Raw genomic sequence first — 230,686 nt, forward strand, 5'->3', positions numbered from 1 at the left:
TTTCCAATATATGAGATGTCAGTTAGTTTAAGCTCCTTTCTAAATCGGTCACTAATACCCCAATAACTTAAAGTCGTCGAACTGTTGGGTTTTTATATCAATAACAAATTAAAGCGCGAATTAAATATTCGGGTTATCTTTTGCAAGTTCTCTTTGCGAATTTAAATAATGTTCAACACATCCCACTCATGCAGTCTTTGTGGTTTATTAAATACTCATAAATAAGAATAACTTTATGCAACGTCTAAACTTCATATGGCACCTCTCTCGTTTTAAAAAGCGGGTTATCAGTGTTTCTATTGATGCTTTACTCATTATATTTGCTCTGCACATTGCGTTGTGGACAAGGCTAGGTGATTTCCAATTTTTGAATGATGGCGATAATTTATTACTGACAGGCTTAACAGTAATAATGACGGTGCTTATATTTACTAAAATTGGGCTTTATCGCGCAGTACTTAGATATCTCACCTTTCAAGCGCTGTTTGTGGTAACGGCAGGCGCAATATTATCGTCAATATCTCTGGCTCTGTTTGCCTATTATCTGCAAGAACCTGTCCCTCGGACGGTGCCTATTATTTACGGTGCTTATTTAGCCTTGTTGTGCGGCGGCTCTCGTTTGGTGGTTCGCAATCTTGTCGCGACTACGTCACCTTTGAAAGACTCACGTGAAGAAGTACTGATTTACGGTGCGGGTTCTGGCGGCCGACAATTGGCTGTTGCACTAAGAGCATCTGAAAACTATCGAGTACGTGCGTTTATTGATGAAGACAAAACGCTCACCAATACGATGATTTTAGGTATGCCTGTTATTGTATTAGGCAAAGCTGAACGTTTGATTGAAAAACACGACGTTTCTAAAATCTTGCTAGCGATTCCTAGCGCCTCTCGCGCTCGCCGTAAGCAAGTGTTGGACTTGTTAGCGCCACTGCCTGTTGAGATTCAAACCGTTCCTGAAATGGCCGATATTGTGTCAGGTAAAGCAAAAATTGATGAGCTTACCGATGTACCTATCGAAGATTTGTTAGGTCGCGATGCGGTGGCGCCTCAGCAAGTCTTAATGGAAGCCAACATCAAAGGCAAAGTGGTGATGGTGACCGGTGCTGGCGGCTCTATCGGCTCTGAGCTTTGTCGTCAAATCTTAAAGCAACAACCTAAAACTCTGGTCTTATTTGAAGTCTCTGAGTTTGGCTTATATCAAATTGATCGCGAGCTTTCCCTAGTGAAAGAAACCAAAGGTTATGATGTTGAGATAGTGCCACTATTAGGCTCTGTTCAACGTGCGCATCGCTTGTTAACCTCAATGCAGTCTTTTGGTGTTCAAACGGTTTATCACGCTGCAGCTTATAAACATGTCCCTCTTGTTGAATACAATGTAGTCGAAGGCGTGCGCAACAATGTTTACGGGACTTACTATACCGCTAAAGCAGCGATTGAAGCGGGTGTCGAATCTTTTGTACTTATCTCGACAGACAAAGCGGTACGTCCTACTAATGTTATGGGCACAACCAAGCGTATGGCAGAGTTAGGCCTGCAGGCTTTAGCGCAACAAGAGAATCAAAAAGAGCACGGCACGCGTTTTTGTATGGTTCGTTTTGGTAATGTGCTTGGTTCTTCTGGTTCTGTGATTCCTCTGTTTAAAAGGCAGATTAAAGCCGGTGGTCCACTCACTGTGACTCACCGCGATATTACTCGTTTCTTTATGACCATCCCTGAAGCGGCGCAATTGGTTATTCAGGCGGGGGCTATGGGTAAAGGCGGTGATGTGTTTGTTCTTGATATGGGGGAATCGGTCAAAATCACAGACCTTGCAGCAAACTTGATCAACCTTTCAGGACTTTCTGTTAAAAATGAAGAGAACCCTCATGGTGATATTGAGATCCAATTCTCGGGCCTGCGCCCTGGTGAGAAGCTCTATGAAGAGTTGTTGATTGGCGATAACGTGGCCCCAACAGCCCATGAGCGAATCATGACCGCACAAGAAGTGTTCTTACCGATTGACGAATATGACACACTGTTGGAATCTTTGGATTTTGCTTGTCATAACTTAGAGCATGATACGATTCGTCAACTTCTGCTTGATGCGCCAACTGGCTTTAAGCCGACAGACGGGATTGGTGATTTGGTTTGGAATGCTGCTCAGGCACAAGATATGCTTTTTCTAGAACCTAGAACCTAGAACCTAGAACCTAGAACCTAGAACCTAGAGGTGATATTGGGTTATGTGAATTATGACTTTTAGTTAGCAAATATTTCACACAATCTTTTCGGAAGCGTCATGATTATTGTCCATAATTACTATTAGCTTTAGTAGCGATATGAGGCAGTAATCATGATAATAGATATTTCATCTAGTCAAGAAATTGAAGAAAGTTTGGATCAAATATTGTGGGATGATTTTAGCTTTCAATATGTTACCAACAAAACCACAGTGATAGAGCAACCAGTGGTGCATGATCTAAAGTCACAGGACGATGATGAAGATCATGACACTGAAATTAATCTTCTAAACTGAAGAGCCGTGAGGTTATTGTTGTTCCAGCTTTCCTATGTAGATGTAGGGATATAAACTTTCATATCCCTACTTTACTCCCTCCTAAAATGACATTTTTTTTCACATCCGATCCGCCTACCTGCGACGTTTCTTGATCTTCCGCTACAGTTTTGACTGTAAACTGTAGTAAAATTACGCTAATTTGTTTTTATACCGATTTATTTTGAATTGAACGAGGTCAGTCCTATGTCAGCTAAGAAGCCAATGGCTCTAGTGATCCTTGACGGTTACGGTTACCGTGAAGACAACCAAGACAATGCTATCGCGAACGCTAATACACCTGTATTAGACGGTCTTATTGCTAACCAACCTAACACGCTAATCTCGGCTTCTGGCTTAGATGTAGGCCTACCTGATGGCCAAATGGGTAACTCTGAAGTGGGTCACACCAACATCGGCGCGGGTCGCGTGGTATACCAAGATCTAACGCGTATTACTAAATCAATCGCAGACGGTGAGTTCGGTCAAACTGAAGCGCTAGTGAATGCTGTTGATAAAGCGGTTAAAGCAGACAAAGCGGTTCACATCATGGGCCTTATGTCTCCAGGTGGCGTTCACTCTCATGAAGATCATATCTACGCAGCTGTTGAAATGGCAGCAGAGCGTGGCGCAGAGAAAATCTACCTACACGCATTCCTAGACGGTCGTGATACACCGCCACGTAGCGCAGAAAACACACTGGCACGTTTTCAAGAGCTATTTGCGAAACTGGGTAAAGGCCGTGTGGCTTCGCTTATTGGTCGTTACTACGCAATGGACCGTGATAACAACTGGGATCGCGTTCAAGAATCTTACGACCTGCTTACTCAAGCTAAAGGTGAGTTCACATTCGACACTGCGGTTGCTGGCCTAGAAGCGGCTTATGCTCGTGACGAAAACGATGAGTTCGTTAAAGCGACTGAAATCAAAGCGGAAGGTGAAGAATCTGCAGCTATCGTTGATGGCGATGCGGTTATCTTCATGAACTACCGTGCTGACCGTGCTCGTGAGATCACTCGTGCGTTCGTGCCTAACTTCGACGGTTTTGAGCGTAATGTATTCCCAGCGATCGATTTCGTGATGCTGACTCAATACGCAGCAGACATCCCACTTCTATGTGCATTCCCACCGGCTTCTCTAGAGAACACATACGGTGAGTGGCTATCGAAAGAAGGCAAAACGCAGCTACGTATCTCTGAAACAGAGAAATACGCGCACGTGACGTTCTTCTTCAACGGCGGTAAAGAAGACGAGTTTGAAGGCGAAGAGCGTCAGCTTGTTGCTTCTCCAAAAGTAGCAACTTACGATCTACAGCCAGAAATGAGCGCTCCAGAGCTCACTGAAAAGCTAGTTGCAGCAATCAAAGGCGGCAAATACGACGCTATCGTGTGTAACTTCCCTAACTGTGACATGGTTGGCCACACTGGCGTTTACGATGCAGCAGTTAAAGCCGTAGAGTCGTTAGACGAATGTCTTGGCAAAGTGGTTGAAGCAATCAAAGAAGCCGATGGCCAACTGCTTATCACTGCTGACCACGGTAACGCAGAAATGATGGTAAACCCAGAAACGGGCGGCATCCACACGGCGCACACGAACCTACCAGTTCCACTTATCTACGTGGGCAGCAAAGACGTTGAGTTCAAAGAAGGCGGTAAGCTGTCTGACTTAGCACCAACGATGCTTTCTCTGTCTGGTATCGCAATCCCGGCTGAGATGTCAGGTGATGTGATCGTTAAGTAATGGTTTGGCTCAGCGGTTCACGTTGAGCTTTAATGATTTTGAAAGCCCACACTTCAAAGTGCGGGCTTTTTTATAGATTCGAGATACGAGTAAACGGGATACGAAGAGCTTAAGGGCAGATGCGAGAAAACGAGATGCGAAGAACTTTAAAGGCAGATGAGATATACGGGTAATAGAGATTCGCAGAGCTAAACGTTATTTGTAGAGTATGCAGTGTTGAATGAGCAGTTGTTCTAAGTTTTGTTTTTGCAATGCGATCACATCTACAATTACTCTCGTTTCTTTCGGATGAGCTGACGGTAACGTTCGGTAGATAATACGAAAACTATCGAGGTGAAATTCGCGAAAGTTTTTCACTCCAAGCTCTAGTAAAGAAGGGGCAATGTTTGCAGCATGAGGGTTATCAGAACTAAGGCTTCAAATCGGTCGAGAAGAGCTTCTATGCGTTCAATGACAGCCACTTCACTAGAATAATCACTTAAGTAATTAATTAAAGCATCAAGTAATTGCTCAAAGGTGTCTGTGTACTCGATGGTTGTCATATTATTGAACCGATTGTTTACGCTTTGCCAATTTATCTCGAACCTGAGAGCTGGAGTTTACTCGGCCATATTTTTCATCATCAATAGAAAACGACAATAGTTTCATTAGCGCTATAGCTTCATCTCTACGCTTTCGATCTTCATAGGATTCAATCGTATAAGCGGGCTTACCATTTTGAGTAATGGTCATAGGCTCAGATAAATCGAGGTTAGCTGCGTGCTTTTTTAAGTAACTTATCGTTTCAGTGGACATTATCATCATCATCTCTTAATCTGGAAGTTTAAATGTAGACTATATTTAGTCTGATGACAACGAAGCTTCCTGATAGCGAAACGTTATATTGTTGGTCTAGCGAGATAGAGTCGCTAGACGAATGTCTGGGTAAAGACGTTGAGTTCAAAGAAGGCGGTAAGCTGTCTGATTTAGCACCAACGATGCTTTCTCTAACTGGCACAGCTATCCCGGCTGAAATGTCAGGTGACGTGCTCGTTAAATAGTTAAATAGTTAAATGGCTAAATAACTAAGTCATGACTGTTTCAGATAAATAGTTTTTTAACTTTTATCGAATACTAGGACGGCTGCACGCGAGTGTGGCCGTTTTTTTGATCATTCCCCCATTGTTTATCAAATGAACAAAACCTTGCACATCTATTTTGTTAGTGCTAATTTGCTAAAAATTGAACGATCGTTCAAGTTTTATTTAAGTTGTGGCTTGGTACGGTTTAACACGATCTAGCATGATTGGTTTGATGAGATAAACACGATAAATCTCGGGGTGTTTTTCTATTCAAGTGGTTCTATTTCTCTATCTAATGGAAGTTAAAAATATGAATAAAAAGACGCTTATCATGGCATTTGTTGTCGGCTTGATGGCGAGTATCGCTTTTATCTTGATTCAGCCTTTGTTTGGTATGTCGACCCTGACATCTCGACACGCCGCTGCGTACGTGACGTTAGGTGGCTACGATCCAACGAGTGCACTGGTGTTGTCGTGGGTTGTGCATGTTGGCGTTTCATTGTGCTATGCCTTTCTTTCGAATCTTATTTTTATCTTCAATTCATCGCTTTCCGTCAACCTTATCCAAATCGCCGTATTGGGTTGGATAACCACGCTGATTGCAACGCCAGCCAATGAATGGGTAGTGAAACTGGTGACGACAAAACAATTTCCGTCTATCAGTTCGTTATCTGCACTGAACACCGATGTCGGACCAAAATTATGGCTGCATATTTTGTTTTTTGTTCTTATCGTTGGTGGGTTATGGGTGGCGAAAAAACAACGTTCCGCTATCGCTGTCGCGAAGGTTTAAAGGACTGTTGCTAAGATTTAAAGGGCTGTCGCGAATATTTAAAGCGCGCTTAAATAGCTATCTTGGTTTATTCGGCTACCTGTTTGTTTGGCATTACTCTTTGTTCAGCATTTTTAACTCAAAGTCCAACAACCATTCTTTGCGGTTCATGCCGCCGGTGTAGCCCGTTAATGTACCGTTCGCCCCAATCACTCGATGGCAGGGGACAACAATGCTAAACGGGTTTTTACCGTTCGCACCACCGACCGCTCTTACGGCTTTCGGGTTATCCATTCTTTTTGCTTGTTCACCGTAGCTGATGGTTTCGCCATAAGGGATACTGGTCAAGGCGACCCAGGCTTTGCGTTGGAAATCGGTACCTTTGGGTTCTAAAAGTAAGTCAAAGCTGGTGCGTTGGCCTGCAAAGTATTCGTCCAGTTGGCGAGCGGTTTCAATGCATAACGGGTCGGGGTTTTCTGTCAGCTCTGGTTCGGTATTGAGATGGTCAATTTCAATGATTGCATCGCCATTGCTTATGATGACCATTTTGCCGATTGGCGCGTTGTAGAGCATTTTGTATGTGGTGTCTTCCATGTCATATTCCTTCTTCTAGTCTCTAGTCTCTAGTCTCTAGTCTCTAGTCTCTAGTCTCTAGTCTCTAGTCTCTAGTCTCTAGTCTCTAGTCTCTAGTCTCTAGTCTCTAGTCTTCTAGTCTTCTAGTTTTTTATCTGCTGTTACTTTAAAGCCTTTCGTATTTCGGTTACTCGCATTCCGCATTGGCTTGAGCTCTAACACGAAGCGCAAAGCAATACCCGGATATACCACCCAAAACATTGCCGAGTGCTAAACCAATAAACAGCCCTTCTACGCCGTCGATTTGGCTGCCTATCCACGCAAAGGGTAATGTAAAAACAAACAGGCGCATGAAGCTCCATTGGAAGGCTTTAAGTGGTTGATGCATCGCGTTCATGCCGCTGATCAACATCATCACAATCCCTTGGAACCCATAGCTAAAGGGCACGACTAGCAGGTAATGCCATAATATGCCTCGCACCGACTCTTCTTGAGAGAACAGGGCGGCCAAAGGAATGCTCAGTGGCACCATCATTAAGAAGACCAACCCTTGGAATAATAGGGCAAAGCGCATGCTTAGAAACAGGGCCTTAAAACTGCGCTGAGGGTTGTTTGCGCCAAAGTTCTGCGCCATGAACGGCGTAAGAGCCGAAGTAAGAGACATCAACACAATAATAAGAATGGACTCGATACGTTGTGCTGCGCCATACGCTGCCACCGCTTCAGTCCCTTGCTTGGCCAACATCATCATGATGATAGCGCCAGCAAGTGGGTTCAGAGCGTTAGACAGAGCCGCTGGGGTGCCTATTTTTAAGATCTGTCGCCAGTCACTGATGATGTTTGTCAGCTTAGGCGGCGCAAGCAGTTTTTCTCGCACCATCAACACGTAGAGTGAGCCACACAAAGCACCAAACCAACTGAAACCACTGGCAATCGCAGCGCCTTGAATCCCCAGTTCAGGAAAAGGCCCATACCCGAAGATGAGTAGCGGATCTAAAACGCCATTGATAAGGCCAGCCAGTAGCATGATCTTGGCGGGCGTTTTTGTATCACCGGTCGCTCGAATCGCGCTGTTGCCTGCCATGGGGATGACCAACAATGGGATCGCGAGATACCACACCGACATGTATTCCGATATCAGCGGCAGTAACTCTTGCTTTGCCCCTAACAGGGTAAACATAGGTTCTAAGGCGATAATACCTAATGTAGACGCGCAGCCGACCAGAAGCAGAGCCAGCAATAAACCATGACAGGTAAAGCGTGCTGCATTTTGTGCGCTGCCTTGGCCAAGCAATCGACCGATACACGTCGATAAGCCAATGCCAATCCCCATGGTGATGCAGTTGATGGCAAAGGTGACTGGAAAGGTAAAACTCACCGCGGCTAAGGCTTGCGTGCCCAGCAATGAGATGAAGAAAGTATCGACGAGGTTAAACATCAAGATCGCCACCATACCGAATATGGTCGGTATGGTCATGGTACGCAATGTACTCTCAATAGGGGCGGTTAATAGCCCGTGCTTATCTTGCATGTAAAACGCCGATTGAAACCAAAACCGTAGGATAAACAGATGCGAGATACGAGTAAACGAAAAGCAGGGAAAGATGAGGGGTGAGAATCTGCACTTTAGCTCACAATTTTTTCGTTCCCCCCTTGGGATTCATCACATTGTCCCCAACATATTGTTTGACCCACGCTAATCGTGGCAACTATCAAAATTTAAATGGAAATTATCAGGAGATAAGACCGATGAATATCCGTCCTCTACATGACCGAGTTATCGTTGAGCGCCAAGAAGTTGAATCTAAATCTGCTGGTGGCATCGTTCTAACTGGTTCTGCCGCAGAAAAATCGACTCGCGGTATCATTCTAGCTGTTGGCAAAGGCCGCATTCTAGAAAACGGTTCAGTGCAACCGTTGGACGTAAAAGTTGGCGATACCGTTATCTTTGCTGAAGGTTACGGCACGAAAACTGAAAAAATCGACGGCAAAGAAGTTCTGATCATGTCTGAAAACGACATCATGGCGATCGTCGAGTAATCTATTTTTCATTTAACTCTCAGTAAAAGTTATCAGAGCCAGTATTGGATGATTCATATCGTCATTCCAGAAATGAGGAACGAATTATCTGGAATCTAAACAGAGTGCGATTTGAGTAGATTCTGAATCACGTTCGTCCCTCACTGTTCAGAATGACGCGATAACGCTGAGACGCCCCGAAACAAAGAATTTGAAAGGAAATTAAGATGGCTGCTAAAGACGTTAAATTTGGTAATGACGCACGTATTAAAATGCTAGAAGGTGTAAACGTTCTGGCTGACGCAGTAAAAGTAACACTCGGTCCTAAAGGCCGTAACGTTGTTCTAGACAAATCATTTGGCGCACCGACTATCACTAAAGATGGTGTTTCAGTTGCACGTGAAATCGAACTTGAAGACAAGTTCCAAAACATGGGCGCACAAATGGTTAAAGAAGTAGCTTCGCAAGCGAATGACGCGGCGGGTGACGGAACAACGACAGCAACAGTATTGGCTCAGTCTATTATCGCTGAAGGCCTAAAAGCGGTTGCTGCTGGCATGAACCCAATGGATCTTAAGCGCGGCATCGACAAAGCGGTTATCGCGGCTGTTGAAGAGTTGAAGAACCTTTCTGTTCCTTGTTCAGACACGAAAGCTATCGCGCAAGTAGGTACTATCTCTGCGAACTCTGATTCGACAGTAGGTAACATCATTGCTGAAGCGATGGAAAAAGTAGGTCGTGATGGCGTAATCACGGTTGAAGAAGGTCAGGCTCTGCAAGACGAGCTAGACGTTGTTGAAGGTATGCAGTTCGACCGCGGTTACCTGTCTCCTTACTTCATCAACAACCAAGAAGCAGGTTCTGTTGATCTAGAAAGCCCATTCATTCTTCTTATCGACAAGAAAGTTTCGAACATCCGTGAACTTCTTCCGACTTTAGAAGCAGTTGCTAAGGCATCTCGTCCACTTCTTATCATCGCTGAAGATGTAGAAGGCGAAGCGCTAGCGACTCTTGTTGTGAACAACATGCGTGGCATCGTGAAAGTAGCGGCTGTTAAAGCACCTGGTTTCGGTGACCGTCGCAAATCTATGCTTCAAGATATCGCAATCCTAACTGGTGGCACGGTTATCTCTGAAGAGATCGGTCTAGACCTTGAAAAAGTAACGCTAGAAGACCTAGGTCAAGCTAAGCGCATTACGATTACTAAAGAAAACTCAACCATAATTGATGGTGCGGGTGATGAAGTGATGATCAAAGGTCGCGTTTCTCAAATTCGTCAACAAATCGAAGATGCAACGTCTGACTACGACAAAGAAAAACTTCAAGAGCGTGTAGCTAAGCTAGCTGGCGGTGTTGCAGTAATCAAAGTTGGTGCAGCGACTGAAGTTGAGATGAAAGAGAAGAAAGACCGCGTAGAAGATGCACTTCACGCAACTCGCGCTGCTGTTGAAGAAGGTGTGGTTGCTGGTGGTGGTGTTGCACTTATCCGCGCTGCATCTAAAGTTGCTGGCCTTGAAGGCGACAACGAAGAGCAAAACGTAGGTATCCGCGTTGCACTACGTGCAATGGAAGCGCCTATTCGTCAAATCACTAAGAACGCAGGTGATGAAGAGTCTGTTGTTGCTAACAACGTTCGTGCTGGCGAAGGTAACTACGGTTACAACGCTGCTACGGGTGAATACGGCGACATGATTGCAATGGGTATCCTAGATCCAACTAAGGTAACTCGTTCTGCACTTCAGTTCGCAGCATCAGTTGCTGGTCTTATGATCACAACAGAAGCGATGATCACTGACAAGCCTCAAGATTCTGGCCCTGCAATGCCTGATATGGGTGGCATGGGCGGTATGGGTGGCATGGGCGGCATGATGTAATCATCCTCTTTCTCTATAGCAGAGAAAGCCATACATAAGCTTTGAAAACGGAGACCTCGGTCTCCGTTTTTTTTGCTCTTCGCATCTCGCCACTCGAATCCCGCATCTGCTCTTAATCATTGCTCACCCAGCCTCGTGTGTGAACTGTTGTGCGTCAATTTTTTGCAGCATCATGTCACGCTTAAATGGCTTTGGAAGATAATCGTCCATGCCACATTCAAAGCAACGTTTAATATCATCATCGAGCACTGAAGCCGTTAGAGCAAGAATATGCGTTGCCTGAAGCTGCAGGCTTTCTTCATAGCGCCTGATTTGCGCCGTTGCCTCAAAGCCATCGACATTCGGCATCATGCAATCCATCAAAACAAGGCCGATTTCTTGATGATGCTCTCGATATAAATCAATCGCTTGTTGTCCATCATTAGCAACCCAATACTCAATCCCTAGCTTATCTAAATTGATACATACCACCTTCTGGTTCACGCGGTTATCTTCAACCACTAATACTTTTTGACGTCGAATCCCTGCAACAGGCTCTGACTTAGGGGGCTGGACCCTTTTAAGTAATGAGTTCATCATGCTATTTAAGCGGGAACCGAGCATAGGAAGAGTTACGTAGCCTGAGACAAAATCGCACTCCTTCACCGGCTCACTAAGGTTATTTTTCACCATGATGATTTTCACCTCTGGTGCTTGGTGGTGTAGTGCTTTAGCTTGATTAATATCTTCTGTAAAAGCGATATCTGGGATGCTACCTAACGACAAATTTGCTTCAATTGATTTTAGTTTTGGTGAGTAACCAAAGCGGAACAAATCATCGAGTAAAAGCTTCGATGGTGCATTTGAATAATAGACAACGGTCTGTTTACGCTTTTTAGTTTCAGTATGCTCTGATTGCATCACCGTTAATTGGAAACGGAAGCAACTGCCTACGCCTTTCTCTGACTCAACATCTATCGAGCCTCCCATTATCTCGACCATACGTGACGAAATACTAAGTCCTAACCCCGTGCCTACAATATTAGAGGTGGTATTGGTGTCTTCTTGGCAAAACTCTTTGAAAATGTGTTCGTGTTGACCTTCAGCAATACCAATACCAGTATCTCGAACGGAAAACTCAATCACACACTCTTGTTCTAACGATGAAAGCCGTTGAGCTGCGAATACGATAGAGCCTTGTTCTGTAAATTTGATCGCATTTGAAGCAAAGTTCATCAACACTTGGCGAACCTTATTCTCATCGACATGAATGTACTCTGGAAGCTCGTCATCAATCTCAACTTCCAGCTTAATCTGTTTTTGATAAGCTTTAGAGGAGATCAAAGTTGCGCTATCAAATAGCAGTTCTCTTAGGTCTGTCGTATGTGGATTAATTTCCAGTTTACCTGATTCTATTTTGGACAGGTCGAGAACATCGTTGATCAACATAAGTAAGGCTTGAGAAGAGGTGTTGATCGTTCCAAGGCAGTCTTTCTGTTCTGGCGATAGCTTGGTCTCTGCCAGAATTTCTGACATACCAATAACACCATTAAGCGGTGTTCGTATCTCATGAGACATATTGGCAAGAAAGGCACTTTTTGCACGGTTAGCCTGTCGCTCTTTCTCTTGCGACACAATTAACTGAGTTTCGAGGTGACTGGCACGCCACACAACATAGAAGAGCACCAGTAAAGTTACCCCTCCTAATGCGGCTGTCGATATATAGCGGTACCATTTTACCTGGTTGAGGTTCTCTGCGATTCGCTTGGGTGTTTCGGTGAAAAGTAAGTTGAGTTCATCTTCAACATGATAAATGCTGCTCGTGAGTTCTCCTTTCAAACCGCTGTCAGAACTATACCCTACACTCTTTAATCCCCGCTGCAATCGCCAAAAATGGCGTTTAAAATTATTAAACGAAGCCAGTGCAGTAATCGTTCGGGTATTCTCTTCGACTTCATATTGGATTTTGAACAGTGAATCGACAATCTGATCTAATGTTTTCTGCTCAAAACCAGTAAAGTACTGATACATGAGCTCTTGAGTATTTATAGACAGTTCTTCAAGCTGCTTATTATTTGCTTCATATATGAAGCGCTCAAGTGTCAACGTTGCATTTTTAAGTTTCTCAATGAGTCCAATTTGGCTCCCTTGACCATGTATGCTCACTAACTCAAGGGCCAATAAAGAAAAGGCTGTGTGGTACTCGTCGAGATACTCGATAACTTTGGCGTAATTAAAGGAAATATTCAGATCGCTTCGTACGATTTTCCCATCGATCTCAGCCAGTTTTTCGATTAGCTGACTTTGCTTGCTATCGAGAAGTTCTTGAGTTTCTGGTTGCCTTGCAGAAATAAACTGTTGTTCCTGACGCCTAACTGAGAGCATAACGCCGTAGGCTTGTGAAAGACTAAGCTGAAGATCAATCATGTCCTGCTCTTTGTTCTTCAGGACATGACTAGCATAGAGATAAAGGCCTAGAAACAGCACGATAGCTAAAGAGCCACGCGAAATAATCGCTTTAATGGTCTGTTTATTCGCAGGTGCCTTAATCATGCTATTCCCGTTGTTTCATATGTTTATGTCCCTGTAATTAAAACTTAGTTTATTTTGAGGATTTAACGAACATTAGTTTTTGAATCACTGAGGTCTGTTGAGCTTTCGTCATTAAATTTTTTAGGATGACATCGCTTTAGATGCAGCAGTGAGTGTGTGGACCACAAGCTTGTGAAACATGTTAATTTTCTCGCTTAGATTTTTGTTTGGAATAATAAGCGTTAGAGCGGAGGTTTCGGTCTCCGTTTTTTCTCTTCGCATCTCGTTTACTCGCATCCCGTATCTGCTCTTAATCGTTGCGCTTTATGACTTAGCGGCTTATATTCAACAGTACAGTTATGACATCAATTTAACATGGCTAACTGTTTAATTAAGGATAATAAATGCTTGATTGATAATATATAAATCAAGTTAATAATAGTCAGTGGAGACTTCCCCAATGAAAAAATTACTTTCAGTACTCGCTTTGTCTGCCGCGGTAATGGCACCGGCTGCATTCGCTTCTTCGCCTGTTATGTTTTCAACCATTAACGGCTTCAATGCACCGGATTCAGATGCGGTTGGCGGCGTTCGTTTAGCGCTTCTTCATGGTCAAGTTAATGACCTTAAAGGTGTCGACCTTGCCGTTATTGGTATGTCAGAGACACAAACCACAACTGGTGTGAACCTAGGTATCTTTGGTGCATCAAAAGTGAACCAAGAGATGACTGGTGCTTCACTTGGTTTCTTCAACTGGAATACAGGTAAAACGACGGGTCTAAACCTTGGTGCTGTGAACATCACTAATGATGTGAAAGGCGCGAACGTGAGCTTCGTAAACTACTCTGAAGGCGACACTATGGTTGATGTTGGCGCAGCTAACCTTTCAGAAGTGTCTACGGTTCAGGTTGGTATTTTCAATAAAACAACGAAGATCGAAGGCGTACAGATTGGTCTGATCAACTGTGCTGACAATGGCTTCTTCCCTTGTTTCCCAATCGTAAACTTCGCTAAGTAAGTTTATTGTTGAATGCTTGGTTTGCTATTTATTGGTAAACCAAGCTTTTTGGCAAATCGGGCTTATTAGTAACGCCTAAACGTCTCTGTTTAGGCGTCATTATTTCAATACCTCGTCGAATCCAAATTTTCCTCGCCATAAAAATCATTAATAAGCATTTTGTTTTATATTAATGGTTGCGGTGTTTTTATTTATAAGTACAATGTGCGATAAATTTATAACGATGATTTATATGCTTTGACTAATACCCATACCATCGATTTTAAAAAGGCTTTCTTCGGCCTTACCGCCAGTTTTTTAGTAGTTTTGAGCTTGTTGCTCGTTGATTCAGCGGAAGAATCAGATAAACAGTATGGAATTGAAAACCAAGGCGTGACACGCTCTTTAACGGAGCTCACACAGGTCATCAATGCGCTTGAGTACAACATTACGGCGCTCTATCCACTGCATGGGGATACCTATGTATTCTCGCATGAGAAAAAGATCGAAGATGAGACGTGCTATTTCACCAGTGAAGAGCAGCATGCCCCTCGCTTTGACTTTATGTTCTCTGGCCCACGCGAGATGTGCAACCCTAAGTCGGATCTTCATACCGAAGCCAGTAAGCGTCTGTTCATCGCGCCGACCATGGCTTACTTTGCCAATACCATAGAGACCATCTCTGCGATTTACTTCATCTCGAAAGAGAAGTTTATTATCTCTTCCCCCTCCGATATTGCCCAATATATGAAAGGCGATACGTTCGACTCTATCGTAAATAGCAGGCCATATTGGATTAATACAGTTCGCTTTGGCTTAGCTCAAGGTCAAGACCTGCTGGTGTATACGGGCCAATACGATGATTACTTAACAGGTAAGAAAGTGGTGACCTTAACCAAGGGGATCTACGTTAATGGCGAATTCAAAGGGATATTGGGTGTCGATGGTTATGTCTCTAACCTCGTATCGAACCCTACCCATGGCTATAAAGTCACGAGTACTCGAGGCGCAAACAAATACGGGTTTATGGACTTTACCTATTCCAAGCCTCTGTATGTTGATGGCATTAATACCCAGCTATACCTGAGTATTGAAGAAGATAAGATCGAGCACTTTCTACATGTTTTGGAGATGGAAAGAGTCCAGCTTGTCATCTTATTAGCGTTGTATTTCATCTTGTCTTTATGGCTGTGGCGTGTATATGTCAAACAAGAGCACAAGCGGTTGAATGATTTAGCGATGCTTGACCCTATGACGGGGTTAATGAATCGCCGTGGCTTTGAAGCTAAATTGTTAGCACAAGAAGAAGCACCGATTATAGGCTTCGGTGTGTTCGATATTGACGACTTTAAAAAGGTGAATGATCAATATGGGAATAAAGTCGGAGACGAGGTGATTTGCCATGTTGCTCAGTTGATGCTGAACAGCGTTAGACAACAAGATATCGTGGCGCGATTTGGTGGCGAAGAGTTTGTTGTCGCGATTACGGGCGAATCATCTGAGCTGCTTACGTCGATTTTTGAACGGATACAAAACGACATCAATTTACAAAGCTATCGTTGTGCGAATGGTGACAAGATTGATATATCGGTTTCAGGGGGAGCGACGCTTTACTCGCTGTATAAGTTCGATAGTGTCGGACACTTGTGGGAAAACCAGAGTATTCGCGCTTCCGACGAGCAGCTTTATAAGGCCAAAGCTTCGGGCAAGAATCAGGTGTTGATTCACGTGCATTAAACATTGTGCTTTGTTCTGGAATGCGTTTCTAAACGAGCAAATGTCTCGTCCTAAAATACGTTGACGATTTTAGTAAGCCAGTAACGCAAGTTGCTGGCTTTTTTCATGCATCTTATTTGGCGTATTCATACCTAGGCTGAGATGTGGCCTCATTTCGTTGTACGTATATATTGACTCTTCAACAAGTGTTTTCAACTCGCGAAGATCTTTGCACTGAGTAAGCAAGAACTCTTGCTTGAGGATACCATTGACCCGCTCAGCTAACGCGTTTTGGTAGCAGTCATAACCATCAGTCATTGATGGAGTTATACCATGCTTTTTAAGTTTCTCTTGATAGAGGTTTGAGCAATACTGAAGCCCTCTATCTGAGTGATGGATTGTCGCATGACAATAACATCGAGTTTTTACCGTCATATCTAAAGCCTTCACAACATCGCTCGCTTTCATTTCATTGCTAACTTCATACCCCATGATTTTACGGCTGAAGGCATCGGTAACCAATGACAAGTAGTGAACGCCCTCGTTTGACTGAACATAAGTGATGTCGCTCACCAGAACTTCTTCTGGTTTTGACGGAACGACTTCTTTTAGCAAGTTCGGATGTTTTTTCATCCAGTGTCTGCTGTTCGTTGTTTTGGTGTAACTTCGTTTCGGCTTAACGAGTAAGCGCTCTTCTCTGAGGTAATTAAACAAAGCATCACGGCCAAGTTTTATTCCCTTAGCTATCAACTTCGGCTTCAGTAAGAAATAGAGCTTACGAGCTCCCAGCCGAGGCATGAATCGTCTTATCTCAAGCACCATCCCTTTCACAGGAGCAAGCACAGCCTGACGAGTGGTCTCACGCTTTTCTCTCTGATAGACACACTGACGAGATATATTGAGCAATGAACAAGCTTTACTTAAGCTTACTTTCTTCTCTTTTTGAAGGCTTCTTGCTCCTTCGCTATATACTTTTTTCTTAGCGACATCCCGTGCTCAGCATCAAGAATATCAACAACCCTATTGAGAAGAAGGCATCTGAGACGTTCATCTTCGAGTTCTTGTTCAAGTCGTTTTATTTTTTGGGCAGGCGTTTCATTCGCTCTCGGTGATTTAGGCATCGTGTTCTTCCTTGGGTTGGTAGTCCAATCCATTTTGCCATGCTTTCTTAACCAAGTAAGAACAGTCGAACGACCTTGTATGCCGTAAATTGATTGGGCTTGTTTATAGGTCATGTCGCCCTTTTCGATGGCGTCTACAACCTGTAATTTAAAGCCTAGTGTGTAATCACGCTGAGTGCGCTTAACGTGGTGTTTATTTGGAATGGTCATCATTAGTCCTCAATGTGTAAACACATTTCAGGACGGGACAAAATAAATTAACGAAAAGCCTAGTTGTTTTCCAACTAGGCTTTTTGATTTGATGAAGGGGGAGAGTTGTTACTTTTTCATTCGTCCTTTATTCATCCATTTCTGGTGAACACCACGGCGTAGGCTTTGGAAGCTGTTTTCCACCTTGTCGACTCCAAGCAGAATCACTAGAGCCATTAGCGTGATAATCACCGACTGTGAAAGGTGTCCTAACGCAATCATCATCCCTAATGCAGCTAGTACCCAAATAATCGCGGCTGACGTGACACCATGAATCTTACCATCCAGTGTCATCATCACACCGGCACCAAGAAAACCCACCCCAGTAATGATCTGGCCAAGCACACGAGCCTGGTCGAGCGTGTTAGGAGATAGGCTAATCGCCATGGTGAGGAAGAAATAGGTACCGCTGATGATAAGGATCGATGTCCTTATTCCTACGGGTTTACCACGAGTTTGTCTTTCGATTCCGATCAATGAACCACACAGCATACATGCCGCAAGGCCTGCCCAGCTAAAGGGGGCAAGGTTGAGAGTTTGTTCTATAAATTGTGTCATATCACCCCTCCTAAGAATTTAGAATAGAGCCGAGTATGCTAATAATAGACCGGACGATCGAACAAAAAATTTTTGTCTTAACGGTTGGTGCTAATGATGAAGCGCTAGCAGCCTGTCGTGGTTAGTGTGAAGGCCGGTGTTGTCGTCTCGGTCGCTTCTTGGTACTCAAGATAGCAGTTATCAGACTCATTTTTTCGGCTAGAAGGTGCATACAAAATGATGCCATCATGCGCATCTGTGTTGGTAAAGAACCAGTCAGCTCGACCCGTATCCCAAACAGCATCTAGAAAAGTTGATTCAATGAGCTGTGACCAAGTTTGATCATTCATCGCTGCAGGGTAGCCGTAGACGACTGAGATATCGTCGCCCTCAACACTAATGGATGCGCTAGCTGCTTTATCTAAGCCTAATGCTGATGTCTTACCATAAAGCATAGCACTTGCACCTTCCATTCCGCCCTTGAGGCCATTTAATGTTGAGATACGCGCATCGGTTTGAAGATTAAGAAACTTAGAAGCCGCGGTGACTGACACAATGCCCAGAATCACGATCACCACGACTAGTTCAATGATGGTGAAGCCTTTCTGTTGAGCTTGTGATTGTGAGCGAGCGCTTAAGGCGTTGGGATTCATTGATATGACTTCTTTATTCAATGTGTAGATCGAGTGGCGTTTTGCTGCTGCGGCCGCCTATCTCGCGCGTTAACTTTGGTACTAGGTAACCAGAAACTTCAGAGATCAAGCCTTTGAAGTGACGCTTGGCTTCTTCATCAGAAATATAGAAATGAGCGGCGCCCTGAACTTTATCAAGTACATGCATATAGTAAGGTAAAACACCGGCGTCGAATAGCTTTTCGCTTAATTCTTTCAATGAGTTAGCGCTGTTATTTACACCTTTTAGCATCACGCCTTGATTGAGAAGAGTAGCCCCACTTAGCTTCAACTTATGGAAGGCTTGCTTGAGCTCCAAGTTGATTTCATTAGCGTGATTAATATGGCTGACCATCACCACGTTTAGACGAGTATTAGCCAATGTTTGGCACAGTTCGTCAGTCACGCGGGCAGGGATCACGACAGGTAATCGGCTATGGATACGAACCGTTTTCACATGCGGAACCTGTTCGATGGCATTGATCAGCCAATCTAGTTCGCTGTCCTTTGCCATCAGAGGATCGCCACCGGATAAGATAACCTCGTTGATCTCTGGATGTTGAGCGACATAGTCTAAGCTGACTTGCCAAACTGACTTTGAGCCTTTGTTGTCTTGATAAGGGAAGTGACGGCGGAAGCAGTAGCGGCAGTTTATGGCGCAGCCACCTTTTACGATCATTAGTGCGCGACTTTTATATTTATGCAGCAACCCTGGGATCGCGTTGTCTTGTTCTTCCAGTGGATCAGCCGAATAACCTTGGTGTACTTCGAACTCTTCGTTTAAAGGTAACACCTGACGCAGTAATGGATCGTGTGGGTTGCCTTTTTCCATTCGCTCTACAAAACTTAGGGGCACCCGAAGGGCAAATAACTCACGAGCAGCAAACCCTGCTTGCCACGGTGTTGGGTCTATTTCCAATGCTTCAAGCAGTTTTGTCGGGTCAGAGATCGCATTCGATAGTTGTTTGAGCCAGTTTTGCTCAACAGATTCGACTTTTCGGGTTATGATATGCGGCATTGAAATTAACTCAAAGATGTGGAAGAGAAAATCATGGCGTCAGTAAGCACCAATGAATTCAAAGGCGGTTTAAAATTCATGTTAGATAACGAGCCTTGCGCAATTATCGACAATGAATACGTTAAGCCAGGTAAAGGCCAAGCGTTTAACCGTGTAAAACTTCGTAAACTGCTGTCAGGCAAAGTGTTAGAGAAAACATTCAAGTCAGGCGAAAGCTTCGAGCTTGCAGATGTTGTTGACGTTGAATTAGGCTACCTATACAACGATGGCGAATTCTACCACTTCATGAACAACGAAACATTTGAGCAAATCGCAGCAGACGTAAAAGCAGTCGCTGACTCAGCAAAATGGTTAGTTGAAAATGACGTTTGTACTCTAACGTTGTGGAATGATAACCCTATCACTGTTACTCCGCCAAACTTTGTTGAGATCGAAGTAACTGAAACCGATCCTGGCCTAAAAGGCGATACACAGGGTACTGGTGGTAAGCCTGCAACTCTAGCAACAGGCGCGGTAGTTCGTGTACCTCTATTCATCGCAATCGGTGAAGTTGTTAAAGTTGATACTCGTACTGGCGAATACGTTGGTCGTGTAAAGTAATTTGATTGTGTCCATCTTGTGTAAGGTGGCTCAGTGAAATAGAAAAGGTCGCTTATGAGCGGCCTTTTTTGTATCTGGCGATCTGGAAAAACAGATTAGAGTAAGCGGGATGCGAGATACGAAGAGCTTGAAGAGCAGATGCTAGTAATCGAGATGTGGGATACGAAGAGCTTGAAGGGCAGATACGAGTAAACGAGATGCGAGAACGAAAAGCAGGAAGAGCAAGAGCTAGTGAGCTAGATGTGTGATATTCGACAAGCAACAAAAAAGCAGAGCTAGATAACCTAGCTCTGCTTTCGCTTTTCTGCTTTTAAGCTCTTCGATACTCGTTTACTCGAATCTCGCATCTGCTCTTAAGCTCTTCGATACTCGATTACCCGAATCTCGCATCTGCTCTTAAATCATGAAGATGAAGATAACAGACAGTGCGCTGATTAGGCCAGCAACAAAGTAGCAGCCCACTTTACCTGCAACGCCGACGTGGAACTTAAGGTCGTGCATGCCGTGGTGAAGACGGTGCATTGCGTGCCACATTGGCAGTGCTAGCGTACCGATGATGAATTGCGCACCGATAATGCTGGTGGCAAATTCAGAAACACGTTCGTAGCTCATTGCATCCGCATCGATAATGCCCATTGGCACTAAGATACCCAGCACTAGAATCGTGATCGGAGTGATCATCGCGAACCAAGTACCGCCAGCGCCGAATAGGCCCCACCAGATTGGTTCATCAGAGCGTTTCGGATTGTGGTTAACAGGTTTCACTTTGTAATTTGTGTTCATAACGAAGCTCCTTACACCACCATCAGAACGATTAAAGAAATAAATGCCACCGCTGCCCACTGGGTCAGTACGATGATTCTTTTATCTACCAATTTACCTTTAAGGCGGATTGGCATTACTTGAGGCATCATGCTGAAGAAGGTCTGAGCGTGCAGTAAGCTGCCTAGCAGTGCCACGATGTTGATACCAACAACGATAGGGTTAGCCATAAAGCTCAACCAACCAGCCCAAGCTTCAGGACCTTTCACTAGTGCACCCAAACCGAAGGTTAGGAACAGAGTGAATAGAATCAAAGGCAGTACAGTCGCTTCACGTAGCATGTAGAAGCGGTAGAACGGATGGTTGCTCCACCACGTTCTCTTCATCTCACGAACATAAGGCTTACGATTGCTCATATTATGCCTCCTCTGCTGTTTTTACTTGCGATCCATCAGGCTTGAACATCGAGATAACGAAGTCCATTGAAGACTCAACTTTGCCTTGGTTAACTGCCGCTGCTGGGTCTACTTTCTTCGGACATACGTCAGAACAGTAACCTACAAACGTACAGCCCCAAGCGCCGTTGTCGCCATTGATAAGCTTCATACGTTCAGCTTTACCATTGTCACGGCTATCTAGGTTGTAGCGGTGAGCAAGAGCAAGTGCTGCAGGGCCGATGAACTCTGGGTTTAGACCAAACTGAGGACACGCTGCGTAACACAAACCACAGTTGATGCAGCCAGCGAACTGTTTGTATTTCGCCATTTGCTCTGGAGTTTGGATGTTAGTGCCGTCTTCTGGCTTACGGTCGTTACCAATGATGTAAGGTTTGATTGCTTCAAGGCGCTCGATGAACGGCGTCATGTCGACAATCAAATCTTTCTCTATTGGGAAGTTAGCCAATGGTTCAATCTTGAAGCCGTTTGGATAATCACGTAAGAAGCTTTTACATGCCAGTTTTGGCACGCCATCAACCATGATGCCGCAAGAACCACAAATCGCCATACGACAAGACCAACGGTAAGACAGGTCTTTATCTAGGTTATCTTTGATGTAACCGATCGCATCAAGTACTGACATGGTTTCATCAAACGGAACTTCAAAGGTTTGAAAGTGAGGTTCTGCATCGTGCTCAGGGTCATAACGCAGGATTTCAATTTTTTGGATTCGATTCGCTGACATTATGCTTGCTCCTCTTCGCTCTTCTTAGCATTCTCTTCTGCCGCTTTTTCAGCAGCAGCGGCTTTCTCGGCTGCTTCACCGTATAGACGAGCTTTAGGTTGAGATTTAGTAATCTTAACGCCGCTGTAGTCGATGGTTGGTGCTGCATCTTCGTTGTAGAAAGAGAGAGAGTGTTTCAGGAAGTTCACGTCATCACGTTCTGTGCAGTTGTCGTCTAGACGTTGGTGTGCACCGCGAGACTCTTTACGAAGAATGGCTGAGTGAACCATTGCTTCTGCAACTTCAAGGCCGTAACCCACTTCGATAGCGTAAAGTAGGTCAGTGTTGAACACTTTGCCTTTGTCTTTAATGCTGATCTTCTTGTAGCGAGCTTTTAGTTCAGTGATCTTGTTGATAGTTTCTTGCATCAAGTCTTCTTGACGATAGATACCACAACCTGCTTCCATGGTGTGACCCATTTCAGTACGAATATCAGCCCAGTTCTCATCGCCTTCTTGAGCCAAGATGCCTGCGATGCGATCTTCAACTGCTTTAATTTGCTTAGCGATAGCGTCTTCATTCCAACCTTTGAATTCAGCTGCACGTTTCACGGCTTGTTCACCGGCTACGCGGCCAAATACTACGAACTCAGCCAGAGAGTTAGAACCTAGGCGGTTTGCACCGTGTAGGCCAACTGAAGCACATTCACCAACGGCGAATAGGCCTTTAATACGAGTTTCACACGTACCGTTAGTTTCGATACCACCCATGGTGTAGTGAACGGTCGGGCGAATTGGGATTGGTTCTTTTGCTGGATCAACGTTTACGTACGCTTTTGCAAGCTCACAGATAAACGGTAGACGCTCTTGCAGGTACTCTTCACCCAGGTGGCGAAGGTCAAGGTGTACCACATCACCAAGAGGGTGCTTGATGGTGTTGCCTTTCTGCTGCTCGTGCCAGAATGCTTGAGAAACTTTGTCACGAGGACCCAGTTCCATGTATTTGTTTTTCGGCTCGCCCACTGGAGTTTCAGGGCCCATGCCGTAATCTTGCAGGTAACGGTAGCCGTTCTTGTTGACGATGATACCGCCTTCACCACGACAACCTTCGGTCATCAAGATGCCAGTGCCCGGTAGGCCTGTTGGGTGGTATTGAACGAACTCCATATCACGCAGTGGCACACCGTGGCGATAAGCCATTGCCATACCGTCGCCAGTTACGATGCCGCCGTTAGTATTACAGTGGTAAACACGACCTGCGCCACCCGTTGCTAGAACAACAGATTTCGCTTTGATGGTAACAAGCTCACCTTCAGACATATGAATCGCGATAAGGCCTTGTACTTCGCCATCTTCAACGATCAAATCCACCACAAAGTACTCATCAAATCGTTTGATTGTGTCGTACTTCATCGAAGTCTGGAACAGAGTATGAAGCATGTGGAAGCCGGTTTTATCCGCTGCGAACCACGTTCTTTCTACTTTCATACCGCCGAATCGGCGTACGTTTACTTCACCGTTTTCTTTACGACTCCATGGGCAGCCCCATTGTTCCATTTGGATCATTTCGCGAGTCGAGTTTTCAACAAAGTATTCAACAACATCCTGTTCACATAGCCAGTCACCACCGCCAACAGTATCGTTGAAATGGTTATCTAAGCTATCTTCGTCTTTAATTACTGCTGCTGAACCGCCTTCTGCCGCTACCGTGTGCGAACGCATTGGGTAAACTTTAGAAATCAGTGCTACTTCCAATTCAGGATTAGCTTCAGCCGCAGCGATAGCTGTACGAAGACCAGCGCCGCCTGCGCCGATGACTGCGATATCTGTGGTAATTGTCTTCACAGTTATTCTCCAGTGTGATGCGGAGTATTCCGCTTGTAATTATAAAAAGCTTATTGGTAGTACTTACTAATTGGCAGTACTTACTTATTAAGAGCAGTAAACGGCATCAACCGATCATCACCCCTAAGCCTTAAGTGGTAGGTTCAGTGTAAGAGAGGAGGGCGTTTCAAAAATTGATGTATTTAGGTTTTTGCTCCGGTAATGCATATGGAGGCATAGAATTTATAGGTTATGTGACTGCAATCACGGCAATCAATTGTTGATAACGATTCTCCCACAAGGTATGTGTTAACGGCTTGTTGAGTATGATTTTTGTTATCAATATTGGCTGAGGTTGAATATAGGTAAATGTATTGTAGAACGTGATTTTCTGGCTTCATTAAAACCGTATGTCGACCTTATTAATACAAAGATAGAAGCTTACAAAAGAGGCGAAAAGTGGTAATTTTCGTCGCCTAGAATTCAGTGATATGGAACTTGATAATGCACTCCACATGGCAACCGGCCGCAACCATAAAGCAGTTAAAGCAACGTGCTGATATCCTTAATCAAATTCGTCAGTTTTTTGCTGAGCGAAATGTGATGGAAGTGGATACGCCGGCGATGAGTCACGCCACGGTGACGGATGTGCATCTGCATACCTTCAAAACTGAATTTGTAGGGCCGGGTTATGCACACGGCCAACCGCTGTTTTTTATGACGAGTCCTGAATTTCATATGAAGCGCTTGTTGGCGGCAGGAAGCGGTTGTATTTACCAAATTTGTAAGTCTTTTCGTAACGAAGAAAATGGCCGTTATCACAACCCTGAGTTCACTATGTTGGAGTGGTATCGAGTTGGTTTTGATCACCATGATCTGATGGATGAAATGGATCTGCTGCTACAACAGGTTCTTAAATCAGGTATCGCGGAGCGAATGACTTACCAGCAAGCGTTTGTTGATGTACTGGGTGTGTGTCCTCTGGAAGATTCTATGGATACGTTAAAGCAGGCTGCCGCGAAACTTGGCTTAAGTGATATTGCTGACCCTGAACAAGATCGCGATACCTTATTGCAACTGCTGTTTAGTATTGGCGTTGAGGCGAAAATAGGCCAACAAGTGCCTGCGTTTGTGTATGATTTCCCTGCATCGCAAGCTGCGTTAGCTAAGATCAATCCAAACGATTCACGAGTCGCCGATCGCTTTGAGGTGTATTTCAAAGGTATCGAGCTGGCTAACGGTTTCCATGAGTTAGATAAACCACAAGAACAACTGCAGCGTTTTGAAGATGACAATGCCAAGCGTATTGAGATGGGCTTATCACCTCAGCCTATTGATCACCACTTGATTGAGGCGTTAAAAGCGGGCTTGCCAGACTGTGCCGGTGTTGCTTTAGGTATTGATAGGTTAATCATGCTTGCGTTGGGTTACGACCACATCGATGACGTGACTGCTTTCCCTTTTCCGCGTTCTTAGCTTTTTGCTTTTGTTTTTACTGAGAGTTAATAGTCCTTAGCTATTAACTATTAATTCTCAGCTTCCAATCCGCTTCACTAGCTGACCAGAATACTAGTGCCACTATTTGACCAGAATACCAGTGCCACTAGCTGACCAGAATCCCAGTACCCACTACAGCAACAATGGCACCGATCCAAGCGTAGGCATTTGGTCTCTGCTTGGTGTACAACCAGAGTATTGGTAACAACATGATTGGAGTGGTCGAAGATAACAGAGCGACCATACCGACATTGCCTTCCTGCAACGCATACAAGATCAGCGTCATACCCACTGCCATTGCTAAAAAACCATTAACCGCGGTAATTGCGAATATCTGCTTATTCATTGGGTTAAGTGGGCGTGAAAGTTTAGCGCCCGTTAAACGAAACAGGGAGTGAGCTACGAAGGCGGTGATCATTCGAATAGCAGAGGCTGCTATTGGATCGATACTGGTTTGCATCACGGGTTTGGCAATAATACCGCCCAATGCTTGGCAAATCGCCGCTGTAATTCCTAGCGCAACGCCAATCCACACGGTGCCCTTAATGGTTTCAAGTTGGTTGTTCGCTTGGCCACGACGACCAAAGAAGATTGCGGTTAATACACCACTAAACACCAATGCCGAGCCAATCAGCTCTACCGAAGTCATGCTTTCGCTAAATAGGAAGTAACCGAGAATGGCTGAGAACACGGCATGGCAAGAGAACAGTAAGCCCGCTTGGCGCGGTCCCATACGGTTCAAACACGCAAATAAGGCAGTATCACCAATGAAGATACCAATCAGGCCTGACAGCATCATAGGTGTGACTAAGTCAGCTTCGACACTTGCCCAGCCGCCAGTAAACCAAGCCATGCTTGATAAGATGATCGCGGTACAACCCATTCTCCAACGACTATAGGCGAAAGAACCTAAGTGTTGAGCAGGCTTTACTGACATTAGGCTCGCAATCGCCCAAAGAAAAGCGGCAGCTAGAGCTAACCATTCGAATCCCATCTGAATAACATCCTTGTGTCTGGGATAAATTAGCTCATCAATATGCATCAAACCGAACTGAGAACAAAGTGATTCTTAATAAAAGCACCGCCTTGCTCCTCAGTTACTGGTTTGTTCCAGTTATTTGTTTCGCTTGTCTGACTAACAAGGCTTTATACCTTAAAGCGCTCCACGTCTCGGCGCATTGACTCAGCAGCATTGCTCATCTCATTAGAACTATTGCGGCTGCTTTCCGCTTGTTGGGCAAGATCGTCGGAGGCGTCTTTGATTCCTTGTGTGTTGCGACTGATGTCTTCGCTCACCGCGCGTTGCTCTTCTGCTGCACTGGCTATTTGCAGCGCCATGTCGTTGATTTCAGTGATCGCTTGCGTGATTTTAGTCAGGCTGCCATGGGCTTGCTCGGCGAAGCCTACACTGTTCTCTGCCAGTTGAGTGCTGGTAGTCATGCTTTCAACGGCATGTTCGGTGTTCTTCTGCAGCGTATCTATCATCACGCGGATCTCTTCGGTCGAGCCATGCGTTCTCTGACTTAACACGCGTACTTCATCGGCGACAACCGCAAATCCACGACCTTGTTCACCCGCACGAGCGGCTTCAATCGCCGCATTCAATGCCAACAGGTTGGTCTGTTCGGCAATTCCTTGAATGGTGGATAGGATCTGGTTGATGCTTTGCGCATTGCTCTCTAATTCACGAATAACATTGGCCGCGTCTTCAACTTGTGTCGCTAGGCCAGTAATCGCATCGCGGTTTTGTTGGATAACTTCTTGGCCTTCGTTACAAGCGGTGGCCGATGCTTGAGAAGCGGAAGCAGTGAGTTCGGCGTGGCTAGCCACTTCGGCTGCGGTGGCGGACATTTCATGAATCGCGGTCGCAATTTGGTTGATATCGTTTTGTTGATTTTCAACTCGAATAGAAGATTGAGTGGCCAGTTGATTGGCTTTTTCTGCATGATTGTTGAGATCGTGGCTGTGTTCTATCACGCCCTTCAACATGCTTTGCATCTGGCTTAAGAACTGGTTCACGAGCTCGGCAAGCTTACCAATCTCATCCATACGTGTGATATCAATACGTTGAGTGAGATCGCCTCTGCCTTGAGCCAGTTGAGTGAGCGCTTCAGACAATGTTTGTAACGGCGAAAGCAGGCGGTTGATGACGACGGTACTCGCAATTGAAATGACGATGTACAAAATCAAAGAGGTCAATGTGATGAATTGAATGGCATCGGAGACTGCAGAAAACGCCATTTCTTTATCGATAACAATACCCAATGACCAATCAGTATTCGGCACATTGGCCATGTAGACCATTTTATCACCCTGGCCAGGCCAAGTGAGAGTGGTGATCATTTGGTTTTGGAGCAGTTGTGACACCTTGTTGGTTGTGAGTTCCGGATTCAAACTGGTCAGTGGTTTTTGACTCAGCTCTTCATCACTGTAGGCCACAATGTTGTTATTACCGTCGACTAAAAACGCAAAGCCATCGTTATCCAGTTTTACATTGAGCACGGTATCAATAATGCTGGTTACGGTTAGATCAGCCGCGAGAACACCTTGTCTATCGCCACTGAATGCTTTGGCAAAGCTGATGACGATGCTGCCGTCAAAGTCTTGATAAGGTTCGGTAATGATGAGATCGGATGTTGCGTTGGCATCTTTATACCAAGGGCGAGTGCGTGGGTCGTAACCTGCTGGCCAATCTTCACCTTTGTCGCCATAAGCGATAGTGCCATCGCTGAATCCTGCATAAACAGACAAGAATTGTCCGGCTTGTTTGCTAATTAATAACTCGCGGTCAGAGTTACTGTTGCTTGAAATGGTCGATTCATTGGCAAGCATCATATCGCTGCGGATTGAGAGCCAATCGGCAATGTAATTGGTGGTGCCAACACTGACATTTTTCATTTCTTGGTTGATCGCGACTTCAGTCTCTTGAGTCAGCTGATTAACCGATATCCAAGCTTGAGCGCCACTTACGACGGCAATAATGACCGCAATGGCGACCTGAATTTTAAACTTAATAGTATGTCTCAAGGTCCATTCCTCTCTGATTAGACAAAACCTAACTACGGTGACGTACTTAATAATGAATTGATATGTCTTTGATAGGTGTATAGTGCCGCTCACTACCGGGGAATGAATGTGTTTAAAATCATAAATTCTAAATATATTTACTCTGATTTTTGTAAAACAGTGAAGTAAAGTCACAGTTATTTATTGATTTAAAAATCAATCACTTGTTGTGGTCGTTGTGCGTGAGATAGCGCTAATAGGCGCTAAATTTACATTTAGCGCCTTAGTTGGAATAAAAGTGATTGTTGAACGTCTATTAAGTGATGATGAACAACGCGAGGTAAACCATCAGCAAGCCGACAATCCCTAAGATGATGCCCATCTTCGCCATGTCTTTGCTTTCGATAAGTCCGGTTGAGTAAGCCAGTGAATTGGGTGGTGTCGATACTGGAAGAATCATACCGAGTGATGCGGAGAAGGCGACCACAACCAACAATCCTTGCAAGCCGCCAATCGCGACCAAGCTTTCCATGGATGCACCAATCGCAGCCGCTATCGGCATCAACAAGTTAGCAGTCGCGGTGTTCGACATGAAGTTCGCCATTAACCAACATACGATTGATAACGTTAGCACTACCGCCGTTGGTGAGAGCGACTCATAATCAATCGCGTGTGCGAGTGCCACGGCTAAGCCTGTTTTATCCAGTCCTATACCAATCGCAATGCCCCCTGCCACTAACCAAAGCACATCCCAGTTAATCAGCTTGAGCTCTTCTTTGCCCATGATGCCGGTGAGAGTGAACACCGCCAATGGAATGATCGAGACCACATAAGTGTTCATGCCGTGCAGTTTTGTGGTCATCCACAATAAGATTGTCGCAGCGAAGGTGATGTAAACCACAATCGCTCGCCAGCTTTTTCTAAATTGGCCATCAAGCTTGAGCACCATGTTTCTTTCTTTAGAAGGGAAGAATTTTTGTAGAAGAAACCAAGCGATGGTGAGTTGGATGATCACAAAGGGTAAGCCCATCATCATCCAGCTAAGGAAGTCGATACTGTTCTCGCCAGTTAGGTATTGCAGTGCGATGGCATTGGGTGGTGTACCGATTGGTGTCGCGATCCCACCGGTATTGGCGGCGATTGGAATACATAACACCAGCGCTTTAATCCCCATGTCGCCTTTTGGCGCAGAGGCTACGATAGGACCTAGCAATGCAAGCATCATTACGGTGGTAGCCGTGTTCGACATAAACATCGAGAACACCGCGGTGATCAGCATTAAACCGAGTATGATGAAGCGCGGCTCTGTGCCAAATGGTTTAAGCAATACTCGAGCTAGGTTGTTGTCGAGTTCGTACTTAGATGCGGAGATGGCGAGAGCAAAACCACCCATAAAAAGGATGATAATTGGTGACGAAAATGCACCGAAGATGTCGGTATATTTGATTAATTCACCGAGATCGTGTCCCGCTGGTGGATTTCTAAATAAGTGCAGGCCTTTGTCGGAAATCATCACCAGTTCAAGCGCAATAATCAAAATGGAAGTAGCGAATACCGGAACCGGTTCCAGCACCCAAAGCAGTGCTGCTAAGAGGAATATAGCCAGCAAACGGTGTTGAATCAGCGTGAGATCATCGATTGGGATGGAATCTATCGGCATGAATAGCACGCCTAAGGGAATCGCAAAACAAATCAACAGCTTGACCAGAACGCCAACATTGAGTTTAGGCATGTACAAAGACCCTATGAATAAAATATCTTCAAATAGAGTAAGTTATCTGGATTCTTGGTACTTGGAGACGGGTTGTAAAATCGGAAAGTTGTTTAAGGTTTCGACAGTTGTTTTGTTTTTGGTCAATCTTTTTATGAGGCAATTCGACGTCTTGCTCGGTGGGAGCAAGGCTATCGGTAGTTAAACTTGCTGGTATCTTGAAGAGAGGTGTCTGGAACTAGATAAGAAAAAGGCGCGTTCTTCTCTAAATATAGAAAAATAACGCGCCTTTAAAACTAAATGAGTTAACTCAGAGAGTTAAGCTTGGTCTGAGTTCTCTGTTGAATCAACAGCTTCAGTCTCAACTTCTTTACCCGCAATGTGCGCGAAAGGGGTACCTAGAACGGTTTTCTCACCATTCTGCATCGTTTCGTCAAACTTGATTGCATCTTTAGCAAACAGGTTGATAACCGTTGAACCAAGCTTAAAGCGACCCATCTCTTCGCCTTTCTTCAAGATGATAGATTTATCGCCTTGTGCAGGGTAATCCCACTTGTAAACCGAGTTACCGCGAGGTGGCGTGATGGTGCCAGCCCATACTTGCTCGATGCTGCCAACGATAGTTGCGCCAACCAGCACTTGTGCCATTGGGCCAAACTCAGTATCAAAGATACAAACTACTCGCTCGTTACGTGCGAATAGGTTTGGAACGTTCTCTGCCGTTAGTGGGTTTACTGAGAAAAGATCACCTGGAACGTAGATCATCTGACGCAGCGTGCCATCGCATGGCATGTGCACACGGTGGTAATCACTTGGAGACAAGTAAAGCGTTGCGAACTCGCCGTCTTTAAACTCATCGGCTAGAGCAGCATCGCCACCAAGCAACTCACGTGCTGAGTAGTTGTGGTTCTTAGCTTGAATCAGTTGACCATCAGTAATTGGGCCAAATTGGCTTACGCGAGCATCAGCGGGGTGAACAATCACGGATTCGCCTTCAGCGACAGGGCGCATGCCTTCTTTTAATTCACGTACGAAGAATTCATTGAATGTCTTAAAGTGTTTTGGATCGCTATGCAGAGCTTCATCCATGTTCACTTTGTATTGCTTGATGAACCAGTTGATGATCGCTGTCGTTAAACCGCCCGCTTTAGCAGACGCCAGTTTACCAACTAAACGAGTCAGGCCATGTTGTGGGATCCAGTACTGCAATCCAACTTTAATCTTATCCATTGTATTAATTTTCCGATGCTAATTGTTTTTCAATTAAATCTGTCGATGACGGTTTAGGGCGCGAGATGTTACTTAAATTCGCGCCAATTGTCAGTAAATGCACACATTTGTTCACAAAAACGCGATTAGAGATCCGCTTTCTTGCTTCGTGAGTACTGACGGTTATCTTTGTTGTCAGCCATTGTTTCAATAATGCGGTGGTAGCTAGCAAAACGTAAGCGGCTAATTTTACCGTCTTCTACGGCTTCACGCAGAAGACATCCTGGGTCGTCATTGTGTTTACAATCACGGAACTTACAGCCACCTAGGTATGGCTTGAATTCAATGAAAGCATCAGTGACTTCATCGGGTTCTAAGTGCCATAGGCCGAATTCACGTACCCCTGGGGAATCGATAAGATCACCACCAGAAGGGAAGTGATACAAACGCGCCGCAGTCGTAGTGTGTTGACCCAGTCCTGAGTTTTCAGAAACAGCGCCTTCTTCAATGTCCAATGTAGGCATCAGTGCATTCACTACGCTGGATTTACCTACGCCAGATTGACCAACGAAAATGTTGATACGATCTTTCAGTTCAGCTTCCAACTCTTTGATGCCGTAACCCGACTCTTTACTCACGAACATGACTTTATAGCCGATTTTCTCGTATATCTTCAGTGTTTCGCGGTATTCGCTAATTTGTTGCTCTGTCAGCAAGTCGACTTTATTGAGCACAACTAAAGGGGCAATATTCACCGTTTCAGAGGCGATCAAGTAGCGGTCGATGATATTAAGTGATAGCTCTGGTAGTACAGCTGAAACGATAACCATTTGGTCTACGTTTGCGGCAACCGGTTTTAGGCCGTCATAGTAGTCAGGACGAGTTAGCATTGATGTTCTAGGCTCAACGGCTTCGACAACACCAGAGATGCCAGCCATTGACTCAAGCCCTGCGCGCCAAGTTACTTTGTCTCCTGAAACTAACGTTTCGATACTACGACGTAAATTACAACGGTGAACTTCGTTGGTTTCAAGGTCTTCGATATCAGCATGTTGACCAAAGCGCGTAATCACGAGTCCGCTTTTTGTTCCGCCAAGCATGTTCTCATCCCACTGGATAGAATCTTCTTTCTTGAGTCGCTTGTTCTGGTTGCTACGTACGCGACGTACCTGACCTTTGGTTAACTTCTTTTTTTTAGCCACAATTTTTCACTTAACACATCTAACTTGATGATTGAGGACTCAAACGGGGTGTTATTGGTGCCATTGATTTCGATGGCCCTAAAGCTAGTTTGAGTATAGTTATTTGGGTATAGTACCTCTTTTATACATAAACAAATAGGCGACGCCTTATGTCCTTTAGCGATCAGAACCTTATTTGGGTTGATCTAGAGATGACAGGACTTGATCCTGAAACTCATAAAATTATTGAAATTGCTTCTATCGTTACCGATAGTGAGCTCAACATTCTGGCTGAAGGGCCTGTTTTGGCCATTCACCAACCTCAGAGTGAATTGGATAAGATGGATGAGTGGTGTACGACGACTCATACCGGCAGTGGTTTAGTAAAGAGAATTCAAGAAAGCACTGTTTCAGAACAAGACGCAATCAAACAAACGATTGAGTTTCTTGAGAAGTGGGTACCGAAAGGTAAATCGCCTATTTGTGGTAACAGCATTGGCCAAGATCGTCGTTTCCTATACAAGCATATGCCAGAGTTGGAAGAGTATTTCCACTACCGCTATGTCGACGTAAGCACTCTAAAAGAGCTTGCGCGTCGTTGGAAACCTGAAGTACTCGATGGTTTTTCTAAATCAGGAAGCCACCTAGCACTAGACGATATTCGAGAGTCGATCGCAGAGCTGCAGTACTACCGAAAAACAATCATTAGCATCTAATCTGATTGAATGATCACGTTTATCTAACTTTTCAGGTACATACAGGGCATTTTTTTTGCAAATCTGTGTGCTTTTTCAGCAGTTGAGTAAAAACTTGCTGATTTTTGCATTAAGGACTTGCATCACAAAAAAATGCTCTTATAATTCGCAGCCCTGAACGACGAAAGACGTTTCAGATTGCGATACTAGCTCAGTTGGTAGAGCGCAACCTTGCCAAGGTTGAGGTCATCGGTTCGAACCCGATGTATCGCTCCAAATTCTCTCTTGTGCTTTGCACTGAAGAAGATGGTCAAGTTTCATTGTACTTAACAATGCATCCGGACGCGGGATGGAGCAGTTTGGTAGCTCGTCGGGCTCATAACCCGAAGGTCGTCGGTTCAAATCCGGCTCCCGCAACCACATTACAGTTACACGTTGATCACTTCTTTGCAGTAAGAACTTAGCTTCTTAGCAGAAAGATGAACGGTTAGCTTATGCGATACTAGCTCAGTTGGTAGAGCGCAACCTTGCCAAGGTTGAGGTCATCGGTTCGAACCCGATGTATCGCTCCACTTTTATTCGAACAAGAAGTACTATTCTTAGAGCCTTGCTCAGAATGAAAATGGTTTAGTCTCATTGTCTTAAACAATGCATCCGGACGCGGGATGGAGCAGTTTGGTAGCTCGTCGGGCTCATAACCCGAAGGTCGTCGGTTCAAATCCGGCTCCCGCAACCACATTACAGTTGAACGTTGATTTGATGCTTCCTAGCAGACAAGATGAACGGTTAGCTTATGCGATACTAGCTCAGTTGGTAGAGCGCAACCTTGCCAAGGTTGAGGTCATCGGTTCGAACCCGATGTATCGCTCCAAATTCTATTCTTAGAGCCTTGCTCAGAATGAAAATGGTTTAGTCTCATTGTCTTAAACAATGCATCCGGACGCGGGATGGAGCAGTTTGGTAGCTCGTCGGGCTCATAACCCGAAGGTCGTCGGTTCAAATCCGGCTCCCGCAACCACATTACAGTTGAACGTTGATTTGATGCTTCCTAGCAGAAAAGATGAACGGTTAGCTTATGCGATACTAGCTCAGTTGGTAGAGCGCAACCTTGCCAAGGTTGAGGTCATCGGTTCGAACCCGATGTATCGCTCCAAATTCTATTCTTAGAGCTTTGCTCAGAATGAAAATGGTTTAGCCTCATTGTCTTAAACAATGCATCCGGACGCGGGATGGAGCAGTTTGGTAGCTCGTCGGGCTCATAACCCGAAGGTCGTCGGTTCAAATCCGGCTCCCGCAACCACATTACAGTTGAACGTTGATTTGATGCTTCCTAGCAGAAAAGATGAACGGTTAGCTTATGCGATACTAGCTCAGTTGGTAGAGCGCAACCTTGCCAAGGTTGAGGTCATCGGTTCGAACCCGATGTATCGCTCCAAATTCTATTCTTAGAGCTTTGCTCAGAATGAAAATGGTTTAGCCTCATTGTCTTAAACAATGCATCCGGACGCGGGATGGAGCAGTTTGGTAGCTCGTCGGGCTCATAACCCGAAGGTCGTCGGTTCAAATCCGGCTCCCGCAACCACATTACAGTTGAACGTTGATTTGATGCTTCCTAGCAGAAAAGATGAACGGTTAGCTTATGCGATACTAGCTCAGTTGGTAGAGCGCAACCTTGCCAAGGTTGAGGTCATCGGTTCGAACCCGATGTATCGCTCCAAATTCTATTCTTAGAGCTTTGCTCAGAATGAAAATGGTTTAGTCTCATTGTCTTAAACGGTAATGATGCGAAAAGAGAAACATCCGGACGCGGGATGGAGCAGTTTGGTAGCTCGTCGGGCTCATAACCCGAAGGTCGTCGGTTCAAATCCGGCTCCCGCAACCACATTACAGTTGAACGTTGATTTGATGCTTCCTAGCAGACAAGATGAACGGTTAGCTTATGCGATACTAGCTCAGTTGGTAGAGCGCAACCTTGCCAAGGTTGAGGTCATCGGTTCGAACCCGATGTATCGCTCCAAATTCTATTCTTAGAGCCTTGCTCAGAATGAAAATGGTTTAGTCTCATTGTCTTAAACAATGCATCCGGACGCGGGATGGAGCAGTTTGGTAGCTCGTCGGGCTCATAACCCGAAGGTCGTCGGTTCAAATCCGGCTCCCGCAACCACATTACAGTTGAACGTTGATTACTTTCTTGCAGTAAGAACTTAGCTTCTTAGCACAGAATATTAACGGTTAGCTCATGCGATACTAGCTCAGTTGGTAGAGCGCAACCTTGCCAAGGTTGAGGTCATCGGTTCGAACCCGATGTATCGCTCCAGTTTACTCTCAATGGTAAACAAAACTCTTTAAACCACAGTGTTTAAAGACGACCTTACCGGTCACGCTCTTTCTTTAATGCTGCGAAGCATAATCCCCCAAAAAAGCAAATAATCCTCCATCATGGTGGATATTTTTTTGTCTTAAATTTTTCTTAGCAACTGGAATGCTAGTAAACATCAGGTCTCTGAAGCAGATACTTGAGGTTTTTCACATCTATAAACAGACTTATCCACAAATAGCACCGTGTGGATAACTTAGTTGATAAAGTTATTTCAGACTTAATTCTTTATATATCTCAAAAAGATCTTTCTTTATTTCAATGCGTTAGTAAAACGCAGGCTTCTGTAACTTGTTGTTTTGTATTGATTTGTCGCTTGGCTTGAGATTGAGTTAAAGATCGTTAACTTGTTGTTTTTTTGATCTTAATCATTTATGGGCTTTGTGTTTAACTTTACGCGGGTGTTGAAAGTTTACGAAATATTTTAATTTTTTCCACATTGCCAAAATTGAGAACAAGGTCAAACATTGTTCTAATATTATGTGCAACGGGTTGTCTTAAATATTGGACTATTTAGGTAGGTTAACGAGCTAATCGTTGGTGCTAAAGGGCTAGGCGTCTCTTGGTAGGCCTTTCTCAACAATACGTATCAGTCGGTGCTTTTTAGTGGCGATTTTGCTGCTACCTTCTTGCACGCTATTTGCGTTGGGTAACTGCTGTAGTTGTTTTTGCAAAGCCCACTCAATGTGGACATCTAACATCTCATTTTGGCCTCGATGTGATTCGAGTGCTTCAATAATACGTTGTTGAAACGGCGCATTGCCCATCGCGACGAAAATATTACGTAACCACTGGGTGTGGCCTATACGTCTTATTGCCGAACCTTCCATTTTCTTTAGGAAGGTGGCTTCGTCCCAACTCGAAAGTGAAACGAGATCGGCCTCTTTGAAATCTTCTCTTCGGTGAAAGTCTGTTTGCTCTGTGATATCGGCATGACGGTTCCACGGGCAAACCAGTTGGCAATCATCACAGCCGTAGATTCGGTTGCCAATGGCTTCTCTGTATTCTTCTGGTATAACGCCATCGTATTCAATGGTGAGATAAGAAATACACTTACGTGCATCGACAACACCGTCGGCGATAATGGCACCTGTTGGGCAAGATGTGATACATGCGGTACATTTCCCACATTCATCGACACTCGGTGTATCGACTGGCAGAGGAATGTTAACCAACAGCTCGCCTAGGAAGAACCAAGACCCTGCGTCTTTATCCAGAATTAAAGAGTGTTTACCAGTCCAGCCTAATCCAGCTTTTTGAGCTAATGGTCTTTCTAAAATAGGCGCTGAGTCGACGAAAGGGCGTGAGTCTAATCCCTCAACTTCCTTCTCAATTCTTTGCCCCAGCTTTTTCAACTGGTTACGGAACAATTTGTGATAATCGCGGCCTAAAGAATAACGGCTGATATAGCCTTGAGTGGTATCGTTGAGGTTAGATGCAAACTGAGCTTCTGGTGGTAGGTAATTCATTCTAACGCTGATCACTCGAATGGTCCCTGGGTGAAGTTCATCTGGACGCGCACGCATCATTCCATGCCGAGCCATCCAATCCATTTCACCGTGGTTGCCAGCATCTAGCCATGCTTGCAGGGGCGCTTCGTGTTCAGTTAAGTCAACATCACAAATGCCCACTTTTTGAAAGCCGAGTTCTTTTCCCCAGATTTTAATTTTTTCAGCAAGATGGTCTAGATTCATGGCTTGATTCTTAATTCTTATTTTCTCTGTTTTACAATTAGAGATAGGGCTAATTAAAATTAGGTTCGGCAAAAATGGGGGCGGATCTTAACGGATCTTTGCGATATTAACCAGAACAGACGCCCTTTGATTGGTATTTTTTCATAGAACTTACACTTGAGTGCTTGTCTCCCAAAAGCATCACGGTTTACTATTCTTGTTCTTTTGATTTTTATATAGTCAACGATCGATTTTTAGAGAACGTATTCATGAGCACTAAACAATTTACTTTGAAAGATGAGAAAGCCACGATTCAACTAGGTACGGAGCTTTCGAATCTTTGCTCACAACAAACAACCATCTATTTGCATGGTGATCTTGGCGCAGGAAAAACGACATTCAGTCGTGGCTTTGTAAAAGCACTTGGCCATCAAGGAAATGTAAAGAGCCCAACGTATACTCTAGTTGAACCTTATCAACTTGCAGATTGGCAGGTATATCACTTTGACCTTTATCGTCTGGCTGATCCTGAAGAGTTAGAGTTCATGGGTATCCGTGATTACTTTACTCCAGACGCTATTTGTTTGGTTGAATGGCCTGAAAAAGGTTATGGGATGCTACCTGAAGCAGATTTGGACATTGATATTCGTTACCAAGACGATCACCGTATTGTTTCTTTAACCGCTAATAGTGAATACGGACAGCGCTTACTTAGTCAGTTGGAGTTATGTTGATTTCTAAACGCCTTTTTTCATCAGTAGCCGTAATGGCTGCTGTTTTTTCTTTACTGTTTTCTTCACTTGTTTCTGCAAACTCATTGAAAGGGTTGAGGGTTTGGCCTTCACCTGAAGAAACTCGTGTGGTTATCGACTTAAAATCAGAAGCAGACTTTAGCTATTTTACTTTGAGTAGCCCGAGTCGCTTAGTTGTCGATTTAAAACATACCAATCTTGCGACCAAGTTACCTGTTGTGGTGAAGGATAGCCCCGTTCTGTCGAAAGTTCGTAAGAGCTCTCCACCGGACAAAAATACCTATCGCTTGGTTTTCGAATTAAAGAAATCATCAAAAGCCGATTTGTTCAAACTAAGCCCGACACCGGGTGGTCAGTATGGACACCGTTTGGTGATTGACTTCCCTCATGGGGCAGCAAGCAAAGGGACAACAACGTCGACACCGAGTAAGCCAGCGGTTAGCAAAAACATTAATCAGGTTAAACGTCAGAAAGACATTTTGATCGTGATTGATCCTGGCCATGGCGGTGAAGACCCAGGCTCGATTGGTCCGACTCGTAAATATGAAAAAGACGCGACCCTGAGCATTTCTAAAAAGCTCTCAGCACAGTTAAATGCGGTTCCGGGAATAAAGACGCGCCTAACACGTAATGCCGATTACTTCGTAAACCTCAACCGACGTGTTGCGATTGCTCGTGAGAATGAAGCTCATCTCATGATCTCTATTCACGCCGATGCCTTTACGACCCCTCAACCACGAGGTGGTTCGGTGTTTGTGTTGAATACTCGACGCGCCAATACAGAGATCTCGCGCTGGATCGAGAACAAAGAGAAACAGTCTGAATTACTCGGTGGCAGCGGTGCAGCTTTCACTGGCAACATTGATGACAAAAACGTAAACCAAACTTTGCTTGATTTGCAGTTCAGCCACTCTCAAAAAGAGGGCTATAAACTGGCAACGACTATTCTGTCTGAGATGGGCAAGGTCGCTAAGCTTCATAACAGCAAGCCAATCAATACCAGCTTGGCGGTATTACGTTCACCACAGATACCATCGGTATTGGTCGAGACGGGCTTTATTTCAAACCCGACCGAAGAGAAGCTTCTTTTCCAACGCTCGCATCAAGATAAATTAGCACGAGCAGTGACTAAGGCTGTGGTTAAGTATTTGAAGGCTAATCCTCCAGAAGGGATTATCTTGTCGAATGCAACGTCGTCAACGGGTAGTGTGAGCCAACATAAAGTGTCTCGTGGTGAGTCTTTATCGGTGATTGCGAGCAAATATGGCACCTCGACACAGACCTTGATGAAACTTAATAATCTGAAATCGAGCAGCCTAGCGATCGGTCAAGTTCTTAAGATCCCAAGCCGTGCTTCAGGTTCGTCATCAAGCAGTGCAGTGAAAACTAAGACCATAACCCACACGGTTAAGTCTGGAGAGTACCTAGGCAAGATAGCCAGCCGTTACAAAGTACGGGTTGCAGATATCAAACGTGAGAACCGCTTGAAGTCTGAAACCGTTAGAGTAGGCCAGAAGCTACGTATTACGGTTGAAGTTAAAGACGTACCTCTGCGCAAACATAAAGTCGCAAGAGGTGACTACTTGGGTAAGATTGCTTCTAAATACGGCGTGAGCGTCAACAGTATTCGCCAAGCGAATAAGCTACGATCTGACAGCCTAGCGGTGGGTCAGGTGTTGATTATTCCGCACAAATAAGCTTTTTAACGCAGACATGTTTCCATCAGCGGCAGTAAGGTAGCTATAAATATGACGATCAAAATACTGCCAGCTCGGTTAGCTAACCAAATCGCAGCGGGTGAAGTGGTAGAAAGACCAGCTTCTGTTGTGAAAGAGTTGGTTGAGAACAGTTTGGATTCAGGTGCCACACGTATCGATATTGATATCGAGAAAGGTGGCGCCAAGATGATCCGCGTTCGTGACAACGGTAAAGGCATCGTTAAAGATGAACTTGCCTTGGCGCTGAGTCGTCATGCTACTTCAAAGATCCACACCCTTGATGACCTAGAGGCGATTGTCAGCCTTGGTTTTCGTGGTGAAGCGTTGGCGAGTATCAGCTCTGTTGCACGCTTAACCATGACTTCACGCCCTGCGACTCAAGATCAAGCTTGGGCAGCACACAGTGAAGGTCGTGATATGCAGGTGAAACTGCAGCCTGCAGCGCATCCCATTGGTACCTCGGTTGAGGTGTTGGATCTGTTCTTCAACACACCAGCACGCCGCAAGTTCTTACGCACTGAGAAAACCGAATTCACGCATATCGATGAGCTGCTTAAACGCATCGCATTGAGTCGCTTTGATGTGACGATTAACCTTCGTCATAACGGTAAAATGATTCGTCAGTACCGCGCTGCCAAAACACAAGTTCAAGCAGAGAAGCGTATCGCTGCGGTATGTGGTAATCCTTTTGTTCGTCATATGCTTAAGATTGAGCTAGAACATCAAGGCCTAAAACTTCATGGCTGGATCACCACGCCTGAAGGAGCAAGGCAACAAAGCGATCTACAATACTGCTACGTGAACGGTCGTATGATGCGCGATAAGCTGATCAATCATGCGATTCGTCAAAGCTATGAGACCAGCCTACGCCCAGACCAATTTGCGACGTATGTGTTGTTCATTGAGTTAGACCCGCATCAAGTCGATGTGAATGTTCACCCTGCAAAGCATGAAGTACGTTTTCATCAAGCTCGCCTTGTACACGACTTTATCTACCAAGCGTTGAGTGATGGTTTAGCACAAAGCAAACAAATTGATGCAGCGCCGATCAATCAATCCGCATTTCATCAGTCAGAAGCCCCAAATTATCAGCAAGATAGGTCGATGTCTGAAACGGGGGATGTTGCGACTTTCTCTGAGCCAGAAAGTGCTGCGCCGACAAATTCGGATCAAGCACAGATCTCTGAGAGGCTGCGACATGCCATTGAGCAGACGCCAGCCTACCCGAGAAAAGCCGAATCTGAGCAGGTTCATGATAAGCCTCAGCACAGCGTTAACGATGCTAGGCAACATTATAGCTCACCAGAAAACCGAGGTTCATCGTCTAACAGAAGCTCGTCATCTAGCCACGGTTCGTTATCTAGCAGAGATTCGTCCTCTAAAATAGATTCGTCGGCTCGAGAAACCAGTTTTACTGGTTCTCCTCGTCAAGAGTGGATTGAGTCTCGACCTGCTCCGAGAAAAGAAAAAGAACCCAACCAACATCATGCAGAACCCGCGCCTTCAAAGCGCGAAGTTAAAGCCTATAAAGAGCTGTTGAAAACGCCAGACTTTGATGATCAAGTTGTAGCTCCATCATCTCCTCAAGAGCATGTGGCACCAGTAGAAACCAGAGACGACATAGAAAATAAAGAAACTCAGCCTGCTCAACAGAATTCTGTTCACTTAAAGCCAAGAGCACCTGTGACGGACTTAGGCAAAGCAGTCTCAGTAGTGGAACGCCAATATTTGGTGATGGGAAATAAAAACGGCAGCGTATTGGTGTCTCTAGCCAAAGCAGAATTGCTACGTGTGATTGGCCAACTTGATACTCGAGAAGGGGCGTTAAAAAGCCAGCCGTTGTTGGTGCCTTTATCAATCAAATTAGGCGTTGATTTAGTGGGTGTCGCTAAGGCGTTAAGCCCAATGCTGTCCGTGCTTGGTATCGAGCTTAAAGCTAGGAATAACGAAGCAATAATGGTGATGGGAGTGCCTTCTCCTTTGAGGCAGCAAAACTTACAAATTTTGATCCCAGATCTGTTATCGTACGCGGCTTCAATAAACGCTCAGGCCTCGGAAATTCAAGGTCACAGCTTTTCTAACGATACGTTGCCATTACTGGTTAACTGGATCGGGATTCAGACAGCACAAGTAAAAAACGACTACACTTTATCTGAAGCGGTTCAACTAGTTGGGGAACTTGAGCAACTTTGGCATGGTCTACTTCCATTAGATGATCCCGAATTTGTTAATCCTATCGACTTTTCAGCGACCATCGCGGCTTTTATGGCTTAGTCGTTTATCGATTTAAAGACTTAAGTTTATTGACGGTTTAACTTTTTGCGACGACATTGATCTTCGCAACAATACGTATTTTTGCGACAAAAAAGCCCTTTGCTATAAAGCGCTATAACAGAGAAACCAATACAAAATATCATGACTGAAAAATTACCTTTAGCGTTGTTTTTAATGGGCCCAACGGCATCAGGAAAAACAGATTTAGCTATCCGCTTACGTCAGAAGTATCCGGTAGAGATCATCAGTGTCGATTCGGCATTGGTCTACAAAGACATGGATATCGGCACCGCTAAACCGGATGCGGAAGAGCTTGCGCTCGCGCCTCATCGCTTGATTGATATTCTAGACCCAAGCGAAGCGTATTCTGCGGCAGATTTTCGTCGTGATGCGATCAATGAAATGAATGCCATTGTAGCGGAAGGCAAAATCCCGCTGCTTGTTGGTGGCACAATGCTCTACTACAAGGCATTGTTGGAAGGTTTATCGCCGCTACCAGCAGCGGATCAAGAGATTCGTAAGCAGATTGAAGCGGAGTCTATCGAACAGGGTTGGCAGGCATTACACGATCAATTAAGAGAGATAGATCCCGTATCCGCTGAAAGAATACACCCAAATGATCCACAAAGGCTTTCAAGGGCATTGGAAGTTTACCGAATTTCGGGTAAAACATTAACAGAGCTAACTCAAACGAAAGGCGATAGCCTGCCATTTAGTGTAAAACAATTTGCAATAGCTCCCAAGGAAAGGAAAGAACTCCATCGCCGCATTGAGCTGCGTTTCGAAAAGATGATAGAAGCGGGTTTTGAAGATGAAATGAAGGCGTTGTACGCCAGAGAAGATCTTCATCCTGAACTGCCATCGATCCGATGCGTTGGTTATAGGCAGATGTGGGATTATTTAGATGGGAATTGTGATTTAGACGAAGCGGTTTTCCGTGGTGTCTGTGCAACCCGTCAATTGGCCAAGCGACAAATCACCTGGTTACGCAGTTGGGATGATTTAACTTGGTTAGATAGCGAAAACATTGAACACGCGTTAGAAACTCTTTCAGATGCAATAGCATCTGATTAGTATTGCTGTGTATAATGTGATCGCTTTTGCGTGAATATACTCTGGAAAGGATCAGTTATTGAGGCTTTTAAAAATCACAGCCTTTCAATAACAACGGAGTTTTTTTATTCGTTTAGCTCAGATGCAAAGGCCGCACCTTTTTGTGCACCACTAGCTAAATAATTACAACAAAATATAAATAAGGAAAATAAAATGGCTAAGGGGCAATCGCTACAAGACCCATTCCTAAATGCACTCCGTCGTGAGCGCATTCCAGTCTCTATCTATCTTGTTAACGGCATTAAGCTGCAAGGTCAGATCGAGTCTTTCGATCAATTCGTGATCTTATTGAAGAACACAGTAAACCAAATGGTTTACAAGCATGCGATTTCTACTGTGGTTCCTGCTCGTGCAGTTAGTCACCACAGCGGCGAGCAACGTGCGCCATCTGATCGTCCAGAGAAGACTGAAGATTAATCGTTCAAATAATACAGCTTGCGCTGTAATAAGGAGTTGGTTGCTTGTTTGACCGTTATGAATCCGGCGAGCGAGCCGTACTTGTTCATATCAACTTCACGCAAGAGGGAGAATGGGAAGACCTGAGCGAATGTGAAATGCTGGTCTCCTCAGCGGGGGTAGAAACGCTACAAGTGATTACTGGTAGCCGACAATCCCCACTCCCTAAATACTACGTTGGAGAAGGTAAAGCCCTAGAAATCGCACAAGCTGTTCAGCTGACCGGTGCTGAAATTGTGATTTTTAACCACTCCCTCTCTCCTGCCCAAGAGCGCAACCTCGAGCAATTGTGTAAATGTCGTGTGATTGATCGCACGGGTTTGATCTTAGATATTTTTGCACAACGTGCGCGAACTCATGAAGGTAAGCTACAAGTTGAGCTCGCTCAGCTTCGTCATATCTCTACCCGATTGATTCGTGGTTGGACTCACCTTGAAAGGCAGAAAGGTGGTATTGGTCTTCGTGGTCCAGGTGAAACTCAACTGGAAACCGATCGACGTTTGTTGCGTGACCGTATAAAAGCGATATTACGTCGTTTAGCGAAAGTGGCTAAGCAGCGTGAACAAGGGCGACGTGCTCGTAATCGAGCTGAAATCCCAACAATTTCTTTGGTTGGTTATACCAACGCAGGGAAATCAACACTTTTCAATCGAATCACTAGTGCAGGTGTTTATGCAGCAGACCAACTGTTTGCAACCCTAGACCCAACACTACGTAAGATTGAATTGGCAGATGTCGGGCCTGCAATTCTCGCAGACACCGTAGGTTTTATCCGTCATCTACCGCACGATTTGGTCGCTGCGTTCAAGGCTACGTTACAAGAGACGCAGGAAGCTGACATTTTGTTACATGTTGTTGATGCCAGTGATGACCGCTTTCGTGAGAACATTCAGGCTGTTCATGAAGTATTAGAAGAAATCGATGCTCATGAAGTGCCAACCCTTGTAGTCATGAACAAAATTGACTGCATGGAAGACCAAAAACCTCGAATTGAAAGAGACGAAGAGGGCGCTCCTCGCGCTGTTTGGGTTTCTGCAATGGAAGGAGAAGGTATTGAACTACTGTTTGAAGCTTTAACTGAGCGTTTAGCGAGTCAGATGGTTCAATTCCGGTTGTGTATTCCACATCAACATCAGGGCCGTATTCGCAGCTTATTCTTTGAGATGAAATGTATTCAACAGGAAGAGTATGATGAAAATGGTAACTTGTTGATAGATATCCGAATGCAACAAATAGATTGGTCTAAACTTGAAAAAAGAGAAGGGGCGCTCTTAGGTGACTTTATCGTTACCAAAGAGACTGCTACAGTATAACGTCATATCAAATGATGGAGCTTTCTAATGGCGTGGAATGAGCCTGGAAATAACAACAACGGCGATAATAACGGCCGCGATAATGACCCTTGGGGTAAGAACAATAATCGCGGCGGCCGAGATCAAGGACCGCCAGACTTAGACGAAGTGTTTAGTAAACTAAGTCAAAAGTTAGGTGGCAAGTTTGGTAAAAAAGGTGGCAACGGTAACGGGCCATCTATTGGTGGTGGCGGTGCGATTGGCTTTGGTGTCATTGCTGTCATTGCGATTGCTATCTGGTTCTTCGCTGGTTTCTACACCGTTGGCGAAGCAGAAAGAGCAGTAGTACTTCGACTGGGTCAATTCGACCGTATCGAAGAGCCTGGTCTTAACTGGCACCCACGCTTCATCGATGAAATCAAAGATGAGCAACTAGTAAACGTTCAAGCGATTCGTTCTCTACGTGCTGCTGGCACGATGCTAACGAAAGATGAAAACGTTGTGACCGTTGAAATGGGTGTTCAATACCGTGTTTCTGACCCATACAAGTACTTGTATCGTGTAACGAATGCAGACGACAGTTTACGCCAAGCAACCGATTCTGCGCTTCGTGCGGTAATTGGTGACTCACTAATGGATAGTATCCTGACAAGTGGTCGTCAACAGATTCGTCAAAGCACTCAAGAAACGTTGAACCGTATTATTGATAGCTACGACATGGGTATTCTGATTGTTGACGTGAACTTCCAGTCAGCACGTCCACCTGAGCAAGTGAAAGATGCATTTGATGATGCTATCGCGGCTCGTGAGGATGAAGAGCGTTTCGAGCGTGAAGCTGAAGCTTACCGAAATGACATTCTTCCAAAAGCAACAGGTCGTGCTGAGCGTTTGAAGAAAGAAGCGGTGGGTTACTCAGAGCGCACAGTTAATGGTGCTCTAGGTCAGGTCGCTCAGTTCGAGAAACTGCTACCTGAATACCAAGCAGCTCCTGAAGTAACACGTAACCGTATGTACCTAGATACAATGGAAAAAGTGTACTCAAGCACATCGAAAGTCCTGATTGATTCAGAATCAAGTGGTAACTTGCTATACCTACCAATTGATAAGCTAGGCGCACAAGGTGGTTCTCAGTCGGGCACTCGCCCTGCAAAAGCATCATCAACTTACGATCAAATTGAGTTAGAAACTCAAGCGGATCCAAAGTCTAGCACTCAAACTCGTTCAGACAGTTCACGCCAAGGGAGATACTAATAATGCGTAAATTAATGATCCCTGTATTAGTTGTGACGATTGCCCTTCTATTGATGTCACTATTTGTGATTCAAGAAGGCGAACGTGGCATGGTAATTCGTTTTGGTCGAGTTCTCGATGACAACGGCGTATCGCGAATCTATGAACCAGGCTTGCACTTTAAACTGCCTATGTTTGATCGCGTAAAAGTACTTGATGCTCGTATTCAAACGATGGATGGTCGTTCTGACCGTTTCGTAACATCAGAGAAAAAAGACGTTCTAATTGATACCTACGCAAAATGGCGTATTGCTGATTTTGGACGTTTTTATCTGAGTACTGGCGGCGGCAATATCATGACGGCAGAAGCACTTCTTGAGCGTAAAGTGACAGATGTTCTTCGTTCTGAAATTGGTTCTCGTGAAATTAAGCAGATCGTGTCAGGTCCTCGTAATAAGGACATCCTGCCAGACTCTGCTGATAGCGAAGTTGTCACAACGGTAGCGGCTGCAGAAGCGCTAGAAGTTGATGGCGAACGCGATAAGATCATGGAAAACGTTTTGTCTGGAACGGCAGAAAGTGCGATGGCTGATTTAGGTGTTGAAGTTGTTGATTTCCGAATGAAGAAGATTAACCTTCCTGACGAAATCAGTGAATCTATCTACCGCCGTATGCGTGCAGAACGTGAGTCGGTTGCTCGTAGACACCGTTCACAAGGTCGTGAGAAAGCGGAAGTTATCCGTGCTCAAGCTGAGCTAGAAGTGGCAACAGTTCTTGCTGAAGCTGACCGTACAGCTCGAATCACTCGTGGTGATGCTGATGCAGAAGCAGCGAAGATCTACTCTGATGCGTTCAGCAAAGATCCTGAGTTCTATGGCTTCATGCGTTCATTGCAAGCTTATGAGACATCATTTAGCGATAAGAGCGACATTCTAGTATTGGATCCGAAGACTGACTTCTTCCAATACATGAATCAAGCGAGCGGCGCTCCAGCAAAATAAGCTGATGCGTTAGCGAATGCTTAGCTCAACAAGCAAAATGCGTTAAAACTTAAAAGGCTCCCATTATGGGAGCCTTTTTGTTTTCTATGACTTTTTCAGGAGGAGACATGTTTGCGGATTCACTATTGGGGGCGCGAGGGAAGGCGCTTAACAGCGTTCTACTTATAGAAACTAACGGTAGGTCATGAAGGCGATAACGGCACCGGCAACCACAAGACAGCCGCCAATACGGCGCAGTTGAGCGTCTGGCTGTTGGCTTAGCTGAGCAACCATGTTTCTCCAGCCATTGGGTGCAATCAAGGGGCCGAGCCCTTCAACAATAAGAACGAGCCCAATAGCGAGCCAAATTGATTGAGACATGGTTCTGCCTTTTGTCTGTAAAAAAGTAATGATATCAGTATCTTTACACGTTCGCCTCCAGTTATGGCTGGTTTGTTTTTGTACAGCGTTAACGTTTATGAACAAAAAGTGACTGCAAGAAGTGTGATTCAGTGCTAGAATCCATTTTTAATTAGCAACAGAAATTGGAAAGATGGGAAATAACGTAGTCGTTCTAGGCACCCAATGGGGTGATGAAGGTAAAGGTAAAATCGTTGACCTTTTAACTGAAGATGCAAAATACGTGGTTCGCTACCAAGGCGGTCACAATGCAGGTCACACACTTGTAATTGACGGTGAGAAAACCGTTCTTCACTTAATTCCATCAGGTATCCTACGCAATAACGTTAAATGTGTTATTGGCAACGGTGTAGTATTATCGCCTGACGCACTTCTTAAAGAAATGAAACCTCTTGAAGATCGCGGTATCCCAGTACGTGAGCGTCTTTTCATCTCTGAAGCTTGTCCTCTAATTCTTCCGTACCACATTGCAATCGACAACGCGCGTGAAATCGCTCGTGGCGCTAAAGCTATCGGTACAACGGGTCGTGGTATCGGTCCTGCTTACGAAGATAAAGTTGCTCGTCGCGGTTTACGCGTTGGTGACCTTTTCGATAAAGAAGCATTTGCTGAGAAGCTAAAAGAAGTTATGGAATTCCACAACTTCCAACTAGAGCACTTCTACAAAGCTGAAACAGTAAGCTACGAAGAAGTTCTTGAGCAAGCGATGAGCTACGCAGACATGTTAACTGCGATGGTTATCGACGTAACTGACGAACTAGACGCAGCACGTAAGCGCGGCGACAAGATCATGTTCGAAGGTGCTCAAGGTACGCTACTAGATATCGACCACGGTACTTACCCATACGTAACGTCTTCTAACACGACTGCTGGTGGTGTTGCTGCAGGTTCTGGTTTCGGTCCTCGTCACATCGGTTACATCCTTGGTATTACTAAGGCTTACTGTACTCGTGTTGGTTCAGGTCCATTCCCAACTGAGCTATACGATGGCCTTGAGAAGCAAGACCCAGTTGGTAAGCATCTAGGCGATGTTGGTCACGAGTTTGGCGCAACAACTGGTCGTCTACGTCGTACAGGTTGGTTCGATGCTGTCGCTATGCGTCGTGCAATTCAAATCAACTCTCTATCTGGTATCTGTCTAACTAAACTAGACGTTCTAGATGGCCTAGAAGAACTAAAAATCTGTACTGGTTACAAGATGAAAGATGGTTCTATCCTAGAAGTTTCTCCAATGGCTGCTGAGTCATTCGAAGAAGCGACGCCAATCTACGAAACAATGCCTGGTTGGTCTGAAAACACATTTGGTGCTAAATCTATCGACGCGCTTCCACAAGCTGCTCTAGATTACATCAAGCGTATCGAAGACCTAACTGGTGTTCCCATTGATATCGTATCAACTGGCCCAGATCGTAACGAAACTATCATCAAGGTTCACCCATACGGCGCATAGTGCCTGCTGAGTGATTACCACAGCACGTAAAGTGCTCTGATAATGAAATAGTTTTCTAAAAGCCGACTTTGTTAAGTCGGCTTTTTAATATCTGCAATTTAGCATCTAAGTTTTGGGTGATGATCTTTTGAACTTCATCAGGCAAAATATTGCCCATTAGCGGCAAGTTTTGTCTAAAGCCATCAAGGTTGTTGCCGATACAGATATCATGGAAAGTGAAGTTCACCCTATTTTTTGCGTCTACTTCGGTAGCCAATAAGAAATAGATAACTTTAGCGACAGATAATTGAGTGCAGGTATGAAGCTACGAATTGTGGCAGCTTCATTAATAATGGCGCTGAGCTCACCCTTGAGTCATGCAAATTTGGCTGATGTGGGAGAGCCCGTTCCAATATATACAGAAGCTGAACTGATTAAATTAATCGAAAATAATCGACATCTAGAGCGTGTGAAAGCGGATAAGTGCCAGCTAGTAGAAGATATCGTTGCTCGCGCAACGCGTATTAGCTTGCCTTCTTATGAGTTTTTATACGGTGATATGCTGGCGTGGGGTGTATGTGTTCCACAAGATGTAGAGCTTGGGCTTTACTATATGGAAAACGCAGCGCATCAAGGTTTACCCGCAGCACTAGAGCAATTGGGTCGTTATTATTCTCGTGGAACCTTAGTTCAACAAGACAAAGAGCGTGCAATTCCGTACCTACGTGAAGCGGCCTCTATGGGTAACCTAAGTGCAAGCATTCACTTAGCGGAACTCTTACTGCGTGATTACGGTAGCCCGTTAGATTATGAAGATGCTTACCGCTGGTTATATAACTCGGTGACAGCGGATGATAGGCAACACAAACGTATTACTGTGCTTCGAAGCGGTTTGGAGCGGAGAATGCCAGACAATATTATTGCTCGAGCAAAACGTCGAGATGTGTTCTGGTAATGACGAATATTGATTAAGGTTGATGACTAACGACTGCACTCGTTAATCATCTGTCTTGATCGAGAAAGATATCGATATAAAAAGGCCTCTTAGGTAAACACCTATGAGGCCTTTTTTGATCTGAACTGCTTTTTTGTTTAACCGCTTTTTCGATTTAACAGCAGTCTTGATTTACCCGCTTTTTAGAGTTAATAAAAAGCGCAGTAATTTAGTCTTAGTCGTTATTGAACAACTTCACCAGATTCAATCACCGTTTTACGGACGACTTTGGTGAAATCGAGTGCTTCTTGACGAATCTTGTCTTCATCGACGGTTAGCATATCGCGATCTTGCATTATGATCTTACCATCAACGATGGTGTGGCGAACGTTACCAGAATTAGCTGAGTACACTAAAGCTGAGTATGGGTTGTATACCGGAATCATGTTCGGCGCTTTGGTGTCGATCACTATGATGTCGGCAAGTTTGCCTGCTTCAAGAGATCCGATCTTATCTTCCATGTGTAGCGCTTTTGCTGCGCCCATTGTCGCCATGTCGATCACTTTGATCGGCGGCATTGCTGCACGATCTTTATTAACTAGCTTGTGAACTTTAGCCACTTGGTTGAACTCATCAATGGTGCTTAATGTGTTACCAGACATTGGTCCATCGGTACCTAAACCAATACGAACGTTCTCGTCGTACATCTTAAGGGCAGGGGATACGCCTTTCGCTGATTTGATATTGGCACTCATGTTATGCGCTACGCCCATGTCTGACTTTTTCACCAGTTCGATATCATGATCATCCACTAAGATCATGTGCGCACCAACTAGGTTTTTGTTCAATGCGCCAATGCTGTCCATGTATTGAACCGGTGATAGTCCATCTGAACGCTCTGCGATTTTCTCTTCTTCACGGTGTGATTCTGCAAGGTGAATCATCACTGGCACATCTAACTCTAAAGAGAGTTTAGAAATTTTCTGCAGGATCTCAGTCGTATTTGTGTAAGGCGCATGTGGAGCAAACGCTGGTGTGATACGCGGGTGATCTTTGTATTCTTCAATGAAGTTCAGCGCGTATTGGATGCCTTCTTCTGCGTTGGCAGCGTCAGCGACTGGGAACTTAATCACGGTTTCACCAAGAATGGCACGCATACCGATCTTATCGACGGTTTTCGCTACTTCATCTTCAAAGTAGTACATGTCGGCGTAAGTGGTCACACCGCCTTTTACCATTTCGACGTTACCTAGGTTGGCGCCAATACGTACCATGTCGCGTGACACCAACTTCTTCTCTAAAGGGAAGATATAGCGGTGAAGGCGATCTGGCACATCATCGGCTAATGAACGAAACACGGTCATCGATACGTGGGTGTGAGTATTGATGAGACCCGGCATCACGATATCACCATCAACGTCTAAAACTTGCTTCGCTTGGTACTGCTTTTCTAGGGAAGCATCACCAACAGCGATGATTTTATTGTCTTTTACGACAACAGTACCGCTCTCATACACCGTTTTATCTTGATTCATGGTTAGCACCATGGCGTCGGTAATCATCAGATCGGCTTTTTCCATTGCTGAACTTGCAAAGGGAAATAGAGCTAGGCTTGCCATTGCAGAAGCCACTAAGGTGTGTTTTAGTTTCATATCAATACTCAGAACAGGAGTTGGTAAAGTGCGTGGATAATAGTGTATTTCATTCATGGCGCAAACGTTTGTTTTATCGTTTGCCTAAAATTCTTATGATCCAGAATGAGTATGATGTGATGTTTTATTAGATGAAGATAGTCATCAATCTGAGGTTATTTGAGGGTTTTCCAAAGCATATCTGTAGGTTACCCCTAGCATCAGATATACTAGGGGTATATACCTTCCTTGCTTAAGCAGGCCCGCCTATGTCAAAAAACACACCAACGTCAGAAAACACGACAGCGACAACCACTGTTGATCCTTTTGCCGACCGAGAGTCGAAAAATTACGAAAACCCAGTACCAAGCCGAGAGTTCATTATTTCGTTTCTAACAGACGCGAATATTCCAATGAACCGCAACGATCTATTCGAAGCTTTGGGTCTGGCTGGAGAGGAACAATATGAAGGGCTGCGTCGTCGTTTACGTGCAATGGAGCGTGATGGACAGCTTATCTTTACTCGCCGTCAGTGCTACGCATTGCCTGAGAAGATGGAACTGATTAAAGGTTATGTGATTGGTCATAAAGACGGTCATGGTTGGGTTCGTCCAGATGGAAGCGTTGGTAAAGATAACGATATTTTGTTGCCGCACCATCAGATGAAAACCATCATGCACGGTGATTACGTATTGGCTCAGCCTACTGACAACAGTAAGCGTGGTCGTCGTGAAGGTCGTTTGGTTCGTGTTCTTGAAGAGCGCACAACCCCACTTGTTGGTCGTTTCTTTTTAGAATATGGCCATTCTTACGTGGTTGCTGATGATTCGCGTATTAGTCACGACATCCAGATCCCTACTGAGCATAAAGGCGGTGCTCGAATGGGTAATGTGGTTGTGATTGAAATTACGGATCGCGGTGGTCGTTCTCGTAACATGATGGGTAAAGTGACCGAAGTTCTTGGTGAAAACATGGCTCCGGGTATGGAAACGCAGATCGCGATCCGTACTCATCAGATCCCACAAGAGTGGCCTGAAGCGGTAGATAAGCAAATCGAAAACCTTGGTGAACATGTTCCTGAAGAAGCAAAAGAAGGACGTGTTGATCTACGCAAACTCCCATTGGTTACCATTGATGGCGAAGATGCACGTGATTTCGATGATGCGGTTTATTGTGAAGCGAAGAAAGGCGGCGGCTGGCGTCTATGGGTAGCGATTGCTGACGTAAGTTACTACGTTCGCCCAGATACAGCGCTAGACAAAGAAGCGATTAACCGTGGTAACTCGGTATACTTCCCGTCACAAGTAGTACCAATGCTGCCAGAAGTACTTTCAAATGGTTTGTGTTCATTGAACCCTCAAGTCGACCGTTTATGTATGGTGTGTGAGATGACTATCTCAGACAAAGGTAAACTGTCAGGCTACAAGCACTACGAAGCGGTAATGAATTCTCATGCTCGTCTTACTTATAACAAAGTAGGCGCGATCTTAGATGGCAATGAAGAATTACGTGAACGTTACGAACCAGAAGTACCACATCTTGAAGAGCTTCATAAGATGTACAAAGTGCTTAAGAAAACGCGTGACGAACGTGGTGCGATTGAATTTGAAACGGTAGAAACTAAGTTTATCTTCAATGCGGATCGTAAGATTGACCGTATTGAGCCAGTAATTCGTAACGATGCACACAAGATCATCGAAGAATGTATGATTCTTGCGAATATCGCATCGGCATCTTACGTAGAAAAAGCCAAAGAGCCTGCGCTGTACCGTGTTCACGATACTCCGGGTGAAGAGCGCTTAATGGGCTTTAAGAGCTTCTTAAGTGAATTAGGTTTAACGCTGGAAGGTGGCCTGTCACCATCTCCGGTAGATTACGCACAACTGATGCAACAGATTAACGAACGTGAAGATCGTGAGTTAATCCAAACAATGCTGCTGCGCTCAATGAAGCAAGCGGTATACAACGCGGATAACGCGGGTCACTTTGGTTTAGCTCTTAAACGCTATGCTCACTTTACCTCGCCAATTCGTCGTTACCCAGATTTGCTATTGCACCGTGCAATTAAGTACCTTATTGCAAAAGAAGAAGGTCGTAACAGCGAACGTTGGACGCCAACCGGTGGTTACCACTACACGTTCGATGATATGGACTTCTACGGTGAACAGTGTTCAATGACTGAGCGTCGTGCTGATGACGCTACACGTGAAGTGAACGACTGGCTGAAATGTGAATACATGCAGGACCATGTCGGCGAAGTGATGGATGGCGTGATTGCCAACGTAACTGGCTTCGGTTTCTTTGTGCGTCTAACTGAACTGCACATCGATGGTCTGGTACATATTTCTGCGCTAGCGAATGACTACTACCAATTTGATGCTGTTGGTCAGCGTCTGGTTGGTGAAAGCTCAGGTAATATCTACCGCTTGGGTGATTCGGTTAAAGTGAAGGTTTCGGCGGTTAACTTAGAAACTCGTCAAATCGACTTTGATTTAGAAGACACCGATCGTCAGCCGCGTGGTAAAGGTAAAACAGCCAAGAAGCGTGCAGCTGAAGCAATGAAAAAGGCGAAAAGCAAGAAGCGTTCAGCGGTTAAGAGCAATAAGCCAGGCGTACCTGCAACGCCTTTAGTTGAACCAACTAAACGACCTGATGGAAGTAGCGAAAGCTCAGCTAAGAAGAAAAAGCCCGCGAATAAAACCGGTGCTGCTAAAGCTCGTGCTAAGAAAAAGCGCGCAGCAAGCCGTAAGCCAAAGGCTGATAAGTCTTAAGTTATCGTTTTACAATGACAGCAAGGCTTAACGTCTAACGAATTTAAATGCGAGAGTATCAGGCGGAAGATGCATGCTCTCGGAATAAACAACACAGAGGTGGGTGCATCGGGTTTGATGCCTTCATCTCTGAGCAATAAGAGTAACCAGAGACAATGAGTAACGAATTTATTTACGGTATTCACGCGGTGAAAGCCGTACTAGAAAAAGACCCAGCGCGCTTTATTGAAGCGTACGTGCTTAAAGGTCGTCAAGACGATCGCCTGCTTCCATTACTGAATCAACTGCAGCAATTTGGCGTGTCGATTCAACAAATGGGCCGTAAGCCGCTTGATGAAAAAGCACAGGGTGCAAATCACCAAGGTCTTATTGCTAAGGTGAAGCCTGCTAAGCAGCTTAATGAAACTCACCTAGACGATATCCTTGCGCAACACGAACAGCCTCTGTTGTTGGTTCTAGACGGCGTAACAGACCCTCACAACCTAGGTGCTTGCTTACGTAATGCAGATGCCGCAGGTGTGGCCGCTGTTATCGTTCCTAAAGACCGCTCTTCGCCGCTAACGGCAACAGTAAGTAAGGTTGCTTGTGGCGCAGCAGAAACGGTTCCACTAGTACGAGTGACTAACCTGGCTCGCACAATGCGTGCACTGCAAGAGCAGGGTGTATGGTTTGTCGGTACGGCAGGTGAAGCAACGCATGATATCTATCAAGCGAAGTTGACTGGTCCGCTTGCTATTGTGATGGGCGCTGAAGGTGATGGCATGCGTCGTTTAACGCGTGAAACGTGTGATGACCTGATTAAGATTCCAATGTCAGGCAGCGTATCGAGCCTGAACGTTTCAGTGGCTTCTGGTATTTGTTTATTTGAAGCGGTACGTCAGCGTCTAGCTCAGTAAGGTTCGACTTAACAAAGCCTAAACGACTTAAGTCTATGAATTTATTAACGCTCACCACTTGTTGGTGGGCGTTTCTTTTTGGGGTGTAGAGTGGCAAATTGACAGAATCACAGATGGCTAGATGGCGAAAGAAAAACTGTTTCATTATTAGCCAAATACCGCTTGCCAATACCGGGTTCTTTCTATAATATTTGCCGTCCTTAAAACTCGGTCATTTTTCTTTAGTTCCTTGCTTCCCTTGGACGACCGAGCCTTTCGTGGAAGCTAATAATCCGTAAGGAGCAACCAAATGCGTCATTATGAAATCGTATTCATGGTTCACCCTGATCAAAGCGAGCAAGTTGCTGGCATGATCGAGCGTTACACTGGTTCAATCACTGAAGCTGGTGGTACTATCCACCGTCTAGAAGACTGGGGCCGCCGTCAAATGGCTTACCCAATCAACAAACTTCACAAAGCTCACTACGTTCTTATGAACGTTGAAGCTGGCCAAGAAGTGATGGACGAGCTAGAAACTGCTTTCCGTTTTAACGATGCAGTTCTACGTAACATGATCATGCGCACTAAAGGCGCTGTGACTGAGCAATCTATCATGCTTAAGCAAAAAGAAGAGCGTGCAGAGCGTGCTCCTCGTCGTGATGACCGTGAAGAACGTGCACCACGTCGTGAAGAAGAAGCTAAGCCAGAAGCTGCTGCTGAGTAATTCTTTTTTGGCCTTTTAGGTCATTAAATTTTATTCAACTCGTTTAGGTATTTCCACTACAAGCATTTGCTTACGCTTATTTCTAAGCCTGTGTGAATACCGCATTATTAAATTTAGATCAGGAGATAGCCCATGGCTCGTTTCTTCCGTCGTCGTAAATTCTGCCGTTTTACTGCAGAAGGCGTACAAGAGATTGACTACAAAGACGTAGCAACTCTAAAAAACTACATCACTGAAGCTGGTAAAATTGTACCTAGCCGTATCACTGGTACAAGTGCTAAATACCAACGTCAGCTAGCTCGCGCTATCAAGCGTTCTCGTTACCTAGCTCTACTACCGTACACTGACAAGCATCAGTAATCGGTAATAGTTAATAATAGTTTAAGAGGACTAAGATAATGCAAGTTATTCTACTTGATAAAATCGGTAACCTAGGTGGCCTTGGCGACCAAGTAAACGTTAAATCTGGTTACGCTCGTAACTTCCTTATCCCACAGGGTAAAGTAGTTATGGCAACTAAAGAAAACGTTGCTATGTTCGAAACTCGTCGTGCTGAACTAGAAGCTAAAGTTGCTGAGCAACTAGCTGCTTGTGAAGCTCGTGCAGAGACAGTTAACACTCTAGAAGGCGTTACAATCGCTTCTAAAGCTGGTGACGAAGGCAAACTATTCGGTTCTATCGGTACTCGTGACATCGCTGACGCTATTACAGCGGCAGGTGTTGCAGTAGCTAAGAGCGAAGTACGCCTACCTGAAGGCGCTCTACGTAACATCGGTGAATTCGAAGTAAGCATCCAACTTCACTCTGAAGTTTTTGCTACTGCGAAAATCACGATCGTTGCTGAGTAATTTCAGTACCAAGACGAATTCTTTCTTTTGAAAGTTTTAAACACCAGCTTCGGCTGGTGTTTTTTTATGCCTAGAATATAAGGAACACAGGGAACATAGGAAGAGTTACAGTGGGTAAAAGCCTACAGTGATCCATAAGCTATTTATCCTGAACAGGCCGTTCTCAAGGCTAGAAGTGGCGTTAAGATTAGAATTGCTCTTGAGACTAGAACTGCTCTTGAGATTAGAACTGAAAGAGCAGGTTAATTGAGAGAACTGAGTCTTCTTTGCTTAATCCATCAGGTACCTTATCGTGGTACTGGCGAGAGTGAGCGATCTTCAGTGCGATATTGTCAGTAATATCATTGATGGCTTCTAATTCGGTATCAAACTTTAAGTTGCTGTGACCAGACACTAACGTCACATCGGCTTTGAGCTGTAAATTCTTCAGCACTTGCCATGATGTGTTCACATTGCCACGGAAAATGGCTTCCTCAACAATCTCTGGAAAGATGATGTCATCATCGTCTAATTCATCGAGATTCGGTTCTTGGTAACGAAAACCAGGGCCCACTTCCACTTCCAAAACAAATTCTTCGGTATTAGAGAACTGATAACCCAAACCACTAGAAACGGTATAGTCCTTAAAATAAGCGCTATAACGTGAGTCGACACCTTTAAAGCTGCCGTAGAGGTAGGTTTTTGGGCTTAACTTGTAGTCACTCTGAGCTGAGTAAGTCGATTGCCTTTTGTCTTCTTCACCATCTTTGTAGAGGTTGTAGTATTTCCATTCGCCACTGGTTCTATGACGGCCAGCCGTATACTCACCATTTAGGCGTGCATTTAGCGATCGAGAATCAGAATTACCAGTATGCGACTGATATCCAAATTCGACCTCAGTCTTTAGCGGGTTAGGCAGTTCTGTATCTGTCGGTGCGATATCCATATCTTTTTCAGGTGTTGGTGCAACGACGATCGGCTCAGCAGCAGGTTCTGGTACTACTATCGAGTCGAGGATTGCATCAACAGAGGCTTTAGCATCATCCGCTAAGGCCAACGGAGTGCTCAGGAGGCCGATGCTTAGAAGACTAGAGCTCAGAATACCAGTGCTCAGAGCCAATGATTTGGACACGCATACCTCTAGTTATACAGTGAATGAATGGAAGGATCGTAATGCTACCCTTGGTTAATTCAGTCAGCAATAGGTAAATTCTTACTGAAGAATAAAACAATCCCAGAGGATTGCATTACAAATGCATGTTCTTGGGTATAATGAACGATCATTATTAGTTATTGAGTGTAGTCATAGTGGATACCAGAAGTCAGAAATCAGCCAACGATCAGGTGGACGCCATCAAAGTCCCACCACATTCATTAGAAGCTGAGCAATCTGTTATCGGCGGTTTGTTGCTGGACAACGAACGCTGGGATACGGTTTCAGAAAAAGTCGTGAGCAAGGACTTTTACAGTCGTCCTCACCGTCTGATCTTCGAAGCAGTAAAAGATATCCTTGAAGAAAGTTCTCCTCTGGATCTTATTACACTCTCTGAACATTTAGAGTTGCGTGAGCAGCTCGAAGAAGTTGGCGGTTTTGCATACCTTGCTGACCTTGCTAAAAATACCCCAAGTGCGGCGAACATTAACGCTTACGCAGATATCGTGGCGCAACGTGCTTTAGTTCGTAGCCTGATTGGTGTGGCGAATGAGATTGCCGATTCTGGTTACGATCCGCAAGGCCGTACATCGGAAGAACTTGTTGATCTGGCTGAGAGTAAGGTCTTTGCGATTGCAGAAGGCCGAGCAAGTGAAAACGAAGGCCCACAAAACGTTGATAGCATTCTAGAGAAAACTCTGGAACGTATCGAGATCCTATATAAAACGCCACAAGATGGTGTGACAGGCGTCGATACTGGCTTCAACGACCTCAACAAGAAAACTGCAGGCTTGCAGGGTTCTGATTTAATTATTGTTGCTGCGCGTCCATCGATGGGTAAAACCACCTTTGCGATGAACTTATGTGAAAACGCGGCGATGAAACAAGATAAGCCGGTTCTGATCTTCTCTCTTGAGATGCCAGCCGAACAGCTGATGATGCGTATGCTTGCGTCACTTTCTCGTGTCGACCAAACCAAGATTCGTACTGGTCAATTGGATGATGAAGATTGGGCGCGTATTTCATCGAGTATGGGTATTCTGATGGATAAGAAGAATATGTATATCGATGATAGCTCGGGCTTAACACCAACAGAGGTGCGTTCGCGTGCTCGACGTATCGCTCGTGAGCATGATGGTATCTCTATGATCATGATAGATTACCTTCAATTAATGCGCGTCCCTTCATTGTCTGAAAACCGTACCTTAGAGATTGCTGAAATTTCGCGCTCCCTAAAAGCCCTTGCGAAAGAGTTGAACGTGCCGGTTGTTGCACTTTCTCAGCTTAACCGTTCCCTAGAGCAACGTGCTGATAAGCGCCCAGTAAACTCGGATTTGCGTGAATCAGGTTCTATCGAGCAAGATGCCGATTTGATCATGTTTATCTATCGTGATGAGGTTTATAACCCAGACAGTTCACTGAAAGGTATCGCTGAGATCATCCTTGGTAAGCAACGTAACGGTCCTATCGGTTCGGTTCGTTTGACATTCCAAGGTCAACACTCCCGATTTGATAACTATGCAGGTCCTGCATTTGATGATGAGTAAGTTAATGACTTATATGAAAGCAGCGACAGCGAGCATTGACCTCGGTGCATTGGAACACAACCTTCAACTGATTAAGTCTAAAGCACCTAACTGTAAAGTTATGTCGGTTGTGAAGGCGAATGGCTACGGTCATGGTCTATTGCACATCGCTAAGCATTCTAAGAACTCTGACGCCTTCGGTGTCGCTCGTATTGAAGAAGCCTTACAACTGCGTGCTGGTGGCATTGTTAAACCTATTTTGTTGCTGGAAGGTTTTTACTCTTCGGGTGATTTACCAATATTAGTGACCAATAACATCCAAACTGTCGTGCACTGTGAAGAGCAATTAAGTGCGCTAGAGAATGCGGAATTAGAAACACCAGTCGTGGTATGGCTAAAAGTAGACAGCGGTATGCATCGTTTAGGTGCTCGTCCTGAGCAATACCAAAACTTTGTTGAGCGTTTGCATCAATGTGCGAATGTAGCGAAACCTCTTCGTTACATGAGCCACTTTGGTTGCGCTGATGAACTGGATAGAACAACCACCGTTGAACAGACTGAGCTTTTCTTATCTCTCACTGACGGTTGTGAAGGTGAGCGTTCACTTGCTGCCTCTGCTGGTCTATTGGCTTGGCCAGATAGCCACCTTGATTGGGTTCGTCCGGGAATCATCTCTTACGGCGTTTCACCTTTTGCTGATAAATCAGCTCAAGAGCTAGGTTTTAAGCCGGTGATGACCTTAACGTCACACCTGATTGCTGTTCGTGATGTTAAAGCCGGTGAAAGTGTTGGTTATGGAGGTAACTGGACCAGTGAACGAGATACCAAGGTTGGTGTTATCGCAATAGGTTATGGTGATGGCTATCCACGCATGGCACCTAACGGAACGCCAGTGTTTGTAAACGGTAGAAAAGCACCGATTGCAGGACGTGTCTCTATGGACATGCTAACTGTCGACCTTGGCCCTGATGCTGCAGATCAAGTGGGCGATGAAGCGACGCTATGGGGTAAAGACTTACCTTCGGAAGAAGTGGCAGAACATATTGGCACTATTGCTTACGAACTCGTGACGAAACTGACGTCTCGTGTAGCAATGGAATACGTGAAATAAATATGTTCAAGAGAGCCTCTCGACACTGGTTAACGTCAGCAATGGCATTACTCGGTGTTAGCTTTTCTTCTTCAGCCTTAAGTGAAGAAAAAGATACTGCCTTTGTCCCTTTCTATTTCAGCACCGAAACCATGGGTAATACCTTTGGGGTTGCTGGTGTCGCAAAGGGTGTTTGGCAACCTCAAGCCGCGCTGTTTGGGATGGCACTCTATTCGGATAAAGACAGCTATGTTGGCTTTTTGTCCGCTTTCAACTTTGCACTTTCTGAGAATGTTCTATTCAGTACTCAGATGTACCAAGCACGCTTCAACGACAATCCTTACTACATTAGCTCTCAGGGCGATAACGATTCATCCATTGATGATAAAACCATTGCCGATGGCTTAGAGCAAAACTATCAGTTTGAATTCAAGTATTTGCTACCTTGGGGCAATGTTGCAGATCATGGTTTGTTAGGGGCTTTTCAGCCAATCAAAGATGTGAGTTTTGCTTCGCCAGTTGAGTCGGGTGTCAGCTCGATCATCTTCACGCCTTTTTATACCGCTCGTGAGCTAGAAGGTTTAAACAACACGGAAGAGGCGACAGGCTTTAGTCTGGCATTGGATTGGGATAACCGTGATAGCACACGTAACCCAACTAAAGGTTCTCATACTAACCTTGAATTCACTACCGGCGCTGAAAGTTGGTCCAATGATGACTTATGGTTGAAGTGGACGTTCCAAAACAGTCAGTACTTCGCATTAGGTCCTTTAGGCGACTTGTTCGACCAACAAGTCGTGGCACTCGATTTCTATACTGCTGATACACCAACTTGGGATAACTGTTCTGGGCAGGATTGCGCACGTCCACCTGAGACAGAACAAGCTCGACTTGGTGGACTGTATCGATTGAGAGGCTATACCGGTGGACGTTACCACGGAAGATCTGCAGTTCATTATTCAGCAGAATATCGAGTTATCCCTGATTGGCAACCGCTAGGTGATATTCCTTTAATTAACTACTACGATTTGCCATGGTGGCAATGGGTGGCGTTTGCTGAAGTAGGGCGTGTAGCGGACGAGTACGATATTAAAACACTGCACACGGACATGAAATGGAGCCTAGGTGGCGCGGTTCGCTTCCAAGTGGAAGGCATTGTTGTTCGTGCGGAATTAGCACGAGGCGGCGATGAAGGGACCTTTAGGGTTATGATAAACCAGCCCTTCTAAAGCTTTCGGCCTACGGTAGGTCAAATACTACTTTCATAAGAGTGGTCGTGGAAACACACCACTCTTTTTTATTAATAAGATATTTTTTTATTAAGAAGGCATTGATTTTATTAAAAAGATCTAGCTTTCAAACAGTCTACTCACCTTGAATCGTAGCAATCACAGTGCGGCTTCCACCACAGTCTCGGTGCTCACCTAAGTAAATGCCCTGCCATGTTCCCAAAGCTAAACGACCATTAGTGATGGGTATTGTCACACTGGTGCCAAGTGTTGATGCTTTAATGTGAGCCGGCATATCATCATCGCCTTCATAAGTGTGTCTGTAGTAGGGCGCTCGCTCGGGTACAAACTTATTAAAGTGCGATTCCATGTCGGAACGAACAGTAGGATCAGCGTTCTCATTTAACGTGAGACTGGCAGAGGTATGCTGGATAAAGAGATGTAATAAACCAACAGATAGAGAGTTGATATCGTGTATCTGTTGTTCAATTTCATCAGTAATGAGGTGGAATCCACGCTTTCGTGCATTTAGGTGTATAGTCTTCTGAATCCACATACGCCATCCTTTATAATGTATTTGGAAAAAAAGTGGTTTAACGCTATCTTTTGAACTTGAATTTATCAGGTATCGCTCACATTTAATTATGTTAGAGCTAGAGTCTGTACCGATTCTTCTATCAGGAAATCTAATCCTGATTTATCTCAAGGTACAGCTCTTCATATGCGGCATAATACGTCGTGAAAAAAAATTACAAAGAATCTTTCAGTGGTGACGCGGTTTGGTCATCACAGAAAAATATAAACTTTCGCCTAATCGGGGGTTCTACTCATCACTTAAGTGACGTTTAGAATAAAACCTACAGTAACATCGGGATAGATACCATGTTGAAAAATATCAACCCAACGCAAACACAAGCGTGGAAAGCTCTAACTGCACATTTTGAGTCTGCTCAAGATATGGATATGAAAGAGCTGTTTGCTCAAGATGCAAAGCGTTTCGAGAGCTTTTCTACTCGTTTCGGTTCTGACATCTTAGTGGATTACTCTAAGAACCTAGTTGACGCTGAAACTATGCAGCACCTATTTGCTCTTGCAAACGAGACTGAAGTTAAGTCAGCAATTGAAGCGATGTTCGGTGGTGATGCAATCAACAAGACTGAAGGTCGTTCAGTTCTTCACACGGCTCTACGTAACCGTAGCGACAACCCAGTAATGGTTGATGGCAAAGACGTAATGCCTGCTGTTAACGCTGTACTAGCAAAAATGGAACTGTTCACGCACCGCATCGTTTCTGGTGAGTGGAAAGGTTACACAGGTAAAGAGATCACTGATGTAGTCAACATCGGTATCGGCGGTTCGGACCTTGGTCCATACATGGTGACTGAAGCACTAACGCCATACAAAACTCGCCTAAACATGCACTTTGTTTCTAACGTAGATGGCACTCACATTGTTGAGACACTTAAGCCTCTTAACCCAGAAACAACGCTGTTCCTAGTGGCATCTAAAACATTCACAACTCAAGAAACAATGACGAATGCACACTCTGCACGTGATTGGTTCTTGGCTGAAGCGGGTGATTCTGCACACGTTGCTAAACACTTCGCAGCACTATCAACCAACGCAGCTTCAGTGGCTGAGTTTGGTATTGATACTGACAACATGTTTGAATTCTGGGATTGGGTTGGTGGTCGTTACTCACTATGGTCTGCGATCGGCCTTTCTATCTCACTGTCTGTTGGCTTCGATAACTTCGTCGAGCTATTAGATGGCGCTCACGAGATGGATAACCACTTTGCTTCAACTGAGTTTGAAAGCAACATCCCAGTTATCCTTGCGCTTATCGGCATTTGGTACAATAACTTCCACGGCGCTGAGTCAGAAGCTATCCTACCTTACGATCAATACATGCACCGTTTTGCTGCTTATTTCCAGCAAGGTAACATGGAGTCGAACGGTAAGTTTGTAGACCGTGAAGGCAATCCGGTAGAGTACCAAACAGGCCCTATCATCTGGGGTGAACCTGGTACAAACGGCCAGCACGCTTTCTACCAACTGATTCACCAAGGCACTAAGCTGATCCCATCAGACTTTATCGCGCCTGCAATCAGTCACAACCCAGCGTCTGATCACCACCAGAAGCTGATGTCTAACTTCTTTGCTCAAACTGAAGCATTAGCATTCGGTAAGACAAAAGAGACAGTAGAGGCTGAATTCCTAGCGGCTGGTAAAACAGCAGAAGAAGCAGCAGAACTTGCTCCTTTCAAAGTATTTGAAGGCAACCGTCCAACGAACTCAATTCTTGTTAAGCAAATGACTCCTCGCTCTTTAGGTAACCTAATCGCGATGTATGAGCACAAGATTTTTGTTCAAGGCGTTATCTGGAACATCTTCAGCTTCGACCAATGGGGTGTAGAACTTGGTAAGCAACTAGCAAACCAAATTCTTCCTGAGCTTGCTGACGATGCTCAAGTAACATCTCACGACAGCTCAACGAACGGTCTAATCAACGCATTTAAAGCGCTGAAAGCTTAAGGCTGTTTGAGTAACACCAAGTAATAATTGTAAAGCGCCAACCTTTCGGTTGGCGTTTTTTATGTCTGTTGATCTCGCGGGCAATAAAAAAGGCTGACACATGCACGTCAGCCTTTTGTATTTTTATTTACTGCGGTTGTCTCTATTCGAAACAGATCTCGATGAAGGCATTACCCCATTGAGATGAGAAAGGCATGATGATGATTGCGCCGTCACACTTGTGACGAATCGTGTGGCCTTTACCTGAAACAACGATCGGCGTTGCCATATCGAAATCAAATCCGCTTTCAGCAAGAATACGTTTTGCGCCGCCAGTCACCATGTTGGTGATTTCACCCACCATATCGGTCACTTCTTCGTTCAAGCCATTCGGTCGCTCACCCAACATGTTTTCCATGATTTCTAGGGCAAGACCTTCATCAAAGGTGATCGACATTGAACCACGAGATTGTGTACCAACCATACCAATCAGGCCGGATACATCACCACGAGCTATTTCATCTTTCTTAACTCTCGGTTTTTGTGGCTTCAATTCAAGAGAAGCCATCGTTTTTAGCACATTCATTAAAGAAGCTAAAAACGGGTTTACAAATTCAGCGCGCATAATGTTCTTCTATAATCTTATTCTTTCATATCAGAGGAGCAGGCTTGGCATATGCCATGAGATTCAATAACGTGATTCGTCAATTGAAAGCCGTGCTTCTCCGCGTTGTTAGCGAGTTGAGTGATAAGAGCATCGTCTTGTAGCTCTATTACTGTCCCACATTTATCGCAGATTAAGAGCTGCGAAAAGTGTTGGTTTGCATTACATGAACAGCAACATATGAAGCTGTTGGTTGACTCAACTCGATGAATGAAACCTTGTTCCAACAAAAAATCTAAAGCGCGATAAACTGTAGGAGGTTTGGCTTGCGGTTCACTCTGCTTTAATTGCTCTAACAATTCATAAGCACTGGAGGCTTTTTTATTAGAGAGGATGAGCTCAAACACACGCTTTCGTTGGGGAGTTAGTCTAACTCCTCGTGATGCGCATATCCCTTCAACTTGCTCTATCAATGTGTGGTCCAAATTTTTCACCATTCAATCGGACATCCCTCATCAAACACTATTTCTAGGTTACTTTATTTTGGGAGCCAATGATTTCTATTAAAGTCAGGTACAGAGCGTATTGTGACCCACGACTTTGAATAAGACAAGGTAACTCAAAATGACAGTGTGACTCAAGGCATAACTGATTAATGAGGCTGAATTAGAGATCTGGTGAATAGGTTTATAAAAAAGTGTGAGGTAAAGTTCATATAGCACAAACAAGGCATAGCATTTACAATAGCCGACCTTGCTTTTGCTGGGTATTCCAGCATATTTTTTTGACTCGCTACTAGGGTACTTTGCCATGACACATTCATGTAGGTTGTCCGTCGCTCCAATGCTCGATTGGATTGATTAAGCAGCCTTAGCAAGGGCTGTGCTAGTTCGAGGGGTACCATAGGGGTACCGCACTCAATAAATACTTCTACGCGTTACATTCTTTGGCCTGACCAAACCACCTCACCGATGATCTCGAAGTCGGCACCTTTAATCTCTTCTTTTCCAAGTTCCCATGCTTCATAAGCACTATTGTCACTGACTACCTTGATTCCGTTTGGTAAGAACTGAAGTCTCTTCACCATCAATCGATTGTCATATCTGAATACGTAAATCCCATCAGTAGAAAAACCATCAACGCGGTTAACCATTACGATGCTCTGATTTTTGAGAGTAGGGATCATGCTGTCACCACGAACAGGCATTAAGAAAATGTTGTTTGGGTTAAAACCAAGTTCTTGTCTAATGAATCGTTCACTGAAAACCATCGCGCTAGATTCTTCTTCTTTTTCAACAAGCGCACCATGCCCAGCACTTACCTCAATATCGAAGAACTTCAATTCCAAATAGCCTTTTGGAGTCAATGAGCCACTTTTTGCGATCTCGTTCGCTTTTAGAAAAATATCTTCAGGAATTTTTCCTCGCATTCTCCACGTTTGAATGGTTGATGCTGAAACCCCCAAAGCCTTTGATAAATCAGTATTTTTTGAAGTTTTGGTTAGTTTCTTAAGTTCAGATATTTGTTCGTCCACGATGCTCATTGAATGCTCCAGTGTGCTCAAAGGTGTTGCAATGTATAAATTATGATCCAATAATGTCTCATGACGACATTGAGACATTCTTGAGTTAATTATAGTTGCTCCTAGTTAACTCACCATAATTGCATAGGTGATTTATGAACACAAACTTCGCATTACTCGCTAGATTTGAAAGCCCTACTGTAGAACTTAAACAAGTTAGCCAAGAGTTTTTTGGTATCACTCCCAAGACGGCAGAACAAAGGGCGAAAGCTTGTGACTTCCCTGTTCCTACTTTCAAGTTACGTGATTCTGAGCGCAGCCCATCGTTGATAAAGATAGAAGATCTAGCTGCTTACATTGATGAACGTCATTCAGAGGCCAAGTGTGATTGGCTATCAGTAAACGGGTAAGGAGATTGAGCATGGATAGTGTAACGACTCCGATTCACAGCGTTAGCGTAGACCTTTCTCATTCGAGTGAAGCCAAAGAGCTTTTAATGATAGTTAAAGGCCGTTTGTCTTGGTTAAGCCCGTCCTCACCTGAGTTTGAATTTTTATCTCCGATTTATAAGCAGTTGGTCGAAGCCGCAACTTTATTGGAAAGCTTGGAGGAATAGACATGCCAACAGATAAGGGGCTTGAAATTCTTGCAAACCTAAAAGCCAAGCACTTTCCAAATGGCTATAGCTCAAAGCAACGAGGCGGTAAAGATTACCGCTTCAGCTTCAAAGGACAGGCGGAATATAAGCGCGCGCTAAAGCTTCAAATCATTAGGCTTCGAGAGGTGGTTTCATGAGCCGCAATAGTAAATATGAAGCAGCAAGGAAAGAGGAAGGACTCAAGAAAGTTACGTTATGGGTGCCGCAAGACAGAGAAAGCGAGTTTCACATGTTAGCAAAAGCATGTTGTGAATTTCGTCATTTAACTTTTAACACTCTGCGCGATACCCAATCAGGTAAGTACATTTCTTTAGAGCGTTTATAACCCGTCACTGGTGACACTATGAGTACCTACAAGCGATTTTATCAACCTAACGTAAATCAATCTTTTGGTCAGTTCGTTTCAAACGTTACTGCGCATCTGCCGATGATGTTGCGCCAAGACATCGACCTCAAGATTGGCATTCGTAAAAAACGAGATAACCCTACTGATCGCAACCTATCCGCGTTCGTTAAAGATCGCGTGTCTTACGTTGATAAAGTCGCTCATCACTTTTCAAGAAAGTTTCCTTTTGGTTTTGCCTGTCATGAGCCTAAGCCTTTAGAGCTCACCCATGACATTCTTATGAGTGACGACTTAATCAAAGACTTTGCTGTCAAGCTGACAGTAGCTTTTGCCGATATCATTAACGATATTGCCATTGTCGAAACTGAAAAGCGTATTGATGGTATTTCTGATAGCTCTCTGGACTACTACGAGGCGTTGCATTACGGCTTTGAACAAATCCGTGACGTGATGTTAAAAGCGTTCATTGAGCCGCCTAGGGCTGATACTAGTGATATAGGCAAGAAGCTCACCATTCTAGATGCAGAAACCATTTTAGAGTGCGCAATCCGTCGTTGTATCGATCCGAAATATTTAACGCGCAAACTTAAACGTCTGCGTAAGCAATACATTGAGCACGCTCAAGTGACTCTAGGTAATGTCGGTAAGAAACAAGGTCAAACGCATTACGTCTCGCGTCTAACTCTCTCTAACTTCAAGCAGAAGATGCGTGAGTCAGAAGACTTCATGCAAAACATGGTTGTGATTAGTCATGAGACCATGCAGGAGTTCAATCTTGCCGAAGTCGCCTCACGTACAACCGCTAACCTAGAGAACCGACGCGTTGAACTGGTTGTTCGTAGCCGAGGTGATGAAGAGCGTGCGATTGATATGGGTTTTGAGGGCGTATTTATCACATGGACACTCCCGTCTAAATATCATCGTAATTCGCACAAATGGAACGGTTGTACCGTCAAAGAAGCGCACCAAAACCTAATGGAGCAGTGGAAACTTGCCCGCGCTCACTTTGCCAAGATTGATTTACCTTGGTTTGGCCTACGGGTGGCCGAACCTCACAAAGACGGCACTCCACACCTCCATGCGTTTGTGTATTGCGCCAAAGAGCACAAAGCCGACCTAATGCGCATTTGCGCCACGATTGCCCGTAGTGAAGACGCTGACGAACTTCATACCAAGAAACAACGTAAAGCGCGTTTCCATGCTAAACCTTGCGACCCCAACAAAGGGAGCGCAACGGGTTATATCATCAAATACATATCAAAGAACATTAACGGGGCGCACATGCCAGAGGGCGAAGCGAGCGAGATAGCCGTATCCGTTCGAGCGTGGGCGAGTGCATGGGGCTTAAAGCAGTTTTCACAATCGGGCGCACCTGCTGTTGGTCTATGGCGACAATTAAGACGCGCCAGTAAATTGGACGTGGCCATTGATGAGGATTTAGCGAATCTACATGACCATGCAGATAAATCACGTTGGAAAGAATTTACTCAACACATTGGGGATTTGCGTCTTGCTCATGAAGAGCAATTTAATCAGTACGGTGAAACAACCAAGCGGGTGATTGGCCTCAAGTGGTTGGGTCATGTGATCGATACGTGCAGCGAGCGTTTTTCTATTGTGGCGAAGTGCGATGTGGATGCGTGGAAAGATGAGCGAAGCGAATTAACCCAAAGAAGCGGAGCTTCGTCTTGGAGCACTGAAAATAAGTGTAACCCGCCTCCAAAGGATGAGGTTACACCGCTAGAGAAAGCATTGATGGACGTGACCGGATGGAGCGTTAAAGGGGTTCAATGCTTACTCAAACCTTTATCCATGGGGGCAAAAATACCTATTGATAAATTCACGACTCTAAGCATTCGAAATAGACAGCTTAGAGTGACTTAAACCAATGGCCAACGATGTGAATCAGGGGCTAAACACTAAACAACGTCGTGAGACAGAGGATTGAAATGAAAATACTATCGCTTGATGAGTGTCAGCGAGATTTAGCTGCGTTGGACGCGGCTGACAGACTCACCGCCAACATGAAAGTAGAAATTGACCGCTTCAAAGAAATGGATACCAGCAAGCTCATGAAAAAAGCCATGGGAATGCTGATGAGTGGCAATTTGTCGCTCGAAGCTTTAGGGCTTCCCGTGAATCTATTTGAGCAATTAGAGCAACTCGAAAAACTCAATGGAGTGGCGCGCAATAAGTACCGCGCTGTCGTTGTGGCCAACCAAGAGCAACTTGGTGATGTGGAAAGCGTCGAGGTGAAACATGGCTAAATATGAAAACCCTGTTCGTGGGTATATCGCCTGTCCTGTTTGCCAGTCTACCGCCACCACTCACCAAGTGGGTGAGGGTCAATTGATCGCGTCTGGTGAGCCACCAAAAAACAGCCGTAACATTGGACTCATGTATTACCGTTGCCCTGAGTGCGGTAACAGTTCGAATAGCAAAAAGGTTACGGAGTTCATCAAAGCTAATTCCGTTGCTGAGTTAACCGAACTTAAACCGAATCCAACCGAAAAAGGTTCGGTTATTGAGTCGGATTTGATAACCGAGCCTAACCCTATCGATGCAAGTGAGTTAACCGAATTGGTGCAAATGGATGAAGTCAGTAAAGACGCGGCTCCCAACCGAGAGATAACCGAAACGGTCGCAGATGAAAAAACAGAAAATGCCCCAAGTAAATTCCCCTTTAAACGAGTAATCACGGGGTTAGCCTCGGTTATCTTCATCATTTGGGCAGTGTCTCAGCTGCTACCGAAACCGAAAGCCCCAACCGAACAATCGCAAGGGGGCGAACATGGAGCAAGCTAACGAAACCTTACCAGGTGAACAAGTTGAACTGGATGATTGGGGGGATTTTGGCTCTGTTATTCATCAGCTTGAAGAACAAGAGAAAACCGAGAGCGATTTAGTTGGCTTAACCGAGCTAACCGAAACAGTAACCGAAGATAAAACAGAAGCTATGGCGGGCTTACTGAATATCTTGTTTGCCTTAACCGAGCAAGCGACTTCCATCATTTCAGGAGTTGAATTTGAGTTTGACGGTAAAGGTAAGCAAGCTGTGATGGATGCGGCTGAACCTGTCTTTGCAAAACACGGTAGTACGCTTATGAGCGTGTTTGGGGATTACATCGAAGAGGCGACCTTATTACTTGCGGTTCTTGGTTTGATTTATGCCTCTAAAAAGCAATTGGTCATGCTGCAACAATCAAAGGAGGTGGACGGTGAAAAAACCGAAGCCCCTAGCCCTACCGAACCCCGTTAACTCAAACCCGTCACATGATGCCGAGCACACCATTTATGTGGCGGGAACAGGAGGAGGTAAAACCTCAGCCGTTAAGCATTTGGGGCTAGTTCCTAAAACGGCTCAAGCGGTCTTTTTTGACCCCTACACCAACTACGCAGGGAGTAAATTTCAAGGCCAAATGTGCCACGGCACTTCATCACGCTTAACCTTTGTCAAAACGCTCATTATGGCGCGTCGTCGCGGTGGCTCGTTTAAGCTGGCCTACATTCCAGCAAATGGGGCAACGGGCGACGAATTAGAGTTCTTTGCGTCGGTGGTGTGGTCGGTGGGTAACGGTCGGGCTAGCCAGCTCTATACCGTTATCGAAGAATTGGCTTCATGTGTTGAAACCTCGGGCAAGCTTCGAGGTCGTGCGGGTGAGCTTTTGCGCGGAGGTCGTCAATACGGTCTGGTGGTGCATACGGTGTTTCAACGAGGGCAAGAGGTACCAAAAACCGTGACTGAACAATCAAGCGTTTGGTGGGTGGGCGCGGTTAACTCAATGAGTGATGCTCAATGGATAGCGGATAAACGCGGGTTGGATGTGAATATCGTGGCGGGGCTAAAGTCTGCCAAGGTCAATAAAGAACGCATTGGTAAACCGATAGCCGAATACTTATTGATTGGTGATGGTATCGGCAACATCGAGCACAAAGCGTTTAACTGTCAGTCAGGCTCTAAGCTCAATTTAAACTACCGTTAATCGACCTTTTTAACCTATAGGTTACCCGTTCAACCTATAGGTTACTTTCCCTTCCTTTTTTTACCTCACTCCTATTTGATAAACGCTCAATTTGATTATTCACAATCCAACGTCGAGAGACAGGGGAACTCATGAAAGCTCAACATAAAAACATGTTGATTGCTGTAGCGCTGACCTTACTGGTGATTGCCATCATCAATAACGTATCAACGCTAGAAGCAGTCAAAGAACTCATTAACGGCAAGCGTGGCTGGTTTTAAGGAGATATAAACATGTCAGTAAAACCAATCAAACTTAATTCCATGGTCGGTGCTGCTTGGGGGCAAAAAGGTACGTTACCTATCCCTGTTGGTCCTACTTATCAAGAGTTGGTATTAGAGACCAATGCCGAAGCAGCCGATATTGAGCGTTTGTCTATCACGCTTAATGCAGAAGAAATCTATGTCTTAACGGGCAGTGAGATTTTGATGCTTGAGCGTTACAAACAACGTGCTCATACAACAGGCCACTACGTGATCCCATTTAGTGATATTTCCGCACGTACTAAAAATGGTGTTCGTTACACGGGGCTGGTGACGGAAGCGGGTGACAACATTCACTTAGATATCCAGTTCAAAGCGAAAGCCAGTGGCGACCCGCTATCGATTCAAGTTCATGCGTGGGTGACTAATGCACAACCTGCACGAATCATCGTGCCAATGGTTAAGCGTGAAACTATGCCAGCGAACGCGGCAGGGGTGAACGAATTTACAAGCCTAGTCTCAAGTCCATTGATTAGTTTACGTCGTGCGCACTTTATGCACACGGGTATCACTAAACTCGAAGTTGAGCGCGACTTTGTCAAAGAGTACGAAGCCAACAAGTTTATCAATGAAGCGAACGCCAAGCGTAACGAACGTACACCTCAAGCGGGTTACTTTCACTTCGACCCTATTGTGCGTGGCTTCTCTATCGATGAGCTATTTCCAACACAGCACAGCTCTAACTTGAAGTTCTCAGTAACAACGAGTGACGTAGCAGGCTCAATTCCTATTTTGGTTGAATCGGTGAAAGTGGTTCGCCCTGAAATGCTCGCGGGTCGAAGCTAAGGAGCCGATATGAGCTTTTTTGATGACCTCTTAGAGTTTGGGGGCGGTGCGCTTGATAGCGTGGGTGAAAATGCCGATTGGCTGTTTGGTGATGATGACAATTCATCTAACCCAAACACTACCCAGCAACCTAACGCACCCGTTGTTGATAATAACGGCAACGCTGTTACAACCCCTCAAGGCTCACTTGTAGCGAAAGATAACACCCTGCTTTATATCGGTGGTGGTATTGCTGCGCTGTTAGTGTTGGTTCTGCTTGTTGTCATGCTGAAAGGTAAATAGTTATGCCATTACTTTTCATTGGTTTAGGTGGACTTGGGCTTGGGTCTGCACTTGGGTTTGGTGTGAGTCAGGGCATCAATAAGGCTCTGACTGCTACCGCGTTGATTGCCCTGTTATACCTTGCCTACAAATCGGGAGTGTTTCGCTAATGCTAGGTTCATTAACGTCTTTAACGGGTGGCGGTGGCTTGACGGGCGGGTCTTCGGGGCCAGCAAAATCAGGTAACACATCTAACACCACAAATAACAGTGGCTTTACTGCTGGCGCAATGAATTTTGGCAGCAACAATGGCATACCGTGGTGGGGAATTGCGCTTGTTGCTCTGATTGCGCTGTATGTTCTCACTCGAAAGTAACTTAATTCCTGAAACTTGGGGCAATGCCAAGCCGAGGCTATGTAAAGCCCTTGGTGATTACCTCAAACAAGCAGAAATTGAAGTTCAAGAGGGACGAGAGTCCCTTTATCGAGTGGAAGATACCTACATGTTACTGCGCGGTGAGCAATCACAATCAGGCTCTAACGAGTTAGTGGTTGTTGCGTTAGCAGGTGATATGGCAGCGGGTACGCTCAGTGCAATTAATCACGGTAAAGCGAACGGCTTTGACTCCATTCGCGCCCACTTTAGCAAACGCGGAGCCCATCGCTATATTCAGCGTAAATTACGATTGCCTGTTCGAGAGGTTGAAACTCACAAGAATGAGCATGTATTACAGATAAGGTTTGATGATATGGGCGGGAAAAGTAGCTCAAGAAGTGACGCTAAAACCGTCACCACAACCACAAACAAAAGCAATAGCCAAGGTATCGGTGGCGATAACAATGGCTTTGCGCTGTCAGGGATAGAAAACTCTGACATCAATTTAAGCATGACTGACCATGGCGCAATGGCAGTTGCAGGTCGAACGGCAGAAGAAGCGTTTAAATTCGGAACTGACGCATTAGATTTTTCAGCAGACACCGTTGATGCTTCTTTGGGTTTTGGTGAGAAAGCGTTAGACGGAGCGTTCAGTTTTGGTGAGAGCGCATTGGATGCAAATGCAAATCTTAGCGAGCACGCGATAGATTCAATTAAATCCATGGCAGGCCAACAAACGGAAACGACCAAAGCAGCACTTGCAATAGCAGGGGCAGCAAAAGCGCGAGAGCAAACGGGTGAGAACGAAAGCAATAACGAGTTACTGAAAAATGTGTCTCTTATGGTCGGGATTCTCGTCTCGGTATTAACGATGGCTTATATGTTCGCGGGGCGTAAACAATGAAGCAACTGCATACCTTAAATACTGGCGAAGCCATTAAATTTAACGCAGGTCAGGCTGGTAAGTACCTCATAATGCGTGAGGCCAGTAATACCGTCATGTTGCGCGGTGATGCTCTGCGACCTGTAGAAATTGAACGTGGTGACACGGTTGATATCACTCGTTTTGATGAGCTTGAACTTTTTAATCACAAAGTGGATGCCGTGACGATTGAATATCAAATCGCAGATGTTCCAATCATCACCAAAGCGCAAAAAATTGATATCAGTAATTCGGTAGCGATTAGCGAGATTTTAACGCCAATTACCGTTGATAAAGTTCTATCCCCGATAAAGGTGGGCGAAGTCCAAACCGAGGTAAAAACACGCATTCAAAATGACGTCCTCAAGGTGGAAAAGCTTGCTGATTTGTACACCTTGCAAAAGGTCGGCAGTGGGTTATTGGACTTAACAAGCGATGAGCAAATTATTGATGGGAAAGCTGGGCGTAAAGGGCTCTTTATTCAGGCTTCTACCGACAATGCCAGCCCCGTGTTGGTGCAAGGCTTAATTGATCTTACAGCTGGCGGTCATACATTAATTCAAACGGATGCCATCGTGACACTGCAAGGTGCCATAGGCGATAGCGTCAAAGTAGGGGAGTTTATCTAATGTTCCAACTTTCAAACCCGCCCCAAGCCTCTTCAAGTTCGGGCTCAGTTGGGGAAGTCGGGGCTAATGTTTTGGCCTGTATTCCTCTAGGTGCTCAAGATGGAGGGAGTGCGTCCGGTTTCGTGACCATCTTAAATAACCTTTATAACGACCCTGAGCGTAGTCATAACGCGGCTCTATATCATCGAAATGAAAGCATTAATGGTGAGTGGGGTCGAAGAATGCAATTAAAGTCAGCAGTCGATTTGATAACGAAAGCGGAGCCTTATGATTCTGTATCGTTAATGATGTCGGTCACGCTCAAAGGGAAGATAAATCTTGATGCGTCAACGGCTGCGAAGGTGAGCGCGTTAGATACTCCTATTTCTTGCGTAATCGGAATTAAGACTCAAGCCGCCCCATCATATAGAGGCGCGTATTGCAGTGTGACAGCTGCGTACTCTTCGAGTGATTCGTCATTGGTCTTTGGTGGTTCGTCTGATGTTGTTCTTAATGTTCAAGCGGGCGATGTAGCCAGTATTGCTGAATCAGAACTTCAAATTTCTTTCGATGTGGAAGATATAACTAATGATGTGATGGTTTACTTGGAAGAGGCACCTGCAACGTTAGAAAACTTGTTTGGGCTTATTCATGTCAAAAAGGCGTGGATTGCTGAGGAAGCTGTTTATCCGGTGCCTGATTAACAAGGGTTTGGTGGTAATGAATATTAAGTATTTGCTAGTACTGCTTTTCCTGATCCTGTTTGGGGGATACCTAATGAAAAAAGACAAGATAATCAAAATAGTGAGTGGCTTTGCTTTATCAGCTAGAAGTGAGATGCGCATGGTGGGTGTGCGCGGTGATTTAAAGCGAGTCGTTCGCCGCGCTATTGAGCTAACCCCGTTTGATTTTGGCATCACGTCAGGTAAGCGCACCGCAGAGGAACAGAACGCTCTATTCAAACAAGGCGCAAGCCAGTTAGACGGATACAGCAAAAAAAGCCGTCACCAATCAGGCTGCGCGGTTGATTTTGTGGTGTACGACGAAAACGGCAAAGTGACGTGGGGCTTTAGTTATTACGAACAAGTGAGTTGGGCATTCAAACAGGCAGCGGATGAGTTAGGTATTCCGATTGTATGGGGCGGTGATTGGGTCAGCTTTAAAGATGGTCCTCATATCGAACTCGATAGAGCCCATTACTCATAGTTACACCATCAAGTATTTAAGGAAGAGCAAATTACTATGAAAAGCTTATTAGAAAAAATCGGAATCGACCTTGACCAACCATCCACTAAAAAGGGGTTAGCGTTAGTTGGCGCGGGAGCTGCTTTGGTAGCTGGTCACCCTGAACTTATCACCGCGAGCATATCGGCAGACGGTGTTCAATTCGGTGGCATTATTGGCGTAAGTGCACCAATAGTATTTGGCCTATGGGAAACCCTACGTAATGAGTTCAAGTAATGGCAGAGTATCAAACAATAATTGTTGCCGTTGTTAGTGCTTTGTCTAGTGGTGTCGGAGTAGGCATTACGCTTAAAACGGATGTTAAGTGGCTGCGCTTGATGATGGAAAAAATGGATGAACGTTTGACTCGACTTGAAAGTAAAAGCCCTAACTCATAGGGTGTAATAATTTAGACCGATAAATCGATCTCGTTCTTATATTGTCAGTAGTAAGTGGTTACAAGCCCTTTTTTATGTGATTATCTAACTAGTTACAGGGATATTGGTAGGTAGGTTAGTATCGAAAAATGAGGCCACCGACTGATACGATGTTATGTTTTTTGGAGTACTAATCGTTGTCAAATCTACAATTCAATAAAAGAGAAATATTTCCCAACCCTTCGGATACCTTTTTTTTCAAGCTTGAGCCGTTAGAAGAGATTAAAGATGAGTGTATTTTTGTATTAGATGCCAATGTTCTCTTATTGCCATATACGACAGGGGTAAAAAGCTTAAATGCAATAAAAGGTGTTTACAAATCACTCTCTGAAGCAGACAGAATGTTTTTACCTGCTCAGGCAACAAGGGAGTTTTTGGATAATCGAGCTACAAAAATAGCTGATATGAACTATGGTTTATCCCAAAAGATGACCCAAAGTTTTCAATACGTTGGATCTCACCCTTTGCTAAGTGAACTTGATGAATATAAGGCTTTGGAAGAACAGGAAAAGAAAGTCCGTGACGCGATTAAGTCTTATCAAGGCGAAATCAAGAAAACTCTTGAGGTAATAAAGTCGTGGGGTTGGAACGACCCAGTAAGTGATATGTATCATGAAATATTAGGTGGTAGAGTTCTATCCGATGAAGCGCTGGATATTCAAAATATTGAAAAAGATCTAAAACGCAGAAATGAGTTAAACATTCCGCCCGGCTATAAAGATAAAAATAAAGATGAGAATCAAGCTGGCGACCTCCTCATTTGGCATGAAATACTATTGTTAGCTACTGAAAAAAAGAAGCATTTAGTTTTTATTTCTGGAGACGAAAAACCAGATTGGTGGCATCAAAGTGGAAAGAAGCCTCTTTACCCGAGGTTTGAATTGGTTGATGAATATAGAGAAAAATCAGAAGGGCGATCGTTTCATATTATAAGTCTTTCAAGTTTACTTGAGTTATTTAATGCAGAAGATGAAGTCGTTAAAGCCGTAAAATCATCTGAAGATAGTGTTAAATTTAAAACTAAACAATCGCTTCATTCTAACTCTGAGTTAGTTGAAAGAGCATTGCTAATCGTTAAAAGTCTTCGTGCGGCTCTTATGGAAAATAGGATGGCAAGCGAGCGGGTGTCGGAGCAAAGAATGCTAAAGATGAGCACTGCCTCTGATGAAGAACGCTCTGAAGTTTGGAATAAATTTCATCAACTTGATAGAGAGCCTACTTTGAATCTTATGCATTATTACAATTCAAATTTTAAAATTGATGCAATTATGACCCGTGATGAAATTGAATCTCGTCTACCGAATGATATTTTAGATAATCGCGACATCTTTTCTTCTCGTATGTATGAGCATCCAACAAACCCATTGGGCTTGGAAAGAGTAATTGATGATCTAGAATATTTGGCGAAGTGTTTACCATCAGCTTAACACTTGGGATTCAATCCCAAGTATTGAGCAAGCTTGTTGTTACTTATCTATGGGAACTGTGAGATGGTGACCTGAGTCTCTGTAGTCTTAGCGTTTTCCCAATGCAAGCTCGGGTGCTGCGGGCTTCCCATACCGATCCATAAACCCCTAAATTGATAAAATCTATAAGACACTTTTATCCAGAACCGAGTTAGTAAAAGGCTCATTACTGAGCCTTTTTATGCAATTTATGCGGGAACAGCTGAGTATAAACTTGCCACAAAATATTCAAGTTTCGGTGACCTGTCACTTGAGCTACTTCTTCAATTGAGTAGCCCTTTTCAAATAATCGACTAGCTCCCTCTCTTCGTAAATCGTGGTACCTCAAATCTTCAATTCCTAACTCGTTTCTCACTCTTTGAAAGCCTGCACTCACACTTCGTGAGTTGTATGGGAAAATGAGTTCGCCTTTATTCGGTTGCTTTAGTGCGATCTCAAATGACTCACCAAGCAACGGTACTATCATATGATTACCTTCTTTCTTCCTTGGGTCTTTCCTGTCTCTGACAAGTATCGTTTTATGTTCTTGGTTGAGGTCTTCCCAACGCAGCTTGCAGACTTCACCAATTCGCATACAAGTAAGAATGCTGAACTCAAGAATATCGGTGAATGGGATTCGAGTTGTGCCGTTTGGCCGGAAAGATTCACGTTGTTCTAATCCAAGTTTTAAGAGTTTCAGTTCTTCAGACGTTGGGCGACGTGTTCGTTTCTGACTCTTACCGACTAACCCCATATCAATCAGAACGGGTACGGCTTCATCAAATATCTGGTGATTGGTGTCGATGTTGAAGACAGGCTTAGATTTTTTCATTACAGAACGTAGGTAAGCAATATCATGATAAATCGTTGCGGGTTTTGCTCCTGCGCCTCTTCTATTTTTACAGTGCTCGATTAAGTCGCTAGTTCGTAGCTGATTACTCTCAACTTGGGCGATGTCGCAATCCCTAAGCATTTTAATAACGTAGCGTTTTGTTCGGCCTGTATTGTCCCAAAGATCTCGTTCGACCATGAATAAATCGAGGAGTACCGAAAGGGGGACTGTTTTAGGTTGATTTAGTACCCCTTGAGCCTCTAATTCAGCAACCCTTTTTTTACCTAGAGATTTAGCGAGTGCTTTCTTTTTTAGAGTTTTGCTTTCCCTGTGTATAATGCGCGAATTCTTTTTAACGATGATTGTTACCTTGAACCTTTGTTCACCGCTTTTTAGCTTTCTGGTCTCGATGGTATAACTTGCCATTGTCCAACTCCTAAAGGGGTACTTGAGGGGTACTACAGGAAGTAATTCCGTTTAATTCTAGGTAATTCACTGTATGTTTGTACAGTATTAATTGAGACTGAATCATGACAAACACTAATAAAACCAGTAAATACGCTAGTAACCGACTTTCTGTTGCACCCATGCTCGATTGGACTGACCGCCACTGTCGTTACTTTCACCGTTTGCTTTCTCAGCAGACTCTTCTGTACACGGAAATGGTAACCACAGGTGCGATCTTACATGGTAAGGGCGACTTCCTAGAATATAACGAGCAAGAACATCCTCTTGCACTTCAACTTGGTGGTTCAAATCCTGTTGATTTAGCTGCTTGTGCCAAGCTTGCTGGTGAGCGTGGCTATGATGAAGTAAACCTAAACGTAGGTTGTCCTTCAGACCGAGTTCAAAATGGTCGCTTTGGCGCATGTTTAATGGCTGAGCCTGAGCTGGTGGCAGATTGTGTTTCAGCGATGAAGGAAGTGACTGATATTCCAATCACTGTGAAAACGCGAATTGGTATTGATGACCAAGACTCTTATGAGTTTCTAACTAAGTTTGTTTCGACGGTTTCTGAAAAAGGCGGCTGTGAGCAATTTACTATTCACGCGCGTAAAGCGTGGTTGAGTGGCCTTAGCCCGAAAGAGAACCGTGAGATCCCACCGCTAGATTACGATCGTGCATACCAAATCAAGAAAGACTTCTCTGATCTTGTGATTGCTGTAAATGGTGGCATTACGACGCTTGAGCAAACTAAAGAGCACTTGCAACACCTTGATGGTGTGATGGTTGGTCGTGAGGCATACCATAGCCCGTTTATCTTGGCTGAAGTCGACCAACAGATCTTTGGTTTGGATACGCCTATTAAGAAGCGCTCACAAGTAGTCGAAGAGATGTATCCGTACATTGAACGTGAATTATCGAATGGTGCAAGCCTAGGACACATCTCTCGTCATATGCTTGGTTTGTTCCAAAGCATGCCGGGTGCAAGACAATGGCGTCGCTACATCAGTGAAAATGCGCATAAGAAAGGCGCGGGTATCGAGGTGGTGCAGACAGCATTGGCTAAGATTCCTAAAGAGCTAAACGTATAACTTCCTTCGAAGCTAAAAGTTTGAGCTTAAAAGCCCAAGTAAAAAACCTAAGCTTAAAAACTTAATCTTAAAAACCTAAGGTTAAATTCGCCACTAGAGGCTAAATTTACCATTGATAGTTTCTTTAAAAGCCACGCATTAATATGTGTGGCTTTTTATTTGACTGATAAATAAGGATTTTATTGGTTTTATTAACTTGGTATGGAAGCTGCAATGTTAGAAAATAGGAAAGATAGGTCATTAACTCATGAGGGAGACCATTATGTTTGAATTAATCTTTGTTCTTATTTTCGTTGCCACTCTACTTGTCACTGGTATTACGTTTATGACGGTATTGGCTGCAACTGGAGTCGCGTTAGCTGTCATGTTGGTCTTAGGTATGATGGGCGTCGTGTTTAAGTTGCTGCCTTGGTTAATCGTGATTGCATTGGGTATCTGGTTTTTCAAAAACTTTGTGCACAGTTCTAACCAAAGACGTTACTAAGGTCATGGTGTCGTCAAATCTTTGATCGTCAGCGGTTTATCGTTTTAGAATTTAAGATGTGTGGTAGAATTTTCCCCAATAATCTATGAATGTGCATACAATTAGCACAACGATATGGAATTGGAGCTACCTCAAATGAATAAAATGCCATTAATTGCTTTAGTGGGAATGCTATCTTTAAGCTCGGCAGTATCTGCTGAAGAAGAGTTTTCTTACACGGCTAAAGTCGGTGCCGATATGTGGTGGGGAAGTACAAAGCTAAACGAAGTTAGACAAGATGACGACTCTAATTCACCTTCGTTGTATCTCGCATTTGAGCACAATGCCCCGATGCTACCAAACGCTAGTTTTCGCTATACTTCTGTGGATGCGGATTCATTGGCCTTCGATAAGTACGATTACACCTTCTATTACACATTGTTAGATCACAAGCTGATGAACTTTGATGCCGGTGTGACGTTCACGCAATATTCAAACTCGAATTACATCGAACCGAAAACGGGTGGCGCTCAAACAAGCTTTGATGAATTCACTTGGAGCTTCTACGGTAACGCAGAGATCAACGTTCCTGACACCAACTTCGATATCATTGGTACGATGGAGTTCGGTGATAGCAGTGGCATCAAGAGCACTGACTTGATGGCGGGTGTTCAGTACCGAATTCCTGTATCAGAATCTGAAATTGCCTTGCGTGGTGGTTACCGTGTTATCGATCTAGACTCGGATGAGTTCTTTAGCTCTGATCTAGGTAAAAGCTTTGTCATGGTAGATGGCTGGTTTGCTGGCGCTGAAGTGCGCTTCTAGGCTATTCAAGCTCATTTAGAACGAATTTTAAGAACGCCACTTTATTAAGTGGCGTTTTTTTATATCTATTGATTATATCTTTCTGGAATTAGTTAGCACATTCATCACTTTCGACCATCCTTATACAGAGATCGAATTAGCGTCTATTCTTATAAGGTCTATGTCGTGAGGTCAAAGCAAGGGATGGAATATGACACTCAATGAATTACGAAATTTATATAGAGAAAACCTGTTAGTTGAAGCGATTATTGAGCCCTCAATTCAAGAAGGGGCTTGGGTTGTCGAGTTTCGTCATATGGGGGGAGGCTTCGTGCTACTCACCGATGTTCATGGTGAAGAGTGCCATTATGCGGATCTTGACTTGGCATCGAAGTCGGCAATGGCGGTTGGCTTCCAACAAGTACGCATTGAAAACCAGTAGGCCAATTTACTGTTTAATCGGTTTTTACTTCCAAAAAGTTATAAAACATACTTTTCTATTCTTTCTTGTTATTAAAAGGAGTGGTTAATCTATCGTCACGCAATGATTAGGGATGTCGTGACCATGTCTTTAAATAAGAAAGAGTCTTCACAAAATAATAATGCACAGTCTGGGGCTAATGAGCTACCTGGGCTAGCAGCACCACTTAATGACCAACAATTGGGTCATCTTCAACACACTGTTTCTGAGTTATCTTCACAACAACTGGCATGGGTCAGTGGTTACCTTTGGGGAGTGAGCCAAGCTCAGCCTGTTGGTGCAGCTGCGCCAATCGCTCAAGTGGCTGCTGCAGTCGCGGCTAAACCGGCGGGTAAGCTCAGCATTATCTTCGCATCTCAAACAGGTAATGCTAAAGGCGTCGCTGAATCGCTTGAGGCAGAAGCTAAAGCCTTAGGTATTGCTGCCGAGCTTTTCGATGCAAGTGATTATAAAGGTAAGAACCTAGCCAAAGAGACACACGTCATTTTTGTGGCTTCAACCAATGGTGAGGGCGAAGCTCCTGATAATGCTATTGAGTTGCATGAATTCCTACAATCAAAGAAAGCGCCAAAATTATCCAACCTGCAATACGGTGTGATCGGTTTGGGTGATTCAAGCTATGAGTTCTTCTGCCAAACGGCTAAAGACTTCGATAACTTCCTCGCTAAGCTTGGTGCTAAATCATTTGTCGACCGTCTTGATTGTGATGTTGATTACGAAGAATCAGCAACGGAATGGCGCGCTAAAGCATTAGAACAAGTAAAAGAGACGCTATCGACAGGCACTGAAGCCGATGTGGTTCAATTACCAGTAGGTCAAGCGGCTGCCGGTCATTCGCAATACACCAAACAAAACCCATACACCGCGACATTATTGACGAGCCAAAAGATCACCGGTCGTGATTCGGGCAAAGATGTTCGTCATATCGAGATTGATCTTGATGAATCGGGTATTACTTACCAGCCGGGTGATGCGCTAGGCGTATGGTTTGAAAACAGTTCAGAACTCGCAAATCAGATCCTTTCTAAGGTTGGGTTATCTGGTATCGAAAGTGTTGATGTCGATGGTGATAACTTATCTATCCACAGCGCACTCGTCAGTAAATTCGAGATTACATCTTCAAACCCTCAACTAGTGACCAAGTTTGCTGAGCTTTCGGGCAGCAAGAAGTTAATCAAGCTGGTGGAAGATAAAGACAAGCTTCGTGAATACGCGGGTAATACTCAAGTTGTCGATGTTTTAGCTGAGAAGAAAACTAAGCTATCGGCTGATGAATTGATTGGTCTACTACGTAAGCTGACCCCACGCCTCTACTCTATTGCGTCAAGCCAAGCAGAAGTAGATGAAGAAGTTCACTTGACGGTTGGTCTGGTTGAATACCAAAAGGGCGATGAATCTCGTCTGGGTGGCGCTTCAAGTTTCTTAGCTCAACGCCTTGAAGAAGGTGGCGAAGTTAAGGTGTTTGTTGAGAACAACAATAATTTCAAACTCCCACAAGACGACAACACACCAATCATCATGGTTGGCCCAGGTACTGGCATCGCACCGTTCCGCAGTTTTGTTCAAGAGCGTGAAAACAATGACGCTCAAGGTAAGAGCTGGTTGTTCTTTGGTGATCGTACCTTTACTCAAGATTTCTTATATCAAGTCGAATGGCAGAAATATCTCAAGTCTGGTGCGTTAAGCAAGCTTGATGTTGCCTTTAGTCGTGACCAAAAAGAAAAGGTTTATGTTCAAGACCGTTTAATCGAACAAGCAGAGCAGGTTTGGCAATGGCTTCAAGAGGGCGCATACCTCTATGTTTGTGGTGATGCGACTCGAATGGCGAAAGATGTCCATGAAACGTTAGTTACGATAGCGGAAAAACATGGCAATCAGAGCCGCGAGCAAGCAGAACAATATATTAATGATTTACGTAAAGCGAAACGTTACCAAAGGGATGTGTACTAATGAGCAAGCAAGTAATAGAGCAAGAAGTGCTAGGTCAAGTACTGGGACCTTTGGCTGATAACGAACGTCTTAAGCGTGAAAGTAAAAATCTTCGCGGTACGATTGAACAAGATCTCCAAGATAGAATTACGGGTGGCTTTACTGCTGATAACTTCCAGTTGATCCGCTTCCACGGTATGTATCAACAAGACGACCGTGATATTCGTAACGAACGTACTAAGCAAAAGCTAGAACCTTTACATAACGTCATGCTGCGTGCGCGTATGCCTGGCGGGATCATCACTCCGAAGCAGTGGCTCGCGATTGATAAATTCGCAGATGAAAGCACCTCTTATGGTTCTATCCGTCTCACAACCCGTCAAACTTTCCAGTTTCACGGTGTGTTAAAGCCGAACATTAAGTTAATGCACCAAACACTAGACAGTATTGGTATTGATTCCATTGCGACTGCGGGTGACGTAAACCGAAATGTTTTGTGTACGACAAACCCGGTTGAGTCTGAGCTCCATCAAGAAGCCTACGAGTGGGCGAAAAAGATCAGTGAACATCTATTACCTAAGACTCGTGCTTATGCAGAAATCTGGTTAGATGGTGAAAAGCTAGCAACAACGGATGAAGAACCTATCTTAGGTAGCAACTACTTACCACGTAAGTTCAAGACGACGGTTGTAATTCCTCCACAAAATGACGTAGATGTTCATGCTAACGATCTTAACTTCATCGCGATTGCTAAAGACGGAAAGCTGGTGGGCTTTAACGTATTAGTGGGCGGTGGTCTTGCAATGACGCACGGAGATACTTCTACTTATGCACGTAAAGCTGACGATTTTGGTTTTGTGCCATTAGATAAAACGTTAGATGTAGCAGCTGCGGTGGTAACGACTCAGCGTGATTGGGGTAACCGTTCGAACCGTAAGAACGCAAAAACCAAATACACATTAGACCGTGTTGGTATTGATGTATTCAAAGCAGAAGTAGAAAAACGTGCAGGCGTTGAGTTTTCTGAAAGCCGTCCTTATGAGTTTACTGGCCGTGGCGATCGTATCGGTTGGGCGGAAGGCATTGATGGTAAGCATCACTTAGCGTTATTCATCGAAAATGGTCGTTTACTTGATTTCCCAGGGAAAGCGCTGAAAACAGGTGTTGCTGAAATAGCGAAGATCCACAAAGGTGACTTCCGAATGACAGCGAACCAAAACCTAATTGTTGCGGGTGTTTCTACAAGCCAAAAGGCCAAGATTGAGAAACTGGCACGTCAATACGGCTTGATGGATGACGCGGTAAGTGAGCAGCGTAAGAATTCGATGGCGTGTGTGGCATTCCCAACATGTCCTCTAGCAATGGCTGAAGCTGAACGTTTTCTTCCAGAGTTTGTTACCGATGTTGAAGGCATTCTGAAGAAACATGGATTACCAGAAGAAGACAATATCATCCTTCGTATCACTGGGTGTCCAAACGGCTGTGGTCGTGCAATGTTGGCTGAACTGGGTTTAGTCGGCAAGGCGCCGGGGCGTTACAACATGCACTTAGGTGGTAATAAAGCCGGAACTCGTATCCCGAAGATGTATAAAGAGAACATCACTTCAGCTCAGATCTTAGAAGAGATTGATTCGCTGGTGGGACGTTGGGCTACGGAACGTAACGACAATGAAGGGTTCGGTGATTTTACAATCCGAGCTGGCATCATCGAAGAGGTGATCATTTCAAAGAGGGATCTGCATGCATAATTCTGTCGCTTCAAAACTGAAGTTAGCAGAGCTACTCGCATTGACTAAGACGGAGCAAATACTTCGTCTTGGACAAATCAATGCTGAGTTAGAGCAGCTAACCGCACTAGAAAGAGTTAAGTGGGCACTAGAACATTTAGAAGGGACGCATGTCGTGTCTTCAAGTTTCGGAATCCAAGCAGCATTGATGCTGCACTTAGTGACTCAAGCCAAACCCGATATTCCAGTTATTCTTACAGACACCGGGTATCTATTCCCAGAAACGTATCGTTTTATCGATGAGTTAAGTAAGAAGTTGACCCTTAACCTGCAAGTATTTCGTTCTCAACAGAGCCCTAATTGGCAAGAAGCGCAATATGGCAAACTTTGGGACCAAGGTATCGAAGGGATAGAGAAGTACAACAAGCTTAATAAAGTTGAACCGATGAGACGCGCGCTGGATGAGCTAGAAGCTGGCACATGGTTTTCCGGTTTAAGAAGAGAGCAATCTCAATCGCGCGCAAATCTGCCAATTTTATCTATCCAAAATGGTGTGTTTAAATTCTTGCCGGTAATTGATTGGACGAATAAAGATGTTCACTATTACTTGGAAGAGCACGGTCTCAGTTATCACCCACTTCGTGAGCAGGGGTACCTTTCTGTTGGAGATACTCATACGACTAAGAAATGGGAACCGGGTATGACTGAAGAAGAAACCCGTTTTAATGGTCTAAAACGAGAATGTGGCCTTCATGAAGACGATGGAGAGCAATATGGCTCTGGGATATAGACTCATTGCCATTTAAAAAGCTGCCTCAAGGCAGCTTTTTTAGTTTCTAGGGGATAAAATTAAAGTGATTGTGGATAAGTCTGTGGTTATTGTGTAGGTACTTTGTAGTTAAACTTGCATAAATGAGGCTTTGGGTGTTTATTCGTCATCTAACCGTTATTTTTGCAGTTTTCGGTAATAAACACTTGCCAATGTGAGGAACATCTCTATAATGCCGCCTCACTGACACGGTAGACGCCACAAGGCTTCAGCGAAGAATGTTAGTAAGGCAACTAGCTTTAAGCGATTATTCGCTCCTACTTTTAGAAAGTAGAAATTAATTTTCAAAAGTGTTTGACACTGAGAATTAAAACGCTAGAATGGCCGCCTCTTCCGAAGTGATGTAAGTCACAACGAAGAGAAGCTCTTTAACAATTTAAACCTATCAATCTGTGTGGGCACTCGTTGATGAATATCAAAACGTTATTACTTAGGTAGTAACAGTTACTTCGGTAACAAAATTGATTTCAATGAACTGAGTGACCAATACGTTTAACGACTTTCTCTTGTAGAAAGAAATTATTCGGCACAGTCAATTCATTACCATTCTGTTGGAATGGTAATAGCTTTAGAATTACATGTTCATTTTCGAATGAATATTAGTTTTGAAGTCAGTATTCGTTGAGTCACAAAATCTTAAATTGAAGAGTTTGATCATGGCTCAGATTGAACGCTGGCGGCAGGCCTAACACATGCAAGTCGAGCGGAAACGACATTATTGATTCTTCGGAGGATTTAATGGGCGTCGAGCGGCGGACGGGTGAGTAATGCCTAGGAAATTGCCTTGATGTGGGGGATAACCATTGGAAACGATGGCTAATACCGCATAATGCCTACGGGCCAAAGAGGGGGACCTTCGGGCCTCTCGCGTCAAGATATGCCTAGGTGGGATTAGCTAGTTGGTGAGGTAATGGCTCACCAAGGCGACGATCCCTAGCTGGTCTGAGAGGATGATCAGCCACACTGGAACTGAGACACGGTCCAGACTCCTACGGGAGGCAGCAGTGGGGAATATTGCACAATGGGCGAAAGCCTGATGCAGCCATGCCGCGTGTATGAAGAAGGCCTTCGGGTTGTAAAGTACTTTCAGTTGTGAGGAAGGGTGTGTAGTTAATAGCTGCACATCTTGACGTTAGCAACAGAAGAAGCACCGGCTAACTCCGTGCCAGCAGCCGCGGTAATACGGAGGGTGCGAGCGTTAATCGGAATTACTGGGCGTAAAGCGCATGCAGGTGGTTCATTAAGTCAGATGTGAAAGCCCGGGGCTCAACCTCGGAACTGCATTTGAAACTGGTGAACTAGAGTGCTGTAGAGGGGGGTAGAATTTCAGGTGTAGCGGTGAAATGCGTAGAGATCTGAAGGAATACCAGTGGCGAAGGCGGCCCCCTGGACAGACACTGACACTCAGATGCGAAAGCGTGGGGAGCAAACAGGATTAGATACCCTGGTAGTCCACGCCGTAAACGATGTCTACTTGGAGGTTGTGGCCTTGAGCCGTGGCTTTCGGAGCTAACGCGTTAAGTAGACCGCCTGGGGAGTACGGTCGCAAGATTAAAACTCAAATGAATTGACGGGGGCCCGCACAAGCGGTGGAGCATGTGGTTTAATTCGATGCAACGCGAAGAACCTTACCTACTCTTGACATCCAGAGAAGCCAGCGGAGACGCAGGTGTGCCTTCGGGAGCTCTGAGACAGGTGCTGCATGGCTGTCGTCAGCTCGTGTTGTGAAATGTTGGGTTAAGTCCCGCAACGAGCGCAACCCTTATCCTTGTTTGCCAGCGAGTAATGTCGGGAACTCCAGGGAGACTGCCGGTGATAAACCGGAGGAAGGTGGGGACGACGTCAAGTCATCATGGCCCTTACGAGTAGGGCTACACACGTGCTACAATGGCGCATACAGAGGGCAGCAAGCTAGCGATAGTGAGCGAATCCCAAAAAGTGCGTCGTAGTCCGGATTGGAGTCTGCAACTCGACTCCATGAAGTCGGAATCGCTAGTAATCGTGAATCAGAATGTCACGGTGAATACGTTCCCGGGCCTTGTACACACCGCCCGTCACACCATGGGAGTGGGCTGCAAAAGAAGTGGGTAGTTTAACCTTTCGAGGAGGACGCTCACCACTTTGTGGTTCATGACTGGGGTGAAGTCGTAACAAGGTAGCCCTAGGGGAACCTGGGGCTGGATCACCTCCTTATACGAAGATACTTACGATGAGTGTCCACACAGATTGATGGTTTAGATTTAGTTAAAGCCAGAGCTTTAATTAATAACGTAAGTTATTGATTAAAGCTTTTTGCTTTATGCTCTTTAACAATTTGGAAAGCTGACTGATTTGATTACTTACGAGTAATTCAAATCAAATTTAAAAGTTCTCAATGTTTATCTGCTCTTAGTTAATAAGAACGGTATAAACACAACAAACACATTCAAGTGTCTTGTATTCGAATCAAATTTATTTGATTCACAATTGAGTCCGGCAAACAGTCATTGAGAATTAACCCTTCTTAATGACAACCAAAAACCTTGGTTAGTTGCCATACACTAAGACCCTTTCGGGTTGTATGGTTAAGTGACTAAGCGTACACGGTGGATGCCTTGGCAGTCAGAGGCGATGAAAGACGTAATAACTTGCGATAAGCCCAGATTAGGTAGTAATAACCTTTTGAGTCTGGGATTTCTGAATGGGGAAACCCACGTGCATAAGCACGTATCCTGTTGTGAATACATAGCAACAGGAGGCAAACCGGGGGAACTGAAACATCTAAGTACCCCGAGGAAGAGAAATCAACCGAGATTCCGAAAGTAGCGGCGAGCGAAATTGGATTAGCCCTTAAGCTTTTAATGATGCAGGTGAAGCCTCTGGAAAGTGGCGCAACAAAGGGTGATAGCCCCGTAACCGACACATCATAATCAGTGAAATCGAGTAGGGCGGGACACGTGATATCCTGTCTGAATATGGGGGGACCATCCTCCAAGGCTAAATACTACTGACTGACCGATAGTGAACCAGTACCGTGAGGGAAAGGCGAAAAGAACCCCTGTGAGGGGAGTGAAATAGAACCTGAAACCGTGTACGTACAAGCAGTAGGAGCACCTTCGTGGTGTGACTGCGTACCTTTTGTATAATGGGTCAGCGACTTAATTTTAGTAGCAAGGTTAACCGTTTAGGGGAGCCGTAGGGAAACCGAGTCTTAACTGGGCGTACAGTTGCTAGGATTAGACCCGAAACCAGGTGATCTAGCCATGGGCAGGTTGAAGGTTGAGTAACATCAACTGGAGGACCGAACCGACTAATGTTGAAAAATTAGCGGATGACTTGTGGCTAGGGGTGAAAGGCCAATCAAACCTGGAGATAGCTGGTTCTCCCCGAAAGCTATTTAGGTAGCGCCTCGGACGAATACTACTGGGGGTAGAGCACTGTTAAGGCTAGGGGGTCATCCCGACTTACCAACCCTTTGCAAACTCCGAATACCAGTAAGTACTATCCGGGAGACACACGGCGGGTGCTAACGTCCGTCGTGGAGAGGGAAACAACCCAGACCGCCAGCTAAGGTCCCAAAGTATAGCTAAGTGGGAAACGATGTGGGAAGGCTCAGACAGCCAGGATGTTGGCTTAGAAGCAGCCATCATTTAAAGAAAGCGTAATAGCTCACTGGTCGAGTCGGCCTGCGCGGAAGATGTAACGGGGCTAAGCTATACACCGAAGCTGCGGCTACGTACCTTAGGGTATGTGGGGTAGGGGAGCGTTCTGTAAGCCGTTGAAGGTGGTCTGTAAGGGCTGCTGGAGGTATCAGAAGTGCGAATGCTGACATGAGTAACGATAAAGGGAGTGAAAAACTCCCTCGCCGGAAGACCAAGGGTTCCTGTCCAACGTTAATCGGGGCAGGGTAAGTCGACTCCTAAGGCGAGGCCGAAAGGCGTAGTCGATGGGAAACGGGTTAATATTCCCGTACTTCTTACAATTGCGATGGGGGGACGGAGAAGGCTAGGTGGGCCTGGCGACGGTTGTCCAGGTTCAAGTACGTAGGCGGAAAGTTTAGGTAAATCCGGACTTTCTTAACGCTGAGATACGATGTCGAGCTACTACGGTAGTGAAGTCATTGATGCCATGCTTCCAGGAAAAGCCTCTAAGCTTCAGATTGTAAGGAATCGTACCCCAAACCGACACAGGTGGTCGGGTAGAGAATACCAAGGCGCTTGAGAGAACTCGGGTGAAGGAACTAGGCAAAATGGTACCGTAACTTCGGGAGAAGGTACGCTCTTATCAGTGAAGTCCCTTGCGGATGGAGCAGACGAGAGTCGCAGATACCAGGTGGCTGCAACTGTTTATTAAAAACACAGCACTGTGCAAAATCGTAAGATGACGTATACGGTGTGACGCCTGCCCGGTGCCGGAAGGTTAATTGATGGGGTTAGACTTCGGTCGAAGCTCTTGATCGAAGCCCCGGTAAACGGCGGCCGTAACTATAACGGTCCTAAGGTAGCGAAATTCCTTGTCGGGTAAGTTCCGACCTGCACGAATGGCGTAATGATGGCCACGCTGTCTCCACCCGAGACTCAGTGAAATTGAAATCGCTGTGAAGATGCAGTGTACCCGCGGCTAGACGGAAAGACCCCGTGAACCTTTACTACAGCTTGGCACTGAACATTGAACCTACATGTGTAGGATAGGTGGGAGACTATGAAACCGCGTCGCTAGATGTGGTGGAGTCGTCCTTGAAATACCACCCTTGTAGTTTTGATGTTCTAACGTTGGTCCCTGAATCGGGATTACGGACAGTGCCTGGTGGGTAGTTTGACTGGGGCGGTCTCCTCCCAAAGAGTAACGGAGGAGCACGAAGGTGGGCTAAACACGGTTGGACATCGTGTGGTTAGTGCAATGGCATAAGCCCGCTTGACTGCGAGAATGACAATTCGAGCAGGTGCGAAAGCAGGTCATAGTGATCCGGTGGTTCTGAATGGAAGGGCCATCGCTCAACGGATAAAAGGTACTCCGGGGATAACAGGCTGATACCGCCCAAGAGTTCATATCGACGGCGGTGTTTGGCACCTCGATGTCGGCTCATCACATCCTGGGGCTGAAGTCGGTCCCAAGGGTATGGCTGTTCGCCATTTAAAGTGGTACGCGAGCTGGGTTTAGAACGTCGTGAGACAGTTCGGTCCCTATCTGCCGTGGGCGTTGGAAAATTGAAAGGGGCTGCTCCTAGTACGAGAGGACCGGAGTGGACGAACCTCTGGTGTTCGGGTTGTCATGCCAATGGCATTGCCCGGTAGCTAAGTTCGGAATCGATAACCGCTGAAAGCATCTAAGCGGGAAGCGAGCCTTGAGATGAGTTTTCCCTGGCACTATAAGTGTCCTAAAGGGTTGTCGTAGACTACGACGTTGATAGGCAGGGTGTGTAAGTGCTGCGAGGCATTGAGCTAACCTGTACTAATTGCCCGTGAGGCTTAACCATACAACACCCAAGGGGTTTTGTGGACTCAGATATACCAGACCTTGAATGCGTTTGAAGAGAAATAACTTTTAGATAAGCTTTCCGAATTTTAAAATTTGCTTGGCGACCATAGCATTGTGGACCCACCTGATTCCATGCCGAACTCAGAAGTGAAACACAATAGCGCCGATGGTAGTGTGGGGTTTCCCCATGTGAGAGTAGGACATCGCCAGGCTTTAATTTCGACTTTGTCTAGTTTCTAGACAAGTCACCATAGAGTTCTAAGTTTCTTAGAGTTTTATGTTGACTTTCAAAGTGGAAAGCGTATTATACGCGTCCTGCTTACGTGCTAAGGTACTGAAAGCAAAGCTCTTTAACAATTTAAACCTATCAATCTGTGTGGGCACTCGTTGATGAATATCAAAACGTTATTGGTTCTTTTTCGAAAGAGCGTAATAACAGTTACTTCGGTAACACAATGATTTCAATGAACTGAGTGACCAATACGTTTAACGACTTTCTCTTGTAGAAAGAAATTATTCGGCACAGTCAATTCATTACCATTCTGTTGGAATGGTAATAGCTTTAGAATTACATGTTCATTTTCGAATGAATATTAGTTTTGAAGTCAGTATTCGTTGAGTCACAAAATCTTAAATTGAAGAGTTTGATCATGGCTCAGATTGAACGCTGGCGGCAGGCCTAACACATGCAAGTCGAGCGGAAACGACAACATTGAATCTTCGGAGGATTTGTTGGGCGTCGAGCGGCGGACGGGTGAGTAATGCCTAGGAAATTGCCTTGATGTGGGGGATAACCATTGGAAACGATGGCTAATACCGCATAATGCCTACGGGCCAAAGAGGGGGACCTTCGGGCCTCTCGCGTCAAGATATGCCTAGGTGGGATTAGCTAGTTGGTGAGGTAATGGCTCACCAAGGCGACGATCCCTAGCTGGTCTGAGAGGATGATCAGCCACACTGGAACTGAGACACGGTCCAGACTCCTACGGGAGGCAGCAGTGGGGAATATTGCACAATGGGCGAAAGCCTGATGCAGCCATGCCGCGTGTATGAAGAAGGCCTTCGGGTTGTAAAGTACTTTCAGTTGTGAGGAAGGGTGTGTAGTTAATAGCTGCGCATCTTGACGTTAGCAACAGAAGAAGCACCGGCTAACTCCGTGCCAGCAGCCGCGGTAATACGGAGGGTGCGAGCGTTAATCGGAATTACTGGGCGTAAAGCGCATGCAGGTGGTTCATTAAGTCAGATGTGAAAGCCCGGGGCTCAACCTCGGAACTGCATTTGAAACTGGTGAACTAGAGTGCTGTAGAGGGGGGTAGAATTTCAGGTGTAGCGGTGAAATGCGTAGAGATCTGAAGGAATACCAGTGGCGAAGGCGGCCCCCTGGACAGACACTGACACTCAGATGCGAAAGCGTGGGGAGCAAACAGGATTAGATACCCTGGTAGTCCACGCCGTAAACGATGTCTACTTGGAGGTTGTGGCCTTGAGCCGTGGCTTTCGGAGCTAACGCGTTAAGTAGACCGCCTGGGGAGTACGGTCGCAAGATTAAAACTCAAATGAATTGACGGGGGCCCGCACAAGCGGTGGAGCATGTGGTTTAATTCGATGCAACGCGAAGAACCTTACCTACTCTTGACATCCAGAGAAGCCAGCGGAGACGCAGGTGTGCCTTCGGGAGCTCTGAGACAGGTGCTGCATGGCTGTCGTCAGCTCGTGTTGTGAAATGTTGGGTTAAGTCCCGCAACGAGCGCAACCCTTATCCTTGTTTGCCAGCGAGTAATGTCGGGAACTCCAGGGAGACTGCCGGTGATAAACCGGAGGAAGGTGGGGACGACGTCAAGTCATCATGGCCCTTACGAGTAGGGCTACACACGTGCTACAATGGCGCATACAGAGGGCAGCAAGCTAGCGATAGTGAGCGAATCCCAAAAAGTGCGTCGTAGTCCGGATTGGAGTCTGCAACTCGACTCCATGAAGTCGGAATCGCTAGTAATCGTGAATCAGAATGTCACGGTGAATACGTTCCCGGGCCTTGTACACACCGCCCGTCACACCATGGGAGTGGGCTGCAAAAGAAGTGGGTAGTTTAACCTTTCGGGGAGGACGCTCACCACTTTGTGGTTCATGACTGGGGTGAAGTCGTAACAAGGTAGCCCTAGGGGAACCTGGGGCTGGATCACCTCCTTATACGAAGATACCACGATGAGTGTCCACACAGATTGATTAGGTTTAGAAAAGTAAAAGAGACGATATTGGGTCTGTAGCTCAGCTGGTTAGAGCGCTCGCCTGATAAGCGGGAGGTCGGTGGTTCGAGTCCACTCAGACCCACCAATATCGACTAGAAACAAAGATGGGGCTATAGCTCAGCTGGGAGAGCGCCTGCCTTGCACGCAGGAGGTCTGCGGTTCGATCCCGCATAGCTCCACCATCTTTAAGTGTTTTTATCTGAAAATATTTAAAAATGGTTTCGAAAGAAATCTAGCTCTTTAACAATTTGGAAAGCTGACTGATTTGATTACTTACGAGTAATTCAAATCAAATTTAAAAGTTCTCAATGTTTATCTTTCATTAGATAAACACAACAAACACATTCAAGTGTCTTGTATTCGAATCAAATTTATTTGATTCACAATTGAGTCCGGCAAACAGTCATTGAGAATTAACCCTTCTTAATGACAACCAAAAACCTTGGTTAGTTGCCATACACTAAGACCCTTTCGGGTTGTATGGTTAAGTGACTAAGCGTACACGGTGGATGCCTTGGCAGTCAGAGGCGATGAAAGACGTAATAACTTGCGATAAGCCCAGATTAGGTAGTAATAACCTTTTGAGTCTGGGATTTCTGAATGGGGAAACCCACGTGCATAAGCACGTATCCTGTTGTGAATACATAGCAACAGGAGGCAAACCGGGGGAACTGAAACATCTAAGTACCCCGAGGAAGAGAAATCAACCGAGATTCCGAAAGTAGCGGCGAGCGAAATTGGATTAGCCCTTAAGCTTTTAATGATGCAGGTGAAGCCTCTGGAAAGTGGCGCAACAAAGGGTGATAGCCCCGTAACCGACACATCATAATCAGTGAAATCGAGTAGGGCGGGACACGTGATATCCTGTCTGAATATGGGGGGACCATCCTCCAAGGCTAAATACTACTGACTGACCGATAGTGAACCAGTACCGTGAGGGAAAGGCGAAAAGAACCCCTGTGAGGGGAGTGAAATAGAACCTGAAACCGTGTACGTACAAGCAGTAGGAGCACCTTCGTGGTGTGACTGCGTACCTTTTGTATAATGGGTCAGCGACTTAATTTTAGTAGCAAGGTTAACCGTTTAGGGGAGCCGTAGGGAAACCGAGTCTTAACTGGGCGTACAGTTGCTAGGATTAGACCCGAAACCAGGTGATCTAGCCATGGGCAGGTTGAAGGTTGAGTAACATCAACTGGAGGACCGAACCGACTAATGTTGAAAAATTAGCGGATGACTTGTGGCTAGGGGTGAAAGGCCAATCAAACCTGGAGATAGCTGGTTCTCCCCGAAAGCTATTTAGGTAGCGCCTCGGACGAATACTACTGGGGGTAGAGCACTGTTAAGGCTAGGGGGTCATCCCGACTTACCAACCCTTTGCAAACTCCGAATACCAGTAAGTACTATCCGGGAGACACACGGCGGGTGCTAACGTCCGTCGTGGAGAGGGAAACAACCCAGACCGCCAGCTAAGGTCCCAAAGTATAGCTAAGTGGGAAACGATGTGGGAAGGCTCAGACAGCCAGGATGTTGGCTTAGAAGCAGCCATCATTTAAAGAAAGCGTAATAGCTCACTGGTCGAGTCGGCCTGCGCGGAAGATGTAACGGGGCTAAGCTATACACCGAAGCTGCGGCTACGTACCTTAGGGTATGTGGGGTAGGGGAGCGTTCTGTAAGCCGTTGAAGGTGGTCTGTAAGGGCTGCTGGAGGTATCAGAAGTGCGAATGCTGACATGAGTAACGATAAAGGGAGTGAAAAACTCCCTCGCCGGAAGACCAAGGGTTCCTGTCCAACGTTAATCGGGGCAGGGTAAGTCGACTCCTAAGGCGAGGCCGAAAGGCGTAGTCGATGGGAAACGGGTTAATATTCCCGTACTTCTTACAATTGCGATGGGGGGACGGAGAAGGCTAGGTGGGCCTGGCGACGGTTGTCCAGGTTCAAGTACGTAGGCGGAAAGTTTAGGTAAATCCGGACTTTCTTAACGCTGAGATACGATGTCGAGCTACTACGGTAGTGAAGTCATTGATGCCATGCTTCCAGGAAAAGCCTCTAAGCTTCAGATTGTAAGGAATCGTACCCCAAACCGACACAGGTGGTCGGGTAGAGAATACCAAGGCGCTTGAGAGAACTCGGGTGAAGGAACTAGGCAAAATGGTACCGTAACTTCGGGAGAAGGTACGCTCTTATCAGTGAAGTCCCTTGCGGATGGAGCAGACGAGAGTCGCAGATACCAGGTGGCTGCAACTGTTTATTAAAAACACAGCACTGTGCAAAATCGTAAGATGACGTATACGGTGTGACGCCTGCCCGGTGCCGGAAGGTTAATTGATGGGGTTAGACTTCGGTCGAAGCTCTTGATCGAAGCCCCGGTAAACGGCGGCCGTAACTATAACGGTCCTAAGGTAGCGAAATTCCTTGTCGGGTAAGTTCCGACCTGCACGAATGGCGTAATGATGGCCACGCTGTCTCCACCCGAGACTCAGTGAAATTGAAATCGCTGTGAAGATGCAGTGTACCCGCGGCTAGACGGAAAGACCCCGTGAACCTTTACTACAGCTTGGCACTGAACATTGAACCTACATGTGTAGGATAGGTGGGAGACTATGAAACCGCGTCGCTAGATGTGGTGGAGTCGTCCTTGAAATACCACCCTTGTAGTTTTGATGTTCTAACGTTGGTCCCTGAATCGGGATTACGGACAGTGCCTGGTGGGTAGTTTGACTGGGGCGGTCTCCTCCCAAAGAGTAACGGAGGAGCACGAAGGTGGGCTAAACACGGTTGGACATCGTGTGGTTAGTGCAATGGCATAAGCCCGCTTGACTGCGAGAATGACAATTCGAGCAGGTGCGAAAGCAGGTCATAGTGATCCGGTGGTTCTGAATGGAAGGGCCATCGCTCAACGGATAAAAGGTACTCCGGGGATAACAGGCTGATACCGCCCAAGAGTTCATATCGACGGCGGTGTTTGGCACCTCGATGTCGGCTCATCACATCCTGGGGCTGAAGTCGGTCCCAAGGGTATGGCTGTTCGCCATTTAAAGTGGTACGCGAGCTGGGTTTAGAACGTCGTGAGACAGTTCGGTCCCTATCTGCCGTGGGCGTTGGAAAATTGAAAGGGGCTGCTCCTAGTACGAGAGGACCGGAGTGGACGAACCTCTGGTGTTCGGGTTGTCATGCCAATGGCATTGCCCGGTAGCTAAGTTCGGAATCGATAACCGCTGAAAGCATCTAAGCGGGAAGCGAGCCTTGAGATGAGTTTTCCCTGGCACTATAAGTGTCCTAAAGGGTTGTCGTAGACTACGACGTTGATAGGCAGGGTGTGTAAGTGCTGCGAGGCATTGAGCTAACCTGTACTAATTGCCCGTGAGGCTTAACCATACAACACCCAAGGGGTTTTGTGGACTCAGATATACCAGACCTTGAATGCGTTTGAAGAGAAATACTTTTAGATAAGCTTTCCGAATTTTAAAATTTGCTTGGCGACCATAGCATTGTGGACCCACCTGATTCCATGCCGAACTCAGAAGTGAAACACAATAGCGCCGATGGTAGTGTGGGGTTTCCCCATGTGAGAGTAGGACATCGCCAGGCTTTAATTTCGACTTTGTCTAGTTTCTAGACAAGTCACCATAGAGTTCTAAGTTTCTTAGAGTTTTATGTTGACTTTCAAAGTGGAAAGCGTATTATACGCGTCCTGCTTACGTGCTAAGGTACTGAAAGCAAAGCTCTTTAACAATTTAAACCTATCAATCTGTGTGGGCACTCGTTGATGAATATCAAAACGTTATTGGTTCTTTTTCGAAAGAGCGTAATAACAGTTACTTCGGTAACACAATGATTTCAATGAACTGAGTGACCAATACGTTTAACGACTTTCTCTTGTAGAAAGAAATTATTCGGCACAGTCAATTCATTACCATTCTGTTGGAATGGTAATAGCTTTAGAATTACATGTTCATTTTCGAATGAATATTAGTTTTGAAGTCAGTATTCGTTGAGTCACAAAATCTTAAATTGAAGAGTTTGATCATGGCTCAGATTGAACGCTGGCGGCAGGCCTAACACATGCAAGTCGAGCGGAAACGACAACATTGAATCTTCGGAGGATTTGTTGGGCGTCGAGCGGCGGACGGGTGAGTAATGCCTAGGAAATTGCCTTGATGTGGGGGATAACCATTGGAAACGATGGCTAATACCGCATAATGCCTACGGGCCAAAGAGGGGGACCTTCGGGCCTCTCGCGTCAAGATATGCCTAGGTGGGATTAGCTAGTTGGTGAGGTAATGGCTCACCAAGGCGACGATCCCTAGCTGGTCTGAGAGGATGATCAGCCACACTGGAACTGAGACACGGTCCAGACTCCTACGGGAGGCAGCAGTGGGGAATATTGCACAATGGGCGAAAGCCTGATGCAGCCATGCCGCGTGTATGAAGAAGGCCTTCGGGTTGTAAAGTACTTTCAGTTGTGAGGAAGGGTGTGTAGTTAATAGCTGCGCATCTTGACGTTAGCAACAGAAGAAGCACCGGCTAACTCCGTGCCAGCAGCCGCGGTAATACGGAGGGTGCGAGCGTTAATCGGAATTACTGGGCGTAAAGCGCATGCAGGTGGTTCATTAAGTCAGATGTGAAAGCCCGGGGCTCAACCTCGGAACTGCATTTGAAACTGGTGAACTAGAGTGCTGTAGAGGGGGGTAGAATTTCAGGTGTAGCGGTGAAATGCGTAGAGATCTGAAGGAATACCAGTGGCGAAGGCGGCCCCCTGGACAGACACTGACACTCAGATGCGAAAGCGTGGGGAGCAAACAGGATTAGATACCCTGGTAGTCCACGCCGTAAACGATGTCTACTTGGAGGTTGTGGCCTTGAGCCGTGGCTTTCGGAGCTAACGCGTTAAGTAGACCGCCTGGGGAGTACGGTCGCAAGATTAAAACTCAAATGAATTGACGGGGGCCCGCACAAGCGGTGGAGCATGTGGTTTAATTCGATGCAACGCGAAGAACCTTACCTACTCTTGACATCCAGAGAAGCCAGCGGAGACGCAGGTGTGCCTTCGGGAGCTCTGAGACAGGTGCTGCATGGCTGTCGTCAGCTCGTGTTGTGAAATGTTGGGTTAAGTCCCGCAACGAGCGCAACCCTTATCCTTGTTTGCCAGCGAGTAATGTCGGGAACTCCAGGGAGACTGCCGGTGATAAACCGGAGGAAGGTGGGGACGACGTCAAGTCATCATGGCCCTTACGAGTAGGGCTACACACGTGCTACAATGGCGCATACAGAGGGCAGCAAGCTAGCGATAGTGAGCGAATCCCAAAAAGTGCGTCGTAGTCCGGATTGGAGTCTGCAACTCGACTCCATGAAGTCGGAATCGCTAGTAATCGTGAATCAGAATGTCACGGTGAATACGTTCCCGGGCCTTGTACACACCGCCCGTCACACCATGGGAGTGGGCTGCAAAAGAAGTGGGTAGTTTAACCTTTCGGGGAGGACGCTCACCACTTTGTGGTTCATGACTGGGGTGAAGTCGTAACAAGGTAGCCCTAGGGGAACCTGGGGCTGGATCACCTCCTTATACGAAGATACCACGATGAGTGTCCACACAGATTGATTAGGTTTAGAAAAGTAAAGAGACGAAGAACTCCCAAGTTCTTCAATATCCAGTGTCCCGTTCGTCTAGAGGCCTAGGACACCGCCCTTTCACGGCGGTAACAGGGGTTCGACTCCCCTACGGGATACCATTGGGTCGTTAGCTCAGTTGGTAGAGCAGTTGACTTTTAATCAATTGGTCGCAGGTTCGAATCCTGCACGACCCACCATTCTTTCTCCGCGAAGGAATTAAAACTATCGTGGGCGATTAGCTCAGTTGGGAGAGCACCTGCCTTACAAGCAGGGGGTCACTGGTTCGAGCCCGGTATCGCCCACCATTCTCTAAATATTCTTGGTTATAGTCATATCCAAACCACTTCTTTTGTCGTTGGTTGGTGTGTTTGACCCCGAGAGTCTTTAGAAAATGTGAATTTTAGAACACTGGTTCTTAAAGTCTCATGCTCTTTAACAATTTGGAAAGCTGACTGATTTGATTACTTACGAGTAATTCAAATCAAATTTAAAAGTTCTCAATGTTTATCTTTCATTAGATAAACACAACAAACACATTCAAGTGTCTTGTATTCGAATCAAATTTATTTGATTCACAATTGAGTCCGGCAAACAGTCATTGAGAATTAACCCTTCTTAATGACAACCAAAAACCTTGGTTAGTTGCCATACACTAAGACCCTTTCGGGTTGTATGGTTAAGTGACTAAGCGTACACGGTGGATGCCTTGGCAGTCAGAGGCGATGAAAGACGTAATAACTTGCGATAAGCCCAGATTAGGTAGTAATAACCTTTTGAGTCTGGGATTTCTGAATGGGGAAACCCACGTGCATAAGCACGTATCCTGTTGTGAATACATAGCAACAGGAGGCAAACCGGGGGAACTGAAACATCTAAGTACCCCGAGGAAGAGAAATCAACCGAGATTCCGAAAGTAGCGGCGAGCGAAATTGGATTAGCCCTTAAGCTTTTAATGATGCAGGTGAAGCCTCTGGAAAGTGGCGCAACAAAGGGTGATAGCCCCGTAACCGACACATCATAATCAGTGAAATCGAGTAGGGCGGGACACGTGATATCCTGTCTGAATATGGGGGGACCATCCTCCAAGGCTAAATACTACTGACTGACCGATAGTGAACCAGTACCGTGAGGGAAAGGCGAAAAGAACCCCTGTGAGGGGAGTGAAATAGAACCTGAAACCGTGTACGTACAAGCAGTAGGAGCACCTTCGTGGTGTGACTGCGTACCTTTTGTATAATGGGTCAGCGACTTAATTTTAGTAGCAAGGTTAACCGTTTAGGGGAGCCGTAGGGAAACCGAGTCTTAACTGGGCGTACAGTTGCTAGGATTAGACCCGAAACCAGGTGATCTAGCCATGGGCAGGTTGAAGGTTGAGTAACATCAACTGGAGGACCGAACCGACTAATGTTGAAAAATTAGCGGATGACTTGTGGCTAGGGGTGAAAGGCCAATCAAACCTGGAGATAGCTGGTTCTCCCCGAAAGCTATTTAGGTAGCGCCTCGGACGAATACTACTGGGGGTAGAGCACTGTTAAGGCTAGGGGGTCATCCCGACTTACCAACCCTTTGCAAACTCCGAATACCAGTAAGTACTATCCGGGAGACACACGGCGGGTGCTAACGTCCGTCGTGGAGAGGGAAACAACCCAGACCGCCAGCTAAGGTCCCAAAGTATAGCTAAGTGGGAAACGATGTGGGAAGGCTCAGACAGCCAGGATGTTGGCTTAGAAGCAGCCATCATTTAAAGAAAGCGTAATAGCTCACTGGTCGAGTCGGCCTGCGCGGAAGATGTAACGGGGCTAAGCTATACACCGAAGCTGCGGCTACGTACCTTAGGGTATGTGGGGTAGGGGAGCGTTCTGTAAGCCGTTGAAGGTGGTCTGTAAGGGCTGCTGGAGGTATCAGAAGTGCGAATGCTGACATGAGTAACGATAAAGGGAGTGAAAAACTCCCTCGCCGGAAGACCAAGGGTTCCTGTCCAACGTTAATCGGGGCAGGGTAAGTCGACTCCTAAGGCGAGGCCGAAAGGCGTAGTCGATGGGAAACGGGTTAATATTCCCGTACTTCTTACAATTGCGATGGGGGGACGGAGAAGGCTAGGTGGGCCTGGCGACGGTTGTCCAGGTTCAAGTATGTAGGCGGAAAGTTTAGGTAAATCCGGACTTTCTTAACGCTGAGATACGATGTCGAGCTACTACGGTAGTGAAGTCATTGATGCCATGCTTCCAGGAAAAGCCTCTAAGCTTCAGATTGTAAGGAATCGTACCCCAAACCGACACAGGTGGTCGGGTAGAGAATACCAAGGCGCTTGAGAGAACTCGGGTGAAGGAACTAGGCAAAATGGTACCGTAACTTCGGGAGAAGGTACGCTCTTATCAGTGAAGTCCCTTGCGGATGGAGCAGACGAGAGTCGCAGATACCAGGTGGCTGCAACTGTTTATTAAAAACACAGCACTGTGCAAAATCGTAAGATGACGTATACGGTGTGACGCCTGCCCGGTGCCGGAAGGTTAATTGATGGGGTTAGACTTCGGTCGAAGCTCTTGATCGAAGCCCCGGTAAACGGCGGCCGTAACTATAACGGTCCTAAGGTAGCGAAATTCCTTGTCGGGTAAGTTCCGACCTGCACGAATGGCGTAATGATGGCCACGCTGTCTCCACCCGAGACTCAGTGAAATTGAAATCGCTGTGAAGATGCAGTGTACCCGCGGCTAGACGGAAAGACCCCGTGAACCTTTACTACAGCTTGGCACTGAACATTGAACCTACATGTGTAGGATAGGTGGGAGACTATGAAACCGCGTCGCTAGATGTGGTGGAGTCGTCCTTGAAATACCACCCTTGTAGTTTTGATGTTCTAACGTTGGTCCCTGAATCGGGATTACGGACAGTGCCTGGTGGGTAGTTTGACTGGGGCGGTCTCCTCCCAAAGAGTAACGGAGGAGCACGAAGGTGGGCTAAACACGGTTGGACATCGTGTGGTTAGTGCAATGGCATAAGCCCGCTTGACTGCGAGAATGACAATTCGAGCAGGTGCGAAAGCAGGTCATAGTGATCCGGTGGTTCTGAATGGAAGGGCCATCGCTCAACGGATAAAAGGTACTCCGGGGATAACAGGCTGATACCGCCCAAGAGTTCATATCGACGGCGGTGTTTGGCACCTCGATGTCGGCTCATCACATCCTGGGGCTGAAGTCGGTCCCAAGGGTATGGCTGTTCGCCATTTAAAGTGGTACGCGAGCTGGGTTTAGAACGTCGTGAGACAGTTCGGTCCCTATCTGCCGTGGGCGTTGGAAAATTGAAAGGGGCTGCTCCTAGTACGAGAGGACCGGAGTGGACGAACCTCTGGTGTTCGGGTTGTCATGCCAATGGCATTGCCCGGTAGCTAAGTTCGGAATCGATAACCGCTGAAAGCATCTAAGCGGGAAGCGAGCCTTGAGATGAGTTTTCCCTGGCACTATAAGTGTCCTAAAGGGTTGTCGTAGACTACGACGTTGATAGGCAGGGTGTGTAAGTGCTGCGAGGCATTGAGCTAACCTGTACTAATTGCCCGTGAGGCTTAACCATACAACACCCAAGGGGTTTTGTGGACTCAGATGTACCAGACCTTGAATGCGTTTGAAGAGAAATACTTTTAGATAAGCTTTCCGAATTTTAAAATTTGCTTGGCGACCATAGCATTGTGGACCCACCTGATTCCATGCCGAACTCAGAAGTGAAACACAATAGCGCCGATGGTAGTGTGGGGTTTCCCCATGTGAGAGTAGGACATCGCCAGGCTTTAAATTAAATCTTTAGGTTGACCGACCTGGAGATATGGACGCTCACTTAGTGAGTTGACCACTGCGGAGTGGTAGTTCAGTTGGTTAGAATACCGGCCTGTCACGCCGGGGGTCGCGGGTTCGAGTCCCGTCCACTCCGCCACTTATTCGATAACCTCGCCTAGTGCGAGGTTTTTTCGAATCTAAAGTAGTAAAAAGTTTTAGGGGTGTAGCTCCAATTGGCAGAGCAGCGGATTCCAAATCCGCGTGTTGGGAGTTCGAATCTCTCCACCCCTGCCATATTTAAGGCTCTAGCAGAAATGCTAGAGCCTTTTTGCTTTCTGAATCTAATTACATTATTAGCAGAACACCGGATTCCTCGACTTACGAGAGCAGAGCGTGTTGTAGTCTAAACCTCTACTCTTACCATATACAAAGCCTCAGCAGAAATGCTGGGGCTTTTTTACGTCTGTTGTTTCTGCGAAGCAATGTTGGGAGCACTAGGCGTCACCCTGACTCATCAGCTCAGTCGAATCTCCGAAGTGTTGGCTCAGTCCACCGCTGCCATATTTAAGTCTCTAGATTGCGGGTCCCGGTAGAAAGACTAGAGCCTTTTCGTTTTCTGTCAGTCTTACATCACTCATACTCGTCAATTGCTTAGGTTCGGTCTTGCGATATTAGTACGAAATATTTCTAAGCTCCCTTTTACTAAATAGGTTTGCAGAAGCACTGTTATTTTGACCCTTCTTTTTCTACTACATCAGCTGTTTCATAGAAAAGTTTCGGTTCTAGGACAGTAGTGAGAAAAGCTTTGACTCGAATTAGAATTCCTTTTCTCTCGAACGTACTCAAACTAGTGGTTGCTAGTTTGAGTATTTCAGATACGACAAAGGGTCATGATTGAAGATAACGATCATTATTAAAGTGGTGGTCAGAGATAAGGGGAGCAACTTGTAGGCTAGAGATAGGTTGCTGTCGATGGAGGCAGGTACAAAAAAGGCCGCTAAGCTAAGCGACCTTCGTTTATCTATCTAAGTGTTAATCCAATTCTTTCTCGGCTTGCTTCGCTTTCTCTATCATAGGAGTGATTGTTGAGCCTTGAACTAAGATTGAGAACACAACAACAGCGTATGTCATGACAAGGATAATCTCTTTAACATCGATTGATTTGTCTTCAATAACCCAAATGCCTGAAGGGATTGAAAGAGCCATCGCTAGAGCTAAGCCACCACGCAAACCGCCCCAAGTAAGGATCTTGATTGACCAAGGGTTGTAAGTTCTAAAGCGTTTAAACCCAATGTAGGATAAGAACACACTCAAGTAGCGAGCACTCAGTACTAGAGGTACAGCGAACGCCATCAAAATCCAGTCTTCTTGGTGGAATTTGAATAGCAGCATAGACATACCAATCAATAAGAACAGTACGCCATTTAAGAATTCGTCTATCAGTTCCCAGAAATGGTCTAGGTGATCCTCACTCTCTTTTGAGAATCCAATAAAGCGTGTCCAGTTACCAATCATGATTCCAGATACCACCATTGCTAACGGTCCTGATACATGTAGAACCTCTGCAAAAGCATAACCAGCGGTTGGAATACCGATGGTTAGCAGTAACTCCATAGAGTGGTCATCGGTGTTGCTGATTAGATAGTGGAATATCAAACCCAAAGCAAATCCGTAGACGATACCGCCAATAGCCTCTTGGACAAATAGCATTGTCACACTACCAACGGTTGGTGCCTCGGTACCAAATGCAATGGTAAATAGCGTTACGAAGATAACTAAGCCAAAACCATCATTGAATAACGACTCACCTTCGATTTGAGTAGAGATTCGTCTGGGAGCATCGAGCTTTTTCACTATTGCTAACACAGCAATTGGATCGGTTGGAGAGATTAAAGAGCCAAACAGTAAGCAATAAATTAGATCAAATTGAATGCCGATGAACTGACAAAATCCATAGAGCACAAATCCAATAAAGAAGGTTGAAAACAGTGTTGCACCTAATGCGAGTACAGTTATTTCCCACTTCTGATCTTTTAAGTTTGGTAACTTGATCCCCAAGCCGCCAGCAAAGAGTAAGAAACCTAGTATTCCTTTCAAGAGGAAATCTTCAAAGTTGATACTGGCTACTGTCTCTGAGGCGATGTCTGCCAATTGGAACCAATTGTTTTGTCCTGCAATGATAATCAATAGAGATAGCATCATTGAGCCAGCTGTTATGGCGATGGTTGTCTGCATTTTACCAATTTTGGTATTCACGAAAGCAATAAGCATGGCTGCAGCGGACAAGAAGCATAAGGTGTAATAGACCGACATTGGGATTCCAATATGTAACAAAGTATGAAAATTAATTTTCGTTGTCTCATGCTTAAATAGCAAACACTTTTTGTCATAGCTTAGTAATCAATTTCCTTTTTTAGACGTCTAGACTCCTTTTTAATGTGTGATAGGATGGAGGGATAATTAAAGGAATGAGGCTGTACCGTGGGAAGTAATGTAAGGCAAAAGATTGAGGCTCTGTTAAAGCAACGAATTTTACTGATTGATGGTGGCATGGGTACCATGATTCAGGATTATAAATTGGAAGAGCAGGACTATCGTGGTGAGCGCTTTGCTGATTGGCATAGTGACTTAAAAGGTAACAATGACCTTTTGGTACTTACACAGCCTAAGCTTATCAAAGGTATCCACACGGAGTATTTGGAAGCGGGTGCAGATATCCTCGAAACCAATACCTTTAATGCAACAACCATTGCTATGGCCGACTACGATATGGAAAGTCTTAGCGAAGAAATTAACTATGCTGCTGCTAAACTGGCTCGTGAAGCGGCAGATGAATGGACAGCGAAGACTCCTGATAAACCTCGTTTTGTGGCGGGTGTTTTAGGTCCAACTAACCGAACTTGTTCTCTCTCCCCAGATGTTAATGATCCGGGCTATCGTAATGTGAGTTTTGACGAACTTGTTGTGGCTTATTCTGAATCGACTCGTGCTCTTATCAAAGGCGGGTCAGACCTTATTCTTATCGAGACTATCTTCGATACACTCAACGCGAAGGCGTGCTCTTTTGCCGTTGAATCGGTCTTTGAAGAAATGGGTATCACTTTACCCGTTATGATCTCCGGTACTATCACCGATGCATCTGGTCGAACGCTTTCCGGACAAACGACGGAAGCATTCTACAACGCCCTTCGTCATGTAAAACCAATCTCATTTGGTTTGAACTGTGCATTAGGCCCCGATGAACTGCGCGAATACGTTGGTGAGATGTCTCGTATCTCCGAATGTAATGTTTCCGCTCACCCTAACGCGGGTTTACCTAACGCATTTGGTGAGTATGACCTTTCTCCAGAAGATATGGCTGAACACGTTAAGGAATGGGCTGAAAGTGGTTTCTTGAACCTAATTGGTGGTTGTTGTGGTACGACGCCAGAACATATACGCCAAATGGCAGAAGCTGTTGAAGGCGTAACACCGCGCCAGCTACCAGATTTACCCGTCTCTTGTCGCCTCTCTGGCTTAGAGCCATTGACGATTTCCAAGGAATCTCTGTTTGTTAACGTGGGTGAGCGAACTAACGTTACCGGCTCTGCTCGCTTTAAACGCCTTATCAAAGAAGAACTCTATGATGAAGCTTTGAGTGTGGCTCGAGAGCAAGTTGAGAATGGCGCTCAAATCATCGATATCAACATGGATGAAGGGATGCTAGACGCTGAGGCGTGTATGGTTAAATTCCTTAATCTATGCGCATCTGAGCCTGAAATCTCGAAAGTGCCAGTCATGGTCGACTCTTCAAAATGGGAAGTTATTGAAGCGGGTCTGAAATGTATTCAGGGTAAAGGCATAGTTAACTCTATCTCATTGAAGGAAGGGAAAGAGAAGTTTGTCGAACAAGCTAAACTGGTTCGCCGATATGGTGCAGCCGTTATCGTGATGGCGTTCGATGAAGTTGGCCAAGCTGATACTCGAAAGCGTAAGGTTGAGATTTGTACTAATGCCTACAATATTCTGGTTGATGAAGTGGGCTTCCCACCAGAAGATATTATTTTTGACCCAAACATTTTTGCGGTGGCAACGGGTATTGATGAGCATAACAACTATGCGGTCGATTTCATTGAAGCGGTAGGGGACATCAAACGAGACTTACCTCATGCAATGATCTCTGGTGGTGTATCGAATGTTTCATTCTCATTCCGAGGTAATAACTACGTTCGTGAGGCTATCCACGCAGTATTCCTATATCACTGTTTTAAAAACGGGATGGATATGGGTATCGTAAATGCTGGGCAATTAGAGATTTACGATAATGTGCCTGAGGATTTGCGTGAAGCCGTTGAAGATGTGGTTCTAAACCGTCGAGATGATTCTACTGAGCGCTTGCTAGATATTGCGACTGAGTATCTAGAGCGTGCAGTGGGGAAAGTTGAAGATAAATCTGCTTTAGAGTGGCGTACTTGGCCAGTAGAAAAGCGCTTAGAACACTCTTTAGTGAAAGGTATTACCGACTTTATTGTTGAAGATACAGAAGAAGCTCGTGTTAATGCTTCTCGCCCTATTGAGGTGATTGAAGGCCCATTAATGGATGGCATGAACGTGGTTGGTGACCTCTTTGGTGAAGGTAAGATGTTCCTTCCTCAAGTAGTTAAATCTGCACGTGTTATGAAGCAAGCGGTAGCCCATCTAGAACCATTTATTAATGCAACCAAAGACGTTGGTGCGACTAACGGAAAAATCTTACTTGCGACCGTAAAAGGCGATGTTCATGATATTGGTAAAAACATTGTGGGCGTTGTCTTGCAGTGTAATAACTACGAAATTATCGATTTAGGCGTGATGGTTTCATGTGAAAAAATCCTTAAGGTCGCTAAAGAAGAGAACGTCGATATCATTGGTCTTTCGGGTTTGATCACTCCTTCATTGGATGAGATGGTTCATGTGGCTAAAGAGATGGAGAGACAAGGCTTTAAACTGCCTCTTCTGATTGGTGGGGCAACCACATCTAAAGCGCATACAGCCGTTAAGATTGAACAGAACTACTCTGAACCTGTGGTCTACGTAAACAATGCCTCACGTGCTGTTGGTGTGTGTACTTCTCTACTCTCTAACGAACTGAAGCCTGCATTTGTTGAGAAGTTGGATATTGATTACGATCGCGTTCGCGATCAACACAACCGCAAAAAGCCGCGCACTAAGCCAGTCTCGCTAGAGAGAGCGCGTGCCAATAAAGTTGCTATCGATTGGAATGCGTATACTCCCCCTGCACCCGCTAAACCGGGAGTACACATCTTCAAGGACTTTGATGTGGCTACTTTACGTCAGTACATCGACTGGACTCCGTTCTTTATGACGTGGTCTTTGGTTGGTAAGTACCCGGCAATTTTTGATCATGAAGAAGTAGGCGAAGAGGCGAAGCGCTTATTTAAAGACGCCAATGATTTATTAGATCGAGTACAGAAAGAGAAATTGCTTGAAGCTCGTGGTATGTGCGCTATGTTCCCAGCGAACAGTGTTGGTGATGATATTGAAGTGTATACCGATGAATCTCGTACCGAGGTACTAAAGGTTCTGCACAACCTTCGTCAGCAAACCGAAAAGCCAAAAGGATTTAACTACTGTTTGTCAGATTACATTGCGCCAAAAGACAGCGGTAAAGCGGATTGGATTGGTGGTTTTGCAGTAACGGGTGGTATTGGTGAGCGAGAGCTAGCTGATGATTACAAAGCGAAAGGCGACGACTATAACGCGATCATGATTCAGGCGGTTGCAGACCGATTGGCTGAAGCGTTCGCTGAATACTTGCATAAAGAAGTGAGAAAGGACATTTGGGGCTACTCACCTGATGAGAATTTGTCTAACGACGATTTGATTCGAGAGAAGTACCAAGGTATTCGTCCAGCCCCGGGTTACCCTGCTTGCCCAGAGCATACAGAGAAAGGCACGTTGTGGGAGTTGATGGACGTTGAAAAAGCAATCGATATGTCGCTAACCACGAGTTACGCAATGTGGCCAGGTGCCTCAGTGTCTGGTATGTACTTCTCACATCCTGATGCCCGATACTTTGCTATTGCACAGATACAACAGGATCAAGTGGATAGCTATGCTGATCGTAAAGGTTGGGATATGTTGGAAGCTGAGAAGTGGTTAGGTCCAAACATTAACTAGTTTGAATCTATGACGAGCTTTGATTCGTAAAGTAAAAAAGAGAAAGGGTTGCTTAATAGCAACCCTTTTTGTATCTGTAATTTAGTTATTTATCTGTCGATGATAAACGAGCTTTCTACTCAAACAACTCTTGGTGAAGTTTTTGAATCGCTAACTTAGACACAGATTCATCTAGTAAGAAGCATAGGTTGTGTGGGCTTGCTCCGTAACAAATCATACGTAGGTTGAAATCTTCTAGAGTGCCGAAGACCTGTTTTGCATAGCCTTTGCTTTCACTCATGTTGTTACCAATAAGAGCAACAAGACATAGGTCGTGTTCAATATCCACAGAACACAGCTCCTCAAGCTCAATTCGAGCGGCTTCTGGTAACTGAGGAGCACCACCCGATGTATCTGTTTGATCGAGAGTGAGTGAGACACTGATCTCTGAGGTAGTGATAAGATCGACAGAGATCTTATGCTTAGCGAGGATCTCGAACACTTTTGCGAGGAAGCCATAAGCATGGAACATGTTAGCGCTGCGTAGCGTAACCATGGTTTGATTGCAGCGTAGGGCAAGCGCTCTGAACAGAGGGGAGCTTTCAACTTGTTGACGAATCCATGTGCCACCGAGCTCTGGTGCTTTTGATGAGCCGACAAATACCGGAATTTGATGGCGTAGTGCCGGGACTAGAGTCGATGGGTGTAAGATCTTCGCGCCAAAGTTTGCCATTTCCGATGCTTCGCTGAAGCTGATCTCTGGGATAGGAGATGCTTTCGATGCGATACGTGGATCCGTGGTATAGATGCCCGGAACATCAGTCCAGATTTCTAAACCAATCGCTTGTACAGATTCTGCAATCAGTGCCGCTGAGTAATCACTACCACCACGACCTAACGTTGTGGTGTTACCTTCGCTATCGGCGCCGATAAAGCCTTGGGTAACGACAACTTGCTGTTGGCATAGTGGAATCAATTTCTGTTGTGCTAAGGCTGCAATATCTTTTAACTGTGGTTCTGCTTTGCCGAAGTCACCATTGGTGCGCATCACTTCTCTGATATCAAAACGGACCGCTGGTGTGCCACGCTCGCGAATGATTTGAGCGAGGATATGCGTCGACATCAGTTCGCCGCATGCGACAAGGTGGTCAGTCAGCTTTGTGCTTACTTGGAAAGATGCTGCTTCGGCTGCACTCTCAATATTATCGAGAATGCTATGAACCTCTTTCTCGATGCTGCTTGGATCGGCTAACTGAGCAAGAATCGTATTATGAATGTCGGTTAACTGCGTCACTAGTTCTTGGCGACGAGTTTTATCTTGAACACCATTCGCGAGTTCAACAAGCAGGTTAGTAACGCCTGAGCACGCGCTGCTCACGACCAGTTTAGTATTCGAGTTATTTTCAATAATGGCAGCACAACGGCTCATTGCTTCAAAGTTGGCAACACTTGTTCCGCCAAACTTAGCGACATTAAAAGAACCAGCTACATTAGATGCACTCACGATATATCTCCCACGACTTCCTAAAATAAAATTACGGTTGGGTAATCCAACGTCCGATGTTTTTCGAAGAGAGTATTTAGAGCAAAAAGAGAGGAATTATTAGAATAGTAACCTCAGAAGCTCCTCACCATATAGAAATGGCGACAGTTGCCGGGATTCAGCCCGCTCAACCGATAATAAAGGTCCTGCATCCTTTTATTATCTCGGCACTGCTCCCCCTTAATGTTTTGTATTGGAAATGCGGTTCCACAAAACATCTGCCTGGGCAGTGCTCCTCTTCTGCTAGATAGCCATTTCATTGAACGTGTTTGCGGTAACAATGTCAATCCGTAACTGGATATATTTAAAAAATAATTTTAACAATTATGTGACACTGGTGTGACCTCAATACTTATGGCTAATTGCTGAGGTAATCAATTTGCTTTAGGGTGGATTGTTCACAACATTAACGTAAGGGATGTACATGTCTAATTTAACACTCACTACTGCTATCGATAGCTTTTATCCGCCGCACCGAACGTTAATGGGACCGGGGCCTTCAGACATTTCGCCTCAAGTTCTACAGGCCTTGAGCCGTCCAACTATTGGTCACCTCGACCCGTTATTTATCGCGATGATGGATGAACTGAAACAACTTCTTAAATATGCATTCCAAACGGAGAATGAGTTTACGATTGCCGTTTCTGCTCCAGGCAGTGCGGGGATGGAAACGTGTTTTGTTAACTTGATTGAGCCTGGCGAGAAGGTGATTGTTTGTCGCAACGGTGTTTTCGGTGAACGTATGCGAGAGAATGTTGTGCGTTGTGGTGGTGAAGCGATCCTTGTTGACGATGAGTGGGGTAAACCCGTATCCGTTGAAAAGGTAGAAAAGGCATTGGCAGAAAACCCTGATGCTGTTGCTGTCGCATTTGTGCATGCAGAAACGTCGACGGGAGCCTTATCGGATGCTAAAGCTATTTCCGCAGTAGCTCGTCAGTTTGATGCATTGTCGATTGTTGATGCGGTGACATCATTAGGTGGTGTACCACTCTTGGTCGATGAATGGCAGCTTGATGCGGTTTATTCTGGCAGTCAAAAGTGTTTATCTTGCGTTCCTGGACTGTCTCCAGTGACTTTCTCTCAACGTGCGGTTGAGAAGATGAAGGCGCGTCAAACTCCGGTACAAAGCTGGTTCCTAGATCAAAGCTTAGTACTGGGTTACTGGAGTGGAGAAGGCAAGCGTAGCTACCACCATACGGCACCCGTGAATAGCCTGTATGCTCTGCATGAGTCGTTGGTTCTATTGAAAAATGAAGGCCTAGATAATGCTTGGTCACGTCACTATGCGATGCACCAAGAACTGAAAGCTGGCGTAGAAGCTTTGGGATTAAAATTTGTGGTTGATGAAGAGAGTCGCTTACCTCAATTGAATGCGCTTTATTTCCCTGAAGGGATTGATGAAGCCAAAATAAGAACGCAGCTGTTAGAAGAGTATAATCTTGAAATCGGTGCAGGCCTTGGCTCTTTAGCCGGCAAGGCTTGGCGTATTGGTTTAATGGGTTATGGCGCTCGAAAAGAGAATGTCGCTTTGTGCTTAAAAGCGTTACAAGACGTTTTAAAATAACGGTAATAAACTCAAGTTTAAAAGAAAAGCGCACGAGAGAACGTGCGCTTTTTTGTGTCTAGGTTATGCCAATATAGTGAATGAACACTAGTTTCCTTGGCGTCATTTAGCAGCAGAGATATTGTTTTCAGCTTCCGATATTTTCTTATATTGAACCTTGGAAAAGTCTCTATTTGGGAACAAGAAGCTCGCTTCACTACGAATTTGTTCTGCCTTGCTGTGATCGCCTAATCCTTGATACGCGAGAATCAGGTTGCTGTAGAAAGCAGGCCTTGGCTTACTCTTTATGATCTCTAACGACCAATCTATATAAGGTTGGATTAGGCTAGGATCAGCTTTGTAGAGGCCGATATTTAGATAGGTACTGTACACGTCCCAATCATAGCGATCTTTCCATACTACGGGGTTCGTTACCTGCTTAAGAATGTCCGGGTTTTTCGGCTTGGACAGCTCAAATTTAGTGAGTACATAATTGGTGTGTAAGGCACTCAGCATGTAAAAACTCACCAAGATAGGAACGACTAAGCTCGACACTCTGAATAGGGTTTTACTGACGATACTAAATGGCTGCTGATAGTGGCGAGAAGTCCGTTGGTCGACCCAGTAAATCAAAATGATAAAGGTTATCCAGTGAATCGCCGAGTGGTAAAAAGGATACTCAAGCTGAGAGTGTAAGAGTATAGGTATGAACAGCGCAAGCAGTGCTAGACGTGTTCCTTTCGCTGAGTTAGCTATGCGTGACATCACCAACACCGCAGCAATCAAGATACCGATAATTGGTACAATTCCACCTTCTACTCCCCAAAACAGGAACTCATTGTGCGGGTGATCCATTGAAGGAAGGCCGGGATGATAATTTGAGTTAAGTTGATGCTGGCGAGCCGTGTATAGCGTGTATTCAGATTCGAACTTTCCGTAGCCATAACCGGTAAATGGTTTTTCGATCATCATATCGAGCGCTTGTGGAAAGGTATAAGCGCGTGGACTTTCTAAGTTTGCTTTTTTACTGGCAAAACTATCGGTTGCATTAAGGCTGATCACCGAAAAAGCGACGACGATACCGACTAGCACTGATGCGCACCATCCGTAGAAGCGTTTCTTAGTCGAGAACTTGTATAGGTAAGGTAGAATGCAGACAAACCCGATTACGGCAGCCAACCATCCGGTACGTGATGCGATGATGATAAGCAAAGGTACGGTTAAGGTTGGTGTTAGGTATAGTAAGAACGACTCGCTAATTTTGTGATTATATTTAGCGGGCTGTCTTGCTAAAAGATAAGCTGAAAGCACAAAACCGGTAGCAAGAAAGCTGGCCATAACATTCGGTTGTTGGAATATCCCATAAGGTCGATTGGCCGCAGTGTTGTAGCCAAATAGGTTGCCAGGTTCCAGTAAGAAATATTGCACATAACCAAAGAGTGCTTGTAGAACGACAGCAAGAACAATGAACCACAACATGCGTTGTTTGTGTTTGTTACTGAATTTAAATTGCTGAAGCACCACGAATAAAGCGAAGCCCGCCCACAATCCTAGTAGTCGGCCTGATGCGGCTTGAGGAGAGGCGTTGCTGTAAAGAATGGGCAGCGTCAGTATCACGCAGCTTATTAACAAGCCAACGGTTAACTTGGAATACTTGAGTACTCGGTTAGTGGCAAGCTGGTAGAAGCCAATCGCTAACGTAAAGCTAAGAGCTAACCAAGTGGTTGGATTAAAGGATAAAGCGAGGCCAGAGCCTCCAGGGTTAGGCATGAAAAAATGCATGGCCAATAAGAACACAACAGCTAAAGAGGCAAGAAATGCCTTGTTAAGCGGAAGCTGAGTTCTCTGATTTTCTAGCTGGGTACCGCTAGTATGTATTGTTGCCATAAATCCCTAACCTTATAAAAACAGAGCTTGTTCCTTCTGAAACAAGCTCTGTTACTTTAACATTTTTCTGTCTGCTCGCAGGGAGCTATTTTACACCTACTTCAAATTTAACATAGGCTTAAGGAAGCGAGCAGTGTGCGAACCTTCGACTAAAGCCACATCTTCAGGTGTACCTTCTGCAACAATTTCACCGCCTCCTTGACCACCTTCAGGGCCAAGATCTAGGATCCAGTCCGCGGTTTTGACGACGTCTAGGTTATGCTCAATCACGACAACCGTATTACCGTGATCACGTAATCTATGCAGTACCGTTAACAGTTGCTGGATATCGTGGAAGTGTAGGCCTGTTGTTGGCTCATCGAGAATGTATAAGGTTTTCCCCGTGTCTCGTTTAGATAACTCTCTTGCTAACTTAACACGTTGTGCTTCACCGCCAGACAATGTCGTTGCCGCTTGCCCGAGGCGAATGTAAGAAAGGCCAACGTCCATTAGGGTTTGCAGCTTACGAGCAATAACAGGCACTGGGTTGAAGTATTCACGAGCATCTTCCACGGTCATCTCTAGAACTTCGTCAATGGTTTTACCCTTGTAGCGAACCTCTAGAGTTTCACGGTTATAACGCTTACCTTTACACACATCACACGGGACATACACATCTGGCAAGAAGTGCATCTCCACCTTGATTACACCGTCCCCCTGACACGCTTCACAGCGACCGCCCCGAACGTTAAAACTGAATCGACCTGGCTTGTAGCCACGAGAACGTGATTCTTGTGTACCTGCAAATAACTCTCGAATTGGCGTGAAAATACCAGTGTAGGTTGCAGGGTTTGATCTTGGTGTGCGACCGATAGGGCTTTGGTCAATATCGATCACTTTGTCGAAATGCTCTAAGCCTTTTATCTTTTTGTGCTTTGCCGGAACTGCAGTGGTTGCACCGTTTAATTGAGTGTGCGCGACTTTAAAGAAGGTGTCATTGATTAGCGTAGATTTACCTGATCCCGATACACCGGTAATACAGCTGAATAAGCCTACAGGGATCGTCGCAGTGACATTCTTTAGGTTGTTCCCAGTTGCGCCAACGATCTCGACGACTTTTTTCTTGTCGATAGGTGTTCTTTGTTTTGGTATCGCAATTTCTTTGGCGCCGCTCAGATATTGCCCAGTTAAAGAATTCGGGTTTTCGATGATGTCTTGCATGGTGCCTTCAGCGACCACGTGTCCACCATGCACACCCGCACCTGGGCCGATATCGATAACATGGTCTGCGCAACGAATTGCATCTTCATCATGCTCAACAACAAGTACGGTATTTCCTAAGTCTCTTAGGTGAACCAGAGTTTGTAGTAGACGTTCATTATCACGCTGGTGGAGGCCAATCGATGGCTCATCCAGCACATACATAACACCAACTAAACCAGCACCAATTTGACTTGCTAGACGAATCCTTTGCGCTTCACCACCAGACAGTGTTTCTGCACTGCGTGATAGGTTCAGGTAATTCAAACCAACGTTCACCAAGAAATGCAGACGATCATTGATCTCTTTCATCACTTTATCGGCAATTTGTCCACGCTGGCCGCTGAGCGACAAGTTTTGGAAAAACTCTAGTGCATCAGCAATACTGAGCTGAACGATTTCTGGAAGTGTAGTATCGCCAATGAAGACATTTCTAGCTTCTAATCTTAAGCGCGTACCATCACAGCTCGAGCACGATTTCGTTGATATGTACTTGGCAAGATCTTCACGTACCGCGCTAGATTCAGTATCGCGGTAACGGCGCTCCAGCGTATTTAAAATACCTTCAAATGGGTGACGCTTGACTCGGATATCACCACGATCATTGATGTATTTGAATTCAACTTCAGTACGCCCTGAGCCTTTAAGAATGATCTCTTGAGTCTTTTTAGGCAGAGAGTTGAATGGCACATACAGATCAAAACCATAATGGTCTGATAGCGACGTTAGCATCTGAAAATAGTAATAATTCTTCTGATCCCAGCCTTTTATTGCACCTTCTGCAATGCTTAGGTTCTCATCTAAAATCACTCGACTTGGATCAAAATATTGTTGAACACCAAGTCCATCACACGTACCACATGCACCTGCAGGATTGTTGAATGAGAATAGGCGCGGCTCAAGCTCTTGCATGCTGTAGCCACACTTTGGACAAGCAAAGTTAGCTGAGAACACGATCTCTTCTTGTTCTTTATCATCCATCCAACCGACAACAGCGATACCACCAGAGAGCTCTAATGTTGTCTCAAACGATTCAGCTAAACGCTGTTGAAGATCTGGGCGAACCTTAAAGCGGTCAACGACAACTTCAATGGTGTGCTTCTTGTGCAGTTCCAATGTGGGTGGATCGGACAAATCACAGGTCTCGCCATCAATACGGGCACGGATAAAGCCTTGAGCAGCGAGGTTTTCCAGTGTCTTTACATGTTCACCTTTACGTTCTTTGACGATCGGTGCCAGCAGCATCATCTTTGAACCAGCCGGCAGCTCTAAGACTTTATCGACCATTTGGCTAATGGTTTGTGCTGCAAGAGGGATATTGTGATCAGGACAGCGCGGTTCACCAACACGAGCATAAAGGAGTCTTAGGTAATCATAGACTTCAGTGATGGTGCCAACCGTTGAACGAGGGTTATGAGAGGTTGATTTTTGTTCTATGGAGATGGCTGGAGATAAACCTTCAATGTGGTCGACATCAGGCTTTTCCATGAGAGATAGAAATTGACGAGCATAGGCCGACAAAGACTCAACATAACGACGTTGACCTTCTGCGTAGAGGGTATCAAACGCAAGTGACGACTTTCCTGAACCGGATAATCCAGTGATAACTGTCAGCTTATCACGAGGTATGGTTAGGTTAATGTCTTTGAGGTTATGCGTACGAGCGCCTCTAATTTCTATTTTATCCATCTCAACAGACCATGTAATTTTAAGTGGCTAAAGTATTACATAGAGTGAGATTTGTGCAAAGTTTTACTGGATAAAAAAACAGTAATAAAAAAGGGCGACTCTTTTGAGTCACCCTTGGAATCATTTAATGTGCTGCTAACCAACCGCTCATAGCTATTAGTTAAATAACTAAACAGTTAAACAGCGAGTAAGCCAAAATTAGCGATTAAGCTTCTTTTGTTGTTGAGTGCTTACCTAGCTCGATTTGTTGTTGGTCTTTTTTGTATAGGTTTTCAAAGCAGTAGTTTGTTGCTTCGATATAGCCTTCAACACTACCGCAGTCAAAACGTTGGCCTTTAAATTTATAAGCCAACACACAGCCTGCTTTTGCTTGTTTTAGCAATGCATCAGTGATCTGGATTTCACCGCCTTTACCTGGTTCAGTCTGTTCGATAAGCTCAAAGATATCTGGAGTCAGAATATAACGGCCAATGATCGCTAGGTTGCTTGGAGCAGTACCGGGTTCTGGTTTTTCTACCATATCATCGACGCGGAAAAGATCGTCTTTGATCATCTCGCCCGAAATAACACCGTATTTATGTGTTTCGTTTTCAGGTACTTCTTGTACTGCAACGATTGAGCAACGGAACTGTTTGTATAGTGCAACCATTTGAGCCAGTACACCTTGCTGTTCGTTAACACAAAGGTCATCAGCAAGCACTACTGCAAAAGGTTCATCACCCACAAGCTCACGACCAGTCAAGATAGCATGACCTAGACCTTTCATTTCGCGTTGACGAATGTAGGTGAAGTTTGCTGCTTCAATCGTCTCACGAATATTGATCAGTAAATCTTCTTTATTGGTGCCGCTGATCTGGTGCTCGAGCTCGTAGTTCTTATCAAAGTGGTCCATCAATGAATGCTTGCCACGACCGGTAACAATACACATGCCGTCCATGCCAGCTTCGATCGCTTCTTCAACGCCGTATTCAATTAGAGGTTTGTTTACAACGGGCATCATTTCTTTCGGCATTGACTTGGTTGCAGGTAAGAAGCGAGTACCGTAGCCAGCTGCCGGGAAAAGGCACTTTTTGATCATGATAAGACCCTTTATCTATAATAATTATGGATTCAACCTGAGTGGTTGATATTTCTGAGGGCAACTCTAGCATAAGTAATGTCAAAAATTCAGCAACAATCCGTATGGTTCACTAGAGTTTTCCTCAAAATTATCGTCAGTTTAAGAGGCCGATCAACTATGCAAGCAGGTTCTGGTTAGCCCATGCGATGGCTTGGACTCGATTTTTAACGGCCAGCTTACGAAATATCTGATAAAGGTGAGATTTGACCGTGAACTCGCTAATAAACAAGTCATCGGCTATCTGGGTGTTTGATGAACCTGATTGAAGACAACGAATCACTTGCAGCTCTCTAATGGTTAAGTCGACATTGGTGGGGGTTGTATTGGTGCTCACGATGTTTCGATAGTAAAACAGCAATTGGCTTGCCACCTTTCTAGGCAGCCAATTGTCTCCATTGATCACCTCTTCAAGTCCCTTCGCTATTTTGGCTTTCTCTTCAGTGTTGTAAAACAGACCTTTTAATACGCCAAACGTAATCAGCTCCGATGTAGGGAGTGCCTTGGGGACGTTGAACAGAATGATCTCATGATTTTTCCACATCACAGGTAGATTTGGATGAAGGTTCGTTAATTGAGGGACCTCTTTGTAATCAACGAGCAAAATTCGGTTGCTCTGCTTTCGGTCAAATAACATCAGATCATCTGGTGTCATCTTGAAAAGGGTTAGAGACAAAAACTTTTCTATCTCTTTAACATGCAAATAGGTGTTACTCGGATCGATACAGATAAAATGCAAAGTGCGAGCATATCGAGATTTTCTCATTGAAACTCCTTGTTGAGCTGGGTTTAGATTTCACGTTGTCATGCATGCTTTCGCTTCTCTAGAGCGTTTCTTGTGACTTGCGTTGAATATCAACTTGGAAAGTAAATGAGAGGTTTGTAAGTGGAGAAAAAAGCAACATCGATCTGAATATCATGATTTGTTACGTTTTTATTCTTTGTAGTGAGGCGAGAATAGGAATGCGATTTATCACTGCAGAAAAGCATGCTATTCTTGTGCGCTAAAATTTTCTGAGACTATGAATTTAGACGGAGCAAATCATGGCTAGCCGTGGAGTTAACAAAGTTATATTAGTGGGTAACCTAGGTAATGACCCTGAAATTCGTTACATGCCCAATGGCGGCGCAGTAGCGAACATTACCATTGCAACGTCAGAGTCATGGCGTGACAAAGCAACTGGCGAACAGCGTGAAAAAACAGAATGGCACCGTGTTGCTCTGTTTGGCAAGCTGGCGGAAGTTGCTGGTGAGTACCTACGTAAAGGTTCTCAAGTTTACATTGAAGGTCAACTTCAAACTCGTAAATGGCAAGATCAAAGCGGTCAAGACCGTTACACAACAGAAGTGGTTGTTCAAGGCTTCAACGGTGTAATGCAAATGCTTGGTGGCCGTGCTCAAGGTGGTGCTCCTGCTCAAGGTGGTATGGGTAACAATAACCAACAGCAAGGTGGTTGGGGTCAGCCACAACAGCCACAACAACAGCAGCAACAATACAGTGCTCCAGCTCAACAGCAGCCGAAAGCACCTCAACAACAAGCTCCACAGCAGGCTCAACCTCAATATAATGAGCCACCAATGGATTTTGATGATGACATCCCATTTTAAGCCCTGTTTTTAATATATTATAAAGACAGTATTAAATTGGAAAAAGCCGCGTTTATCGCGGCTTTTTGTTACCTAGAATTCTTAACGCTTTATTTACAACCTCAATTTATAGTATAAGTAGCAATACGGTATAATGTGAGTTGAAAAGGATTTCGTTATTCATGAGATATACCCCCACACTAAAATTGAGCACTCGCTTAGTCGCCTTTGTCACCGTGAGTGTGATCAGCGCGATGTTCATTCTTTTTATCGGCGGGACACTTTCTTTTAAGCGCATCGGGCAAGAATATTTAGACCATTATTTGGTGGGTATTGTCGACGTTGTAGATAAAGAGATGGAAGATCCTGACGCCGCGTATTCAATGCAGCGTTGGATGCCTAAGATGTTGCAGGCGAGCAATATTGTTGAGATGAAACTCTCGAACAAAACCGGCATTGTGTATCGCTTCAAAGATACCTCTCCTCAGATTGATCCTAATCGACTTTATGAAAAAAGCTTTGTCCTTGAGCGCAATGAAGGTTATCGAATCGAGTTTAAAGCGCTTCCTCCTTACATAGGCTATAGCTATTCGCTTGAAGCCATGTGGTCAATTACTCTAGCGGTTGCTCTCATTATTTTCTGTTTAGCCCGTGGTGTTCGATGGCTCAAAGAGCAGTTGATGGGGTCAGAAATGCTGGAGGAGCGAGGAAGAATGCTTCTTGCTGGACAAGTGGAAGCTCATGCGAAAGGGGATGAGCGAGAGTGGCCCTATACCGCAAGTGAAGCACTTGATGTGTTAATTGAAGAGCTGCAAGATGCTCGTCAAGAAAGAAGTCGTTTTGATACCTTTATTCGTACCCATACCTTCTTAGACAAACTGACTGGTACGGCCAATCGTGTTCTATTTGATAACAAGCTCGAATCGGCATTGCATGAGAGTGGCGCTCGGGGCGGCGTTTTACTGATACGTATTGATGAATGGGATCAGGTTCGTGATGTGAACGACAAGCTAATCACCGATGGCTTTATTATTGAAGTCGGTGAAGTATTGTCGAATATTGTTCAGCGCTATCCTGATGTTATTTTCTCTCGTTATTATGAAGCGGACTTCGCGGTATTTATCCCACATCAGGGAGCAAAGGATATTGCTACCTTGGCGGCTCAATGCTTGAGGCAGTTAGATAAGTTAACCCCGCCGGAACCTCTGGAATCGGATAACTGGTGCCATATTGGTGTGACCATGTACACCGAAGGTGAGCGTCATAGTCAGATCATGGATGAAACGGAAACCGCGCTAAAAAGTGCTCAGTTAGAACGCATCAATAACTGGAGCCGCTACCCTAAATCAAATAAAAATGAGCTTGATCGCGGCAGTGTTCGTTGGAGAACATTACTTGATAAAGCTTTGCTTCCAGAAAATTTAGTAATCTTTGCTCAGCGATGTTACCTTATGCCGGAATCTGGTCAAGCTAATGAATTACATAGAGAAATATTCACTAGAATTCAGGACCCTGAAAAAGGTTTATTGAAATCATCTCGGTTTATGCCGGCTGTCGAGCAAGTCGGTTATCAAGCCCAAATGGACCAATCGGTTCTGAAGGTGATGTTGAAGTTGGTGAAAGAATCCATTCAACCTATACATTATTCGATTAATTTGAATGTGACTCCATTTGCTAATAAGCAGCATTTTAAATGGTTTAGAAGTGAGTTGTTACAGCTCTCAGCCTTGCATCGTTCTCTGCTTGCATTTGAATTTCCTGAAGGGCATTTGATCGCTCATTTAGATTATATGAGACCGGTGGCAAAGATGTTATCGGGGTTAGGGTGTACAGTGATTGTTGGCCAAGCAGGGCGAACCATTGTTAGCACTCACTATATAAAAGATTTAAAGGTCAATTATATTAAGCTTCACCGAAGTCTAATTAAGAAAATAGACCAAAGACATGAGAACCAACTGTTTGTTCGTAGCTTGATTGGGGCTTGTGGTGATTCACCAACCCAAGTGATTGCTGTTGGGGTTGAGACAAAGCAAGAAAAGAACACCTTGATAGAGTTAGGGATCAATGGTTATCAAGGGCGATATTTTGAAGAAGAGCAACAAATCATTCCTTTGCCTCATCAAGGCGAAAAGGCAGTAAAAACCGAATCCGTAGTAAAAGTCGGTCGAAGAAATCGATGGCGTAAGAGTAGTAGTTAAGCATGAATTTCAAAGCGATTTTAGACAAGGTAAGGCCAACGAGTAATAAAGGCAGCGCTCAAGTTGTTATGTTGGGCAATGATGCCATTTACATTTCACCGACAGAGCAATCCCCTCAAATTACTCGTATCTCATTGGTTAATGGGGATTGGGAAAGCGCGCTGAAACAGTCTCTCAATAGTGAGGCGTTTACTAGTGGCAGCCTTCAGCTGATCGTGTGTGCCAATTATTACCAAACCTACCAAATAGATAAGCCGGATATTCCAGAGAACGAATGGTCGGTTGCGCTGCCATTCTTATTGAAAGATCTGGTTTCTGAGCGAGTGACGGATATTACCGCGAGCGCAGTGGCATTACCGACCTCGAACAAACTGCAAGTCTATGTTTTACCTAAGAAGCTATTAGATAAGCTCCTTAATGTGACCAATTCGGTACAGGTTGAGCTCAAAGGTGTTGTCCCTGAAGATGAAATCTGGGGCTACAGTGCGGGTGAGCTGTCTAACTTTATTCTTCTTCAACGTAGTCAGAACGCACACTTTAAATTAGGTGCTTTTGTTGAGCATACGGTTTGTTTCCAAAGAACGATTCGCAGTGTGGTTCCACCATTAACTGGAGTGGCTTCCAGTGCCTTACAGCTTGATGGTTTAGCGTTAGAGTTACAGCGTTCGATTGATTACCTCTCCTCACAAATTAAAGGCACTCAACTTCACCAGCTCAAAATTTGCTGTGATGAAGAGGATGAAGCCGAACTGCAAAGCGTCCTAAACGATACGTTAAGTTCGAGCGTTTCTTTATTAGTGGACAAGGAGCGTGAAAATTCAGAAAGCTTGCTGGTTCAACTGGCGGCAGAGAAGAATGATTTTAACGTTAACCTTTATCCCGAACATTTAAAGCCCCAAAAAGAGTATTTTACTCTCGCGAATGTTGTCGCGAGTTGGGCGATCATCAGTGTGCTGCTTCTCGGTAGTTATTTTGTGATGCAATATCAAGCCTCGAACTTGGACGCAGAGTTAACCACTTTGCAACATGATTCCAAACAGCTTAACAAGCAAGTTAACCAATTGAATAGTCAGCTAACTCAACATAAACCGTCACCAGAGAAAGTGGCTGCCGTTGCGCGTCTCAAACGTGAGACACAAGCAAAAAAAGAAGCGCTGAAGGCGGTAGGGCAATACGACGAATCTCAACAAGTCGGGTATTCTGGCGTCATGAATGCCTTAGCTAAATTAGGGCGAAATGATATCTCACTTTCGAACATCTATATGACCCACGATACCTTAGATTTGAGTGGCTTTGCACGTAACGCAAATGTCGTTCCAAACTGGATTGGCCAATTTCAAAGCGAACTAAATTTAGTCGGACGAACGTTTGAAAAATTAAAAATAGGTCGTAATGATCAAGACGTGGTGACTTTTGAATTGAGTACTCGTAGGGAGAGCAAATAGTGCAACAGTGGAATCAGCTTAGCGATAAGTTTCTTGCATTAAGTCAAAGAGAAAAATGGCTGCTTTTCGTATGTGGTTTTGTTGGTCTAGCTATGTTGCTTTTCACGCTGCTGGTTGAGCCTGCGTATCTCGATTTACAAGCTAAAAAAGCTAAGTCGATGAGCTTGACTCAGTCAAACCAAAGACAACAGGGTGAGCTGCTGGTGATTCAAGCCAAGCTGAACAAAGACCCGGATAAAGAGATTAATCTCGAATACAAAAAGCTGTTAGTCGAGAGCCAAGACCTATCTGTTCAGTTATCAGAAATCATTGATGGGCTGATCTCGCCGTCTCAAATGTCACAGTTGTTAGAGAGTGTGCTTAATGCTGGCAGTGGATTAAAGCTTGAATCTTTAGAGTCGTTAAAACCAGAACCGATTTCGAATAATAAAGAAACCAGTGAGTACTCAGGCTACTTTCTTCATCCGGTAAGAATGGAGCTGACGGGGAGCTACTTTAGTATTTCAGCCTACCTTCAAGCGCTTGAATCTCTGCCTGTGAGTTATTACTGGCGTACATTTAAATACTCGGTAGAAGAGTATCCAAATGCTCGACTTGTGTTTGAGGTTTATACGTTAGGTACCAGACAGGAGTTTATCGGTGGTTAGAATTATCCTGTTGTCGCTACTTTTTTGTGGACAAGTAGCATGGGCTGAACAAGATCCCACGGCGCCATTAGGCTGGCTAACGCCGCAACAAGCAGCGCCAGCTAAAAAAGCGCCGACTCATTATCGTCTACCGTCATTAGAGAGCATTGTTTGTAAAGGTGATACACCTTGTTATGCGATTCTAGATGGTCAAATTCTCGCTCAAGGAGAAACGGTCAGAGGGTATCGAGTTAAGAATATCGATCCAGAATACGTCACTCTGCAGAGAAACTCTAAGCAGTGGAAATTAGAGATGTTCTCTTTAGATATTAAGAATAATTAAGGTTTGAGTGAAGACATGCGTAAACTTGTAGTAGCAATTCTAGTGTCATCTTTAGTCGGTTGTTCAATGGGGCATCGTGACCCTGTTGAGATAAAAGAGTCTTTGAACGAATCCATTAATGAAGCGAATAGTAAAGCACTTCATGAGCTTCCTTCATCGGTTCAAGATGACCTCATGCCACAACTTGATTCAGACTCTATGTCTCCGAGTATGGAAACGGTTAAGCGCTTTCGTATTCAGGCGAACGGTGTCGAAGCAAGAACCTTCTTTGCTAGCTTAGTCAAAGGGACTGAATACAGTGCTGCTATTCACCCAAGCGTGGCTGGAAACCTTACGTTGAATCTAACCGATGTGACGTTAGATGAAGTGTTGGCTGTTGCTCAAGATATGTATGGCTACGATATTGAGAAGCGTGGCAAAGTGATTCAGGTTTATCCTGCAGGTCTTCGAACGGTAACGATTCCTGTCGATTACTTACAAGTGAAGCGTTCTGGTCGCTCATTAACGACGATTACCACCGGCACGATCTCTAACTCAGACTCTAACTCTTCAAGCTCTTCAAATTCGAACTCAAACTCGTCGAATTCATCTAACTCTTCTAATTCGTCCAATTCATCGAATTCGACGTCGAATGGCGGAACAGAAATTGAAACGACATCTGAAAGTGATTTTTGGCCACAGCTTGAGGCTGCAGTTGCTCACCTAATCGGATCTGGTGAAGGACAAAGTGTCGTGGTTACCCCACAAGCCAGTGTAATTACGGTACGTGCTTACCCTGATGAAATTCGTGAAGTTCGAGAGTTTTTAGGCATTTCTCAGAAACGTTTGCAGCGCCAAGTTATCTTAGAAGCCAAAATCATGGAAGTGACCTTGAGTGATGGCTACCAACAGGGGATTAGCTGGTCCAATTTATCTAAGTCGATTGGTAGCGGCGGTGTTGTAATTGACCGACCTGGTGGAACATTGCCTCCTTTAGATGCAATCAGCTCTTTGTTAGGCGGACAAACCAACGTAACTATTTCAGATGGCAGCTTTGAAGCGGTTTTGAGCTTTATGGATACCCAAGGTGATTTGAATGTTCTATCGAGCCCGCGAGTAACGGCGGCGAATAACCAAAAAGCGGTTATCAAAGTGGGTACTGATGAGTATTACGTAACAGATTTATCAAGTTCGGTTGGCAGTGGTGATAATGCGAATGTTGCTCCTGAAGTCGAGCTGACTCCATTCTTCTCTGGCATCTCTTTGGATGTGACTCCTCAGATAGATGATAAAGGTAGCGTATTCTTACATGTTCACCCTGCCGTTATTGAGGTAGAGGAAGAAGTGAAAGAGCTCAACCTAGGTTCAACAACGGGCTTGGTGCAGCTTCCTTTAGCTAAAAGCTCTATTCGTGAGTCTGACTCAGTGATTCGTGCAAAAGATGGCGATGTGGTTGTGATTGGTGGATTAATGAAATCAAATACCAGTGATGTGACCTCTAAAGTCCCATTCCTTGGTGATATCCCAGCGCTCGGTCACTTGTTCCGTAACACCAGTCAATTAACTCAAAAAACTGAGCTTGTGATCTTATTGAAACCGACCATTGTGGGCGTCAATACTTGGCAGTCTGAGTTGGAGCGTTCTCGAGACCTTCTACAAGAATGGTTCCCTGATGAAGAGTAGATACTCATCGTCTCCATGTAGATTGGCAGCGCTGAATTAAGGTAGGTCACCTTATGTATCAAGCTCATTTTGGCTTTGAACAACTGCCGTTTACTTTAACGCCAAATACCGACTTCTTTTATGGTTTAGCGCCTCACTTTGAGGCGATTCAAACGGTTATCTCGGCGTTAGAGATGGGTGAGGGCGTGATCAAGGTTACTGGTGAGGTCGGTACGGGAAAAACGATGGTATGCCGAATGTTGGTGAACCATCTACAAGACTGTACTGCGCTAATCTACCTTCCCAACCCAATGCTATCTGGTGCTGACTTGCGTCAAGCAGTCGCTAAAGAGCTGGATGTTGTGGTTGAGAACGAAGCGACCTTAGTCGATAGCATTCAGCATAAATTGATTGGGTTGCACAGCTCGGGGCTAAGAGTCGTCGCGATAATCGATGAAGCTCAAGCTCTATCGGATGAGGCACTCGAAACATTAAGGTTGTTCGGTAATTTAGAGACAGAAGATAAGAAATTATTACAGATAGTGTTACTCGGACAGCCTGAATTGGATATCCGCTTAGAGGCTTACCACCTTAGGCAATTTCGTCAAAGAATCAGTTTTAGCTCAACTCTAAGGCCGCTTAATCTTGATGAAGCGGTAGCTTATATCGATAACCGAATAGCCAAGTCGGGTGGCAATCAAAACCTATTTAGTTTGAATCATAAAAAAGCAATCTGGCGCTCTTCTCTAGGAATTCCAAGGTTGATTAATCAGTTGTGTCACAAAGCCTTGTTGCTTTCGTTTAGCGAAGATAAAAAAACGCTTGAAAACCAACACCTATTTGCTGCAATGCACGAGACATACGATGTATGTAAGCCTAAATTTAAAACGCCAATACTGTGGGGTTGGAATTAATTATGAGCGTCATTAATAACGCCTTGTCTGAGTTGGCAAAGAAAGAATCAACAACATCGATAGAAGCGGCTGTTGTGCCTAAAGTCAAAACGCGCTCGCCATTGGTTTGGGTTGTGGGTGGTTTTACCTTAAGTTTGGCAATGGGCGGTTGGGCGGTGTCTCAAGCCCCTAAACTTGATAACCCCATTTCAGTAAGTGCTCCACAGGTAGAGGTGTCGCTTGTTGATAGTTCGGGGCAAGTTAATCGTGTTGTTACGCCAGCGATGCCTTTGTCTCCAACTCAAAAACTGGTTGATGTCGATTCTGAACTTACGTCAGTGACATCTCATTCTATGGTTCAAAAACCTCAACCATCCGTAACAACTCAATCTATAGCCGCTAAGTCGCGAGTAGACCAGTCAATAAAAGCTAAAACGACCAGTGTCGCGGAACAGTCAAATGCCCCTAAAGCGTTAAAAGTCGCTCCTCAAGAGCCGATTTATGTGGCAAGCGTATCGAAACAAAAGTCTTCGTCACTCAATGAGCAAGCGAGTGTAGAAACGCCTGCAGCAGCAGAAAATTCAGCTGGCAATGGCATGTTGATCGAGCAGATTGAGCTGACTTCTCAACAGCTATCCGATAATGCAGTAGGCCGAGCTCAGAAAGCTCTCGATGCGAACGATCTTGCTGGGGCTCTAAAAGGCTATACCGAAGCTCTGCGTTACACCCCTAGGAATGAGGATGTTCGCCAGAAACTTGCGATTCTCTATTTTGGTAAGGGTGATACTCGTAAAGCCTATGAGCTTTATCAATCCGGAATCAAGCTGAATACCAATAGTGAAAAGCTACGTCTTGGTTTATCAAAATTGCTCGTCAAAGCGAATCAAGCGGAAGCCGCCTTGAGTCCATTAGTACATTTACCGCCCAATCCGTCCAAAGATTATTTAGCAATGCGTGCGGCTTTGAGTCAAAAATCACAACAAGAAGAGATTGCCTTAGAGAGTTACCAAAAGTTGGTCGAAGTCGATTCAGCCAATGCTCGCTGGTGGCTAGGTCTTGCGATTCAACAAGAGCGACAGCTTGATTTTAGTGCCGCTAAAGAGTCATACCAAGGCGCTTTAACTCGAGTTGGTATTTCATCTCAATCGCAAAACTTTGTCCGCGATAGATTAAAAATAATCGATGCCTTAGAGGAGAACGACGATGCAAATTAGATTAAGAAAGCGACTTGGTGATTTGCTCGTAGAAGAAGGCATCATTACCGAGGCTCAGGTTGCACAAGCATTGGCCGCTCAGAAAAGTACCGGGCGCAAGCTTGGCGATGCCTTGATTGAACTTGGCTTCTTGTCTGAACAGCAGATGCTGAGCTTTTTGTCTCAGCAGCTAGCGATTCCTCTGATTGATTTAAGTCGAGCTGTGGTCGATGTAGAAGCGGTTCAGCTTTTACCCGAGGTACATGCTCGTCGCCTTCGTGCGTTGGTGATTGGTCGTCAAGGCGATACCTTGCGTGTTGCAATGAGTGATCCAGCTGATCTGTTTGCTCAGGAATCATTACTGGGTCAACTAGGCGATTACGCACTTGAATTTGTTGTCGCTCAAGAGAGACAGTTAGTCGATGGTTTTGACCGTTATTACCGTCGAACCAAAGAGATTGCTTCTTTTGCCGAGCAGTTACACGCCGAACACCAAGTTAATGATGCCTTTGATTTTGATATTGCAGGTGAAGACAGCGATGAGGTGACGGTTGTTAAACTCATCAACTCCTTGTTTGAAGATGCAATTCAAGTCGGCGCTTCCGATATCCATATCGAACCAGACTCTAATGTATTACGTCTTCGTCAGCGTATTGATGGTGTGCTGCATGAAACGCTTTTGAATGAAGTGAATATTGCCTCTGCTTTGGTGCTGCGCTTAAAGTTGATGGCAAACTTGGATATTTCTGAGAAACGTCTGCCTCAAGATGGTCGTTTCAATATTCGAGCGAAAGGACAGTCTGTCGATATTCGTATGTCGACCATGCCGGTACAGCATGGTGAGTCTGTGGTGATGCGTTTGCTTAACCAATCAGCAGGCCTCCGTAAGCTAGAAGCTTCAGGTATCCCTAACGATCTTCTTGTTCGTCTTCGCCAACAATTACGCCGTCCTCATGGCATGATCTTGGTAACTGGCCCAACAGGTTCAGGTAAAACGACGACCTTATATGGCGCGTTAAGTGAATTAAACGAACCGGGCAAAAAGATCATTACTGCGGAGGATCCGGTCGAATACCGCCTTCCTCGCGTAAACCAGGTTCAAGTAAACCCTAAGATCAACCTCGACTTCTCGACGGTATTGAGAACCTTCCTACGTCAGGATCCCGATATCATTCTTATTGGTGAGATGCGTGATCACGAAACCGTTGAGATTGGCTTAAGGGCTGCATTAACCGGCCACTTAGTATTAAGTACGCTCCATACCAACGATGCAGTAGATAGCGCACTGCGTATGATGGACATGGGGGCTCCCGGTTATCTCGTGGCAAGTGCTGTGAGAGCGGTTGTCGCACAGCGATTAGTTCGTAAAGTGTGTACTGATTGTAAGGTCGATGATGAACTCGATGAGCCTCGTAAGCAGTGGCTGAGTGTACGTTTTCCAAATCAAGTCGATGTACCTTTCATGAAGGGACGTGGTTGTCAGAACTGTAATTTGACGGGTTACCGCGGACGTATTGGTGTTTTTGAAATGCTAGAGCTAGAACAAAACATGATGGATGCACTCAGAGCTAATGACGCGGTTGGTTTCGCTCAAACAGCGAGACAGTCTGACAATTACAAACCGTTATTGGCTTCTGCGATGGAACTGGCTTTGCAAGGTGTCGTGAGCCTCGATGAGATCATGCACCTTGGTGAAGGCGATGCCTCCGGTGCAACTGATCCAATTTATCTGTAAGGGTAGACTAGTATGCCAACGTATCGTTATGTAGGTCGCAGTTCTGATGGCAGTCAAGTGACTGGTCAGTTGGATGCGAATAACGAAGATCTTGCTGCTGAAAGCTTGATGAGCAAGGGGATCATTCCTACCTCTATCAAATTGGGGAAAAGTGGCGGGTCAGTGTTAGATATGGATGTATCTAGCCTGTTTTCTCCTAATGTGCCTCTAGAAGTCTTAGTTCTGTTTTGCCGACAGTTATACAGCCTCACTAAAGCGGGCGTTCCATTGTTGAGGTCGATGAAAGGCCTAACCCAAAACTGTGAAAACAAACAGTTGAAAGCGGCTTTAGAAGAGGTGGTTGCAGAATTAACCAATGGTCGTGGACTATCGGCGTCGATGCAGATGCACCCAAAAGTGTTCAGTCCATTATTTGTATCGATGATCGGTGTTGGTGAAAACACAGGTCGTTTAGACCAAGCTTTGTTACAACTGGCTGGGTACTATGAACAGGAAGTTGAGACTCGTAAGCGAATCAAGACCGCAATGCGTTACCCAACCTTTGTTATCAGCTTTATTTTGATTGCGATGTTCATTCTGAACATCAAGGTTATCCCACAATTTTCTAGTATGTTCGCGCGCTTTGGTGTCGATCTGCCACTGCCAACTCGTATCTTGATTGGTATGTCCGAGTTCTTTGTGAATTATTGGGGTTTGATGCTCGCGGTTATTTTCGGTCTTATCTTTGCTTTTAAGGCATGGGTAAAAACCGACAAAGGATTGGAAAAGTGGGATAGGTTGCGTTTAAAAATGCCGGTTATTGGTGGAGTTGTGAATCGAGCGCTATTGTCGCGTTTTTCTCGTACTTTCGCTCTGATGCTTAAAGCGGGAGTACCACTTAACCAATCATTAGCGTTATCGGCTGAGGCTTTGGACAATCGCTTTCTAGAATTGCGAGTTCAAGCCATGAAATCGGCAATAGAAGCGGGTAGTACCGTTTCATCTACCGCGATCAACAGCGAAATTTTCACACCGCTCGTGATACAAATGATTTCAGTGGGTGAAGAGACAGGTCGTATTGATGAGTTGCTGCTTGAAGTGGCTGATTTTTATGATCGAGAAGTCGATTACGATCTGAAGACTTTAACGGCCAGAATTGAACCTATTCTGTTGACGGTAGTTGCGGGTATGGTGCTGATTTTAGCGCTAGGTATTTTCTTACCTATGTGGGGAATGCTGGATGCAATCAAAGGTTAGGGAATGCTAAATAACCTACAGCGCTCACGTTTTGTTATTTGGAGTGTGGTTATTCTTTTTCTGATTGTAGGCCTACTTTCTGCATCGAAAACGGTCGAAGAGGAAGCGACTAACACGGCATTTATCGTGGCGAGTAAGCAAATGCTAGAGCGAGCCAATCGTTTCAAGCAACAGTATTTGTTAAAGGGTACTAAGCGAGAAGATGATTCGGAATCACCAAAAATTTACAGTAGAACAGGGTGGATAATGCCGCTCCAAGACTCGGAACGAAACTGCAATTATTGGCTGGATCAATTATATCCACAAGGGAGCATTTTAGGGCTAAGCTCTCCAAGTGTTGAAGATAAAAGTGATAACATACAGTTTCATTGTAGTTATCATTATAGTGATAAGTATCAGATAGATATATTGCTCAAGAAAGAAAGGTTCAGTGTCAAAGCCAATATTTTGGCTTTGTGAAAATATTGACAGTTTTTGTATGGTTTTATACGAGCGCGAATGTATAATGCGCGTTAATAATTAGATGAGTAGGTAGAAAATGCTTAAGAATCAAAAGGGTTTCTCCCTTGTCGAATTAGTCATAGTGATCGTGGTCGTTGGTTTATTGGCGGTAGCCGCTTTACCTCGTTTTCTCGATGTGACAGATGAAGCCAAGAAATCAAGTATTGAAGGCGTCGCTGGTGGTTTTGCAACGGCAGTTTTGTCGGCGAGAGCACAGTGGGAAGCAGAAGCGCGACCATCAGAGAAGATAGGTGTTGAAACATACAATACTGTAAATTATGATGGTGTTGATTTTTGGTTAACAAGATCAAAGAACAGTAACAACGAAGATACCGACTTTCGAGACGGCTATCCATGGACTTTGAATAATAATTCTAGCACCGCACCGCAAGATATTTCAGATAAAACATGTTCTGAACTGATGGAAAACTTGCTGCAAAATCCACCTAAAGTTGGTGAAGTCTCAGTTGTTGCTAGTGACTCAAATTACAAATATTCAGCGCAAGCGAATTCTGGTGATGCAACGTGTACTTACATTCAATTAGAAGGTAGTACCGAACACCAATTCGTTTACGAAATTAAAACTGGTCGTGTGACCGTAACTTTGCAGTAAGTCTGCGTAAAATTAAACATAGAGAGAGCTTAACTATGAAAAGACAAGGCGGTTTCACCCTAATCGAACTAGTGGTTGTAATTGTTATTCTAGGTATTCTTGCTGTAACTGCGGCACCACGTTTCCTAAACCTGCAAGATGATGCGAAAGAATCTGCACTTCAAGGTTTAGCTGGAGCAATGAATGGTGCAGCAGGAATCACTTTTGGTAAGGCCGCTATTGATGGTGTTGAAGCGATTGCCGATTCAGCTGTTTCAGAAGGGAACACGACGATCCAAACCGTTTATGGTTACCCTGAAGCAACATCTGCAGGTATTGGTGCTGCAACAGACCTAGATGGCTTTGTTGTCTTGAAAGCTGGTACTGCCGCAACCGAAGGGGCGACTGTAGACTACGGTCTAACTGGTTACACTACTCAATGTGTGCGTTACACTGCAGCTACGTCTGCAGCACAAGCAACTGCACGTGTTGTAGATGGTGTTTCTACGGGTAATGCTAAAGTTTGTCAGTAAGATAAATTGTTATTTTAAGGCCAGCTCCTGCTGGCCTTTTTTCTATCCAAAACACACAAATATTAAAACTATTCATATACATAAGATCACTACATTCGTTATCTTGTATAATCAGTATTCGCTATACAGTTAGAGGCTCATTATGGATAACAGCCCCATACCCAAAGGCTTTACTCTGGTAGAGCTGATCATCGTTATCATTATCCTCGGTATTGTTTCTACCTTTGCCGCAAGTCGCTTCGTTGGCACTTCTAGCTTTTCTACCTTTGCTGCACAAGAGCAGGCCATCTCTGTTATCCGTCAAATCCAAGTTAATCGAATGCAATCGAATGTTTCCGCTGCTAATGACAGTTTTCGTCTTGCTATCAATAGTGATTGTCTAGGTTCAGTTACGGCATGCAGTCTAAACCTATCGAATAGCGCTCAAAAATCACAAGCTGATGCGCGTAGTGACTATGTACGTGAGTCCGATATTTCATTTTCTCCAACGAATACCATTATCGACTTTGATTTATTGGGTAATCCTTCGGTGAGCGCTGGGATTAATATTACTATTAACTCCACCACTTCAAATAATAGCGCCCAAGTCTGTATTAACTCTCAAGGTTATGTTCGTGAAGGGGCGTGTTTATGATTCGTTCACGTGGCTTTACACTGATTGAAAGTATTGTTGTGATTATCGTACTGGGTATTGCGATGGTCACGATTACCAGTTTTTTAGCACCACAAGTGGCAAGTTCTGCCGACCCACAGTATCAAAACCGCTCAGTCGCGTTAGGCCAAAGTTTGATGAATCAAATTTTAGCTCGTGGCTTTGATGAGCATAGCGACTTTGATGGTGGTCTGGTGCGCTGTGGGGATGCAGGTGCGACCGCTTGTTCTGCTCCCAATGACCTCGGAGTGGATGGGTCAGAGTCTGCGCCTGCTGCTTTTAATGATGTCGATGACTATATTGGTTGTTGGTATACCGATACCACCGAGTCAGCGTGTGTCTCATCGACGAAGTATCCGCTCGCTAATATCCTAGATGAAAACATTGAAGGCAGTTATGCCAATTTTCGGGTTGAAGTTTCTGTGTTTTACGATCAAAACGTGGATGGGGTTAATGATAATGCGATTGGCACGATGAAGCGCGTTGAAGTACAGATCTTTGGTGGTAATAACCGCTACAGCGTGATCGCTTATAAGGGTAATTACTAATGAAGCAGCGTGGTTTTACTCTGATAGAGATGATAGTAACGATCGTTGTAGTTGCTGTTATTGGCCTAGCGATTGCCGGTTTTGTTGAATATGGCATGAAAGGCTATGTTGAAACAATTGACCGACAAAAGGTTCAGGTTAAAGGACAGTTTGTTGTAGAAAAAATGTCGCGAGAGATCAGTCATGCAGTTCCCAATAGCTTTGATACAAGCATCGCGCCTGTCTCTGCTTATACGCAAAAGTGTTTAACGTTCTATCCAATCAAGTATTCGGGCTTTTATCATTTAGATGAAGCGACCAATGAGCTCAATTTTATTATCGGGCAAGACTCTCCAATACTCGACGCCGATGATTATCTAATTATTAATCCAACGAATTACTCCGAACTAGGAGCTGGTTCGACTAAACGGATTTCGGTCTCAGGGTTAGTTTCTACGAATAATGTTTTTACCGCATCCTCAGTGACTTTAGAGAGTCGTTCGAAGGCTGAACGTCACTATATTTATGATGACAGAGCTTTAGTAAGTTACTGTTTAGTGAATGATACCGTTCAGAATCAAGGCCTAATTCAACGCAATGGAGTCACTGTAGCGGATAGTATTAGTTATGCGGAAAGTAATTTTCGTTACGAAGAGCCAAGCTTACAAAGAGGTGGTGTGATACACATTGACCTTGTACTTGAACAAAATAACGAAGTAAGTGTTTACCAACAAGATGTGCAGGTACTCAATGCGCCATAGAAAATCATCTCAGCAAGGTAGTGTTTTGGTCGTCGCAGTCTTTGTTATTGTGGTGATGGGCTTCTTAGCGACTTCTTTAGTGCAAGTTCAGTGGTCAAATCACGATACATTGACACGTAAACAACTGGGAACTCAGGCTTGGCTTTTAGCGCATTCTGCAAATGAGTGGGCACTTACTCAAGTTTACCCTTTGACTGTATCTCCCGCGGTTTCAACAAGTGTTAGTACAGTGTGTAGCAACTTAAATTCAAATCAATTAAGTGGTGGTATGTCGACTATTTGTACCGTCGATGAATTAACTTGCAGTCAGATCGGTGTGCTAGATGGTGTTGGCTTTTTCAAAATTGAATCAACAGCCATTTGTGGCTCGGGTATCAATCAAGTACAGCGTATTCAAGAAGTTTGGGTGAAGGAGTGAGTATGGAATTTTGGGTTGTTCTTTTTAGAACCATTAAGAACATTACTCGTTGTGATGTTAACTTTTTGAAGTTATGTGCAATCATTGTTGCTTTATGTGGAACCTCTTTTGTTGCGATAGCTGATGATTTCTCACCTGAACAATGTAGTGATTTAAAAAGACAGGATGGTTTTTCTGTTGCTTTTACGGTACCTAACCCCAAAAATCTAACCATAAGTTTTACTTCCAATAATTCGATAGTCGCACTTTGGTCTAGTGTTTGGTGGAGTTGGGCTGAAATTGTAGATTCCACGGTTATTCCTGGGGAAAAAGGCTTATTGATTTATCGGCCAACTCAGAATAACGGTAAGAGCGGTGAGTTAGTATATAAGCTTGATACAGGTTTGGGTTATCGATTTGTTTCCTCTACACAAATATCAATTAATGGTGGTAATGGAACACTGCAGATATCTGGAGATAATGCAGAGGTTGAATGTGCTACTGGTGACAAAGAGCCAACTCCTCCACCTGAGTTAGAAGACGTATCTTATGAATTTGGCTCTATTGAAGGGATGGATTGTACTCATGGTTGTAACTTGTTATTCCAGAATAAATATGAGAATCCGATTGTTTTCTTAATGTCGACCATTAACCCTGACGACATTGTCAATAGCGTACCAACAAAGGCTAGTGTTGCGACTATTTGGGATTCGAAGAAAGGCGTAACAATTGAAAGTGAATCGGCTGAGAGTTATAGCTCCACAGATCGAATGTCGCCAATTTATTATTTTGTTACCGAGCCCGGAAGGTTAACGTTTTACGATCACAATGGTTCCAAGGTTTATGGTGAAGCTGGAAACATCATAACTTCTAAGGCTCAATGTAAAGGCAATGCCTGTGGCAGTTCTGATTGGGAAACTGTCTCATATCAGGGAGGTGATATTGCAAACCCTGTGATCATGGCTCAAGTTCAGGGCAAGGACCGAGATTGGGCAACAACAGCTATCTCTGGTTTAACTAACCAAAAATTCAAGCTTGCTTTAGAGCGTGGTCGACAAGGGCCTACTTCTTCAGCTAAGCAAATCGCTTATTTAGCTGTCCCTACTTTCTCAGGCCAAGATGACTCTCAATCATCGAAAATCGAGTTTTATCAAGCGCCAGGTACGTACAATCAAAAAACTGAAATAGAGCCAGATAAATCTATTGGATGGTCATGCCTGAATAATGAAATATCACTACATCAAAGCTTCAATAAATTTGGTGTTATTGCGAATAAGCAAACCCGAAATGGTGGTGATGGTGGGTGGTTGCGATACTGCAAACAGTACGTTAATGGTGGGGAATCCCAATTTACGTTTGCATTTGATGAAGATGCTACTTCTCTTAGCACTCGTAAACATGGCGCGTATGAATCTGTTGGGTATTTTGCGTTTGAAATTCCTGAGGTCGAGATTCCGGTTAACGTATGTAACTTGTTCCCTGAGCCTATCCAAAGTTGGACAGGGGTTGAGAGTTCATTGATTATTAATAATGGGGGTGTCACAGCTTTCAATGGCTGGTCTCCCGATTATCTTGATGCTTTTTCAATTGAAAATGATCGATCTTGGAGCCCATCTAATCCTGATCCCGAGAGTTTGCTTTTAGTCGGATTTGATTTAGAAGGAGGTACAAATCAAATGTACAACCATGATGTCTGTGGAGATGATTTAGGTTGTGCTGTAGGGAATGAAGATAGTCAACTAAACCGACGAAAGATTGACCATAATTTGTTGCCTAATGTTCCGAGTCGTTCTGTAACAGAAACTCTGGCTATTGATAAAAACATCAAGTCCAGATGTGATGCGTCAAACTTGTGTTCATTTGAGTTAGCAGGAGCTAATGCTAATGTGTATATCAATGAAGACTTGAAACGACTATATATAAATGATTTAGGCAATGAGTATCCAGAAATAAGGGTCCACTTAAAGGATGGGTTATATATTGATGATTTTGAAATATCAAATGGTAGTGGTTTAGTCTTAATTATTCCTGAACAATCATCAGTAACTTTTAATAACTTTTTAGCTTCTGATACAAACCAAAGTGATTTTATATTTGAAAATAGCTCTAAAATAAATGTAGTCACAAGTTTTAAATTTAGTAATAGCGTAGATATTGTTAATGAGAACGCATACCCAATTATTTATGCTCCAGATGCAACTGTACAGCTGAAAGGAAACTTTAGAGGCTTTATTTTAGCAAAAACACTTAACCTTCCAAACTTACTTACAGTAGAAGGCGCAGTTACTGCAGCGAGCGTTGTTTCGCAGAGTGGTTTAGTTATTAATAAGCCTGACTATAGCTGTCCGCTTCCTCCACTCCCAACAGGCTCTCTTGTCGTAACCCCAAAATACTCGCACGTTCTGACTTGTGAGGTCGCTGAGGTTGAATTCAAAGTCGTGGATGATGATGGCAATGTGATTAATACCGTTCAAGATAGTTTCACTGCATCACATACACCAAACTCTACTGGGAAGTGGTGTGAAGGTGAGAATGGAAGCAGTTGTTCTACATCCACTGGGGACTACCAAAGTCACTTTGTGAATGGGGAAAAAACTTTGTACTTATCTTCTTCTAAATTAGAGGGTTATGATGTCAGTGGTACTTGGGATGGCGACTTGGAAACGGCTGCATCACAAATTAACTTTGTGCCTTATAAGTTCGATGTAGATGAGCAATTTGTTGTGGCTGGTATGGATTACTCAGTGACGGCAAAAGTGTCTTCTTGTAATGCGCAAGATTCGTCGTTGTCACAAGATTATGTGGGTACGCCTACTGTGAGTTTAGATATCGTCCAACCAGTGAGCGGTGATGATGCGATAAGCTTACTCGATTACACACCGGATTTTGATACGAGTGATAAAGGAGAGACAACCGATACTCTTTCTATTCAAGAGGCTGGCCAGTTTAAAGTAACGCTGATTGACAGTAGTTTTGATTGTAGTGAAATATCAGGTTGTCCTGAAAGTGGCGTTGATAAACTCTCTGGAAGTTTCTTGGTGAATTCTCGTCCTTGGCACTTTGCGATTTGTACGGACAGCAATTCTGATGGTAACAGCAGTGGTGGGAATGCGTTTGTTGCAGCGGGGGAAGAGTTTGACGTGTTTGCTAAACCAATTCGATTCTCGAGTAACGCTAACCCTACGTGTAACAATAGCTTGGTAACACAAAACTATTTGCTGTCCTCTGGTGCTGTCGTTGCGACTTATACTCTGGATACGCCAAGCAATACTGGCGCAGTACTTGGGAGTTTAGAACCAAGCAATCAACTTACTCAATCTAGCTCGGATATATCACTCGTTGATAATGGCTATAAATTTAAAAACTTAAAATACTCAGAAGCGGGTAGCTTTAACTTCATTGCAACTGAAACTGGCAGCTTCTACGGGAGCATCCTTGGTGGCTTCTCTGGTAGTAAATCAATTGGCCGCTTCTATCCGAAATACTTCCTACAAGAGAACCCTGAATGGAATGTCGCTAATCAAAACGACATTGCTTATTTAGGTCAACCTTACGACTCAACTGTGCATCAAGTGTACCCAATGGCATCAGGTGAAAGCAGTGTTGGTAACGCGCTTAACAACTATCAATTCTTTGCCCCGAGCCTACAAGCCAATTTTGGTGTTCTAGATGATACAGCTGTCGATAATGGGTTCTTGCTGGATACTGAGGCAGGCACTTGGTCTAATGATCGTAAGCATTGGTTGTTGAATGACAATGCAGCTGAGCTTCAACGAGTTGTGGATTCAGATGGTGTTAGCCGCAGAGATACACCTTTCAATACTTCGGACGCGAACTCTACTACGACCAACTTCGGTTTGACGATAACTGGAACAGACCCTGTTTCATTTACTGATTCTGACCCTGTTACTGATTCGGCAGCTTTCCCAATTCAACCGCCCGCCCGATATGGTCGAATGGCCCTTGACGACATTGGTGGCAATTCCGGTACTACCTTAACTATCCCACTTCGAGCTGAGTTCTGGGATGGTAGTGAGTTTGTTGTTAACGAGGATGATGACCGTAGCACATTCAATGGGGCTAATTCTTGTAAACAAGTGATCTGGCATAGCGACAGTGCGACAACCACGTTAGCTTCGCTTAACGGCAGTGACAGCGTAGATGATGGAGAGGAAAACGTCACAGCGAACCAAAACACGCCTTCTGGTACAGATGCACCTCGTGAACAAGTCCGCTTGTGGTTAAGAATGGATGACTCAGAACCAACCACTAAAACTGGTGAAAACCCTATTACCTGCTTAGGTAGCGATCAAGAGCAACCATGGCTGCGCTACAACTGGCGACAGTTAGGCGACGAAGACCCATCTACCGTCGTCACATTTGGTATCTATCGCGGTAACGATCGTGTGATTTACCGAGGTGAAAGTGGTTTAACAGGTCAGTAAAAATATAATTTTTGCCCCTTAAGTTAGGAATCTGTAAGAAATTGCGGGTTTCAGTCCATGTTTATACTTCAATGCCTTGCCGTGACAGCAAGGCATTGGTACATTTAGTGCAATTTTTGTCTTCTAATTCTTGCAGGATGAGCGAAGAATATGTTTAAAAAACTTCGTGGCATGTTTTCAAACGACCTATCGATTGATTTAGGTACAGCCAATACCCTTATATATGTAAAAGGCCAAGGCATCGTTCTTGATGAGCCTTCCGTTGTCGCTATTCGCCAAGATCGTACGGGGTCTGCAAAGAGTGTCGCTGCGGTTGGTCACGCTGCTAAGCAAATGCTTGGTCGTACGCCTGGTAACATTTCAGCGATCCGCCCAATGAAAGACGGTGTAATTGCTGACTTTTACGTAACCGAAAAAATGCTTCAGCACTTTATTAAGCAAGTGCATGATAACAGTGTGCTTAAACCAAGCCCTCGTGTTTTGGTTTGTGTACCTTGTGGTTCAACTCAGGTTGAGCGTCGTGCTATCCGTGAATCAGCGCTAGGTGCTGGTGCTCGTGAGGTTTACCTAATCGATGAGCCTATGGCTGCTGCGATTGGTGCTGGCCTACGTGTATCTGAGCCAACAGGTTCAATGGTGGTTGATATCGGTGGTGGTACTACTGAAGTTGCGGTTATCTCACTGAATGGTGTGGTTTACTCGTCTTCTGTTCGTATCGGTGGTGACCGTTTTGATGAAGCAATCATCAACTACGTTCGTCGTAACTACGGCAGCTTGATCGGTGAAGCGACAGCAGAGAAGATCAAACACGAAATCGGTTCAGCTTACCCTGGCGATGACGTGCAAGAGATCGAAGTTCGCGGTCGTAACCTTGCAGAAGGTGTTCCTCGTAGCTTTAGCCTAAACTCAAACGAAATCCTTGAAGCACTTCAAGAGCCTCTATCTGGCATCGTATCTGCAGTAATGGTTGCACTTGAACAGTGTCCGCCAGAGCTAGCTTCTGATATCTCAGAAAACGGTATGGTACTAACCGGTGGTGGTGCACTACTTAAAGACCTTGATCGTCTGCTAACAGAAGAAACAGGTATCCCTGTTGTTGTTGCAGAAGAGCCACTAACGTGTGTTGCTCTAGGTGGCGGTAAAGCCCTAGAGATGATCGACATGCACGGCGGCGATCTGTTCAGCGAAGAATAATATCTAGTGTTAGGCTCTTTTCTTATCTAGATTTTATGTAAAGAGCCTAGGACCTTGTCTATAGGATCAAATGTAGCTCTAGGACCAAATATAGAATGAAGCCAATTTTTGGTAGAGGTCCCTCTCTACAATTGCGCCTGTTTTTTGCTGTAATTTTATCAGCCAGCCTTATGCTGGCTGATAGTCGTTTAGATGCTTTCTCAAATGTCCGCTATCTATTGAACAGCATGGTTGCGCCTATCCAGTATGCAGCCAACTTGCCTCGCACTATGTTCGATGGTGTATACGACCGTTTTAGCACTCGCAAAGGGCTAATCGAATCCAACCATAATATTAAACGAGAAGTCTTGCGTCTGAAGAGCGAGCTGATTCTGCTTGAGCAATATCAAGAGGAAAACAAGCGCCTTCGTAAGCTATTGGGCTCTCCGTTTATCCGTGATGAAAAGAAAGTCGTCACAGAAGTTATGGCCGTTGATACTTCACCGTATCGTCATCAAGTTGTGATCGATAAAGGCTTGATTGATGGAGTATATGAGGGTCAACCGGTGATTAACGAGAAAGGCATTGTCGGTCAAGTTACCTTTGTTGCTGCTCATAATAGCCGTGTCCTTCTACTCACTGATGCCAACAATGCGATTCCCGTGCAGGTTATTCGTAACGACATTCGTGTGATTGCTTCGGGTAATGGCAACATTGATGAGATTCAGCTAGAACACATTCCAACCAGTACCGATATTCAAGAAGAAGATCTACTTGTGACCTCTGGTTTGGGTGGGGTATATCCAGAAGGTTATCCAGTGGCTTATGTTTCTGCGGTTGATTACGACCCGAAACGTGAGTTCGCCGTTATTAAAGCAGAACCAGTCGTTGAGTTTGATAAGCTCAGATACTTGCTGCTTGTATGGCCAGACGAAAACAAACAGATGCAAGCGGATCAATCCAGCATAGAACAAGCATTGTTAGAGGGCGAAGATGGCCAATAGCGTTTTAAGAAGCAAGGTAGTAATTGGTTGCTCATTTTTGATCGCGCTTATTCTGCAGACGATCCCTTGGCCTGGTAGTTTGGATCTATTCAGGCCGTCTTGGCTATTGCTGGTTACCTGTTACTGGGTTCTTGCTCTTCCTCACCGTGTTAACGTGGGTAGTGCGTTGATTCTAGGCCTATTGTGGGATCTTTTGATCGGTTCTACGTTAGGCATTCGTGGGATGATGATGGCAATCGTGATGTACATTATTGCACTCAACTTCCTCGTGATCCGCAACATGGCGTTGTGGCAACAAGCCATGATCATCGCGGCTTTAACGGTATTGTTTGAAGTATTGATCTTCTTTGGTGAATATTTGATTCAAGATGTCGTTTTTAATCCATTATCGCTATGGAGCGCATTGATTAACTGTATACTTTGGCCGTGGATGTTTTTATTAATGAGACGAGTCCGTCGCCATTGGCATGTGAGGTAATATGACAATGGAAAAGAAACATTTAGTTTTGGCATCCGGCTCACCACGCCGCAAAGAATTGCTATCCCAACTTGGTTATGAGTTTTCTGTCCTCGTGACCGATGTAGAAGAGTGTAAACACGCCCAAGAAACCGCCGAAGAGTACGTTCAACGTCTATCTTTAGATAAAGCCTTAGCAGCGTTATCTTTATTAACAGAGAATTCTTCTGAAAAGCAGCATGTCGTTACTGGTTCTGATACTGTAGTTTCTAGTTCTGACAATGTCGCTCTAGGCTCTAATATTGCGGCTGTTGGCTCAGATATCGTAGCTCTTGACTCTGAAATAGTAGTCCTTGGCTCTGATACTGTCGTGGTCAGCCAAGGGCAAGTGCTCGAGAAGCCTGCGGATCTTGCTGATTCTAAGCGTATGCTTACTCAATTAGCAGATGAACGTCATCAAGTGATGACGGCAGTCTCTGTCGTTTCGGAAAAAAAACAAAAAACAGAAATCATTATTACCGACGTATGGTTTAAACCCCTCAGTGAAAAAGAAATAGAACAATACTGGCAAACAGGGGAGCCATGCGATAAAGCCGGTAGCTATGGGATTCAAGGTTTGGGTGGACGTTTTGTCACCCGAATTGAAGGTAGTTATTACGCCGTTGTCGGCTTACCTTTATTTGAAACGGACCAGCTACTGCAAGAATTCTTATAATTACTAATCTGAGGTGCACCATGAGTGCTGAATTGTTGCTGAACGTGACCCCGAGTGAAACTCGTGTGGCCATGATTGAAGGGGGAGCTCTTCAAGAGATCCATGTCGAACGAGATGCTCGACGCGGTATCGTAGGAAATATCTATAAAGGACGTGTAAGCCGTGTTCTTCCTGGAATGCAGGCTGCATTTGTGGATATAGGCCTTGAGAAAGCAGCATTTTTACATGCCTCAGACATTGTTCCGCACACTGAATGTGTTGCAGAAAATGAAAAGAAGCAGTTTCAGGTACGTGATATTTCTGAGCTTGTTCGTCAAGGTCAGGATATTGTGGTTCAGGTTGTTAAAGATCCTCTTGGAACAAAAGGCGCGCGTTTAACCACTGATATCACTTTACCATCTCGTTACTTGGTGTTTATGCCGGGAGCCAGTCATGTAGGTGTTTCCCAGCGTATCGAAAGCGAATCAGAACGTAATCGTCTTAAAAAAGCCGTATCTCGTTACTGTGATGAGCACGGTGGCTTTATCATCCGTACTGCCGCTGAAGGTGCTGATTTTAATGAGCTTGAGCAAGACGCTGCTTTCTTGAAGCGTTTGTGGCTCAAAGTATTAGAGCGTCGTGGTAAGCATAAGGCTCGCACACGCTTATATGGTGAGTTGTGCTTAAGTCAGCGTATCTTGCGTGATTTTGTGGGCACTGAGCTGAGTAAGATTCAGGTCGATTCTCGACTAGAATTTGAGAACCTGAAAGAGTTTACTTCGGAGTACGTACCTGAGCTTACCGATAAGCTTGAGCTGTATGAAGGTGACAAACCGATCTTCGATATGTACGACACTGAGAATGAAATTCAACGTTCACTGGATCGTAAAGTAGAGTTGAAGTCTGGTGGGTATCTGATTATCGACCAAACAGAAGCGATGACAACCGTCGACATCAATACTGGTGCCTTTGTTGGTCGTCGTAATTTAGAAGAAACGATTTTCAATACCAACGTAGAAGCGACACAAGCGATTGCTCGTCAACTTCGCCTGCGTAATTTAGGCGGCATCATCATTATCGACTTTATTGATATGTTGTCTGAAGAACACCGTAAGCGAGTACTAACTTCTTTAGAAGCGGCGCTCGATAAAGACCGTGTGAAAACTAACATTAATGGCTTCACACAGCTTGGTTTGGTTGAGATGACTCGTAAACGTACTCGTGAAAGTATTGAGCATATTCTGTGTTCTAGCTGTCCTGCCTGTGAAGGTCGTGGCAGTGTGAAGACAGTTGAAACCGTTTGTTATGAAATACTTCGAGAAATTACTCGCGTAAATCGTGCGTACGATGCGGATAAGTTCGTGGTTTATGCGGCAGCAGCGGTTGCCGAGGCATTAGAGGGTGAAGAGTCTCATGCGCTTGCAGAGCTTGAAGTCTTTATTGGTAAACAAGTGAAAATTCAGGCTGAGCCTCTGTACATACAAGAGCAGTTTGATGTCGTTATGATGTAATGGATATTTTGTGAGTTCTAGTGTTACTCTGATTTTACGTACGTGTCTGTGGTTAGTGGTTACTCTCTTAGTAACGCTAGCCATTGCTGTTACTACACTGCGTGTCGCCTTACCCAATTTAAATAAGTATCAATCTGAAATTGAGCTTTGGGTAAACCAACATTCTGGTTTTGAATTTTCTATTCAAGATGTGGGTGGATTTTGGCGTAACACCCATCCCTCTATCGCGCTGCAAGGCGTTCAAGCCCGTCTTCCTAATGCTGAAGATGTGACTTTCTCTGTAGAACGTGTCGAAGTTGAATTTGACTTGATTCAATCTCTGGTACAGATGCGTCCTGTTGTTGCCGACCTTGTCATGAATCGAATGTATCTGGATATACGTTCGATCGATCTGTTTGCGGGTCAGAACGGCAAAGGTAAACCTAAAGAATCGGGCTCCTCAAAGCGGGTTATGCAAGAGCTGGACAACTTGCTCCTCAAAACGCTAGTGGATGTGACCGCGAAAGACTCCTCACTTTTGTATCGAACCATCTCTGATGAAGAACGCCAACTCGATATTGAAACCTTAAAGTGGAAAAACTCAGGTAAACACCACCTTGCGGAAGGCGTGGTGAGCATTAAAGATGCCAATCTTAACTCGTTGTCAGTAAGTGCTAACTTTATCGATGGTGGCTCATTAACCGACGTAACCGGTGAGTTCTATGTGAGTGCAGACAACATCTCGGTTAAACCATGGCTAACTCGTTACATGCAGGCTGAGTCCGGCATAGAAACGGGCACGGTGAGCCTGAACAGTTGGGTTACCTTGCAAAACAGTAAGCCGGTAAATGCTTATGTAGAAGTGTTGCCTTCGGAATTGAGTTGGAACGAAGATGGCCAGCATGACTTGATGCTTGAATCAGGTGTCTTTAAGTTGTCTCCCATTGATGATGGATGGCAAGTGAATGGTCACTCACTTAACCTTAGAACGGATGATACGCCTTGGCCTGAGTTAGATATTGCCTTCAAATGGGATAAAGGCCCGTGGCAACTGAATGTCTCTGAACTGAATATTGAGGCAATTACTCCGCTCATTAAGCTAATGCCGGACTCCGAGCAATCCACCCAAATGATTAATTCATTGAAGCCAGGTGGATCCGTTTCAGATATTCGGGTCTCAATGGACTCTGGCATCGAAAGCTTACGTTATTCAGCGAGTTTTAGTGATCTTGCCATCGAGCAATGGGAATTAGTTCCGGGCTTTAGCCAAGTTTCAGGCAGTGTGTTTGGTTCTGTGTCACAAGCGAAAGCGAGCCTTCATGTTATTGATGATGTGTTCCCTTATGGAGATGTATTCCAAGCGCCTCTCAATATCAGACAAGGTCAGGTTGATATTGTTTGGCAGCAAGATGAAAACGGCTGGAAGCTTTGGTCTGATAAAATCACAGCAGCAACGCCAGACTTACAAGTTTTGGGTGCATTTCGTTTGGACTTCCCTAATGATGCGAGCCCATTCTTGTCTTTCTACGGTGAAGCGGACGCTTACAATGTGGGTGAAACTTGGCGTTATTTACCGACGTTGGCACTTGGACAAGATCTAACAGATTACCTTTCTACTGCAATTCAAGCGGGTAAGGCCGATACGGTGAAACTGTTATGGCACGGCGAACTGGGTCAATACCCATACACTAACCATGATGGGATCTTCCAAGTTTGGGTTGGCCTAGAAAATGCGAAGTTCAGTTTTGATACTGGATGGCCACTGATTACCGATCTTCAGCTTGATCTCCTGTTTGAAAATGATGCAATGCACCTTGATTCGCGCTCTGCTCAATTGATGGACGTAACGGCTGACCGTATTACTGGGCGTATTCCTTATTTAGGGGAAGGCGGTCACATCGAGATTGAAGCAAAAGCGACCGCTTCGGGTAATGCGGTTCGTGATTATATGACGGCCTCGCCTTTGGTCGACTCTGTCGGTGCTGCCTTAACGGCGCTGCAAGTGAGTGGTGATGTATCGTCTGAATTCCAACTCAATATTCCTTTTGATTCCGAAAAAGAGCCAAGAGCGTGGGGCTATGCCGATCTCAAAGATAACCATGTTGAGATTGAAGCGCCGCCAATGGTGCTCGAAAACACCACCGGACGTATCGAGTTTGATAATGATGTCATCACGGCGAATGGTTTATCCGCTGACTTACTAAAACAAGGTATCTCTGTTGATTTTAAAGGCCTTAATGACGGCCCAGGTTATGCGGTTGATATCGATGTTTTAGGTGACTGGGACGTGAAACCTCTAGAGCCTTATATTGGCGAACAGTGGTTGAGTCGCTTGTCGGGTCATGCGCAATGGCAAAGCCAGATTGATATTCAACTTAACGATATAGGTTTTAGCTACCAGTTAGACTTACAGTCAGATCTTAAGTATTTAGCCAGTGATTACCCTTATCCCTTGGCGAAAAAATCCTTGGAGAGTGGTTCTGCTCGGCTGCAAGCCTCAGGTAACCAAGAAGCCATTACTGCGCGTCTGCAATTGCCGAATACCAAGTATCAAGCTGAAATTGATATTACGGGTGAGGTTCCAAAACTCACGGCAACCAATTTAGTGCTGGGCCGTGGTGGTTATAAAATTAGCCCTGTTGTTGGACATCATGCCCTAATTCGTACCGACAAATTTAATGCCGATGATTGGTTATCGGTTGTGATGGAACCTGTGAAGCCATCAACAGCAGTGCTTAGTCAAATGAACACGCCAACCATTCCTGCGCCTAGCCGTATTACTTTTGAGAGTAAAGAGCTGATCTTAGGTGGCATAGCTTGGAATGACGTCGATTTTAGTGCTCGTAAGAACAAAGATGCTTGGCAAATGGAAGTGACTAGCCAAGAGATCGAAGGGGATATCAATTATTTGCCCCCTTACGACTTAACGGTGTCTCTGGATCGTCTGCATTTGTTCGTCCCTGAATGGAGTGACAAGAAAAATCAAGAGCAACTGCTGCAACGAAAAGAACAAGAAGCACCATTGATCTCTGAACTCGATAAAAAGATCTATGATGCGATGCCTAATCTTAAGCTCACACTGAACGATTTTTGGCTGCAAGGCTATAAAGTCGGTAAGGTCGATGTTGAGTTAGCAAGGCAAGACGATCGTATTGAGTGGAACAAGATTCAAGTCCGAAGCGGAAACAATAAAGCCGATGTGAGCGGCTGGTGGGCACTGAATGGTGACAAGAGTCATTCATCGTTATCTATTGATGTCGAAGGTGAAAATAACAGTGAGTTAATGGAGCGCTTCGGTATTACTTCAGGGATTCAAAAAGCACCTTTTGCATTGGAAGGTCAGCTTGAGTGGGATGGCTCTCCGTGGGGTATTCAGATGGATACCATTGACGGCAACGTTAAAACCAAGTTGGGTAAAGGCATCATCTCGGACGTGAGTGGCGCCGCTCGATTGCTTGGCCTGTTTAGTCTAGATTCGATTATCCGTAAGATGCAGCTCGATTTCTCTGATGTGTTTGATAAAGGCATGGCATTCAACAGTATTACGGGTACTGGCGAAATCCAAAATGGTATCTTCTTAACCAATGATCTTAACATGGATGCGGTTGCCGGTGAGATGAAGATCAAAGGTATCGCGAATCTAAATACTCGTCAGGTCGATGCTGAGGTTAACTTCACTCCAGATATCACGTCAGGAATCCCTGTATTAACGGCGTTTGCGGTAACCCCACAAACGGCGCTGTATGTATTGGCGGTGACCACGGTTATTTCACCAGTTGTTGAGGTCTTTACTCAAGTCAATTACTCAGTAAAAGGGCCACTAGATTCACCAATAGTAAGCGAGCTTTCGCGTAGCTCGGGTGAATTTCAGTTACCAGAAAAACTGAGAAAATTAGCGGAATAGTCGTTAGAGGCGAGTCAGTTTATATGCGGCTAAATTCGGATTTCTGAATCATAATGAATGGAGAAGCGGTGCACATGGATTGTGTTGGATTGATTCAAATGACTTCAGGCCCAGTCCCTGAGCATAACCTTGATTACCTTGAACACGAGGTAGCAAAGTGCAAAGCGTTAGGGGCTAAGTGGGTTGTGTGTCCTGAGAATGCATTAGTGTTCGGCAATAAAGCCGATTATCACCAGTATGCAGAACCTCTGAATAATGGGCCTTTGCAGCAGAAATTATCTGATCTAGCAAAACGACACCGTGTTTGGATTGTTGTCGGTAGTATGCCAATTCGAACCGCTGCAGGTGTCACCACCACTACATTGGTTATCGATGATTTTGGTGCTCTAGTGACTCATTACGATAAGCTGCATATGTTCGATGTTGATGTCGCCGATGCACATAAATGTTATCGCGAGTCCGATATTTTCACGCCGGGTGACCGAGTTGTGACAGCGGAAACGCCTTTTGGTCGCTTAGGTTTGAGTATTTGTTATGATGTGCGCTTTCCTCACTTGTATTCAGAGTTACGCAAGCAAGGTGCGCAGATCATCGTAGTTCCCGCGGCGTTTACGGCCGTTACAGGTCAAGCACACTGGGAAGCCTTATTAAGGTGCCGTGCCATCGAGACTCAGTCTTGGATTGTCGCGGTAGGGCAAGGAGGAAAGCATCCTTGCCAAAGAGAAACATGGGGACACTCAATGGTGGTTGATCCATGGGGGCGAGTGGTCGCACAATTAGACCAAGACCCTAAAAGTATGGTGGTTGAGATAGACACATCCAGTTGCGAATCGATTAGGCAGAATATGCCAATAGCGCAGCACTCTCGATTTACCAATCAATTTTAATTTTAAACAAGAGCCATTTATGAGCATTAATCAAATTGAAGAAGCGCTACTAACCCCGACAGGGCTGACGGAGCAAAATATCGCAGATACACTGGCGAGCATTGCTACCCGCCAAATTGATTATGCTGATATCTATTTCCAATCGAGCTGGCACGAGTCGTTGGTACTAGAAGATAGCATTATTAAAGATGGCTCTTTTAATATCGATTGCGGTGTTGGTGTTCGTGCAGTATCTGGCGAAAAAACCGGTTTTGCTTACTCAGATCAAATCCAATTGGATGGTCTTAAGCAGAGCGCAATTGCGGCTCGTGGTATTGCGAAGCAAGGTAAAAACGGTAAAGTTCATGCATTCAAGCGTAACTCGAACCAAGCTTACTATGACGCAGTTAACCCGTTAGCAAGCTGGGAAAAACAGCAGAAAACAGAATTACTAAAAGCGCTTGATGCTTACATTCGCACCAAGGAACCGATGATCACTGAGGTTTCAGTGAGCCTAAGCGGTGTACACGAGCAAATGCTGGTTGCTGCGACTGACGGCACTTTCGCTGGTGATATTCGCCCGCTAGTTCGTCTATCAATCAGCGTACTTGCGCAGAAAGGCGATCGTCGCGAACGTGGCAGCGCTGGTGGCGGTGGTCGTTTTGGTTACGACTTCTTCTTAAGTGATGTTGACGGCTCTCAAGTTGCTTACCAATTTGCTGATGAAGCTATTCGTCAAGCGCTCGTTAACCTTGAAGCTGTCGCAGCTCCTGCGGGCGCAATGCCAGTTGTTCTGGGTTCTGGTTGGCCGGGCGTTCTTCTACACGAGGCAGTAGGTCACGGTTTAGAAGGTGACTTTAACCGTAAAGAATCTTCAGTTTTTTCTGGCAAGATCGGCGAGCAAGTCACCTCAAGCCTATGTACGATTGTTGATGACGGTACATTGACTGATCTTCGTGGTTCATTAAACGTGGATGATGAAGGTGTGAATGGTCAGTACAACACGCTCATCGAAAATGGCATCCTAAAAGGCTATATGCAAGATAAGCTTAATGCTCGTCTAATGGGTGTGGCACCAACAGGTAACGGTCGTCGTGAGTCTTACGCGCATCTTCCAATGCCGCGTATGACCAACACATACATGCTACCGGGTGAACACACGCCGGAAGAGATCATTGCTACTGTTGAGAAAGGCATTTACGCACCGAACTTCGGTGGTGGTCAGGTTGATATTACTTCTGGTAAATTTGTGTTCTCGGCTTCTGAAGCGTACATGATTGAAAACGGTAAGATCACTCACCCAGTGAAAGGCGCAACGCTAATTGGCTCTGGTATCGAAGCGATGCAGCAAGTATCTATGGTTGGTAACGACCTAAGCATTGACCGCGGTGTGGGTGTGTGTGGTAAGGCTGGTCAAAGCGTGCCAGTCGGTGTTGGTCAACCAACATTGAAACTAGACTCTCTAACGGTTGGTGGTACTGAGTAATTCAGGTCAGCAGCACGAGTTAGTTTCAAAATCTCTTGCCATAAATAAATTGAAAGCGCCTCTAATGTGAGGCGCTTTTTTGTTTTTAGGTGACTGATTCAGTGAGCGTACATAACTGTCTACATGTTCTCTTCAGCAAACTCAGCCAGTCGGCTACGCACCACACCATTAAGGTGGATATTGGCACTGCCTTCGAAGTTTTTAAAACGCTCAACCATGTAGGTGAGGCCTGATGTCACAGGGGTTAAGTAGGAAGAATCTATCTGAGCCAGGTTTCCTGAACAGACGATCTTGGTGCCTTCACCACAACGGGTGATGATGGTTTTGATTTGCGAAGCTGTGAGGTTTTGGCACTCATCCAGCAGTACAAACGCATTCTGGATCGAGCGGCCACGCATGAAGTTGATTGATTTGAACTGGATATTGGCTTTATCGCAGATGTATTTCATCGACCCTTCGGTGCAGTGATCATTCTTGTGCAGCGCTTCGAGTGTATCGGTCACCGCGGCTAGCCAAGGCAACATCTTCTCTTCCTCGGTTCCGGGAAGGAAACCAATGGATTCACCGATGTCAGGTGTGTTTCGGGTTACGATGATCTTATCGAAATGTTTGCGCTCAATGGTTTGTTCAAGAGCGGCTGCCATGGCAAGCAAGGTTTTCCCGCTCCCCGCAGCACCCGTTAAAATCACCAAATCAATATCGGGATCAAGTAAGGCATCAATCGCCATGCCTTGATAGATGTTCTTTGGCGTAATGTCCCACGCCCTGCGGTTCATTAATCGTTCTCGGCTTAAGTCTCGCAGAGTGATGGTTTCGGGTTCAATCTCTTCGACACGAGCAGCAAAGTCACTGTCTTGATCAATAATGTACTGGTTGATGAAAGTGGGTTCGAACGGTGTTCTTGCGAGGGTGTGCAGTGCTTTCCCTCCAAGACTCTTACTCTCAACATTGTCTATACCATCCCAAAATGACCCTTCAAGCTGTTGAAAGCCCTTTGTGAGATATTGAACGTCATCGATTAATTGGTCGGTTTGGTAGTCCTCAACAAAGCGTACCCCTGCACCTTTAGCTCGCAAGCGCATGTTGATGTCTTTGGTAATGAGTACCACTTCTCGTGGTGCGCGTTTATTTTGTAAGTACAACACGCCGTTGAGGATGCGGTTGTCACCAGCCTTATCGTCGGCAAAGGCTTTAATGCTTTCTTGGAGTTCGTAGTCTGCGAGTATTGAAATTGTGCCTGAAGCGCTTACATCGGTTGAGAAAGGAATGCCTTCGGATATTTTGTCTGGGGTTGCGTCATGGAAAAGATCTTCTAATGCTCTGATTGCGACTCTGGCATCGCGAGCAACATCGCGTTTACTGTCCTTAATTCTGTCGAGTTCTTCGAGTACCGTCATTGGGATAACGACATCGTGTTCCTGAAACGAAAATATAGCAAAGGGTTCGTGAAGTAAGATATTGGTATCTAGAACAAATAATTTCCGATTGGTATCGCCCATAGCATCTCCTTGCCACCATGTGGCTCGAATGGGTTGATTGAACGCTAGCAAACTCTTGATGTGTTTGACGGCATTACTATCAAGCACTTATCAAAAGTACACCGAGTAGATCCTACCTCTAGTAGTAATAGCTCAAATATTAAGAGTCTGCTCGAAATAACTTATCTACTCCCTCTAGAGTAACCATGAATTTTTGACAGTTTGATTGCATTAGCGAAAACAGAAAAAAAGCGTGAAATAGCAGCCTTTAGACGTGACCTAAATCACAGCATCGAGTAAGATTAGCGACCTTTTTCTGCACCATTTCCTTAAGATGATTTTTATCTTAAGCGCACTTTAAAAGTGGCTGCAAATTAGGCATTTTTAGCTATATTTTTATTTTGAGAGTCAGAAAATTCTGATAACAATGCAGTTAAAAAGACCAAATTCCAACTATAAGATTGAGGTAGTCGATTCATGACATTTGCTTTGGGGCAACGCTGGATAAGCGATACGGAGAGCGATTTAGGTTTAGGTACCGTTGTAGCAATGGATGCTCGAACAGTGACAGTAATGTTTGCAGCATCAGAAGAGAATCGTGTGTATGCACGAACGGATGCTCCCGTAACCCGAGTAACGTTTAATGTCGGCGACGTCATCGAGTGCCAAGAGGGTTGGTCTTTATCGGTCGAGCAAGTGATCGAAGATAAAGGCATTCTGACTTACATGGGTACTCGTGAAGATACTCAAGAAGCGGATGTGGCTCTGCGAGAAATCTTCTTAAGCAACCAAATCCGTTTTAATAAACCGCAAGATAAATTGTATGCAGGTCAAATTGATCGCATGGATAACTTTGTCTTGCGCTACCGTGCTTTAAGCAACCAATACCAACAGCATAAAAGCCCAATGCGCGGTTTGTGTGGTATGCGTGCAGGTCTTATCCCTCATCAGCTTTACATCGCTCACGAAGTGGGCCGTCGTCACGCTCCGCGTGTTTTACTCGCCGATGAAGTTGGCTTAGGTAAAACCATTGAAGCGGGCATGATCATCCACCAACAGGTGTTGTCTGGCCGTGCTGAGCGTATTTTGATTGTGGTGCCTGAAACGCTACAACATCAATGGCTTGTCGAGATGATGCGTCGTTTCAACCTGCACTTTTCTATCTTTGATGAAGAGCGCTGCATTGAATCTTTTGCTGAATCAGATAACCCATTTGATACTCAGCAATACGTTCTGTGTTCACTGGACTTCCTACGTAAGAGCCGCAAGCGCTACGAGCAAGCACTTGAAGGCGAGTGGGATCTATTGGTTGTCGATGAAGCACATCACCTTGAGTGGAGCCAAGATAAGCCAAGCCGCGAATACCAAGTGGTTGAAGGCTTAGCTGAAAACACATCTGGCGTACTACTACTGACAGCGACCCCTGAACAGTTGGGTCGTGAGAGCCACTTTGCACGTCTGCGTCTACTTGATCCTGATCGCTTCTACGACTACGAAGCATTCGTTGAAGAAGAAGACCAATACGCCCCTGTTGCTGATGCAGTAACGGCATTGTTCTCTGGCGTGAAGCTTGAAAACAGCGCGAAGAACCAAATTATAGAACTTCTGTCTGAGCAAGATGTTGAGCCTCTATTCCGCGTTATCGAAGGCGATAGCAGCGAAGAAGAGCAAGCGCTAGCTCGCCAAGAATTGATTGATAACCTTATGGATCGCCATGGTACAGGTCGTGTTCTATTTAGAAACACACGTGCTGCAATCAAAGGCTTCCCTAAGCGTAATGTAAACCTACTGCCGATGGACATTCCAACGCAGTACACAACCTCGATGCGTGTATCGGGCATGATCGGTGGCAAAATGGCACCTGAAGCTCGTGCAATGAAGATGTTGTACCCAGAAGAGATCTTTCAAGAGTTTGAAGGTGAAGACTCAAGCTGGTGGCAGTTCGATTCACGTGTGAACTGGTTGATTGAAAAGATCCAAGACAAGCGCAGCGAGAAGATCCTAGTGATCGCTTCGCGTGCGAGTACGGCTCTGCAATTAGAACAAGCACTGCGTGAGCGCGAAGGCGTGCGTGCAACGGTATTCCATGAAGGCATGTCGATTCTAGAGCGTGATAAAGCAGCGGCTTACTTTGCTCAAGAAGAGGGCGGTGCTCAGGTTCTTATCTGTAGTGAAATCGGCTCTGAAGGTCGTAACTTCCAGTTTGCGAACCAGTTAGTGATGTTCGATCTACCGTTCAACCCAGACTTGCTTGAGCAACGTATTGGTCGTTTGGACCGTATCGGTCAGCTTCGTGATATCGACATTCATGTTCCTTACCTAAAAGGCACATCGCAAGCGATTCTAGCGCGTTGGTTCGATGAAGGTTTGAATGCATTTGCAGAGACTTGTCCTACAGGTCGCACAGTTTACGATAAGTATTCTGACGTACTGATTGAAATGCTGGCTTCTGGTAACACCGAGCAGCTTGATGAAGTGATTGAAGAATCAGCGAAGCTCAATCAAAGCCTGAAATCGGATCTAGAAAAAGGCCGAGATCGCCTACTAGAGATGCATTCAAATGGTGGCGATAAAGCTCATGAGATCGCAGAGAAAATTGCTTCTACTGATGGTGATACTAACCTAGTTTCGTTTGCACTGAGCTTGTTTGACACCATTGGTCTGAACCAAGATGACAAAGGCGAAAATGCGCTAGTCGTGACACCTTCTGAACACATGATGGTACCAAGCTACCCAGGCTTACCTTATGAAGGTGCAACGATCACGTTTGACCGTGAAACGGCGCTTTCTCGTGAAGACATGAACTTCATTAGCTGGGAACACCCAATGATTCAGGGCGGTATTGATCTGCTATTGAGCGAAGGTGTGGGTGCGTCTGCGGTGTCTCTACTGAAGAACAAAGCGCTACCAGTCGGTACAATTCTGCTTGAGTTGGTTTATCTTGTTGATGCACAAGCGCCAAAGCGCAGCGGTATCAGCCAGTTCTTACCTAAGACGCCGATTCGCTTGATGATGGATGGTCGTGGTAACGATTTATCTGCTCAGGTTGAGTTCGATAGCTTTAACCGTCAGCTAAGCCCGGTAAACCGTCATTTAGCGAGCAAGCTAGTGAACTCGGTACAAGGTGAGATTCACAAGCTAATCGAAGCGGGTGAGACGCATGTACTTCCGAAGGTTGAAGACGTTCGTCAACAAGCTCAGAAAGATATGCAAACTAACTTGAATAGTGAACTAGAGCGTCTACAAGCACTTAAAGCGGTCAACCCTAATATTCGTGATGAAGAGCTAGAGGTCATCGAAGCTCAAATCAATGAATTGACCGGTTACATCAGCAAAGCTCAGGTTCAGCTAGATTCACTACGTTTGATTGTGGTTTCTCACAACTAGTTTTGAATTAGCTAAATGCTTTAACAAAAGAAGGCCTTCATCATGAAGGCCTTCTTTTTATCTAGCGTTTGAAAGGTGTTTTAGTTGTTGAAAGGTGTATTGATTGATGAATTACATTAACCATTTCCACCAAACAAATACGGCTAGGAAACCAAATAGGTAAACCAGACCTGCCACAGACAACCATTTTAGCTTAGTGCCAATCGCGAGCGCTTCAGGAAGCTTAGTTTTGCTTACTAAGATGAAGTTAAGTAATGCAAAGAATGGCGTAGTCGCAAATGCAAGCACCATCGCAAAATCAAGCATTGGCATCAGTGCTGCGCTGAAGAACATTACAATCGCCAATGCCGCGAGAGAGACAATGATGATCCAGCCTTGCAGCATTCTTGGGCTAGATTCTTTTTTCAATAACAGGCGTTGTGATTCAGCAAGCACGCGTGAGTAGCCATCGATAACGGTAATGGTACTGCCAAAAATACAGAAGAAGGCGATAAGAGCGATCAGTGGACGAGACCATTCACCAATCGTAGAAGCGTAGATGCCGACCAATTGATGGGTGAAACCAACACCAGAGCGAGACAGTTCAACGCCTGTTCCATGAAGTACCAGTGCACCTAAAGCAACGAATACCAGAGCAAGCAACGCTGTGCCAATGTAGCCTACATTGAAATCGAACAGTGCTGATTGAGCGGTCACTTCTTGCTTCTCTTTTTGGCTTTTTAGCCACATAGAGGTGATGCTTGAAATCTCGATAGGTGCTGGCATCCAACCCATGGTCACGACGATAAATCCGATAGCGGCCAACGACCAAGGTGATGGCGGAACAAAAGCCGCATCAGGTTCAACAGGAGAGCCGATAGCAATGGCGACGGCAGCTAAGGTTGTGATGGTCAGGATCGCCATGATCGCTTTGGACAGCGTATCGAGCGCGCGATAATGGCCAGCGAATAGAATGATCAAACACGTCGCTAAAACGATCATGCACAATGTGCTGGTGGCCAAGTCAAAAGGAACAAAGTAACTAAGCAAGCTTGCACTGAATAACAGTAAGGCTGCGGTATTGACCACGGCAGAAATGGCACTCAGTATCGAAAAGATAACAAGGTAAGGTCGGCCAAGGTTAGAGTACCCCTCCACCAAACTTTGTCCGGTGCCAAGGGTATATTGGATGCCGGCTCTAAAAAATGGGTACTTAAATACGTTAACCAAAAGAATCAGTGCGGCTAGTTGCCAACCGTAAATTGCGCCAGCTTTCGTTGAAGCGACTAAGTGAGATCCACCGACCGCAGCAGCGGCCATCATGATTCCTGGGCCAAGAGATTTAATCAAACTTGAAAGTGGTGCGGAGGTTGGTGTTGTGGTGGTTTTAGCCGTACTTTCCATCATTTTTCCTTTGAGGCTTAGTTCTTATTTTCCATTACCTTATCAATACCATGTTTCGTATTTTCGTCAACTTTTATGTACAAAAATGTTGAAAATTGTATTTATTAATAAACGAATTGACCGTGAATTATTTGTTAACCAGTAATTAAGAGGCTCTAATGGCGTTAGAACAGTACACACCACCATGTGAACCGTGGACTGATATTGTCTATCAAGATGAGGATATTCTTGTGGTGAACAAGCCTGCAGGCCTACTTTCGGTGCCGGGGAGACTGCCTGAGCACTACGACAGTATGTGGAGTCGGTTGGTTGTGGATTTTCCGGAGATTCAGGTTGTGCATCGACTGGACATGTCGACATCGGGCTTGATGCTACTTGCTAAACACAAACAAGCTGAACGTCATTTGAAGAAGCAGTTTCAATATCGACTGACACACAAACTCTATTACGCGCGAGTATGGGGTTCAGTAGAAGCAGCAGAAGGCTTGATTGATCTGCCACTCATTTGTGATTGGCCAAATCGACCTAGGCAGAAAGTCTGTTTTGACGATGGAAAGCCATCGCAGACTCGCTATGTGGTGGAGCAACAAGAGCCTCAAACGACATTATTGAAGTTGCTGCCCATTACAGGTCGTTCTCATCAGTTGCGTGTTCATTGCATGGCGATAGGAACTCCAATTGTTGGCGACGAGTTTTATGCCACGCCAGAGGCGTTTGAGTATAGTGATAGGTTAGCTTTGCACGCGTGCGAACTGAGTTTTTATCATCCGGCTAATAATCAGCTCTTCAAAGCCTTCGTGCCATGTGATTTTTATCCGCAAGCATTGCCACAAATCGAACAGCACTTTGAAATTGCGCCTGAGCTTCCAGACTACAGCAAGCTAAAAGCTTAGAATGGTTAAACCAATACCAATGCAAGGACGTACAATGCCGAAGTTGAAAGTGGTCTTTCTCGACAGAGCCACCATCCCATCTCAGATTAATTTAAAACCCCTTAGCTTTGAACATCAGTGGGTGGAGTATGATTTCACTTCGCCTGAGCAAGTGTCTGAACGAATTGAAGGCGCTGATGTGGTTATTACCAACAAGGTCGTGCTTAACGAATCGAATTTGGCTCAAGCACAACAGCTTAAGCTAATTGCGGTGTCTGCGACGGGGGTGAACAATGTCGATGTTGGTTACTGCAATGGCAAGAACATAGCGGTGACAAACGTGCAAGGCTACGCGACTCAATCGGTACCTGAACATGTTATCGCGATGCTGTTTACGCTAAAGCGCAACCTCGTTGGTTATCATCAAGACATCGAGGCCGGCGAATGGCAAAAGGACAAACAGTTCTGCTTCTTTACTCATCCAATCCAAGATGTTGCAGGCAGCACATTAGGTTTAATGGGTAGCGGCAGTTTAGGGCAAGCGACAGCGATATTAGCCAAAGCGATTGGTATGAATGTAATCTTTGCTGAGCGTAAAGGGGCTGACTCTTGTCGAGAAGGGTATCTACCTTTTGATACGGTGTTACAACAAGCAGATGCGATCAGCTTACATTGCCCGTTGACTGAAGCGACTCGAGATCTAATATCGGAGCGAGAGCTTATAATGATGAAACCAAGTGCGGTGTTAATTAATGCTGGCCGCGGTGGATTAGTCGATGAGCAAGCCTTGGTCGAAGCATTGATCAATCATGAGATTGCTGGCGCAGGCATGGATGTGTTCACACAAGAGCCTGCAGATATTTCGAATCCGTTGTTGGCGAATAGCCACTTGCCGAATTTATTGTTAACGCCACACGTAGCGTGGGGCAGTGACAGCTCAATTCAAAAGCTTTCCGATATTCTGATGGATAACATTGATGCGTTTGTTGAAGGGAAGCCACAGAATCTCGTGAGTTAATTTAGGTTGTATTCAGCAGTCTGCACTTGATGAAAGAAATAAAAAAGGTTGGCTTTGAGCCAACCTTTTTCGGTATTTTGTCTTCAGTTCGGCGTAGGTTATCTGCCAGAAGCAATTAACCTTGAGGCTTGATAACCAATACGTTAATTGGTGAATTCTGTACGACTTTACTCGCCACTGAACCCAGTACCACTTTGTCGATTTTCGAACGCTTATGGCTAGGCATCACAATTAGGTCGGCCCCAAGCTTTTCTGCGTAATCTAGAATCGTTGTGTAAGTTTTACCTTCAGCAACGTGAACCTTATAAACCACTTCATCGTCGATGTATTTATCAGCAAACTCTTTTAGCTGATTTTTTACATCAAGCTTCATTTGATTCGCGGCATCTTTCGGGAAGTAAGACGCAACCATCGACATGTGAATGCCCGGTAATACGTTCAAGATGTGGATTTCAGCATTACTGTGCTTTGCGTGCCATACCGCTAATTCAACAGCTTTGTCAGAAAAGCCTTTGTCGTTAAGATCAACAGGAACAAGGATTTGTTTATACATGTGTTTTTCTCTTTTTTATCAGCGCTTAGTATTGACCAAGCGCTGTGATTATCCTTTCCATGTAATAAAGCCAAATAGAGTTGAGCGCTACTTGGCTCTATCCATTACGCGCTAATCTCATCCTTACGAGCACGCCTTCTTTGGTTCATCGCTAAGCCAATTAGAATCAGTAGGGATGGTAAGAATACCCACTCTTTCATTGGTCTTTCTGCGTCTTGGATAACTGATTTAATTTCCCAATCAAAGTCAATACCAGCCGCTTCTGCTGGGCTACCGAACTCAACCATGTCGACAATCATCTTGTCTTCAGATTTCGTCAGCATTAAGCCCATTGAAGCAAGGCGGTCTTCACTTGTTGTCGCAGAATCTTCAAATGGAAGGCGAACCGTCTTCTCAGAATAGTCACCTTCTAAGTTTTCGCCACCCACTCTTAACTCAAGAGATTGTCCCACAGATAGACCTTGTGTGATTTGAGCGATCTCAACTCCAGGTGAAAGAACTTTCTCTGGATAAATCATGTCCCACCAGAAGCCAGGGCGGAAGAAAGAGAAAGTTAGAACCAATAATAGGATCGTTTCCCACCATTTGTTCTTGGTAAACCACCAACCTTGCGTTGCCGCTGCAAAGATAAGTACCGCAGTCACAGAAGAGAAGATAGTGAGGAATAGATGCCACCAAGAATCAATGCCCATCAATAGTAGTTGGGTATTGAAAATGAACATGAATGGTAATATCGCGGTTCGGATATCGTAGGTAAAGCCTTGAATACCAGTACGGATCGGGTCTGATTTTGCAATCGCGGCGGCCGCAAAGGCTGCTAAACCAACTGGAGGCGTATCATCGGCTAAGATACCGAAGTAGAACACGAACAAGTGAACCGCAATCAGAGGGATGATTAGGCCATGCGCAGCGCCTAAGGTAACAATTACCGGAGCCATCAGCGTTGATACAACAATGTAGTTCGCCGTTGTTGGTAAGCCCATGCCTAAGATCAAGCTGATTACCGCAGTGAATAGCAGCATAAGGATGATGCTACCGCCTGAGATAAACTCAACGAAGTCCGTCATTACCAAGCCGATACCTGTCAGAGTTACCACACCGACAACCGTACCTGCTGCAGCTGTTGCTACACCGATACCGATCATGTTACGTGCGCCTGAAACCAAGCTTTCTAATAGGTCAACGAAACCCGCTTTGGTTTGCTCTGCAAGATCGTCCGATTTGTTCATCAGAGTCATCAAAGGACGCTGCGTGATCAAAATGAAGATCATGAATACCGTTGCCCAGAAGGCAGAAAGACCTGGAGAGAATCGCTCTACAGTCAGACACCAAACAAGCACCACGATAGGCAATAGGAAATGTAAACCAGACTTAATGGTTGGGCCTGGATCTGGTACTTCTGTTAGCTCAGCATCAATGTCCATGCCACCTTCAGCTGCGTATTTTGCTGAAACTCGAACCAAGGCTACATAAGCGATCAATAGAGCAACGGTAACAATTGGGGTTGCTGCATCGCCAAACACATCTTTTGTCCAACCGACACCGTAGTAAACCGCAGCACTGATGACACATAGCCCAAGAATGGTACCAGTGAAAGACAGTAGGCTTTGTACGATAGTTGGTGTGTGACGACGAGGTAGGCCTGTCATGCCAGCTTTACATGCTTCTAAGTGAACAATGTAAATCAGGGCGATGTAAGAGATAAGAGCAGGCAATAGCGCCGCTTTAATAACCTCTACATACGAGATACCCACATATTCAACCATCAAGAATGCAGCAGCACCCATGATTGGTGGGGTTAACTGACCATTGGTTGAAGCGGCAACTTCTACAGCACCGGCTTTTTCACCTGAGAATCCGACTCTTTTCATTAGAGGGATTGTGAAAGTACCCGTGGTAACCACGTTAGCAATAGATGAACCAGACACTAGACCTGATAGGCCAGAAGCTACAACGGCTGCTTTTGCTGGGCCGCCTTTCATGTGGCCAAGCAAGGAGAATGCTACTTTGATGAAGTAAGCACCTGCGCCTGCACGCTCTAGCATTGCACCAAACAGTACAAACAAGAATACGAATGACGTTGATACGCCAAGAGCAACACCGAATACACCTTCTGTGGTTAGCCATAGATGTGACATTGCCTTGTTAAGGCTCGCACCTTTATGGGCAATCACGTCTGGCATATGAGGGCCGCCAAAGGTGTAAAGTAGGAATACTGCAGCCACAACCATAAGAGGTGGACCCAAAGCGCGTCGAGTTGCTTCAAGCAGTAGAATCATACCGAACACAGCCGCAACAATATCGAATGTTGTTGGCGCGCCTGAACGACCGGCAAGTTCCGTATAGAAAATATAGATATACGAAGCTGAAAAACTACCTACAAGCGCTAAAACCCAGTCGACCGCAGGAATTCTATCCCGAGGTGAATTTTTCATGGCTGGATAAGCGGTAAAGGCTAGGAAGATGGCAAACGTAAGGTGAATTGCTCGAGCTTCAGTGTCGTTTAAAATTGCGAAGTTAAAAATGAACGGCAGCGGAGATGCATACCAAAGTTGGAACAGTGACCAACATAGAGGCACAAACCATAAAATACGGCCTTGGATACCGCGAGGGCTACGCGCACCAGTGTCTGATTGTGCCACCATTTCTTGCACATCTGGAGACGGTGATGTTGTCTGCGTCATGTACTTTATCCTTATTATTGATGGTCTGCCTTTCTTACGAACAACGAGACGTTATTTATTTCCTATCTAGTGTAGTGAATCGATAGGGAAATGCGTTTTTTGTTCGTCTTTGTCTTAGGCTTGATACGAAGGTAAGTTCGCCAAATTGGAGAAACTTAAAGGTTTGTCTCTTTTCACTTGGGTTATTTTTATAAAACGTGAAAAGCCAATAAGGAGGACTCGCCTCCTTATTGGTAGAGCAGGCTTAAAGTAGAGTTACTTTAGAAGGCCTACTTCTTTGTAGTATTTTACTGCGCCAGGGTGAAGAGGGATTGAGATACCCGCTTTAACCATGTCTTCTTTCTTCAGGTTCGCAAATGCTGGGTGCAGGCGTTTGAATGTAGCGAAGTTTTCAAATACTGCTTTTGCAACGTTGTATGCGACTTCATCAGAAACGTCAGACGTTGTTACCATAGTTGCAGCAACACCGAAGCTGTTTACGTCAGCATCTGTACCACGGTACATACCAGCTGGAACTGTGCTGTATGCGTAGTATGGGTTTTCAGCTACGATTTTGTCGATCTGTGGACCAGTTGCTGAAACCAGTTTTGCATCACAAGAAGTTGTTGCTTCTTTGATTGAACCGTTCGGGTGACCAACCATGTAGATGAATGCATCAATCTTGTTATCACAAAGTGCTTGTGAACGCTCAGAACCTTTTAGTTCAGAAGCAAGCTTGAAGCTATCGTTAGTCCAACCCATAGCGTCCATTACAACACCCATCGTTGCACGGTCACCAGAACCTGGGTTCCCAATGTTTACACGCTTACCAGCTAGGTCAGACACATTGTTGATGCCAGCATCGGTACGAGCGATGATGTTGAACGGTTCTGTATGTAGAGAGAACATAGCGCGAAGTTTCTTGTATTCGCCCTGATCTTTGAACTTACTTGTACCGTTGTAGCCGTGGTATTGCCAATCCGATTGAACAACACCGAAATCTAGTTCACCAGCACGGATGGTATTAACGTTGTAGATTGAACCACCAGTAGACTCGACAGAACAACGAATGTTGTGGTCTTTACGGCCTTTGTTCACTAGCTTACAAATAGCACCACCAGTTGGGTAGTAAACACCCGTTACTGAACCAGTACCAATTGTGATGAACTCTTGAGCGTTAACTGCGCCAGCGCCCATTACAGCAGCTGCAATAGCCCCAACTTTAATAAGTTTGGTAAATGCCATGAATTTCCCTTCCTTTATTCATTATTAACCCTGAAACAATTGTAGTCGTTTCTGGAGTTTCCTATTTGGAAACGGCACCTTTTTCAATCCATGTGATGAAAAAGTGGCTGAATAATATCAAAAATTGGCAGAAAATTACTCAAATGTTAAAAGATATAGCTAAAAAATCTAACAAATGACGGTTAGATCTCGTGTTTAATTTGCTATTGAGTTTTTTAAAATCAATGGTTTAGTTGTTTTTAAGGGGGAAGGGGATGGATATCTTAGGATGTGATTTGGATCACGAAGCGAATAGATGTTCGTGATCCATTAGTAGCTGTGATAGTTATGAAACTATGGACAATTATCCAGCGTATTCAAACAGTTCGCACACTGAATCAAACAGTTGCTTAGTGGTCACTGACAAGGTTGGAGTAATAAAGATAGTGTCATCGCCTGCGACTACGCCCAGTATGCCTTCTGACTTACCTAATGAATCCAATAAGCGAGCAATAAGCTGCGCAGCACCTGGACCAGTGTGTATCACAACTAATGCATTGTTGTGGTCAATGTCTAACACCAACTCTCTTAAAGAGCTCGAAACTGTCGGGACGCCAAGTTCAGCTGGAAGACAGTAAACCATCTCCATTTTTGCATTGCGCGTTCGAACAGCGCCAAACTTAGTTAACATACGCGAAACTTTAGATTGGTTGATGCTTTCAAAGCCTTCATGTTTGAGGGCATCGACAATCTCGCCTTGCGAACCAAAACGTTCTTCTTTTAGTAATGATTTAAAAGCACGAACTAAGTTGTCTTGTTTTTCTGTATTGCGCATATGTCATTCTTATTCATTAATAAAGATATCTGCATATTCTCGCATACATATTCAATCTTAGCCAAAATATCACGGTATTTTGTTAGTCATATCACTGTAAAAATTTAATAGAATAATGTGTTATTAGTGCCGACTTATTTTGTTATTTCAGATGATTATCCCCATAATACCAACTCGCTGTGTGGCACGGTTTTATTGACTTGCGCGAAGTCGCAAAGCTGGCGTTAATTGATTGTAATCACTTTGTGATTAATATAGTTTTTTAGCGATAATTTAGCTTTTTAGCCTTAATTTAGCTCAAGAATTACTCTACAAAGAATCTATAAGAGAAATCTCTCAAGGAGAATAACAATGAAAGTAGCTGTTATTGGTGCCGCTGGTGGCATCGGTCAAGCCCTAGCCCTACTACTAAAGAACCGCCTGCCTGCTGGTTCAGATCTTGCACTTTACGACATCGCTCCGGTAACTCCGGGTGTTGCTGCCGATCTTAGCCACATCCCAACGCCTGTTTCGATCAAAGGTTACGCGGGTGAAGATCCAACTCCAGCGCTTGAAGGTGCGGATGTTGTGCTTATTTCTGCGGGTGTTGCTCGTAAGCCTGGTATGGATCGTGCGGATCTTTTCAATGTGAACGCTGGCATTGTTAAGTCTCTAGCTGAGAAAATTGCTGTTACTTGTCCTACTGCTTGTGTTGGTATCATTACTAACCCAGTAAACACAACAGTGCCAATCGCTGCTGAAGTACTTAAGAAAGCAGGCGTTTACGACAAGCGTCGTTTATTCGGTATTACGACTCTTGATGTTATTCGTTCTGAAACGTTCGTTGCTGAGCTAAAAGATAAAGATCCAGGCGATGTTCGCGTTCCTGTTATCGGCGGTCACTCTGGTGTAACGATCCTTCCTCTTCTTTCTCAAGTTGAAGGCGTAGAGTTCACTGATGAAGAAATCGCAGCGTTAACAACTCGCATCCAAAATGCGGGTACTGAAGTAGTAGAAGCTAAAGCGGGTGGCGGTAGTGCGACTCTATCTATGGGTCAAGCGGCTTGTCGCTTCGGTCTTGCTCTAGTGAAAGCGCTTCAAGGCGAAGAGAACGTGATTGAGTGTGCATACGTTGAAGGTGAAGGCGAACACGCACCATTCTTCGCACAACCAGTTAAACTTGGCAAAGAGGGCGCTGAAGCGATCCTTAGCTACGGTGAACTGAGCGACTTCGAACGCAACGCACTAGACAGCATGCTAGAAACGCTAAATGGCGATATTGAGATTGGTGTTGAATTCGCTAAATAAGCGATAGATAACTAAACTCTGCTATAAAGACAGTTAACGAAAGCCGATCATTGTGATCGGCTTTTTTGATCCTTGCATTCAACCCACTCGTAATCTTTTTATGACCACGAAGAATTAGGGTATCGGATTATGACTAGAGTACAAAAGGGAATGAATGTTAACTATCTAGGTCGCTTGGGTAAGATATTGGTTATCGATGAGCAAGAGCAGTTCGCTTTGTTTGAGTCTTACAACAGTCATAAGCAATATGCGGTTCCGTTGGAAGAACTTGAAGAGATCGAGGCGCAATTACCTTTATCATTAGAATCGAGTCGATATTAAAACCCAGAGTAATATTTACCAGGATCAAAAAAAGAGCCAACCAGCTCTTTTTTATTATCTAGCTGTCTACTAAGCTTCTATTTACTTGCTACGTTTTACTGCAAGGTGAGCTAGTGTAGTTAAAGCTTGCTTATATTCTGAATCAGGAAGAATAGACAGCTCAGCTATCGCTTTATCAGCTTCTTCATAGGCTTTATTGGTTGTGTACTCTAACGAGCCTGTCTCTTTCATGACCGACATAATGTCGTCGAGACGTTCCATACCATTGGCTTTTTCAATCGCTTCACGAATCATGCTCGCTTGGTCTGGAGAGCCATTACGCATTGCGTAAAGCAACGGTAACGTTGGTTTGCCTTCTGCTAGGTCATCACCAACATTTTTACCCATCTCTTTACCATCAGCGGTGTAGTCCATCACATCATCAATAAGCTGGAATGCAGTGCCTAGGTACTTACCGTAGTTTTGCATTGCTGTTTCGATTTCAGGTGAAGACTCTGTAAGAATCGCGCCAATTTGGGTTGCGGCTTCAAACAAACGAGCGGTCTTTGAATAGATCACCTGCATGTAGCTTTCTTCTGTGGTGTCTGGGTTATTGCAGTTCATCAATTGTTGAACTTCACCCTCGGCAATCACGTTTACTGATTCGCTCATTAGCTCAAGGATCCTTAAAGATCCTAGCGTCGTCATCATCTGGAATGAGCGGGTGTAAATAAAATCACCAACCAAAACGCTAGCGGCATTACCAAAAGCAGCATTCGCTGTAGCCTTGCCACGTCTCATGTCCGATTCGTCGACGACATCATCATGGAGAAGGGTTGCTGTGTGAATAAACTCGATAAAGGCGGCTGAGGTGATATGAGCTTCACCTTGGTAACCAAGTGCACGAGCTGATAAAAGAGCAAGCAAAGGGCGTAGGCGTTTGCCACCACCGCTAACGATATAAAAACCAAGCTGGTTGATTAAACTTACGTCAGAATTAAGTTGGGCTTGAATTGTTTCATTCACTTTTGCCATATCATTGGCAGTAAGCGTTTGGATAGCTTTAAAATCCATTGTTCATCCGGCTGAAGTTAGACCCTGTAAGGCTTATACGTTGTATTTAATTGTTGAATAATACACTAAAAAACGTTGATTAATACATCACTTAAAGGCATCATTGCCGCACTTTTCTTTGGCGAACATGTTTTCGCCAATATTTTAAAAATATGGCTTGTCATAGCGGCATGATTCCCGTAGAATCTGCGCCCTATTGATTAGTTTAGCGCACACCCGAGTTGTAGAATTAACAACCATAGGCTGTGCGGAAAAAGCGGAGTAAAATATGTACGCTGTTTTCCAATCTGGTGGCAAACAACACCGAGTAAGCGAAGGTCAAACACTTCGTTTAGAGAAATTAGACGTTGAAACTGGTGCAACTGTAGAATTTGATAAAGTTCTTCTTGTTGCTAACGGCGAAGAAATCGCTGTTGGTGCACCTCTTGTTGAAGGTGGCAAGGTTACTGCAGAAGTAGTACAACACGGTCGTGGCGATAAAGTAAAAATCGTTAAATTCCGTCGTCGTAAGCACTCGCGTAAGCAAGCTGGTCACCGTCAGTGGTTCACAGAAGTGAAAATCACTGGCATTAACGCTTAAGTATTAGGAGAGTTTAACAATGGCACATAAAAAAGCTGGCGGTTCTACTAATAACGGCCGCGATTCAGAAAGCAAACGTCTTGGTGTTAAGCGTTTTGGTGGTGAATCTGTTCTTGCAGGTAACATCATCGTTCGTCAACGTGGTACTAAGTTCCACGCTGGCACAAACGTTGGCATCGGTAAAGACCATACTCTTTTCGCTCTTACTGAAGGTAAAGTGAAATTTGCAGTAAAAGGTCCTAAAAACCGTAAGTTTGTAAGCATCGAAGCTGAGTAATTTAATCTTTTATTAGATTATTTATACTAGCTTTCAAGCTGAATTCAAAAGCCCTGCCGATTCGGCAGGGTTTTTTATTTATAGCGAGAATAAAAAAGTAGACGCTCTGGCTTTAGTTTTGAGAAGCAGTTTGGTGTTTGAGAAACCGTTTAGTTTCAAGAAGCCGTTTGTTTTTTTAAGAAACAGAAAGCAAAGAACCTCTCCTTATTTGTTCCTTGGTTGCAGATCGATCTAGATCTTAGGTGATCGATCTAAACACGGATCTGCTAGAATTTATATCACTCCTTGATGAGTGGTAACGCAACGTAAGTGCGGAGTTAAAAAATGAAATTCGTTGATGAAGCATCAGTAAAAATAGAAGCCGGTGATGGCGGTAATGGTACAGTAAGCTTTTGGCGCGAAAAATTCGTCGCTAAAGGTGGTCCTGACGGCGGTGATGGCGGTGATGGTGGTGATGTTTACATTCAAGCGGATGAAAACTTAAACACACTGATCGATTATCGTTTCCAACGTTTTTACAATGCAGAGCGTGGCGAAAATGGCCGCGGTGGTAACTGTACTGGTAAACGTGGTAAAGATATGACCATGAAAGTACCTGTAGGTACTCGCGCTGTTGATATCCACACTAATGAAATCGTTGCTGAAGTTGCTGAACATGGCAAGAAAGTCATGGTTGGTAAAGGTGGTTGGCATGGTCTTGGTAACACGCGTTTTAAATCGTCGGTTAACCGTGCTCCTCGTCAAAAGACAATGGGTACTAAAGGTGAAGTTCGCGAACTGCGTTTAGAGCTTCTTCTATTAGCGGATGTTGGTATGCTTGGCTTGCCAAACGCTGGTAAATCTACTTTTATTCGCTCAGTATCTGCTGCGAAACCGAAAGTTGCTGATTACCCGTTTACCACGCTAATCCCTAGCTTAGGTGTTGTTAGTGTTGTCCCTGAAAAGAGCTTCGTTGTTGCTGATATCCCTGGTCTAATCGAAGGTGCAGCAGATGGCGCTGGTCTTGGTATTCGTTTCTTGAAGCACCTTGAGCGTTGTCGTGTTCTTCTACACATGATCGATATTTTGCCGATTGATGGTTCTGATCCAATTCAGAATGCACTGACGATCATTGACGAGCTTGAGCAATACAGCGAAAAAGTGGCACAGAAACCTCGCTGGTTAGTATTCAACAAAGTTGATCTAATGCCTGAAGAAGAAGCGGACGAAAAGATTCAAGAAATCGTCGAAGCTTTAGGTTGGGAAGGTGAGTACTTCAAGATCTCTGCTGTGAACAAGATCGGCACAAAAGATCTTTGCTTTAAACTGGGTGAGTTCATGGAAAACCTACCTCGTGAAGTTGAAGCAATTGAAGAAGAAGAAAAAGTTAACTTTATGTGGGATGACTACCATAAAGATGCGATGGCCGGTAAGAATGTCGTTACTGAAGATGACGACGATTGGGATGACTGGGATGACGAAGAAGATGACGGTCATGTTATCTATGTTCGTGACTAATCCTCACCGTTTCCTATAAATACTTTGGTCGCTTCTTCTGAAGCACACTGATAGTTTTACTAAACCGCAATGAAAATTGCGGTTTTTTTGTATCTAAATCATTATGTCTTATCAAATTTTAATGCAGAATTTATTTCTAGATAATTAATACCAATCGTAGTAAATAACTGGTCACCCTAACTGGTTAAAACGCTCGATAACTGCGTTAGAGATTTTGATTGTAGAATAACTACTTATCGAAAATCTCTGCCTTGTTCTCAAGCTTTTTTCCTGAGCTATTTCTGATCACTTACTTACTGTGATTGGTATAACGCCTATGGGAAGGAAATCATGGCATCAGAACAAAGAGCGATCTCAAGGTTAGTCGCTCAGTCAGGACAAATGTTATTGGCACACGGCGCCGAGAGCACACTGGTCGGTGACATTATGCGCCGAATCGGTATTGCTTGTGGGGTGAATGAGGTTGAAGTTGCACTGTCAGCCAATGCGTTGGTCGTGACAACAGTAATGGATGATCATTGTATAACGACGACTCGAAGCTGTGCTGATCGTGGCATTAATATGCGGGTGATAACAGAGATTCAACGCGTGTGTATCATGATGGAGAAAGGGATTCTTGATTATGATTTAGCTTATAAGAAGATCCAAGGGATCAGTCCAGAACGTTATAATCGTTGGTTGGTTGTCGTGATGATTGGATTATCGTGCGCCTCTTTTAGTCACCTTGCTGGCGGTGATTGGCAGGTCTTCATGATGACTTTTATCGCATCAGCTTGCGGCATGATCGTCAGACAAGAGATTGGTCATCGTCATTTTAACCCCTTATTAAACTTTGCTATCACAGCGTTTGTTACGACAACTATTTCAGCGCAAGCGGTTCTTTATAACATCGGTGGCCAGCCCACTATCGTGATGGCTTCTTCTGTGCTGATGCTTGTACCCGGTTTCCCTTTAATTAACTCTGTTGCGGATATGCTTAAAGGCCATATTAATATGGGGCTCGCACGCTTCACCATGGCCAGTTTATTAACGTTGGCGACAAGCTTAGGCATTGTTGCAGCGATGAGTCTTTCGGATGTGTGGGGGTGGGCAAGCTAATGACTATCTTTGAATTATTGGTAGGCCTTCTGAACGATATGTTTTTTGCAGCCATACCTGCCATCGGCTTTGCATTGGTCTTTAATGTACCACAACGTGCGTTGATCTATTGTGCTCTCGGAGGATCCATTGGCCACGGTAGCCGTTACTTAATGATGCATTTCGGGATACCCATTGAGTGGGCGACCTTCTTCGCGGCGACCATTGTCGGGATGATTGGGGTTCATTGGTCACACAAACTGTTGGCGCACCCAAAGGTATTTACCGTCGCCGCTTTGATTCCAATGGTTCCTGGAGTCTTCGCGTTCAAAGCGATGATCGCTATGGTCGAAATCAACAGGGCAGGGTATAACCCAGAATTGCTCGCCATGTTGATGGAGAACTTCTTAAAATCGATGTTCATTATCGCGGGGCTAGCGGTTGGCTTGGCGGTGCCTGGGCTGTTATTCTATCGTCGTAGACCTATCGTGTAACTTCAATTTCATTTTCAGGTAAGGACAGGACTTTCTATTTATGATCATCAGTATGATAGCGGCAATGGCAAACAACCGTATAATTGGTAAAGATAATCAGATGCCATGGCATTTACCTGCAGATTTTGCATGGTTTAAACGCTCAACGATGGGTAAGCCGGTAGTGATGGGGCGTAAGACCTATGATTCAATTGGCCGCCCTTTGCCAGGTCGATTGAATGTCGTAATTAGCCGCGATGAGAGCTTAGAGATTGAAGGAGTGACTACTGTGACTTCAATTGAACAAGCATTAGAACTTGTCAGTGACGTTGACGAAGTGATGATCATTGGTGGTGGCTCTATCTATGAAAGCTGTCTGCCTAAAGCTAATAAGCTCTATCTGACTTATATCGACCTCGAAGTTGATGGCGATACACAGTTCCCTAGTTGGGGAGAAGGTTGGAAGCAGAGCTTTAGCGAAACCTATCAAGCTGATGAGAAAAATAAACACAACATGGAGTTTGTGATTCTCGAGCGTTAAGCTCTGAAATTAAAAATGTTTGCGTTACTGTAACAGTAACGCAAACTTCTCGTTTCTCGTTTCTCGTTTCTCGTTTCTCGTTTCTCGTTTCTCGTTTCTCTACAGAGCATCTTGAGTGAAAAACTTTTTATCTTCCCAGCGAAGTATCGTCAATTCTCCTCCCCAAACACATCCTGTATCTAAGCCAACCACATCTTTTCCTGAATAGCCTTCCAAGGCTGCCCAATGTCCAAACAACACGGTTTTTTCGAGTGTAATGCGCTGTGAAAGATCAAACCAAGGTATCAAAGGTTCATCCGTAATTTCATTGGGCGGCAGTTTGCAAGCCATGTCGAGTCGGCCATCGGGAGAGCAGAAGCGCATTCGAGTGAAGCTATTGATCGCATAGCGATAACGTTCTATACCCTGCAACTCTTTGCTCCAGAGATCTGGCGTGTTGCTGTACATGTTCTCGATAAGCCATTGCCAACGGTCCGATGTGAGCAACGATGCTATTACTCGGTTCTCTGTCCGTGCTTGCTCTAAGTCCCATTGAGGTGAGATGCCCGCATGTGTCATAACAAACTCTGGGTGCTCTTGCATCAAGGGTTGTTGTCTTAACCATTCCAGCAATTGGTCACGGTCTTCAGCATCAAGAATTGGTTGAGTCTTATCTTTTGGTTTGGCTGAAAAGAGGCCTAAGGATACAGCAAGTAGATGTAAATCATGGTTACCCAATACCACCTTCGCTGAACTGCCAAGGTTACGAACAAAACGTAACGTCTCTAAGGATTTAGGGCCACGAGCAACTAAGTCTCCGGCGACCCATAACGTATCTTGTCGTTTGTCAAAGTTGATGGTTTCAAGCAGTAACTGAAGTTCGTCGAAGCATCCTTGGATGTCTCCGACAATATAATTCGACACAGCATTTTCCTGTAAGTGGTAGAGATGTGTACTAGTTAAGAATATTGGGGATAGCCAGCCTAAATGGGTCGACTTCTGTTATGAAATCAATGCCTTTATGATCGGTCATTACATAGTGTCCTTGCATAACGCCCACAGGGGTTTCGATGACGGTACCACTGGTATATGTGTATTCGTCATTGGCTTCAATCACCGGCTGTTGTCCAACCACGCCATCACCTTCTATGGTGAGTTGTTTACCGTTAGAGTCGGTAATCAACCAGCGGCGAGACATAAGTTGTACCGTTGTTTTACTTAGGTTTTTGATGGTAATGATGTAAGCGAAAACGTAGCGATTCTTAGATGGCTCAGATTGTTCTTCAATATATTTAGAATGAACCTGGCATTTGATACAAGGCGTAGATATATCCATATTCGCACCTTTTGTTGTTGGTATGCTTTAAGTATTACATAAAAAAATAGGCTCCTCACCGAAGTGTAGGAGCCTTTTTCGATTATTTGTCAGCGTTGTGACTGTCGTGCAACCAGTTCGCCATATCGACAAACTGTTCGAGAGTCAGGTTCTCAGGGCGCATGCCAGGGTTTACACCTAGCTCTTCAAGCACTTCCTTGTCGATTAGACTCTTATAGCAGTTACGTACTGTTTTACGACGTTGGTTAAAGCCTTCGCGACATACGCGATCTAACCACTTAAGATCTTTTGCAGGGTAAGGCAGTACTTCATAAGGCTGAAGGCGAACGACTGCTGAGTCTACTTTCGGTGGCGGAACAAATGCTGTTGGTGGCACTTCTAATACAGGAGTGACTTTACAGTAATATTGAGCCATAACCGTTAGACGACCGTAAGCTTTAGTGCCAGGGCCTGCTGCTAATCGGTTAACGACTTCTTTTTGAAGCATAAAGTGCATGTCTTGCACGTCTTTATGGAATTCAAAAAGGTGGAACATCAATGGTGTCGAGATGTTGTATGGCAAGTTACCGAAGATACGTAGCTTGTTGTTTGGCTTAACAAGTTGTTCGAAATCGAACTTCATTGCATCACCTTCATAGATCGTTAACTTTTCAGCAAGATCAGGGTGATTACGCAGACGTTCAGCAAGATCTCTATCCAGTTCAATCACTGTGAACTTATCGACAAGCTTGCCAACAGGCTCAGTAATCGCACCAAGACCAGGACCGATTTCTACTAAGTTCTGGCCTGGAAGTGGGTTAATACTAGATACGATTCCATCAATAATGTATGGATCGTTAAGGAAGTTTTGACCAAAACGTTTACGCGCTTTGTGCCCTAAGTGGACATCATTTCTCATTGCTTTTTCTCTACTAATTCAATGGCGTGCGTGAGCGCTGTTCTAAAGCTCCCTGTATCGGCTTGGCCTTTCCCTGCCAAGTCTAAGGCGGTACCGTGATCGACTGATGTACGAATAAACGGTAAGCCAAGCGTGATGTTCACTGAGCGACCAAACCCTTTGTATTTCAATACCGGGAGTACTTGGTCGTGATACATACCTAAAACAGCATCTGCATCTTGCAAATATTTTTCATTAAAGATGGTGTCTGCTGGCAATGGGCCAACTAAATTAATACCATCTTTGTGGCGAATTTTTTCTAGCGTAGGGGTGATAGTTTCTATCTCTTCACGACCCAAACAACCATCTTCACCCGCATGTGGGTTCAATCCACACACGTAAATAGTTGGTTTCTCTATAGCAAACTTTTCGACCAAATCTTTATGCAGAATAGCAATGATTTGCTCTAATCTGTCTTCGGTCACTGCTTGAGATACATAAGCTAGCGGGATGTGCGTTGTTACGAGAGCAACACGCAGCCCTTCTGTTGCCAACATCATCACGACAAGTGGAGTATTGGACTTCTCTGCAAAGAACTCGGTATGGCCACTAAAAGCAACGCCAGCTCGGTTAATTACACCCTTGTGAACAGGGCCGGTGACAATAGCATCAAATTCATCATTCATACAGCCAATTGCTGCGGTTTCTAATGTATTTAATACGTAGTGGCCGTTCGCTTCGTTAAGTTGACCCGCAACAGCGACTTCAGCGAGTGGAACATGTTTCACAACCAATGTTCCGGAGCGTTGAGGTTGCTTGGGTGCTGTTGAGTCGTAGTCCAACAGCTCAACCTCGATCCCCAACATTTCAGCTCGCTCTGCTAGTAGGGTTTTGTCCGCACAAACTACGAGCTGATGTGGCCAGCTTTCTTGGGATAAGGCGAGAGTTAAATCTGGCCCAATTCCCGCGGGTTCACCTGCCGTAATGACAAGGCGTTTAGTTGTCATCTTGGTCATCCTCAACCATTTCAACAAAGGCACTCGCTCTTACTTCTTGCAGCCAAGCGCCAGCTTCTTCGTTGAACTTACGGTTAAATAGAATTTGGTATGCTTTATTCTTTAAAGCTGAGTCTGTACGGTCTACTTCTCTGCGATCAAGCACTTCAACAATGTGCCAGCCATGAACCGTTTTGAATGGTGCACTGATTTTACCTTCAGGTAGTGTTTCCACTTGGTGCTTGAATTCAGGTACGTATAAATCAGGAGTTTGGTAACCTAGCTCACCATCTTGAACTGCTGAGCCTGGGTCTTGGCTGTATTGCTGCGCAAGTTCACCAAAGCTCGCTTCACCCGCGTTTACGCGACGAGTGATTTCTTCAAGCTGCTCTTTGGCACCGTCATCACTCAAGATAACCGTTGGTTTAATCAAAATATGACGTGCATTAACTTCGGTAACTGCAACGGTTTCCAAACCTTTTACGTCTTCAATTTTTAAAATATGGAAGCCAACCCCGCTTCGGAATGGACCGATGATGCTACCTTTATTTTGCATTTTGATTTGGTCTGCAAAAATCGTAGGCATCTCTTCTTTACGCATCCAACCCCAATCACCACCTTGCAGTGCTTTAGGGCCTTTAGAGTAAGTATAAGCCATGGTGCTGAAGTCTTTGCCGTTGTTTAGCTCTTCCACTAAATCTGTCGCTTGTGCTTCTAATTCTTCTTTGGTTTGGTCATCATTGAATCGAAGTTGAATGTGGCCAATTTTGTATTGAACAGTCGCATTGGTTTCTTGCGCTAGGATATCCGCTAGGTTGTCTACTTCTGCAGGAAGAATGTTAATACGACGGCGAACCAAGGCATTGCGAGCTTCACTTGCTGCAATCTCTTTTCTTACTTGCTCACGAAATGCATTGTAGCTCAGGCCTTCTTCTGCAACGGATGCTGTCAGCTGAGCGACTGTCTGGTTGTTGTCTTTCGCAATGTCTTCGATTGCTTGATCAAGTCGAGCATCATCAATACGAACACCGATACGTTCCGCTTCTTGAGTTTGAATCGTATCAATGATCAGCTTCTCTAGAACTTGCTCATTCAAGATATCTTGTGATGGCAGTGTTTGACCACTCTTCTTAGCGTTTGCGCGCAGTGTCTTCATTGAAGCGTCGATGTCACTTTGTAAGATAACGCCTTCGTTAACGATCACTCTTACGCTATCGAGCTCAACTGGTGCTGCGTAGCTCGTTGATACAGTGCAAGCTGCTGCGATAGCTATTAATGTGTGTTTCCACAATGTCATGTGTAATCCTTTATATTTACTGATTGTTTATCAATAAAGAAAATTAGTTGTTTAAGAAGAATGGGCGACCATAGCTCAATGAGTTGTCTGAACTACTATCCCCAACAGCACCTGAATCAGAGCCTAGGTTAGTACCAAAGCCAATAATACCGAAATTCACACCAAAGTTATTTTCATATTCAGGCGTAGTATTTGGGTCACTAATATTATTTGTCAGCTGGTTACTATACGTAAATCCGATATACCAACAATCCGATTTATAGTTCAAGCGAGCCAACCACTCTAGATTCTCTTGTGTGGTTAAATCATAGAAATATTGAGCACTAGCATTCCACTTCCGCGAAATCTGGTAAGCACCAAGTAAACCGGCTTGCGAGATACCATCTCTGGTTATTGAACCAACATTGATACTTTCGCCTACATTATCCTCAATATATTCCTCTGTAACATAGCGATAGTTGGTTTGTATGTAGCCACCAGCAAAACGGTATTCTAACGTACTGTTTGCAAGCTGCATCGCAGTGGTATCAATATCGTATTGCACTCCGCCATGGTAAAAAAGGTAATCATCGTAGTTGAAGTCCATTTCAATTGCCCAAGATGAATAATTAGTTTTTTCACTGGAGTCTTCGTTGCTTAAAGTTTGTTTTGTGTCTTTATCAAAATAGAAAATTTGACCAAAAGATATATTAAGTCGTTCTTTATATTCATCATCAAAGAAACGCGATGATGCACCGTAACTGACTTGGTTTGCCGCAGCTATGCGGTCTACGCCACTGTATTTACGGCTTCTGAATAAACCATAGTAGTCAGTCTGCAAAAGCGTCGTATCGTAAAGACCAATTTCGCTTTGATCTTCTTCGGGCACATAAAGATACTGAACCTGAGGCTCTAACGTTTGTGTATAGTTACCTATAATCGTGGTATCTCTCTCCAAAACGATGCCAGCGTGGCTTCTAAATTCAGGAATAACACGACTGGTAGATTCTTCTAGTCCTTCATAATCTGAGCCACTACCTGTATCAACGCCATCAAGATCTTGCTGATAATAAGTACCAAGTAATCGAGCTTCTGTTGTCCAAGTACCCCAGGTGTTTCCAACCGGAATTGTAATGCCAGGTTCAACGTGTACACGCGTCGCAGATGGTTTACCAGAAGCATCGGTATCGAACATCGATACATGACTAATGAGGTCGAAATCTAGGTAATCCATGACCTCCGGAGCATAGTAGTTGTACTCAAGCTGTGGCATTAAACGATAAGGCAAATTATTTGTTGTATCGGTGAGGACTTGGAAATCCCTTACAAGTACAGAAGCATCCCAGTTTTGAGAACGGTACGTTGCTTTACCTTCTTGAAGTAGTTGTCCATCTTCACGGTTACCGATTCCTGAGCTCATATCCGTAAAGTAGTCAATATCACTGACTTTAGAGTAATCAATTTCGAACAACCAAGATTGTTGAAATATTCCTGAATGTTCTAGTTGGAAACCCCAACGATCGCCTTCCTCTGTGTATTTTTGATCGTCTGGTAAATATTCAGACTCGATACTACCTGAACCGAAATCGCTCAAATATCTGAATTTATTGTTTAGTTGAGTGCCTCGTTCTTGCATGTACTTGAAGGTGGTTTCTAAATCGTAGTCTGGCGCTAAGTTCCAATAAACAGGAACTTCAGCTTCAAAACCATCACTAGAGCCGTAAGAAACGGTTGGATACAAGAAACCGGTTTTACGTGTGTCGCCGACTGGTACGGTTAAGTACGGTAAGTAAAATACTGGGACACTTTGAATTTCAAAACGTGGATTATAAAAAGTGGCTTGTTCTTCGTCTTGGTCGACGCTGATACTCGATGCTCTTAGTCGCCAAGCGTTATCACCAATAGGACAAGAGGTAATCGAGCCATCTTCTATCTCATAAACCGCCTTGCCTGTTTTCGCAATATATACCGCATTCCCACGACCTGGTTCGCAAAGAAATTCATAGTCGGTATTTTCTAGCGTCATTTCATCGGTAGTGAGGTTATTGGTCGCCTTGTCTGATATAGACTTAATTTGACCGTCACTAAAGTTTACGTTGCCTTCAGCTACAACGATGTTTTCTTGTTGGTGAAGCGTTACATTATCAGCAAGGATTGTTTTATATCCTTGCGTAACTCTTACATCACCTGAATATATTGCCTTGTCACCATTGATAGCCTCTAAGCGATCTGATTCCACATGAGCGGGCAGTTGTGTCTCGTTTTCGGCAGCGGGTTCGATCAAGCATTGATCTATAGAGGGCATTTCCTGCACACTACTATCGGTGATTGTTTCAGCTTGAGTTGTCGACACGTATAATGCCGTACTTATAGACGCGGCTAACAAGGTGCGGGAAAAAGATTGCATGAAGTTGAACTATCCTGTGTCACTAGATGAAGGGTTGATCTAGTATCAATCCAATTAATAAAGCATTTTCCTTATGATAAAGGAATTATTAGCATTCAGCATCATCAGACAGCGTTACTCAGATAAAATTCATAGATAGAGAACACATAATGCAAATATTTGGCAAAATTTTGGGCGCTTTTTTTGGCTTTTTATTTGGAGGTCCGCTTGGTTTAGTTTTTGGCCTATTTTTGGGACATCAATTTGATAAGGCTCGACGTTTAAACCAATCGGGGTTCAATAGTTCTGGTTTTGGTCGCGGACCAAGCCAAGCTGAAAGGCAAAACGAGTTCTTTAAAGCGGCTTTTGCGGTTATGGGACATGTTGCTAAAGCCAAGGGGCAAGTAACACCTGAAGAGATTCAGCTCGCTTCTACAATGATGGAGCGTATGAACCTGCACGGCGAACAGCGTAAAGCAGCGCAAGACGCGTTTCGTGACGGCAAAGAAAGTGACTTTCCGTTAAGCGATGTGCTTGAGCGTGTGAAGATCTCATCGGGCGGCCGCTTTGATCTTCTGCAGTTCTTTTTAGAGCTACAGGTATCGGCGGCATTTGCCGATGGAAGTCTGCACCCAAGTGAGCGTCAGGTTCTTCATAAGATAGCGCAAGGGCTTGGATTCTCTTCAGAGCAACTAGAGCGTCGCTTGCAGATGCAAGAAGCGGCATTCCGATTCCAACAGCAAGGCGGAAGTTTTGGTGGCCATCAAGGTCACGGGCAGTCATCTGGTTGGCAACAGGCTTCGCAACAAAACCAATTGGCCGATGCGTTTAAAGTTCTTGGTGTGAGTGAAAGTGCTGACGGTAAAGAAGTGAAGAAAGCTTACCGTAAACTGATGAATGAACATCACCCAGATAAATTGATGGCGAAGGGTTTACCGCCAGAGATGATGAACGTCGCCAAAGAGAAATCACAAGAAATTCAAAATGCTTACGATCTAATTAAGAAGGTCAAAGGCTTTAAGTAATAGAGCTATCGTGAATTGTATTTAATGTGAAAAGCGTTTAGTTAAATTTAAAGGGAATTATATGACGTTAACTTATCATGATGTTTTAGAGTTTTGGTTCGATGAACTGACGCCTAAGGATTGGTTTACCGGTGGTGAAGAGGTCGATGTTTTAATTAAGACTCGATTTTCTGAACTGCATAAAGTCGCTGTTCAAGGTGAGCTTTTTGAATGGCGTCAAACCGCGGAAGGTCGTTTAGCTGAGATTATCGTTCTGGACCAGTTTTCTAGAAATATAGGCAGAAACAGCCCGGCTGCATTTTCAGCAGACCCGATGGTACTCGCTTTAGCTCAGGAAGCGGTTGCTGGTGGTTTTGACCATCAGTTGAATCAGCAACAAAAAAGCTTTCTGTATATGCCTTATATGCACAGTGAATCTTTGTTAGTGCATGAACAAGCGGTTCTGCTTTTTTCGCAGACGGGTCTAGAAAACAATCTAGATTTTGAGTTCAAGCATAAAGTGATTATTGAGCGTTTTGGTCGTTACCCTCACCGTAATGAGGTGTTGGGGCGAGAGTCTACTGCCGAAGAAATTGAGTTCTTACAGCAACCGGGCTCAAGCTTTTAATTGTAGAAATTCGGTTCAATAGATAAAAAAGAGGCTAGAGGCTAATAAAAACCTCTAGCCTCTTTTTTGTTTAGCTTCATTCATGAGCTTTAACGTTAAAGCTAGTTTGCTTGGTTAAGTGACCAATCATAGTCATAGCTGATTTTGTTAGTACTCGTGACAGGTTGAGTTCGATACTGGTCTAAGTGCTGAATGAGCTGTTTCTCTGTACCAAAATCCACAGCAAACCATTCGTAAATCGATGATAGCTGTAGTTTGTTATTGCTAACTGATACACCCTTATCACTGTTTACGTACTCAGATGCAGCAAGCTCCAATAACATATCAGAATTGTCAGCAGTAAAGGCCTGAGATTGTAAATTAGGACAGCCTAAACTCGCACAGTTCACAGCATAATGTGTGCGCGGATCTTGCCAAATCGGTCTTAGAATTCGATGTTCAATATCATTGAGTGTCAGCGACTTCTCATTGACCGTCACAACATCATCTCCCCAAGGCCCGAAACTAAATAGCCCGCCGAGCTTGGTGATGGATTTTATTGGGTAGGCATCAAGAATCAAATCGACAGTCACGGCGTTATATAGATTAACCCAGTAGGCATACTGTTCGGCTTTTGAATAGTCGAGTGGATTCACTTGCTCTAGTCTCTGGATGTACTGCTTGAGCTTTGTCTTGTCTGTAGTGCTCACGGCTTGATAACGCACTAGGGAGTGTTGGCCTTGCGTGACTAAATAGCTATCGAGGAATTGCTGCCAATCTTGATGAGACACCTGTGTTGAGTTCGATTCATTACTTTGGTTCCAGTATGGCCAAAGTTCGGATTTAGGTGCAGACCAAGCTAAGGTTGAGAAAAGTAGGCTGACGATAAAAAGTAGTTGTTTCATAGCATTCTCCTGATGACTGACTACTAAGACCTTATTCTTTACGATTTTCTTTCATAGCTCTTCAGTTAAATAGCTGAACTGATCTAAATAAAGGGCTGAGCTTAATAAGCACATTAAGTTAAGTTAAAAGCTCAGCCAAATAAAAAAGGTTGGCGCTAAGCCAACCTTTTATATGAACACAAAGCTGTGTGATTCTATTTCAAGACTTCTTATTTTAGGAAGCTAGGGATCTTAGCTTCAAATTCTGAAATCTTATCTGCGTGTTGAAGCGTTAGGCCGATGTTATCTAGGCCATTCAGCAAGCAGTGACGACGGAACTCATCAATTTCAAACGAGTATTCTTTTCCATTCGCACTGACTTTCATTGCTTCTAAATCAACGTTGATCTCAGCACCTTCATTCGCTTCTACGAATTGAAAAATTTCATCAACTTCTTGTTCTGTAAGACGAACTGGCACCATTTGGTTGTTGATCGAGTTACCGTAGAAAATATCTGCAAAGCTTGGAGCGATCATCACTTGAATACCGTAATCGGCAAGCGCCCAAGGTGCGTGTTCACGAGATGAACCACAACCAAAGTTTTCACGAGCCAGTAGAATTGAAGCGCCTTTATAGCGGGGTGCGTTCATTACAAACTCAGGGTTTGGCTGTTGGCCTGCGTCATCTAGGAAGCGCCAGTCGTGGAACAAGTGCTTACCAAAACCGATACGGTTCACTTTCTGTAGAAACTGCTTTGGAATGATCGCATCAGTATCGATGTTGGCCGTATCTAGAGGAACGACTAATCCGGTGTGTTGTTGAAAACCTGACATGTTAAATCCTCTAATTAAAGTTCACGAATATCGACAAAGTGACCAGCGATTGCTGCTGCGGCTGCCATTGCTGGGCTAACTAGGTGCGTACGACCATCACGGCCTTGGCGACCTTCAAAGTTACGGTTTGATGTAGAAGCACAGCGCTCTTGTGGACCTAGACGGTCGTTGTTCATTGCAAGACACATAGAGCAACCCGGTAGGCGCCATTCAAAGCCTGCTTCGATGAAGATCTTATCCAGGCCTTCAGCTTCAGCTTGCGCTTTTACTTGCTCAGAACCCGGAACGATCAATGCTTGAACATGTTTCGCTACTTGGCGGCCTTTTGCTACTGCTGCAGCTGCACGCATGTCTTCGATACGCGAGTTAGTACAAGAACCCACAAAGACTTTATCGACGTTGTAATCCGATAGAGATTTACCCGCTTCAAGACCCATGTAAGCCAGCGCTTTTTCTGCAGATGCCTTTTCAACAGGGTCTGTAAAGCTTTCTGGTGCAGGGATTGGTGTGTCTACCGAAATAACCTGACCTGGGTTGGTTCCCCAAGTGACTTGTGGTTTGATGTCTGCAGCTTCTAGCGTCACAACAGCATCGAACTCTGCATCAGCATCGGTTTTCAATGTGTTCCAGTATTCAATAGCGGCTTGTAAGTCTTCGCCCTCAGGAGAGAACTTGCGACCTTTAATGTATTCGTAAGTGGTTGCATCTGGAGCAATTAGACCCGCTTTAGCGCCAAGCTCGATCGCCATGTTACATACCGTCATACGACCTTCCATTGTAAGGTCAGTAATTGCTTCACCACAGAATTCAACCACATAGCCTGTACCGCCAGCGGCTGTTGTCTTACCGATGATAGCTAGTACGATATCTTTAGCGGTAATGCCTTCAGCGACTTTGCCTTTTACTTCGATCTTCATGGTTTTAGCACGAGCTTGTTTTAGCGTTTGAGTTGCTAGAACGTGCTCAACTTCAGAAGTACCGATACCGAATGCTAATGAACCAAATGCACCGTGTGTTGCTGTGTGTGAGTCACCACATACGATGGTCATGCCCGGCAGAGTAATACCTAGCTCAGGGCCCATTACGTGCACAATACCTTGGTATTTGTGGTTTAGGTCGTAAAGCGTGACACCAAACTCTTCACAGTTCTTCGATAGCGTTTCCATTTGGATACGAGCCATCTCACCAGAAGCGTTGATGTCTTTGGTTTGTGTCGATACGTTGTGATCCATGGTTGCAAAAGTTTTGCCTACTTGGCGAACTTTACGACCTTTTTCACGCAGGCCATCAAAGGCTTGTGGTGACGTTACTTCGTGGACTAAGTGGCGATCGATATAAAGAATTGGCGTTTCGCCCTTCGCTGCAACCGCAACGTGAGCGTCATAAACTTTTTCGTATAAGGTTTTTGCTTGCTGGTTTGTCGACATAGCTTTTCTTCCTTGGGAGCATCAGTCCCAGTGTTTGTTTCTAGCCAAGTCATGCTATTTAAGCTGACTTGGCTTGATATTATTCTTATGTACTTGCTTCTAATCTAAGCATCTAGCTTATGAAGCTAAGATGTACTCAGCGATCTTGTCACCCATTTCTGAGGTAGTCAGCGCTTGGTTTTTGCCTGCAAGGTCTGCTGTTAGCTCGCCCGCAGAAAGTGCTTTAGATACCGCCGTTTCGATGTCTTGCGCTGCGGCTTCTTCGCCTAGGCTGTAACGAAGCATTAGCGCTGCAGAAAGAATTTGCGCTACTGGATTCGCGATGTTCTTACCTGCGATGTCTGGCGCACTGCCGCCCGCTGGTTCGTATAGGCCGAAGTTGCTTTCGTTCAAGCTTGCAGAAGGAAGCATGCCCATAGAGCCAGTGATCATTGCACACTCATCAGAGATGATGTCACCGAAGATGTTTGAACAAAGCATCACGTCAAACTGAGATGGATCTTTGATTAGCTGCATGGTCGCGTTATCGATGTACATGTGGCTCAGTTTCACATCTGGGTAGTCTTTCGCGACTTCCTCAACCACTTCACGCCATAGGATAGAGCTCTGTAGAACGTTCGCTTTATCGATTGAGTACACGTTTTTGTTACGTAGACGAGCAGATTCAAACGCAATCTTTGCAATACGTTCGATTTCGTAACGGTGGTAAACCTCAGTATCAAACGCTTTTTCAGTTGCGCCTTCGCCTTCACGGCCTTTTGGTTGACCGAAGTAGATACCGCCCGTTAGCTCACGAACAACAACGATGTCGAAACCATTACCTGAAATGTCAGCACGTAAAGGAGAAAAAGACTCTAAACCCTTGTGGATTTGTGCAGGACGTAGATTACAGAACAGTTGGAAATGTTTACGTAGCGGAAGTAGGGCACCACGTTCTGGTTGGTCGTTTGGTGGAAGGTGTTCCCATTTAGGACCGCCGACAGAACCAAAAAGTACCGCGTCAGATTCTTCACAGCCTGCAACGGTTGCTTCTGGAAGTGGACAGCCGTGGTTATCAATCGCGATACCGCCAACATCATACTCCTCGCGAGAAAAGCTAATCGCGTGCTTCTTTTCAATCGCGTCTAGCACTTTGTGTGCTTGTTGCATTACTTCTGGGCCAATGCCATCACCAGGTAGTACGGCAATTTTGTATGATTTATCTGTCATGTTAATCCTTTAATTCTTGTTACTGAGCTGTTTGGCTCGTTTTAAATTTTGTCCCTAAAGCCAACAACATCGGCTCTAGGGCTCTGTTATTGGAGTATTAAACTGTCGCGAATTTTTGCTGCTTCATTTCAGCAATGGTATCTGCGCGTTGAATGCTATTGATAACGTGTAGCAACGCTTGACCAGATGCTTCAACGATATCGGTTGAAACGCCCGTACCGTGGTACTTACGGCCTTTATAGTTAGCAATGATGTCCGCTTGGCCTAAGCCATCCTCGCCTTCACCTTTTGCAGTCAGGTCGAACTTGTCCAACGCGATTTCGTAGCCTGTTAAGCGGTAGATACATTGGTATAAAGCATCAACCGGGCCATTGCCGACAGCAGCTTCGCATTTCTCTTCATCACCACATTGCAGTTTGATGCTGGTGGTAGACATAACACTACCAGATTGTACGCTTAGGTAGTTAAGTTTATAGAAGTCATCTTCATCACGTAGATTCGCGAAGTGCATCAATGCTTCTAGGTCGTAATCGAACACTTGTCCTTTACGGTCAGCAAGCTTCAAGAAGTCTTCGTACAATGAATCTAGGTTGTATTCATTGTCTTTATAACCCATAGCGTCCATGTGGCTCTTAACAGCCGCTCGGCCACTACGGCTTGTTAGGTTCAAGGCTTTGTTTTTCAAGCCAATAGACTCAGGCGTCATGATCTCGTAAGTGTTCTTGTTCTTAAGCATGCCATCTTGGTGAATACCTGAAGAGTGGCTGAATGCGTTAGCACCGACGATTGCTTTGTTGTCTTGAATTGGCATGTGGCAAAGCTGGCTAACCAACTTACTGGTACGGTGAATCTCTTTATGATCCAAGCCAGTATGAACACCCAAAAGCTCTTGGCGAGTTTTGATGATCATTGCGATTTCTTCTAAAGAACAGTTACCCGCACGTTCGCCAATACCATTGATTGTGCCTTCAATTTGACGAGCGCCCGCTTGCACAGCAGCAATTGAGTTTGCAACTGACATACCTAAGTCATCGTGACAGTGAACAGAGATGATGGCTTGATCGATGTTGGGTACGCGATCGAATAGCGTTTTGATGATGCCACCAAACTCATTCGGTACTGTATAGCCCACCGTGTCCGGAATGTTGATGGTTTTAGCGCCTGCGTTAATCGCAGCTTCAACCATACGACATAGGTTGTCGATAGGGGTACGACCGGCATCTTCACAAGAGAACTCAACATCATCGGTGTAGTTACGAGCGTGTTTGACGGCTTTTACTGCCATCTCTACTACATCATCGTAGCTACGGCGCAATTTATCTTGCACGTGAACCGTTGATGTAGAAATGAAGGTATGAATTCGGAACTGGTCAGCAACTTTAAGCGCTTCTGCTGCGGCATCGATATCTTTCGCTACGGCACGAGAAAGTGCACAAATGCGGCTATCTTTGATGTGCTTAGCGATGGTTTGTACTGACTCAAAATCACCTGGAGAAGAGATAGGGAAGCCAGCTTCGATAACATCTACACCCAGTCTCTCAAGAGCATAAGCGATCTGTAACTTCTCTTTTACCGTAAGGCTTGCAGCCAATGCTTGCTCGCCGTCACGTAAGGTAGTATCAAAAATTATTACTTGATCGTTCATGGGTGCTTCCTTATATCGATAATGAATCGATTGCTATCCAAATTATTATTAAGAATGATGTTCTTTTAAAAGTGCCAGTTACAAAAAAACCCGCTCAGCGCGGGTTTTAATATTTGTGTAGTTCTTGACCCACAACTTACCCGCGCGATTGGTTCACGATAAGGAGAAGTTTCAGCAGTCGAGAAGAAGAAAAAATCATTACACAAATATCCGTAAATAAACTGTTAACACCATATTTACCGTAATTTATTCTGAGCGTCAAACAAGAAAATCCAATATCAGCGTACATTGGCAGTGTTTTGGTTTGGTTTGTGCTGTTTTTTATCTTAGTGTTGGCGAAATCGACTGATTGGTGGTTTTGTATTGGCGGGTTAGTTTATCGTTTGGCTGATGTGTAGGTTAAAACTTTGTAGTAAATCTTTTTAATGGAACGATTCACCAACAGAATTAAAAGTATGGTTCGATTTAATTAATCATTTGATTAAATAGTGAGTAATTAATCTTCTACATTTGCATCTATTTATCTCTATAATTAATCAGATGATTAATTATAGAGTAGGTCAAAGTGATGACAGCACGCAAAGCCGGGCGGCCTCAACAGAATCTGGATGTGCGACAACTACTAATAGAGCATGCTCGTGATCTGTTTGTTGTCCAACCATACGATAAGGTGTCGACGCGCTTAATTGCCGATCGAGCGGGCGTGAACATCGCGATGATCCGTTATTACTTTGGGAATAAAGCGGGCTTGTTTGAAGCCATGCTTCGCGAAACGCTGCGTCCTATGCAATTGCAAATGCAGAAGTTGGTTGAAGAGAGCAGTCATGAGAACTTTCTCGACCTAATGCGGACTTACTACAAAGAGATGGTTAAGGTGCCGAAGTTTCCTCGCTTGATTGCTCAAGTGATGAATATGCCCCCCTCAGAAGTTCAAAGAGAGTTGCTAGAGAAGGTCTTTCTTGATGTGGCTAAGCCAGCGCAAGATGTCATCTTTGAAAAGTTAGTTGCGCAGGGCATCTTGAAACAAAACATGGATCCAAAACTGTGTCGCGTTTCGTATATAAGCTTGATGGTATTCCCTTTTATTGCACCGCCACCTTTGTTAGCGATCCACGGTATTGAGCTTAATGAAGCCTTTCTTAACCGCCTAATCGAACACAACATTCAATTGATGACCGAAGGCTTTATCAATGTATCTAGCCCTTCATCTGAGCAGGAACCTAAATAATGAAAATAAGTAAAAAGCTCCTATTCTTTCCGGCTCTAGCGGTTGGTGTTATCAGTCTTGTGGCTGCGATTAATCTAAAACCTGATCTGCCGACTAAACCCGCGGGCGATCGAGCTCGTTTAGTCGAAACCGTCAGTTTAGAACAACAAATGATCGCGCCGCTGGCGGTGGGCTTTGGCAAGGTGGTGCCTAAGGTTGAATGGAAAGCCATTGCTGAGGTGACTGGGCAGATTGTTTATCGACATCCAGACCTAGAAAAGGGGCAGGTTATTCCTGCGGGTACTGAGGTACTTAAGATCGATCCCTTGGATTACGAGTTAAAGCTGGTACAAGCCGAAGCGGATCTTAAATCAAGCCAGACCTCATTAGCTAAGTTGAACCAAGAAGAAGATAACCTTAAGCAGACCCTAAAGATCGAAAAAAACCGCTTAGTGATCAGCAATAAAGAGCTACAACGTAAACAAGATCTGCGCAAGAAAGGGCTTACGTCTCAATCTGATGTTGATTTCCAGAAGCAAAGTGCGTTGTCTCAACAGAAGCTTGTATTGGATATCGATAACCAAATTGCGTTGATGCCAGATGAAAAGCGCGTCGCGCAAGCCGTGATTAAGGTGAATGTCTCTAAGGTCAAAGAGGCGCAACGCTCTTTAGATAAAACAACCATCACCCTGCCTAGAGCGATGAGAATTGCGCAGGTCGATATCGAACAAAACCAAGTGGTTAATCTTCAGCAAGAGATGTTTGTTGCCCATGGGATTAATGTTATGGAAGTTGAGGCGCAACTCTCTATTCACGATATGCAAACTTTAGCCTCAAGCTTTACTCAATTCCCTCGCGATGCCGCAGGCATACCGACCCCTTATGAAGCGCCGATCAAAGCAAGTATTCAGCTAAACAGTGGCAGCCTTAACCTCAGTTGGCCTGCCAAGGTGGCAAGAATCAGCGAAACCGTTGATGAGAACCAAGCGACAGCAGGGATCATTCTTGAAATTGGTCAAGACTATTCAGCTCTGCAGCCAAGCAGCGCAACCCCTTTGGTGAATGGCATGTTCGTCAAAGCGGAGATTGAAGGCTTGGCCCACCTTAGCTGGGTTGTCCCAGAGCGAGCTCTGCACGGTGATAAGGTTTACCTGATGGATGACAGCCAGCGCTTACAAGTGGTGAATGTTGAAGTGCTTTATCGCCGAGATAACCAAGTGGTGGTGGAGGGGAAACTGCACGCGGGTGATAAGTTAATTCTCAATGACGTTTTACCTGCGATTGAAGGCATGCTGCTTAAAGAGTCGAAGCCTACTGAATTAGCAGCGGATGTGCAGGAGAATGCGTCATGATTCGGTTCTTCTCCCGACACCCGACGGCTGCAAACTTATTGATGCTTGGTTTGTTGATCATGGGTTTGGCCTCATTATCAACCATCAAGCGTGAAACCTTTCCTGCCTATGATCCACCTTACATTATGGCGGCGATCGTTTATCCCGGCGCATCACCACAAGAAGTGGAAGAAAGCTTGTGTGTGCGAATGGAAGATGCCGTCGATGGCCTAGCTAACATTAAAGAAACTCAGTGTGAGGCGATAGAAGGCAGTGCTCGTCTTATTCTGAAGCTTAATGAGAAAGCAGACATCGGTCGAATGCTGGTGGACGTGCAAACTCAGATCAACTCGATCAATGATTTCCCGAGCGAGATTGAATCTCCGGTTGTTCAAGAGTTGGATTGGAATGAACCTGTAGTGGATATCGCGATTACCGCCGAAACCTCATGGCCTGAACTCAAGGCTTACGCCGAAGATCTCAAACGGACCATGAAGCTCGATTATGATGTCTCTTTGGTCGAAGTCAGTGGATTCTCGGATCACCAATATCGTGTCGAACTGGATACCCAAGCCATTCGTCAGTTAGGTTTGAGTGTCGGTGATATTGCAGACCAAATAGGTCGTCAGAATGTAAAGCTACCAAGTGGTAACGTTGAAACACCAGACAAAAACTTCCTGATTCGTTTTGATGAACGACGCATCACGCCGGTTGAATTAGAGAGTATCGTGGTTGGATCTGCGCCGAATGGTTCGGTGATCCGTTTGAGGGATATTGCCAAGATCACCGACCGCTTTGAACTGGATGAACAGAAGGTTCTGTTTGATGGTAAGCCGTCAGCGCTACTAAAGATCAGTAAGAATAAAGAAGATGATGCGTTACGAATCAAAGAGAATGTCACCCGATTCGTGGAAGACCAGAGCGCGATTGCCCCTGATGGTGTGACATTACAAATGACCAATGATCTCTCGTCGGTACTTTGGGATCGTCTAACCATGATGGTGCGCAACGGTTGGCAGGGTATTGTGTTGGTGTTTGCCACCATGTGGCTGTTCTTCAGTTTACGCTATTCGTTTTGGGTGGCGGCAGGCCTGCCAGTAGCCTTCCTTGGTGGTTTGTTCTTAATGGCCAACCTAGGTTTGTCGATCAACATCATGTCTCTAGTCGGCTTGTTGATGGCGATCGGTATTATGATGGATGACGCCATAGTGATCGCCGAATCGATAGCCTCCCATTTAGATAGGGGGCAAAACGTTGATGATGCGGTGTACAACGGTGTTAAGAAAGTGCTCCCCGGGGTCTTATCTTCTTTCTTAACCACAGTGTGTATTTTCGGTAGCTTACTCTTCCTTGATGGGGAAATGGGCGCGGTGCTTAAAGCAGTGCCACAGGTACTTATCTTGGTGTTGTCGCTAAGTTTAATCGAAGCGTTTCTTATTCTACCAAATCACTTATCTCATTCATTACACAAAGAAAAAAATGACAAGCCAGCGCTGCGCTTCAAGGTCGTGTTGTTAGAGAAGTTTGAGAACTTCCGCAATACAACCTTGATGAACATGGTCGAGAAGGTCGTGATGTTCCGCTATGCCTTTATGGGCGGTGTGATAACGCTACTGTTGTTATCCATCTCCTTGATTGCTGGTGGTGTTGTCAAATTCCAGCCCTTTCCTGAATTGGATGGCGATATTGCCGAAGCGCGTATTATTCTTCCACCGGGTGCATCATTATCTCAAACCGAGAGAGTGGTCGATAAAATCGTCGCTTCTGCTGAACGCTTGAATGCGCAGTGGAGTGAAGAGGTTGAGGACGGTAATAAATTGGTTGAGCATATCACCAGCCAATTCAATGCTAACGCGGATGCCAATGAATCAGGCCCACACTTAGCTACTGTGCGCCTAGACTTGCGTGGTGCTGAGAGTCGCAACACCGTCATTGATGACTTTATTGACGCATGGCGGGAAGACATCGGCGATTTGGCTGATCCTATCTCGTTAGTCTTTAAACAACCCACGATGGGGCCGGGTGGTCGTGCCATCGAGATCCGTGCCAAACATGATGATCTTGCCGCATTGAAATCGGCTTCTTTAGATATTCAGGAGTACCTCAACCAGTTTGATGGTGTGCACGGTGTTCTTGATGATATGAGAATGGGTAAGGAAGAGATCTTAGTTAAACTTCGCCCTGGAGCCGAAACCTACAATGTGAATGGGCAGATGATTGCTTCCCAATTGCGTGCGGCCTTCTTTGGTCAGACTGCGGATGAAATCCAAATTGGGGTCGAGAACATCTCGATTGAGGTTCGTCTTGATAAAGAACAAGCGGGGGATTTACAGCAGCTAGCTAACTTCCCAATCATCACTGCAGATGGCAGCCAGATTCCGCTAGCGACATTGGCAACGCTAGATTTCCAACGTAACTACGTACGAATCCAGCGCATCGATGGCTTGAGAACCATCAGTATCTTTGGTGATATTGATAATAAGAAGGCGAGCTCTTCAGCTATTTTGGCTCAGTTCCAAAAGGATGAAGCGGCCAAGCTCATTCAAAAGTACCCAGGCTTACGCTTTGATTTTGAAGGTGAAGCCAAAGACGCTGCTAAGACAGGAGCTTCGATGGGCAAAGGGTTCTTGCTGGGTCTATTCGGTGTGTTTGCGATTCTGAGCTATCAGTTCCGAAGCTACTTGGAACCTGTGGTCGTCATGTTAGCGATTCCACTGGCCTTCATTGGGGTGGTTGTTGGTCACTGGTTGTTAGGGCACGCGTTAAGTATGCCGAGCATGATGGGCTTTGTGTCGCTTGCCGGGATCGTGGTCAATGATTCCATCTTGTTGGTGCAATATATTCGCCATCACGTCGATGAGGGCGATAGTGTGCATGACTCTGTTGTGAAAGCCAGTCGCGAGCGTTTCCGTGCGGTATTTTTGACATCAATGACCACCGCCGCAGGTTTACTACCGCTATTAACGGAAACCAGCTTACAGGCTCAGGTTATTCAGCCGCTGGTTATCTCGATCGTATTTGGTATTTTTGCTTCGACCTTGTTGGTGCTGTTCATGATCCCAGCCGCTTACGCCATCTTGGCTGACTTTGGCTTGGTGAAAAAGCACGAGCCGTTAACGGACTAGAAACGAAATAGATATCGGTTACTACCTATCCTAAGAACAATAAAGCGGCCTTGAGTCGCTTTATTTGTATCTGCGTGCTCACGACCACGACTTCGGTTCGTCATTCACTTCAAAATTCATTTTAGTTCATTCAAAACGTCACTTAACTGTCATTTCAGGGGCATACCTTGAGCCTTAACTGAATAAGGATTGTTAAGGAGATCGTATGCGTACTATCGAACCTATTGTCCGCTGGGATGTGGCATTTTCTGTTTTCTGTTTGAAGAACCGTTATAGCGGGCAACATGCAACACTGAGTAAAGCGGTGTCTCATACCGGGGATGGTCACCTATATGTGTTGATCGCTCTGATTGCGCTGTTAGCTGATGGCTATACAGGTCGTGAATTCTTAATGGTTGGTCTCGCCGCTTTTGCGATAGAGCTGCCGATTTATTGGTTAGCTAAGAACACCCTCAAGCGTCGTAGACCTGCTGAATTCTCTTCACTGCTTCACTCTCACATTGTGCCATCAGATAAATACAGCCTGCCTTCTGGACATTCCGCTGCTGCATTTGTTATGGCGACTTTAATCGGACATTTCTATCCAAGTCTCTATCTCTTTAGCCTGATTTGGGCGGCAGCGATTGCTGGCTCTCGAATTTTACTCGGTGTGCACTTTTTAACGGATGTCTTAATTGGTGCAGCGCTAGGTATAGCGTGCACAAGCCTAGCCATTTACTTCATTTTATAGCGCTTAGTCGTATGGCTGTTTGTTCTGTTGTTCAGATTAAAAAGACACAGGCAAAGACAACAGATCTCGAATTGTTAATCTTCAAGGAACCTGAATGAAAATTTTATATGGCGTACAAGGCACTGGGAACGGTCACATCGCTCGTGCAAGAGCAATGGCTGTCGCGTTTCGCCAACAGAATATTGATGTCGACTTTCTGTTTTCTGGACGGGATGAGAACAAATACTTTTCTATGGAAGAATTTGGCAATTATCAAACCCGCCATGGACTCACCTTTTACAGTGAGCAAGGGAAGGTTAAATACTCCAAGACCTTCATCAAAAATAGTATGTGGCGATTCCTTAAGGAAATGAAGCAGATCGATCTTACACCTTATGATTTGGTATTGAATGACTTCGAACCGGTAACCGCTTGGGCTGCGAAAAGACAAGGTGTCCCGTGTATTGGGATAAGCCACCAAAATGCGTTCCGTTATGATGTGCCTAAAGAAGGGGGCAACTGGATTGAACATTCTGTTATTCAGCATTTTGCGCCAACAGAGCATGCTATTGGTTTGCATTGGTACCACTTTGAACAGCCAATATTGCCACCAATTGTTCACACGCTCACGGGTGAGCAGAAAACCAAAGCACCGCAAGATTTCACTTTGGTCTATTTACCGTTTGAAGATCTAGAGGCGATTTCAGAGCTTCTGATGAAGTTCATTTCTCACAATTTTGTCTGCTATCACCCGAATGTGATTGAGCAAAGCCGAGTGGAAAATATTGAGTTCAAACCACTCAGTCATGCTGGCTTCCAATTCGACCTCAACCAGTGCTCAGGAGTGGTAGCTAATGGTGGTTTTGAATTGCCATCTGAAGCCTTAACTCTAGGTAAGAAGTTACTCCTTAAACCGCTTGAAGGACAGTTTGAACAACAAAGTAATGTAGCCACACTAGAGGCATTAGGGCTGGCGCAAACTATGAGCTTTTTGGATGCGGCGACGTTGCGTGAGTGGCTCAATGAAAAACAGGCTGAGGTGGTCACTTATCCTGACGTCGCCAGTGCGATTGCAGAGTGGGTATTAGCAGGGAATTGGTCGAATCAAGAGGACCTAAGAAAGCAGCTTTGGGACAAGGTCGATTTCCCAAGTTATGCATCGCTCACCTAACTCATAAGTGTTATTTCTGAATCAACTAGCCAAACAATTCACGGGTTCAATAAATTGTAACAAATGTAACCAAACGATAGAACAGCTAAATAAGTCGAAATGAAACTCATAAGCGCAGCATTTTATGTTTTTTTATAACTCCATAAATAACTGATTTTTAGATGTTATTTAATCATTAAGGTAAAATAAAATTATTCTTTATCAATCTTGTTGGTAGCGTGCGAAGTATTGGTTAATAGTAGTGGTAATCCGAAAAACATCGGTCTGATAAATATAAGAATTAGTGGTTATCTATTCCCATACCATTACCAATTTAACGCTGTCGAACCGACAAGAGGCAACTTGAATGTTAGAGAAAAAAGACGCAATGAGTGCAATTGCAAGCTACAGAATGGAAAGCACACTTCGTGGAGTAGACTTAAACCTTTTGACTGTATTTGATGCAGTAATGCAAGAGCAAAACATTACGCGTGCAGCTCACAATCTGGGTATGTCTCAGCCAGCGGTAAGTAACGCAGTTGCTCGCTTAAAAGTGATGTTTAACGACGAACTATTCATGCGTCAAGGTCGTGGTATTCAGCCGACTCAACGTGCTCGTCAACTGTTTGGTCCAATCCGCCAAGCTCTACAATTAGTACGCAACGAACTACCAAGTTCTGTGTTCTCTCCTGAGTCTTCTTCTCGCCTGTTTAAACTTGCGATTTGCAGCCCATGTGACATGCGTTTTGCTCCTAAGATCATGTCGACAATCAACGACCAAGCACCTAGCGTTAAACTGCATATGGATGCTGAATTCGATCGTCAACTTTCTGAGCGTATGCGCTACCAAGAAATCGACTTCGTGATTGATTACGCTCGCTTTGATGAGCAAGGCTTCTCAAGCACTGAAATCTTCCAAGATGAGTTGGTTGTGGTTGCTTCTGCTTCTCACCCACGCATCAATGGTGAAGTTTCAGCTGCTGAGCTGCTTAACGAAAAGCACGCAAAACTGTCTCGCATCCATGGTCAACGTAGCTTCTCTGAGCAAGCGTACCGTGACCTAGATTGCACGCCTTTCTACGAAGGTACGAGCTTAAGCAACGTACTTTACGTTGTTGGTCAATCTGAGCTTGTGACGATTGCACCTCGTTGGATGGTTGAGCATGCAGCGAACAAAGATCAGCTTCAGATTCTAGATTTCCCATTCGATAATGCGGCAATTTCTGGCTTCTTAAGCTGGCATGAATCAAGTGAAAAGGATAAAGGACACATTTGGTTACGAGATCAGTTAATGATGATCTGTGGCGAAGTCGTGGCGCTTAACTAAGCACTAATCCCTATGATTTGTAAGCCCTAAGCTGGGACTCTGGCTTAGGGCTTTTTTGTACCTGCTATTTTTGTTGATAGAAAACTTAGCGTGAGACGTACTATTACTTATAACTTTGAGCTTCATCAGTTGCCTTTTCCATGATCAGAGGTACACTTGTGCGCTCAAAAAAGCTTACAGGTGTAAGCCAAAGGTAAAGAGATGGCCAATTTAGATTTTCATATCGTAAAAAGACTTCGTGACCAGATTGCCCAAGGTGGCAACCGTACAGCTTTGAAGCACAAAGTAGACAATGTATGGCAAGGTATTAGCTGGGAAAAATTTGGACAGCAAATCGATACGCTTTCATTAGCATTGTTGGCTCAAGGATTGAGAGTTCAAGATAAGATCGGTATCTATTCCAATAATATGCCTCAGTGGACTGTGGCAGATTTTGCATCCCTACAAGCTCGTCTTGTGACAGTACCGATTTACCCAACGAACACCGCTGCACAGTCTTCTTACATTATCCAGAATGCGGATGTGAAGATCTTATTTGTTGGTGAGCAAGCTCAATTTGATGCTGCTGTTAACATCTTTGAAGAGTGTGAACAGCTTGAAATCATCGTTGCTATGTCTGCTGACATCGATACTCAAGAACACAGTTTTGCTGTGTCTTGGCAAGATTTTATGGCGCGTGGTGTTGAAGCTCAACAAGTGGAACTTGACGCTCGTCTTGCAGCTGCAAGCATGGATGATCTACTCACCCTCATCTATACCTCTGGTACTACAGGCCAGCCTAAAGGCGTAATGCTTGATTACACCAATATTGGCTATCAACTAGAAGGCCACGATGAGCGTCTTAGCCTGACTAAAGACGATGTCTCACTGTGTTTCTTACCGCTATCACATGTATTTGAGCGCGCTTGGACTTTCTATGTCCTTTATAAAGGCGCAACCAACTGCTATCTGCAAGACACCATGCAAGTTCGTGACGCGTTGAGCGATGTTAAGCCTACGGTTATGTCTGCGGTTCCTCGCTTCTACGAGAAGATCTTCTCAGCGATTCACGAGAAGGTATCTAAAGCACCGTTTATTCGTAAAGTGCTCTTTACTTGGGCTGTGAATATGGGAGCTAAGCTCTCTGTTTGTCACCAAGAAGGTCGTACACCATCGTTAATGCTGAAGAAGAGCCATGCACTAGCCGATAAGCTTGTGCTCTCTAAACTACGAGCATTGCTAGGCGGTAACATTAACTTCATGCCGTGTGGTGGCGCGAAGCTAGATGAAACCATTGGTCGCTTCTTTCATGCTATCGGTATCAACGTAAAACTTGGTTACGGCATGACGGAAACAACGGCGACAGTATCATGCTGGGATGATCGTTGTTTTAACCCTGATTCGATTGGTATGTCGATGCCAGGCGCAGAAGTGAAAATTGGTGCGAAGAACGAGATCCTTGTTCGTGGCCCAATGGTAATGCGCGGCTACTACAAGATGCCAGAAGAGACTGCTAAGACTTTTGATGAGCACGGCTTCCTGAAAACGGGTGATGCAGGTCATTTTGATGAAAATGGAAACCTGTTCATTACAGACCGTATCAAAGAGCTGATGAAAACCTCTGGCGGCAAGTACATTGCACCGCAAGTGGTGGAAGGCGCGATTGGTAAAGATCACTTTATCGAACAGATTGCTGTTATCGCTGATACGCGCAAATTCGTTTCTGCACTGATTGTTCCTTGTTATGACTCGCTAGAAGAGTACGCCAAAGAACTTAACATCAAGTATCACGACCGTGTTGAGCTTATTAAGCACCACCAAATTGTTGAGATGCTAGAGAAGCGCGTGAATGACCTACAACAAGAGCTAGCGAAGTTTGAGCAAGTGAAGAAATTCAAGCTGTTACCAAAAGCGTTCTCTATGGATGATGGCGAGCTGACACCAACTCAGAAATTGCGTCGTAAGGTTATCAACGATAAGTATCAAGACGAAATCGAAGAAATGTACACTGAAAAGCCGAAAGATAAGTAGTTTTCTACTGAGATAAATTTTCAGTTGTTTAAAAATCCCCCTACGAATGTGATTGCATTTTTAGGGGGATTTTTTATGCCTACTGACACAGCACAATGTGCGAAAACGCACACCAATAAGGGCGTAATTAATCGATTATCTGCAATTCATTTGAATATTAAGCTCTTTTTTTTAGGTATTAAATGGTTTTTAAATCTAAATATCAGGTTTGGTTTGGGTTTTATTTGATGCTTTCCGCTAATAGTTGGTTTTTTGACATAACTGTCGGATAACAGGTGTTAGACCAGATGATAATAAAGCGTTAAAGTTGTTTCGTATTACTGTTTGTTGTTATCACGACAGACAGCCATAGCCGAAAAAGTGGAAGTATTTCGAATTAGGCTACGAATAAGCCCTAGACTATGTAAAACCAGCCCAACATGTTCACCAAATGTGATTGGAAACTGGTGAGGAGAGCAATATGACAACGAAACCTGAAACAGCAATGTTATCCGGCGCTGAGATGGTGGTGCAGTCTCTAATTGAAGAGGGTGTAGAACAAATCTTTGGTTACCCAGGTGGTTCTGTACTTGATATCTATGATGCGCTGCATGCAAAAACTGCTGAAATTAAACACGTATTAGTACGACACGAACAAGCCGCTACCCACATGGCTGATGGCTATACTCGTTCGACCGGTAAACCGGGTGTGGTACTTGTATGTTCTGGTCCGGGCGCGACCAATACCGTAACGGGTATTGCAACGGCGTACATGGACTCAATCCCAATGATTGTTATTTCTGGTAACGTACCAAATAGCTTGATTGGTAACGACGCCTTCCAAGAGTGTGACATCGTGGGTGTATCCCGTCCGATCGTTAAACACAGCTTCCTAGTGAAGAAAGCGGAAGATATCCCAGACGTTGTTAAAAAAGCATTCTATATTTCGACGACAGGACGTCCAGGTCCTGTGGTTATCGATCTGCCTAAAGATATTCTAAACCCACAAATCAAACTTCCTTATGAATACCCAGAAACGATCAAAATGCGTTCATATAATCCAACGCTTACTGGGCATAAAGGACAGATCAAGAAGGCATTAAAGGCACTTCTTGAAGCGAAAAAACCGGTGCTTTACGTCGGTGGTGGTGCGATTATTTCTGAGGCAGATAAGCCATTGTTAAAATTGGCAGAAGCACTGAATTTACCTGTCGTAAGCACCCTGATGGGGCTTGGGGCTTTCCCAGGTACCCATAAAAACTCTTTGGGTATGTTGGGTATGCATGGTTTGTATGAAGCCAATATGGCGATGCACAATGCTGACTTGATCTTTGGTATCGGCGTACGTTTCGATGACCGTACCACCAACAACTTAGACAAGTACTGCCCTGATGCGAAGATCATGCACATTGATATCGACCCATCTTCTATCTCTAAAAACGTAAAAGTGGATCTACCGATTGTAGGTTCAGCTGAGAAAGTACTAGAGAGCATGGTTAACCTGCTTGTTGAGCAAGGCGGAACCAATGACGCGCAAGCGATGGAAAGCTGGTGGAGCGAAATCAAGCAATGGCAAGAACGTGATTGCTTAGCGTATGACAAATCTTCTGAGCGCATTAAGCCACAACAAGTTATTGAAACACTTCATAAAGTAACCAATGGCGATGCGTATGTTGCTTCGGATGTTGGCCAGCACCAAATGTTTGCTGCGCTGTACTATCCGTTTGATAAACCACGCCGTTGGATTAACTCTGGTGGCTTAGGCACGATGGGCTTTGGTCTACCTGCGGGTATGGGTGTTAAGTTCGCTAAGCCAGATGAAGAAGTGGTTGTTGTCACGGGTGACGGCAGTATTCAGATGAATATCCAAGAGCTATCGACAGCGCTTCAATACAATATTCCGGTTAAGATCATTAACCTGAACAACCGTTTCTTAGGAATGGTAAAACAGTGGCAAGACATTGTTTATCAAGGTCGTCACTCTAACTCATATATGGACTCTGTTCCTGATTTCGCTGCGATTGCAGAGGCTTATGGCCACGTTGGCATGCGTATTTCATCTCCGGATGAACTGGAATCAGGTTTGGAAAAAGCACTAGCGATGAAAGACCGTCTGGTATTTGTCGACATCAGTGTGGACGACACCGAGCACGTATACCCAATGCAGATTAAAGGCGAGGGTATGGATAACATGTGGCTAAGCAAAACGGAGAGAACATAATATGAGACACATCCTTTCACTATTAATGGAAAACCAACCAGGTGCACTTTCTCGAGTGGTTGGCTTGTTTTCTCAGCGTGGCTACAACATCGAGTCTTTGAATGTATCTCCTACGGATGATCCAACGCTTTCTCGTCTGAATGTCACTACTAACTCAAGCGAAATGCAGCTTGAGCAGATCCAAAAACAGCTACACAAACTGATCGACGTACTTAAAGTACAAGAAGTGTCTGAGCTTGAGCATATCGAGCGTGAACTTCTGATGGTAAAAGTACGTGCTAGCGGCTTTGCTCGTGCTGAAGTAAAACGCACAGCGGATATTTTCCGTGGTCAGATTGTTGATGTAACGGCTTCGCAATACACGGTGCAAATGGCCGGTACTAGCGAGAAGCTTGATGCTTTCATTCAGGCATTGTCTGAGGTAACGGAAGTGCTTGAAGTGGCTCGAAGTGGTGTCGTTGGCATTGCTCGCGGTGAGCGCGCACTGAAAGCGTAAGCGATCGTTATTGGAAAAACAGTTTTAAAGCCGCTTTTTTAAGCGGCTTTTATTTTGTTCATTATTTAGAGTGCTATAATCTCGCGCTGCATTCCATTCACCTGAGTTAGCAATGAGAAATAAAAAATCAATAATTACATTGCTGATTATCTCTGTCGCACTGTCTTCTGCTGTAGGTCTTTATTACCTACAACGCTACCAAGAAGTGAAACAACAGAGCTTTGATGATGCTGCTAAGCAAGCCCTTCATCAATTGGTGTATGCTGAACGAGACTACAATCTTTTAAAGGCTCAATTAGTGTCCGTGATGGAGCTACTCAGCCATAGCCAAAGCCTCGTCAACTTTGCAACTTCCCCGTCTGAACAAACCAAAGGCCTCCTTGAAGAGGTGTGGCAATCTGTTTTAGTTAATCAAAAATGGTACACCCAAATTCACTTGCTAGACATTGCAGGCAAGGAATTAGTACGCGTGAATTACTCGTCGATGACGGGAGGCGTGACTTTACCGCAACAACTACAAGATCGATCGGATTCTAGTTATTATCAGTTTGCACAAGAACTCGAAAGTGAAGAAATCGGTGGTTGGGGAATCGAACTTGAGACCGAACATGGTGAACTCTCTTACCCTTATGTTCCGGTATTACGCGTTTTCACACCGGTAGAAACGCCTGAAAAACGAGTCGGCTATCTTGTTATCAACCTTGATGTTTGGGGGCTCTCTTCACGCCTCAACTTTTCGCCTGATTACGACTTTAGAGCCGAAGTGGTTAATGAAGCGGGTTATTACATCGCGAGTAACAACAGTAGTAAGCTTTTCGGTGACTCTGTCCCTGAGAGGAAAGGCTTCAACCTAAAAAACATTGCCCCTAAGACGTGGGAGGCGATTTCTCGTGAACAAATGGGCTATGTTTTTGAAGATGGTAACTTGTTCGCGTTCAACACCGTCAGGCTCGCGAATAATCAAAAGATGTACCTTCTGATTCAACTCAATGAAAATCAGCTTCTTGATCGTGCCGAGCGCGATCTCAACGATCTTGCTCATGAAGAGATCATCGTCCTCTTTACTGTTTTGATCTTTGCTTTTCCGTTTGCTTATCTTGTGACTCACTATCGACGACGCAGCTTGGAAAGTAAGTTGGCGCGAGCGGCATTGAATGGCATGTCGGCGGTGATGATCTCTGACAAGCAACATCGTGCCATGATGATCAATAACGAATTTGAAAACATAACGGGCTACAGTAAAAAACAAGTCATCGGACATAATGCCCTACAACTGCTGCTGGAAAATACCGAGCAGACACTCTTTAGTGATTCAATCTGGCAGCACCTAGAGCAAGAAGAGGTTTGGGAAGGGGAAGTGTTATGTAAGAACAAACTTCGTATTCCTTTTACTGCGATCATGCGAGTTCACGCGGTCAAAAACAACTCGGGTAAAATCAGTTACTACATTACGTCACTGGTCGACATCTCGGTGAGAAAAGAGCTTGAAGTCCGTCTACGCGTTCTAAGCGAGCGAGACTCTTTGAGTAACCTCTGGAATCGTCGCAAGTTCGAAGAGCAGCTCGCTTACTATTCTCGCTTGGTTGAGCGTTACCCTAACGAAGCGACGACATGTTTAGCGTTAGTGGATATTGATAACTTCAAGCGAATCAATGACGAGCTTGGGCATGATGAAGGCGACCGTGTGATTGCTAGTGTTGCTAAGCTTTTGCAGGACAGTCTTCGTAGTACCGACTTTGTCGCTCGTGTTGGGGGAGAGGAGTTTGCACTGCTGATGCCACACACCACTCTGCCTGAAGCAAAACGCGTCTTGGATCGCTTAAGAATAGAGATAGAACTCGCCGCGGGGACGAAAATTACAGTCAGCGTCGGTTTTACGGATTTAACCAGTAATAGTACTCGTTCGTACAAATGTGCCGATGTTGGGCTTTACGAATCTAAATCATCAGGTCGCAATACAGTGTCTTTGTGTCCAAGCCATGCTGATGTCGCTTAATTCTCTGTATTCAATCGTGTTTTGAATACCTATGAAACCTTCATTCTTCTCCATTTATCCCTCTTCACTTATCTCAATTGAATGAGCCATTTAACTGCTCTTAGCATTGAATAATCCTGCAAATCTCACTTTGGAAAGATCCGTGTCACAAACATTAGCTAGTTAGACTAAAGTCTAATGCTGACGATATTTTGAGCTAAACTGAACAATAAGCAAATGGCTGTACTTCAGATTTCATCGTATCAAACGGTGCAATAAATAGAGTGTTTACCAGCAGTAGAAGGATGACACCGTTAACTTAATTCAATGGATTAGCTCGCTTTATCAATAGTTTGAAGCGAAGTAGTCGAATTAGGTTAGCTGGAGCAAGCATTTGGGGATCATACTGTCGAGTGAAAAGAGGCGTGGTATGTTTGTCGATTTTTTAGTGAGATTGACCATAGGCACATTAGCCATTCTTGGTTTTCAACTGAGTGCGTTATATTTTTTACCTATGGTGCTGTTACTCAATACTCATCACAAAGAGTTTTTTGGTTGGTAGTTTAACGACTGTATAGTTTGAGTAACAGTAAAGCAAAACGGAGCCATTGGGCTCCGTTTTTATATGGTTAGAATCTATCTTGGCTTTATGCCGCTTCGATAACTTCTTCAATTCGTTTCATTGAGCTTAACAGGTGTTGATCCAGTAGCTCTGTCGCTTGATCGACATTTTTAGCCAGTACTAACTTCATGATCATTTCGTGTTCATCGATATTGAACAGGTCGTCTGTCACCGTTTCAGCCGACAGGACTAGGAAACGATAACGCTTAACTTGGTTGATCAAGTCATCAAAGAATTTAAACATGTTCTCTGAATCCGCGCCTTCAAGCAATGATACATGGAACTGTTGGTGACGTTCTTCCCACTCAGCGCAGTCAAACTCTTCTGCCACATATTGGATTTTAGACAGTTTATGGTAAGACGTCAGTACTTCTAATTCCCAGCTTTCATCGCCTGATGAAATGGCTTTTTTAAGCAAAACTGAAGAGACAACACGAAGGCTTTCGTACAAATCGTTAAGCTCTTTCTTTGATACCGGAGATACCCAGCAGCCTTTTTGTGGCTCTAGTTTTACGTACTTGCTCCAAGACAATTGTACTAAAGCTTCACGAATTGGCGATGCGCCCACGTTGTATCTACTTTTTAGATCAGCAACAACGAGTTTTTGGCCAGGGAGTAATTCACCATTCAGGATATCTTGGCGAATCATTTTCGATACTTTATCAGTGAGAGTAGGACTAGACATTACAAACCTCATGTATATATTTGATTTCTAGTCTGCTAATCCGTCTCTTAGAAAGAGTCAATTGGAAGTTAACAGTACGTAGTTCTATTATGTATTGATAATACAGCGTACTGAAAAGTTAGGCAAGATATTGTTTCATAAAAAAAGAGGGCCGAAGCCCTCTTTTATATTTTATTGCGTTGCTGCTCTCGATTATAGAACGTGAACAGACGCTGTGTTTGTAGTACCAGAAGCTACTAGAGCACCAGAAACCATAACTACGATGTCGCCTTTGTTACCTAGGCCAGATTGTAGAGCGATTTCTTTACCGTTGATGTAGAAAGCGTCTGTGTTCTCGATAGAGTCAACAAGAACTGGCTTAACACCTTTAGTAAGAACTAGCTGTGCAGCTGTCTTTTCGTTAGTTGTTAGAGCCAGAATGTTTGCAGTTGGGAAGTACTTACGTACTGAACGTGCAGACTTACCGCCTTCAGTTGCAACAACGATTAGAGGAGCAGCTAGCTTCTCAGCAGTGTCTACCGCGCCTTTACATACTGCTTCAGTGATGCGTAGACGTGGGCTGTCTAGACGAGAACCTAGTTCAGCTTTAAGAGCTGAATCAGTACGGTTCGCGATTTGAGCCATGATAGTAACAGCTTCAACTGGGTACTTACCTTTAGCAGTTTCACCAGAAAGCATTACTGCATCAGTACCATCCATGATTGCGTTCGCAACGTCACCCGCTTCTGCGCGAGTTGGACGTGGGTTGCTGATCATAGAGTCAAGCATTTGAGTTGCAGTGATAACCATCTTACGTGCACGGTTACACTTCTCGATCATCATTTTCTGAGCGAAGATTACTTCTTCAGCTGGGATTTCAACACCTAGGTCACCACGAGCAACCATGATGCCGTCAGAAGCTTCAAGGATTGAATCGAAGTTATCTACACCTTCTTGGTTTTCAATCTTAGAAATGATGTGGATGTTTTCGCCACCGTTAGCGTTTAGAAGCTCACGGATTTCTTTAACATCGTCTTCTTTACGGATGAAAGAAGCAGCTACGAAATCAACGCCTTGCTCACAACCAAACTTAAGGTCAGCTTTGTCTTTCTCAGAAAGAGCTGGAAGTTGAACAGAAACGCCAGGAAGGTTAACACCTTTGTTTTCGCCTAGAGCACCGTTGTTAAGAACTTTACACTTAACTTCAGTTTCTGTTGTTGCGATAACTTCCATTTCGATTAGGCCGTCATCAACAAGGATAGTGTTACCTGCTGTTAGGTCTTTAGCGAAACCTAGGTAAGTTACTGCTACTACGTCTTTGTTACCAACAACTGTTGCGTCAGTTGTGAAAGTGAACTCTTGACCAGCTACTAGATCTACGTCGTTACCATCTTCAAGTTTGATAGTACGGATTTCAGGACCTTTAGTATCTAGAAGGATAGCAAGTTGCTCACCTTTGTTTTCCATTACTTTACGGAAGTTCGCGATACGAGTGCCGTGTTCTGCGAAATCACCGTGAGAGAAGTTAAGACGCATAACGTTCATGCCAGCATCTACTAGTTCAGTTAGCTTCTCTACAGATTCAGTTTTAGGGCCAATCGTACATACGATTTTGGTCTTTTTCATGGAAGGTACTCTCCGGTAAGTATTGTTACAATTTGAAATTTATTTAAGTTCTGAAGATTGGTCCGCTACATCAACATTTTGTGCCTGTTGTGTAAAAGCGCGGGACTTCCAATATGTCCTTCAGAGTTGTAAGTCTTTCATCAATTTTAGTCATTTTATGACTAAAAGATTTTGATTCAACGTCGGGTTTCTGTGACTTACACCAATATATCAGGTGAAAGTTGCAGAAAAATAACGGTCAGTTTTGTAATTTTTTTTCTTTTCGGGTGCGGATTCTACCACCTAATGAGTTCAATATCACTGCTTAACAATTGTCTTAGGACAAGGTTTCATCGCTATTTATTAATTTTTTGGATCAAAATAAATGGACTAAATAGTTTCGTTGTAACTATAATATGTTTCATATCGAAACTTAATGGCCTTTTCTAAATGTCGAAACGAAACACCCAGCTCAGAAGACATGCAATTTCTAATCTAGTGAATGAAAAGGGGGAGGTTAGTGTTGATGAATTATCCGCTAAGTTCGAAACCTCAGAGGTCACGATTAGAAAGGACTTGGCGTCTTTAGAGAAAAACGGTCAGCTTTTACGCCGTTATGGTGGTGCGATTTCATTACCGAAAGAGGTTGTGAACGAAGAACTGGGTCAAAAAGTTTCGACTCGAAAGATTTCATTAGCAAAAGCCGCTGCAGATTTGATTCGCGACCATAATCGCATTGTCATCGATAGTGGCAGCACTACCGGCGCCTTGATTCAGCAGCTTAATACTAAGCGTGGTTTGGTTGTTATGACCAATTCATTGCACGTTGCTAATGCGCTTAATGAGCTTGAAAGCGAACCAACGTTATTAATGACGGGTGGTACTTGGGATACCCATTCGGATTCTTTCCAAGGCAAAGTCGCGGAGTCAGTACTTCGTGCTTACGATTTTGACCAATTGTTTATTGGAGCTGATGGTATCGACCTTGATAGAGGCACGACCACGTTCAATGAATTGATTGGCCTGAGCAAAGTTATGGCTGAAGTGTCACGAGAAGTGATCGTGATGGTTGAGTCTGAAAAAGTGGGACGAAAGATCCCTAATCTGGAATTAGCGTGGGAACACATCGATATTTTGATTACTGATACAGACTTGGACAAAGAATTCCAAGCAAGTATTGAATCACATGACGTTCGAGTGATCCTAACTGATCCTGCTTAAACCTAATTTTAACTATTATGCATTTACCTTCCTATAATTGATCTTAATGAAAGATATGGCCTTTGCTTGCTGCCAGTAGGAATAAACGAAATTGATGGAGTAAAACTATGTGTGGAATTGTTGGTGCAGTAGCACAACGTGATGTAGCCGAAATTTTAGTAGAAGGCCTTCGCCGCCTAGAATACCGAGGCTACGATTCTGCGGGTGTCGCTGTAGTCGATACTGAATCTAACCTAACTCGTGTACGCCGCCTTGGCAAAGTACAAGAGTTAGCAGACGCAGTCGATCAGCAACATGTAATTGGCGGTACTGGTATCGCTCATACACGTTGGGCAACACACGGTGAGCCGTCTGAAGCGAATGCACACCCACACATGTCTGGTGATATTGCTGTTGTACACAATGGTATTATCGAAAACCATGAAGCACTGCGTGCTCTTCTTCAAGAGCGTGGTTACGTGTTTACTTCACAAACGGATACTGAAGTTATCGCTCACTTGGTTGAATGGGAACTTCGTACTTCTGATTCATTGGTTGAAGCGCTTCAAAAGACAGCGAAACAATTAGACGGTGCATACGGCACGGTGGCGGTTGATCGTAAAGATCCTAGCCGCATCGTTGTGGCTCGTTCAGGTAGCCCGATCGTTATCGGTTTTGGTGTTGGTGAAAACTTCTTAGCATCTGACCAACTTGCACTATTAAGCGTAACTCGTCGCTTCATGTACCTAGAAGAGGGTGATGTTGCTGAGGTTACTCGTCGTGATGTTACGGTATTTGATGTAGCGGGCGAGCGTGTTGAGCGTGACATCGTTGAATCAAACGCAGAGCACGATGCAGGTGATAAAGGTCAATACCGTCACTTCATGCAAAAAGAGATCTTTGAGCAGCCAACAGCGCTGATCAATACAATGGAAGGTCGCATCTCTGACACTTCTGTAATCACTAATGCAATCGGTGTTAAAGCTGAAGAGATCCTAAGCAAAGTAGAACACGTGCAGATCATCGCATGTGGTACGTCTTACAACTCAGGCATGGCAGCTCGTTACTGGTTTGAGTCTCTAGCAGGCGTAAGCTGTGACGTAGAGATTGCTTCTGAATTCCGTTACCGTGATTTCGTTGTTCGTCCGAACAGCTTATTGGTGACTCTGTCTCAGTCTGGTGAAACGGCGGATACGCTTGCTGCACTTCGTCTTGCAAAAGAGAAGGGTTACATGTCAGCAATGACTATCTGTAACGTAGCGGGTTCTTCACTGGTTCGTGAATCTGACTTTGCCTTCATGACTCGCGCAGGAACTGAAATCGGTGTTGCTTCAACTAAAGCCTTCACAACACAGCTAGCGGCTATGCTGATGATGGTAACTTCAATTGGTCGTCTACAAGGTCGCATCAATGAAGAGAAAGAAGCTGAAATCGTTCAAGCACTGCATCAATTGCCTGCTGATATTGAAAAAGCACTCGCATTCGATAAAGAGATCGAAGCGCTAGCACCTGATTTTGCAGATAAGCATCACACACTATTCTTGGGTCGTGGTGAGTTCTACCCAATCGCAATGGAAGCGTCTCTTAAGTTGAAAGAGATCTCTTACATTCACGCAGAAGCCTACGCGGCTGGTGAGCTTAAGCACGGTCCTTTGGCTCTTATCGATGCAGATATGCCAGTTGTCGTTATTGCACCAAGTAACGACTTGCTAGAGAAGCTAAAATCAAACGTTGAAGAAGTACGTGCTCGTGGCGGTCTACTGTACGTATTCGCTGATGAAGATGCGGGCTTTGAAAGCGATGAGAACATGAAGATCATCAAGATGCCTCACGTAAGTGAAGTAACAGCACCTATCTACTACACAGTACCGATGCAGCTGTTGTCTTACCACGTAGCGCTAATCAAAGGTACCGATGTTGACCAACCTCGTAACCTAGCGAAAGCGGTAACGGTTGAGTAATCGTTAGCCTATCTAAGAAAATTAGATAATAAGAAGCCCATCCTGTGATGGGCTTTTTTGTGCCTGTTAGTTAACGATCAGCGTTAGATCTAGCTTTAACGGCATTAAGCATTAAGGGCTTGCTCTAGGTCAGCAAAGATATCGTCAATGTGTTCAATACCTACTGAGAGGCGAATCATCTCTGGTGATACACCCGCTTGTTTTTGTTCTGCTTCGCTTAGTTGACGGTGTGTTGTAGAGGCAGGGTGACACGCGAGAGACTTGGCATCGCCGATGTTCACCAAGCGCTTGAAGATTTGTAGCGCATCATAGAAACGAACACCTGCTTCATAACCGTCTTTCAAGCCAAAAGATAAAATGGCAGACGGCTTACCTTGCATGTATTTCTCAGCCAGCGGATAGAACTCAGACGTTGGTAAACCAGCGTAGCTCACCCAACTTACTTTCTCATGTTGCTGAAGGTACTCCGCTACTTTCAGTGCATTCTCTGTGTGTCGCTCCATACGTAACGACAACGTCTCTAATCCTTGCATCAGCATGAAAGCATTCATGGGTGACAGTGCTGCGCCGGTATTACGTAGTGGAACCGTTCGAGCGCGGCCAATAAACGCAGCTTCGCCAAAAGCTTCGGTATAAACCACACCGTGGTAAGAAGGCTCTGGCTGATTAAATACGGGGAAACGATCTTTGTGCTCGGCCCATGGGAATTTGCCTGAATCGACAATCACGCCACCCAATGTTGTTCCGTGACCACCAACGTACTTTGTTAGCGAGTGCACCACGATATCGGCACCAAAATCGATAGGCTTACATAGCACTGGAGTCGCTACTGTGTTATCAACAATCACAGGTACACCCTGTGCGTGAGCAAGTTCTGCGACACGTTCTAAGTCGATGATATTACCTGCTGGGTTGCCAATACTCTCACAGTAAACCGCTTTGGTTTTTTCATCGATCAGTGCAGCCAAGCTTTCAGGTTTATCGTCTTTGGCAAAGCGAACCTCTATGCCTTGGTTTGGCAGCATGTGAGCAAATAGGGTGTAAGTACCGCCGTAAAGCTGGGGCGTGGAGACAATGTTGTCACCGATCTGTGCCAACGTTTGAATCGCGTAGTTGATCGCCGCGCTGCCCGCACTCACGACTAAGCCAGCAATCCCGCCTTCTAAGGCCGCCATACGTTTTTCCAACACATCGTTGGTTGGATTCATTATGCGAGTGTAGATATTGCCTGGCACCGCAAGGTTAAACAGGTCGGCGCCGTGTTGTGCATCATCGAATTCATAAGCAACGGTTTGGTAAATAGGAGTCGCAACTGATTTGGTTGTTGGATCGGTTTCGTAGCCGAAGTGAATCGAGAGTGTTTCGTCTTTCATGTTTCTTCCCTGAACTATTGAACGATTTATGTACGTTCATATTGCCGTCTTTTTTATAAAAGAAAAGTAAGCTTAGTCACAGAGAGGCAATTGGAATTGTGTGCGGGACGATTCATTATTTGTAGGAGATATAGCAGTGAGTTGTACAGATCTAGAAAAGCAAAAAGCCAGAGCAGCGTGAACTGTTCTGGCTTTTCTAATTTGGTGGCCCCTCCCAGATTTGAACTGGGGACCGAACGATTATGAGTCGTGCGCTCTAACCACTGAGCTAAGGGGCCGTAGGGCATAGATTATAGGGGAACCATTCAGTGGTGTCTAGACACTATAAGGGGCAATTCCGCTTACATCTTAGCCACTTAAATCACGCAGGCACAAAAAAGGTGAGCCAACGCTCACCTTTTCTATTTTATGCTTAAAAGCTAACCACACTAAAGCGTGTGATTACTCGTCTAGGAAGCTACGCAGAGTTTCTGAGCGGCTTGGGTGACGAAGTTTACGCAGTGCTTTCGCTTCGATCTGACGGATACGTTCACGAGTAACGTCGAACTGTTTACCAACCTCTTCAAGAGTGTGGTCAGTGTTCATGTCGATACCGAAACGCATACGCAGTACTTTCGCTTCACGAGGTGTTAGGCCTGCAAGAACGTCTTTAGTTGCGCCGCGTAGGCTTGTTGCCGTTGCAGAATCTAAAGGAAGTTCTAGAGTCGTATCCTCGATGAAATCACCTAGGTGCGAATCTTCGTCGTCACCGATTGGTGTCTCCATTGAGATTGGCTCTTTAGCGATTTTCAGTACTTTACGGATCTTGTCTTCAGGCATTTGCATGCGCTCAGCCAGTTCTTCCGGAAGTGGTTCACGACCCATCTCTTGTAGCATTTGACGAGAGATACGGTTTAGTTTGTTGATCGTTTCGATCATGTGAACCGGAATACGGATAGTACGAGCTTGGTCGGCAATCGAACGAGTGATTGCTTGACGGATCCACCAAGTAGCGTAAGTAGAGAATTTGTAACCACGACGGTATTCAAACTTATCTACAGCTTTCATCAGACCGATGTTACCTTCTTGAATTAGATCCAAGAATTGTAGGCCACGGTTTGTGTACTTCTTAGCAATCGAGATTACTAGACGTAAGTTCGCTTCAACCATCTCTTTCTTCGCACGACGAGCTTTCGCTTCACCGATAGACATACGACGGCTGATATCTTTAATGCTTTGAACAGTAAGAGACGTCTCTTTCTCGATCATATCCAGTTTTTGGATTGAGCGACGGATATCGTTCTCGTTACGTTTGATCTTTTCTGCGTATGGCTTGTCTGAAGCTAATACTTCGTCCAACCATGCTTCGCTAGATTCATTACCCGTAAATAGAGCAATGAAAGATTTCTTCGGCATTTTGCCGTACTCAACCGTTTGACGCATGATTAGGCGTTCTTGAGTACGTACGCGATCCATTGAAGTACGCAGTTCGTTTACTAGGTAATCAAACTGTTTTGGCGTTAGACGGAACTCTTTGAATACGTCTTGCATCATTGTCGTTGCAAGTGTTGCTTTCGGGCTTTCGTGGCCGTATTCATTGATTGCTAGTTGACGGTTTTGGTAGCTAGTGCGAAGTGCTGTGAACTTCTCAAGAGCAAGCTCAGGATCAATACCTGTATCTTCCTCTTCTTCTTCCTCGTCGTCTTCTGCTTCTTCTTTGTCTTCGTCTTCTAGATCAGTTTTAGCAAGTTCTGAACCGATGTGAGTTGCCGTTGGCGCAGCTGTGCCATCGTCGTCTGGGTCAACAAAGCCATTGATTAGGTCTGTTAAACGAATCTCTTCAGCGAGTACGCGGTCAAACTGTTCCAAGATGTATGGAATCGTACCTGGGTATTCAGCAACAGATAGTTGAACGGTATTGATACCATCTTCAATGCGCTTCGCAATGTCGATCTCGCCTTCACGAGTCAGTAGCTCAACCGTACCCATTTCACGCATGTACATGCGAACTGGGTCAGTAGTACGGCCAATCTCGCTTTCTACGCTTGAAAGCGCAGCAGCAGCAGCTTCAGCTGCATCTTCATCTATATTGGCATCGTCATCATTAAGAGCTAGATCATCAGCGTCAGGTGCAGTTTCTACTACCTTGATACCCATGTCGTTGATCATTTGAATGATGTCTTCTACCTGTTCAGAATCCACGATTTCTGCAGGTAGGTGGTCGTTTACTTCGGCGTAGGTCAGATAGCCTTGTTCCTTGCCTTTAATAACAAGTAATTTAAGCTGTGACTGCGGATTTTGATCCATAGATGATATCCAACTTCAGGTCTGGTGAAGGACGTTGCATTCTCAAATGCAAACCAATTATGTTAACAAATTTATTAAATGCTGACTAATCAAACAGGGTTACGCTTTTAGATCTAGCATTAAAGCTAGTAGCTCCCTTTTTTCTTCGGCTGATAAACCGACGCTTCTTGCTTTGGCCTGCAGGTTTTCAATTTGTTTTTCAACGCACTGGGCAAGTATGTTGTCCAATGAATCTAAAAATATGTCTTCTTGATTGTCTTCGTCGAGAGGGATTTCCCAGCTCGCGAGACGAGACAGAAGAGCCTCATGTTTATTGTGTCGCCAATGCTCTAATAATTGGCCTGTGTTGATATGGGGATGCGCGTGGCATTTATCAAGTACTTCGACGAATAAACTTAGTCCAGGCAACTGTAAGCCTTTGACACTTGATAAATCCGGTACCATATCAGCATAGCTCGGATTTTGGATAAGCAAAGCGATAACTTCTCGCATTGGAGTGCGCTTCAGCTCTTTATGCGGCTGAGGTGTCGGGTTCTTAGTATGAACACGAGCTCGTCTCAGTTGGTTATCAAATCCAGTACGCTCATCCAATAATTTTTCGAGCAGTTCTTGGAAATAACTGTCAGGGATTTTGTTAATCAAGGCGCTTGCGTGTGCTCGCAGTGCCGACTTCCCTTCCGTTGTTCCCAAATTCAATTTATGTATCTCAATAAGATTGTCGAACAAGTAAGTAGAAAGCGGTGTCGCATTCTGTACCAGTTGTTCGAAGGCTTCTTGGCCATTCTCTCTTATATAGCTATCTGGGTCTTCGCCATCGGGTAAAAACAGAAACTTGAGCGTGTTACCTGTTTTCAGGTATTCAAGCGCATTTTCGAGTGCGCGCCATGCGGCTTCTTTACCTGCTCGGTCACCATCGTAACAACAAACCACTGTGCTGGTTTGGCGGAACAACATTTGAACATGGTCACCGGTTGTCGAGGTGCCCAGTGATGCCACTGAGTAATCAACACCATATTGCGCTAATGCTACGACATCCATGTAACCTTCAACCACAAGTATTTGCGGCGGTTCACGGTAGGCTTGCAGCACTTCATAAAGGCCGTAAAGCTCTTTACCTTTATGGAAGATAGGCGTTTCTGGTGAGTTCAGGTATTTCGGTGTGCCGTCTTCTAAGACACGACCACCAAAACCAATCACTCGACCACGACGATCGCGAATCGGGAACATGACACGTCCACGGAATCGGTCGTATCGGTTACCTTTATCGTTTTCTATCAACATGCCGCCAGTAACGAGCATGTCTTGGGCTTCTTTTTGTTGCCCAAAGTTCTTACGAACCAAGTCCCATTCATCAGCGACGTAGCCAATGCCAAACTTCTGTACGATTTCACCAGACAGTCCACGATTCTTTAGGTAATCAATCGCAGGCTTGTTAGCTGAGATTTTCAGTTGAGAACGGTAAAAATTACTGATGCCGCCCATCAAATCGTAGAGGTTACGTTTTTGTTCGCTGTTGGCTCTTGGTGCCGTGGATATTTCACCACTGCGCTGTTCTCTAGGAACATCAAGGCCTAAAAATGAGGCAAGTTCTTCAATGGCTTCAACAAAGTCGAGACGTTCGAACTCCATAATGAAGTCGATGGCATTGCCATGCACGCCACAACCAAAGCAGTGATAAAACTGTTTTTCTTGGCTTACGCTAAAAGAAGGGGTCTTCTCGTTGTGAAATGGACAACAAGCGCCATAGTTTTTGCCTTTTTTCTTAAGTTTCACGCGTGCGTCCACAATATCGACAATGTCGAGACGCGCTAGGAGATCATCGATGAAACTACGCGGGATGTGTCCTGCCATAAAACCTTAGAAAAATGCACTAACTGAGAGTGTGGATAATAATAGTTTGAATAGGTTACAGATACAAACAAGCCGTGCGTTCCGAAGGATTGCACGGCTTGTTGCAATTTGATTTGGGATTAAGCGAGTTTAGAACGAACTAAACCACTAACTTTTCCCATATCTGCACGCCCTTGAATTTGTGGTTTCAAGATAGCCATTACTTTACCCATGTCTTGCATGCCCGCAGGTTGAGCTTCCGCGATTGCGCTATCAAGTAGTGCAACAACTTCTTCTTCAGTTAACGGTTGAGGCATAAAGCCTTCAAGTACAGTAATTTCTGCTTTTTCCACGTCAGCAAGATCTTGACGATTTGCTGATTCATATTGAGCAACAGAATCGCGACGTTGCTTAACCATTTTAACTAATATAGCAATTATGTCGTCGTCGTTCAGAGTGATCCGTTCGTCAACTTCACGTTGCTTAATTGCTGAAAGAGCTAAGCGGATAGTGCCAAGGCGCGGTTTGTCCTTGGCTTTCATCGCTAATTTTTGCTCTTCTTTGAGTTGTTCAATAAGAGCCATAACTCAGTCCTTATGGATTAAGTTATTAGTACAGGCGAACGCGACGTGCGTTTTCGCGAGCTAGCTTCTTAGCGTGACGCTTTTGAGCTGCTGCTTTAGCGCGTTTGCGAACTGTAGTTGGCTTTTCGTAATGCTCACGACGACGCACTTCAGAAAGGATACCTGCTTTTTCACAAGAGCGCTTGAAACGACGTAGTGCAACGTCGAACGGTTCGTTTTCACGTACTTTAACTATTGGCATATGCCTTTCACCTCAGGGGTTATTCATTATCGCTGGTCACTCAGTACCAAATCAGAGAAGTTACCCATCGAGCTAACTCTCTATTCGCGTTTGGCCATTAACCAGCTTGATCAAAAATGGTGCGGAATTTTAATCCGATCACAGTGGCTTTGTAAAGCACTTTGTCGATTATAGTCTGTACAATATTTGTTTGAAGAGCTTAGGCAGGGTAATATTGCGCTAATTTCCCATTTTAGACGAAAGCGTGCCGAGAAAATTATGCGCATTATTGGTATTGAAACCTCTTGTGATGAGACAGGAATTGCGATTTATGATGATGAGCAAGGCCTGCTTTCTCATCAATTATACAGTCAAGTTAAGCTGCACGCCGATTATGGTGGTGTGGTTCCTGAGTTGGCATCGCGTGACCACGTAAAAAAGACCATCCCACTGATTAAAGCGGCATTGGCTGAAGCGAATCTCACGTCAAAAGACATTGATGGTGTGGCTTACACTGCGGGACCTGGTTTAGTTGGTGCTCTACTGGTTGGTGCAACCATTGGTCGCAGTATCGCTTATGCTTGGGGTGTGCCAGCTGTACCTGTTCACCACATGGAAGGTCACCTTCTTGCTCCTATGTTAGAAGATAACCCGCCACCATTCCCATTTGTAGCTCTGCTAGTTTCTGGCGGACATACCATGATGGTAGAAGTGAAGGGCATCGGCGAGTATCGAATTCTTGGTGAATCGATTGATGATGCTGCAGGTGAAGCATTTGATAAAACCGCGAAGTTGATGGGCTTAGATTACCCAGGTGGTCCATTGCTGTCTCGTTTAGCAGAAAAAGGCACACCAGGTCGTTTTAAGTTCCCGCGTCCAATGACCGATCGCCCGGGACTCGATATGAGCTTTTCTGGTCTAAAGACATTTGCTGCGAACACCATTCGTGCGAATGACAACGACGATCAGACGCGTGCTGATATCGCTTACGCTTTCCAAGAGGCCGTTTGTGCGACCTTGGTAATTAAATGTAAGCGTGCCTTGGCGGAAACGGGCATGAAACGTATAGTGATTGCTGGTGGCGTAAGTGCCAACAAACAGCTACGTATTGAGCTTGAAGCGTTGGCGAAGAAAATTGGTGGTGAGGTTTATTACCCACGAACTGAGTTCTGTACTGATAACGGTGCGATGATTGCTTATGCGGGTATGCAACGCCTTAAAAATGGTGAAACGGCTGATTTGTCTGTTCATGCCACGCCGCGTTGGCCAATTGACCAACTAGAGCCAATTGCTTAACTAGTCGCAATCGTTCAACGAGAACCTGTTGATCAACAAAAGCTAAGCGCAGAATAAACCATAGCATTTCGATAAACGGTCGCCTTGAGCGGCCGTTTTTATATCCTAGCTTACCGACTATATGTCGATAAATAATTGCCGATAGAGATTAGGGAAGAAAATGAATAAGTTCACTGTAGATAACCAGTCGATGACGTACCTAGATGAAGGTCAAGGCCCTGTTGTTGTATTTGGCCACAGCTATCTTTGGGATAGTGCAATGTGGCAGCCACAGGTCGAGGCTCTAAAAGCTCAGTATCGCTGTATTGTTCCAGAGCTTTGGTCTCATGGTGAATCACAAGCCGCGCCGAACTCGATGCATAACCTGAAAGATTACGCTCAACACATTTTGGATCTCCTTGATCATTTAGAAATCGAAGAGTTTTCCGTTGTCGGCTTATCGGTGGGCGGTATGTGGGGAACAGAACTAGCGGAGTTAGCGCCTGCGCGAATCCAGTCTTTGGTGCTTATGGATACCTTTGTTGGTTTAGAGCCAGAAGTTGCCCATGCTAAATACTTCAGCATGTTAGACACCATTACTCAAACAAAAATGGTTCCTCAACCGATTGTTGAAGCCGTGGTTCCACTATTCTTCGCCAATGACGCTCACACAAACTCACCAGCTTTGGTTGAGAGCTTTACTCAGCATTTGTCTGAACTTCAGGGTGATACAGCGGAAGAAGTCGCGCGAATCGGTCGAATGGTATTTGGGCGTCGCGATATGATTGAAGTGGTAGAGAACTTTGCACTGCCAGTTTTGATTGCTGTAGGGCAAGAGGATAAGCCACGTCCGGCACTTGAATCATACCTAATGCATGATTGCATTACGGGCAGTGAGTTAGTGGTGATTCCAGGTGCTGGTCATATTAGCTCGCTTGAGCAACCAGAGTTTGTGAACACAATGCTGAAGACGTTTTTAGATAAACATCTGCTGTAAGTTCTTAAAGACTGAATAGTATTGATCGACTGAGATTTGTGTCGGTTTGAATTTATCTCGGTTTAAAAATAGTTCGGCTTAGACATGACAGTTTAAGCCGATTTTTTTTGTCCGAGTTTTGGCTCGCTGCCATCGAGAAGGCGGCGGATATTCTGATGGTGACGCAACACAATCAAGCAACACAGCATGGCCACTGGCAGCGTATATTGTGGTTTGACTAACCAAGCGTAGAAAGGCGCAAGTAAGACGGTGACCAGTGCCGCCAATGAAGAGTAGCGAAACAAAAACGCGACCACTAACCAAGTCGCCATGATCATGCCTGTTAAATCGAATCCAATTGGGGCGATGGCTCCGAGTGCGGTTGCGACGCCTTTACCACCTTTGAAGTGGAAGAAGATTGGATACATATGACCAAGACACGCCGCTATCGCGACAACACCTAAAATGATCGGGTCGATTTTGAGGTAGTAGCCAAGCCAGACTGGAATGGTACCTTTAAGCATGTCACACAAAAGGACGGCAGCAGCTGCGCCTTTACCGCCAACACGCAGAACATTGGTTGCTCCAGGGTTGTTAGAACCTACCGTTCGAGGATCAGGGAGTCTTAAAACTCGGCATATCAAGACCGCACTCGAGATTGAACCTAGTAAATAGGCAGCAATGATCATGATGAGAGCCAAAGGGGTCATGTCTGTCCTTAACGGTTATAAGCCTAACGATGGGAAAATAATGCTCAATCCCAGAGTAATTGATATCATATCCGGAATTACGCAAATAATACGTTTTTTTCCCCCATATGGGTATCCGACCTCTAAAAGGACAAGTCATGGCACTGGATAAAGTTTTCATTGAACAGCTAGAAGTAATTACAACGATCGGTGTTTACGATTGGGAACAAGAGATTAAACAAAAACTTGTGCTTGATATTGAAATGGCTCATGACAATCGCCCTGCGGGTAAAAGTGACGATGTGGTTGATGCCTTGGACTACTCGACGGTAAGTACTGCTGTGCTGGATCATATTGCTAATGGCCGATTTCTATTGGTTGAGCGTGTGGCAGAAGAAGTCGCTGAACTAATCATGACTCAGTTCTCAGTACCTTGGATCAAAATCCGTTTAGCTAAGCCTGGCGCAGTGCCTCAAGCAAAAGCTGTAGGCGTGATCATCGAAAGAGGTCAGGCATGACAATAGCCTATGTTGGTGTTGGCACGAACATAGACCGCGACAAGCATGCAAAGGTGGCATGGACAGAGCTTCAATCGTTAGGGACTAACCTTAAATGCTCTAAAATCTATCACTGTGAGCCTGTTGGGTTTAAAAGCCACTCGTTTTATAACTTTGTGATAGAGCTTGATACTCCGTTGTCATTGACGGAGTTTTCACAACAGTTACGTAAAATTGAGTTTAAATGGGGTCGCTCCCAAGATGCGCATAAACTTCAAGACCGTAAACTCGATCTTGATATTGTGCTGTTTGGTGAGGCGGTTTCTGCGAGTGATCCAGAATTACCACGTAGTGATATCTATAAATATCCTTTTGTAACACAACCACTTTATGATCTTTGTCCTGCGAGAGTGATCCCGCAAGACGGAAGAACCGTCGGTGATATATGGCAGAATATGCAGCAATTAGACTCGCTCTCTGTCGTAGACATAAAACTATAATTTTTAAGGTAAGTAATGAGTTATTTTGAAGCGTTTATATTGGCGTTGGTGCAAGGCTTTACTGAATTCCTGCCTATTTCCAGTTCGGCACACTTAATCCTTCCTTCTGCTGTTTTAGGCTGGGAAGATCAAGGTTTGGCTTTTGATGTCGCGGTCCATGTCGGTACTTTGGCTGCCGTGGTTATTTATTTCCGCAAAGAAGTGGTGTCTCTTTTGGGCGCTTTCTTTGGATCTATTTTTAAGGGCGATCGCAGCAAAGAAGCGAAGCTAGCGTGGATGATCATTCTCGCGACGATTCCTGCGTGTATCTTTGGTTTGTTGATGAAAGATATTGTTGAGATCTACTTACGCAGTGCGTGGGTGATTGCAACGACCACCATCATCTTTGGCCTATTGCTATGGTGGGTGGATAAGAACTCAAGCCTGCGTGATGACGAATACCAAGCGGGTTGGAAAAAGGCGTTGTTTATCGGTCTTGCTCAGGCAATGGCGATCATCCCTGGAACATCGCGTTCTGGTGCGACGATTACGGCCGCGCTTTATCTTGGTTTTACACGTGAAGCCGCTGCTCGATTCTCTTTCTTGATGTCTATCCCAATCATCACTCTAGCTGGTGGTTACTTAGGTCTTAAGTTGGTGACAAGCGGTGACCCAATCCATGTTGGCACTCTGCTAACGGGTGTTGCGGTGTCTTTCATCAGTGCTTATATCTGTATTCACTTCTTCTTGAAGCTTATCTCGCGTATGGGTATGACACCGTTTGTTATCTACCGCCTGATTTTAGGTTGTGGTCTGTTTGCTTTCTTAATGATGCAGTAATAAGTGCTTATGCAGCACCCTACAAGTTGAAATGAAAAACCCGCTTAGTCGCGGGTTTTTTAATGCGTATTTACTGGCGTAGTGAAGATTAACTGTTAGATAGTTCTGATAACGCGCTCTCAATCGCGACAGCTCTGCGTTTCTCTTGTTCTTCTCTAATATCTTTACCTTGAAAGCCATCTGAAATAATCGATTTCACTTCGACTTGAAGCGCTGCTTGGTAAGCCACTTCAAAACGCGCTTTCTGAGGGTAAGGCTGATCTTCTAATCCTTTACGGCCAGCATGATCGGCTTGGCAGCAAAGCAAGATGTCATTGAGCCTGTCTGGTTTACGCCAAACATCAAACTTGTTCAGAACCTTGAGGAAAGTTGTAGGTTTGAGTTCTCCTGCGCGATGGATATTAGAGTGTTGCTCACACACTAACAGCGCGAGGTCTCTGAATTCATTAGGCACTCTTACTCTTTCACACAGCTTCTTAATGATCTTCAAGCCAGTATGACAATGCATTTTGTGGCTTGGCCATTCGGCTTGTGGTGTGACGCCTTTACCCAAGTCATGCACTTGAGCTGCAAAACGTACTGGTAGCGATGAGCTTAATAGCGCAGCTTGCTGAGCAACCATCAGAGTGTGAATGCCAGTATCGATCTCTGGGTGCCATTTTTCAGGTTGAGGTACGCCAAATAGAGCGTCAATCTCAGGTAAAACAACCGCCAATGCGCCACATTCTCTTAAAACGGAAAGGAACACTTCAGGGTGCGGTGTACTAAGCGACTTATGCCACTCTTGCCAAACACGCTCAGCCGTGAGGTGTGCCAGTTCTCCAGATAGAACGATCTCACTCATCATCAGCATGGTTTCAGGTGCAATCGTAAAGTTGAGATGGTGAAGTTTAGCGGCGAAGCGAGCCACACGGAGCACACGAAGAGGATCTTCAACAAAAGCGTCCGAGACGTGTCTTAGAATACGGTTATCAAGATCTTGCTGCCCATGATAAGGATCGCAGAGCTCGCCTTTATCATCTTGAGCGATGGCGTTGATCGTGAGATCTCGACGCATCAGATCTTCTTCCAAACTCACGTCCGGAGCAAAATAACACTCGAAACCCGTGTAGCCCGAACCTGACTTTCTCTCGGTACGAGCCAGTGCGTGCTCTTCTTTGGTTTTTGGGTGTAAGAATACAGGGAAATCTTTCCCGACAGCAGTAAAGCCAAGGCTTTCCATTTCTTGAGGGGTACTTCCTACCACGACCCAATCTCTATCATAGCTATCAATATTGAGCAGCTTATCGCGTACCGCTCCACCGACTAGGTAGCGCTGTAACCCACGCTCTTTTGGTAGGCTATCGTATATTTGCAACTTATCACCTCGAAATGTTTTATCACTGCTGGACTTTACTGCGAGCAATGGTACTTTCCATTAATCGTAATTATAGGGCAGCACATGTATAAGGAATATTTTGGCTTCGTTGAGATGCCATTTTCGATTGTACCAAATTCTCGCTATTTGTTTTTGAGTCAGCGTCACCAAGAAGCGATGCAGAACCTACAAGCCGGTTTAGGCGAGGGTGGGGGCTTTGCGATGCTTACTGGTGAAGTGGGTACCGGAAAAACAACGGTCGCCAAAGCGATGTTGTCATCACTCGATAATCAGACTCAAGCTGGCCTTATACTTAACCCTACGTTTTCCAATACGGATTTACTGGAAGCTATTTGTGATGAGTTCGAGGTCGAGTACCCTGAACGAGCATCGCTGAAACAGCTCAGCCAAGCGATTCATTATTTCCTGTTGGATAGCCATGCTGAAGGTATTCAAACCTTACTGGTGATTGACGAGGCCCAACATCTCGCAGCCGATGTGTTGGAGCAGCTACGCCTTCTAACCAATCTAGAAACAGACAGTCGTAAGCTGTTAAAAGTGCTGTTGGTTGGTCAACCGGAATTGCAGCAGCATTTACAGACCACTCAGCTACGTCAGCTTGCACAGCGCATTACAGGTCGTTATCACTTACTGCCTCTTAATACTGAAGAGACTGGCAAGTACATCGCGTTTCGTTTGGAGACTGCAGGTGGCGAGCAAATGTTATTTTCGAATCGTGCTATCAAGCTGATCGCTCAATATACCCATGGTATTCCAAGGCTTATCAATTTGGTGTGTGATAAAGCACTGCAGTTAGCTTTTCATGATGGAGAGCAAACGCCATCGAATGAGACGGTTAACCGAGCTTGTCAGCAGATCATGGCCTTTCAGGCTGATGTGTATCATGTTGAAAAACAGCACGCAGTTACCGTCGCACCAAAACTACTCAAATATGCCGGTTTAGCGACGTTAAGCATTGGCTTAGCCTTTACTACTTTTAACTTTGCCCCGTCATACATTGAGTCATGGCTATCGACGAACACTTCAAACGAAGCTAAAACCGAAGTGCTGGCACATGCACAACGCTCATTGGTGGCAGATACGGCTAAGTTAGCGGCAGAGGCTAACTTAGCGGTAGAACCGAAGCCTTCAAAGTTTGCACTACCACAAGATATTCAACAGCATTTAATGCAAGGAACTAACCGTTCTCTTGCGATTAAAGATCTTTATACCTTATGGGGATATCAGTCTTCTTTGCGTGATGGTTTGTGTTTAAGTGAACCTCAAAGCGTGTTCGTGTGTGAGCAACAACAGGCCAACCTAACGGATTTATTGGAGCTTGGGGTACCTGTGGTTCTCAATCTTGAACTCGAACAAGAGTCGGTATTCGCTGTACTTTATGGAGAGTCTGACGACTCGGTTGAACTACTCATTAACGAGAAGTTGTTGGTGATGCCTAAGCGCTCGTTAGAGCAATTGTGGCAAGGCGATTATGTCGCTATTTGGAAACAACCACTGAGAGAAACCCTAAAAGAGGGTTATCAAGGCGAAGCCGTAACATTATTGGATTTACTGTTGTCTGAAGTGTTAGGTGAAGTCGTTTCAGGAAATGATGTGTTTGATAATGAATTAAAAATGAAAGTCGAAGCTTTTCAAACTTGGCAGGGTATGTCTGTGGACGGTATTGCGGGCAAACGTACATTGGCAAGATTGCAAAGGTTGGCTCAACTGGATTCACCTAAGTTGATGTCACTTGATGGAGGAGCTAGCTAATGTCACGCATTATGCAAGAGCTCAAACAATCCGAGCTTAGAGGCTACCAAAGCCATCACGTACCTAATTCTGCAGTGGCTATCAGTAAAAAGAGAGGGTCGTCGCTCGCGATGGGGCTTCTTCTGCTATTAGTTCCTTCTTTGTTGGTCGGTGGGGCGTTGGTTTATCAATCTTATACTTCCCCACCTCAAGTACTCAGCCAGTCTACTAAATCAATGCCTCCGAAGCCTGAGGATAAAATGATCGCTTCAAAGGCGACGGTAACGAATGAAACCGTGGCAGTCGCACAAGATGAGTCACCATTCTTGATTCGCACAGCACCGACAAATAACGAGTTAAAAGCACTGCCGCGTAAAGAAGTGTATGCACAAGTAAATATCAACGGCACTGCTGATATGGATAACTCGAACGCCATGCTTGCACTCGCTGATGTCTCTGAATCCAATTCAGAGTTAGGTTCAGAACCTAGTTTGGAGAGCTTTGAATCTTCACCGACACAATCAAATTCACGTGACAGCAGTAATGAGTTGCAATCAGATCGTGATTTACTGCAAGGACTTGATCTTACTGAGCTACCACCAGACTTAGCCTTGAAACTTGAGTCTATTATGGAAGATCAACAAAGTGCGCCTGAGCCAATGGATTCTAGACCGGCTACAAGCATGGAATCTCCAGTCATCGAGTTAGAATCTCATGGCAGTAGTTTGTTTGGGGTGCTACCAAAGTTAGATTTACAAACTCATATGTACTCGAGTAGTGAAACGAAACGTTGGGTCAAAGTGAATGGCCATGAAGTGGCGCAAGGAGATTGGATTGGACAAGACATCCAGTTGCTAGAGATCAAACCACAGTCGGTGATCATCGAGTTTAATCAGCAGAAGATAGAAATCCCGGCTCTATACGAGTGGAAAGGTTAGCGTAATAGGGATTCGCTTTTCCAGTCGTACCGGGTGGATATTTGAACGAGAAACCAAGACAAATAAAAAGGAGCACCTCGGTGCTCCTTTTTTGATATTCGATACTGAATTTACTCTATTTAGCGCAAGATAAGCCAAACAGGAAAAGCGGTCAGCTTACGACCAGCCGTTTGGTGACTTTCTGCGACGAGGCATGATGTGCGGAAGGATAAGGCCAAGAAGTAGACCAATACCAGCAACACCACCACCGTACATGAAGTACTTCAGTAGTAGATCATCTTTTTGTGTGTCTAGCTTAGCGCGTAGCTCACGGTTCTCTGTTTGAGAGCTCGTTAGCTGTTGGCTAATCTCGCTGTAGTTTTGCTCAAGTTCAGCAATTTGCTTGTTACGAGAGTCTAGAGAGCTCGCTAGGCCAGCTTTCTCGCTGTCTGCGCTTTGGCGTGCATTTGCAAGCTTGCCTTTTACGTCAGTCAGTTCTTTCTCTAGCTTTGGCATGCGCAGAGCCATGCTTTCTTGAGTGCTTACAAACTTACTTTCTACCCAGCCTTTACGGCCGCGGTTGTCTTGAACCTGGGTGTAACCCGTGCTCTTGTTAGTTTGTAGGTAAGTAATCTTTTCACCAGCATCAACACTACCGATGATACGGAATGTGTTGTTTGGGCCAGAATGCATATAAGTAAATAGTTTGTCAGCAATATAACGGTCTTGTGCAAAGGCAGCTGGAGCCGCAAGCATTGCGAGCAAAACTAAGCTAATCAGTTTTTTCACAGTAAATCCCTTAACGATTCAAATTGGGTAGGCGTATGAGTCAGCCTCAATGAGCAAATAATATTTAGTTTCTTTATGCGGTGCAACAAAGAAGGGAGGCAAAGCCTCCCTTTCTGTGCGTTTGAGTCAATAATGACATGGTATTTACATATCGTTACCGAAGCTCACCGTTTTCTGACGCTAATATTTACTAACGTCAGGGCTATTACATGGTGAACATAGCTTGAATTGCGTAGAAGAACACAACTGCAAGTAGTGCACCAGCAGGTAGCGTTACAATCCAAGAAGCAACGATGTTACGCACAACGCCTAGGTTTAGAGCTGCGATACCACGAGCGAAACCTACACCTAATACCGCACCAACCAATGTTTGTGTGGTTGAGATTGGAAGGCCAGTACCTGAAGCAAGAACAACTGTACATGCAGTTGCAAGCTGAGCTGCGAAACCACGGCTAGGTGTTAGTTCTGTAATACCAGTACCCACAGTCGCCATTACTTTATGACCCATGGTAGCAAGACCAACAACGATACCAATACCACCTAGTGGAAGAATCCACCATGCGATAGTGCTCTTACCTGAGATTTCACCCATGTGCTCAACCGTTGAAACAACAGCAGACAGTGGACCAATCGCGTTAGCTACGTCGTTTGAACCGTGTGCGAATGCCATTGCACAAGCTGTGATAACCATAAGTACGCTGAAGATACCTTCAACGCCAGCAAAGCCATGGTCTTCTTCGCGGTTAGCAAATTTCTTCTGAATGTATAAGTAACCGCCAATCATGACGAGAGCAGAAACACCTGCTGCCCATAACCATGCTTCAGTGCCGGTTAGGTGAAGGCCAACGTGCTTAAGACCTTTTTTGATAGTTACAAGTGCAATGACCATGGTCGTAATGAACATGTACACAGGCACAAAACGCTTAGCGTTAAACAACGGATTTTCTGTATCGAATATCAGTCGTTGGGCACTTACAAAAATGAGATAGGCGAAGATGCCGGAAATCAACGGTGTGACAATCCAACTACCCACAATACCTTGAACGCTGTTCCAGTCTACTGCTTCTGTACCTACAGACACACAAGCGAAACCGATGATTGCACCGATGATTGAGTGAGTCGTTGATACTGGCCAGCCCATGTATGATGCTAGAAGCAACCATGTACCAGCAGCCAGTAGCGCTGACATCATGCCGTACACAAGTACATCAGGTTGATGAGCGAATAGAGACGTTTCGATAACACCTTTACGGATCGTGTCTGTTACTTCGCCGCCCGCAAGGTAAGCACCTGCGAATTCAAAGATCATTGCGATAATGATCGCTTGTTTAACGGTTAGAGCTTTAGAGCCTACTGAAGTGCCCATTGCATTCGCAACGTCATTTGCACCAATACCAATAGCCATCAAGAAACCGAAAGCTGCTGCAACAATAATCAGGACAGTGCCGTAGTTAGCAAGGATATCCATCGTAATACCTAGTTGTTTGATAACAAGCGGAACAAATTTAGACGCAAAAAACCGCTCAGCGAGAGGAATACTCAGCGCATAAGTGGTTTGGTTAAAAAGTGCTCTTCGTTATATGGTTAACGTATGATTTAAGATCGAGAAAGCATTACTTCAAGACGAGCGCCAACACGCTGTGCTTGATCTGCAATACCACCAACCCATTCAAGAATCTTGTACAAGAACATGATGTCAACTGGATTCAGACCTTCTTCTATCGCCATCAATTGTTGGCGTAGTTCGATCTGCATCGCGTCCGTGTCATCTTCAATTACATCTAATTGATGAATCATTTCAGCAACGAGTGTTACTTCACGGCCTTTAAAGCCCGTTTCAAGCAATTCGTCTAATTCATTGATTACGTTTTGTGCTTGGTTCGCTGCATCTAGACAACGTTTAACGTAAGCGATGAAGTTCTGTTGCATTGGAGCAGGAATGACAAGTTGACGACCATATACACGGCCAGCAATGTCTTTCGCTAGGTTTGCTAGTTTGTCTTGTTGAGTTAAAAGCTCCAACATATCGGTGCGATCAACTGGCATAAACAAACCGCGAGGAAGTTTAAGGCGAATTTCACGTTTTAGTACGTCAGCTTCTTTCTCAAGGTGAGAAATCTGAGCTCGAATTTCAGAAGCTTTCTCCCAGTCACCTTTTGAAGAAACTTCAAAGAAATTAACTAGGTGAGAACAACATTCGTTCACGCATACTACGTGACGCTGCAAAGGTTTAATTGGGGACTTTGCAAATAACCCCATAATTGTATTTACTGGCATGGTCATCCAACCTAATAAATAATAACCTTAAAACAACATACACCATATTCATGGTGAAATGTTAAGCGATGGCTACAAAGTCGCGCATGTTAACCTAATCAATGTCTCATTAAAACTGTTTTAGATCATCATAAGGGCGATATTTCTGACTTGCTGACTTTTCAAATTGGCAATATCCTGTCCCTATCTTCACAGAAAGGTATAACTATGGAAACCGAGATAGAACTGAAGTTTTTTGTTTCTCCTGATTTTTCAGAGACTTTACGCAATAAAATTGCTGAAACTAAAGTACTTCAGCACAGTTGTCGTGAGCTAGGTAACATCTACTTTGACACCCCTGACAACTGGCTACGCAAGCACGATACAGGCTTGCGCATTCGACGTTTTGATGACGTGTTTGTACAAACCGTTAAGACCGCAGGTCGTGTGGTTGCTGGCCTGCATCAAAGACCAGAATACAACGCAGAACACGACAGCAATGAGCCTAAGTTATCCTTACATCCTGAGGATATTTGGCCAGCAGGTAAGGACATTGAAACCTTACAAGCAGAGCTGACGCCTTTGTTCTCTACCAACTTCACTCGTGAACAGTGGCTGGTGGGTATGCCTGATGGTAGCCAAGTCGAAGTGGCATTTGACCAAGGTTTTGTCGAATCTGGCGGCCTACAAGAACCCATTTGCGAAGTCGAATTAGAACTTAAATCAGGTCAAACCGATGCTCTGTTTACTTTGTCTCGTCAATTTTGCGAGCAAGGCGGCATGCGCTTAGGCAACCTTAGCAAAGCGGCTAAGGGCTATCGTCTTGCTCAAGGTTATCAAGGAGATGAAGTTGCTCCTTTGACATTAGTTGATACTGGCAAAACGGATACCGTTGAATCGTGTTTCATTCAATCTTTAGAGCATGCTCTCGCTCATTGGCACTATCACGAGCAGATCTTCACCGAGCGCCAATCAATTGAAGCGCTACATGAGATCAGTCACTCGCTGAGTTTTATCCGTCAAACCTTCACTATTTATGGTGGCATCGTGCCAAGACGCGCGAGTGCTATTTTACGTCAGGAACTAAAGTGGCTTGAGCAAGAGCTCGATTGGCTGAAAAGCTATGACCACTTCGAAGATTTACTGGAAGATAAAGGCCACGTGCTGCGTAAACTTGATGCGCGCAAGTTCTTAGTGGCTGAACTGAAAGAGATGCAAGAACAACTTCCTGATCGTGAAGACCTGCTTACCTTGTTGAGCTCTGCTCGTTATACCGGTTTGTTGCTAGACCTAAGCCGTTGGATCTTGTCTCGTGGTTGGCAGCCATTCTTAGATGAGAAAGCGCGTGAGCAAATGGGTCGTGGTATCGAATGGTTTTCGGTGCAGCAACTCGATCGTACATGGGCAGACTTGATGGAAGCTTTCCCACCAGAGCGAGTTATGACCAGCCAAGCGTACATTGATCAACAATACCGTTTGATGCGCAATCTATATTCTGGTGTCGGTTTCGCGAGTTTGTATGACGACGATGAGCGCAACAGCTTCCGCTTGCCATGGGCCGATATGGTGCAAGGCATTGATGACTTGCTGGCACTTAAAACATTAGAGCCTTTGACTGAAAAGTTGGAAGGTGATGAGAAGGTTCAGCTAGAGCGTTGGTTGGCTCGTCAAGAGGTGTCTATCCTGCATGCTATGGAGCAGACGCGCCAAATCAGTGTCGAAGTTGAGCCATACTGGCAAGACTAGACTCACTGCCGGTATCAAGATAAGTATGAATTTTTAAATAGGGCCTCGGCCCTATTTTTTTGTTTGTTGCTCGAGCTTCTTTAGTCGTTCGAGGATTTTCTGTTGCTGCTCTATGATCTTTTCAAGATGCTTCTCTTTGTTTTCAGCCCGTTGGTTCTCATGATGAGTGGGAGAGGTGATTAAAGAAGTAATCAAGCCTGAAATCATACCAAACACACCCACGCCGCAAATAATCACCAAAGACGCCACTAATTTTCCTGAACTCGTTACTGGATAATGATCGCCATACCCCACAGTACTGATGGTAACGAAAGCCCACCATAAAGCATCTTGGCCAGTGGTAATGTTGGCATTAGGATCTTTGTGTTCTAACAGAAGTATTGTTCCTGCACCTATGGTTAAGAGAATAACCAGCAGCAGAATGATTGAAGCGAGAGTGGTCTCTTTTCGATTGCGAAATAGCTCTCTGAAAACACGTTTACCTGAGCGCAGAACGAGAATTACACGCAGGATCTGAAAAATGCGAGCGAAACGAAGCGGCTCGACCATCGGGATGCTTGCTAAGAAATCGATCCAGTGTACTTTTAGGTATTCTTTCTTGTTTTGTGATCTGAATAGATCAATTGTGAGCTGAAAAAGAAAAACACTACAGATTATAAAATCGAGGCCGATAAGGACTTGTTTCGATTCTTTATCAATCGGTGCAAACAATAAGCCTGAGATCACAAATAACGCTAAGAAAGAGAGAATCAGTGATAATAAGCTCATCGGCTTGGTTGTGTCTTTGATACTATTTAACATTCATACGAGGCTCAAAATAAATCGCGAACTTTGACTGAAATAGCCATCTCGCGGATATAGAAGCCATCAATATATAAGAGTTAATGGAGAACTGACAATGACTAAACTGTCATTCAAGCCGTGGGAAAGGGTAATCTCTGACGTTCGTCTCGTTCCAAAAATGGTCATGCTGATGATATTCAGCACTATCTTGATCATTTCGAAGCAGCTATGGGACGCGAGCACGTTTTACGATTCATTGCTTGCAGTAACGAACAATGCTCAAGTTGCACAGCAGCATTACGAGACTTATCTAGTTCAAGTGGCTTGGCAAACAGCCTTGATGATCATTGTGTTTGTGGTTCTTCTATTAGCCGCGGCGCGCGTTATGTTGCGCCAAACTCAATACCTAAATGATGCAATCAAAACCATGGCAGATAAGAACCTGTCAGTGCCAATTCATATGGATTGTAAAGATGAATACGGCGATGTGGCTCGTGAACTTGAGAAAACACGAGTTCAGCTGCACGACATGGTTAAAGCTCAAATCGCGTCTTCTGATGAGCTGTTTGCTCTGACGGAAGTGATGACAATCAGCATGTCAGAAACCAAAGACTCGGCTCAAGAAGAGTTCAATGAGATCGATCAGTTAGCGACAGCTATGAGCGAGATGACTTCGACTGTACAAACTGTAGCTGAGCATGCACAAAGTGCTTCTTCATTGACTGAACAAGCATCAGGCCAAGCGTTGACGGGTCAGAAGTTCGTTCAGGGTTCAGTCTCTAAGATGAGTGAACTTTCTTCAGACATCGCAGCCTCTGCTGCAGCGGTAAACCAAGTCGAAGAGCGTGTTGACTCAATTGGTAGCGTTGTTGGCACTATCCAAGGCATTTCAGAACAAACCAACTTACTGGCATTAAACGCAGCGATTGAAGCGGCGCGTGCGGGTGAAGCGGGTCGCGGTTTTGCTGTGGTTGCTGATGAGGTTCGTAACCTTGCACAGCGTACCCAACAAGCGACAGTAGAAATTCAGGACATGATCAGCCACCTACAAAGCAGTGCCAATTCTGCGGTAGAGCTGATGGAAAAGAGTGTTGTGGAAGCGGCTGAAGGTGTGGATCTGGTGACTAACGCCGGCTCTGAACTTGACGGTATCGTAAGCCAAGTAAACCAAATCAATGACATGAATTTCCAGATCGCAACAGCTGCGGGTCAACAGAGCAGTGTGGCTGAAGAGATGAGCGTCAACCTGACCAATGTTCGTGAGCTTGTGGAAGCGTCTGTTGTGGTAGTCGGCGAACTTCTTGAGACTTCTCAGCTTATGGAAAGTAACGCACAAGAACTCGACGGTAAGATTAAGCAGTTTAAGGTTTAATCCTTAGCGTTTGGTCTTTATCCGTAAAGCTTATTCTCAGAGGCTTTTCTCAGATATAAGCTCGACCAGATAAGTTAATCGATAAAACGCCCACATTGCTAATGTGGGCGTTTTTTATTGGCGTAATTTAGTATAACTTACCTTTAGTTATGAAAACTCGTTATTGAAGAACTGAGCCGATAAACCGATTGTTCAGCGCACAGCTTACACAAGGAAGAAACATGCCATTGCCTCCTCAACTCGTCACTCATTCGCAGTCTGCTTTTGAGCATTTACTAGAACACCAAAGTGAAGCTATTAATGCGTGGCCGGAACCACTTGTTGACGATCTTAAGTATGTATTAGGTTTGAGTGGTTTCATTGGTGAATGCCTGCAGCGCGATTCGGTTTTAGCGAGCGCTTTACCAGACATGCTTAAGTGCGATGAACGTGCTCAAGGGTATCGCGAGCGATTAGCAGAGCTTCTTTCTGGTTGTGCTGATGAAATGAGTGGCCAACGAGTGTTGCGCCAATTCCGCAACCGAGAAATGACCTATATTGCTTGGCGTGACTTTATGGGCTCTTGGCAACTAGAACAAAGCTTAAGCCATTTATCGATGTTGGCAGAGGCGATGATCTTCGAGACCTACCAATGGCAATATGACATTTGCTGTAAAGAGTGGGGCACTCCTTGCAATGAACAAGGTGAAGCGCAGCCGATGCTGATTATTGGCATGGGCAAGCTAGGTGGCGGTGAGCTCAATTTTTCTTCTGATATCGACCTGATTTTTACCTATCCTGAAAATGGCGAGACGCAAGGCGCTAGACGCAGTATTGCAAACGCGCAGTTTTTCACTCGCCTAGGGCAACGCATTATTAAGGCGCTCGATCAGCAAACCTTTGATGGGTTCTGTTATCGCGTCGACATGCGCCTGCGTCCATTCGGTGAGAGCGGCCCATTGGTGATGAGCTATGCTGCGCTGGAAGACTATTACCAAGAGCAAGGTCGTGACTGGGAGCGCTACGCGATGGTTAAGGCGCGAGTCATGGGCTGTGAAATGTATCCTCAGTACCAAGAACTTCGTCAGATGCTACGCCCATTTGTGTTTCGTCGTTATATCGACTTCAGTGCCATTCAATCGTTAAGACGCATGAAGTCGATGATTGGCAGCGAGGTTCGTCGTCGTGGCTTATCGAACAACATCAAACTGGGTTCTGGTGGCATCCGCGAAGTGGAGTTTATTGCTCAAGTCTTTCAGCTGATTAGAGGCGGCCGTGAGCCAAGCCTTCGTGGACGAGGTCTACTTGAAACGCTAAGTGCGATTGAAGCTCTCAGTTTACTAGAAGCCAAAGAGGTGGGTCACTTACGTAATGCCTATCTGTTTTTACGCCGACTTGAAAATTTGTTGCAAG

186 protein-coding genes, 23 tRNA genes, 9 rRNA genes and 1 riboswitch (1 of these 219 only partly in view) are annotated in these 230,686 nt (G+C 44.8%); of the genes, 152 read left to right on the forward strand and 66 right to left on the reverse strand.

The window, feature by feature from the left end; translation table 11 throughout:
- Nucleotides 1-235 precede the first annotated feature (235 nt).
- On the forward strand, nucleotides 236-2,179 hold the full coding sequence (locus QUF19_RS01045) for a polysaccharide biosynthesis protein (protein ID WP_286295422.1): 1,944 nt from the start codon (nucleotides 236-238) through the stop codon (nucleotides 2,177-2,179).
- A 561-nt stretch (nucleotides 2,180-2,740) separates the two neighbouring features.
- The gene (gene gpmM, locus QUF19_RS01050) at nucleotides 2,741-4,273 is read left to right on the forward strand and encodes a 2,3-bisphosphoglycerate-independent phosphoglycerate mutase (RefSeq protein ID WP_102545514.1); all 1,533 of its coding nucleotides are present in this window, start codon (nucleotides 2,741-2,743) and stop codon (nucleotides 4,271-4,273) included.
- A gap of 365 nt (nucleotides 4,274-4,638) precedes the next feature.
- Here the strand turns inward: gpmM and QUF19_RS01055 are convergent, their stop codons facing one another.
- Nucleotides 4,639-4,815 carry a plasmid stabilization protein gene (locus tag QUF19_RS01055; protein ID WP_286295423.1) on the reverse strand — a complete coding sequence of 59 codons (177 nt, stop codon included), beginning with the start codon at nucleotides 4,813-4,815 and terminating at the stop codon, nucleotides 4,639-4,641.
- Between the two features lies 1 nt (nucleotide 4,816).
- Complete coding sequence (locus QUF19_RS01060; protein ID WP_286295424.1) at nucleotides 4,817-5,068, reverse strand: type II toxin-antitoxin system Phd/YefM family antitoxin; 252 nt, start codon at nucleotides 5,066-5,068, stop codon at nucleotides 4,817-4,819.
- A gap of 53 nt (nucleotides 5,069-5,121) precedes the next feature.
- Between QUF19_RS01060 and QUF19_RS01065 the strand changes: the two genes are divergently transcribed.
- Together QUF19_RS01065 and QUF19_RS01070 are read left to right on the forward strand one after the other, a co-directional pair.
- A complete protein-coding gene (locus QUF19_RS01065; protein ID WP_286295425.1) occupies nucleotides 5,122-5,313 on the forward strand; it encodes a hypothetical protein in 192 nt (63 codons plus the stop codon).
- A 331-nt stretch (nucleotides 5,314-5,644) separates the two neighbouring features.
- The gene (locus QUF19_RS01070) at nucleotides 5,645-6,127 is read left to right on the forward strand and encodes a hypothetical protein (protein WP_286295426.1); all 483 of its coding nucleotides are present in this window, start codon (nucleotides 5,645-5,647) and stop codon (nucleotides 6,125-6,127) included.
- Between the two features lie 93 nt (nucleotides 6,128-6,220).
- On the opposite strand, the gene QUF19_RS01075 is transcribed toward QUF19_RS01070, so the two are convergent.
- The gene (locus QUF19_RS01075) at nucleotides 6,221-6,700 is read right to left on the reverse strand and encodes a methylated-DNA--[protein]-cysteine S-methyltransferase (RefSeq protein WP_286295427.1); all 480 of its coding nucleotides are present in this window, start codon (nucleotides 6,698-6,700) and stop codon (nucleotides 6,221-6,223) included.
- A gap of 166 nt (nucleotides 6,701-6,866) precedes the next feature.
- Nucleotides 6,867-8,210: an MATE family efflux transporter gene (locus QUF19_RS01080; protein ID WP_286295428.1), complete on the reverse strand. Its 1,344-nt coding sequence runs from the start codon at nucleotides 8,208-8,210 to the stop codon at nucleotides 6,867-6,869.
- A gap of 218 nt (nucleotides 8,211-8,428) precedes the next feature.
- On the opposite strand from QUF19_RS01080, the gene QUF19_RS01085 reads away from it, so the two are divergent.
- The gene (locus QUF19_RS01085) at nucleotides 8,429-8,719 is read left to right on the forward strand and encodes a co-chaperone GroES (protein WP_010433998.1); all 291 of its coding nucleotides are present in this window, start codon (nucleotides 8,429-8,431) and stop codon (nucleotides 8,717-8,719) included.
- Between the two features lie 206 nt (nucleotides 8,720-8,925).
- Nucleotides 8,926-10,572 carry a chaperonin GroEL gene (gene groL / locus QUF19_RS01090; RefSeq protein WP_065113252.1) on the forward strand — a complete coding sequence of 549 codons (1,647 nt, stop codon included), beginning with the start codon at nucleotides 8,926-8,928 and terminating at the stop codon, nucleotides 10,570-10,572.
- A gap of 123 nt (nucleotides 10,573-10,695) precedes the next feature.
- Here groL and QUF19_RS01095 read toward each other — a convergent pair whose 3' ends face one another.
- A complete protein-coding gene (locus QUF19_RS01095) occupies nucleotides 10,696-13,104 on the reverse strand; it encodes a hybrid sensor histidine kinase/response regulator (protein WP_286295429.1) in 2,409 nt (802 codons plus the stop codon).
- 439 nt (nucleotides 13,105-13,543) lie between these two features.
- Here QUF19_RS01095 and QUF19_RS01100 point away from each other — a divergent pair, with 439 nt between their 5' ends.
- Both QUF19_RS01100 and QUF19_RS01105 read left to right on the forward strand, forming a co-directional pair.
- Nucleotides 13,544-14,101: a VC2662 family protein gene (locus QUF19_RS01100; RefSeq protein ID WP_286295430.1), complete on the forward strand. Its 558-nt coding sequence runs from the start codon at nucleotides 13,544-13,546 to the stop codon at nucleotides 14,099-14,101.
- 237 nt (nucleotides 14,102-14,338) lie between these two features.
- Complete coding sequence (locus QUF19_RS01105; RefSeq protein ID WP_286295431.1) at nucleotides 14,339-15,817, forward strand: sensor domain-containing diguanylate cyclase; 1,479 nt, start codon at nucleotides 14,339-14,341, stop codon at nucleotides 15,815-15,817.
- A 69-nt stretch (nucleotides 15,818-15,886) separates the two neighbouring features.
- Here the strand turns inward: QUF19_RS01105 and QUF19_RS01110 are convergent.
- The 4 genes from QUF19_RS01110 to epmB all read right to left on the reverse strand — a co-directional run bounded on the left by QUF19_RS01110 (nucleotide 15,887) and on the right by epmB (nucleotide 19,392).
- Nucleotides 15,887-17,127 (reverse strand): IS3 family transposase gene (locus tag QUF19_RS01110; protein WP_434784918.1). Its coding sequence is split into 2 segments (ribosomal slippage): nucleotides 15,887-16,755 and nucleotides 16,755-17,127, totalling 1,242 coding nucleotides; the frame shifts between segments, so codons are not numbered across the junction.
- A gap of 108 nt (nucleotides 17,128-17,235) precedes the next feature.
- On the reverse strand, nucleotides 17,236-17,724 hold the full coding sequence (locus tag QUF19_RS01115; protein WP_102438630.1) for an MgtC/SapB family protein: 489 nt from the start codon (nucleotides 17,722-17,724) through the stop codon (nucleotides 17,236-17,238).
- Between the two features lie 104 nt (nucleotides 17,725-17,828).
- Complete coding sequence (locus tag QUF19_RS01120) at nucleotides 17,829-18,356, reverse strand: prepilin-type N-terminal cleavage/methylation domain-containing protein (RefSeq protein WP_102438628.1); 528 nt, start codon at nucleotides 18,354-18,356, stop codon at nucleotides 17,829-17,831.
- Between the two features lie 13 nt (nucleotides 18,357-18,369).
- Complete coding sequence (gene epmB, locus QUF19_RS01125; RefSeq protein WP_286295432.1) at nucleotides 18,370-19,392, reverse strand: EF-P beta-lysylation protein EpmB; 1,023 nt, start codon at nucleotides 19,390-19,392, stop codon at nucleotides 18,370-18,372.
- A 33-nt stretch (nucleotides 19,393-19,425) separates the two neighbouring features.
- On the opposite strand from epmB, the gene efp reads away from it, so the two are divergent.
- Complete coding sequence (gene efp / locus QUF19_RS01130) at nucleotides 19,426-19,992, forward strand: elongation factor P (RefSeq protein ID WP_009847919.1); 567 nt, start codon at nucleotides 19,426-19,428, stop codon at nucleotides 19,990-19,992.
- Between the two features lie 396 nt (nucleotides 19,993-20,388).
- On the opposite strand, the gene frdD is transcribed toward efp, so the two are convergent.
- From frdD to frdA, 4 genes are read right to left on the reverse strand one after another with little or no spacing between them, the layout of a single operon-like run.
- Nucleotides 20,389-20,775: a fumarate reductase subunit FrdD gene (gene frdD / locus QUF19_RS01135; RefSeq protein WP_286295433.1), complete on the reverse strand. Its 387-nt coding sequence runs from the start codon at nucleotides 20,773-20,775 to the stop codon at nucleotides 20,389-20,391.
- Nucleotides 20,776-20,786: 11 nt separating this feature from the next.
- Complete coding sequence (gene frdC, locus QUF19_RS01140) at nucleotides 20,787-21,170, reverse strand: fumarate reductase subunit FrdC (protein ID WP_061019340.1); 384 nt, start codon at nucleotides 21,168-21,170, stop codon at nucleotides 20,787-20,789.
- A gap of 1 nt (nucleotide 21,171) precedes the next feature.
- Nucleotides 21,172-21,936, reverse strand: a complete 765-nt coding sequence (locus QUF19_RS01145) for a succinate dehydrogenase/fumarate reductase iron-sulfur subunit (protein WP_009847917.1) — start codon at nucleotides 21,934-21,936, stop codon at nucleotides 21,172-21,174.
- Complete coding sequence (gene frdA, locus QUF19_RS01150; protein WP_017108666.1) at nucleotides 21,936-23,759, reverse strand: fumarate reductase (quinol) flavoprotein subunit; 1,824 nt, start codon at nucleotides 23,757-23,759, stop codon at nucleotides 21,936-21,938. The genes QUF19_RS01145 and frdA overlap by 1 nt, the downstream gene beginning before the upstream one ends.
- 483 nt (nucleotides 23,760-24,242) lie before the next feature.
- On the opposite strand from frdA, the gene epmA reads away from it, so the two are divergent.
- Nucleotides 24,243-25,214: an elongation factor P--(R)-beta-lysine ligase gene (epmA, locus tag QUF19_RS01155; protein WP_286295434.1), complete on the forward strand. Its 972-nt coding sequence runs from the start codon at nucleotides 24,243-24,245 to the stop codon at nucleotides 25,212-25,214.
- A gap of 127 nt (nucleotides 25,215-25,341) precedes the next feature.
- Here the strand turns inward: epmA and QUF19_RS01160 are convergent, their stop codons facing one another.
- The 5 genes from QUF19_RS01160 to rsgA all read right to left on the reverse strand — a co-directional run bounded on the left by QUF19_RS01160 (nucleotide 25,342) and on the right by rsgA (nucleotide 32,363).
- Nucleotides 25,342-26,229, reverse strand: coding sequence for a DMT family transporter (locus tag QUF19_RS01160; RefSeq protein ID WP_286295435.1), 888 nt, complete (start codon nucleotides 26,227-26,229; stop codon nucleotides 25,342-25,344).
- A gap of 152 nt (nucleotides 26,230-26,381) precedes the next feature.
- Complete coding sequence (locus QUF19_RS01165) at nucleotides 26,382-28,262, reverse strand: methyl-accepting chemotaxis protein (protein ID WP_286295436.1); 1,881 nt, start codon at nucleotides 28,260-28,262, stop codon at nucleotides 26,382-26,384.
- 295 nt (nucleotides 28,263-28,557) lie between these two features.
- Nucleotides 28,558-29,973 (reverse strand): SLC13 family permease, encoded by a 1,416-nt coding sequence (locus QUF19_RS01170; RefSeq protein WP_286295437.1) that lies wholly within the window; start codon nucleotides 29,971-29,973, stop codon nucleotides 28,558-28,560.
- 297 nt (nucleotides 29,974-30,270) lie between these two features.
- Nucleotides 30,271-31,182, reverse strand: coding sequence for an archaetidylserine decarboxylase (gene asd, locus QUF19_RS01175; protein WP_286295438.1), 912 nt, complete (start codon nucleotides 31,180-31,182; stop codon nucleotides 30,271-30,273).
- 125 nt (nucleotides 31,183-31,307) lie between these two features.
- A complete protein-coding gene (gene rsgA, locus QUF19_RS01180; RefSeq protein WP_017107428.1) occupies nucleotides 31,308-32,363 on the reverse strand; it encodes a small ribosomal subunit biogenesis GTPase RsgA in 1,056 nt (351 codons plus the stop codon).
- A 149-nt stretch (nucleotides 32,364-32,512) separates the two neighbouring features.
- On the opposite strand from rsgA, the gene orn reads away from it, so the two are divergent.
- The 16 genes from orn (at nucleotide 32,513) to QUF19_RS01260 (ending at nucleotide 35,354) form a co-directional block, all read left to right on the forward strand.
- On the forward strand, nucleotides 32,513-33,058 hold the full coding sequence (gene orn / locus QUF19_RS01185) for an oligoribonuclease (protein ID WP_017107429.1): 546 nt from the start codon (nucleotides 32,513-32,515) through the stop codon (nucleotides 33,056-33,058).
- Between the two features lie 179 nt (nucleotides 33,059-33,237).
- A tRNA-Gly gene (locus QUF19_RS01190) sits at nucleotides 33,238-33,313 on the forward strand.
- Between the two features lie 67 nt (nucleotides 33,314-33,380).
- Nucleotides 33,381-33,457: transfer RNA gene (locus QUF19_RS01195), tRNA-Met, on the forward strand.
- A 76-nt stretch (nucleotides 33,458-33,533) separates the two neighbouring features.
- Nucleotides 33,534-33,609: transfer RNA gene (locus QUF19_RS01200), tRNA-Gly, on the forward strand.
- Between the two features lie 87 nt (nucleotides 33,610-33,696).
- Nucleotides 33,697-33,773 (forward strand) — tRNA-Met (locus tag QUF19_RS01205).
- 59 nt (nucleotides 33,774-33,832) lie between these two features.
- Nucleotides 33,833-33,908 (forward strand) — tRNA-Gly (locus QUF19_RS01210).
- 70 nt (nucleotides 33,909-33,978) lie between these two features.
- Nucleotides 33,979-34,055, forward strand: a tRNA-Met gene (locus QUF19_RS01215).
- A 59-nt stretch (nucleotides 34,056-34,114) separates the two neighbouring features.
- Nucleotides 34,115-34,190, forward strand: a tRNA-Gly gene (locus QUF19_RS01220).
- A gap of 70 nt (nucleotides 34,191-34,260) precedes the next feature.
- Nucleotides 34,261-34,337 (forward strand) — tRNA-Met (locus tag QUF19_RS01225).
- Between the two features lie 59 nt (nucleotides 34,338-34,396).
- Nucleotides 34,397-34,472, forward strand: a tRNA-Gly gene (locus QUF19_RS01230).
- 70 nt (nucleotides 34,473-34,542) lie between these two features.
- A tRNA-Met gene (locus QUF19_RS01235) sits at nucleotides 34,543-34,619 on the forward strand.
- Nucleotides 34,620-34,678: 59 nt separating this feature from the next.
- Nucleotides 34,679-34,754, forward strand: a tRNA-Gly gene (locus QUF19_RS01240).
- 88 nt (nucleotides 34,755-34,842) lie between these two features.
- Nucleotides 34,843-34,919, forward strand: a tRNA-Met gene (locus QUF19_RS01245).
- Between the two features lie 59 nt (nucleotides 34,920-34,978).
- Nucleotides 34,979-35,054: transfer RNA gene (locus QUF19_RS01250), tRNA-Gly, on the forward strand.
- A gap of 70 nt (nucleotides 35,055-35,124) precedes the next feature.
- Nucleotides 35,125-35,201, forward strand: a tRNA-Met gene (locus QUF19_RS01255).
- Nucleotides 35,202-35,278: 77 nt separating this feature from the next.
- Nucleotides 35,279-35,354: transfer RNA gene (locus QUF19_RS01260), tRNA-Gly, on the forward strand.
- Nucleotides 35,355-35,965: 611 nt separating this feature from the next.
- On the opposite strand, the gene queG is transcribed toward QUF19_RS01260, so the two are convergent.
- Complete coding sequence (queG, locus tag QUF19_RS01265) at nucleotides 35,966-37,108, reverse strand: tRNA epoxyqueuosine(34) reductase QueG (RefSeq protein ID WP_286295439.1); 1,143 nt, start codon at nucleotides 37,106-37,108, stop codon at nucleotides 35,966-35,968.
- 248 nt (nucleotides 37,109-37,356) lie between these two features.
- On the opposite strand from queG, the gene tsaE reads away from it, so the two are divergent.
- From tsaE to hflC, 8 genes are all read left to right on the forward strand, one after another.
- Nucleotides 37,357-37,821, forward strand: coding sequence for a tRNA (adenosine(37)-N6)-threonylcarbamoyltransferase complex ATPase subunit type 1 TsaE (gene tsaE / locus QUF19_RS01270; RefSeq protein ID WP_286295440.1), 465 nt, complete (start codon nucleotides 37,357-37,359; stop codon nucleotides 37,819-37,821).
- Complete coding sequence (locus tag QUF19_RS01275; RefSeq protein WP_102435990.1) at nucleotides 37,815-39,536, forward strand: N-acetylmuramoyl-L-alanine amidase; 1,722 nt, start codon at nucleotides 37,815-37,817, stop codon at nucleotides 39,534-39,536. The genes tsaE and QUF19_RS01275 overlap by 7 nt, the downstream gene beginning before the upstream one ends.
- 51 nt (nucleotides 39,537-39,587) lie before the next feature.
- Nucleotides 39,588-41,831, forward strand: coding sequence for a DNA mismatch repair endonuclease MutL (gene mutL, locus QUF19_RS01280; protein WP_286295441.1), 2,244 nt, complete (start codon nucleotides 39,588-39,590; stop codon nucleotides 41,829-41,831).
- A gap of 141 nt (nucleotides 41,832-41,972) precedes the next feature.
- Entirely contained in the window at nucleotides 41,973-42,905 is a 933-nt protein-coding gene (gene miaA, locus QUF19_RS01285) for a tRNA (adenosine(37)-N6)-dimethylallyltransferase MiaA (RefSeq protein ID WP_286295442.1), read from the forward strand.
- Between the two features lie 192 nt (nucleotides 42,906-43,097).
- A complete protein-coding gene (hfq, locus tag QUF19_RS01290; protein WP_010434097.1) occupies nucleotides 43,098-43,361 on the forward strand; it encodes an RNA chaperone Hfq in 264 nt (87 codons plus the stop codon).
- A gap of 44 nt (nucleotides 43,362-43,405) precedes the next feature.
- The gene (hflX, locus tag QUF19_RS01295) at nucleotides 43,406-44,713 is read left to right on the forward strand and encodes a ribosome rescue GTPase HflX (RefSeq protein WP_017107433.1); all 1,308 of its coding nucleotides are present in this window, start codon (nucleotides 43,406-43,408) and stop codon (nucleotides 44,711-44,713) included.
- Between the two features lie 27 nt (nucleotides 44,714-44,740).
- Entirely contained in the window at nucleotides 44,741-45,943 is a 1,203-nt protein-coding gene (hflK, locus tag QUF19_RS01300) for an FtsH protease activity modulator HflK (protein ID WP_017103358.1), read from the forward strand.
- Between the two features lie 2 nt (nucleotides 45,944-45,945).
- Nucleotides 45,946-46,923: a protease modulator HflC gene (gene hflC, locus QUF19_RS01305; protein WP_010434102.1), complete on the forward strand. Its 978-nt coding sequence runs from the start codon at nucleotides 45,946-45,948 to the stop codon at nucleotides 46,921-46,923.
- A 171-nt stretch (nucleotides 46,924-47,094) separates the two neighbouring features.
- Here the strand turns inward: hflC and QUF19_RS01310 are convergent, their stop codons facing one another.
- Nucleotides 47,095-47,283 (reverse strand): DUF2065 domain-containing protein, encoded by a 189-nt coding sequence (locus QUF19_RS01310; protein WP_102364525.1) that lies wholly within the window; start codon nucleotides 47,281-47,283, stop codon nucleotides 47,095-47,097.
- 172 nt (nucleotides 47,284-47,455) lie between these two features.
- On the opposite strand from QUF19_RS01310, the gene QUF19_RS01315 reads away from it, so the two are divergent.
- Complete coding sequence (locus tag QUF19_RS01315; protein WP_017078237.1) at nucleotides 47,456-48,772, forward strand: adenylosuccinate synthase; 1,317 nt, start codon at nucleotides 47,456-47,458, stop codon at nucleotides 48,770-48,772.
- 55 nt (nucleotides 48,773-48,827) lie between these two features.
- Here QUF19_RS01315 and QUF19_RS01320 read toward each other — a convergent pair whose 3' ends face one another.
- On the reverse strand, nucleotides 48,828-48,998 hold the full coding sequence (locus QUF19_RS01320; RefSeq protein ID WP_286295444.1) for a hypothetical protein: 171 nt from the start codon (nucleotides 48,996-48,998) through the stop codon (nucleotides 48,828-48,830).
- A 72-nt stretch (nucleotides 48,999-49,070) separates the two neighbouring features.
- On the opposite strand from QUF19_RS01320, the gene motX reads away from it, so the two are divergent.
- On the forward strand, nucleotides 49,071-49,706 hold the full coding sequence (gene motX, locus QUF19_RS01325) for a flagellar protein MotX (protein ID WP_017107437.1): 636 nt from the start codon (nucleotides 49,071-49,073) through the stop codon (nucleotides 49,704-49,706).
- Between the two features lie 221 nt (nucleotides 49,707-49,927).
- Here the strand turns inward: motX and QUF19_RS01330 are convergent, their stop codons facing one another.
- Nucleotides 49,928-51,337, reverse strand: coding sequence for an amidohydrolase (locus tag QUF19_RS01330; RefSeq protein ID WP_286295446.1), 1,410 nt, complete (start codon nucleotides 51,335-51,337; stop codon nucleotides 49,928-49,930).
- Nucleotides 51,338-51,585: 248 nt separating this feature from the next.
- On the opposite strand from QUF19_RS01330, the gene rnr reads away from it, so the two are divergent.
- The 5 genes from rnr (at nucleotide 51,586) to rplI (ending at nucleotide 56,534) form a co-directional block, all read left to right on the forward strand.
- Entirely contained in the window at nucleotides 51,586-54,087 is a 2,502-nt protein-coding gene (gene rnr / locus QUF19_RS01335; protein WP_017108652.1) for a ribonuclease R, read from the forward strand.
- A gap of 155 nt (nucleotides 54,088-54,242) precedes the next feature.
- Nucleotides 54,243-54,983 (forward strand): 23S rRNA (guanosine(2251)-2'-O)-methyltransferase RlmB, encoded by a 741-nt coding sequence (gene rlmB, locus QUF19_RS01340; protein ID WP_286295449.1) that lies wholly within the window; start codon nucleotides 54,243-54,245, stop codon nucleotides 54,981-54,983.
- 289 nt (nucleotides 54,984-55,272) lie between these two features.
- Nucleotides 55,273-55,686, forward strand: a complete 414-nt coding sequence (rpsF, locus tag QUF19_RS01345) for a 30S ribosomal protein S6 (RefSeq protein ID WP_004735855.1) — start codon at nucleotides 55,273-55,275, stop codon at nucleotides 55,684-55,686.
- Nucleotides 55,687-55,818: 132 nt separating this feature from the next.
- Nucleotides 55,819-56,046, forward strand: coding sequence for a 30S ribosomal protein S18 (gene rpsR, locus QUF19_RS01350; RefSeq protein ID WP_000090472.1), 228 nt, complete (start codon nucleotides 55,819-55,821; stop codon nucleotides 56,044-56,046).
- A gap of 38 nt (nucleotides 56,047-56,084) precedes the next feature.
- The gene (gene rplI / locus QUF19_RS01355; protein ID WP_017107439.1) at nucleotides 56,085-56,534 is read left to right on the forward strand and encodes a 50S ribosomal protein L9; all 450 of its coding nucleotides are present in this window, start codon (nucleotides 56,085-56,087) and stop codon (nucleotides 56,532-56,534) included.
- Between the two features lie 223 nt (nucleotides 56,535-56,757).
- On the opposite strand, the gene QUF19_RS01360 is transcribed toward rplI, so the two are convergent.
- A complete protein-coding gene (locus QUF19_RS01360) occupies nucleotides 56,758-57,645 on the reverse strand; it encodes a DUF481 domain-containing protein (protein WP_286295450.1) in 888 nt (295 codons plus the stop codon).
- 176 nt (nucleotides 57,646-57,821) lie between these two features.
- Between QUF19_RS01360 and QUF19_RS01365 the strand changes: the two genes are divergently transcribed.
- From QUF19_RS01365 to QUF19_RS01375, 3 genes are read left to right on the forward strand one after another with little or no spacing between them, the layout of a single operon-like run.
- Nucleotides 57,822-59,213 carry a replicative DNA helicase gene (locus tag QUF19_RS01365; RefSeq protein ID WP_017107440.1) on the forward strand — a complete coding sequence of 464 codons (1,392 nt, stop codon included), beginning with the start codon at nucleotides 57,822-57,824 and terminating at the stop codon, nucleotides 59,211-59,213.
- A 4-nt stretch (nucleotides 59,214-59,217) separates the two neighbouring features.
- A complete protein-coding gene (alr, locus tag QUF19_RS01370; RefSeq protein WP_286295451.1) occupies nucleotides 59,218-60,303 on the forward strand; it encodes an alanine racemase in 1,086 nt (361 codons plus the stop codon).
- A gap of 2 nt (nucleotides 60,304-60,305) precedes the next feature.
- Entirely contained in the window at nucleotides 60,306-61,511 is a 1,206-nt protein-coding gene (locus tag QUF19_RS01375) for a BamA/TamA family outer membrane protein (RefSeq protein ID WP_286295452.1), read from the forward strand.
- 136 nt (nucleotides 61,512-61,647) lie between these two features.
- On the opposite strand, the gene QUF19_RS01380 is transcribed toward QUF19_RS01375, so the two are convergent.
- A complete protein-coding gene (locus QUF19_RS01380) occupies nucleotides 61,648-62,067 on the reverse strand; it encodes a secondary thiamine-phosphate synthase enzyme YjbQ (RefSeq protein WP_076669148.1) in 420 nt (139 codons plus the stop codon).
- A gap of 326 nt (nucleotides 62,068-62,393) precedes the next feature.
- Here QUF19_RS01380 and pgi point away from each other — a divergent pair, with 326 nt between their 5' ends.
- The gene (gene pgi, locus QUF19_RS01385) at nucleotides 62,394-64,046 is read left to right on the forward strand and encodes a glucose-6-phosphate isomerase (RefSeq protein WP_102327282.1); all 1,653 of its coding nucleotides are present in this window, start codon (nucleotides 62,394-62,396) and stop codon (nucleotides 64,044-64,046) included.
- Between the two features lie 142 nt (nucleotides 64,047-64,188).
- On the opposite strand, the gene QUF19_RS01390 is transcribed toward pgi, so the two are convergent.
- The 3 genes from QUF19_RS01390 to QUF19_RS01400 all read right to left on the reverse strand — a co-directional run bounded on the left by QUF19_RS01390 (nucleotide 64,189) and on the right by QUF19_RS01400 (nucleotide 66,172).
- Nucleotides 64,189-64,650 carry a chemotaxis protein CheX gene (locus QUF19_RS01390; RefSeq protein ID WP_017059940.1) on the reverse strand — a complete coding sequence of 154 codons (462 nt, stop codon included), beginning with the start codon at nucleotides 64,648-64,650 and terminating at the stop codon, nucleotides 64,189-64,191.
- 17 nt (nucleotides 64,651-64,667) lie between these two features.
- Nucleotides 64,668-65,126, reverse strand: coding sequence for a zinc uptake transcriptional repressor Zur (gene zur / locus QUF19_RS01395; RefSeq protein ID WP_192889838.1), 459 nt, complete (start codon nucleotides 65,124-65,126; stop codon nucleotides 64,668-64,670).
- A 440-nt stretch (nucleotides 65,127-65,566) separates the two neighbouring features.
- A complete protein-coding gene (locus QUF19_RS01400; RefSeq protein ID WP_029223220.1) occupies nucleotides 65,567-66,172 on the reverse strand; it encodes a LexA family transcriptional regulator in 606 nt (201 codons plus the stop codon).
- Nucleotides 66,173-66,306: 134 nt separating this feature from the next.
- On the opposite strand from QUF19_RS01400, the gene QUF19_RS01405 reads away from it, so the two are divergent.
- The 21 genes from QUF19_RS01405 (at nucleotide 66,307) to QUF19_RS01505 (ending at nucleotide 77,481) form a co-directional block, all read left to right on the forward strand.
- Complete coding sequence (locus QUF19_RS01405; RefSeq protein ID WP_004735837.1) at nucleotides 66,307-66,561, forward strand: pyocin activator PrtN family protein; 255 nt, start codon at nucleotides 66,307-66,309, stop codon at nucleotides 66,559-66,561.
- 11 nt (nucleotides 66,562-66,572) lie between these two features.
- On the forward strand, nucleotides 66,573-66,767 hold the full coding sequence (locus QUF19_RS01410; RefSeq protein WP_102362076.1) for a hypothetical protein: 195 nt from the start codon (nucleotides 66,573-66,575) through the stop codon (nucleotides 66,765-66,767).
- A 2-nt stretch (nucleotides 66,768-66,769) separates the two neighbouring features.
- Nucleotides 66,770-66,946: a hypothetical protein gene (locus QUF19_RS01415; RefSeq protein WP_286295454.1), complete on the forward strand. Its 177-nt coding sequence runs from the start codon at nucleotides 66,770-66,772 to the stop codon at nucleotides 66,944-66,946.
- Nucleotides 66,943-67,134, forward strand: a complete 192-nt coding sequence (locus QUF19_RS01420; RefSeq protein ID WP_017055726.1) for a hypothetical protein — start codon at nucleotides 66,943-66,945, stop codon at nucleotides 67,132-67,134. Before QUF19_RS01415 ends, QUF19_RS01420 begins: the two co-directional genes overlap by 4 nt.
- An 18-nt stretch (nucleotides 67,135-67,152) precedes the next feature.
- A complete protein-coding gene (locus tag QUF19_RS01425; protein WP_286295455.1) occupies nucleotides 67,153-69,039 on the forward strand; it encodes a replication endonuclease in 1,887 nt (628 codons plus the stop codon).
- A 65-nt stretch (nucleotides 69,040-69,104) separates the two neighbouring features.
- Nucleotides 69,105-69,422: a hypothetical protein gene (locus tag QUF19_RS01430; RefSeq protein ID WP_054542928.1), complete on the forward strand. Its 318-nt coding sequence runs from the start codon at nucleotides 69,105-69,107 to the stop codon at nucleotides 69,420-69,422.
- On the forward strand, nucleotides 69,415-69,960 hold the full coding sequence (locus tag QUF19_RS01435) for a hypothetical protein (RefSeq protein WP_286295456.1): 546 nt from the start codon (nucleotides 69,415-69,417) through the stop codon (nucleotides 69,958-69,960). Before QUF19_RS01430 ends, QUF19_RS01435 begins: the two co-directional genes overlap by 8 nt.
- Nucleotides 69,947-70,414, forward strand: a complete 468-nt coding sequence (locus QUF19_RS01440; RefSeq protein ID WP_286295457.1) for a hypothetical protein — start codon at nucleotides 69,947-69,949, stop codon at nucleotides 70,412-70,414. The genes QUF19_RS01435 and QUF19_RS01440 overlap by 14 nt, the downstream gene beginning before the upstream one ends.
- Nucleotides 70,323-71,138 carry a hypothetical protein gene (locus tag QUF19_RS01445; protein ID WP_054542931.1) on the forward strand — a complete coding sequence of 272 codons (816 nt, stop codon included), beginning with the start codon at nucleotides 70,323-70,325 and terminating at the stop codon, nucleotides 71,136-71,138. The genes QUF19_RS01440 and QUF19_RS01445 overlap by 92 nt, the downstream gene beginning before the upstream one ends.
- A 131-nt stretch (nucleotides 71,139-71,269) precedes the next feature.
- Nucleotides 71,270-71,398 carry a hypothetical protein gene (locus tag QUF19_RS01450; protein ID WP_256099348.1) on the forward strand — a complete coding sequence of 43 codons (129 nt, stop codon included), beginning with the start codon at nucleotides 71,270-71,272 and terminating at the stop codon, nucleotides 71,396-71,398.
- A 12-nt stretch (nucleotides 71,399-71,410) separates the two neighbouring features.
- Nucleotides 71,411-72,226 carry a major capsid protein P2 gene (locus QUF19_RS01455; RefSeq protein ID WP_050621038.1) on the forward strand — a complete coding sequence of 272 codons (816 nt, stop codon included), beginning with the start codon at nucleotides 71,411-71,413 and terminating at the stop codon, nucleotides 72,224-72,226.
- A 9-nt stretch (nucleotides 72,227-72,235) separates the two neighbouring features.
- A complete protein-coding gene (locus tag QUF19_RS01460) occupies nucleotides 72,236-72,508 on the forward strand; it encodes a hypothetical protein (protein WP_004735826.1) in 273 nt (90 codons plus the stop codon).
- Between the two features lie 2 nt (nucleotides 72,509-72,510).
- Nucleotides 72,511-72,657, forward strand: a complete 147-nt coding sequence (locus tag QUF19_RS01465; protein ID WP_170960258.1) for a hypothetical protein — start codon at nucleotides 72,511-72,513, stop codon at nucleotides 72,655-72,657.
- On the forward strand, nucleotides 72,657-72,863 hold the full coding sequence (locus tag QUF19_RS01470) for a hypothetical protein (RefSeq protein ID WP_004735824.1): 207 nt from the start codon (nucleotides 72,657-72,659) through the stop codon (nucleotides 72,861-72,863). The genes QUF19_RS01465 and QUF19_RS01470 overlap by 1 nt, the downstream gene beginning before the upstream one ends.
- Nucleotides 72,844-73,767 (forward strand): hypothetical protein, encoded by a 924-nt coding sequence (locus QUF19_RS01475; RefSeq protein WP_286295460.1) that lies wholly within the window; start codon nucleotides 72,844-72,846, stop codon nucleotides 73,765-73,767. Before QUF19_RS01470 ends, QUF19_RS01475 begins: the two co-directional genes overlap by 20 nt.
- Nucleotides 73,764-74,414, forward strand: a complete 651-nt coding sequence (locus tag QUF19_RS01480) for a hypothetical protein (protein WP_286295461.1) — start codon at nucleotides 73,764-73,766, stop codon at nucleotides 74,412-74,414. Before QUF19_RS01475 ends, QUF19_RS01480 begins: the two co-directional genes overlap by 4 nt.
- Complete coding sequence (locus tag QUF19_RS01485) at nucleotides 74,414-75,097, forward strand: hypothetical protein (RefSeq protein WP_286295462.1); 684 nt, start codon at nucleotides 74,414-74,416, stop codon at nucleotides 75,095-75,097. The genes QUF19_RS01480 and QUF19_RS01485 overlap by 1 nt, the downstream gene beginning before the upstream one ends.
- Nucleotides 75,098-75,170: 73 nt before the next feature.
- Nucleotides 75,171-75,599 carry a M15 family metallopeptidase gene (locus QUF19_RS01490; RefSeq protein ID WP_050621050.1) on the forward strand — a complete coding sequence of 143 codons (429 nt, stop codon included), beginning with the start codon at nucleotides 75,171-75,173 and terminating at the stop codon, nucleotides 75,597-75,599.
- A gap of 36 nt (nucleotides 75,600-75,635) precedes the next feature.
- Complete coding sequence (locus QUF19_RS01495; protein ID WP_286295463.1) at nucleotides 75,636-75,854, forward strand: hypothetical protein; 219 nt, start codon at nucleotides 75,636-75,638, stop codon at nucleotides 75,852-75,854.
- The gene (locus QUF19_RS01500) at nucleotides 75,854-76,015 is read left to right on the forward strand and encodes a hypothetical protein (RefSeq protein WP_172837676.1); all 162 of its coding nucleotides are present in this window, start codon (nucleotides 75,854-75,856) and stop codon (nucleotides 76,013-76,015) included. The genes QUF19_RS01495 and QUF19_RS01500 overlap by 1 nt, the downstream gene beginning before the upstream one ends.
- Nucleotides 76,016-76,191: 176 nt before the next feature.
- Nucleotides 76,192-77,481 (forward strand): PIN-like domain-containing protein, encoded by a 1,290-nt coding sequence (locus QUF19_RS01505; RefSeq protein WP_286295464.1) that lies wholly within the window; start codon nucleotides 76,192-76,194, stop codon nucleotides 77,479-77,481.
- A gap of 205 nt (nucleotides 77,482-77,686) precedes the next feature.
- Here the strand turns inward: QUF19_RS01505 and QUF19_RS01510 are convergent, their stop codons facing one another.
- The gene (locus QUF19_RS01510) at nucleotides 77,687-78,757 is read right to left on the reverse strand and encodes a site-specific integrase (RefSeq protein WP_286295466.1); all 1,071 of its coding nucleotides are present in this window, start codon (nucleotides 78,755-78,757) and stop codon (nucleotides 77,687-77,689) included.
- Nucleotides 78,758-78,861: 104 nt separating this feature from the next.
- On the opposite strand from QUF19_RS01510, the gene dusA reads away from it, so the two are divergent.
- The 23 genes from dusA (at nucleotide 78,862) to QUF19_RS01625 (ending at nucleotide 103,473) form a co-directional block, all read left to right on the forward strand.
- Nucleotides 78,862-79,866 (forward strand): tRNA dihydrouridine(20/20a) synthase DusA, encoded by a 1,005-nt coding sequence (gene dusA / locus QUF19_RS01515; protein WP_286295467.1) that lies wholly within the window; start codon nucleotides 78,862-78,864, stop codon nucleotides 79,864-79,866.
- Between the two features lie 262 nt (nucleotides 79,867-80,128).
- Entirely contained in the window at nucleotides 80,129-80,350 is a 222-nt protein-coding gene (pspG, locus tag QUF19_RS01520; protein WP_017108630.1) for an envelope stress response protein PspG, read from the forward strand.
- Nucleotides 80,351-80,485: 135 nt separating this feature from the next.
- Nucleotides 80,486-81,154 (forward strand): TIGR04219 family outer membrane beta-barrel protein, encoded by a 669-nt coding sequence (locus QUF19_RS01525; RefSeq protein WP_102435944.1) that lies wholly within the window; start codon nucleotides 80,486-80,488, stop codon nucleotides 81,152-81,154.
- Between the two features lie 190 nt (nucleotides 81,155-81,344).
- Entirely contained in the window at nucleotides 81,345-81,575 is a 231-nt protein-coding gene (locus QUF19_RS01530) for a hypothetical protein (RefSeq protein ID WP_102339310.1), read from the forward strand.
- A gap of 123 nt (nucleotides 81,576-81,698) precedes the next feature.
- Nucleotides 81,699-83,564: an assimilatory sulfite reductase (NADPH) flavoprotein subunit gene (locus QUF19_RS01535; RefSeq protein ID WP_286295471.1), complete on the forward strand. Its 1,866-nt coding sequence runs from the start codon at nucleotides 81,699-81,701 to the stop codon at nucleotides 83,562-83,564.
- Nucleotides 83,564-85,291: an assimilatory sulfite reductase (NADPH) hemoprotein subunit gene (cysI, locus tag QUF19_RS01540; protein WP_286295472.1), complete on the forward strand. Its 1,728-nt coding sequence runs from the start codon at nucleotides 83,564-83,566 to the stop codon at nucleotides 85,289-85,291. Before QUF19_RS01535 ends, cysI begins: the two co-directional genes overlap by 1 nt.
- Nucleotides 85,284-86,060 (forward strand): phosphoadenylyl-sulfate reductase, encoded by a 777-nt coding sequence (locus QUF19_RS01545; RefSeq protein WP_286295473.1) that lies wholly within the window; start codon nucleotides 85,284-85,286, stop codon nucleotides 86,058-86,060. The genes cysI and QUF19_RS01545 overlap by 8 nt, the downstream gene beginning before the upstream one ends.
- Before the next feature lie 677 nt (nucleotides 86,061-86,737).
- A 16S ribosomal RNA gene (locus QUF19_RS01550) occupies nucleotides 86,738-88,292 on the forward strand.
- 369 nt (nucleotides 88,293-88,661) lie between these two features.
- A 23S ribosomal RNA gene (locus QUF19_RS01555) occupies nucleotides 88,662-91,554 on the forward strand.
- A 98-nt stretch (nucleotides 91,555-91,652) separates the two neighbouring features.
- Nucleotides 91,653-91,768, forward strand: a 5S ribosomal RNA gene (gene rrf, locus QUF19_RS01560).
- A 420-nt stretch (nucleotides 91,769-92,188) separates the two neighbouring features.
- Nucleotides 92,189-93,743 (forward strand): 16S ribosomal RNA (locus tag QUF19_RS01565).
- A gap of 67 nt (nucleotides 93,744-93,810) precedes the next feature.
- Nucleotides 93,811-93,887: transfer RNA gene (locus QUF19_RS01570), tRNA-Ile, on the forward strand.
- Nucleotides 93,888-93,908: 21 nt separating this feature from the next.
- A tRNA-Ala gene (locus QUF19_RS01575) sits at nucleotides 93,909-93,984 on the forward strand.
- A gap of 300 nt (nucleotides 93,985-94,284) precedes the next feature.
- A 23S ribosomal RNA gene (locus QUF19_RS01580) occupies nucleotides 94,285-97,177 on the forward strand.
- 97 nt (nucleotides 97,178-97,274) lie between these two features.
- Nucleotides 97,275-97,390 (forward strand): 5S ribosomal RNA (rrf, locus tag QUF19_RS01585).
- Nucleotides 97,391-97,810: 420 nt separating this feature from the next.
- A 16S ribosomal RNA gene (locus QUF19_RS01590) occupies nucleotides 97,811-99,365 on the forward strand.
- A 90-nt stretch (nucleotides 99,366-99,455) separates the two neighbouring features.
- A tRNA-Glu gene (locus QUF19_RS01595) sits at nucleotides 99,456-99,531 on the forward strand.
- A gap of 2 nt (nucleotides 99,532-99,533) precedes the next feature.
- Nucleotides 99,534-99,609, forward strand: a tRNA-Lys gene (locus QUF19_RS01600).
- Nucleotides 99,610-99,641: 32 nt separating this feature from the next.
- A tRNA-Val gene (locus QUF19_RS01605) sits at nucleotides 99,642-99,717 on the forward strand.
- 369 nt (nucleotides 99,718-100,086) lie between these two features.
- Nucleotides 100,087-102,979: ribosomal RNA gene (locus tag QUF19_RS01610) — 23S ribosomal RNA — on the forward strand.
- A 97-nt stretch (nucleotides 102,980-103,076) separates the two neighbouring features.
- Nucleotides 103,077-103,192: ribosomal RNA gene (gene rrf / locus QUF19_RS01615) — 5S ribosomal RNA — on the forward strand.
- The 16S, 23S and 5S rRNA genes sit together here with 7 tRNA genes alongside, the layout of an rRNA operon.
- A 67-nt stretch (nucleotides 103,193-103,259) precedes the next feature.
- Nucleotides 103,260-103,336 (forward strand) — tRNA-Asp (locus QUF19_RS01620).
- A 60-nt stretch (nucleotides 103,337-103,396) separates the two neighbouring features.
- Nucleotides 103,397-103,473 (forward strand) — tRNA-Trp (locus QUF19_RS01625).
- 738 nt (nucleotides 103,474-104,211) lie between these two features.
- Here QUF19_RS01625 and QUF19_RS01630 read toward each other — a convergent pair.
- Nucleotides 104,212-105,492: a cation:proton antiporter gene (locus tag QUF19_RS01630; RefSeq protein WP_017105358.1), complete on the reverse strand. Its 1,281-nt coding sequence runs from the start codon at nucleotides 105,490-105,492 to the stop codon at nucleotides 104,212-104,214.
- Between the two features lie 168 nt (nucleotides 105,493-105,660).
- On the opposite strand from QUF19_RS01630, the gene metH reads away from it, so the two are divergent.
- Complete coding sequence (metH, locus tag QUF19_RS01635; protein ID WP_286295474.1) at nucleotides 105,661-109,338, forward strand: methionine synthase; 3,678 nt, start codon at nucleotides 105,661-105,663, stop codon at nucleotides 109,336-109,338.
- A gap of 115 nt (nucleotides 109,339-109,453) precedes the next feature.
- On the opposite strand, the gene lysC is transcribed toward metH, so the two are convergent.
- Nucleotides 109,454-110,821: a lysine-sensitive aspartokinase 3 gene (lysC, locus tag QUF19_RS01640; protein WP_286295475.1), complete on the reverse strand. Its 1,368-nt coding sequence runs from the start codon at nucleotides 110,819-110,821 to the stop codon at nucleotides 109,454-109,456.
- Nucleotides 110,822-110,930: 109 nt separating this feature from the next.
- Nucleotides 110,931-111,108: riboswitch (Lysine riboswitch) on the reverse strand.
- A gap of 176 nt (nucleotides 111,109-111,284) precedes the next feature.
- Between lysC and QUF19_RS01645 the strand changes: the two genes are divergently transcribed.
- A complete protein-coding gene (locus QUF19_RS01645) occupies nucleotides 111,285-112,424 on the forward strand; it encodes a pyridoxal-phosphate-dependent aminotransferase family protein (RefSeq protein ID WP_286295476.1) in 1,140 nt (379 codons plus the stop codon).
- A gap of 102 nt (nucleotides 112,425-112,526) precedes the next feature.
- Here the strand turns inward: QUF19_RS01645 and QUF19_RS01650 are convergent, their stop codons facing one another.
- The 4 genes from QUF19_RS01650 to QUF19_RS01665 form a co-directional block, all read right to left on the reverse strand.
- Nucleotides 112,527-114,290 (reverse strand): PglL family O-oligosaccharyltransferase, encoded by a 1,764-nt coding sequence (locus QUF19_RS01650; RefSeq protein WP_286295477.1) that lies wholly within the window; start codon nucleotides 114,288-114,290, stop codon nucleotides 112,527-112,529.
- 96 nt (nucleotides 114,291-114,386) lie between these two features.
- The gene (uvrA, locus tag QUF19_RS01655; RefSeq protein ID WP_286295478.1) at nucleotides 114,387-117,218 is read right to left on the reverse strand and encodes an excinuclease ABC subunit UvrA; all 2,832 of its coding nucleotides are present in this window, start codon (nucleotides 117,216-117,218) and stop codon (nucleotides 114,387-114,389) included.
- A 205-nt stretch (nucleotides 117,219-117,423) separates the two neighbouring features.
- Nucleotides 117,424-118,296 carry a UTP--glucose-1-phosphate uridylyltransferase GalU gene (gene galU / locus QUF19_RS01660; protein ID WP_004735975.1) on the reverse strand — a complete coding sequence of 291 codons (873 nt, stop codon included), beginning with the start codon at nucleotides 118,294-118,296 and terminating at the stop codon, nucleotides 117,424-117,426.
- 157 nt (nucleotides 118,297-118,453) lie between these two features.
- Complete coding sequence (locus tag QUF19_RS01665; RefSeq protein WP_065105522.1) at nucleotides 118,454-119,101, reverse strand: LuxR C-terminal-related transcriptional regulator; 648 nt, start codon at nucleotides 119,099-119,101, stop codon at nucleotides 118,454-118,456.
- Between the two features lie 278 nt (nucleotides 119,102-119,379).
- On the opposite strand from QUF19_RS01665, the gene QUF19_RS01670 reads away from it, so the two are divergent.
- The 26 genes from QUF19_RS01670 (at nucleotide 119,380) to tldD (ending at nucleotide 150,714) form a co-directional block, all read left to right on the forward strand.
- Nucleotides 119,380-119,943: a single-stranded DNA-binding protein gene (locus QUF19_RS01670; RefSeq protein ID WP_102436139.1), complete on the forward strand. Its 564-nt coding sequence runs from the start codon at nucleotides 119,380-119,382 to the stop codon at nucleotides 119,941-119,943.
- Nucleotides 119,944-120,104: 161 nt separating this feature from the next.
- The gene (gene csrD, locus QUF19_RS01675) at nucleotides 120,105-122,120 is read left to right on the forward strand and encodes an RNase E specificity factor CsrD (protein ID WP_286295481.1); all 2,016 of its coding nucleotides are present in this window, start codon (nucleotides 120,105-120,107) and stop codon (nucleotides 122,118-122,120) included.
- 2 nt (nucleotides 122,121-122,122) lie between these two features.
- Entirely contained in the window at nucleotides 122,123-123,565 is a 1,443-nt protein-coding gene (locus QUF19_RS01680; RefSeq protein ID WP_286295482.1) for an MSHA biogenesis protein MshI, read from the forward strand.
- Nucleotides 123,565-124,212 carry a type IV pilus inner membrane component PilO gene (locus QUF19_RS01685; RefSeq protein WP_102327010.1) on the forward strand — a complete coding sequence of 216 codons (648 nt, stop codon included), beginning with the start codon at nucleotides 123,565-123,567 and terminating at the stop codon, nucleotides 124,210-124,212. Before QUF19_RS01680 ends, QUF19_RS01685 begins: the two co-directional genes overlap by 1 nt.
- Nucleotides 124,205-124,534 carry an MSHA biogenesis protein MshK gene (locus tag QUF19_RS01690; RefSeq protein WP_286295484.1) on the forward strand — a complete coding sequence of 110 codons (330 nt, stop codon included), beginning with the start codon at nucleotides 124,205-124,207 and terminating at the stop codon, nucleotides 124,532-124,534. Before QUF19_RS01685 ends, QUF19_RS01690 begins: the two co-directional genes overlap by 8 nt.
- Nucleotides 124,535-124,549: 15 nt before the next feature.
- Nucleotides 124,550-126,196: a pilus (MSHA type) biogenesis protein MshL gene (mshL, locus tag QUF19_RS01695; RefSeq protein ID WP_286295485.1), complete on the forward strand. Its 1,647-nt coding sequence runs from the start codon at nucleotides 124,550-124,552 to the stop codon at nucleotides 126,194-126,196.
- A gap of 53 nt (nucleotides 126,197-126,249) precedes the next feature.
- On the forward strand, nucleotides 126,250-127,089 hold the full coding sequence (locus QUF19_RS01700) for an ExeA family protein (RefSeq protein WP_286295487.1): 840 nt from the start codon (nucleotides 126,250-126,252) through the stop codon (nucleotides 127,087-127,089).
- Between the two features lie 2 nt (nucleotides 127,090-127,091).
- Nucleotides 127,092-128,282, forward strand: a complete 1,191-nt coding sequence (locus tag QUF19_RS01705) for a tetratricopeptide repeat protein (protein ID WP_286295488.1) — start codon at nucleotides 127,092-127,094, stop codon at nucleotides 128,280-128,282.
- Nucleotides 128,272-129,996: an MSHA fimbrial ATPase MshE gene (gene mshE, locus QUF19_RS01710; protein WP_102311266.1), complete on the forward strand. Its 1,725-nt coding sequence runs from the start codon at nucleotides 128,272-128,274 to the stop codon at nucleotides 129,994-129,996. The genes QUF19_RS01705 and mshE overlap by 11 nt, the downstream gene beginning before the upstream one ends.
- A 12-nt stretch (nucleotides 129,997-130,008) precedes the next feature.
- On the forward strand, nucleotides 130,009-131,232 hold the full coding sequence (locus QUF19_RS01715) for a type II secretion system F family protein (protein WP_102434596.1): 1,224 nt from the start codon (nucleotides 130,009-130,011) through the stop codon (nucleotides 131,230-131,232).
- A 3-nt stretch (nucleotides 131,233-131,235) separates the two neighbouring features.
- The gene (locus tag QUF19_RS01720) at nucleotides 131,236-131,691 is read left to right on the forward strand and encodes an MSHA biogenesis protein MshF (protein ID WP_286295489.1); all 456 of its coding nucleotides are present in this window, start codon (nucleotides 131,236-131,238) and stop codon (nucleotides 131,689-131,691) included.
- Between the two features lie 79 nt (nucleotides 131,692-131,770).
- A complete protein-coding gene (locus QUF19_RS01725; protein WP_286295490.1) occupies nucleotides 131,771-132,346 on the forward strand; it encodes a prepilin-type N-terminal cleavage/methylation domain-containing protein in 576 nt (191 codons plus the stop codon).
- 35 nt (nucleotides 132,347-132,381) lie between these two features.
- Nucleotides 132,382-132,858, forward strand: coding sequence for a type II secretion system protein (locus QUF19_RS01730; protein WP_017086987.1), 477 nt, complete (start codon nucleotides 132,382-132,384; stop codon nucleotides 132,856-132,858).
- 142 nt (nucleotides 132,859-133,000) lie between these two features.
- On the forward strand, nucleotides 133,001-133,492 hold the full coding sequence (locus QUF19_RS01735) for a prepilin-type N-terminal cleavage/methylation domain-containing protein (RefSeq protein WP_286295492.1): 492 nt from the start codon (nucleotides 133,001-133,003) through the stop codon (nucleotides 133,490-133,492).
- Complete coding sequence (locus QUF19_RS01740) at nucleotides 133,489-134,058, forward strand: type IV pilus modification PilV family protein (protein WP_286295493.1); 570 nt, start codon at nucleotides 133,489-133,491, stop codon at nucleotides 134,056-134,058. The genes QUF19_RS01735 and QUF19_RS01740 overlap by 4 nt, the downstream gene beginning before the upstream one ends.
- Nucleotides 134,058-134,798, forward strand: coding sequence for a prepilin-type N-terminal cleavage/methylation domain-containing protein (locus QUF19_RS01745; protein ID WP_286295494.1), 741 nt, complete (start codon nucleotides 134,058-134,060; stop codon nucleotides 134,796-134,798). Before QUF19_RS01740 ends, QUF19_RS01745 begins: the two co-directional genes overlap by 1 nt.
- Nucleotides 134,788-135,216, forward strand: coding sequence for an MSHA biogenesis protein MshP (locus tag QUF19_RS01750; protein ID WP_286295495.1), 429 nt, complete (start codon nucleotides 134,788-134,790; stop codon nucleotides 135,214-135,216). Before QUF19_RS01745 ends, QUF19_RS01750 begins: the two co-directional genes overlap by 11 nt.
- Nucleotides 135,217-135,218: 2 nt before the next feature.
- Nucleotides 135,219-139,640, forward strand: coding sequence for a DUF6701 domain-containing protein (locus QUF19_RS01755; protein ID WP_286295496.1), 4,422 nt, complete (start codon nucleotides 135,219-135,221; stop codon nucleotides 139,638-139,640).
- A gap of 150 nt (nucleotides 139,641-139,790) precedes the next feature.
- A complete protein-coding gene (locus QUF19_RS01760; protein WP_102434605.1) occupies nucleotides 139,791-140,834 on the forward strand; it encodes a rod shape-determining protein in 1,044 nt (347 codons plus the stop codon).
- Nucleotides 140,835-140,929: 95 nt separating this feature from the next.
- Nucleotides 140,930-141,817 carry a rod shape-determining protein MreC gene (gene mreC / locus QUF19_RS01765; RefSeq protein ID WP_102434606.1) on the forward strand — a complete coding sequence of 296 codons (888 nt, stop codon included), beginning with the start codon at nucleotides 140,930-140,932 and terminating at the stop codon, nucleotides 141,815-141,817.
- A complete protein-coding gene (mreD, locus tag QUF19_RS01770) occupies nucleotides 141,807-142,295 on the forward strand; it encodes a rod shape-determining protein MreD (protein WP_010434372.1) in 489 nt (162 codons plus the stop codon). Before mreC ends, mreD begins: the two co-directional genes overlap by 11 nt.
- Before the next feature lie 7 nt (nucleotides 142,296-142,302).
- Nucleotides 142,303-142,989 carry a Maf family nucleotide pyrophosphatase gene (locus QUF19_RS01775; protein WP_286295497.1) on the forward strand — a complete coding sequence of 229 codons (687 nt, stop codon included), beginning with the start codon at nucleotides 142,303-142,305 and terminating at the stop codon, nucleotides 142,987-142,989.
- Nucleotides 142,990-143,009: 20 nt separating this feature from the next.
- A complete protein-coding gene (gene rng, locus QUF19_RS01780) occupies nucleotides 143,010-144,479 on the forward strand; it encodes a ribonuclease G (RefSeq protein ID WP_102434607.1) in 1,470 nt (489 codons plus the stop codon).
- A gap of 10 nt (nucleotides 144,480-144,489) precedes the next feature.
- Entirely contained in the window at nucleotides 144,490-148,362 is a 3,873-nt protein-coding gene (locus QUF19_RS01785; protein ID WP_286295499.1) for a YhdP family protein, read from the forward strand.
- A 74-nt stretch (nucleotides 148,363-148,436) separates the two neighbouring features.
- A complete protein-coding gene (locus QUF19_RS01790) occupies nucleotides 148,437-149,249 on the forward strand; it encodes a carbon-nitrogen hydrolase family protein (protein ID WP_286298801.1) in 813 nt (270 codons plus the stop codon).
- A 19-nt stretch (nucleotides 149,250-149,268) separates the two neighbouring features.
- Nucleotides 149,269-150,714 carry a metalloprotease TldD gene (tldD, locus tag QUF19_RS01795; RefSeq protein WP_286295500.1) on the forward strand — a complete coding sequence of 482 codons (1,446 nt, stop codon included), beginning with the start codon at nucleotides 149,269-149,271 and terminating at the stop codon, nucleotides 150,712-150,714.
- Between the two features lie 119 nt (nucleotides 150,715-150,833).
- On the opposite strand, the gene QUF19_RS01800 is transcribed toward tldD, so the two are convergent.
- Complete coding sequence (locus tag QUF19_RS01800; protein ID WP_286295501.1) at nucleotides 150,834-152,213, reverse strand: PhoH family protein; 1,380 nt, start codon at nucleotides 152,211-152,213, stop codon at nucleotides 150,834-150,836.
- A 456-nt stretch (nucleotides 152,214-152,669) separates the two neighbouring features.
- Here QUF19_RS01800 and rapA point away from each other — a divergent pair, with 456 nt between their 5' ends.
- On the forward strand, nucleotides 152,670-155,579 hold the full coding sequence (gene rapA / locus QUF19_RS01805; RefSeq protein WP_286295502.1) for an RNA polymerase-associated protein RapA: 2,910 nt from the start codon (nucleotides 152,670-152,672) through the stop codon (nucleotides 155,577-155,579).
- A 111-nt stretch (nucleotides 155,580-155,690) separates the two neighbouring features.
- Here rapA and QUF19_RS01810 read toward each other — a convergent pair whose 3' ends face one another.
- Entirely contained in the window at nucleotides 155,691-156,962 is a 1,272-nt protein-coding gene (locus QUF19_RS01810; protein WP_286298803.1) for an NRAMP family divalent metal transporter, read from the reverse strand.
- A 158-nt stretch (nucleotides 156,963-157,120) separates the two neighbouring features.
- On the opposite strand from QUF19_RS01810, the gene rluA reads away from it, so the two are divergent.
- Together rluA and QUF19_RS01820 are read left to right on the forward strand one after the other, a co-directional pair.
- Nucleotides 157,121-157,855, forward strand: coding sequence for a bifunctional tRNA pseudouridine(32) synthase/23S rRNA pseudouridine(746) synthase RluA (gene rluA / locus QUF19_RS01815; RefSeq protein WP_286295504.1), 735 nt, complete (start codon nucleotides 157,121-157,123; stop codon nucleotides 157,853-157,855).
- Between the two features lie 34 nt (nucleotides 157,856-157,889).
- Complete coding sequence (locus tag QUF19_RS01820; RefSeq protein WP_286295506.1) at nucleotides 157,890-158,852, forward strand: D-2-hydroxyacid dehydrogenase; 963 nt, start codon at nucleotides 157,890-157,892, stop codon at nucleotides 158,850-158,852.
- 115 nt (nucleotides 158,853-158,967) lie between these two features.
- Here QUF19_RS01820 and QUF19_RS01825 read toward each other — a convergent pair whose 3' ends face one another.
- The 4 genes from QUF19_RS01825 to argR form a co-directional block, all read right to left on the reverse strand.
- Nucleotides 158,968-159,405 (reverse strand): universal stress protein, encoded by a 438-nt coding sequence (locus QUF19_RS01825; protein ID WP_004735912.1) that lies wholly within the window; start codon nucleotides 159,403-159,405, stop codon nucleotides 158,968-158,970.
- A 104-nt stretch (nucleotides 159,406-159,509) separates the two neighbouring features.
- Nucleotides 159,510-162,089, reverse strand: coding sequence for a TRAP transporter permease (locus QUF19_RS01830; RefSeq protein WP_286295508.1), 2,580 nt, complete (start codon nucleotides 162,087-162,089; stop codon nucleotides 159,510-159,512).
- Between the two features lie 255 nt (nucleotides 162,090-162,344).
- Nucleotides 162,345-163,313: a TAXI family TRAP transporter solute-binding subunit gene (locus QUF19_RS01835; RefSeq protein WP_017078819.1), complete on the reverse strand. Its 969-nt coding sequence runs from the start codon at nucleotides 163,311-163,313 to the stop codon at nucleotides 162,345-162,347.
- Nucleotides 163,314-163,656: 343 nt separating this feature from the next.
- Nucleotides 163,657-164,127 (reverse strand): transcriptional regulator ArgR, encoded by a 471-nt coding sequence (gene argR / locus QUF19_RS01840; protein WP_004735909.1) that lies wholly within the window; start codon nucleotides 164,125-164,127, stop codon nucleotides 163,657-163,659.
- 351 nt (nucleotides 164,128-164,478) lie between these two features.
- On the opposite strand from argR, the gene mdh reads away from it, so the two are divergent.
- Together mdh and QUF19_RS01850 are read left to right on the forward strand one after the other, a co-directional pair.
- Nucleotides 164,479-165,414, forward strand: a complete 936-nt coding sequence (gene mdh / locus QUF19_RS01845; RefSeq protein WP_010434414.1) for a malate dehydrogenase — start codon at nucleotides 164,479-164,481, stop codon at nucleotides 165,412-165,414.
- 129 nt (nucleotides 165,415-165,543) lie between these two features.
- Nucleotides 165,544-165,735 (forward strand): hypothetical protein, encoded by a 192-nt coding sequence (locus QUF19_RS01850; protein WP_009847833.1) that lies wholly within the window; start codon nucleotides 165,544-165,546, stop codon nucleotides 165,733-165,735.
- Between the two features lie 81 nt (nucleotides 165,736-165,816).
- Here QUF19_RS01850 and ispB read toward each other — a convergent pair whose 3' ends face one another.
- Nucleotides 165,817-166,788, reverse strand: coding sequence for an octaprenyl diphosphate synthase (gene ispB / locus QUF19_RS01855; RefSeq protein ID WP_065101310.1), 972 nt, complete (start codon nucleotides 166,786-166,788; stop codon nucleotides 165,817-165,819).
- 268 nt (nucleotides 166,789-167,056) lie between these two features.
- Between ispB and rplU the strand changes: the two genes are divergently transcribed.
- From rplU to folA, 6 genes are all read left to right on the forward strand, one after another.
- Nucleotides 167,057-167,368, forward strand: a complete 312-nt coding sequence (rplU, locus tag QUF19_RS01860) for a 50S ribosomal protein L21 (protein ID WP_004740823.1) — start codon at nucleotides 167,057-167,059, stop codon at nucleotides 167,366-167,368.
- 19 nt (nucleotides 167,369-167,387) lie between these two features.
- Complete coding sequence (rpmA, locus tag QUF19_RS01865) at nucleotides 167,388-167,645, forward strand: 50S ribosomal protein L27 (protein ID WP_004735905.1); 258 nt, start codon at nucleotides 167,388-167,390, stop codon at nucleotides 167,643-167,645.
- A 324-nt stretch (nucleotides 167,646-167,969) separates the two neighbouring features.
- Nucleotides 167,970-169,142: an Obg family GTPase CgtA gene (gene cgtA / locus QUF19_RS01870; RefSeq protein WP_009847831.1), complete on the forward strand. Its 1,173-nt coding sequence runs from the start codon at nucleotides 167,970-167,972 to the stop codon at nucleotides 169,140-169,142.
- A gap of 330 nt (nucleotides 169,143-169,472) precedes the next feature.
- The gene (locus tag QUF19_RS01875; RefSeq protein ID WP_286295523.1) at nucleotides 169,473-170,240 is read left to right on the forward strand and encodes a threonine/serine exporter family protein; all 768 of its coding nucleotides are present in this window, start codon (nucleotides 169,473-169,475) and stop codon (nucleotides 170,238-170,240) included.
- Nucleotides 170,240-170,713: a threonine/serine exporter family protein gene (locus QUF19_RS01880; protein WP_286295524.1), complete on the forward strand. Its 474-nt coding sequence runs from the start codon at nucleotides 170,240-170,242 to the stop codon at nucleotides 170,711-170,713. Before QUF19_RS01875 ends, QUF19_RS01880 begins: the two co-directional genes overlap by 1 nt.
- Before the next feature lie 40 nt (nucleotides 170,714-170,753).
- A complete protein-coding gene (gene folA, locus QUF19_RS01885; protein ID WP_286295526.1) occupies nucleotides 170,754-171,233 on the forward strand; it encodes a type 3 dihydrofolate reductase in 480 nt (159 codons plus the stop codon).
- A gap of 99 nt (nucleotides 171,234-171,332) precedes the next feature.
- On the opposite strand, the gene QUF19_RS01890 is transcribed toward folA, so the two are convergent.
- The 6 genes from QUF19_RS01890 to lptD all read right to left on the reverse strand — a co-directional run bounded on the left by QUF19_RS01890 (nucleotide 171,333) and on the right by lptD (nucleotide 178,103).
- A complete protein-coding gene (locus QUF19_RS01890; RefSeq protein WP_286295528.1) occupies nucleotides 171,333-172,136 on the reverse strand; it encodes a symmetrical bis(5'-nucleosyl)-tetraphosphatase in 804 nt (267 codons plus the stop codon).
- 31 nt (nucleotides 172,137-172,167) lie between these two features.
- Nucleotides 172,168-172,548 (reverse strand): Co2+/Mg2+ efflux protein ApaG, encoded by a 381-nt coding sequence (gene apaG / locus QUF19_RS01895; protein ID WP_009847827.1) that lies wholly within the window; start codon nucleotides 172,546-172,548, stop codon nucleotides 172,168-172,170.
- Between the two features lie 82 nt (nucleotides 172,549-172,630).
- On the reverse strand, nucleotides 172,631-173,446 hold the full coding sequence (gene rsmA / locus QUF19_RS01900; protein ID WP_009847826.1) for a 16S rRNA (adenine(1518)-N(6)/adenine(1519)-N(6))-dimethyltransferase RsmA: 816 nt from the start codon (nucleotides 173,444-173,446) through the stop codon (nucleotides 172,631-172,633).
- Complete coding sequence (gene pdxA / locus QUF19_RS01905; protein WP_286295529.1) at nucleotides 173,443-174,432, reverse strand: 4-hydroxythreonine-4-phosphate dehydrogenase PdxA; 990 nt, start codon at nucleotides 174,430-174,432, stop codon at nucleotides 173,443-173,445. The genes rsmA and pdxA overlap by 4 nt, the downstream gene beginning before the upstream one ends.
- Complete coding sequence (gene surA / locus QUF19_RS01910) at nucleotides 174,422-175,717, reverse strand: peptidylprolyl isomerase SurA (RefSeq protein ID WP_286295530.1); 1,296 nt, start codon at nucleotides 175,715-175,717, stop codon at nucleotides 174,422-174,424. The genes pdxA and surA overlap by 11 nt, the downstream gene beginning before the upstream one ends.
- A 43-nt stretch (nucleotides 175,718-175,760) precedes the next feature.
- Nucleotides 175,761-178,103: an LPS assembly protein LptD gene (gene lptD / locus QUF19_RS01915; protein WP_286295531.1), complete on the reverse strand. Its 2,343-nt coding sequence runs from the start codon at nucleotides 178,101-178,103 to the stop codon at nucleotides 175,761-175,763.
- A gap of 149 nt (nucleotides 178,104-178,252) precedes the next feature.
- Between lptD and djlA the strand changes: the two genes are divergently transcribed.
- Together djlA and QUF19_RS01925 are read left to right on the forward strand one after the other, a co-directional pair.
- A complete protein-coding gene (gene djlA / locus QUF19_RS01920) occupies nucleotides 178,253-179,107 on the forward strand; it encodes a co-chaperone DjlA (protein WP_286295532.1) in 855 nt (284 codons plus the stop codon).
- A gap of 61 nt (nucleotides 179,108-179,168) precedes the next feature.
- On the forward strand, nucleotides 179,169-179,714 hold the full coding sequence (locus tag QUF19_RS01925; protein ID WP_286295533.1) for a DUF924 family protein: 546 nt from the start codon (nucleotides 179,169-179,171) through the stop codon (nucleotides 179,712-179,714).
- Nucleotides 179,715-179,815: 101 nt separating this feature from the next.
- On the opposite strand, the gene QUF19_RS01930 is transcribed toward QUF19_RS01925, so the two are convergent.
- The 5 genes from QUF19_RS01930 to leuA form a co-directional block, all read right to left on the reverse strand.
- Nucleotides 179,816-180,598 (reverse strand): DUF547 domain-containing protein, encoded by a 783-nt coding sequence (locus QUF19_RS01930; RefSeq protein ID WP_286295534.1) that lies wholly within the window; start codon nucleotides 180,596-180,598, stop codon nucleotides 179,816-179,818.
- A 209-nt stretch (nucleotides 180,599-180,807) separates the two neighbouring features.
- A complete protein-coding gene (leuD, locus tag QUF19_RS01935) occupies nucleotides 180,808-181,410 on the reverse strand; it encodes a 3-isopropylmalate dehydratase small subunit (RefSeq protein ID WP_286295535.1) in 603 nt (200 codons plus the stop codon).
- 14 nt (nucleotides 181,411-181,424) lie between these two features.
- The gene (leuC, locus tag QUF19_RS01940) at nucleotides 181,425-182,837 is read right to left on the reverse strand and encodes a 3-isopropylmalate dehydratase large subunit (protein ID WP_286295536.1); all 1,413 of its coding nucleotides are present in this window, start codon (nucleotides 182,835-182,837) and stop codon (nucleotides 181,425-181,427) included.
- A 117-nt stretch (nucleotides 182,838-182,954) separates the two neighbouring features.
- Nucleotides 182,955-184,046, reverse strand: coding sequence for a 3-isopropylmalate dehydrogenase (leuB, locus tag QUF19_RS01945; protein WP_017109323.1), 1,092 nt, complete (start codon nucleotides 184,044-184,046; stop codon nucleotides 182,955-182,957).
- A 97-nt stretch (nucleotides 184,047-184,143) separates the two neighbouring features.
- On the reverse strand, nucleotides 184,144-185,691 hold the full coding sequence (gene leuA, locus QUF19_RS01950) for a 2-isopropylmalate synthase (protein WP_009847816.1): 1,548 nt from the start codon (nucleotides 185,689-185,691) through the stop codon (nucleotides 184,144-184,146).
- 568 nt (nucleotides 185,692-186,259) lie between these two features.
- On the opposite strand from leuA, the gene QUF19_RS01955 reads away from it, so the two are divergent.
- The 10 genes from QUF19_RS01955 (at nucleotide 186,260) to QUF19_RS02000 (ending at nucleotide 201,242) form a co-directional block, all read left to right on the forward strand.
- Nucleotides 186,260-186,919, forward strand: coding sequence for a TetR/AcrR family transcriptional regulator (locus tag QUF19_RS01955; protein WP_286295537.1), 660 nt, complete (start codon nucleotides 186,260-186,262; stop codon nucleotides 186,917-186,919).
- On the forward strand, nucleotides 186,919-188,250 hold the full coding sequence (locus QUF19_RS01960) for an efflux RND transporter periplasmic adaptor subunit (RefSeq protein ID WP_286295538.1): 1,332 nt from the start codon (nucleotides 186,919-186,921) through the stop codon (nucleotides 188,248-188,250). Before QUF19_RS01955 ends, QUF19_RS01960 begins: the two co-directional genes overlap by 1 nt.
- A complete protein-coding gene (locus QUF19_RS01965; RefSeq protein WP_286295539.1) occupies nucleotides 188,247-191,354 on the forward strand; it encodes an efflux RND transporter permease subunit in 3,108 nt (1,035 codons plus the stop codon). Before QUF19_RS01960 ends, QUF19_RS01965 begins: the two co-directional genes overlap by 4 nt.
- 205 nt (nucleotides 191,355-191,559) lie before the next feature.
- A complete protein-coding gene (locus QUF19_RS01970; protein WP_286295540.1) occupies nucleotides 191,560-192,084 on the forward strand; it encodes a phosphatase PAP2 family protein in 525 nt (174 codons plus the stop codon).
- Between the two features lie 94 nt (nucleotides 192,085-192,178).
- Nucleotides 192,179-193,234 (forward strand): MJ1255/VC2487 family glycosyltransferase, encoded by a 1,056-nt coding sequence (locus tag QUF19_RS01975; RefSeq protein WP_286295541.1) that lies wholly within the window; start codon nucleotides 192,179-192,181, stop codon nucleotides 193,232-193,234.
- Nucleotides 193,235-193,580: 346 nt separating this feature from the next.
- The gene (leuO, locus tag QUF19_RS01980; RefSeq protein ID WP_004735878.1) at nucleotides 193,581-194,540 is read left to right on the forward strand and encodes a transcriptional regulator LeuO; all 960 of its coding nucleotides are present in this window, start codon (nucleotides 193,581-193,583) and stop codon (nucleotides 194,538-194,540) included.
- A gap of 201 nt (nucleotides 194,541-194,741) precedes the next feature.
- Nucleotides 194,742-196,550, forward strand: coding sequence for an AMP-dependent synthetase/ligase (locus QUF19_RS01985; protein ID WP_286295542.1), 1,809 nt, complete (start codon nucleotides 194,742-194,744; stop codon nucleotides 196,548-196,550).
- Between the two features lie 460 nt (nucleotides 196,551-197,010).
- Nucleotides 197,011-198,750: an acetolactate synthase 3 large subunit gene (locus QUF19_RS01990; protein ID WP_102434635.1), complete on the forward strand. Its 1,740-nt coding sequence runs from the start codon at nucleotides 197,011-197,013 to the stop codon at nucleotides 198,748-198,750.
- A 1-nt stretch (nucleotide 198,751) separates the two neighbouring features.
- Nucleotides 198,752-199,246 (forward strand): acetolactate synthase small subunit, encoded by a 495-nt coding sequence (gene ilvN, locus QUF19_RS01995; RefSeq protein ID WP_004735875.1) that lies wholly within the window; start codon nucleotides 198,752-198,754, stop codon nucleotides 199,244-199,246.
- A 112-nt stretch (nucleotides 199,247-199,358) separates the two neighbouring features.
- Nucleotides 199,359-201,242 (forward strand): sensor domain-containing diguanylate cyclase, encoded by a 1,884-nt coding sequence (locus QUF19_RS02000; protein ID WP_286295543.1) that lies wholly within the window; start codon nucleotides 199,359-199,361, stop codon nucleotides 201,240-201,242.
- A 626-nt stretch (nucleotides 201,243-201,868) separates the two neighbouring features.
- Here the strand turns inward: QUF19_RS02000 and QUF19_RS02005 are convergent.
- Both QUF19_RS02005 and pykF read right to left on the reverse strand, forming a co-directional pair.
- Complete coding sequence (locus tag QUF19_RS02005) at nucleotides 201,869-202,492, reverse strand: GntR family transcriptional regulator (protein ID WP_032500127.1); 624 nt, start codon at nucleotides 202,490-202,492, stop codon at nucleotides 201,869-201,871.
- A gap of 228 nt (nucleotides 202,493-202,720) precedes the next feature.
- Nucleotides 202,721-204,133 carry a pyruvate kinase PykF gene (gene pykF, locus QUF19_RS02010; RefSeq protein ID WP_017104457.1) on the reverse strand — a complete coding sequence of 471 codons (1,413 nt, stop codon included), beginning with the start codon at nucleotides 204,131-204,133 and terminating at the stop codon, nucleotides 202,721-202,723.
- A 429-nt stretch (nucleotides 204,134-204,562) separates the two neighbouring features.
- Between pykF and QUF19_RS02015 the strand changes: the two genes are divergently transcribed.
- Nucleotides 204,563-205,333: a DeoR/GlpR family DNA-binding transcription regulator gene (locus QUF19_RS02015; protein WP_102434639.1), complete on the forward strand. Its 771-nt coding sequence runs from the start codon at nucleotides 204,563-204,565 to the stop codon at nucleotides 205,331-205,333.
- Between the two features lie 107 nt (nucleotides 205,334-205,440).
- Nucleotides 205,441-207,273: a glutamine--fructose-6-phosphate transaminase (isomerizing) gene (glmS, locus tag QUF19_RS02020; RefSeq protein ID WP_017109314.1), complete on the forward strand. Its 1,833-nt coding sequence runs from the start codon at nucleotides 205,441-205,443 to the stop codon at nucleotides 207,271-207,273.
- Nucleotides 207,274-207,377: 104 nt separating this feature from the next.
- On the opposite strand, the gene QUF19_RS02025 is transcribed toward glmS, so the two are convergent.
- From QUF19_RS02025 to rpsU, 6 genes are all read right to left on the reverse strand, one after another.
- Nucleotides 207,378-208,646 (reverse strand): O-acetylhomoserine aminocarboxypropyltransferase/cysteine synthase family protein, encoded by a 1,269-nt coding sequence (locus tag QUF19_RS02025; protein WP_286295544.1) that lies wholly within the window; start codon nucleotides 208,644-208,646, stop codon nucleotides 207,378-207,380.
- A gap of 202 nt (nucleotides 208,647-208,848) precedes the next feature.
- Nucleotides 208,849-208,924 (reverse strand) — tRNA-Ile (locus QUF19_RS02030).
- Between the two features lie 163 nt (nucleotides 208,925-209,087).
- Entirely contained in the window at nucleotides 209,088-210,932 is a 1,845-nt protein-coding gene (rpoD, locus tag QUF19_RS02035; RefSeq protein ID WP_017106853.1) for an RNA polymerase sigma factor RpoD, read from the reverse strand.
- Between the two features lie 99 nt (nucleotides 210,933-211,031).
- Nucleotides 211,032-212,783: a DNA primase gene (dnaG, locus tag QUF19_RS02040; RefSeq protein ID WP_017102947.1), complete on the reverse strand. Its 1,752-nt coding sequence runs from the start codon at nucleotides 212,781-212,783 to the stop codon at nucleotides 211,032-211,034.
- Between the two features lie 119 nt (nucleotides 212,784-212,902).
- Nucleotides 212,903-213,346, reverse strand: coding sequence for a GatB/YqeY domain-containing protein (locus tag QUF19_RS02045; protein WP_017106852.1), 444 nt, complete (start codon nucleotides 213,344-213,346; stop codon nucleotides 212,903-212,905).
- A 25-nt stretch (nucleotides 213,347-213,371) separates the two neighbouring features.
- Nucleotides 213,372-213,587 carry a 30S ribosomal protein S21 gene (gene rpsU, locus QUF19_RS02050; protein ID WP_004396009.1) on the reverse strand — a complete coding sequence of 72 codons (216 nt, stop codon included), beginning with the start codon at nucleotides 213,585-213,587 and terminating at the stop codon, nucleotides 213,372-213,374.
- A 258-nt stretch (nucleotides 213,588-213,845) separates the two neighbouring features.
- On the opposite strand from rpsU, the gene tsaD reads away from it, so the two are divergent.
- A complete protein-coding gene (gene tsaD / locus QUF19_RS02055) occupies nucleotides 213,846-214,862 on the forward strand; it encodes a tRNA (adenosine(37)-N6)-threonylcarbamoyltransferase complex transferase subunit TsaD (protein WP_010434613.1) in 1,017 nt (338 codons plus the stop codon).
- Nucleotides 214,863-215,022: 160 nt separating this feature from the next.
- On the forward strand, nucleotides 215,023-215,838 hold the full coding sequence (locus tag QUF19_RS02060) for an alpha/beta fold hydrolase (RefSeq protein WP_286295546.1): 816 nt from the start codon (nucleotides 215,023-215,025) through the stop codon (nucleotides 215,836-215,838).
- Nucleotides 215,839-215,930: 92 nt separating this feature from the next.
- Here the strand turns inward: QUF19_RS02060 and plsY are convergent, their stop codons facing one another.
- Nucleotides 215,931-216,527, reverse strand: coding sequence for a glycerol-3-phosphate 1-O-acyltransferase PlsY (plsY, locus tag QUF19_RS02065; RefSeq protein WP_009847793.1), 597 nt, complete (start codon nucleotides 216,525-216,527; stop codon nucleotides 215,931-215,933).
- A gap of 137 nt (nucleotides 216,528-216,664) precedes the next feature.
- On the opposite strand from plsY, the gene folB reads away from it, so the two are divergent.
- Genes folB through QUF19_RS02080 form a run of 3 tightly spaced genes read left to right on the forward strand, consistent with a single transcriptional unit; the run spans nucleotide 216,665 to nucleotide 218,322 of the window.
- Complete coding sequence (gene folB / locus QUF19_RS02070; protein WP_004735969.1) at nucleotides 216,665-217,024, forward strand: dihydroneopterin aldolase; 360 nt, start codon at nucleotides 216,665-216,667, stop codon at nucleotides 217,022-217,024.
- Complete coding sequence (folK, locus tag QUF19_RS02075) at nucleotides 217,021-217,503, forward strand: 2-amino-4-hydroxy-6-hydroxymethyldihydropteridine diphosphokinase (RefSeq protein ID WP_286295547.1); 483 nt, start codon at nucleotides 217,021-217,023, stop codon at nucleotides 217,501-217,503. The genes folB and folK overlap by 4 nt, the downstream gene beginning before the upstream one ends.
- A 15-nt stretch (nucleotides 217,504-217,518) precedes the next feature.
- Nucleotides 217,519-218,322 (forward strand): undecaprenyl-diphosphate phosphatase, encoded by an 804-nt coding sequence (locus tag QUF19_RS02080; protein WP_286295548.1) that lies wholly within the window; start codon nucleotides 217,519-217,521, stop codon nucleotides 218,320-218,322.
- An 88-nt stretch (nucleotides 218,323-218,410) separates the two neighbouring features.
- Here the strand turns inward: QUF19_RS02080 and QUF19_RS02085 are convergent, their stop codons facing one another.
- Nucleotides 218,411-219,727 carry a multifunctional CCA addition/repair protein gene (locus QUF19_RS02085; protein ID WP_286295549.1) on the reverse strand — a complete coding sequence of 439 codons (1,317 nt, stop codon included), beginning with the start codon at nucleotides 219,725-219,727 and terminating at the stop codon, nucleotides 218,411-218,413.
- 36 nt (nucleotides 219,728-219,763) lie between these two features.
- Between QUF19_RS02085 and QUF19_RS02090 the strand changes: the two genes are divergently transcribed.
- Together QUF19_RS02090 and QUF19_RS02095 are read left to right on the forward strand one after the other, a co-directional pair.
- Nucleotides 219,764-221,452 (forward strand): ExeA family protein, encoded by a 1,689-nt coding sequence (locus tag QUF19_RS02090; RefSeq protein ID WP_286295550.1) that lies wholly within the window; start codon nucleotides 219,764-219,766, stop codon nucleotides 221,450-221,452.
- The gene (locus QUF19_RS02095) at nucleotides 221,452-222,369 is read left to right on the forward strand and encodes a general secretion pathway protein GspB (RefSeq protein WP_286295551.1); all 918 of its coding nucleotides are present in this window, start codon (nucleotides 221,452-221,454) and stop codon (nucleotides 222,367-222,369) included. The genes QUF19_RS02090 and QUF19_RS02095 overlap by 1 nt, the downstream gene beginning before the upstream one ends.
- Before the next feature lie 156 nt (nucleotides 222,370-222,525).
- Here the strand turns inward: QUF19_RS02095 and QUF19_RS02100 are convergent, their stop codons facing one another.
- The 3 genes from QUF19_RS02100 to QUF19_RS02110 all read right to left on the reverse strand — a co-directional run bounded on the left by QUF19_RS02100 (nucleotide 222,526) and on the right by QUF19_RS02110 (nucleotide 225,414).
- On the reverse strand, nucleotides 222,526-223,137 hold the full coding sequence (locus tag QUF19_RS02100) for a TIGR04211 family SH3 domain-containing protein (protein ID WP_017080238.1): 612 nt from the start codon (nucleotides 223,135-223,137) through the stop codon (nucleotides 222,526-222,528).
- A 205-nt stretch (nucleotides 223,138-223,342) separates the two neighbouring features.
- Nucleotides 223,343-224,605, reverse strand: coding sequence for an inorganic phosphate transporter (locus QUF19_RS02105; RefSeq protein WP_017080239.1), 1,263 nt, complete (start codon nucleotides 224,603-224,605; stop codon nucleotides 223,343-223,345).
- 128 nt (nucleotides 224,606-224,733) lie between these two features.
- Complete coding sequence (locus tag QUF19_RS02110; protein WP_192889926.1) at nucleotides 224,734-225,414, reverse strand: TIGR00153 family protein; 681 nt, start codon at nucleotides 225,412-225,414, stop codon at nucleotides 224,734-224,736.
- Between the two features lie 207 nt (nucleotides 225,415-225,621).
- On the opposite strand from QUF19_RS02110, the gene QUF19_RS02115 reads away from it, so the two are divergent.
- Entirely contained in the window at nucleotides 225,622-227,139 is a 1,518-nt protein-coding gene (locus QUF19_RS02115; protein WP_286295552.1) for a CYTH and CHAD domain-containing protein, read from the forward strand.
- 51 nt (nucleotides 227,140-227,190) lie between these two features.
- Here QUF19_RS02115 and QUF19_RS02120 read toward each other — a convergent pair whose 3' ends face one another.
- Nucleotides 227,191-227,940: a potassium channel family protein gene (locus QUF19_RS02120; protein ID WP_286295553.1), complete on the reverse strand. Its 750-nt coding sequence runs from the start codon at nucleotides 227,938-227,940 to the stop codon at nucleotides 227,191-227,193.
- A gap of 97 nt (nucleotides 227,941-228,037) precedes the next feature.
- Between QUF19_RS02120 and QUF19_RS02125 the strand changes: the two genes are divergently transcribed.
- Complete coding sequence (locus tag QUF19_RS02125; protein ID WP_102327053.1) at nucleotides 228,038-229,294, forward strand: methyl-accepting chemotaxis protein; 1,257 nt, start codon at nucleotides 228,038-228,040, stop codon at nucleotides 229,292-229,294.
- 221 nt (nucleotides 229,295-229,515) lie between these two features.
- Nucleotides 229,516-230,686: the 5' end (the start) of a bifunctional [glutamate--ammonia ligase]-adenylyl-L-tyrosine phosphorylase/[glutamate--ammonia-ligase] adenylyltransferase gene (gene glnE / locus QUF19_RS02130; protein ID WP_286295554.1), read on the forward strand. It continues 1,679 nt past the right edge of the window; only the first 1,171 of its 2,850 coding nucleotides appear in the window; the start codon lies at nucleotides 229,516-229,518; its stop codon lies off the right edge, out of view.

It is taken from the genome of Vibrio sp. FE10 (genome assembly GCF_030297155.1).
GTDB lineage: Bacteria > Pseudomonadota > Gammaproteobacteria > Enterobacterales > Vibrionaceae > Vibrio > Vibrio apostichopi.

Excerpts from the sequence above, each read along its gene's own strand:
- QUF19_RS01420 (WP_017055726.1), top strand. The coding sequence starts at position 66,943 with ATGAGCCGCAATAGTAAATATGAAGCAGCAAGGAAAGAGGAAGGACTC.
- QUF19_RS01410 (WP_102362076.1), top strand. The coding sequence starts at position 66,573 with ATGGATAGTGTAACGACTCCGATTCACAGCGTTAGCGTAGACCTTTCT.
- mutL (WP_286295441.1), top strand. The coding sequence starts at position 39,588 with ATGACGATCAAAATACTGCCAGCTCGGTTAGCTAACCAAATCGCAGCG.
- frdD (WP_286295433.1), bottom strand. The coding sequence starts at position 20,775 with ATGAACACAAATTACAAAGTGAAACCTGTTAACCACAATCCGAAACGC.
- QUF19_RS01160 (WP_286295435.1), bottom strand. The coding sequence starts at position 26,229 with ATGGGATTCGAATGGTTAGCTCTAGCTGCCGCTTTTCTTTGGGCGATT.
- QUF19_RS01850 (WP_009847833.1), top strand. The coding sequence starts at position 165,544 with ATGACTAGAGTACAAAAGGGAATGAATGTTAACTATCTAGGTCGCTTG.
- rapA (WP_286295502.1), top strand. The coding sequence starts at position 152,670 with ATGACATTTGCTTTGGGGCAACGCTGGATAAGCGATACGGAGAGCGAT.
- QUF19_RS01525 (WP_102435944.1), top strand. The coding sequence starts at position 80,486 with ATGAATAAAATGCCATTAATTGCTTTAGTGGGAATGCTATCTTTAAGC.
- QUF19_RS01045 (WP_286295422.1), top strand. The coding sequence starts at position 236 with ATGCAACGTCTAAACTTCATATGGCACCTCTCTCGTTTTAAAAAGCGG.
- QUF19_RS01115 (WP_102438630.1), bottom strand. The coding sequence starts at position 17,724 with ATGACACAATTTATAGAACAAACTCTCAACCTTGCCCCCTTTAGCTGG.
- glmS (WP_017109314.1), top strand. The coding sequence starts at position 205,441 with ATGTGTGGAATTGTTGGTGCAGTAGCACAACGTGATGTAGCCGAAATT.
- QUF19_RS02025 (WP_286295544.1), bottom strand. The coding sequence starts at position 208,646 with ATGAAAGACGAAACACTCTCGATTCACTTCGGCTACGAAACCGATCCA.
- mshL (WP_286295485.1), top strand. The coding sequence starts at position 124,550 with ATGCGTAAACTTGTAGTAGCAATTCTAGTGTCATCTTTAGTCGGTTGT.
- dnaG (WP_017102947.1), bottom strand. The coding sequence starts at position 212,783 with ATGGCAGGACACATCCCGCGTAGTTTCATCGATGATCTCCTAGCGCGT.
- QUF19_RS01775 (WP_286295497.1), top strand. The coding sequence starts at position 142,303 with ATGGAAAAGAAACATTTAGTTTTGGCATCCGGCTCACCACGCCGCAAA.
- QUF19_RS02000 (WP_286295543.1), top strand. The coding sequence starts at position 199,359 with ATGAGAAATAAAAAATCAATAATTACATTGCTGATTATCTCTGTCGCA.
- QUF19_RS01880 (WP_286295524.1), top strand. The coding sequence starts at position 170,240 with ATGACTATCTTTGAATTATTGGTAGGCCTTCTGAACGATATGTTTTTT.
- leuB (WP_017109323.1), bottom strand. The coding sequence starts at position 184,046 with ATGACAGATAAATCATACAAAATTGCCGTACTACCTGGTGATGGCATT.
- QUF19_RS01455 (WP_050621038.1), top strand. The coding sequence starts at position 71,411 with ATGTCAGTAAAACCAATCAAACTTAATTCCATGGTCGGTGCTGCTTGG.
- QUF19_RS02015 (WP_102434639.1), top strand. The coding sequence starts at position 204,563 with ATGTCGAAACGAAACACCCAGCTCAGAAGACATGCAATTTCTAATCTA.
- QUF19_RS01735 (WP_286295492.1), top strand. The coding sequence starts at position 133,001 with ATGGATAACAGCCCCATACCCAAAGGCTTTACTCTGGTAGAGCTGATC.
- alr (WP_286295451.1), top strand. The coding sequence starts at position 59,218 with ATGACTTATATGAAAGCAGCGACAGCGAGCATTGACCTCGGTGCATTG.
- QUF19_RS01720 (WP_286295489.1), top strand. The coding sequence starts at position 131,236 with ATGCTAAATAACCTACAGCGCTCACGTTTTGTTATTTGGAGTGTGGTT.
- pykF (WP_017104457.1), bottom strand. The coding sequence starts at position 204,133 with ATGAAAAAGACCAAAATCGTATGTACGATTGGCCCTAAAACTGAATCT.
- QUF19_RS01330 (WP_286295446.1), bottom strand. The coding sequence starts at position 51,337 with ATGAAACTAAAACACACCTTAGTGGCTTCTGCAATGGCAAGCCTAGCT.
- QUF19_RS01435 (WP_286295456.1), top strand. The coding sequence starts at position 69,415 with ATGGCTAAATATGAAAACCCTGTTCGTGGGTATATCGCCTGTCCTGTT.
- QUF19_RS01740 (WP_286295493.1), top strand. The coding sequence starts at position 133,489 with ATGATTCGTTCACGTGGCTTTACACTGATTGAAAGTATTGTTGTGATT.
- QUF19_RS01510 (WP_286295466.1), bottom strand. The coding sequence starts at position 78,757 with ATGGCAAGTTATACCATCGAGACCAGAAAGCTAAAAAGCGGTGAACAA.
- QUF19_RS01760 (WP_102434605.1), top strand. The coding sequence starts at position 139,791 with ATGTTTAAAAAACTTCGTGGCATGTTTTCAAACGACCTATCGATTGAT.
- QUF19_RS01835 (WP_017078819.1), bottom strand. The coding sequence starts at position 163,313 with ATGGCATTTACCAAACTTATTAAAGTTGGGGCTATTGCAGCTGCTGTA.
- uvrA (WP_286295478.1), bottom strand. The coding sequence starts at position 117,218 with ATGGATAAAATAGAAATTAGAGGCGCTCGTACGCATAACCTCAAAGAC.
- pgi (WP_102327282.1), top strand. The coding sequence starts at position 62,394 with ATGTTGAAAAATATCAACCCAACGCAAACACAAGCGTGGAAAGCTCTA.
- QUF19_RS01830 (WP_286295508.1), bottom strand. The coding sequence starts at position 162,089 with ATGACGCAGACAACATCACCGTCTCCAGATGTGCAAGAAATGGTGGCA.
- QUF19_RS01380 (WP_076669148.1), bottom strand. The coding sequence starts at position 62,067 with ATGTGGATTCAGAAGACTATACACCTAAATGCACGAAAGCGTGGATTC.
- epmA (WP_286295434.1), top strand. The coding sequence starts at position 24,243 with ATGCACTCCACATGGCAACCGGCCGCAACCATAAAGCAGTTAAAGCAA.
- QUF19_RS01990 (WP_102434635.1), top strand. The coding sequence starts at position 197,011 with ATGACAACGAAACCTGAAACAGCAATGTTATCCGGCGCTGAGATGGTG.
- rng (WP_102434607.1), top strand. The coding sequence starts at position 143,010 with ATGAGTGCTGAATTGTTGCTGAACGTGACCCCGAGTGAAACTCGTGTG.
- pspG (WP_017108630.1), top strand. The coding sequence starts at position 80,129 with ATGTTTGAATTAATCTTTGTTCTTATTTTCGTTGCCACTCTACTTGTC.
- rpmA (WP_004735905.1), top strand. The coding sequence starts at position 167,388 with ATGGCACATAAAAAAGCTGGCGGTTCTACTAATAACGGCCGCGATTCA.
- QUF19_RS01430 (WP_054542928.1), top strand. The coding sequence starts at position 69,105 with ATGAAAATACTATCGCTTGATGAGTGTCAGCGAGATTTAGCTGCGTTG.
- QUF19_RS01375 (WP_286295452.1), top strand. The coding sequence starts at position 60,306 with ATGTTCAAGAGAGCCTCTCGACACTGGTTAACGTCAGCAATGGCATTA.
- QUF19_RS01415 (WP_286295454.1), top strand. The coding sequence starts at position 66,770 with ATGCCAACAGATAAGGGGCTTGAAATTCTTGCAAACCTAAAAGCCAAG.
- QUF19_RS01495 (WP_286295463.1), top strand. The coding sequence starts at position 75,636 with ATGAAAAGCTTATTAGAAAAAATCGGAATCGACCTTGACCAACCATCC.
- QUF19_RS01960 (WP_286295538.1), top strand. The coding sequence starts at position 186,919 with ATGAAAATAAGTAAAAAGCTCCTATTCTTTCCGGCTCTAGCGGTTGGT.
- QUF19_RS01730 (WP_017086987.1), top strand. The coding sequence starts at position 132,382 with ATGAAAAGACAAGGCGGTTTCACCCTAATCGAACTAGTGGTTGTAATT.
- QUF19_RS01465 (WP_170960258.1), top strand. The coding sequence starts at position 72,511 with ATGCCATTACTTTTCATTGGTTTAGGTGGACTTGGGCTTGGGTCTGCA.
- argR (WP_004735909.1), bottom strand. The coding sequence starts at position 164,127 with ATGCGCAATACAGAAAAACAAGACAACTTAGTTCGTGCTTTTAAATCA.
- epmB (WP_286295432.1), bottom strand. The coding sequence starts at position 19,392 with ATGCCGCATATCATAACCCGAAAAGTCGAATCTGTTGAGCAAAACTGG.
- tldD (WP_286295500.1), top strand. The coding sequence starts at position 149,269 with ATGAGCATTAATCAAATTGAAGAAGCGCTACTAACCCCGACAGGGCTG.
- QUF19_RS02105 (WP_017080239.1), bottom strand. The coding sequence starts at position 224,605 with ATGGATATCCTTGCTAACTACGGCACTGTCCTGATTATTGTTGCAGCA.
- QUF19_RS01440 (WP_286295457.1), top strand. The coding sequence starts at position 69,947 with ATGGAGCAAGCTAACGAAACCTTACCAGGTGAACAAGTTGAACTGGAT.
- QUF19_RS02080 (WP_286295548.1), top strand. The coding sequence starts at position 217,519 with ATGAGTTATTTTGAAGCGTTTATATTGGCGTTGGTGCAAGGCTTTACT.
- QUF19_RS01790 (WP_286298801.1), top strand. The coding sequence starts at position 148,437 with ATGGATTGTGTTGGATTGATTCAAATGACTTCAGGCCCAGTCCCTGAG.
- QUF19_RS01665 (WP_065105522.1), bottom strand. The coding sequence starts at position 119,101 with ATGAGAAAATCTCGATATGCTCGCACTTTGCATTTTATCTGTATCGAT.
- hflC (WP_010434102.1), top strand. The coding sequence starts at position 45,946 with ATGCGTAAATTAATGATCCCTGTATTAGTTGTGACGATTGCCCTTCTA.
- QUF19_RS01705 (WP_286295488.1), top strand. The coding sequence starts at position 127,092 with ATGAGCGTCATTAATAACGCCTTGTCTGAGTTGGCAAAGAAAGAATCA.
- motX (WP_017107437.1), top strand. The coding sequence starts at position 49,071 with ATGAAGCTACGAATTGTGGCAGCTTCATTAATAATGGCGCTGAGCTCA.
- QUF19_RS01450 (WP_256099348.1), top strand. The coding sequence starts at position 71,270 with ATGAAAGCTCAACATAAAAACATGTTGATTGCTGTAGCGCTGACCTTA.
- QUF19_RS01700 (WP_286295487.1), top strand. The coding sequence starts at position 126,250 with ATGTATCAAGCTCATTTTGGCTTTGAACAACTGCCGTTTACTTTAACG.
- QUF19_RS01955 (WP_286295537.1), top strand. The coding sequence starts at position 186,260 with ATGACAGCACGCAAAGCCGGGCGGCCTCAACAGAATCTGGATGTGCGA.
- QUF19_RS02005 (WP_032500127.1), bottom strand. The coding sequence starts at position 202,492 with ATGATTCGCCAAGATATCCTGAATGGTGAATTACTCCCTGGCCAAAAA.
- rsmA (WP_009847826.1), bottom strand. The coding sequence starts at position 173,446 with ATGAGAAATGATGTCCACTTAGGGCACAAAGCGCGTAAACGTTTTGGT.
- QUF19_RS01070 (WP_286295426.1), top strand. The coding sequence starts at position 5,645 with ATGAATAAAAAGACGCTTATCATGGCATTTGTTGTCGGCTTGATGGCG.
- cysI (WP_286295472.1), top strand. The coding sequence starts at position 83,564 with ATGAGCAAGCAAGTAATAGAGCAAGAAGTGCTAGGTCAAGTACTGGGA.
- QUF19_RS01500 (WP_172837676.1), top strand. The coding sequence starts at position 75,854 with ATGGCAGAGTATCAAACAATAATTGTTGCCGTTGTTAGTGCTTTGTCT.
- QUF19_RS01975 (WP_286295541.1), top strand. The coding sequence starts at position 192,179 with ATGAAAATTTTATATGGCGTACAAGGCACTGGGAACGGTCACATCGCT.
- mreC (WP_102434606.1), top strand. The coding sequence starts at position 140,930 with ATGAAGCCAATTTTTGGTAGAGGTCCCTCTCTACAATTGCGCCTGTTT.
- QUF19_RS01825 (WP_004735912.1), bottom strand. The coding sequence starts at position 159,405 with ATGTATAAACAAATCCTTGTTCCTGTTGATCTTAACGACAAAGGCTTT.
- folK (WP_286295547.1), top strand. The coding sequence starts at position 217,021 with ATGACAATAGCCTATGTTGGTGTTGGCACGAACATAGACCGCGACAAG.
- mreD (WP_010434372.1), top strand. The coding sequence starts at position 141,807 with ATGGCCAATAGCGTTTTAAGAAGCAAGGTAGTAATTGGTTGCTCATTT.
- QUF19_RS01120 (WP_102438628.1), bottom strand. The coding sequence starts at position 18,356 with ATGAATCCCAACGCCTTAAGCGCTCGCTCACAATCACAAGCTCAACAG.
- rplI (WP_017107439.1), top strand. The coding sequence starts at position 56,085 with ATGCAAGTTATTCTACTTGATAAAATCGGTAACCTAGGTGGCCTTGGC.
- QUF19_RS01310 (WP_102364525.1), bottom strand. The coding sequence starts at position 47,283 with ATGTCTCAATCAATTTGGCTCGCTATTGGGCTCGTTCTTATTGTTGAA.
- QUF19_RS02095 (WP_286295551.1), top strand. The coding sequence starts at position 221,452 with ATGTCACGCATTATGCAAGAGCTCAAACAATCCGAGCTTAGAGGCTAC.
- ispB (WP_065101310.1), bottom strand. The coding sequence starts at position 166,788 with ATGGATTTTAAAGCTATCCAAACGCTTACTGCCAATGATATGGCAAAA.
- rlmB (WP_286295449.1), top strand. The coding sequence starts at position 54,243 with ATGAGTAACGAATTTATTTACGGTATTCACGCGGTGAAAGCCGTACTA.
- dusA (WP_286295467.1), top strand. The coding sequence starts at position 78,862 with ATGACAAACACTAATAAAACCAGTAAATACGCTAGTAACCGACTTTCT.
- rpsU (WP_004396009.1), bottom strand. The coding sequence starts at position 213,587 with ATGCCAATAGTTAAAGTACGTGAAAACGAACCGTTCGACGTTGCACTA.
- QUF19_RS01630 (WP_017105358.1), bottom strand. The coding sequence starts at position 105,492 with ATGTCGGTCTATTACACCTTATGCTTCTTGTCCGCTGCAGCCATGCTT.
- QUF19_RS01065 (WP_286295425.1), top strand. The coding sequence starts at position 5,122 with ATGACAACGAAGCTTCCTGATAGCGAAACGTTATATTGTTGGTCTAGC.
- QUF19_RS01965 (WP_286295539.1), top strand. The coding sequence starts at position 188,247 with ATGATTCGGTTCTTCTCCCGACACCCGACGGCTGCAAACTTATTGATG.
- QUF19_RS01085 (WP_010433998.1), top strand. The coding sequence starts at position 8,429 with ATGAATATCCGTCCTCTACATGACCGAGTTATCGTTGAGCGCCAAGAA.
- tsaE (WP_286295440.1), top strand. The coding sequence starts at position 37,357 with ATGAGCACTAAACAATTTACTTTGAAAGATGAGAAAGCCACGATTCAA.
- QUF19_RS01970 (WP_286295540.1), top strand. The coding sequence starts at position 191,560 with ATGCGTACTATCGAACCTATTGTCCGCTGGGATGTGGCATTTTCTGTT.
- QUF19_RS01060 (WP_286295424.1), bottom strand. The coding sequence starts at position 5,068 with ATGTCCACTGAAACGATAAGTTACTTAAAAAAGCACGCAGCTAACCTC.
- QUF19_RS01425 (WP_286295455.1), top strand. The coding sequence starts at position 67,153 with ATGAGTACCTACAAGCGATTTTATCAACCTAACGTAAATCAATCTTTT.
- QUF19_RS01545 (WP_286295473.1), top strand. The coding sequence starts at position 85,284 with ATGCATAATTCTGTCGCTTCAAAACTGAAGTTAGCAGAGCTACTCGCA.
- QUF19_RS01400 (WP_029223220.1), bottom strand. The coding sequence starts at position 66,172 with ATGAGCATCGTGGACGAACAAATATCTGAACTTAAGAAACTAACCAAA.
- QUF19_RS01095 (WP_286295429.1), bottom strand. The coding sequence starts at position 13,104 with ATGATTAAGGCACCTGCGAATAAACAGACCATTAAAGCGATTATTTCG.
- QUF19_RS01930 (WP_286295534.1), bottom strand. The coding sequence starts at position 180,598 with ATGAAACAACTACTTTTTATCGTCAGCCTACTTTTCTCAACCTTAGCT.
- cgtA (WP_009847831.1), top strand. The coding sequence starts at position 167,970 with ATGAAATTCGTTGATGAAGCATCAGTAAAAATAGAAGCCGGTGATGGC.
- mdh (WP_010434414.1), top strand. The coding sequence starts at position 164,479 with ATGAAAGTAGCTGTTATTGGTGCCGCTGGTGGCATCGGTCAAGCCCTA.
- queG (WP_286295439.1), bottom strand. The coding sequence starts at position 37,108 with ATGAATCTAGACCATCTTGCTGAAAAAATTAAAATCTGGGGAAAAGAA.
- ilvN (WP_004735875.1), top strand. The coding sequence starts at position 198,752 with ATGAGACACATCCTTTCACTATTAATGGAAAACCAACCAGGTGCACTT.
- efp (WP_009847919.1), top strand. The coding sequence starts at position 19,426 with ATGGCGTCAGTAAGCACCAATGAATTCAAAGGCGGTTTAAAATTCATG.
- djlA (WP_286295532.1), top strand. The coding sequence starts at position 178,253 with ATGCAAATATTTGGCAAAATTTTGGGCGCTTTTTTTGGCTTTTTATTT.
- folA (WP_286295526.1), top strand. The coding sequence starts at position 170,754 with ATGATCATCAGTATGATAGCGGCAATGGCAAACAACCGTATAATTGGT.
- surA (WP_286295530.1), bottom strand. The coding sequence starts at position 175,717 with ATGACATTGTGGAAACACACATTAATAGCTATCGCAGCAGCTTGCACT.
- QUF19_RS01055 (WP_286295423.1), bottom strand. The coding sequence starts at position 4,815 with ATGACAACCATCGAGTACACAGACACCTTTGAGCAATTACTTGATGCT.
- folB (WP_004735969.1), top strand. The coding sequence starts at position 216,665 with ATGGCACTGGATAAAGTTTTCATTGAACAGCTAGAAGTAATTACAACG.
- QUF19_RS01725 (WP_286295490.1), top strand. The coding sequence starts at position 131,771 with ATGCTTAAGAATCAAAAGGGTTTCTCCCTTGTCGAATTAGTCATAGTG.
- QUF19_RS01810 (WP_286298803.1), bottom strand. The coding sequence starts at position 156,962 with ATGGAAAGTACGGCTAAAACCACCACAACACCAACCTCCGCACCACTT.
- QUF19_RS01530 (WP_102339310.1), top strand. The coding sequence starts at position 81,345 with ATGACACTCAATGAATTACGAAATTTATATAGAGAAAACCTGTTAGTT.
- QUF19_RS01680 (WP_286295482.1), top strand. The coding sequence starts at position 122,123 with ATGAATTTCAAAGCGATTTTAGACAAGGTAAGGCCAACGAGTAATAAA.
- QUF19_RS02125 (WP_102327053.1), top strand. The coding sequence starts at position 228,038 with ATGACTAAACTGTCATTCAAGCCGTGGGAAAGGGTAATCTCTGACGTT.
- QUF19_RS01985 (WP_286295542.1), top strand. The coding sequence starts at position 194,742 with ATGGCCAATTTAGATTTTCATATCGTAAAAAGACTTCGTGACCAGATT.
- pdxA (WP_286295529.1), bottom strand. The coding sequence starts at position 174,432 with ATGACAACTAAACGCCTTGTCATTACGGCAGGTGAACCCGCGGGAATT.
- QUF19_RS01100 (WP_286295430.1), top strand. The coding sequence starts at position 13,544 with ATGAAAAAATTACTTTCAGTACTCGCTTTGTCTGCCGCGGTAATGGCA.
- QUF19_RS01750 (WP_286295495.1), top strand. The coding sequence starts at position 134,788 with ATGCGCCATAGAAAATCATCTCAGCAAGGTAGTGTTTTGGTCGTCGCA.
- QUF19_RS01275 (WP_102435990.1), top strand. The coding sequence starts at position 37,815 with ATGTTGATTTCTAAACGCCTTTTTTCATCAGTAGCCGTAATGGCTGCT.
- QUF19_RS01445 (WP_054542931.1), top strand. The coding sequence starts at position 70,323 with ATGCCTCTAAAAAGCAATTGGTCATGCTGCAACAATCAAAGGAGGTGG.
- QUF19_RS01080 (WP_286295428.1), bottom strand. The coding sequence starts at position 8,210 with ATGCAAGATAAGCACGGGCTATTAACCGCCCCTATTGAGAGTACATTG.
- QUF19_RS01535 (WP_286295471.1), top strand. The coding sequence starts at position 81,699 with ATGTCTTTAAATAAGAAAGAGTCTTCACAAAATAATAATGCACAGTCT.
- QUF19_RS01800 (WP_286295501.1), bottom strand. The coding sequence starts at position 152,213 with ATGGGCGATACCAATCGGAAATTATTTGTTCTAGATACCAATATCTTA.
- hfq (WP_010434097.1), top strand. The coding sequence starts at position 43,098 with ATGGCTAAGGGGCAATCGCTACAAGACCCATTCCTAAATGCACTCCGT.
- QUF19_RS02045 (WP_017106852.1), bottom strand. The coding sequence starts at position 213,346 with ATGGCTCTTATTGAACAACTCAAAGAAGAGCAAAAATTAGCGATGAAA.
- orn (WP_017107429.1), top strand. The coding sequence starts at position 32,513 with ATGTCCTTTAGCGATCAGAACCTTATTTGGGTTGATCTAGAGATGACA.
- galU (WP_004735975.1), bottom strand. The coding sequence starts at position 118,296 with ATGATCAAAAAGTGCCTTTTCCCGGCAGCTGGCTACGGTACTCGCTTC.
- QUF19_RS02090 (WP_286295550.1), top strand. The coding sequence starts at position 219,764 with ATGTATAAGGAATATTTTGGCTTCGTTGAGATGCCATTTTCGATTGTA.
- QUF19_RS02060 (WP_286295546.1), top strand. The coding sequence starts at position 215,023 with ATGAATAAGTTCACTGTAGATAACCAGTCGATGACGTACCTAGATGAA.
- groL (WP_065113252.1), top strand. The coding sequence starts at position 8,926 with ATGGCTGCTAAAGACGTTAAATTTGGTAATGACGCACGTATTAAAATG.
- QUF19_RS02115 (WP_286295552.1), top strand. The coding sequence starts at position 225,622 with ATGGAAACCGAGATAGAACTGAAGTTTTTTGTTTCTCCTGATTTTTCA.
- leuO (WP_004735878.1), top strand. The coding sequence starts at position 193,581 with ATGTTAGAGAAAAAAGACGCAATGAGTGCAATTGCAAGCTACAGAATG.
- QUF19_RS01405 (WP_004735837.1), top strand. The coding sequence starts at position 66,307 with ATGAACACAAACTTCGCATTACTCGCTAGATTTGAAAGCCCTACTGTA.
- QUF19_RS01075 (WP_286295427.1), bottom strand. The coding sequence starts at position 6,700 with ATGGAAGACACCACATACAAAATGCTCTACAACGCGCCAATCGGCAAA.
- QUF19_RS01470 (WP_004735824.1), top strand. The coding sequence starts at position 72,657 with ATGCTAGGTTCATTAACGTCTTTAACGGGTGGCGGTGGCTTGACGGGC.
- csrD (WP_286295481.1), top strand. The coding sequence starts at position 120,105 with ATGAGATATACCCCCACACTAAAATTGAGCACTCGCTTAGTCGCCTTT.
- plsY (WP_009847793.1), bottom strand. The coding sequence starts at position 216,527 with ATGACCCCTTTGGCTCTCATCATGATCATTGCTGCCTATTTACTAGGT.
- tsaD (WP_010434613.1), top strand. The coding sequence starts at position 213,846 with ATGCGCATTATTGGTATTGAAACCTCTTGTGATGAGACAGGAATTGCG.
- apaG (WP_009847827.1), bottom strand. The coding sequence starts at position 172,548 with ATGGATATATCTACGCCTTGTATCAAATGCCAGGTTCATTCTAAATAT.
- QUF19_RS01390 (WP_017059940.1), bottom strand. The coding sequence starts at position 64,650 with ATGCGCGCTGAATTTGTAAACCCGTTTTTAGCTTCTTTAATGAATGTG.
- QUF19_RS01645 (WP_286295476.1), top strand. The coding sequence starts at position 111,285 with ATGTCTAATTTAACACTCACTACTGCTATCGATAGCTTTTATCCGCCG.
- rpoD (WP_017106853.1), bottom strand. The coding sequence starts at position 210,932 with ATGGATCAAAATCCGCAGTCACAGCTTAAATTACTTGTTATTAAAGGC.
- QUF19_RS01875 (WP_286295523.1), top strand. The coding sequence starts at position 169,473 with ATGGCATCAGAACAAAGAGCGATCTCAAGGTTAGTCGCTCAGTCAGGA.
- QUF19_RS01650 (WP_286295477.1), bottom strand. The coding sequence starts at position 114,290 with ATGGCAACAATACATACTAGCGGTACCCAGCTAGAAAATCAGAGAACT.
- QUF19_RS01460 (WP_004735826.1), top strand. The coding sequence starts at position 72,236 with ATGAGCTTTTTTGATGACCTCTTAGAGTTTGGGGGCGGTGCGCTTGAT.
- zur (WP_192889838.1), bottom strand. The coding sequence starts at position 65,126 with ATGGTGAAAAATTTGGACCACACATTGATAGAGCAAGTTGAAGGGATA.
- asd (WP_286295438.1), bottom strand. The coding sequence starts at position 31,182 with ATGGATAAGATTAAAGTTGGATTGCAGTACTGGATCCCACAACATGGC.
- QUF19_RS01475 (WP_286295460.1), top strand. The coding sequence starts at position 72,844 with ATGTTCTCACTCGAAAGTAACTTAATTCCTGAAACTTGGGGCAATGCC.
- QUF19_RS01490 (WP_050621050.1), top strand. The coding sequence starts at position 75,171 with ATGAAAAAAGACAAGATAATCAAAATAGTGAGTGGCTTTGCTTTATCA.
- rpsR (WP_000090472.1), top strand. The coding sequence starts at position 55,819 with ATGGCTCGTTTCTTCCGTCGTCGTAAATTCTGCCGTTTTACTGCAGAA.
- QUF19_RS02120 (WP_286295553.1), bottom strand. The coding sequence starts at position 227,940 with ATGTTAAATAGTATCAAAGACACAACCAAGCCGATGAGCTTATTATCA.
- leuD (WP_286295535.1), bottom strand. The coding sequence starts at position 181,410 with ATGTCAGGTTTTCAACAACACACCGGATTAGTCGTTCCTCTAGATACG.
- QUF19_RS01745 (WP_286295494.1), top strand. The coding sequence starts at position 134,058 with ATGAAGCAGCGTGGTTTTACTCTGATAGAGATGATAGTAACGATCGTT.
- mshE (WP_102311266.1), top strand. The coding sequence starts at position 128,272 with ATGCAAATTAGATTAAGAAAGCGACTTGGTGATTTGCTCGTAGAAGAA.
- lptD (WP_286295531.1), bottom strand. The coding sequence starts at position 178,103 with ATGCAATCTTTTTCCCGCACCTTGTTAGCCGCGTCTATAAGTACGGCA.
- QUF19_RS01715 (WP_102434596.1), top strand. The coding sequence starts at position 130,009 with ATGCCAACGTATCGTTATGTAGGTCGCAGTTCTGATGGCAGTCAAGTG.
- miaA (WP_286295442.1), top strand. The coding sequence starts at position 41,973 with ATGACTGAAAAATTACCTTTAGCGTTGTTTTTAATGGGCCCAACGGCA.
- leuC (WP_286295536.1), bottom strand. The coding sequence starts at position 182,837 with ATGTCGACAAACCAGCAAGCAAAAACCTTATACGAAAAAGTTTATGAC.
- rplU (WP_004740823.1), top strand. The coding sequence starts at position 167,057 with ATGTACGCTGTTTTCCAATCTGGTGGCAAACAACACCGAGTAAGCGAA.
- QUF19_RS01485 (WP_286295462.1), top strand. The coding sequence starts at position 74,414 with ATGTTCCAACTTTCAAACCCGCCCCAAGCCTCTTCAAGTTCGGGCTCA.
- QUF19_RS02110 (WP_192889926.1), bottom strand. The coding sequence starts at position 225,414 with ATGCCAGTAAATACAATTATGGGGTTATTTGCAAAGTCCCCAATTAAA.
- QUF19_RS01145 (WP_009847917.1), bottom strand. The coding sequence starts at position 21,936 with ATGTCAGCGAATCGAATCCAAAAAATTGAAATCCTGCGTTATGACCCT.
- QUF19_RS01670 (WP_102436139.1), top strand. The coding sequence starts at position 119,380 with ATGGCTAGCCGTGGAGTTAACAAAGTTATATTAGTGGGTAACCTAGGT.
- QUF19_RS01755 (WP_286295496.1), top strand. The coding sequence starts at position 135,219 with ATGGAATTTTGGGTTGTTCTTTTTAGAACCATTAAGAACATTACTCGT.
- gpmM (WP_102545514.1), top strand. The coding sequence starts at position 2,741 with ATGTCAGCTAAGAAGCCAATGGCTCTAGTGATCCTTGACGGTTACGGT.
- rluA (WP_286295504.1), top strand. The coding sequence starts at position 157,121 with ATGGCGTTAGAACAGTACACACCACCATGTGAACCGTGGACTGATATT.
- leuA (WP_009847816.1), bottom strand. The coding sequence starts at position 185,691 with ATGAACGATCAAGTAATAATTTTTGATACTACCTTACGTGACGGCGAG.
- QUF19_RS01170 (WP_286295437.1), bottom strand. The coding sequence starts at position 29,973 with ATGCCTAAACTCAATGTTGGCGTTCTGGTCAAGCTGTTGATTTGTTTT.
- QUF19_RS01315 (WP_017078237.1), top strand. The coding sequence starts at position 47,456 with ATGGGAAATAACGTAGTCGTTCTAGGCACCCAATGGGGTGATGAAGGT.
- frdC (WP_061019340.1), bottom strand. The coding sequence starts at position 21,170 with ATGAGCAATCGTAAGCCTTATGTTCGTGAGATGAAGAGAACGTGGTGG.
- QUF19_RS01480 (WP_286295461.1), top strand. The coding sequence starts at position 73,764 with ATGAAGCAACTGCATACCTTAAATACTGGCGAAGCCATTAAATTTAAC.
- rnr (WP_017108652.1), top strand. The coding sequence starts at position 51,586 with ATGTCAAAAAACACACCAACGTCAGAAAACACGACAGCGACAACCACT.
- QUF19_RS01820 (WP_286295506.1), top strand. The coding sequence starts at position 157,890 with ATGCCGAAGTTGAAAGTGGTCTTTCTCGACAGAGCCACCATCCCATCT.
- rpsF (WP_004735855.1), top strand. The coding sequence starts at position 55,273 with ATGCGTCATTATGAAATCGTATTCATGGTTCACCCTGATCAAAGCGAG.
- hflK (WP_017103358.1), top strand. The coding sequence starts at position 44,741 with ATGGCGTGGAATGAGCCTGGAAATAACAACAACGGCGATAATAACGGC.
- QUF19_RS01925 (WP_286295533.1), top strand. The coding sequence starts at position 179,169 with ATGACGTTAACTTATCATGATGTTTTAGAGTTTTGGTTCGATGAACTG.